Source organism: Methanosarcina sp. DH2 (assembly GCF_020804225.1).
Classification (GTDB): Archaea; Halobacteriota; Methanosarcinia; order Methanosarcinales; family Methanosarcinaceae; genus Methanosarcina.
Genome location: NZ_WJBI01000001.1, coordinates 1 through 230,686, shown reverse-complemented (window position 1 = coordinate 230,686; position 230,686 = coordinate 1). Strand labels below are relative to the sequence as shown.

Sequence of the window (230,686 nt, the reverse complement as noted above, 5' to 3'; positions counted from 1 at the left end):
CATAAGTTCATCCAGTCAATAATTAAAGAATTCGAAAGCCGTGGAATCAGCGCAAACATGTTGATGCTAAAATGCGATGGGTCGGTTGTTGGAATCGAAGAAGCTCTGGAAAAGCCTATTGAAACTATATTTTCAGGGCCTGCAGCAAGTCTTGTGGGTGCCTCCCACCTCAGCAGGCTTGACACATGCGCTGTCATTGATGTTGGAGGCACAAGTACGGATGTAGCGATGATGCAGAACGGGCTCCCGCAACTCAGCAGTTCAGGTGCGGTAGTCGGAGGCTGGCAAACCCGTGTAAAAGCTATCCGTATGGAAACCTCGGCAACCGGGGGAGATAGCCATGTATGGCTAAAGGGCGACAGGATCAACGTAGGACCCCGCCGGGTCATTCCTCTCTGCAGAGCTTCTGCTATATATCCCGAATTCAGAGAAAAGCTCAAACATAACAGAGTAGCAAAAGGTTATCTCTGTGAAAACATCCAGGTAACGAAATTTTTTGTCAGGACAGGTTTCAGGCCTATTGAACTGAAAGCAGGAGAACGTGAGATCTACAGGTATATAGGAAAAGAACCTGTTTCCTTTGGAGACCTTCTCATAGCACTGAAAAAACGCCCCTCGCCTTCAATACTCGATTCACTTATACAGAAGAGGTTAATCCAGGCTATAGGTTTTACACCTACCGATGCCCTGCATGTCCTTGGGGAATATACAGAATGGGATGTGGAAGCTGCAAGGATCGGGGCTTATATACTTGGGAGGCCACTGAAACTAAACCCGGAAGCTTTCAGCGCCGAAGTAAAGCGCAGGGTTGCGCGCAACATTGCCGAAGACCTTATCGCATATCTAATAGAGGGAATGCCCAGAGGCGAGATTGACAGGGTACTTAAGGGGAAAAACTTTACGCGCTTCAGAGTAGAAATTCCTGTCGTCCTTCTAGGAGGACCTGTAGGGGCATACGTTGAAAACCTGAGAAGGTTGATTAGTGCCGAGTTTATAGTGCCAGAACACGCTGATGTTGGTAATGCGGTTGGAGCCCTTGTTGGAAAAGGAATTAAAAGGGTAGAGATTCTTATAAAAACAAGGCTTGTTCCCAAGTCCAGGGAAGAAACTCCCGAAGGCGAAGAGCACTGCATAGCGCCGGAGAGCGAAGTAATAGAAGGTGCGCTTCAGCAGGAAAAGAAAAATGAATTCATTGTGTTTTCTCCATCGGAAAGGAAAAAATTTGAAGTATACAGTGAAGCTCTGGAGTATGCTGAAAAACTCGGGAGACAGCTTGTTATGAATTATATGATCAGTGCAGGTCTCGAAAAAGAGGATATAAGGATAGATGTCAGCAGGAAACACCTGGCACCCAGTGGCTGGACAGATGTGCCTCTCGAAACAAAACTTGTTTATGTAGGAGTAGGAGTTCCCAGGAATAGCATGACAGCCTGAAAGAAAGGATAGTAAAAAATAGAAATTGCTGCACATTATAAGTAAAAATATATATCTTGAAACATAACTTTATAAATCCGGCTAAAAAGGGATTAGTACAGCTAAAAAAAGATATAGGTTGCCTAAAATGGAATAAAAAATGGGGCTGTTTTGACATGCAATATAGTCTGGGTATTGATGCAGGTGGAACATATACTGACGCTGTTATTTTAAGGGATTCGGACAGCAGGATCCTTGATACCAGCAAAGCGGTTACCACCTATCCAAACCTGATGACCGGAATTCGAAACGCAATCAATAAGTTGAACCCGGAATATCTCAAGCAAGTAAAACTCGTGTCGGTTTCCACAACTCTCTCGACAAATACGATTCTGGAAAGAACCGGATATCCTGTTGGCCTGATCCTTGTAGGGGACTATACCATTCCAAGGGAACTGCCAGCCGACTACAGTATTACAGTTAAAGGGGGACATGACAGCAACGGTGACGAACTCCACCCTCTTGACCTCACTGCTGTAGAACAGTTTGCAGTAAGCCTTAAAAAGAAAGTATCTGCATTTGCCGTTTCTTCTTATTTCAGTACCAGAAACCCGGAGCATGAGCTGAGGATAAAGGACGTAATCCTCAAACTTACAGGGCATCCTGTAGTCTGCGGGCATGAACTTTCCCAGGAATTGGGAGCTTACGAAAGAGCAGCTACGGCAGTCTTAAATGCCCAGCTAATTCCCATAACCTACCAGTTTATCCATTCTATCATGGCTGAAGTGAAAGAAAGAAATCTTGATGCGAAAGTTCTGATGTTAAAATGTGATGGCTCGGTTATAGATATAAAAGGAGCTAAACTGCGCCCGATTGAAACTATATTCTCAGGCCCCGCTGCAAGTATTATGGGAGCTTCACACCTTTCAGGGCTTGATACATGCGCCGTAATTGATGTTGGAGGAACAAGCACGGATGTCTCCATAATTAAAAACGGAGTTCCTGATCTCTGCGAGAAAGGGGCAATTGTTGGGGGCTGGCAGACACGCGTAAAAGCTATAAAAATGGAAAGCTCCGCGAACGGAGGAGATAGCCACGTATGGTTCAAGAAATGCATAAGGATAGGACCAAGAAGAGTTATGCCTCTATGTTTTGCTGCGGTAAAATACCCTAACTTCAAAGACAAACTCGAGAAAAATCCCATACCTTTGAGAACCATGCTTAATGAGCATCTTCAGCCCACCAAGTTTTTTGTCAGGACTGGGGTGACACCCATCAACCCCACCGAGAGTGAGAAAAAACTGCTGGAATTTATAGGAGATGAACCTCTTTCGATCCACGAGATACTAAATAAAATGAAGCGTTTTCCTTCTCCTGCAGTCCTTGATTCCTTGCTCAACCAGAGGGTAATCCAGGCTATAGGCTTTACACCCACCGATGCCCTGCACGTGCTGGGGGAATATACAGAATGGGATGTAGAGACTGCCCAGATAGGAGCCAGAAAACTCTCTCGCTTTACCCAGATGGGAGTGCATGCTTTCTGTAAAAAAGTAAAGCAGCAGGTCGCCAGAAATATGGCCTATAGCCTGATGTCTTTTATAATGGAAGGCAGGGGAAAAGATGGAATAAAGATGATGCTGGAAGAAGAAGTTCCTGTCCAGTACAAAGTGAATATTCCCATCGTTCTGCTGGGAGGGCCGGTAAAAGCTTACTATGGAGAACTGAAGGCTCTCATTGATGCGGAAATTATTGTCCCCGAGCAGGCAAGAGTAGGAAATGCTGTCGGAGCTCTTGTAGGAAAAGGAATAAAAAGAATCGAGATAACCATCAAGCCTTATTCGATGGAAAACCCGGATCAGAATTTCCTTGTATTTACCCCGGCTGGAAGAAAAAAATTCGAGCAGTACAGGGCTGCAGTAGAATACTCTCAAAAAGCTGGGGAAGAAATGATCCTGGATTCGATGAAGGACTTTGGGCTTCCGGAAAGTTCAATAAAGATAGATACCAGCATAGAGTATCTCGTCCCCTCGGGATGGAAGCAGACGCCAATGGAGACAAAGATGATTTTTGTAGGAGTCTGTACTCCTGGTTTTTCAATAGACTGAAATCTATAGTTGTATCCCCAGAAATATGTAGTTTTAAAAAATGCCGGAGAATTTCTGAATTTGAAAAAGAGCGACCAAGGAACCAGACTGCCGGAAAGAAGGACCGGCAGCATATCGCAGCATATTATACTGCAGGAAGTAGGAAGAGATGGAATCTTCACTTATTGATCTTGTTTTCCGCTCCGATAAAAGAAAAAACCTTCTTATACTGCTGGATAGCGGCTCAAAAAATATTGATGAAATCAGGGATGAACTGGATGTTACTGCCACGTCAATCCTTCCCCAGATAAAGAAATTGATAGATAGTGATCTCATCGTCCAGGAAGACCGGATGTATAAGCTCACGGTACTTGGAGAGTTCATAATCAAAAAGGTAAAGCCGCTGATCAGTGCCCTTGAGGTAGTGGAAAAAAACAACTGTTACTGGACAGGGCATGACCTGAATTCAATCCCCCGCCATCTTCTTGAAAGAATCTCGGAGCTTGGAGACTGCACCCTGATAGAGCCGGACCTGAACCACATTTATGAACCTTCCCAGAAGATCATTGACAGTATGGCCAATGCAAAAATAGCTTCGACTTTTGCTTCTTATTTCAACCCTGCCTATCTGCCTCTTTACGTTGAGCTTGGCAGAAAAGATGCTGAACTCTCTCTTAATTTTACGCAGTCTGTCTGGGACCATCTCTCAAACGAGCACTCAGAGATGATAAAAGAGCTAATGGGCATGGATAATGTGAGCCTTTATATCTCAAAAGAGGGAATAAAAATATCCGAAATTACAGTGACTGAAAAAATAATGCTCCTTGGGCTCTTTGATAGAAATGGAAAGTTCGACCAGCAATTTATTATGAGTTTTGAACCTGCTGCCCTGCGGTGGGGCCAGGAATTGTTTGATTATTTCAAGAGACTTTCCAAACTGGTAAATAAGATATAACTTAAAAATGGTGTAAAAGAGAAAAGGTACAGATGAACCTTCCGACTGATTTTAAATATAAATGATGTTTTAGTTATCAGGTATATGAAAGTGTATAAGTAAAAGTTTTGCTGGAGTAAGAGTTTTGTCGGATAAAAGCCAAGAATGAGAGGGCATTCGAAATAAAAAAATGAAAAATAATTATATATCTTATAGTAGTAGTTTGTTACGCAAAAAATGGCAATTTTAAGAATGTCCCTACAGTTATTAACCTGTAAGTACCTTTTCCATAAATGATAATGGCAGGGAGAAAGGTAAAGAAGTGTATAAACTTCTGGTATAGAGATATATACAATGTTAGATATAACAGGATGAAAAAATAAGAGAGGGAATCAGATGGAGTCATCATTACTGGATGTTCTCTTTCTTTCAGAAAAAAGGAAAAACCTCCTTCTGTTGCTTCTGGACGGGCCCAAGACTATCGAAGAGATTAAAAACACACTCGATGTACGCTCAAGCCCGATAATGACCCAGATAAAGATCCTGGTGAAGCAGGATTTAATTATTGAAACTAACAGGCTTTACAAACTTTCCAGTATCGGAGAGATTCTTGTCCCCAAGATGAAAGCAATTCTCGAAACTTTTAATGTTTTCGATAAAAACCACGATTACTGGATAAATCAGGATATGACATCAATTCCTCCTGAGTTTCTGGACAGCATAGGAAAGCTTGGAGATTATATTGAAGTAAACCCTGACCGGAACCATGTGTTCGAGTACCCAAAAGAAGTTGTTAAGCACCTTTCCGAATCCGAGAAGGTAATGATCTCATCTTCATTTTTCCTTCCGATCTATCCTTCTCTCTGTATAGAACTTGCCGCAAAGGGAACGGATATTACCCTTGTATTCACAGAGTACGTCTATGACAGGATGCTCAACGACTACAAAAAAGAGCTTGAACACTTCCTGAATTTAAAATACACCAAATTGTATGTATGCAATAACAACAATATGAAAATCGCATCAAGCATAGTTACAGAGAAATTTATGGCTCTGTCCCTCTTTTGCAATAGCGGGATCTATTACAACCATAACCTGGTAAGTTTTGATGAAAGCGCACTTAAATGGGGAAAAGAACTTTTTGATCATTATAAAGGCGTGGCAAGGCCTATTACAAGGGTTTGAAAGAAATCTTTCCTCTATTAAATTCTTCCTTCTATTAAAATTTTAGGTTGAAAATAACTCTTAAATATATTAGCTCTTAAACAGATTGGCTTTTAAAGGGTGCTTTCCCTGCAAGCAGTCGAGATTTACTTTTTCTAAAAGAGCATTATTACAATATCCCGTAATGCCTTTTTTTGCAGGCGTTCATAAAGAGCCTGAGACTTTGATCTGTAAACGGATAGTATGGGTCATTCCGATCTTTTTTATTACTGGTTAACCCTGAAACTCTGCCCGACCACGCAGAAGTTAGATATACGCAGAAAAAAACAGCCCTTTTAACAGTCCTTTTAAAAAAAGGAGAAAAAAAGTTTTTCAGTTCACTCTGATTGTAACATTCATTTCCGGAGTGTCTTTTACAGTGAAAAGGTAAGTCCCCGGACTGGTAAAGGTATAGCTGTAAGGGACTCTGTAAGCCAGTTCCTGATCCGGAAAGAGATCTTCTTCGCTTACCAGGACATAAGCTCCCTGCCTTTTCTTACTCCACCAGGAGACTGTATCTCCTGCCGAAATATCCAGTTCTGAACGTGTTACTGATTGCGTTGTTGCATTATAGTACTCAAGGTAGATAATATGATTTTCTCCAGATCCTGAAGCAACATTTTCCTGCGGTACATTTTCTTGCGGTTCAGCTGTGGCGGCTTCTGAATCATTGGACTCTTCGGTCACAGGCTCCGCTCCGTCCTCAGAACAACCTGAGGCAAGTAAGAACACAAATACCAGAAGTAAAACCAGAATTTTCCCTTTCATGAATATCACCATCTTTTAGTCTTTATTAATAAGTTAATTTATATTCATTATCTTTTTGATAGATTTAAGAGATTGGTGAGAAAAACAGAAGAAATAAGAGATAAAAATAGAAGTTAAACAGAAAATAAAAGAATTCTAGAGCTTTGAAATCAAAAGATCTGGTACAAAAGATAGTAAGGGAAAAGCAGGATATAAAAAACCGTAAAGATAAAGACACAATGAATCTGAAATAAATGATCTAAGAATAATCAAAATTAAAAGTTTACGTCCCGACTGAGACTTGAACTCAGGTCTAAGGCTCCGCAGGCCTCAAGGATATCCACTACCCTATCGGGACGCAAGCGAGCACCACTGATAAGCACATTCTAGAATATAAACTTTGTTACTGAAAAAATAGCTGAACCTGCAATGCATCTTTCTGTTTTCTCTGAAAAGTGCGTAAAAAAACCTATTTCCACGGCTTCAATATCAATAAAGATTAAATGCAACAAGTTCGTTTTTATAATTTATGTCAATGACCATAGGCCTTGCAGGAAAGCCCAATGCGGGCAAATCCACTTTCTTTAAAGCGGCTACCCTTGCAGATGTCGAAATTGCAAATTATCCTTTCACAACTATCAATGCCAACCACGGCGTCACATATGTTCGGACTGAGTGCCCATGTAAGGAGAAGGAAAAAACGTGCGGGAAGTGCGCGGACGGAGTCAGGCTTGTTCCTATTGACATTATAGACGTTGCAGGGCTTGTACCGGACGCATGCAAAGGGAGAGGGCTTGGAAATACGTTCCTGGATGAACTCAGGCAGGCCCAGGCAATAGTTCACGTTGTAGATGCCTCAGGCGGGACAGACTGTGAGGGCAATCCTGTAGAAGTAGGAGACCATGATCCACTTGAAGATGTGGTTTTCCTGAACAGGGAAATTACAATGTGGCTCTATGGGATTCTGGAAAGAAATTGGGTGAAGCTTTCCAGAAAGATCCAGGCAGAAGGGCTCAAGCTTGAAGTAGTAATTTCAGAGCAGCTTGCAGGAGCAGGAATAAAGGAATCTCACGTAAGTGCTGCCTTAATGGACACAGGGCTTGCAAGGACAGATCATATTAAATGGACTGAAGAGGATATGATCCGGCTCTGTGATACTATGAGAGAGGTCAGCAAACCCCTGCTTATCGCTGCAAATAAGGCAGATATTGCCCCAAGAGAAAACCTGGATAAACTAAGAGAACTTGACAGGATAGTAGTACCTACCAGTGCAGCAGCCGAACTGGCTTTGAAATCAGCGGCAAAGAGCGGGATAATCGGGTATGTGCCAGGAGACAGCAACTTCGAGGTGCTTACAGAGGAACTTACAAAAGCCCAGAAGAAAGGTCTTGAAGCTATCCATAAAGTAATTGAACGGCTTGGCACCACCGGTATTCAGGAGTGTATAAACAGGACTGTCTTCGAGCTTCTGGACCTTATTGTGGTATATCCTGTAGAAGATGAAGGAAAATGGTCCGACAAAGTAGGGAATATGCTTCCTGATGCTTATCTTATGAAAAGAGGGTCCACCTGCCGTGACCTTGCATACCAGATCCATACCGAGATCGGAGATCGGTTCCTCTATGCGGTGGATGCAAGAACAAGACTCAGGCTTGGGGAAAAGCACGAACTGAAAAATGGGGATGTAATTAAGATTGTATCTACTGCAAAGTAACCTGCGGTAAAACAAGCCGAAAAGACTACATATACGGGAAAGACCTGAAGCTTGAGATGAAAAATGAAAAACAAATCCCGGGCCATTTAAGGCTTTTTGTAGAAGGAACACTCAATGGACCTGCTTTTATTTGGTCATCCTCTTTATGAGAGGTACCTGGCCTGGCAAATAACGAGATCAACTACAAAGACCCCGGTGCATGTAGCTATCATACTCAAGGAAACCGACCTCCTTGAACACAAAGGAATTGAAAAGCTCCTGACTGCGATCCTTACGTTCAGAAGGTTTAAGGTAGAACTCGTAAGCATCTATGTGGACATTCTTAAGGCTGACCAGTCGGTGAAAACCGAGATTGCATCGACACTTGGAGCCAGGCTGGAAGAATATTTCATAGACCTCCCTTCCGGGACAGGCTATGAAATATATGGACTTGAAGGTGAAGTAAAAAGTAGCCGGCAGAGCAGGGATTTTTTTGTATATGTATCACTTGGTTTCGGAGGAAGAGGAGAAATAACCAGGGCTGTAATTTCTATTCTTGAGGAGGTTAAGGCGGGGCATACCAGACCTGGAGAAGTAGACGAAAAAATGCTTGAATCACACCTTCTTGTCAAGCATGAACCTGACATAATGATCCGTTCGGGCGGTCAGAAGCTTTCGGATTTCCTTGTCTGGCAGTCCGTATATTCGGAACTGTATTTTACGGACGTCAACTGGAACGATGTGAGAAGAATAGACCTTCTGAGAGTGATAAGAGATTTCCAAAAAAGGCAGAGAAGGTACGGAAAGTGAGAGAAGATGGAGTTTGGAGAAAAAACCGGAAATTTGCGTTATGTTATTATTGTATGCCCTAAATGCAGGCAGCATGCCCAGATAACCGAAACCGGAAAGAAAACTCTTAGATGTCAGCACTGTGGAGCCCTTCTTCAGGCGCGGAAACTCAGAATATTCGGTTCTTTCGAAAAGTTATCCGAAGCTGTGGACTTCAGGGCCCATCTTCAGGCTGAACTTTCCGGAAAAGGAAAAGAAACTTTTTCCCTGAAAACCTTTCCGAAAGAAACCGAAAGCTCAGGCTCCGGAGGTCAAGCCACAAAAAAAATAGCTCAACTTCCAGTGTCCGGAACTTCTTCTGGAAGTACAGCAGCTAAAAAAGACCAGAAATCAATTCTGAGTGAAATCCTTAAAGCTTCAGATGGAAAAATGAAAATCGAAGAGCTTCGTGAAAGAGCTCTGGAGAAAGGGGTAAGTGAGGAAAGATTCGAGACAATTATGAAGAAACTCCTGGAAACAGGAGAACTTTACTCTCCAGAACCTGGGGTTGTAAAAATGATATAACTATAAGTAGTCTGACCGGTTAATCAATAATTAATTGATTATAAACAGTGTGATGATTATTATTGAAAATTTCTATTAGAACTTATTAGTGATATCTCTTTCCAGGAATTTGTTACTGATGGTTCATTACTGATAATTTATTATTGATAGTCTTGTGCCAGGAATTTATTATTCGTAAATTTACCTATTAAAATTGTCATTCTAACTGGCTGCCACTTTAAATGACCTGCGATGTAATAAAAGAAAAAAAGAAAAAGTTAATAAAAAGTTAATAAAAAGTTAATAAAAAGTTAATAAAAAGTTAATAAAAAGTTGCTAAGAAAATAATAAAAGGTTACTAAAGGACATTTTGTTATCAGGAAAGTTCTCATTTCCAAGTTCTCAGCAACAGTAATTATGAAGCTAAATAAGACAAACTTATATTAAGTACGAAAAGATTTACTATAATTGAGTATTTAAAAGCAGGACTGAATCCGTTTTGTGCTGTCGAGAAATAGCAAATTAGATTCAAAAATAATTATTGATCCGGAACTTCCTGTAAAACTCGTAGAGACGTCCCGGAAACTGCTTATTAAAACTCTACTGAAACCACTTAGTTTACTCATTGAGACCACTCACAATATTCAATTTGTGGTCTTTGTGGTTTTATCACGATTATCCATAAAGTTTACGAAATTAATACAGGGTATAACGGTGTTATAAACATGATGGATCCGCAAATAGAGAGAAAACTCATTGAAATCATGAGGGTGATTCACGAAAGTGACAAACCTATAGGTGCCCGGGCCATAGCCGACGAACTGAACAACCGGGGCTATGATATAGGAGAGAGGGCTGTCCGCTACCACCTGAGGATCCTAGATGAGAGAGGGTTTACACACAAACATGGATATGCCGGGCGTACGCTTACGGATCTTGGAGAAAGCGAAATGAATGATGCCCTTATAGGTGACCGTTTTGGCTTTGTAATATCCAGAATCGAAGAGATGGCGTTCAGGACCACATATAACCCCGAAACAGACAAAGGCGACGTCGTAGTAAATATCTCTTATTTTGATAAGGACGACTTTGAAACTGTTATAAATTTGATTTCTTATACGGCCCATTCAGGATATATGATAAGCCCGAGAGTAAGAATCTTTGAAGAAGGCTCCGACCCTGAAATACCCCTTCCCTCGGGGAAAATAGGAATTGCTACGGTGTGCAGTGTCACTTTTGATGGGCTTCTCCTGAAAGCAGGCGTCCCGGTAGAGCCCGCCTATGGAGGAATACTCCAGATAGAAAACAGAAAACCGGCACGTTTTCTTGACCTGATCTCCTACAGCGGAACGTCTATTGACCCTATAAAGATTTTTATGAATAGGGCTCCTACATCAGTTCTTGAAGTACTTGAGAAAGGGGAAGGAAAAATTCTTGCCAATATGCGGCAGATAAATGCCTCTGCTTATGATATGACAGGAGAGATTTTGAAAAGGGCAGAAAAAGTGGGTCTGGCAGGCTGCATTACTACAGGAGAAATTGACGAATTTTTACTTGGAGCCCCGGTTGAAACCGGAAAGTTCGGAGTTGCAGTAGTGGGAGGAATTAACGGGATCTGTGCCCTTGAGGAAACAGGAATTGAAATTGAAACAAACCCGATTTCCACTGTACTGGATTACCGAACAATGTCAGAAATATAAACCGGGTAATACGAACCGGGTAATACGAACCGGGAAATACAAACCGGGGAATATAAACCGGCTACGTATAGAAAGATAATCAAAAATGCCGAAAACGTGAGATGGGGAGATGCTCAGGCTGACAATACTATATGACAACGAAGCATGCCCTGGTTTCACAGGAAGCTGGGGATTTTCGGCTCTACTTGAAACAGGCAGAGAAACCCTTCTATTCGACACCGGATGGGATGGGACTCTGCTACTGAAGCATATGGAGAAAACTGGAATTGGTCCTGCCTGTATAGATAAACTGGTCCTTTCCCATCAGCACTGGGACCATATAGGCGGTCTACCCGAGATCCTTTGCGCAAATCCCGGACTCACGGTATATGTTCCTTCATCCTTTTCAGAGAATCTCAAAAGGGAAATTAAGAAGAGGGCTGACCTTGTAGAGATAAAGGAAGCAATAAAAATATCTGATGGGATCTGGAGCACAGGAGAACTGGGAGATAAAATAAAAGAACAGTCTCTTGTCCTTGACACAGAAAACGGGTCCTATGTGCTTACAGGCTGCGCTCACCCGGGCATTGATGCAATCATGGATGCTGCTCTTTTTCATGGGAATATTAAAGGAATTATTGGAGGGCTTCATAATAGCGAGAAGTTTGAGAGGCTTAAAGAGATGGAACTGATAGCAGCCGGACACTGCACGGCTCATAAAGAAAAAATAAAGAGCGCTTTTCCCTCAAAATATACGGAAACTCGGGCTGGCATGCGCTTTGAACTCCATTAAGAGTGACACGCTCCTTTTCCGAAAAATATTCTATTTCAAATCGTTATTTTTGTTTTAAACAGCTACTTTCGTTTCAAGTAGCTACTCTCGTTTCAAAAAATCATTTCTGCTTAAGAGAAATTACTTTCGTTCAGTCCTATAGTGATTTCAGTTTTTGTTTTCTATATTAGATAGCCCTTAACTTAACCCTTCAATTTTAAAAGAGGTCACGGAGACATTTAGGAACATATGGTTAGAAATACAATGTCCTCCAACAAGAATAAAGGAACTTGTGCAGATAACCGGAGATCAGATAGAATTGCCAGAATACTCTGATCTTTGCTATTATTTCTGCCGTACATAATAGAAATTACATATTATAGTATATTAAAAAGGCGCACTTCGAACGGCTACTTCTCGGATACGGAGAAAGAAACAGGGGAAACCGTATCTAAAATGAGATTAAGGGAGAAACATCGATGCTGAAGATAGAAGACCTGACTGTAGAGGTCAACGGAAAAACTTTGCTTCATGACGTGAACCTCGAAGTTGAAAAAGGGTATACAAACGTGCTTTTCGGACCAAACGGAGCCGGAAAGTCAGCCCTCATGAGGACAATCATGGGCTTTAGCGAGTACAGGATTGTGAAAGGCAGTATACTGTTCAATGGAGAAGATATTACAAATCTTCCAGTAGATGAAAGAGCCCGCCGTGGGCTGGGTATCATGATGCAGCGCCCGCCGGATATGTCAGGAATTAAACTGAGGGACCTTGTAAAAGTAGCATCGAAAGGAAAAAAGGACCCTGAAAAACTTGCCGAAAACCTTGATATGAACCGCTTCCTGGACAGGGACGTAAATGTGGGCTTTTCAGGAGGGGAAATCAAACGCTCCGAGCTTCTGCAGCTTGCAGCCCAGGACCCAAGCCTCTACCTGCTGGACGAACCCGAGTCCGGAGTAGACCTTGTAAGCATAGAACAGGTAGGATTGACAATAAAAGGACTGCTCGACATAGGGATAGACTGCCCTGGAGAAAGGTGCAAAAAGGGAAAATCAGCCCTTATTATTACCCACACAGGCCAGGTCCTGGATTATATACAGGCAGATAGAGGATATATTCTCTGTAACGGGACGGTCATGTGCTCAGGAAACCCCCTGAAAATGCTGGAAGAAATAAAAAACAAAGGGTACCAGGAGTGTATTACATGCAGACTGATGAAATGAGCCTTAAAAAGAGAGCTGAAAGCGCAACTGAGAAAAAAGCGGCTTACGGAGAGGATTTTGAACTGGAAAAATATGAAGAAGGCTCCAAGGTCAGCAAGCCTATTGAAGACCTCCGGACTCTTGACGAGGAAAGCAAAAGGACCCTGCTTCAGGTAGGGGTGATCCCGAGCGAAGAGGGCAGATCAGGCAGTTTTCTGGTACTGGATAATGCAGTCTCGCATTCTTCACTGAAAGATGAGAATGTGGAACTAATGTCCACGCATAAAGCCATGGAAAAATATGAGTGGCTCAAAGATTACTCCTGGAAACTGGTGCAGGTGGACGCTGACAAGTACACTGCAAAGACCTACCTTGAAGATGCGGACGGCTACTTTATCCGGGTGCCTGCTGGAAAGAAATCCGCCATGCCTGTCCAGACCTGCCTTATGCTGGGAAGCAAAAAGGTATCCCAAACAGTGCATAATATTATAATCGTCGAGGAAGGAGCAAGTCTTGACATAATCACAGGCTGTACCTCCAAAAAAGGAGTGGAGGAGGGGCTGCATATGGGGATTTCCGAGATGTACGTAAAGAAAGGTGCCACCCTGAATTTCACAATGATCCACAACTGGGCTGAACAGATCGGAGTCCGCCCGAGGACAGTTGTCCATGTGGAAGAAGGAGGGACTTACGTAAGCAATTACATTTGCCTGAAACCCGTACGCTCCGTACAGACATACCCGACTGTCAGGCTCGAAGGTAAGGGAGCAGTAACCAGGCTCAATACCATAGCAATTGCGCACCCAGGCTCCGTACTTGACCTCGGAAGCAGGGCCATTTTCAATGCCCCTGGAACGAGAGCCGAACTAATTTCGAGAACGATTACCATCGGTGGGAGGCTGATTGCACGAGGTGAGATGATAGGCAATGCAAAGGGCGCAAAAGGGCACCTTGAATGTAAAGGGCTTGTCCTTACTGACAAAGGGAGCCAGCTCGCAATTCCTATCCTTGAGGCAAATGTGGATGACATCGAGCTTACTCATGAAGCAGCCGTAGGAAAAATTGCCAAAGACCAGGTCGAGTATCTGATGGCAAGAGGGCTTACCGAAGAAGAAGCCGTCGGAATGATTATAAGGGGTTTTCTGGACGTTGGGATAAGGGGAATCCCGGAAGAGTTAAAGAACGAAATAGAAAACACAATTACACAGACAGCTTTCGGAATGTAAGTCAGATAGGCGGGGAAACTGCAATGTTTCCCTCGACAAGCTGCTATCCGGAAAAAACCTGCCTTCAAAAGGGGAAGTGGAGAGCCTATGGGAGAGACATGGAGAAGAAGGCAGGTTTTTCCGGTCAGGTATAGTTTAATAGAAAAAAAGGGTGTGTGGATCCGGCAGGGGAAAAGGAGAAACCTGCCGGCATCTTGTGGAGTATATGTAGATTTTAATGAGCCGAAAGCATATTTAAAATCAGGTTTCTTTGTGGAAAAAACCTCAAAGCAAGCAAGCTCATTAAACCTTAGTTTGCAGATTGGATAGGGAGTATAAAAATATTGCTGTACAATTGATTTTAGAAAAAATAAAATGCAAAAATTCCCAGGGATCTATCTTTTTTCTTTAAAATTTATTATAGAAGAGAAACTATTTAGTGAGAAAAAAGTTTCGGAAAGATTCCTGTTCTCATAGGTGAGAGTTATGGGAAAATTAAATATAAAAAAAATAGAAATTTTAAGTTTTTTCTACTGGTTGAAGAGATTATGACAAATAAAAAATCCTCACCATGAACGATGATTTGTTTCTAAGAATATAAAGCCCGATCATCTTTTAAAAAACAGTCTTACATACTTAAAGTATCAATACTGACAGACTTAATGAAAAATAAGAATTTATAATAATGTATATTATTTATCAGAGTATTACAAGAGGAATTTAATGATTGAAGAAAAGGACAGGACTTTAAAAGAAAAGAGTCTGGAGAAGGCCCCAACAGGCATAAACGGTCTGGATGATATCACTTATGGAGGGCTGCCTAAGGGTCGCACAACCCTGGTATACGGGAGTGCAGGCTCAGGAAAGACCCTTATGGCAATGGAGTTTCTGGTCAAGGGAGCTCAAAAGTACGGCGAGCCGGGCGTCTTTATGGCTTTTGAGGAAACAGCTGAGGATCTGGCCGAGAATTTTGCATCTCTTGGGTTCGATCTGGACGGCATGGAATCCAGGGACAGGCTGCTGGTTGATCATGTCCACATTGATAAGAGCGAGATAGAGGAAACAGGCGAGTACGACCTGGAAGGCCTGTTTATAAGGCTTGGCCTGGCAATAGATTCCATAGGCGCAAAACGTGTAGCTCTGGACACATTAGAAGTTCTGTTCTCAGGGTTCCAGAATGAAGCCATACTGCGCTCTGAGCTTCGCAGACTTTTCCGCTGGCTGAAGGATAGGGGTGTAACAGCCATAGTTACCGGGGAACGCGGAGAAGCATCCCTTACCAGATACGGGCTTGAAGAATATGTTGCAGACTGTGTTATCCTCCTGGATAACAGGATGGAGGAACAGATATCAACCAGGCGCCTGAGGATTATTAAGTACAGGGGCTCGAAACACGGCACCAACGAGTACCCCTTCCTGATAGAGGAAGACGGAATATCGGTCCTGCCTATCACTTCACTGAGCCTGGAACACGAGGTGTCTACAGAGAGGATATCAACAGGCATATCGCGTCTGGATACAATGCTTGGAGGGCAGGGTTACTATCGCGGCACCACCGTACTGGTCTCAGGAACAGCCGGCACAGGCAAGACCAGTTTTGCAGCTCAGTTCTGTAAAGCTGCCTGCGAAAGAGGAGAGCGCTGCCTGTATTTCGCATTCGAGGAGTCTCCAGACCAGATAACCAGAAACATGAAATCCATTGGGATAAAACTCCAGCCCTACCTGGATTCCGGACTTATGCAGATACATGCCTCAAGGCCCATGGCTTACGGCCTGGAAATGCACCTAATGGGCATGCGCAAGATCCTGGACACTTTTAACCCGGATGTCATTGTCATAGATCCTATCACAAACCTTATCAGTGCAGGTACTGAGATCGATGTTAAGCTCATGCTCACAAGACTTATCGACTACCTGAAGCTCAAAAACATTACCGCTATATGTACCAGCCTTGTGCAACGCGAGAGTACCGAGGGCATTAATGCTCAGGAAATATCCTCTCTCATGGATACCTGGATTAACCTCCGCTTCTTTGAGAGTAATAACGAGCGTAACCGTGGCATCTCTGTTGTTAAGGCAAGAGGCATGGCGCACTCAAACCAGATCAGGGAGTACATGCTGACTAACCACGGAATAGAGATTCGGGATGTGTACCTGGGACCTTCAGGAGGTCTGCTTATGGGTTCGTCCAGAGATATCCAGGAAGCTAAGGAAACAGCCGAAATTGCAGCTCAAAGTAAGAATGCTGCGCGCAGGAAGAGAGAACTGGAGAGCAAGCTCAAATCTCTGGATGCCCAGATAACAGCATTGAACTCTGAGTTTGAGGTGCAGAAAGAAGAACTGGATAAGCTCAGCTCTGAGGAAGCACTCAGAAGTAATGCGCTAGCCAAAGACAGAAGCGAGATGGCTAGAATAAGAAGGGCCGACTTACACTAGACGAACAGCGGAGGTCTCGATGGGTGATACAGAGCAGACGAGTGATTCGGCCATGCATGCCCAGTACGATGAGGGTGTTTATGAACTTAAACTCTATGTGGTAGGCAATAACAGGAGGAGCCAGCTAGCTTTCGATAACCTGAAAGATATCTGTAATAAATATCTCGAGGGAAAGTGCCGTATCGAAGTCATAGATCTCATAAAGAATCCAGGTCTTGCCAGAGCAGATCAGATAGTAGCTATTCCCACTCTCATTAGAAAGAATTACCCTGGCAGGAGAATAGTAGGGGATCTCTCTAATCAGAAGAAAGTCCTGGAAGCCCTGGATTTGAGAATCTCCAGTTTCATAGGTGTTGTTAATGAAAAAGGCCCTGTAGAAAAAATCTCCGAAGAGGAATCGAAAGCTCGTATCGTGAGGAGCAAGAGGTCGAAAGACGATCTTCAGCCTTACATCGGCAGTGGTTTATGCGGGCAACGATCTCAAAACCCGGACAAATGGACATTTTATTTGCCTTATAGCCCGTGTTAAATAATCGAGGGCCCAAACTGCAGAGAAGAGGCCCGCCCGGGAAAGTAATTCTTCTTAGGTTTAAATGGTGGAAATTCGATGGAAGACGCAGCACAAAATAACAACGGACCTGAGCTTGTCGAGTCCGATACTACTCCTGACCCGGAATTTTATATCCTGAGGTTATATGTGGCCGGCCAGACTAAAAAGAGTTTGACAGCCTTCGCAAACTTAAAAGAAATCTGCGAAGAGCATCTTGGCGGCAGATACAGGATCGAGGTTGTAGACCTTCTGGAAAATCCGCAGCTAGCCAGAGGAGACCAGATACTGGCTGTCCCAACACTGGTTAGAAGGCTCCCCCCACCTATAAAGAAAATTATAGGAGACCTCTCGAATACTGAGCGCGTCCTTGTAGGCCTGGATCTACTCCCTGTGGGGGAAGCTAATGTCCAAAAATGAAGAGACCGAAAAATCGGATGTCAAGGATTCCACAGCCGCCTTTGAGGAAGCTCTGGCTAAAACGAAAGATAAAAAATACGTTCTGCACCTGTATGTTGCTGGGATGGGGCCCAAATCCATACAGGCGATAGATAATATCAAGCGCATATTTGATGAGTATCTGCCCGGCAAGTACCAGCTGGAGGTTATCGATATCTATCAGAATCCGGTCTTCGCCAGAGAAGGTCAGATAGTAGCAGCTCCAACCCTCATAAAAGAGCTTCCCCCGCCTTTGAGGAAGCTCATAGGCAGCATGTCAGATACTGAAAGGGTTCTGTTAGGAATGGACCTGATATCCAAACCTAATGAAAATGATGAAAAACAACAAGAGTGATCGACGTTTGGGGAAGGACGTTGTAAATATGAGTTCGAAATTGGCAAAAGGTCGGGGGCCTGTATCGTATGAGGCATTGGCAAATAAGAATCATGCCTTAGAGGCTGAAATACAGGATCTTAGAGCACGTCTGGAAGAGGCTGAAGAACTCAAGCGTGCCATCAGCGAAGGGGATCTCGATGCCCTGGTGATATCCGGACCTGAAGGGGAGTTGATCTTCACCCTGAATAGTGCCGATCAAGCATATCGTGTCCTTGTGGAGACAATGAATGAAGGCACTGCCACCCTGGCTTTCGATGGCACTATCCTTTACTGTAACCGTCAATTTGCAGAACTCGTGAAGCTGCCTTCAGAGGCTGTAGTAGGCACATCTATCTATCGATTCATTGCGCCTGAGAACGCTATCAAATTTAAGGCACTCCTGAAGCAGGAGGCAGGCAGGGGGGAGATAAATTTCCAGGCTAGTGGAGGCACTTCTTTGCCCGTGTACCTGTCCGTCAGCTCATTAAAGTCAGAGGGGTCTCCGAATGCCTGGTGTCTTGTGGTCACAGACCTGACCGAGCAGAAGAAGAATGAAGAAATCGTTGCTGCTGAGCGCCTGGCTCGATCAATCATAGAGCAGGCTGCCGAAGCCATAGTAGTTTGCGATACATCGGGAAGGATAACTCACTTCAGCAATGCCGTGTCCAGGATCTGCAGGTGCGATCCGACGTTCCAGATATTTGAAAATATTATTGATATACAGTTCTCAGAAGGAGAAGATGCCGGCAAAAGCATTCTTCCTGTCTCCTCTGCTCTGAAGGGATTTTCTACTATCGGAGTGGATGCGACCTTTGAATTAGAGGATTGCCAGAAGTCCCACTTACTTTTAAACTCAGACCCTCTCAAAAATGACGAGGGCAAGATCGTAGGCTGTGTGGTTACTCTTGCGGATATTACCGAGCGCAAACAGGCTGAGGAAGCTTTGCGGGAGAGTGAGGAACGCTACCGACTGCTCTTCACAAACATGAGCGAAGCTTTCTTCCTTGCAGAAATCATCTGTGATAAAGATGGTAAGCCGTATGACTATCGTTACCTTGATACAAACCCTGCCTGTGAGCTCAATTCAGGCGTAAAAAAGGGACAGATAGTAGGCAAATCTCACCTGGAAGTATTTCCCAACGCGAGCTCCATAGCGATCGAAGAATTAGGTAAAGTGGCACTCTCAGGCAAGTCAAAGCATTTTGAAATTTTTAGCCAGGAGACTGGCAAGTATTTGGATATTTACGCGTTCAGCACTGAGAAAGGGAAATTCGCGGCAATTTTTAGAGATACTACCGAGCGCAGGAAGGCTGAGGAGGCGCTACGGGAAAGCGAGGAGAAGTACCGCGCCATCATAGAAACAGCAAATGAAGGTATATGGATAGTTGACCCTGAAGCCAGGACTACTTATGTAAATAAGAAAATGGCTGAGATGCTGGGATGTACTCAGGAAGAAATGATTGGAAGGTCAGCGAGGAACTTTACCGATGAGGAAAGCGCGACCATCTCCAAAAAGAATATGGAAAAGAGGCAGCAGGGCGTCGATGAAAGCCATGAATTTAAACTAATACGTAAGGACGGCTTACCTTTATGGACGCTTATAAGTGCTAAATCCATGTTCGACAAGAACGGCAAGTTTATAGGTTCCATGAGCATGCTCACCGACATCACCGGAAGAAAAAAAGCAGAAATTAAACTAGAAGAAACATTAGACAACTTGGAAAAAACAGTTAAAGAACGTACTGCAGAGCTTGAAAAGGCCTACAATTCTTTGAAAGAAAACGAAAAAGGTCTTGCTGAAGCCCAGAAAATGGCTCATATTGGAAATTGGGAGTGGGACATTGTAGCTGATAAAGCATACTGGTCTGAGGAAATGTATCGTATTTTCGGACTCAATCCTCAAGAATCAGCGCCACATTACAACGAATTTTTAAATTATGTACACCCCGATGATCGAAATTATGTCAATAGTAACATTAAAAAAGCCATAAATGGAAGTCCTTTTAGTATTGATTTCAGAATAATTTCAGCGGATGGAATAGAGCGCATAGTCCTCAAGCAAGGCGAAGTTATTTTTGATGAGAAAAATGCCCCTATTGGAGTGAAAGGAACAATCCAGGATATTACAGAAAGCAAGCTTGCTCAGCAGAAATTACAGCAAAGTGAAGAAAAGTACCGCTCTTTTATACAGAATTTTAAAGGCATTGCTTTCCAGCTAGATAAGGATTTTAATTTAGAGTTCATTCATGGGACTGTTAAAGAAATAACTGGATATACTGAGGAGGAATTAGTTTTTGGGGGATGGAAACAGGCTATATTGCCTGAGGATTTAAATCTCATCCTTAGAGAAAATAAAAAAATGAAATCTTTTGATGACTATTACGGAGAGTTAGACTATAGAATAAAGTCTAAGGATGGAAATGTAAAATGGGTGCATGATATCCACCAGAAAATCCAGAGAAAGGGCAGAGAAACCACATACACCGGGATAGTATACGATATCACCGAGAAAAAAGAGGCTGAAGAAGCCCTGGCGAAGATAGATAAAATCCGCATAAAAGAAATCCACCACAGGATCAAGAATAACCTGCAGGTTATCTGTTCTCTGCTCAGTCTTGAAGCTGATAAGTTTAGCGATGAAAAAATACTTGAAGCCTTCAGGGAAAGCCGGAACCGCGTAGCTTCAATGGCTCTTATCCACGAAGAGCTGTATAAAGGTAAAGGAGCGAAAAATCTTGATTTTGCAGCATATCTTCGGAAACTGACTGCAGATCTCTTCAGCTCATATAATCTTGGCAATAATATAAACCTGAAAATAGATGTTGAGCAGGTTTACTTTGGCATGGATACTGCAATACCTCTGGGGATTATTGTAAATGAGCTGGTATCAAATGCCCTGAAGCACGCTTTCCCTGCCGGAAGGAAAGGCGAAGTTCATGTAAACCTTTGCAAAAAGGAGAGTTTTGCCTCAAAGTGCGGCATTTCCCCTGGTCCGGATTGTATGGAAAAGAACGGCTTCCATTATATGCTGACAGTAACGGATGACGGAAAAGGAATACCAGAAGAAATAGAGTATCAGGATGCGGATTCTCTTGGGCTCCAACTTATAAATATCCTTGTTGAACAAATAGATGGCTGTATCGAGCTTAGAAGAGATCAAGGAACAAAATTCATAATATGGTTTAATAATATAGATAAATGAACCAGCCATGACTTAGATTCAATAAAATTTTTATTAACCGAGTGTTCCGGCTGAAGATGTACAAAACTCTATTTTTTGAAAACTTTTCATAACTCACCAGTGAGTAGAGACTTCTTTTGAATAATTGATACTGTTGGTGAAGGGTTGATGCTTTTCCTGAGATCATATTTTAGATCTCAGAATACTTGCATCAATATTCTGCCTTTTAGTTTTCTATATCGTGCATATACATAGCTAGAGGACATTAACAAAAAATGATAGTACTTCCTATTTTTACCGGTAGTATGCCGTACTTCCCAGTATATATATACTCCGGACATAATATTACAGTACTGTAGAAGAGAGGAGGGATTGGAATAATAGACTTTGCCTGCAGGGAATTCAAAATAGAAGACGTAATCAAGTGCGCTCTCAATCTTACAAAAGCTGACCTGAATGTAATGAAGTACTTTTTAAACGAATCCGAAAAATGGGTTGATACTGATGCTCTTTCGAAATCTCTGGATCTGGATATTTCTACAGTCCAGCGCTCCGTAAAAAAGCTGCACGAAAAAGAGATTCTTCAGAGGTCGCAGCAGAACCTTGATGGAGGGGGCTATGTCTTCATTTACAAAATTCATTCCAAAAATAAGATTAAAAATATCATTCAAAAAATCGTCCAGTCCTGGGCTGACAGACTCGGACAGGAACTTGAACGATGGGAAAACGGAGGTTAATTAAAATGCTCAAAATCACTCCTTACCTGGGAATTCTTGTACTGATCGTTTCTATCGGTGGGCTCTGGTACCCTGCACTCGGGTACTTTATGCTGCTCGTCTTTGCGGCAATTTTTCTGAGCAGCCCTTTCAGAGGAAGATGGTTCTGTGGAAACCTCTGCCCGAGAGGAAGCCTTGCTGATTTCTGGATCAGCAAAATTTCAAAGAAAAGAAAGATCCCTGGAATCTTAAGGAGCCTGTGGGTGCGTCTCCCTATCTTTTTCCTGATGATGGGGTTTATGAGCTACAGGATAGCAAGCGTTTTCGGGAGTCTTAACACATTCGAGAAAATAGGCATGGTTCTGGTCACCATGTGCCTTGTGACTACCTCAATTGCAATCTTTCTCGGAAGTTTCCTGAGCCCGAGAGCCTGGTGTTCCTTCTGTCCAATGGGGACAGCCCAGCGCCTGCTCGGAGGAAAGAGGTACCAGCTGAAACTTGAGAAAGACAAATGTATCAGCTGCAAGAAGTGTGAGAAAGTATGCCCAATGCAGCTTAAGGTCTGCCAGAACGAGACAAAACCCGACTGTATCAAATGCGGACGCTGTGTGAGTGTCTGTCCTAAAGATGCCCTTCACTTTTAAGTATCAAACTTAATTATTTTCTATTTTTTTCATATTTATTATAGTTGTAAAATAAGGGGAGCCAGAAAAATATGACAGCAAAAAATGTACCGGAACTTTCAGAAGCCCAAAAAACAGAGCTCGCCGAACTCTTCGGGGAATATGTTAACCTTGAAAAACGCGATCGTCACTATTATAACCACGATATAGGAGCCTTACCCCCACTCGTCAAGAAAGTACTGGGTAACACCGACCCTGCTGCGGTCGTAAAAATCCGGACAGAAGAAGATGCAGTAAAAATTCTGGAATTTGCAAACAGGCATAAGGTTCCGGTTGTCCCCCGTGCAGGGGCTTCCTCGGGGTACGGCGGGGTAATCCCTACAAAGGGAGGCGTAGTCGCCGATGTCACATTACTGAATAAGATCATAAACATAGACCCCGAAGGGCAGAAAGCGGTAGTCCAGAGTGGGATTATCTGGGAAAAGTTAGAGAGGAAACTGAAAGAAAAAGGGCTTTCAGTCAGGGCAATCCCTTCAAGTGCTCCGTCCTCGACCGTAGGAGGCTGGCTGGCACAGAGCGGAGCCGGGTATGGGAGTTATGAGTTTGGCTGGGGCTACGAGAGCATGGAAAACGCCCGGGTTGTCCTCCCCAATGGAGAAATAAGGGATTTTTCAGGCTCTGAACTGAAAAAGTTGATAGGGACGATGGGGACCACAGGTATCATCACCGAAATTACCCTGAAAGTCCAGAAGCTCGAAGAGAGAAGAGCTGTTTCTGCCAGTTTCCCAGACGCTTCAGCCATGAAAAAGGCGGTAGAAACAATAAGGGAAAAAAACATTCCCCTCTGGTCAATCTCTTTCCTGAACCCCGAATGGGCGGACATGAAAAATAAATCGCCCCAAAAACTCCACTATGGGGAAATTGTGGATAAGAACAGGCCTGTGTTGCCTGTTGCTTACGTCTGTACCTTTATGTACCCCGCTTCCAGGGACGTTTCCGGCCTGAAAGAAGCAATCGAGAATGCAGGCGGGACAGTTCTTCCTGATGAGATTGCAAAGCACGAGACTGAGGAATGGTTCAAGTCCATGAAGGTTAAAAGGCTCGGTCCCTCCTTCATCCCTGCTGAGATCCTGGTACCTCTTGAGAAGATGGACAGTGCTTTTGAAGAAATTGCAAAGAGAATAAAACTGCCGGTGCTTATCGAAGGGATGGTTATCAGTGACGGAAACGTTGTACTCCTCTGCTTTATGCGCCATTCCGAGCGCTCTATACTCTTTAATACCGCCTTCGCACTTTCCCTGAGCATCCTGAAAATTGCAGAAGAAAACGGAGGTAGAGCTTATTCTTCCGGTCTTTTCTTCGCTTCTAAGAAAAAAAGCGTATTTGGAGACAGGCTTTCGGAAATAGAAGCCCTCAGGAAGGAATTCGACCCCAACGGGATCATGAACCCTGAGACCCTGGAAGGAAAAGGGCTCCTGAATACCGCCGTGTCCCTCGGCTCTTCCTTCGAACCCATGGGAAGGCTTGTTGGAAATATGTCAGGAATCGGGGAAGTTTCCTTCAAAGATGAAAAAGAAATTCCTGCAGATATTGCCGAACTTGCCTACTCCTGTTCCCAATGCGGGTATTGTGTGAGCGAGTGTGACCAGTATTACGGCAGGGGCTGGGAGTCACAGTCGCCCCGAGGAAAATGGTTCTTTATCAAGGAATACCTGGCTGACCGGGAAAAACTTGACCATAGGCAGACGAACACCTTCCTTGCCTGCACCACTTGCCAGATGTGCGACGCCCGCTGTGAGCTGGACATGCCGATCGAACATGCCTGGATGACAATGCGCGGAAAGCTGGTTGATGAAGAGAAAAAGATGACCTTCCCACCCTTCGAGATCATGGCTGCAAGCCTCCTGAAGGAAAGGAACATCTGGGCAAACCTCAGCAAAGACAGAGACAAATGGATTCCTGACGACATCAGGGCAAAAATGAAAGACAAAGCAGAGTACGCCTACTTTGCAGGCTGTACCGCCTCCTACGTGGAAAAAGACGTGGCCGTAGGGGCAGTCCGCATGCTCGACGATGCAGGAGTTGAGTTTACAGGGCTGGGAGACAGGGAAGCATGCTGCGGGATTCCCATGCTGGTTGCCGGGAAATGGGATGTCTTTGAAAAGATCATGCGGATGAACGTCTCCAACATGAAAAAGAAAGGCGTAAAAACCGTGATCACTTCCTGCCCTGCATGCTGGCTTATGTGGCACACAGTCTATCCCCAGTGGGCGGAAAAACTGGGTATTGAATACGGGCTTGAGACAAAGCACTATTCCGAAGTCCTGGTGGAGCGCCTGGACGTATTGAAGCCCAAATTTAAGAAACCTCTGAATAAAGTGGTTGCCTGGCATGACTCCTGCCACCTGGGAAGAGCCGGGGGCAAGATATACGAACCCCCAAGGGAACTTTTGAAAGCCATCCCTGGCCTCCAGTTTAAAGAACTTGAACACAACAGGGAACAGGCCCACTGCTGTGGTTCGGTGGTGAGCCTTATTGCCGAGCCTCCGGTTGCATATAAACTTGGAGGTATGAGGCTTCAGGAAGCTGTAGATGTAAACGCAGACATCCTTGCAGCTCTGTGTCCCTGCTGTACGGTCCAGTTCCGTGTTGCAGCCGAGAAAAACAACATGAACATAGAGTCCCAGGACCTCGGCGCCCTTGTTGCAAGAAGCCTCGGCTATGACATCCCGGACACGACAAACTACGCCCTGCAGTCCTGGGTGCCCTTTGAGAAGATGATCGACCTCATGCAGACCCAAAACATGACCGACCTGATGGTAGAACTCCTGCCCCAGATGATGGCCACAATGCCAGCTCCCCTTCAGGCCATGATGAAGATGGTTAAGTATGTGCCCGGAATGGGTGCCATGATGAAGTCCATGATGCCCATAATGATGCCTATGCTCATGCCTTCTGTCATGCCGAAGGTCATGCCTGATATGCTCAAGGCTGTTGAGAGGCGGGTCCCTATGCCTGATTACATGAGAGAGCAGCTCCCGGACCTCATGCCAAAGGCAATGGAGAACCTGATGCCGAATATGCTTCCCGAGATAATTCCATTGCTGACCCCACGGATGATCGAGTACATAAAAACGCATTAAAAAGCATCAAAAAAGCACCGAGAGTTCAACGTACAAAACCGGTAAGCAAAAAAATCGAAGGAAAAGTTTAGGGATTCCTTCGACACACCCTTTTTTAAGAAAATAGAGCAAAAACATTACTGAAAATAACACGTGATTTGTTAGCTATGGCAACAACACTACTCGCATTAAGTATACCAATGATAATTACAAAATCACTCAATTGGTCAATGTTATTCATGATTTCACTTATAATTACAACCACATTCATTGATTACAGAATAAAAGTAAACCAAAAAAGTCAACCACTAACTGAAACCGAAGAATGATTGAAATTAGGCAATAAAGAGGATTCTACAAGCCTAACCAAATGAACGGTCCCATATATTACCATAATTTCCATCACGACTTTATTTCTGTACTCTCCGGAATTAACTTAATATTTAAACCTATTCTTCCATAAAGCCGAAACTCTGGACTTTGGGCAGCAAGAAAGTCTTTTATTGTTTCAATTTTCGTTTCATGCTATCAACATCAAAAACAATCCGAAAACAAATCCTATTCCGTAGAGCAAAATACCGGTTTCCATATCTCCTTCTTCACGCAATATTGTCAATACATCACTAAAAGACCCTAAAGTAAACATTATTGAAAAAAGGAACAACCATGCTCTCCAATTATGAGTTACAACCCTAATTTTCTCCAATCCTTCAAATACTCCTGTTATAACAGTTATTATGGTATCCCCTTCATCTACAGAAACGCCCGTTTTAATGTAAATTCCGAATAAAATTCCAGCAATTGAACCCTCTATTAAAGCTCTTGACATGGGCATAACTTACAATAAGGAACTAAAAATAAGGAACTAAACTGTATTAATTTTTAGTATATGTAAGTGGATCAATAATATCTGTGTAAACATGTAACTTTCATAAAGAATGAATAATGATGTCTTTTTGCCAATTTTCGAGACAATTAGGCTCTAGTACTGCGGTTCTGAAATAAGTTATAAAACTTGACTTTTGAATTGATTACATTGGTCATCGGTGAAGGAATTTTCTTGCCTGTATGCTATCGATTTTAGAGCAAAAGTTAATCTCAAATTTCGAACATCAAAACTAAAATCGAGACCTTGTTCCAACTTCACATCAATATATATGAGATATTTTGCGGAAATAGAGTAATTTATCATGATTCCTCTCTTAACCGAAGGCGCATGGAATTGATTAACCTATCACGGATTTTTTCACTAAATAAGGAAATTTTTTTGGGATCGAAACACTAGAATTTTTATTAGTCCTCTTGAGCGAAGCGGAGCGAGCGAAAAGGACCTCGTGCTCCCGAAGCGAAACTCGGGGTATTAAAAGGACCAGAAGACCCTGTTTTCAAGATTTAGAACCTGGCCTCCAGAGGAATTCTTATATAGAAGTGCTTGCATTAAGAATAGGAAAAATTACGCACAAAGATAAAGTGCTCAGAAATACTACTGATAAAAATTCATAGAAATTCATATCATTATAAAGGAGACTAAAGTTTGGCAGCACAACCGATTTTTATTTTAAGAGAAGGCAGCAAGAGAACTCACGGTTCCGACGCTCAGCACAACAATATCATGGCCGCAAAGGCAGTGGCTGAGGCAGTAAGAACCACTCTTGGGCCCAAGGGTATGGACAAGATGCTTGTAGACTCAATGGGAGACGTCGTCATCACCAATGACGGTGCAACCATCCTCAAAGAAATGGACATCGAGCACCCAGGTGCAAAGATGATCGTAGAAGTCGCCAAGACCCAGGATGCCGAAGTAGGGGACGGAACCACCACAGCAGCCGTGCTCGCAGGAGAATTCCTGACAAAGGCAGAAGACCTGCTGGAAAGCGGCGTGCACCCCACTGTGATCGCAAGCGGTTACAGACTTGCAGCAGACCAGGCTACAAAGATCCTGGAGACCATCACTATCAGTGCATCTCCGGAAGACATTGAAACTCTTGTGAAAATAGCAGGCACAGCCATTACAGGAAAGGGCGCAGAGTCCCACAAAGACCAGCTTTCCAGGCTCGCAGTCCAGGCAGTTAAGTCCGTTGTCGAGATAAGCGAAGACGGGAAGATAACTGTAGATATCGAGGACATAAAGACAGAAAAGAGACCTGGCGGCAGCATTAAAGATTCAGAGATTATTGAGGGTGTAATTGTCGACAAGGAACGCGTTCACACCGGCATGCCGGAAGTTGTGAAGGATGCAAAAGTCCTTCTTTTAAGCGTGCCAATCGAACTCAAAAAGACGGAAACCAAAGCCGAAATAAAGATCACCACCCCTGACCAGATGCAGCTTTTCCTTGACCAGGAAGAATCCATGCTCAGGGAAATTGTGGAAAAGGTAATCAAAACTGGTGCGAATGTGGTCTTCTGCCAGAAGGGCATTGATGACCTCGCCCAGTACTACCTGACAAAGGCAGGCATTTTCGCAATGCGCAGAGTCAAGAAGAGTGACATGGACAAACTCTCAAGGGCAACAGGTGCAAAGGTTATCACAAGCATGGATGAAATAGAGGAGTCCGACCTCGGCTATGCCGGTCTTGTGGAAGAAAAGGACGTTACAGGCTCCAGAATGACCTTCGTCACAGGTTGCAAGGACAGCAAGACAACCTCAATCCTTCTACGCGGCGGAACAGAGCATGTAGTGGACGGACTTGAGAGAGCCCTCGAAGATGCTCTCAGAGTAGTGGGTGTTGCCCTCGAAGACCAGAAGATCGTTGTTGGTGGCGGAGCACCTGAAATAGAACTGGCCCTGAGGCTCAAAGAATACGCAGCAACCCTTAAAGGTAGAGAACAGCTTGCTGTAATGAAATTCGCCGAGTCCCTCGAGATCATTCCCCAGACCCTTGCAGAAAATGCAGGACTTGACCCGATTGACATGCTTGTGGAAATGCGTTCCCAGCATGAAAAAGGTAACAAGAGGGCTGGACTTAATGTCTACACAGGCAAGATCGAGGATATGTTCGAAAACAATGTTGTCGAACCCCTCAGGATCAAAACCCAGGCAATTAATGCAGCTACAGAAGCAGCAATCATGATTCTCAGAATCGATGATGTAATTGCTTCATCCGGTATGGGAAGAGCAGGCCCAGGCGCAGGTCCGGGCGGCGAAATGCCGGAAGATATGTAAGAATTCAAAACTAAACGTAAGAATTTAAAACTAAGCTGGTGGTTTCCGGAAAAGTTCAAATTTTCCGGGCCCCTTTTTTGTGATTCTTTTTTATAAACCTCTTTTAGAAATCTCTTTTAGAAATCTCTTTTAGAAATCTTTTTTATAAACCTCTTTTAGAAATTTCTTTTAGAAATGGGCTTTTATCTGAGAGGAATAGAAATCTATTTTCAGCATATATTTTTATAGGAAGAATAGTTTCCAGAATAGATTTTTTTGGAAAATTTTCTTAGAAATTAGTTCAAGAAAAGTAAAGAAAAAAACGTTTTTCAGGAAGATGATGGCATGCTAAAGCCAGATCTTTATTAAAGAGAGTTACTTATTAAAGAGAGTTACAAATTTCGGAAAAAAACATTTTTCAGATTGAAGTCTGGCACAGTAAATTAAATTTAATAAAATTACCGAGCTTCATAGCACGAGATTTCCCTTGCATCTACTTTTACAGGTTTCCCGAGTTCATTTGAAACAACATTTCGTACCCTTGCCATACACCTGCATTCAAGTTGAATGCGGGCTGACAGGGTTTCTCGCTCTTCAAGGTATAGCTCATTTGAGCTGACAAAGGAGTGAACCGATACCTGTTTTTGAACAACCCTCGCTATGAGTCCCTGAGTCCCATCAGTAAGGTCCTGAAGGCTCGTAGAAGTCAGGAGAACACTATCTCCTGCATTGAGCCCGAGTACTCCGAAGAAGTTCTGCGGATTCCGGATTTCAAGAGTCCTGAGCTCGTGTGTTTTCAGGATCTCAATTACGGAATCGGCAATTCCTGTTAACGTGGTGTACTCCATAGGATCACCCGTACATTGGGAACTCCTTTTTGACTTCTCCTTTCCGCTCGGTAGCCTGAACATCTTCAGAAAGTTTCTGGAGTTCGATTTCTATGCGCTCAGCCTGTTCTATAAGCCTTTCAGTGCTGACCGAAAGCCCATACAACTCATTAAGGACTCCAATCACAGAAGATGCAGCTCTTGGATCTGGGTTCTGAGTTTTTGTAGCCCCGAGCAGGCTAATTGCGGGAATCCCACGCAGCAAGCATTCAGCCATTACGCTGCCCGAAATTCCGGAAATAGTTCCCATCTGGAAAATTTCTACTTTGTCCCTGATTTTATCCAGCATTTCCGACGTGGTAGCTGCTCCGAAAACCTTGTGCCCTCCATCCATAATGGCAATCCCCGCAATAGAAGCAATCTCCTTGACATTGATAGATTCAGCCCAGTCCACGAGAGCATTGCTCACATCATAGGAAACCGAGTGGCTGATAGGAATATCGGAGATGACTATAATGATGTTGTGTTCTACGTTTTTGTAGATCCGTACAGGCATGTTTATAAGCCCTTCATAGAGCACTGCAATTGAAGGAAAATACCTGGACTCAATGGAGCCTATATACTCCATATTCATCTCTTCGATCATGTGCTGACTCGCAATATTCCCCACAAGCCCGATTCCGGGAAAACCTTCAATCAAAACAGGGTTTTTTGACTGCACAGGTTTGGTAATAATCTTCACGTCATTGTCGTCATAGTCTGTAGTAGTTGACAAAAAACCACCTCAATGAATACAACCCCTATGATTATATCTGATCTAATCCTAAATAAACAAGTTTCTCGCCAGCCCGGATCTGTGTTACTTTCTGCGCAGACATCAATAAAAAAATATCGATGAATCCGGGATTCCGAATGCCATAACCCTCTTTTTCATTAAAAGAGAATCCTTTTAATATATATCTTTTCTCATGACAGAGGAAAAATAATTCAGATTAGGAGCGTTTATCCTGATTAACATACCTTCTCCTCTAGATGCCTGCTAATGTAAACTGCGTTCATGAAGAATAAGAAAAGGAGAGGAAAAAGAGTTTCATAGAAAAAAGTTTCATAGAAAAGAAGGAAAAATAACAGGAAAAAGACAGAAAAGTGGCAGAAATAAACTTAAAAAGTTTATAAAATAACTAATGAAAGAAGCTCATGAAAGAAAATTAAATCAAACACAGGAGGAAGTAATTCATGGAAAAACCAGTTCTTTATTTGGACAGCGTAGGTGAAGGAAACACAGACGCAGTTGTTGAGGCTGCAGCAAAAAGAGCAGCAGACCTTGGAATATCCCACATTGTAGTTGCCAGTACCAGTGGGAAAACCGCTCTAAAAATGGCAGAGGCAGTAAAGGGCAGCGGCATAAAGGTAATTGGAGTAAGCCACCAGTACGGGCAGAAAGAAAAAGGCGAATGGGAAGTAGAAGAAGAGTACAAAAAGAAGCTTGAAGAACTTGGAGCAATAATTACCACCCAGTCACATATGTTTTCCGGAATAGAGCGTTCGATAACAAAGAAGTTCGGAGGCTATTCAAGGCTTGAAGTAATTGCCGATACCCTGCGTTCCCTTTTTGGAAAAGGTTTCAAGGTGGCTGTAGAGGTTGCCATTATGGCAGCAGACTCAGGCCATATCCCGGTCTCGGACGACACCGAAATCATAGCCATAGGAGGCACAAGGTGGGGTGCAGATGTGGCTCTTGTACTGAGGCCGGCTCATAGCAATGATTTCTTCTCCCTTCAGATAAGGGAAATAATTGCAATGCCGCGGGCAAAAGAGGACTGATTCAGAAAAAGAAGAATAAGATAAGAAAAAACCGGGCAGAGAGGGGCTACAGCTCTGCTCTGTTTTTCCGCAGTTTACCTGCTTACCTGTAGTTCACCTACTTGATTGAGATCAGTAAAGGAATTGGGGCCCTTGATTATAAACGAATACACTGTACTCAAACTAAAGAGAGTAAATCTTTATTTTTTAAGTCCCGGGGAGCAAAGCAGGCAGATGCAGCTTTCTACACCAGGTGGTCTTCCTTACCAGTCCCCAAAGATAAATATATCTGAGAGGCATCTATAACCGCGGCATGTCAGCTATATTCGAAATTCTAGACAAGGACGCAGGCGGCAGGATAGGGAAACTCAGGACTCCACACGGGACTGTTGAGACACCTACTGTCATGCCTGTAATAAATCCGAACATTCAGCTTATCTCCCCGAAAGAGATGAAAAGCTTCGGGGCAGAGATTCTGATCACCAATTCATATATTATTTACCGGAAAGAAGAGCTGCGAAGTGTCGCCCTTGAAAAGGGGCTGCATGGACTCCTTGGCTTTGAAGGGCCAATTATGACAGACTCGGGCTCTTTCCAGCTTTCAGTATACGGGTCGGTAGAAGTTACAAATGAAGAAATTCTAGGATTCCAGCAGAAAATCGGGAGCGACATCATAGTCCCACTTGATATTCCGACCCCTCCGGATGTCCATTTCAGGAGAGCGGAAGAAGAACTTGCAGTCACTGCCGAACGCCTGGAAGCTGCCCGCAGATTCATTCAGGGGGAACAGCTCCTTGCAGGCCCGGTACAGGGCTCGACCTATCCCGAACTCAGGGAAAAAGCTGCATCTTACCTGAAAGACTTGAACTTTGAAGTTTATCCCCTGGGGGCAGTTGTCCCGCTAATGGAATCCTATCGTTACGCAGAGCTTGTGGATGTAATTGCCGCAGCCAAAAAAGGTCTTTCTCCAACCTCACCTGTACATCTTTTCGGGGCAGGGCACCCTATGATGTTTGCTCTTGCAGTTGCTCTTGGTTGCGACCTTTTTGACTCGGCAGCCTATGCTCTCTATGCCAAGGACGGACGTTATATTACTGTTAACGGGACGTATCATGTAGAAAAACTGAACTACCTTCCCTGTTCCTGCCCTATCTGTTCTAAATATACTGCCGACGAGCTGAGAAAAGCCAAAAATAAGGAGGAGCTTCTCGCAAGGCATAACCTTTATGCAACCTTTGCAGAAATCCGGCTGATCAAGCAGTCCATAAAAGACGGAAAACTGCTCGAGCTTGTTGAGCAGCGCTGCCGTGCCCACCCGAAACTTCTTGACGGATTGAAAAAACTCTATACCCACTCTGCCTGGCTGGAACAATATGACCCTGCAACCAAAAGCACATACTTTTACTGTGGCCCGGAATCCGCCTCTCGGCCGGAAGTCCTGCGTTTCGGAAAGCGGCTGGAAAGGTTCAGCATAGAAGGTTCGGCAATAATACGAACAGGCCCGGTTAAAGGAGAAAAGGACTATGACCGGATCCTGATATTTAAAGCGCCTTTTGGAGCTTTTCCTGCAGAAATGGAAGAGGTTTATCCCTTCAATGCCGAGATTTCGAAGTTTCCGGACTATGAAGCTCTCAGCACAGCCCTCTCAAATACAATTAAATTGATGGATCTGAACCCTGGGGCAGAATTTACCTTTATTTGTGAAAGGGAGTTTGAACATCCTTTGATCGAAGAAATCGGGAAAAAAGCAAAGCTCGTATACAGGGATGCCTGGAAAAAAGAATAAGCACATCATAGCCCCTAAAGGGGCCTGGATTTTTTACGGATTCTTAAATCGGTCCCAGGGGTCCTCATACATCTCATAAACCCTCAGTTGCTGTCTCATGGCAGGATTCTCCTGAAAAAGAGAAAAAGGAAACTTTTTTGAGATGCCAATGTTTATAGGACTAACTGTAAAACCCCTGATAACACTAAAAATCTGACAATTCCCGATAATACAACCAACCCCCAATACAAACCAGAAAAGCACAGGTGAAAAGATTGTCCCTTACAGCAAGAATCGGGGAACTCAGCCCCTACCTCCGGCTGATGAGGCCCGAGCTCTACTACATGGACCTTACCCTCCCGGCCTCAAGCGCAATCCTTGCTTCCTACCTGGCAACCGGAGGGCTGCCCTTATTTGTCCCCTTCTTGATTGCCGTGATAGGAGGCTTTGCGGCCATAACCAGTTCATATGTTTTCAATGACTGCTGCGATGTCGATATAGACACCATCAATATTCCGGACCGTCCTCTGCCTGCCTCGAGAGTATCGAAGAATTCGGCGATGATGTACGCCTTCTTGCTTTTGCTTATCGCAGGTGCGGCAGCTACGTACCTGAACCCGGAATCCCTTGCAGTCCTGTTTATCGCAGCTGCAACTATTACTATTTACTCAATCTTTGCAAAGCGCAGCACCTTCCTGAGTTTCCTGCCTGTCGGCATCTCCTACGGGCTCGTGCCTGTGGGAATCTGGCTCGCCTTTGACCCTGCAGGAATCCTTAAAGGCGGTGACGGAGTGATCCTGCCCCTGCCTGCAATCTGCTTCGGACTCATGATTTGCGTTACAGACTGGGCTTTTACTCTGGGAGGCGTTGCCAGGGATGTAGAAGGGGACCGGCTAAAAGGTGCCCCGACTTTGCCAGTAACCTTTGGAATTCCATTTACCGCCAGATTTGTAACCTTCTGGTGGATTGTCGGAGTTATTGCTTCAGTTATAATAGGCTGGTCAGCCAGACTCGGACCGGTATTTTTTGCAGGAGCTCTTGCCTCAGGTCTCTGGATGCTTTCTCAGTGCCTTGATTTTATCAAGCATCCGACGCCTGAGAGGGGCGGCGCGCTTTTCCTTAACGGCTCAAACTACAGGGCAATAATGTTCGGGTCAATGATCCTGGATGTGGTGCTCTGCATATATCTTGGATCTTACACCTCCATTCTCTGGTGAAAAAAGGATAGAAAAAAATGGATGCGGATATCATTGTAATGGGGGCGTCCCCTGCAGGGCTCATGGCAGCCAGAAATGCCTGTGAAAAGGGTGCAGATGTTCTTCTGCTGGAAAGAAAAGAAGAGATCGGGACTCCACCACACCCTGCAAACTCTTTTTTTAAGGGGATGCTTGACAGGTGCGGAGAAAAGGCAGACTCGTCTTATATCGTGCATTACCTCAAGGGCATGAAAATCGTTTCTCCGGAAGGACGAGAAGTTATCATAGAAACACCTGGCTATTCTATCGACAAAACAAAATTTGACCGGTTTTATACAGAGAAAGTGATTAAAACCGGCGTTAACCTCAGGACAGGAGTAGAAGTAAACGATATCCGAAAGGAAGGCGGGGAATTCGCTGTCTGGACTTCTTCAGGGATATTCAGGTCGAAGCTTGTAATCATTTCCGATGGCATCAATTCAAAAATGGCGTCCCTTCTGGGTCTGAAAACAATGAAGCACCCGGAGGATATTGCCTGGGGAATCGAGCTGGATATCAGGGCGGCAGGGCTTGGGAAACCTGAAATGTTTGAGTACTATGTGGGAAACCATGCTCCCGGCTGGAAGACTACATATGCACCCAGGGGAGGAGATAATGCTGCAATCGGAGCTTATGTGCGCAGGTGCGGCAAGGATGCGACTCCTTACCTGAATGCCTGGATTGAGCGTTTCAAAAAGCTTAAAGGGCTCGAAGAAGTAGAAGTTGTAAGAAAACTTTCCGGGGGAGACCCCATTGTGACCATACCTGGTGAGTACATAATGGACGGAGTAATGGTAGCTGGAGGAGCTGCAGGTCAATCCGGGATAGGTTATGCAATGAGGGCAGGCCAGATATGCGGAGACGTTGCGGCAGATGCTGTGAAAAAAGGGGACATTTCAAAAAATGCTCTTTCGGAATATCGGAAAACCTGGGAGAGAGAATTTAAGGTAGAGCATTATCTGGGCCGTATAGGGCTTGAAACTCTCAGGAAGATGACGGACAGAGAAATCGATGAGATGGTAAGGGTATTTGAAAAAGAAGACCTATCTTTTATCCACGGCAGCGCCTTTGAACAGGCTATGCATGTCTTTACATTCATGTTGAAAAAGAAACCTTCAGCTATGCTAAAATACAGGGCATTCCTGAGGAATAAATAAACCGGAGACGAAAGGCAAGCTGGAAAAGATTGAACTGAAGAAACGGAAAAAACGAAACCGGAAAAATAGAACGGAAAACACAGAAAGGAAAAAATCACCAGAAGCCAATGCAGGGAAAATATGCAGTACGAGTTTTATAAAAATCCCCTTTTCAGGGTCTATGCCGAAATTGAAAATGGGTGCTTGAAGATGAAAACCGATGGGGTAGCATCTCCACTCATGAAAAAAATCCTTACGGCAAACATCTCAATCTTTGACGGCGAAAAGCCTGCAAATGTAGAAGCTGACCGCCTGATCTATTCCACCTGGATGCCTCCTATTCCGAGTCCGAGCTTTGACCGGCTTGTGAAGAGCCAGCTATCGTCAATTTTCGGAAAAAATATGCCTGACCAGGTAACAATCTCAGTTACCGAGGATTGCCCCAACAACTGCATCCATTGCGCCCTTCCGGATACAAAAAACAGGGCAAAGCTTTCACCCGAAATCATTAAAGATACAATCGACCAGGTGCTCGAAATGGGCACAACTTTTGTAATTTTTGATGGTGGAGAACCGTTGACCTATCCTGGTCTGGAAGCTTTGATAAACTACGTTGACCCTGAAAAAGCCATTGCCGGTATGTTCACTTCGGGAGTCGGACTGACAGAAGAACGCGCAAGGAGCCTTAAAGCTGCAGGGCTGTACTCGCTTACAGTCAGTTTTGACAGCGCATATGAGGAAAAGCATGATTATGTAAGGGGCAGGAAAGGAGTATTCAAAAGCGCGGTTGAGGCGGTTAGGAACGGACTTGCAGCCGGGTTGCTTGTAAATATATATGTTGTGCTTTCAAGGGACAATGTCAATGAACTTGATGAACTCTACACCCTTGCAGCAGATCTCGGAGCCCATGAACTCTCTTTCTACGAAATAGTGCCGACAGGCAGATGGATGGACCACGCATCCGAGATAATGACCCCGAAAGACCTCAGGAAATTTGACAATTTTGTATCCCGGGTAAGGGAAAAAGAAGGTCCCAGAGTTTTTCCAATTCCACAGGTTATGAAGACCACAGGCTGCATGGCAGGCAGGAAATGGCTGCACATCACGCCTGAAGGAAATATCCTCCCCTGCGCCTGCATCCCTATCCCCTATGGAAATGTCCATAGGGACAAGATAAAAGATATCTGGAAAAAAATCAGGGGCGAACCTGCATATAACGCAAAATGCTGCCTTATGAGAGACCCCGAATTCAGAGAAAAATATCTGAAGCTTCTGGAGTGAGCTCCGGACTTTTTGAAGAAAATATTTATGGGTTATTCCGATAGCTGTAAAAGGAATTTCCAGCTCTTTTTTTCACGTGCCTTATGCGGCTTGAACCTCAATATACATCAAATAAAAGGAAAAGCATCAGCCACGCCTGGAATACAGACAGTCAAATATTAACCATGCAGAAGAGGATGGCAAAAAAGCGAAAGCAAACTACCAGCACAAGGTCCGAAACAAACACAGCTTGAAAACAAAAAACTCGATTGGATAGCGTAAGCAGGGAATATAAAAGGCAGTAAACAGCCAACAGCGAACAGACCGCAGGTTCCGGTACTGAGCTGATAATGGGAAACTGAGATGGTAACAGAAAAAGGAGTGCAGGTAAAGGCGAAGTTGCCTTCACTTGCAATGGAAATTAAAAATTCCAGCGATGTAAAATCTATTCTATGAGATTGATTAGACTAAACCAGACCGCTGAAGGGTCATCAGGTCTTCGGTAGTAAGCTTTGCTCCGCCCTTGAACTTCTCGAAGATGGATTTGGCATCCTTCTGGAGTTCGGACTTGACAACACGGGACTTTCCGTCTTTGTCTTTCTTCTTAAGCTTGAAGATTTCTTTGTCAAGATCCCTGATTTCTTTCTGGGCGTTGATGAAAACCTTGTGCTGCTCGTCAGCTGCTTCCTGGGCTTTTACAAATTCGCGGTGTGCAATATCCGACTCTGCCCTGGTTCTGTCAGCTTCCTTGAAGGCGGTAATCATTTTCTCGTGGTATTCCTGGGCCTGCCTGGCATACTCGGCAAGCTCGTTGTGGAACTCCGAAGCCTCGTCTCTGATTAGCTGGGCTTCATCGAGGATAGTTTTCAGTTCGAGGTTGCCTTCGAGCTGGACTTTTTTAACCTGGTATTGTTTCTGAAGTTGTGTAATCTTACCAACGAGTTCTCTTTCCTTGGTGGTGCTCAGGACTTCAGTCTGCTGGGTGAATTCAAGGCGATCGATATCTTTCCTTAAGGCTTTGATTGAGGGCCCGCCAAGGTTATTCTGCTTCCTGATGGAATCTGCCTTTGCAAACAGGTCGTTTGCTCTGGCGTTGGTATCATCGCGCTTGTTCTTATATTCGCTGACCTTTTCGTTGATCTCGTCCCTGAGAACTTTCAGTTCCTGGGCTTCGTTGATAAGGTCTTTTGTCTTCTTGTTCAGGTCATTGCGCTTTGCGGCAAGAGCGCTGGCCTCAGCGTTTAAAGTATTCCTTTTTTCCTTGGATTCTTCAGAAATGTCCTTCAAATCTGATCTTTTTTTCTGCAATTCCTTTAGCATCTCTTATTGTGCCTCCCGGTCCAGCAAAAAAGCTGGCATTTTAGTAGTGTTCGATGTCGACATGCTGTGCCTGATTACAAAATTGATAAGAAAGAGACTCAAGAACAGGGATCACGGCTCTAAGGTCTTTGATTGTTATGACCACGTCCGCATATTCCCTAAGGATGGGCTTTGGATTGAAAGCTATGGCAAAACCTGCTATCTCAAAAATACAGGCATCGTTTGCGCCGTCCCCGACAACCACACACTGCTCGGGCCTGACATTATAGAGCCTGGCCAGTTCCTCGAACACCTTTGCTTTGGAATCGCTTTGTGTGACAGGACCGACAACTTCGCCCGTGAGGCAGCCGTCTTCCACAAGCAGTTCGTTGGAGACAACGAAATCAATACCAAGCTCTTTACCTACCCTCTCGGCAGCTATTGTAAATCCACCGGAAATCATCGCAGTCTTATAACCCCTATTTTTAACATGCAGGACAAGTTCGGCTGCTCCCGGCATAAGATTGATCTGATTTACAGCATCAAGGGCAGTTTCAAGGGGAAGCCCCTTAAGAAGTCTGACCCTTTCTGCAAGCGCTTGCTCGAAATCGAGGTCTCCATACATCGCTCTCTTCGTAATCTCCTCTACTTTGCTTACAACACCTGCAGCCCTGGCGAGCTCATCGATGGTCTCAGCGTCTATAAGGGTGCTATCCATATCAAAAACAATGAGTTTGTTTTCAGTAGAATTATGTATAGGACAGTTCACTCAATCAAAACCTGGACCTGAATATCTATAGATATAGCGGGACAATTTCCCGAAAAAGGGCACACTGCCCAGAGTACCGTTTAGGGGTACCCCCGCAGCCTGACATAATATATGCGCCCTGACATTAAAAGCCCACCAACGGATAAAGTTCTTCAAATTATAATGCGGGTTTCGCGAAAACAAAACCACAAAACAACAGCATTGATGTCAACGTTTTTGAGTGAAATAAATCACATCCCTTTTAAGCTTTTCGGAGGAGCAATGAAACATACCGAATAATGATTATAAATAGGACAGATATATATAAAATAAGGGTGATAAGGGATGAAGATTGCCAAAAGGATTATAAACCCTTTAGGAATTCCACTATTGAAGAAAAAGGTCAACACAGGATTTTGAGAAAAATGGTCAACATAGGCTTTATAAAAATGGGCAACCTGGGAATGAGCCAGGTTATTAATTTAATCCAGGATGAAATTGCAGCGCGAGAGGGAATTACTGTAAGAGTATTCGGCACTGGTGCCAAAATGGGCCCTGCCGATGCTGCGGATACTGAAAGCTTCAAGCAGTGGAATGCTGACTTCGTGGTAATTATCAGTCCGAATGCAGCAGCTCCAGGCCCTACCGCAGCCCGTGAAATATGGAAGGACGTACCTTGCATCGTAGTTTCAGACGGCCCTACAAAAAAGGAAGCACGTGAGGCTTTTGAGCAGGATGGTTTCGGATACATTATCCTTCCGGTAGATCCCCTTATCGGAGCAAAAAGGGAATTCCTTGACCCGGTCGAGATGTCGGCCTTCAATTCCGACGCTATGAAAGTACTTTCCGTCTGTGGTGTTGTAAGGCTTATCCAGGAAGAACTCGACAAAGTAACAGAACAGGTCGCGTCCGGAAGGTCAGGAAAGGATCTGGAACTCCCGCATATCTTCGCAAAACCTGAGAAATGTGTTGAACATGCAGGCTTTGCAAACCCTTATGCAAAGGCAAAGGCTCTTGCTGCCCTCCACATGGCTGAGAAAGTTGCACAGGTTAACTTCCCTGCTTGCTTTATGTTAAAGGAAATCGACCAGGTATGCCTCACAGCCGCAGCCGGGCACGAGATAATGGGAGCCGCAGCACAACTCGCAACTCAGGCAAGAGAAATTGAAAAATCCAATGACACAGTCTTCAGGCAGCCTCACGCAAAGAGCGGAGCCCTGTTGAAAAAGGTCAGGTTATACGAAAAGCCAGAGTAACGCCGGAAAATTTTTTCCGGTTTTAAACTCAGACCCTGGATTTCATTAAGTACTGGAGGAGTTAGAAAAATGTCCCTCTTAAGCCTTGAAAAGAGGTAGGGACAAAATCCTCCAATAAAAAGAAATTAGTTTTTCCTTTTTTTATAAAGTTGTATTTGTAGCCCTGCTCTGCTTCATTTTTTTGCATCTTCTTCTACTTCTTCCAGTACAGAGGTATATTCCTGAAAGACGGATGGAAGATCAATAGTAGCCAGAAGATCCACAATCCCGACAGCCGCAACAACCTTTCCATCCTTTGAACAGATAGGCGCGACTACCACATGTTTTCCACGATACATGCCTTCTGCGGGAACTTCATGGGCAATTTTGCTGGTCTTCAATACCTCTTCGAGTACAGGTCCTGTATAATCCCTGTCAAGGACTTTTCCCTTTTCCAGGCGAAGTCCTCTTCTTTTAAGGCTTCTAATGGTGGTAGGGAGTCCCATAAGAGAGTGTATCGCAACTGCTATTGGCTCAAGATCTTCAGGGCCTGAGTCTTCGGATATAGTTAGGGAAATAATGTTTTCACCCCCAGAAAGTACTTGGCAACCGGTACAACAAAAACAGGAGTCTCATGAACAAAAAACTGACCCCTTTTTCTGCCTTATTTAGATTATATTTTTTCAAAGAATATATAATCACTCCTCATTCTCAAGCGCTTTTATGAGCGCCTGCTTGTGCAGTTCTCCAGACTCATGAATCCCCCCCATGTCGCCCCTTGCAGCCCGGCAGGGATAGTGCTGGACCAACAATCCGGCTTTTGGAGGGGCATCCTCTACAGGGACTCCGACAATTTCCTTTGCCATATACCATGTACTCCCGCAAGGGGCACCTTTTATGACCTCAACTTTAGCTATTTTTCCGTTCTCGGTCTTAACTTTCAGAACAGGAGATCCGAAAATCTCAGCAAAGGGACGGTTGAAAGAGTTGGGTTCGAGGGTGCAGCAAGTCTCATCCACCTCTACATCCATTCCGGAAGCTTCGGAAATCTTTTTAAGTTCGGTAACCGATGCCCTGGAAGGGCCCCCTGGAATAATCAAAGAGCGCACTCCGGCTTTTGCGGCAAGCTTTGCAATTGCTGAGGTCAGGTCAGGATGCAGGGAATAACTAACCACAATGTCGGCAGAAAAGACGCGCCCATCGAAATTCAGGCTTTCCAGAAACTCATCCGGTTCCTCAATGAATATAGGCACGAACTCAGGCAGGTCGGCAGTTACAACTGAGAAATCACTGTGTTCCTTTACAGTTTCAACAAGGCGATGCCCGTACTTGCCCCTTGTGATAACTCCTATTACGGTCATTACTTTAAGGTATTTTTAATATTTACATAAATAGATGCTTATTTTATCCGGAACTACTGCCCTGACCTGCCAGCTGTCCGGCACTCTCTAGAGGCTATAAATATAGATAGTGCATTTGAATGAAAACCTGTAAAGAAAAAATTTAAAGGCGGTCCTTATGAGAGGCAAACTGATCACACTTGAGGGTATTGATGGTTCAGGCAAGAGTACGGTTGCAAAAAAAATTCAGGAAAACCATAAAATTAGCGTTTTTGAACCGGTTTTTACCAGGGAACCGACAAGAGGCACCCTTACTGGAAATGCTGTCGAAAAAACGATCCAGTCTGATACAGACCAGCTTGCCGAACTTTTTCTTTTTACAGCTGACCATGCCGAGCATCTGGCAAAGCTTGTGAAACCTGCACTTGAAAACGGGAAAACCGTAATCTCTGACCGTTATTCTGACAGCCGCTATGCTTACCAGGGAATAACCCTTAAAAACCGTCTTGAAAACCCGCTCGAATGGGTAAAGAGCCTGCACAGGGGCTGGACCGTTGTTCCGGACCTTACTTTTCTTTTCGACATTGAGCCTGAAATCGCGGTTGAGCGCTGTGGGAAGCGGGGAGAGCAGACCAAATTTGAAAAGATAGAATTTTTAAGGGGAGTCAGAGAAATTTTCCTTAGCCTTGCCGCAAAGGAGCCGGAGCGCTTTGTGATAGTTGACGCATCCTGTTCCCCGGAGTATGTGGAAAAAACAGTTGTGCAAAAAATTCTCGAGTTTGTTCAAGAGGATTGAATGAAATATTGATGAGATTGATATGAGATATTGATATGAGATATTGACATGGGATATTGATAGGGTATGAAAATTAAATTTTAGAAAATGAAAGGGTAAGGCAGGAAGTTAGCCTGTAGATTAATCCCAGCTGCTAAACTCAAAAACTAACCTTATATAAATATGAAGAATATAAAAAAATAAAAAAAGAAAATGAAAGTCCGGTTAGAGCTTATTATCATCCGCAAATTTGATCAGGGCTTCCCCAAGCATCCGGACGTGTGAAGGGTTGAGATTGAACCTGGACTTTTTCATGCCTCCACGCTCTTTTGCGAGTTCGACATATTCCTTTTCAAACCGGTCACTGTGGGCCAGGGAGATGGTCATGTACCAGCCGCCCCCCATCTTGATCTCTACGTACCCGTCTCCTCCGCTGCTTTCTTCGGTGCTTTCTTCGGTGCGTTCCTCTACTGGCTCCTCAATGCTTTCCTCAGTTACCTTTCTTGTTGCCATGCTGTAACCTCGTAAACTCTTTATTTTTGTGTTGAAATCTGATGTTATGGTGAAATCCGAGAATCTGGATATAAATATGCTAATTGGATTATAAAGATACTTGATGCCTTATATACCAGAGGCATAAGGCAGATCATGAAGCCCTCCTGTGGATTCATTAATCGGCATTCTTCGTATTTCCAAGCCCCAGGGTCATCACTTCAGGACGGACCGAACCAGAGTGGACTGCAGTTGCTACCAGAGCGCCCTTTATACCGAGCCTGTCAAGAGCAAAAAGGTCCTCCATACCCCGAACCCCTCCTGCAAGCAATACATCGTGTACTGAGACCTCAGTCAGTTTGCGCAGAAATTCCGGGTCAAAACCAGAAGCTGTGCCGACCCTGTCAAGATCGAGAAAAATCAGATCCTTTAAGGGAAGTTCATTAAGAAGCTTTACAACTTCAAAAGGGTCTTCCGGGATCTCAGGGTCCTGTTTTAGGATCTTTCCATATTTGACATCAATACTGACACTGATACGTCCAGGATTTCTGGAAGCTGCATCCTTTATTACTGCAAGCTTGCCGGTCTCCGTGCCTATAATTGCAGTTCCTGCAATAGAAAGTGCTTTATCCACATCTTTCAGAAAAGAGACACCGAAATCAAGCATCGTATCTGCCTTTAGACTCACTTCCCGGATGATTTCCGCGTTAATATCAAGAGGACCTTTGCCCTGCAGTGCATTCAGGTCAGCAATGTAGATTTCTCTAGGGCGTAAAAATTCAACTATTTCCATGGGAGCTGATGTCCGGCACACAGCACTCGAATCCGAAACCGGACGGTAGTTCTCCCTTACTCCACCTTTTGCAAGAACCACGTTACGGTTAAATATATCCATTACAAAGACTACTCGGAACATACTTATTCGATAATTGCATCATCCTATAAAAAAATATAAAATAAGGCTGATTGTATAAAAGGAACAATATACATTGCAAAAGATTTAACTTCATGCTTAACTAGAGGCTTTATATGAAACTGCTTGTAAGTCCAATCAACAGAGAGGAGGCGATCATCGCTTCTATAGGCGGCGCGGACATTGTGGATGTCAAAAACCCAAAAGAAGGTTCCCTTGGAGCCAATTTCCCCTGGGTAATCAGGGACGTTAAAGCGGTTGTAAACGGCAGGCAGCCGATAAGCGCAACGATAGGAGACTTCAATTACAAACCTGGGACTGCCGCACTTGCAGCTCTTGGAGCAGCGGTCGCAGGAGCAGATTACATAAAAGTAGGTCTTTACGATATCCAGACCGAAGCACAGGCTCTTGAACTGCTTACTAAGATTACGCAGGCTGTAAAAGACTATGACCCATCAAAAAAGGTTGTTGCCTCAGGATATTCGGACTACAAACGCATCAATTCGATTTCTCCCATATTACTCCCCGCAGTTGCCGCAGAAGCCGGGGTAGATGTGGTTATGGTAGATACCGGTATCAAAGACGGGAAATCTACCTTCGAATTCATGGATGAAGAGGAACTGAAAGAGTTTACTGACCTTGCTCATGAGCACGGGCTTGAAAATGCAATTGCAGGATCCCTGAAATTTGAGGACCTCCCTGTACTCGAAAGAATAGGGCCTGACATAATTGGTGTCCGGGGTATGGTCTGCGGCGGAGACCGAAGGACTGCAATCAGGCAGGAACTTGTAGAAAAGCTCGTAGCTGAGTGCCAGATCTGAAAGGTTCTATACACAATTAATACAAGACACTGTAACTTGTGCTGGCATGTCTTTCAGGCAAGCCGGCCAAAAAATAATTATACGCCACCCACTTTTTTAATCTGATGTTTATTTTCGGGCATATAGGCATAACTCTGGGAATTTTCTATTTCCTGAACCGTTTATTTCCGGAAAAGAATATTCCGGTAGACTTCAAATGGATAGCTTTTGGAGCGCTCCTTCCGGATTTTATAGACAAACCTCTGGGCAGGATAATTCTTGCTGAAACTATAGGAAGCGGGCGAATCTTTGCTCATACCCTTCTATTCGCAATCCTGCTGGGGCTGCTTGCAGGTTACACCTTCTACCGAAAGGGCTGGACAATACCCCTTATTGTTGCAGGCGCGTCATTCTGTCACCTGCTTGAGGACCAGATGTGGAATTCACCCAGAGCCTTTCTCTGGCCGCTTCTGGGATGGGAGTTTCCAAGAGATACATTTTTGGGAGGATTTATTGAGTACTTCATGAGAATCCTGACCAACTCATACAACCCAGCCTCCTCGAGCGTGTTTATCCCGGAAATAATAGGGCTGGGAATTATTCTCCTGTTTGCGGGCAGCTATATCAGGTCAAAATTAGAAGGAAAAAATGTAATTCTCAAGTAATGAAAGAGAAAGCAAAAGAGCAGTAATAATAAAAAAGCAATCCCTGATTAATCGGTTAGTATATTCCAGAACGAAAGGCTGGAATCTGTTGTTTTTCTCTTCTGCGCCCTGCAGATTGAAGCTATCTCTGCCACGCAAGAAAAAATGACAGGTAAGTTCAAGCTGGTGTTGAGAAACTGAATGCTGTAAATAAAAAAATGCGTCCATAATCCGAGAAATATTTCTCCGACCCGGGAGGCACATTTCAATCCACATTAAAATATAAGCGCCTATTCCAGCTTGCCAAACGACTTAAAACAGCGAGTAGCGTTTGTATGCGTTAGAAATGTTTACGTTCAATCCGCTTGAACGAAATTCACCACTATAACCTTTAAATTGCCTCTCTTGAGCGCAGCTCACCGCTATAACCCATAACTAAGTCCTTCTGAGCTCAGCTTATTGCTACACTTATACTTAGTCCTCTTGAGCGCAGCGAAAAGGACCTCGTGCTCCCGAAGCGAAACTCGGGAAGCGAAACTCGGGAAGCGAAACTCGGGCGAGGCACAATTCGAGAGATTTGGGAGACTCGGAAGACTCAGGAAGGATGATTGTAGATTTTGATATTAAGAGAGTCATAAATTTTGTACAGAGATTTATTATCCGGAGTTTCGGAAATGTTGCCGGCTGAAGAAGATCCTATATCATAGGACCCTGATTTTTCCAGGTTCAGAGCCTCTGAAAAAGTTGTCACAACAGGGTAGGAGGGCACGATTGTTTGATTGTTCAAAGATTTTGCATCCTGAGGATCAACTGCAGAGGCTGATCCGGGCCCGGTAGAAGTTTCTGAGAAGGCATAGCTCTCTTTTTCTCCAGGAGATATAACATACGGGTATGCTGCTTTTGACTCTATCAGCCACTGCATGCCTTCCACTTCATTTTGCGTAACAGCTTCCGAAATTCCGCCAGTATACGGGGAGCTGAAACAGCTGAAAAATCCTAAAGTCCATAGAAGAGCCAGCACAAGGATTGCAGCGCCAAGACCAGTCGTGTATCCCTTCCTGAGAAGAACAATGTAGAGAGAGTACCCGAGAAGCGGGATCTGGGCAAAGATAATGAAGCTTAAGTTTGCAAACCTATCCGGCGGGTAAGGTATGAAGGGATTTAAGAGAAAGCCCAGTTCCAGGAAGAACGAGATTATATACAGGAATAAAAAACGGGGGTACCTGCGGACAAAGTGGTGACAAAAGCGTTTGCGATTCTGCCAAACGATTACGGTATTAATTATAACAAAAATTAACGGGATATAATACTTGCCGTAGTAAAGGTTAAAAAGGTGTATAAACTCGAAAATTCCGGGCTCCATGCTTGGAATTGTAGCAAAGCCTGCAGCTCTAAAGGCTTCAATACGCCACACAAGAGCCGGGAGAAAAACATCAAAAAACCCTGAGGCGTACATTATATAGAGTAAGAAGCCGACTGAAACAAATGATAGAAAGATAAATAGAGGAACCATTCTTCCTGAAGAGCTGGAAAGAGGATCTCGAGCAAGGCTTTTAAGACTTAAGATTTTTTTAAGGAAGCCTGACTGCATGGCTTTACCTGAAAAAGCGAGCAGCAGAGCAAAACATACGAGGTAAGTAAAGATAAAGGGATGGGCTAATGGAAGCAAAGGTACCATAAAGAGCAAACAAACAAGTATCGATTTCCTGTTTTTGTCGGTAATTGCATTCCACAGCAAAAGGAGATAGAGAGGAACCAGGCAGAAAGTGAGATAAAAGGGGACCGTTGATACCTGGAAATGTCCGAAATATGGAATTACCGAGGAGAGAAAAGTTACCGAGACCAGTTTTTCCCTGCTCATAAAGCCCCGGTAGAACAGAAACATACCGGCAATGAATATTAAAGAAAAGAAGACCGGTAAAAAGTAAGACAGTGCCTGTACTTTCATTCCTGAGACCAGAGACAGAGCTGAGACCAGTAGAGGGCCGGTGGGAGAGAGATCTGAAAAGGTAGAAAGACCTGAAGAACCGAAAACCCCTGTACTTTCTGCCAGAACCGGGTATGAGAATCCGGCTCCCCTGCCTACTGAAGCGTAACCAAGCATATAGGGGATTATCAGTACGATAATATGAACAAGTATCAATGTGAAGACTGCACCAATCTTTCTAAATGCAAGAATCAGAAAGCAGGCGGAAAGGTAACAGAAGAGCAGAATCAGGAAAAAATGGAATGGAAGCTGCTCATAGATACTAACTGTGTATCCTTCAGGCTGGATTTCCCTGAGAATAAAGAGACTGTAAACAAGTAGTAGCAGAGAAACCGATGTTATTAGATTTAAGATTTTATTGTTGAGTTTAGACAATGTGTCCCCCATCCTCCGGAAAGTTACAGAGTCCAGTTCCCGTACCTTTGGGATTCCCCTGAAACAGCACCTCTACTATTCCTTTAAAATCTGCTTTCAAGGGCAGCCTGAGGCAGGGGAATTTCAGTTCTCAAAATTTCCTTATATGTAAGATTTTCTTTTATTTTGCTCCTTCTTATATTTCGTGTATGCAATTGCTAAACAAATAATTAATTGTTGTGCCTGATATGCAGACTGATATACCGCCCTCAAGCTGATTAATGTTCTCATAAATTAAAAATTCTCAAGAATTAAAGGCTTTCGGACTTCCAGAGAGAGAATCACAGATGTTTATGATATTTCCGGCATTTCTAAAATATATAGTCGACGCATTAAAATTAGCCCATAAAGAAGGAAAAGAATACAAAAACAGATATTTGAAAAAAGGAAGAGAAAATATTGCTCATAGTCCAGCAACCAGTTGTAAGAAAATTAGATATTGAGAGGGAGGAGTTCGGTTTCCTTACAAACTCTGACGCCTCTGGGCTTTCTGACTATACCTTTGTATGACTGAAGTACTCAATGTCTGGATATGTTCAGGCGCAGAAATGGCAGAGCCCTTACCTTCTCTGCTCTGAATGATAGGAAGATTCCTTTAGACGCATGACACTCCCGAATAATCCCTCAAGCAGATTTTATCAACCTCACTGAGTTTGTTCAGGATATGTCGGATCCTCTGTTCAACAAGTCTCCCTTTTATGCACCAGTAAAAAGGCCTTCTATTTCCAAGAGATGGAAATCTGGTACAGGAGATATCCAGTGGATGAAAATAGAAAATAGTGTGCCCTCTTTTAAGGCTCTGCGTAAGTCCGTCCAGTATAAATGATGAACCCAGGAATCGAAGCATAGGACCGCCTGATGCAGGGAATTTTAATCCATGCTGACAATAAGCCCATGGAAACTCAATAAAGTTCCTATCACTGCCTGATTCAAGTTCGTTTTCCGCAGGATAATAAGGGAAAGACGAAACAGTACTGAGGGCTGAATCAGTTTTGTTGTAAAAAGAATTTACTGAAACAGATGAATCATACTTAAATCCAAGCTTTTCGAGTGAATCAATCATCCATCCGCTTACCAGCGCGTTTGGTGCCCTGTAGCCTACCAGCTTTTCTCCGCTGATTTTTTCGAGCATTTTTTTTGCAGCCAAAGTCCTTTGCTCGAAATCCTCCACACTCATTAACTGCTTTTTAGTTTCAGGGTCGATCTTACAGGCGTGATTCAGCCCATGGCAAGCAAGCTCATGCCCCCTATCTACAATTGACTCTACCAGTCCCGGATAGTGTTCAATGGTATCTGCAACTACAAAGAAAGTAGCATTTACATTGAACTCATCAAGAATATCCAGCACCCTTTTTGTAGGTTCACTCAAGAAATCATACCTGCCGTTCCAGTTCTTGAAAAATTCATCTACATTCCTGTAAACTGAAAACGGAGAACTGCAGACGGAAGGAATATGATACCAATCCTCAAGATCTACCGTAACCGAAAGACTACCGTTCATGAAATTCCTCACTACGAGCTGTATTTTCATATGTTGTGAAACTAGACTGGAAGTTTCACTAAGAATGGGAATTTAGCAAATATGTGTCCCCACTGGCTTAGAAAGCCTCCCCACTTAAAGGAACACCGTAAGAGTATAAAAGATTTTTCGACATTTCATAAGAAAGAAAAGGATTAAGATGAACTGAATTAAAGAAAGAGGATTGTAACGGCGAAAACAAAATAAATAAATTTTATCAAGAAGATAAGTATAAATATCACATTGCTATCATATATAGTCCGGCATGGCACTAGTTGACGTATATGGATACTGCAGGAAATAACTTAGTTCATTAATTTGATTTTATGTCTGGAGAAAATAGAAGTTTGTAGTTCTCGAAAGAGTATATCGAGACCCTTTCTTTTGAAGATACCTTTACAGAAGCTTTTTTACTGAAATTTTCGCAGGCATAGTGTCTTTCCGCAGGCATAGAGCTGTAAGAAAAAATATTTTAGCAGAATTTTTAAGAAACCAGCTTTTTGCGCTGGTTTCATGAAAAAAAGTGCTCGAGAAAAAAACTGTTTACTCATGATTTGAGGCAGTAAATAAAATCATTTCATAAACTGAATGTTTTTAAACTTTGTTTTAGAATAAGAGGGAAAGACACCAGATGATTTGCCTGAATAACCACTATAGTTTTATTTTTCCTACCAGTAAGGCTCAAAAAGCCCATCACTCCGGATATGGGCTTCAAACTGGTTTAGTATAGAGACCACCTGATGTAGAAATAAGAACTCCTATTGGAACTGCTAAAACCTGTAGCAACTTTTGAATTGTAAACCAATTGGAGAAACTGAATCACTTTCCAGATTTCCAGTTTATTGAACAGAATTTGGCCTTTTTGAGAAAAGGAAGACTTTAAAAAGAATACCTTCCAGACTCCTGAAGGTTAGTTGTATTGACATAGAGAGAAAAAGTAATATTGTACGAACCATACCTTCTGTAATTGACTTTCGGAGTGCAGGCACCACAGAACAGAGAATTAATATTGTTAATATGAATCTGTAAAATTTAAGGAAGATATTGTCAGTTACTGAAGCTGTTTATATCAGCATCAATATTATATTTATTTGATTTTTAAGAATTATAATTGATTGGAGTAGCAGAAAAGTCAATTTGGTGAGAAAAAGGCGAACTGTATTGTAAGTATAGAACAGAAAGGGGAGAAAATAGAATAGACTGTCAAGCTTATTTATCCCAGTTAACACGTCCTTAGATATAAAGAGCTATTGCAGAGTTTCTCACCAGGAGCTTTTACCTGCACACGTGGATCGTGAGTACATTGTAAAGAAGATACAATTAATAAAAAATAAACGATGGTGAATTAATAAAAAATAAATGATGGTGTTGAAGCCTCCTGATACCAGGCTGGAAAAGAATCAGTAATTTCATAAATCCAGCCCGGAAAGTGAAGTTGTTAGCATCACTTCGAATGTTCCACAGGAAAAGTGAAGACTACGGAAAATTTACCCAAAATCCTGCTGGCGAATAAATAGCATAAAAATAACAGAGTAAATTTTTTGTACACGATTCATACATTCTGGGAGGAGGGCTGGCAAAGTACCCCTAAATTAGGGAAGTTTCAGAAAAGCAGGAGATAGAGACCTTAGTATTCCTCGATTTTACAGATTCAATTCTGAAAATTAGTGTAACTTTGCCTCTAAAAAACAACTTTTTTCTATTGAAAGGTGCATACAAGAATATAAAGTGTTCAGATGACTTGCTAAAAATATTTGAGAAAAATACCAAAAATATTTATAATAGGATCACATAAACTTCAGAGTTAACTCAGCATTATATAAGTAAACAAAAGTTTCGCAGATGAGTTAACCGGGCTAAAAGCCATGGCTGATAAGAACAGAAAATGTTGATTAGAAGGAAAAACATTCTGCAATTATAACGGATTTTGAATAAAAATCTGGAGCCAGACTTTTCATGTCCGACCACCTCCTAAAAGCTAGCCACTTATAACGTGAGAATGGAGTGTGGAAAATCCTCTGCACCGTGTCCGCCCCACAAAACGCAGAGAACCGAATTGGATAGGTTCAAAAATATTACGAAGACGTAATTAGAATTTTTGAATTACCGTATAGACCCGACATAATTAGATATTTGGTATAACTCGGTCTAATTAGATAGTTCGGAAAAACATTACGAGTACGTAATATGGAATTTTGAGAAATATCTGGGAAAGAGTATAGATTATCCAGGATTTTTGAGTTTACTCAAATTCTAAATTCAATCCAGAGGCGATACGATGCTAAAAAAGAATCCAGGAACCCTATTCCTGACAACATGTCTTAATTTAACAGACGTATCAACTGTTGGAGAGATATACAACTATTCTATAGTTTTTTGAGTTTACCCAAATTTTAAACCCAACCCAAAGGTGATACGATGCTAAAAATGAAGCAGGAAACCCTATTCCTGACAACATATCTTAGTTTAACGGCCGTATGTGCTTTGGGAAAAAAATACACTCTAACTCGATAAAGTTTTTTGAGTGTACTTATATTCCAAATCCAACCCAAAGGTGATACGATGCTAAGAAGACAACTAGGAACCCTACTCCTGGTAACATGCCTTATTTTAACAACCGTACCCGCTGCGTTAGGCGCACAGAATACGATAACTGTAAATCCGACATCTGGGTCAGGTGCCCAGACTGCAATTAATAATGCAATAAATTCTGCAGCATCAGGAGCAACAGCAAGTAACCCGGGAGTTGTTGTCCTTACTGCTGGCACTTATGAGATAAGTGCACCTATAATTTTGAAATCTAATGTAGTACTGAAAGGCTCAGGCGATGATACAATAATCTTTGCTAAGGGCTCAGTTTGTAACTCCGCGAGCTCACCCGCGTATATATACGGGTCAGGCGTTTCCAATGTTGAAGTGAGCCATCTTCAATTCAAAAGTTCAGCAACCAGCCCCAGCGACGGAGGTCACGGAGACTATCGAAACTGCATAAAATTCGCGTCTGTGACTAATAGTAAAGTACATGACATATTATTCACCCGTTATCTGTATAGTGATGGTGTCAGAATCAGTAAAAGTTCTGGAATAGAAGTATATAACTGTAGAATGAAGTCCGTAGGACATGACGGCGTATCATTCTTATCCGGCACCAAGGATTCCAGAATGTACAACTGTTATGTTGAGGTTCAGACCAACACAGGTGTCAGGGTGGACAACTGTGCAAATATTGAGGTTGACCATAACACCTTCACAGGCAGCGCAGGCTCTGGCTGGTGCTGTGTTGAGCTGGAAAATACACTGACAAACGTGGATGTCCATCACAACATTATGCATGATTACAAAGGATCAAGCAGCAGTGCAGGCATTGGTAACTGGAATGCAAAAGGGTCAATCAGTGTTCGTGATAACGTTATGTGGAACGTATCCCCTTACGTTGAGGTAGGCTCAGGCTCAAACACACTGGGACCATCTGATCACAGTGTTGAAAACTGGGTAGCGAAAGGGTATGGATATGGCTCTCTTGGCAGTGCTTCAGTCGCACAGGAAACAACAACTGTAGATCCGATATCTGGAACAGATACCCAGACGGCAGTTAATGAAACCCCTGTTGCAGAGACAGAAGAAGACGAAGTTGCAACGACCAATAATCAGACAACAGTTAATGAAACTGCTGTAACATCAACAGTTAATGAAACTGCTGTAACAGAGACTGTTCCTGAACAGGTAGTTGGAACTGATAACATATTATTGACAGAAGAGAATACAACAGACATTGTCATAGACAATCGCCTCAGAGAGGTCTCTCCTGATACGGTCTACCAAGAAAAAGCATATATCGACATAGGAGGCAGACCTGGAATAGGAAAGTATAGAGACCTGCTTTTATTTAATCTAAGTGAATACAGCGATGCTGAAAATATTAGCAGTGCAACTCTATCTCTATACTGGTACTATCCTGATGGACGAGAAAGACCCGAAGATGCAGTTATAGAGATATACAGGCCCGCTGCAGCCTGGAACCCGGAAAATGTTACCTGGAACAGCAGGGATGATGGCGTGCTATGGACACAGCCCGGAGGAGACTGGTTCGACATGAATAATGCCTCTCAGGGAGATGCACCATACGCCACGATAACCCTCAAAGGAAGCGATATACCGGACAACAGGTACTATGAGCTGAATGTAACCGATCTCGTAAAAGAGTACGTCAGCGGCGAGTACGAAAACACAGGCTTCCTGATTAAAACACGTACAGAAAATGCGGATTACGTAGCATTCTACAGCAGCGAAGTAGAAGATGAAAATCAGCGTCCAATGCTGAATATAGAAGAGAAAGCTGTAGCTTAACAGCTTTAACTTCAGGAAGAGGCTCTGAGAAGCTGAAAATACGGGGATAATAGAAAAACTCCGTAACCCAGGCCTTTGAGTTCTTCCATCTTATTTTTTTAAAAGAAAGAATTTTTCAGCTAAACCCTGCGAAAATAGATTTTTGCTTTTCTTTTGTTTTCCTCTTGCTTAAACAATATAACATTATGGAGTAGTTACTAACCGTTTGTCGCCGAGCTCATATCCTGCATAACCTGTCTGAGGTAAAGCTGTGCGTCTTGAGAACAGCAGCCATTGTGAGATCTGTGCATTAAAAGATCGCTGCCTATTCTTCGTATTATGAGAAATCCTGTGAAGTAGAACTAAGTTTTGAAGTAAAACTGAGTTTTTGAAAGTATACCAACGTGAAGGAACCTTTCCTGAGCAAAACTTAGCATAAAACATATCTGAATTTACTTTTTTCTTTTTATGTGACGTTAATCGAGACATTACAGAACGTATGAAGGTAAAGGAAATTTTAGTGGACAATATTATGCAGAAATCAGAATAAAAGTTTATAGGAAATATTAACTCAGTTAAGAGCAAATAAATAATTCAGTAGTGGATATATTTCCAGAAGTGCTCAAATATTACTGTTAAAAACTTAAATCAGCTAACTGTATATAAAAATTAGTTAAAATAGGATTTAATAAAATTAGCCTATTACGATTCTGAGGACATCATTTCTTCAATACACACCCTCCATACAAGTTGAATAAATTCAAGCACATAAGCTTTTTGTACACTGCCGTAATCAGTAGTTAGTATCTTAATGTTGGAATTCGTATGCATTCAAGAAAAAGCTGAAAGCTTGTACAGAATTGTTTTGAACTGTTGTAACTGTTAAACCTGTATAGACTGTTATATAAGACTAAACCTGTGAGATCGCTGAGGATATCAGGCTTTTTAAAATTCCAGTGATAATACCTTCCAGCAATAAACTTTTTTCAAGTTTGGAGGCACATATCTCAGGGTGCAGGGATAAAAAATGAACGGAAAAGATCTTCTAAAAAGATTGGAAAACAGAAAAAAAGCGGGAGTTTACATTGCATTCTTTATGTTCCTGATTGTAATGGCAACGACCACCCTTTCTATCACGCCATCAGGCACGACGGTTTATGTGTCTGGAGACGGGAGAGGGAACTTTAACTGTGATGGGACTGATGACCAGGTAGAGATCAATAAAGCCCTCGCATACGTCGCTGAACACCCTGAGTTTACAACCGTTCATTTGAAAGGCCCTAATACGTACGTTATTTCAGACAGCATCCTTATCGGAAGCAATACAGTTCTGGAAGGGGATTCCACGGCTGTGATAAAACTTGAAGATAGAGCAAACTGGCCAGCGATCAAGCCCCTGATTACACAGATAAATAGCTCTGGAGAGCAAAATATTACTGTAAAAGGTTTTGAGATGGATGGAAATCATGACGGAAATACAGATAAAAAGAAAGGCGATGGATACTATAATTTAATCCATCTCATAAACTCAACAAATATCCAGGTTCATGATATGTATATGCATGACAGTCATGGAGACGGATTGAAAGTTGAAAACAGTTCCAACATTCAGTTTTACGACAATAAAGTGTATAAGCTAGGTCACGACGGCTTTTACGGAATCCAGTCTCAATATATGGAAGCATGGAATAATACGATAACCTGCAGAACTAACAGTGGGCTTAGAGTATGGGACTGTAATCATGTAAAATTCCATGACAATACTATTGATTCCTTTTATCATTGGAGCGCGGGCGGACCCGGAATTCAGATCCAGAAATCCTCAGGGATCATGGATGATATAGAAGTATATAACAATACCATCCACGACACTTACGGACCTGGCATCTGGCTACTGGCATATGGTAACTACCCTGTAGAAGAAGCGCAGAATGTACATATTCATCACAACACATTCTATAGCACAGGCACGAACCCCAGTATTGACTGGGTAGGAGGTATTGTAACAAGTGGGTTTAACAATACCCTGATTGAGAATAACGTGTTTGACGGCACATATCATACTGCTATCGCACTAATGTACCCGACAGGTTACTCTACAGATCTTTCACCAAAAGGTACGGGGTACACGACCATTGTCCGTAATAACATCATTACAAATACTGAACGTCGCAAGAGCGAGTCGAGCGGGACAGGATATGGTGTTGTCAATTATCTCCCTGAAACCCATAGCTTTTTACTGGAAAACAACTGCTTTTACAAGAATGTAGCAGGAGATTATAGAAACGCAATATCTACTAGCGATATTTATGTAAACCCTCTTTTCGCAGATCAGAAAGAAAATGATTATCATCTCAGATCATCAGGTGGTAGATGGAACGGGAAAATGTGGGTTAAGGACATTAGAAGCTCTCAGTGCATTGATGCAGGGTATCCTTCCTCTGATTACTCAAATGAGCCTGAAGACAACGGACAGAGGATCAATATAGGGAGGTACGGAAACACTGAAGAAGCATCAAAGTCAGGAGTGATGCCCGGATATGTGGCCTGGTGGAACCAGATATTTTCGCCGGAGTGGAGGATATTCAGGATATTCCTGAGAGTTTTTCTTCTATTCTGCTTTAAAATTCAAATTTAATATTTTCTCAGTACACCCTTAATTAAAAACTTTAATTTTTACAGCCACGGAAAGAAGGCTTCCAACTTAGAGTTAGACTTGCGGGGTTTGCTTTTAACTTTTACAATTAAAACTGCTCCAGATCCGTATCAGTCTAACTTAAACCTTTTTTAAAACGTTTATAATTTTATATCTTTATATTTTTATCACTCCATATTTTTAACAAATTTTAAGTTGAATTAAGATCAAACTTATTTAAGAATCAGGCTCTTTGGACATAAGGCCCTGAGAAAAATCCAGAATAGTCATATAAAATTTTTTTACATATATTAACAGATAACTTTTTTTAAGCTTAGAGAGTTATAGTAGAGTGTATTGGGGGTACAAAATGAACGAAAATCAATGGATACATAAGATGGGAGAAAAAAAGAAAAAAGGAATCCTGATCTTAATTCTTATTATTCTGATCTCAAGTATAGCCGTTACCCTCTCATCTGCCTCTCCTGAAATGACTGTTTATGTAAATACCGACGGGAGTGGGGACTTTAACTGCGATGGGACCGACGACCAGGTAGAGATCAATAAAGCCCTCGCATACGTTGCAGAAAATCCGGAGTTCACAACCGTTCATTTGAAAGGCCCTAAAACATACGTTATCTCGGGCAGCATTTTTATCGGGAGCGATACGGTGCTGGAAGGGGATTCCACAGCTGTGATAAAACTTGAGGACAAAGCAGACTGGCCATTGGAAAAACCACTCATTACCCAGATAGATAGCTCGGAAAGCCAGAATATTACTGTAAAAGGTTTCGAAATTGACGGGAATCATGACGGAAATAAAGAAAAAGGCAGGGGAAAAGGGTATTACAACCTGATCCATTTCCTTAACTGCAAAAATATTCAGGTTCATGACATGTATATGCATGACAACCACGGGGATGGGCTGAAAGTAGTCAAAGGTTCCAATATTCAGTTTTATAATAACACCATATATAAACTCGGGCATGACGCTCTTTATGTTATATATTCCTCAAATGTGGAAGCATGGAACAACAAAATAACATGCAGAACAAACAGTGGGCTCAGGATATATAATGGAAATCACGTCAAATTCTATAACAACGTTATCAATTCCGAAGGGGAAGGGGGAGCCGGGATTGAAATCCAGAAAGCAGGTTCTTCAACAGTAATGAATGATATCGAAATCTACAACAACCTGTTATATGAAACAAATGCAGCGGGAATCTGGATTACGGGCTATGGGTCCGTGTATTCAAAAGACTCTGCAAAAGATGTTTATATTCACAATAATAAATTTTACAAAACCGGTATTAACCCTGGTGCAGACTGGTCGGGGGGTGTAGTCCTCAACGGTTTTTACGATACCCTCATAGAAAACAACATATTCGACGGATGCTATGGGGCGGCAATTGCCCATAAAGAGGTGGACAACGAGTTTTCCTCTACAGGGTCAGGATATACAACCATTGCACGAAATAATATAATAATTAATACTCAATCGAGTTCTACAGCCGGAGAAGGTTACGCTTTTTATAACAAATTGGAAAACACTCATTCTTTTATCCTTCAAAATAACTGTCTCTTAAATAATGCAGGTGGGAACTATATGTATGCTAGCTCTGAGTCGGATATGCAAGCCGACCCTGCACTTGTAGAACAGCTGGATAAAAAAGGATCTTCAGCAGAGAACCTGCCCTGTACAGAGGCTTTACAAGCAGGGCCTCAAGAGTTGCCTTATGAGATAGATGAGCATGACACGGATGCGGGACAGGAAGAAGGTCCTGAATCAGGTATTGAAAGGATGATTTCAAAAATAATAAGGTTTGTGAAAAATATCTTTTTGAGTTTCACTTCGGGAGAATCGGATAATGAAAACCTTAAAACTGCCTTACCGTCAGTTGTCTCAGACAACAGGCTGAAAGAAGAGTCTCCTAACACGACATTCAGGGAAACCGAATACATGGATTTGGGAGAGAGGTCAGAAGGCGGAAAGTACAGGGATGTGATATTGTTTGAACTGAACCAGCTGGGTGGAACGAACAATATTGAAAAAGCAACCCTTTCTCTTTTCTGGTATTACCCTGACGAAGCCAGGCCGAAAGATACTATTCTGGAAGTGTACAGACCGGAAAAATGGTGTGAGGAACATGTTACATGGGAAGCAAGAGAAACAGGCACTCTCTGGCAGAACCCCGGGGGAGACTGGTACGATAAAAATGGTGTTTCTCAGGGGAGCACTCCATACGCGACAATAACTATTAAGGGCAGTACCCTTCCCGACGAGAGGTATTATGAACTGGACGTAACCGATCTCGTTAAAGAGTATACCAGTGGAAAGTATGAAAATACCGGTTTTCTGATAAAAGCCAAAGTAGAAAACAGAAACTATATTGCTTTCTACAGTTCGGAATGGCAAGATAAAAACCAGAGACCCAAACTTACTATAGAGTATACAGGTGAATGATATAATCAGAGAATCAGCAAAACTTATAATGAAGAAAATATAAATAACAGACAATATTTAGATATAAATGAAGGACCTCTATAACCTTCGATGCTTCTCTTCGGACATCTGGGAATAACGCTGGGGATATTTATCGGACTCGGAATATTCATTCCTCGTTTGAAATCCGTAATAGATTTAAGGTATCTTGCTATTGGAGCCCTTCTACCTGACCTGATAGATAAACCAATAGGAAAAGTAATATTCGCATCGACTTTTGCAAATGGACGCATGATAGGTCATACTCTGTTGTTCAGCTGCCTTCTCGCTCTTGCTGGTATTTACCTGTATCAAAAGAGAAAGGATGCCAGGGTATTTGCCCTTGCTTCTGGCTCTTTTTTCCACCTCCTTGAAGACCAGGTATGGGGACGACCCCAAACTTTCTTATGGCCTCTGCTTGGATGGAGTTTCCCAAGGGATTCTATTGATTACACAGGTCTTGAATATTTAATAAAAATGCTGGAAAGCTCATTCAAGCCCGAACTATCCCAAATCTTCATTGCAGAAGTTATGGGAATGGGGATAATTGTGATTTTTGCCGGCGTCTGGATAAAAAAGAAAATGAATAAAAATAGCCCGGACTAGAAAATCCTGATTGAAAAAGAGTTGAGTTAAACGGACTAGAAAGTCCTGATTGAAAAAGAGTTGAGTTAAAAAATCGGACTAAAAGAGTCGGATTAAAGATAAGACTAAAGAACAAGACTAAAAGAGGCCGAATCAACAGTGATTCATCTAGTTTTGTAAGTAAAAAATATAAGAAAAGATCCAGAGGAAAACTTCCTAATCTTAACGAGCAAGTCCTACTCTTTCATTCCTTTTCTTTTCAACCTGCATATCAAAGAGCATTCCGAACAGGAGCATTTGAAGTCCAGTACCCAGTACCAGGAAACCAAGGAGTGGGTAATAGGACGGAAGCGGGTTTTGAAGCAGTACCTGCAAGAAACCCCAGAGACCAAGGAGAAGACTCACAGGTAGGGCAAGCATCCCAAGGAAGTAGAACAGAACCAGGGGATGGAAATCCAGAACCGTATATTTGATTCTTAGCCTCCAGAGGAAACCTCTGAAAAGCATGGGTGAGACCTTCCGGATGTATTTGCTATATCTTATGGACGACTTCTCTCTGCCGTAACGGGCAGGGATTACTACATCCATAACCCTCATTCCAAAAGCATTGAGCTTGATCAGCAGGTCATTACAATAACCATAATAAGGATAAACTGAATCCAGGTCGATAACCTCGAGGGCCTGCCTGGAAATAGCTGTATACCCGTTCTGGGGATCCATGATATGCCAGTATCCACTCCCTATTTTAGTCAAAAAGCTCAGCAGAAGATTTCCAAAAGATCTCCACCTGCTCATCCCGGTCATAAAATTATCGGAGAGAAGCCTGTTACCCTTTGTATAGTCAGCCGACCCCTCGATAATCGGAAAGATTAACCTGGGAAGCTGGGCAGGGTCCATCTGGTTATCCCCAGCCATAACTGCTATGATATCCATTTCGTCTTTTAAAGCAAGCTTGTACCCGTTAATTATCCCTGCCCCGACACCTTTATTCACTTCGTGGCGCAGATAGACGATTCTCGGATCTCCGAATTTTTTTATGATTTCTCCAGTCCGGTCAGTACTACCATCATCGATCACATAGATCCTATCTACATACTCAGGAATCCCACGAAGAGTCTCACCGATAAGCAATTCTTCGTTATAGGCAGGTATTACAACTCCTATACGGGTGCTTTCAAGCTTCCGAAAAGCAGGATCAACGTCAAAGCTCAGATAATTAACTTTAAGGTTTTCGGTTTTCGCGGCAGAGAGCAAAGATTTTAAAGATAGATGCTCTTTGCCTGAGCTAATATTCTGAAGTGACCTTGAGGTTACGGCAAGAAAGCCTATTTTTTCTTTGAAAGTGTTTTTCCCGTTCAGAAGCATAACCGTCTCCTGTTCACAGGAAACGCGGCAGGGCCAGGAACCTACAGACATGTCAAATCCCTGCCTTAGCGGTTCGAGAACATGAGAAAGCAGATCTATATCCTGCATACATTCAGGATATATAAGAACCACAAGCTCTGAATCAAGAGATGCCCTGTAAAGGATTTTGAGCAATGCCTCTTCTCCTCCCGCCAGAGGGACTACTCTTGCCCCTCCCAGAGCTGCCACTTCCATAGTTCGGTCAGTAGAACCTTTGTCAAGCACAAGTACCCGGTCTGCGTAACTTGCCGCAAGCAGGACCTTACTCCCGATGGAAGCCTCCTCGTTTTGAGCTGGAATCAAGACCGTAAACTCGTGTCTTAGAGGTCTATCGGAAAGTTGAGATTGCGATGAGACTATACTGATAGGATCGGAAATTAGAGAATTAAGACAAAGTGTAAGGGCTGAATACAAACCCTCTCCACCCCCCTATGAATATGCATTATACTATAACCCCCTGTATGTGTATAAATGCAAAAATATTAAAGGCTATCATTTAAAAGATAATTGGAAGAAGATATATATAGAGTTAACATATGACTGAAAAAAATTTGTTGAAATATTGATAACTTACGAGAATGCTTCCTTATTAAATAGAGAGTTACTGATATATAAGCAAGAATTATAATTTTCTTTATTCCGGTTTTTGGATCTCGAGAATATTAGAAAACCAGGGCATATTTTCTAAATATTTAAAAAAAAAGCTTTTTTAATAGGCAGATTAGCGATAAGAGCGAGTTAATCCATTATAGTTTACATCTTAACAGCAAATGTAAAAAATGCGCCAATTCTGTAAAAATAAAGAAATGTTGATTTGAAGTCAATTTCTCTAAAGATAAAGCAGCCTGGAGAGAAACTATATAAAGATTGGTATAAAGTATAAGGTCGTAAATCACAGTTATACGCCCTGACTCAGTTACCTGCAGTTACCTGCCCAGCATAGCTCTCAGGGACCAGTACAGGAGGGATTTAACCGGTCTGAGCAAGTGAGCAAGAGAAAAGCACCATACAGGCAATGATCAATTATAAAAAATGGTATAGCTGCTGGTGGAAGGAAAAAGGGGAAAGTAAGTACTTTAAAAAAAGCTTCTGGGTCTAATGAAGTATCCATTAAGAAAATAGTGTATTCACAGGGTGCTTATTTATCCATTCGGGTATAATAAAAATATAGAGCTAAGAGGACATTGAGTATAGTAGTAAAAAAGCGCACCTGTTAGCCCTGTCCTGAGAGCGTATAAATCAGTAAGGAACTTCTCCAGTTCAGAAGGATTCAAGCAAAATATGAAAAATGTCAATCGGCTATAAAAAATGAAACAGACGAGTTCAGTATATGCACGTAATCAGAGTTTACTGACAAAAGATATTGATGCAAGGCTAAAACTTATATTCTAAGGATATTTATTCATTTAAAGGGAAACGACATAATGGTGAAACCATAAACTGTCAATTGGGGAAAGAGGAATTTGAGGCTTTAACTTATCTGTGTTCTGGAAGGCTTCCATAAAATGAAAGGAAAAATATGGAAAACGGAATTGGGGCCGATCTGAAAAAGCAATAAAAACTTAAGGCCTTCCTTTGCGAGATGAGCCTTCAATTTATTGATAGTATACTACCTATGTTAACGTGTCCTGTTTTTGCAGGATATCAGACAAATTAAGGGGAAACGTCTGATAGATTATTGCGGGGGTAAAAGAATTGATACGCGTAGGAGTGGTTGGAACCGGTTACATGGGGGAGAACCATGTCAGGATCTATAGTGAAATGGAAGATGTAAAACTTGCAGGAATTTCGGATCCCAATATTTCAAGGATTAAAGAGATTGCAGCAAGATACAATACGCTGCCTTTTGCAGACCATAAAAAAATGTTCGAGAAAACAAAACTTGACGCAATCAGTATTGCAGCTCCTACTACCCTTCATTGCCCCATAGTGCTTGATGCTCTTGAAGCAGGGGTAGATGTGCTTGTCGAAAAACCTATTGCAGACAGTGTGGAAAATGCAACTGCAATGATAGAATCTGCTGAAGAGACGGACAGGCATCTGATGGTAGGGCATATAGAGAGATTTAACCCTGCGGTCCTGAAATTAAAAGAGATCGTTGACTCAGGAGCTCTGGGAAAAATCGTTTCTGTCTCAACCAGAAGAGTTGGCCCCTACAATCCAAGAATAAGGGATGTTGGGGTAATTCTGGATATTGGAGTCCATGACATAGATATAATCTCCTGCATCTACGGAATGAAGATAAACCAGGTTTATGCCGTAGCAGGCTCGGATATTCATTCTTTTGAAGATCACGCAACCATTCACCTGCGCTTGAACCATGCATACTCAGGGCTTGTGGAAACAAACTGGCTAACCCCTCATAAAATACGGAAACTTACAGCTGTTGGTTTGAAAGGTGTTGCATATCTGGACTATCTTGACCAGAGTGTGGAACTTCACGATAATGGATGGGTCCAGAAAGCCAGGGTAGAAAAAGCCGAACCCTTGCAGAAAGAGCTATCTCATTTTATCTTCTGTGCCAGGAGCGGGACCTGCCCGATGCCTTCAGGAGAAGAAGGGAAGCATGCTCTGGAAGTGGCTTTAGCTGCAATCAAATCATACAAGGAAGAAAAAATGGTTGAGATATGAAATTGCAGCCAGATGAAGTCATCCAGGAATCAGCAATGAAACTGCCTTTGTTTGCAAAAGCAACTACGCAGATAAAAGAAAGAGGCAAACAACAACTGTGAGGCTGATGAAGTGCTTAAGAAAGTAGAGCAAAATAAAGATTTATGGGATTTATTTACAAAAAAAGAGGAATATGATCCTGCTCTGCTGGATAAGTACGGAAGGTTTCCTTACTACCTGAGCAGGCAAAGAAATGTTTTTGAGCCTGAGGTTTCGGAGTTTTTGCTGAAGAGCGGGTTGAGCCCGGAATACCCGGAAGGGAAAAAATTTGCGATATGTCTTACTCACGATATTGATTTTGTATGTACTGGCATGTTGAACACTGCAGCAAGAACTGTAAAAGCTCTTAAAAGAGGCCAGTTTGCAGAAGCCTCCATGCTCCCGTTTTCAAGAATAAATAAAACATGGAGCCCTTTATGGAATTTCAGGCGGATAATGGAGCTTGAAGAAAAGTACGGGGCAAAATCTACATTCTATTTTCTCACCCTTGATCCGGAAAATGAAGATTTTACCTTCAGCATTGAAGAACTTGAAGGAGAACTTAGCCGTATTTCGGACGAAGGATGGGAAGTGGGACTCCACGGAGGGCATGAAGCCTATAATAACCCGGCTGAAATAAAAAATAAAAAACGAAAACTGGAAAGGGTCCTCAGGAAAGAAGTGATGGGATACAGAAACCATTATCTCAGGTTCAAAACTCCGGAAACCTGGGAACTGCTGGCAGATGCTGGTTTCGGCTACGATTCAACTTTTGGATATCATGATTGCGCAGGCTTCAGAAACGGCATGTGCCACCCTTTCAGACCATATAACCTTAAAACCGGAAAAGAAATAGAAATCCTGGAGCTCCCGCTGACCATAATGGACACCACTCTCTTTCACAGTCAGATGCGTCTGGATTTCAAGCAGGCATGGTCTCTTACGGAACAGTTAATCCTTACTGTTGAACGCTATAGAGGAGTGCTTACGGTTCTCTGGCATAATACTTATATGCAGGGCGAATACCTGGAATTTTATAAAAAGCTTCTGCAGTACTGCTCCGAGAAAGATGCATGGATGGCCCCGGGAGCTCAGATCTGCGACTGGTGGAATAAAGAATACAATCTTTAGGGATATTTGTAGGGATTATTCTGAAACTTTCTGGAACTTAGAAAGCCAAAAGACTTCAATCAAAAAAGAAGAGGAATGATTGGAAGATAAAGAAGAGAAAAACAGATGACCAGGGCTTTAAAATGAAAGGTAAAAAACCGCAGTCCGATAAAAAGGATAGTTTAAATGTGTGAAAGAAAAATGCTTCATCGGGAAACTATATAATCCTAAAGAAAGTTATTATGTTGTTGGTCATATGGAAATCATAAAAAAGTGTAAAGAGAAGTTTACCGGAAACCTTGACGTGATTCTCAGTGTCATGGGATTCAATTTAGGTGTACTTATTGTTTCTTTATATTACCTGATCAACTTGAACCAGCAGGATATTGGAATTGCTGTCCTTTCTGCCTGTTTGATATATATTGTGTTCAGAAAAAAATTTAAGAGCGAGGCACCGATATCTCCAGGAAAAGACAGGTTAAAAAATGTACTCAGCCTTTCCTTCTATCTCATATTCCTTATAAGTATATTCATATATAGCGTAAACCTGTATTATAGACCCATATCTTATTTTATACTGATATGTGTACTTGCAGGGATTATAGCCTCGGAGATCCTGTACATAAGAAAAGGAGATAGGGTAGCTCCAATTCTGCTGCAGATATTTCTGCTCTCAATCCTGATAAGAGCCGGAATCTATTATAATTTTCCAAGCCTCATGGGCTATGACGCTTATTTTCATGCCGGTATGGCAAAACTAATTACTGATACAGGGATCGTTCCTCCAATTGAGATCAGCAGCAAATATTTTTATTATCCGCTTGCCCACATTTTTGTCTCTATGACCCAGCTCATGGGCGGCCTGGATATCAAGGACGGCTTCTTCTACTCTATAGGGTTTGCCAATATTTTTAGCACGGCTGGGATTTACCTCATCGGGAAGAAACTTGAAGGCCCCCAGATGGGCTTGCTTGCTGCTTTATTAATAAACCTGAATAATCATAATATCGTCACTGGAATTACAAACATAACCCCGGGTTCCCTTGTTCTCTGCTACTTTATAATTATCCTCTATGCGATCTTCAGCGAGAAGCCGGGCCTGGTGCATGCAGGACTTCTTCTCATTGCTACAATTCTAATGATATTGACCCACCAGTTGACAACTTTTGTGGTTTTTCTGGCTTTAGTTTCAATCTTTGCAGGAAAATACCTGCATAAGCTGCTTTATGGAAGTTCACCCACTGCAGTAGCCAGTTTTAACTATATCCTCTTTTTTGTGATTAGTCTGCAGACCTATTGGATGTTCACATATGTCACTCCGGATACCTCCTTTTTTGAAATGATTTTCAAACCTCTTATAGACGTACTTCAGGCGGGGTCCAGCTACTCGAGTGATGAGCTTATTGTGGGGACTGTAACCAATCAGGACTCACTGGAAACACTGATACTTCATATAAGCTATCTTGCCCTGCCTTTCTTTGCAATAGGAGGGGTTCTGACATGGTTTTCCCGCAGGGACGCCGAAAAAATAGATAAGTTCTCAATTGCCCTGGTTGTTGTAATTTTGTATAGCCTTGCCTACGGGATTCCTTTACTGGGCATGAGAAATTTTCTTACAAGCAGGTGGTTCCCACTAATAGCAGTATTTCTGGTACTGGTAGCTGCCTCATATATATTAAAACTGGTAAGCCTGTTCAACTCTAAAAAAGCGAAAATTCCTGCGGTCTTCATTATACTGCTGCTTTTTTCATTTGTAATGGTGACCACTCCAGGAATTAATAAAGACAACCCTCTTGTAGGAAAAGAGACAACCGTAAGAAACCAGTTCAAAAACATTGAAATCCAGGCTGTGAAAACATTATCTGGAGTGTATTCAGGAAATATCCTGATGGATTCTCCCTATGACAGCTGTCTTTTTTACAGGGATTCGGGATACGATGCAAATAACGCAACATATTTCGATACACACCAGATTGAGTCGAGAGAAATCAACGGCGATAGTATGATATTGCTGAGAAGATCCGCCCTTACGGAACCAATATCCATAAATGACCCGAATAGATATGGGGTAAACACAATCCAGCCATTACCGGCAGATTTCTTCAAAAGCTTTGAAGCTCCGGAATATTCACTGGTATATGATAATTCAGAGGTACTTGCTTATCTTAAAGAAAGTAAAGAAGTGCAAAGATAAAAATTCATTGGAAACTATTATATAAATCGCCTGAGTGAAAACCCCTATCCACGACTAAAACTGAATTAATATATTTCAAAGTTGGAAACCCCATGTCGAACTTTATAACGAATGTACTAAAGCTTGTATCAGGAAGTGTTACTGCACAGATTCTGGGCATACTTCTCATACCCATAGTCACAAGAATTTATAATCCATCTGATTTTGGGATTTTTCAGATATTCATGTCAATTTCAGGTATACTTGTGATAGTTTCTACTTTTTCGTATCAATTTGCGATCATGCTGCCAAAAACAGAGGAGGACGCTGCAAATGTTGCCTCTGTATGCACAGTACTGGTAACTGTTGTATCCTTACTGACAGGCATCGCAATCTTATTTATTCCGGAAGATATTAATATTTTTAACACTCCTGGAGTTTCAAAATACTTACCTCTCCTTCCACTGATAATATTCCTTAACGGAATGTTTTTTGTGCAAAACTACTGGCTTTCAAGAAAAACCCGGTTCGGAGTCATTGCAGGATCCAGAGTTTCGAATACCTTAACGTCAAAGGCATTTCAAATAGGGTTTGGGAAATGGAGTATTACCCCATTAGGCCTGATAGGAGGCTTCATTGCAGGATATTTATTTGCAGACCTTTTCATGCTCAAAGGCATAAAAAAAGATATTCAGATTTTCAAAAAGGTCTCAATAAAAAGAATGAAAGAGGTAGCTATTCAATACAAAAAATTTCCGTTATTCAGTTCCTGGTCATCGATCGCAAATACTATTTCTCCACAGGTTCCTGCCTTTTTGCTCGCATATTTCTATAGTACATCGGTTGTAGGGCATTTTTCACTTGCAAACCAGGTTGTAAACCTGCCAATGGGAATTGTCGGTAGTGCTATAGGACAGGTCTTTTTCCAGAAAGTAAGCGAAGTTAAGAACGGGAATGGAGAAGGAGATATGAAGGTTATAGTTGGAGAGGTTTATAAAAAGCTTATTTCAATAGGACTCTTCCCTATGATACTCCTGATAATTCTCGGGGAACAGATCTTCACATTTGCTTTCGGGGAAGAGTGGGGTATTTCGGGTACATATGTAAGGATCCTTGTACCCTGGATATTCCTTGTCTTTCTTTCTTCACCGATCTCAACTCTCTACAATGTATTTGAAAAACAGACAGTCTGGCTCATCTTCAGTATAGTTCTCCTTGTCTCAAGAGTAGTAGCACTGCTCATAGGGGGAACTTATGGAGGCCCTGAGTTCGCTCTTGCCCTGTACAGTTTTACAGGAATCGTGTTCTGGCTCTGGAACAATGCATACCTGCTGGGTCTTGCAGGAATTAGCAAGAAAGAAAGCATTGGGACTCTTGTAAGATATGCGACAATAGGCCTCGTCGTTTCAGCTCCATTAATTATTATAGAAATGATTTTTTCAAACTTTTACATAATACTATTTGCAGCCGTGGTCTTAACAGGCATATATTACGCAATAACCCTTCACGACGATCCTATGTTCAGAAAAATGTTCTCAGCCTTTATTATAAACGTAAAAAATAGAAGCTGAAAAGGAAAAATAAATCTCCTTCTCAGAAAATAGAATCAAGTATAAGTTAACCGCCTTAAGAACCTCTACGAAACCTTTAAGAAAGAAAGACCTGAAAAAAAGAGACTTAAGAAAAGAAATCTGAAAAAAAGAAGTTTGAGAAAAAGAAATCTGAAAAAAAGAAGTTTGAGAAAAAGAGACCTGAGAAAAAAGAAAGTGTGGGAAAAAGAATAATTTTCATAAGCTTGTGGAAACACAATACAGGCCTTTACACAAGAAATAATTAAATTCCGATTTCGGAAAAGATCCCGATTTCGGTTTTTTTAAATCTTTTTAATTAACCCGGCTTTCTGTAAGTAAGCTCCCTGTTTTCCAATCATTCAGTCTCTTCATGTGTAATCTGGTATAATGTCCTGGCGAGGGAATACTTCTTGCTGCGCAGGGTTACTGTATAATAAGGGACAAGCTCCGGGGAAAAACCCATGATAAAGTCCGTAAATCTTGGGATGTTTGCTGCCATTACGTTCATATATTCGAAATTTCTGGACTTCAGGCCAAGGAACTCATTATAATACAGAAGTGCATTGGGACCCATTCTGCCAAATTCAGGGTTCAGGGCTGAGGACCAGGTAATTGCGCATTTCTTACCGTACAGGTTAAGGTGGGCTGCAACTGCTTCTCCTTCAGGAGTTTCTGAGACAAACATGTAACCAACATCTTTCTCCTGGATTAACTTAAATACCCTTTCAAAGAATTCTTTTGGAAGAGGGGGTTCCAGATTTTGTTTCTCATAGACAAGGGAAAGCAGGCGGTGGTAGGTTTCAGGATCGTTCGAGACTTTCGTTTTAAGCCCTGCCTCTTCTGCGCTCTTAAGTTCTCTCCGGATTTTCCTTGAGAGGTTACTGTCTACGTTTTCGTTAAGTTTCAGGTGGTGGGTATAGCGCACACTCGAATCCCACCCTTTCCAGGTAAAAGGTCTTACATCCTCGAGCCCTGGGGCGAGTGTTAGATGAATGCTATCGAATCCCTGCTTGCAGAGGAATTCCCTGAGAGCCCCTAGAATCTCATGCGTGTCCTGCATACGTTTGCTGGCTTTAGAGCTGGCTCCCTCTTTTATAAGGGGGCCGCAATAGTCAGTCATATTGCAGGTCGAAGATGCTATTTTCAGCATGCCTTTAATGTTCTTAATGAAAATGGGGCATCCGCCCACAAGCTCACCGTTTCTGAAACAACCATAAATCTTTAAGTCTCTGGAAAGGACGTCCCTGCAGATTTCCAGCCAGTCACTTGTGTGAAAGAGCGTACCGGGTTGAGCTTTTTCCACAAGCAGATCCCATTCTTTGTATTCAGATGGCAATAATTCTCTGACTTCAATTTCGTCCATTTTAAGCCCCGTTTGACAGACACTAATTCGTAGCTTTGATAAATTATAGTAGTAGTAGAAAGACAGGTTCCGGGCATTCAGCCCTTGAGTCCTGATTTACAGACCCCGTCTACCTGTTTAGCAACACTGTGCCAGCTGTAATTTTCAGTAACATAACTTAAACCTTTTGAGCCCATTTTCGCTCTCAATTCCTGATTTTCAAGCAGTTTTGAGATAGCTTCTGCAAGGGTCTCCGGGTTTTCCGGAGAGACAGGAATTCCTCCTTCCGAAGCCTCGAGTACATCGGCAACCCCGCTGATCGCACTTGCAACAACTGGCTTTCCGCAGGCCATATACTCATATAATTTCAGAGGGGAGAGTCCGATTTTTGCGTTTCTTGCAAGGATAAAGGGAGCAGCACAGATATCGCTTGCATTGATGTACGCAGGCACGCGATCGTAGGCAACCACGCCTGTAAAAATAAATCTGTCTGCAACCCCTAGTTCTCTTGAAAGGTTAAGCAGCTCATTTTTCATAACCCCGTCGCCGACAATAAGGAAACGGCACTCAGGGAATCCGGAAAGTATTGAGGGAGCTGCCTTTACCAGATATTCGACTCCCTGCCAGGGAGCAAGGTTTCCCACAAAACAGATATAAGGAGTTTCCGGGTCAAGCCCAAGATCATTTCTGCATTCACCCTGCCCGAGAGGTTTGAACAGGGAGGTATTTGCTCCGTTGGATACCACGGTTATTTTTTTTCCAGGAATGTTGTAAGCACTCTCGATATTCGCTTTTATCCCAGGCGTTACTGCGATTATCTTATCCGAAAGACCAAGAGCTTTTTTCAGAACCGAAACCTTTAACCTGGCTTTTGCAGAAGAAAAATACCGGAATAAATTTATCATTTTTCCCCCCTGCAAAGAGTTCTCTTTACTGAATCTGGATTTGATAAGGCTGCTTTCATCCTCAGGGATTCCATTTAATTCATAAACCAGCGCTTTGCACCTGCCTCTGCAGAAAAGCCCGGCAAGGAAACCGAAATTAGGATTTCTTGTATAGAGCACATCAAAAGTTTCGGAACCGACCAGACGTGCAGAGCTCCGGAAATAATTGATTGTGAGGGTAAGCAGGCTTCCAGGGCGTATATAATGGCAGCGGATATTGTCCATGTGCGAAAGTGTGGAGATATCAGTAGTGAAGATATGGATTTCGTTGTCTAGCCCTGCCAGGTTGCTTACAAGCTCATGCCTGTGGATAAGCGAACCATCAGCCAGGTAAAGAGGCCACACTATGTCCAGAAAGAGAACCTTCATAACGTCACCTATAATACATAACTCTCATAAAATATTTTAGAGTATTCATTCTTCTTCCTGCCTGGTATCTGTAGAGTTGCGGCTTAAAACTCCCGAAACTCTGGAAAATAGCAGCCCCATATTCTGGTTTTTGTAATAAGCTTTTATTTCCTTATCCTTAATTTTTTTCTCCCTTTTAATGGCCGAATTGAGATATCCGTAGAGATATGCAATTCCTGTGTAATGTGGAGACTTCAGGGAATGATAAAGCGTATTAAACAGTACCATAGGCAGGTTTTTGTCCACGTAATAAGCCATCCAGCCGTTTTTGACATATCCCTTCCAGAGCCCCTCTCCTGCGCTCGTTTTTCGTTTCTGGACTTCAATCACGTCTGCATACTGCCTTAGCTGCCAGCCCCGAAGGAGGGCTTTAGTATTGGAGATGGAATCAGGGGAAGGTTCCACTTGATAGCCTTCAGTCTCGAAGAAACAGGATTTTCTCCAGAGCCTTCCTGTACCTCGGGGCAGATTTTTATCTGACACTTCTCGTGAAAGCTTACCGCCAACATCATAGTAAACTCCTCCGCTTGCAATCCCTACAGAGGAATCTTTTTCGAATTCACCTATTAATTTTCCAAAATAGTTTCCCTCCAGTACGGTATCGGCATCAAGAAGGCCTATGTATTCGTATTCAATGCCATTTTCACTGCAGTATTCCAGTGCATGATCAAATCCCTGTTTGCAGACATAGCTATAGTGAAAGGTTATATCCCTTGGTCTTGGAGGGAGCCTTATGCTGCGAATCCAGGAGTATTTTGCCTTCAGCTCTTCGAGAATGCGAGGTGTCTCATCCGTACTTCCATCGTCCACTATAATCCATAGTGCAGGTATTACTTCCTGCCCTATTACAGATTTGGAAACATCAGGCAGGTTTTCTTCTTCATTCCTTGCAGGTGTAATCAGCAGATAATTCCTTTTAGGATCAGAATTTATTCTCCCACCACCTGTAAATCTCTTCTCCGCTTGTCATCCATGCACCTTTATCGGAACAGTACTGCAATGCTTTTTCGTAGAGTTTAATCCAGTCTTTTCGGAAGCTGCACCCGAAAACGAAATTATGCCACAGCAGGGTAATAACTCCATTGAACCTTGCTGTTGTATCTATCAGATCCTTTGTGCATCTCCAGGATTCCTCAAAAGACCTGGAAACTTTGAAAAGAGCGACATCCATTACAGTAAGTGGAATTTCCAGGATGTTTATCTCCCGGTTTTTGTTCAGGTTATATGGTCTGAAAGGGTGGCACATGCCGTTTCTGAAGCCAACGGAATCACTGTATCCAAAAGTTGAATCGTAGCCGAAACCCGCATCTGCCAGCAGTTCCCAGGTTTCCGGAGTTTTGAACCTGAGGTAATGGTTGCGAAAACCCAGGACTTTTTTACCCAGGACTTTTTCGAGCCTTTCTTTCTCATTTTTTAACGCTTCAGGGTTGTCATATGAATAGTAACCGCCATGCAGACCAGCTTCCCACCCTCTATCAGAAACTTCCCCCACATAGCTTTCTACATCCTCTATGTCATATCTGAACCTTTTAGGGTCTTCTCTGCTGGCAATGAAGTAAAAAGAAGACTTTGCTCCAAAACCTGCCTCAAGATCCATGATTTCGGAAAAATTAAGGTAAGGCGAGTGCTCAGGTCCCCGAAACTTCCAGAGAAACTGAGCTACCGAACCCCGGAAATCCATACTTTTCAGGCAGCAGGCTGAGGACAGAAGGCTGTGGGAAAGAGGAGGATAAATATCATCCATATCATGGGTTAAACATACAGCAAAAGTTTTGTTTTCCGGGAATTCAACTTCCATCCCCTGTTCTATCAGGTATCTGGAGACCTCAGGCTCAGAGGCATTTCTGAGATCTTTCTCAGCGAAAAGGAAGCGCCCGTGGTCATCGAGCTTTTCGGACGAATACTCTTCTTTTCGGGAAAAAAGATCCCATACTTCCGCTTTTTGCTTCAGTAAATCATGCATAGCTCTCATCCGAAACCGTGGATACGGAAATCCCGGATTTTTTTCCAGGAAGCCCCTCTATGAGGCTTACCATGAATTCTGTTACGTTGATTTTATCCCTGAGAAGGACATCTCTCTTGAAGCTCCAGGTATTCTTAAGCCCAGGATCCTTGAGAAGTTCTACAGCCTTTATCAGGGCAGCTTCCGAATCGCTGTAATTGAAAAGCAGACTATATTTCTGCTCGAGTTCCAAAAAGTTTCCCATGGTTCCCGCAAGAGAGGAGACATATATAGAGGGGGTTCCAAGGATTGCGCTTTCGACAGCCATAGTTGCTCCCTCACCGACACATAGTGTAGCATAATAAAGTAGGCTATGGATTTTTTCTGGGGGAACTCGGATTCTATACCGGTCAAATTCTTCTGCCAGTTTTCCTTCGGAAGAAATGAAGACCTTCCCGAATTTTTCAAGTTCCTGAATAAGTGCAATCTTATTATTAATCCCATGCTGTCCTACATCATGGTGTGCTCCCCATGAAATAAAGCGCAGGATTACGAAAGGTTCGCCAACCTCCACACCGAGTTCCCGCAAGACCTCAGGATTCGGAGAGAAATAGGCGGGATGAAGATATGCCAGTTCATGATAACCGCTGTACTTGATCTGCTTTTTTCCGGCATCATTTTTAAAGGATGTAGGCGTACAGATAATGTCACAAAACGGATAGGTCGCTTTCTGAGCTATTTCTGCATGTTCAGTGTCATTAAAAATTATGGACTTTTTACCCAGTGCCCAGGCAACATGAGCAACAGGAGGAGAAAGAATGCCCATAATGAGATCTGGATTAAACTGGCGGGCGATATTATAAAGTTTACACTCTCTTATGAACAGTTCTTCAAAAAGGTGGACCTTGCCCTGTTTAACCGTACTTAACACTGTATGCGGGATTTTATAGGCATCTAATAATTTTATTACAACATCTTTATCCCTTGAGACAACCATAACCTGGTGTCCTTTTTTTTCAAGACTCCATATAGTATTTTTAAAAAAATGAACGTGGGCTGGATGCCCTATATCAACAATGACCCTCAAGATTTTCACTCCTAACTGATTCCCACTTATAAATGCTACACCCAGGGAAAAAATAACAGCTCTTCTTATGGGAAAACGGTAGAAAGGAAGGTAAGAAACGAATTTAAATGCCAAATCCTCAAACAGATAAGGCAAGATATTTTCGAGAATCAGGGAGTCTTCTACTTCATATATCAGAGAAGCAGTCAGCTGGACCCTGGTTCTTCCTAAGTCCCTTTTTCCGAACCCTACTGTTAGATTTAATATCCTTAAATGTCCCCTGAGCTGACAACAGGATGACGGCGGCTCCGACCCCCTCGGCTATGGCCCCACCCCATTACAGCGCCTCCTTAAACTTAAATTTTTGATTCTGATAGGATTACTAACAAATACTATTATGCTTAGAAGATAAATAGTTTGTAAATAAATAGTTTTGGAAACTAAGATTCTGAACTAAAGTATGTAACAAAATAAAAATTCAGGTAATTCCAATTATTTCAGCTTCACAAACAAATAAATACCTGTTATTACTCCGTAATATTTCAGCAGGAAAACCTGTTCTGGAAGAGCGAAAGAAAATAGCTAAAAAGTAAAAAATTAAAGAGTTTAGGGGGTTAACCCTGTAAAAATAATTTCCAGGCCTGCAAAGAGGAAATTCGCAACAAAACATATCAACAGTGGGTATATCCCCATATCAATAGAATCGATTGAAAAATGATCTTCTTTTCTGGAAACCAGAAGCATTTCCTTCATCCCCAGAAGAACAATTAATCCCAGAACAGTTATCCGGTAATATCCAGGAATTCCAAAGTCCGTGTAAACAAAACATATGCCTGAACCGGGAAAACTAGTTCCCAGAGTAAGCTCTTCTGTACCCAGGAGCAGCATTGAAAGCACTACAAATCCCCCAACTTATCGGTAAAGGTATTGTTAGAACATGTACTAAATTATAACTATAGAAACCTATAAACTGTCAAACTATATAAATATTCAAACCGACACGAAAAGGAGAAGTATATAAAAGCCTGAAAGTGGGGACTTTTAGAGACCAGGAATTGTAAAGAGAAACAGTCTATCAAAAAATAAATAAGAATTGGAATCGATTACCTGTTCAATTTCCGAGAAGGAGGATTAAACTATGAAAGTTTCTGTTATAGGTTCAGGATATGTGGGTTCAGTTACTGCAGCCTGCTTTGCAGAAGTAGGACACGAAGTCATCTGTGTAGATATTGACAGTAAAAAAACGGAGCAGATAAACGCAGGCATTCCCCCGATTTATGAAGAAGGACTTGAAGAGCTTTTGCGAAAATATGCAGGAAAAAGGCTCATAGCGACTACTGATTATGAATTTGCAGTCAATGAAACCGATATTTCATTTATCTGTGTAGGAACACCTTCGGCAGAAGATGGGACTATAGACCTTTCAATTGTCCGGGCGGCAGCAGCAAGTATCGGCTCAGTCCTGGCAAATAAAGAAGGCTACCATGTAGTGGTAGTAAAAAGCACTGTAGTTCCTGAAACAACAGAAAAATTTGTCCTCCCGATCCTTGAGGAAGCATCAGGAAAGAAAGCCGGAAGAGATTTCGGTGTCGCAATGAACCCGGAATTCTTGAGGGAAGGAAAAGCAGTCCAGGACTTCATGAATCCTGATAAAATAGTAATCGGGGCAATTGACAGGCGATCTGGAGACCTCGTTTCGGAACTCTACCGGACCTTTGAATGTGAGGTCACACGTACAGGTCCGGCAACTGCAGAGATGATAAAATACGCAAATAACTCCCTGCTTGCAACCAAGATCTCCTTCGCCAATGAAATAGGAAATATTTGCAAAAAGCTGGGGATCGATACTTATGAGGTTATGGAAGCTGTAGGGAAGGATTTCAGGATTTCCCCGAAGTTCCTGAACTCAGGGGCAGGCTTTGGAGGATCCTGTTTCCCCAAAGATGTAAAAGCGCTTATAGGAAAAGCAAAAGCAATAGGATACTCTCCTGTGCTCCTTGAGTCCGTAATAGCCGTAAATGAAAGGCAACCCCTTTTTATGACTGAAATTCTGCAGAAGAAAATAGGAAACCCTGAGGGCAGAAAGATTGCAGTCCTTGGCCTTGCCTTTAAAAACGAAACGGACGATATAAGAGAATCAAGGTCAATCCCTGTCATTGCTGAACTTCTCAGGCTTGGGGCCCGAGTTTCGGTTTATGACCCCATGGCAGCAGAAAACATGAAACGGGTCTTTCCTGCAATCGAATATTTTGATAAGGCCTCAGATGCGCTTAAAGATGCAGAAGCCTGTCTTGTGATGACGGAATGGGACGAATTCAGGAATCTCGACTCCGAGTTCAAGGGCATGAAAAGAAAAATTGTCATTGACGGAAGGCGGGTAATTAAAGCGAAAGATGTGGACTATGAGGGACTCTGCTGGTGAAAACCGGCAGGCTTACTGCCCCCATTTTTCACATATTCTTAGGATTATCTCTTCTTTAACTGACCTTACCTGATGCTTCTTCTGTTATCCGGTTCTTTTATTCTTCACTCTTTCAATTCTGCCGGAATCTTTTTTGCAGGAACCTTTTCAACTGCCAGGATTTCCCGCAGGTACTCAAATATATCATCTCTAAGGTTTTCATTTTGAATGGCAAAATCCACTATGCACTTTACGTATCCAAGCCTGTCTCCGGTGTCGAACCTTTTTCCTTTAAACCTGCAGGCGTAGATCATCTGGGATTTATTCAGGAGTCTGATACCATCTGTGAGCTGTATCTCACTTCCAACACCTGTTCCGGCTTTCTTTATACAATCAAAAATTTCCGGAGTGAAGACATAGCGTCCGATTGCCCCTATATTGGAAGGAGCATCTTCAGGTGCTGGTTTTTCCACTATGTCTTCAAGCACGTATAGAGAATCATCAAGAGGCTTACCCTTTATAATTCCGTAGCTGCTCAGCTTTTCGTAAGGCACCTCTTCAACTGCTATTGTTGACCTTCCATATTTCTCAAAATTCTCAATGAGCTGGGCAGTGCAGGGTTTATTATTGACGATAATATCATCTCCGAGAAGGACTGCAAAAGGCTCATCTCCGATATGGTTCTCTGCCCTGAGAACTGCGTCTCCAAGCCCATTAGGCTCTTTCTGGCGAATATAATGGATATCAACAAGAGAGGAAACGTCCCGAACTAGTTTAAGAAGTTCCGCATTGTGCTTTTTTGCAAGGTGCATCTCAAGTTCAGGAGAATCGTCGAAGTAATCCTCAATTGCTCTCTTGCCTCTGCCTGTAATAATTATAATGTCTTCGATTCCCGAAGCAATAGCTTCCTCTACAACATACTGGATCACAGGTGTGTCAATGATCGGAAGCATTTCCTTTGGCATGGATTTGGTGGCAGGAAGAAACCGGGTTCCTAGACCTGCTGCAGGGATAACTGCTTTTTTTACTTTCAAGATAGACACTCCGAAGAATGGAAAAAATTCTGTAAAGATATGTTCTTCTGAGTTAAAATACTCTTCACCCTATTTCTTTAATTTTTCCCTTTATTCCTGTATAGAGACCAATAGAGCAGAGGAAAGGAGTCATAGTATTTTCCGAAAACAGTGCAAAATATTAATAGGGAGAGGAAGATTATTTGAGGATCTTTATGCCTGCAAAGAACAGAATACTTGTAACCGGAGGGGCCGGTTTCATCGGGAGTCATCTTGTCGACCATCTGATGGAAAGAGGAAACAGAGTCCTTGTTTTCGACAACCTGAGTTCCGGTAAGATGGAATTTATAGAACACCATCTTAAAAACCCGGATTTCTTTCTTGTAAAAGGAGACCTTCTTGATCCTGAAGCTATAGAAAGTGTCTGTAAGGATGTTGACATGGTATACCATGTAGCCGCAAACCCTGACGTCAAACTTGGAGCTTCGGATACGAGAGTTCATTTTGACCAGAACATCCTGGCAACCTACAACCTCCTCGAAGCTATGAGAAAAGGCAGTGCAAAAAGAATTGCATTTACCTCCACGTCTACGGTCTACGGGGAAGCAAGCGTTATGCCCACTCCTGAGGGTTACGGGCCTCTTATCCCTATATCTCTCTATGGTGCCTCAAAGCTTGCCTGTGAAGCTCTCATCACTTCATACTCACATACCTTCGACATGCAGGCGTGGATTTTCCGGTTTGCAAATATTGTCGGGCCCCGCAGCACGCATGGAATTACCGTTGATTTCATAAAGAAGCTGAAAGAAGATCCCTGCAAGCTCGAGATTCTAGGGGACGGAAAGCAGGAAAAATCATACCTTCACGTATCGGAATGTGTTGATGCAATCATTTTTGCAATAGAGGAAAGCAAAGAAGAAGTAAATATATTCAATATCGGGTCCGAAGACACTATCAGTGCTACAGGGATAGGAAAAGTCGTCACGGAAGAGATGGGGCTTTCTGAAGTAGAGTTCGCATATACCGGCGGGAGCAGGGGATGGAAAGGGGATGTGCCAAGGATGAGACTAGATATTGAAAAATTAAAATCTATGGGATGGAGAACTGCTTATACCTCAGAGAAAAGCATAAGAGATACAGCAAGGGTACTGATTGCCGGAAAATAAGATTTGTATCCGAAGACAATAGCATTTTCGAGAATAATATCCGGTTCAACTCCCCTTAACTCAATTTTTTTATATAAATATCCAGGAGATATACAGAAAATAAGTAGAGAAATGATCCTTTTTAAAATTCCAGAGAACTTGCTTCGTAAAGTGAAAAAAACAACATGAATGTAGAAAGAGGAGCGATTAAAAGGTCTGCAAGCACTGGGAATAACAGACCGATGATTTATTCAAAAGCCGAAAATAGCGCTAATTTATACTACCCACTGCAGAGAACACAGGACTGATTATTTGCTGCTCGGGTTCACCTTTGACCTGAATAAATACCTTTTTATTAAAGACATTTCATGGTCTGTAAAGCCGCCCACAAGAAGCATCACAACCAGATAAATAAACGTGCCTGCCCCTATTGCTTCGAAAAGCTCAAGTATGCCTGAGATAGCAAAGCTGGAGATAAAGAAGTACATAGATATTGATGACAGAATACTTTTTGCAATGTCCAGAAAATAAAAATCAAGTTTAAAATGCTTCAGAGACATGTGAATACAAAACACAGCCATCAAAAAGTAAGAGACGAGAGTTGAAAGAGCAGCACCGATAATGCCGACTGATGGTATGAGAATAAGATTGATCAGCACGTTTGAAACTGCGGCAATGATGTTAATATAGGTAGCAGACCTCGTCTCTTTTATAAGGAACATTGTATTGACAAAAATCTGGAATATTCCTGCAAGAAGCCCGGCAAAAGCAATAATAGGGATCACAAACCAGCCAGAAATGAAGTCCTGAGTGGTAAGAACCCCAAGCAACGGTTTTGCAAGGGCTGAAAGCCCGAAGACTGCGGGGATGGCGATAATAAGGAAGTACCTCAGAGAATGAGACATGTAGATTCTTACCTCGTCCAGCTTATTCTCATCAAATAACTTTGAGAGTTCGGGAAGAAGAATAAGCTGGAGAGGGCTTACAAAAAGCTGGATAAGGTTTCCGATTGAACACGCTGCAGAGTAGACACCCACACTGCCGAGACCAAGAAAATAAGTAACCATGTATCTGTCGCTTGATTCCGTAACCCATCTAATAAGTGCATTCGGAGTTAACGGCAGAGAAAACTGCAGGTACTCTCTGATGTAAGTAAACCGGGGGATAACAAACCCTATCTGTGAAACTATGGTAATAAGGGAGATTAAAAAAATCAGACCCTGAATCATTAGAGTGGCAGTTATTACTCCAAGAAGTCCGTACCCCATTTTAAGGAAGATCAGTATAAATAACAGTTTTCCAAAGGTCTCAAAAAGAGTAAAGTAAGAGAATTTCTGAATTTGCCTGAAAACCCTGAAATAAAAAAGGGATACAGACTCAATTACATTCAGAAGAATTAAAAGGGAGCCTGCCTGTACGAAATAAGTTGCTCCAGGGTCCTTAAAACCGAAAGTTGCAAGTGGTTCTGCAAACAAGTATAACATGAATGAAGCTAGAAAACCCGATACTGTAACAAAGAAAAGGATTGAGTACACGGCTTCCCTTATTTTTTTCGTATCGGTCTCGGAAGATAAGAATCTAACGAAACTCATTGAAAGCCCCATAAGTGCAAGAGAGGAAATTAAAGATACTGTAATATTGATCTGTGCCCAGAGTCCGTAATCGTATGCTCCAAGGGTTTTTGTGATAATGGGCAATAAAAAGAAGGTGCTCAGGCTTGTAAGTATCTGAACCGTCCCAATAAAGCCAACATCCCTTGCAAATTTTTGATATGACATCATATCACCTTAAAAAGAACTGCCTCTTTTTCGTTTTTATTTAAAGAAAATTATGAAAATAGTCGCGCGAAAATTCCTTTCGTAGCATGGTCCAGATCATTAATTAATGCTTGATATATAAATCCTTTTGAACAATATTCATAATCCGGTTCAGGTTTTATTCTGTATGTTGATTGTTTCTCTATAACCGGAACGAGTTGATTTATTATCATCAAAGACACCTTTAATTGTAAGAGAGAGTATAAAAGTCTTAAATTTATTCTCAGCGTTAACTTTATTCTTATAATAGAGGACATATTAAATTTGATTCATCGGAATACCTTTGATAGGAAGTAATCCAGAATTCGAGAACGGAAGGTCCAGAGAAGTTCTCGCCGTTAACTTTTAGTCTATTTGAACAGCGTTTTCTTTTGAGGAAATCAGGCTCCTTCTCACCCAATAAGAGATTTCTACAAAGGATAAAAGCCTTTGTGTGTAAATAAATTTTTAGAATAGTTTATTATGTAGATAAATAGGGCTTTCAAAAAAAGGATTTTTAGTAGGTATAAAAGTGATAGAGTGAAAATAAATAAACATATACCGAAAAACAGGGTGTGGCATAAGAAAATAGGTTAATAAGTAGAACTTTAAACCAGAAAAATAAAAGAATCTGAAAAAAGGAAGTTTTCCGAAAAGCAGACTTGAGAAATTAACGTTTCCTGCAGTCCAGAATTTCGGAGTGCTGCCTTAAGGGCCTTTGAGCTTTCAGGTGTATACTAATTGAAGTTTTGGCACCTGACTTATGCTCCCGGCACTGCTGTAGAAAGCGATGTAGTTATTGCTTTCTGTACGGGCTTTTATCATAAAACCGGTATTTTCATACTTCCCACTGGTGTACTCTTTTACAAGATCGGTTACATTCAGCTCGTAATACCTGTTATCAGGAAGAGTACTGCCTTTCAGGGTCATTGTAGCATAGGGAGTGTTTCCCTGCAAGACGCCATTTTTGTCATACCAGTCCCCTCCGGGATTCTTCCATGAAACACCACTGATCCTGTTATTCCAGCTCACATAGCTTGGGTTCCAGGCGGAAGCAGGTCTGTAAACTTCAATTATAGTATCTTCAGGTCTTGAGCCTCCTGCTGGGTAATACCAGTAGAGAGAAAGGGTTGCATTATTAACATCGGTAGAACCTGTGTACTCGCTCAGGTTAAACAGCATTACATCTCTGTATCTGCCACTGCTCATTCCACCTACATCAATAAAGGATGAGTTCTCGTAGACTGCATAAGGAGAAGCTTCGCGCAGGCGATTATTCTTTGAACCAGTAACAGTCACATTTACAGTGACTAAAGGTACAGTCATTGTAGGCGTTTTTTTTGCCACACTGAGCTTTGGCTTCTGACTTTCATTTCCGCAGTCACTGCTGTAGAATGCAATATAGTTATTGCTCTCTGTACGGGCTTTCATCAGAAAACCGGTATTTTCATACTTTCCACTGGTGTACTCTTTAACGAGATCGGTTACATTCAGCTCGTAATACCTGTTATCAGGAAGAGTACTGCCTTTCAAGGTTATTGTAGCGTATGGAGTACTCCCCTGAGAAACACCATTTTTATCGTACCAGTCCCCTCCTGCATTTTTCCATGCAATGCCTTTGTCCCTTTTATTCCAGCTCACATAACTTGGATTCCAGGTAGAAGCAGGCCTGTAAACTTCAATTACAGTGTCCTGAGGCCTTGAACTTCCTGCAGGATAATACCAGCGGAAAGAAAGATTTGCACTACTAATTTCAGCAGAAACGTTGTACTCGCTCAGGTCAAACCATACTACATCTCTGTACTTGCCACTGCTCATTCCACCTACATCAATAAAGGAGCTGTCCTGATAGACTACCTCAGGAGAAGCTTCACGCAGACGGTTATCGCAGACCTTCCCCGCTACGGGCGAAGGACTTTCCTGCTTGACGACACTTATACTTGCTGTAGCCGAATCCTTCAGTTTTCCATCACTTACTTCAAAAGTTATGCTGTATGTTCCTTCCTGTCCGGCAGCCGTAGTCCAGCTGAAGATCCCTGACTTGCTGTCAAAGACCGCACCTGAGGGAATACCTGAAGCAGAGTATGCAAGGGTGTTTCCGTCTACATCCGAAGCGCTTACTGTAAAGGTAAGGCTTTTGCCAGCCTCAACAGTAACGTCCGGGATGGAATTCATCACAGGAGGATTATTAATTATTGGTAGGGTTCCGGATTTAGAAGCATACTTTGTATTCCCGAATGCCCCTATGTTAATCCTGTTTCCGTTGTCTTCCGGCTCATTTGAGTAATCAGAAGAAGCGAACCCTGCATCAATACATTGAGAACTGACGCTGTCTGTAACCCATGTATTCCCGTTCCAGCGACCAGCTACCGATTTGAGGTGATAGTCATGTGAACTCTGGCCTGCAAAGAGAGGGTTTACATAGATATCTGTTGTAGATTTGACATTTTTGTAGTTCCCCAGAGTATTGTTGTAGAGACAGTTATTTTCCAGTACAATGGTGTGGGAACTGGTAAGGCGATTAATCACACCGTATCCTGTTCCTGCAGCGTTTGTTGTGCGCGGTACGGTGTTTACCATGATGTTATTACGGACAGTGGTCGTGAATCCTGTTCCTGAAGGTCCGGCATTGGTGTCAGTCGAATACATATTTACAACTGCCGCGTTATGAACTCCGTCAAAGACGTTATTTTCAATCAGGACATTATGGAATCCACTGCCTAAAACCCCACCAACCCATTCGATACTTGGATTGGTACCGGAATCATAGAAGATATTATGGTGGATATATACACTTGATAAGCTTTTATCATATGCTCCAGCGGTCCCGATAAGCCAGATGCCAGGTCCGTAGGTGTTTGTAATTACATTATCATAGATCTCGATATTGGTCATGTCACCTTTGGATCTCTCAACCTGAATACCCGGACCTCCTGCACTCCAGTGATAAAAAGAATCGATGAAGTTGTCATGGAACTTCACGTTATTTGTGTTCCATACCCTCAGAGCACTGTTAGTTCTGCAGGTTATTGTATTGTTCCAGGCCTCTACATTCGTACATTCAATTGCAAAAAGGCCGTCATGTCCTAGTTTATAGATCGTGTTATTATAAAACTGGATATTACTACCGTATTTTATCCTGAGACCGTCACCGTGTCCATCATGCATATACATATCATTGACTGTTACATTGCTAGTGTACATGAAATAAATCACGTTATAGTAGCCTTTACCCTTGGCAAGTTCAGAATTACCATCGTGATTTACATCAACTTCAAAACCTCTTATTGTAATATTGTTATTCCCTGAACTGCTCATCTGTTGCATAAGGGGTTTCATAGTAATCCAGCCTGCACTATTGGTCAGCTTGATCACAGCATTTGAATCCCCTTCGAGAATAGTATTACTTCCAATCAGAAGGGTATCGTCAACAACGTATGTAAAAGGCCCCTTGAGGTGGACAGTTGTATAAGCAGAATTTTCTGCCACGAATTTAAGGGCCTGATTTATCTGTACGTGATCGTCTTTTCCATCACAGTTAAAGTCCCCGCTCCCATCTCCCGCAACATAGATCATAGGTGCAGGAGTCCGGCATGAAGCCGCAGGAATACTTGAAAGTATAAAGCACCCTACAAGGAAGAGGACTCCTAATTCTCGCTTTAACATAGCTATCACCTGGGGTTGGTCATAATATAATTATTTATGATGTCTATCAGGTAGAAGTTCGCTTAGAATTTCTTTTTAATAAATTTCTAAGTTTTCCCACATTTTAAGGTAAATTTAATTATCCTGTTTTCAAAACCATCTGGCAGGATTTTGCAAATAGTATCCACTACCTAAATTTTTAAGACTCTAAAATCAGCCCTGGAAAATTTCATTTCTGAGGCTATTGAACCCTGTTAGATGAGATGAACATTGGATTTGGAATTAATACCCTCGATTTTGAGGCAACATATCTCCAATATACATAATTCCCCCCCGTGCTGACAGTAGAAATAAATTAGTTCCAATATCATAATTAAATTTCTATAGTCGGCATTGTAAATTAGTTCATTATATTATAAAAGTATTTGCGCGAAGTTTCTAAATTTCTTTAGGGATTTATAGACAAATGGAATAAACAGATTAAATTTATTATATAAGATTAATCGACAAGTAGAAACTTATTATTAAAAGTTATGAAAAAAAAGAATGCCTATTAGCAAAATTTGTGGCGCTACAGGCAGAGCAATTTTTGAAGAATGTCCAGAGAAAGCAACTCAAACATATATTCTTTGCCGCGAGAAGAACAGATGCAACAGCCATAAAAATAAATAAGAAATTGAAATGAAAAATCAATGATAGAAGCCATAAATCAAAAATAAAAAAACAATAAACTACCGGTAAAAACCAGCAATACAACCATAAGAAAGTAATAGTGGAATGAGAGCTAAATCTTGACTGAATCAAATAACGAATAGAGAAGAAAAATCAATTATATAGTGAAATATAGTGAAATCACAGGAAAATCCTGTGAAATCCAGAAAGCGCTATCAAACAATATCAAAAGCACTATCAAACAATATCAAAAGCACTATCAAACAATATCAAAAGCACTATCAAACAATATCGTCACATATATCTAGAATTTTTCTTGCGACTCCATCCCAGCTGTGATTCTCAACTACATATTTACGGCCCTGCTCTCCCATCATGCTCCTTGTCTTTTGATCGGAAATTAGCTTTACCACAGCATTAGCGAGTTCTCCGGGGTCCTCAGGAGTTACTGAAATTCCACCTCCGGAAAGATCGATCAGATCCTTAACGCCTGATATACTGCTCGCTACAATAGGTTTTCCGCATGCAAGATATTCGTATGTTTTCAGTGCAGAGAGCCCTATTTTTGAATTTCTTTCCTTTATAAAGGGAGCAACGCAGATATCAGCTGCATTAATATATAAAGGAACGTCCTCATAAGGAACTCTTCCAGTGAAAGTAAATTTGTCCGAGAGCCCCATCTCTGAGGCAATTTCCAGCAGTTTGTCCCTCATTACCCCGTCCCCCACTACAAGGAAGCGAACATCAGGGCATTTTTCCAGAATAAGGGGAGAGGAATAGATAAGAAACTCAACACCTTGCCAGGCTGCAAGGTGCCCTACAAAGCATACATACTTTTTCGAACCATCAAGCCCGAGACAGTCCCTTGAATTCTTCTGGTCCATGGGCTTGAAAATCTCGGTATTTGCTCCGTTGTTAATTACAAGAACTTTTTCTGCAGGCACCGAGTATAATCTCACAAGTTCGGCTTTTAGCTTATCAGTCACGGAAACTATCCTGTCACAGTGCCTGTAATTAAATCTCTCAGAACGGAGTGCCAGACAGGAAAAAACCCTGTATGCAAAGGACTTTGAGTCCGGGCTTACCTTGAGTTCATCCATAACCAGTCCGTTAACCTCTACTATCGTGGGAATCTTTAAAAGCTTGCACAGAGCAATGGGGAAGAACGGAAAAGAGTTCTGGCGGAGATAAAGTACATCCGGCCTGTTTGTTATGCATGAGTAAAGCAGATAAAAGGATAGCATAAACTCATAAAAAGGCTGTACAAGATACTTATTATCTATCACAGGCACATACTTTATTCCGGAGAAGCCGTGCTCTACACCTTTTTGACCTGGAGCGAACAAAACTACATCCGTGTATTTTTTCAGATTTCTTAAAAGTTCGAGTATGTGTATATTCGAACCTGATTTTGTACTGAAAAAGCTATAATAGACCAGGAAAATATTACTTACTTTTTTAAACATGATTGCCGTTACCTGAATAGTAAAAGTAGTTAATTAGTTTATCCCATCTTTTCATGTATTAATTTCCACAGGTCTGGAAGAGTCAGTTCGGGATTTAAGTACAGGAAAACAAATTTATGCATTTTACAGAGAAATATTTATAGGAGAAATTATCTCCTTTGTGTGCTTGTGAGGCATCCGAATCGAAAAAGGAAAAAATTATGAAAGCACTGGAAGTATGTCAGGAGTTTCCTAACAGGTATTACCCTCAACTTGGAACGTTTATAAAGCAGAGCATAGATTCAATTGCAGACCAGGGAGTGGACGTAACAGTTATTTCTCCAAAAGCTTTCGTGCTTCCTTTTTCTGCATTTCCATACCATAATTTCTCTAAATTGCCCAGGATTGAGCACACAGAAAAATACGACCTGCATTATCCGCGTTACCTTTATGCTATTCCCAAAAAGTATTTCTATCCTATAAGCGGCATTTCATATGCTCGTTTCGTTTCCGCCTACGCCATAAAAAATATAAAGCCGGAACCGGACCTGATTCATGCACATTTTTCATACCCTGATGGATACGGGATGATGGGGCTTGCAAAGAAATGGAAAGTTCCTCTGGTGATAAGTGCTCTTGGCACGATAGAAAGAAAGGTTGCTTATGAAGGATCCTATACTTCAAGGCAGATTATAGAAGCCATGAATTTTGCCGATAAAATCCTTTCTGTTAGTGAAGACCTCAAGGTTCACATAGTTAATCTCGGGATAGATGAAAGTAAGGTACATGTGGTCTCCAATGGCGTTGATACGGAGATATTCAAGCCTGCAGGAAAAGAACATGCAAGAAGCATTCTAAACTTGCCTCAGGAAAAAAAGATTGTCCTGTTCATAGGGGCCCTGAGAAAAATAAAAGGCGTGGATTACCTTGTAGAAGCTGCAAAAAATTTTGTGGATACGGACACGGATCTCTATATGGTAGGCAGGGACGACGGACTTAGAAAGAGCCTGGAGAAAAGGGCAGAAGAACTCAAAATTGCCGGCTCTATCAAATTCACCGGACCTGTAAACCACGAAGACATCCCCCTCTGGATTTCAGCATCAGATATGCTGGTACTGCCTTCTCTCTCAGAAGGGAGGCCAAACGTCGTGCTTGAAGCTCTTTCCTGCGAAGTACCTGTTGTGGCAAGTGATGTTGGCGGGATTCCGGAGCTGATGGTTGAGGGCGAAACAGGCTATCTGGTTCCTGTAAAAGATCCTGCTGAACTGTCAGAGAAGATAAATAAGCTTCTTGAAGATGAAAGTAGAAGGGAGAGGATGGGAAAGTTCGGGCGCAAAAGCATAATCCAGAGGGGGCTTACATGGGAAGCCCATGCAAAGAAGACTGTAGATATATACTCAGGACTTTTATCGAATTCCTCAAAGTGAACCGGAAAAAGGATAAATTCTGCTTTACTCCAGACTTTTTTCCTTTTTACAGCTAATTTCCTTTTTACAGCTAATTTCCTTTTTACAGCTAATTTCCTTTTTACAGCTAAGAAAGACTCTGATGCTTTTTTGACCAACCTATACTATTTGACCCATTTATTCTCTCTAATCCGCCTGAATTACGCCCGGATATTGCGCCCCGGATATTGCGCCCCGGATATTGCGCCCCGGATATTACGCCTAGCTATTTTAGCTTGATCACCCGAAGATCTCAGATTGCTTTTACGATCTTAGAGAGGTTTTTGATAGGTTTTTAAGATAGTTTAGAGCTTTCTTGTTTTCCATAAAAATTAGAAAGTACAGGCGTTTAAATGCCTATAAGAGTGTTGTTAAGGTTAGAGTTTCTGAGAGGTTTGCTTAATGCCGGCCCGGGAGCAAAAATGTCCGTTGCCGGGTTTGAATATATTTTATTTGCTTTAGTAAGATTGGTCTCAAGATCAATTACGTTTGCAGGAGTATTCCTGTAAAAGTAATTGGTAGTTTCTTTAGTGCTGCTTTCATCGCTGCCAAAGTATAAACCGCTCCTGAGAAACTCGTGAGTCCTGAATACTACATAGCCTCTGTAGCTGGATAATTCGCTTACATTATCTATCCGGTAGTTGTCGTAAATTGAGATGTTCATGCCCGAAGAGTCCTCAGGAATCGAGGGGAGATAAAAGTACCTTGTAGTATAGTAATCGGAATAAACGGCAGAACCCTCAGGAATGTACTTATAAACATGTTCGAAACCACTCAGTTCATTAGCAGTGAAATATTCATGCTTTGAACTCTGGCCAAGCATATCCGCGTCCGAAATGCTGAAGACTGAAGAAATGAAAACAAAAATGGAGAACAGCACGAACACAAAGAACACTGTATTGAACTTTTTAGGGCTATATTTATCCATATAGTTCCAGAATACATAAATTCCATATCCCATTACGAAAGCCATAAAGGGGCTGACGAAAAGCATAAACCTGTCGACTCTAAACAAAACCTTAAACTGCCAGATAGTGTTGAGGGGATTTGGGATATAAAAAATAAGTGTCAAGAGAGCAAATAACCCAAAAACCGCAGCATAATTTTTCCTGTAGTTTTTTAGAAGAAAGCCTATTCCAATAAGGGCAAAAAATAAGAAGACTGATTTATCCAGAAGCCCCACCAGACCGATAAAGCTTTCCTCAAGTACATCGGAGCCTCCGGCAGTTAAAACTACAGAGTCCCAGAAATGGCTCTGTAAACGGGGAGTCAGGCTTCTCTGCATGAACAGATAAGCTACAAAGAACCAGTAAGCAGTATAAGTGACGTTTAATAGTAAAAAGAAAGGCTTACTTAGATAGTCGCCAGCCTTTATTAGATACTCCGAAGCAAAGAGGATAACGAGCAGTAAAACGAACTGGAGTATGGAAACGTTATGTACCAGAGTCAAAAAAATCAGAACTATTACTGAAAGAGTTTTAAAAGAAAATTTATCCTCTTTAAAGTTGACACTGTAGACCAGGTATAGCAGTATAATAAACGCTACGAATGACATTGTGCGTGTAATCACGTTTGCGCCGTAATATAGTACAATATAGCTTGCGGAGTAAAGCAGGCAGGAGAGCAGGGAGATTTGTCTGTTGTGTGTGATGTGATTAAAAAGATAGTAGAGGAAAATTACTACTACTGCATAAATCGGTGCTGTTATCAGGAAAAGTGAGGATTTGGCACTGATGTTCAAAATTACTGAGGTCTCGGCAACGAGTATGTGATACAGGGGGAAAAATGCATAGTCACTTAAGGAAGTGGAAATGGTCTGTCCTGATACTGCAGTGAATTCCGAAAGAAAAATGTGAGGAAGAATGTCAGTGGTCCCGAAGTAGAAATCATAATTGAAGGTAACGCTGTAGGTAAGGTTTACCATGATCAAAAAAGATTCCAGAAGGACAAGAGACGGCTTTACCTCTTTAGAGAAAATTTGCAGAAAAACCGAGAGGTACATTACCAGAATGAATATGAAATAGTACCAGGGTCTCTCTCCCTGAGATAGCAGAAGCACAACTATTGAGCCAATATAAAATATACTGAACACGTAGGTAAGGGACTTTATATTTATCGAAGGAAAGCTGTCTATATCATGCAGACTGACATCTTTTCTGTAAATGTATAATATAAAAAGACAGGAAAGTATTGCAGGAATTCCAGTAAACAATCCACGGAGTACATAACCTGGCTTTCCGGTTGCAAACATCCATACGAAAGTGAATGTAACTGCGAAAATTATTGCTAATGGGAACAGGAAGGAAATTACCTTCATTAAACGGTTATTATCCACGTGTTTGAGTCCCGTCTCTTCACTCAATCCGAACATACTATCTCCATCTTAATCCATACCTTAAGCGATCATAACTTCATGTGTTGAGTTTGAAATAAAGAATTCAGATAATCCGAACAGGCATTCAGGATCGAACCTGAAACAAAGATTCGGATTTTTTGTTCGAAACCAATAGGATTTACAGTGAGGTCTATATTGGTTAAGAATTTTTTGCTCCGATGTACTTCAGACCAGGTTTAATTTATCCAGCCAATTATTACATTTGCATCATAGAGAAATATTAGAGGGAAATATTAGAGGGAAATATTATAGGAAAAATGCCACCGGAAAACTGTGCTCACGTAACCGGAAGAATTCTTAAACATTAAACATCCGAAATAGATTTGTCTTTCGAAAGGAAAAGGGAATTTGCAAAGCTGTACAAAAAACCCAGTCCATAAGTAACGTGCTGCACGGGGATCACAAGAAGAGCAAAAAGGCCATACTTTGATTTCATTTTATATATTACCTGAATCGAGGTAACAAAGACCAGAATGAAATATAAGGTCGTCAGTGCTAGCAGAACTAATATCGGCGCTGGATATACAGGAGAGACAATAAGCGAAAAGACTGCAAATACTATTGCAATCGAGGGTAAAAAAGCATACCAGCGGACGAATTCACCGTGCTTTTTAAAAAGCTCAGCCATCCACATACCATACTTGAACATTCGTACGGAAAAAGACTTGAGGGTCCCCCTTCTGTGGTGAAGCACTTTTGCTTCCGGAATATACAGGAATTTGTAACCTATTTTGTTTATTCTGTAATTAAGGTCTCCGTCCTGGCCTACTACAAACCGCTCGTCAAAATACCCTGCTTCCTTAATGATGTTTTTTTTATACATCGCGTTGCAGTTAGGAAGGGAGCCGACATAATGTTTCCTTGTGGAATTATTAGACTGAGCAGAGCCTCCAGAACCCAGAAACGTTTCCTGGGCATGCCCTACTACCCTGCCAAAAACAGGATCAGTATCAAATATTAAGTTCGGCCCACCGACGCATGCTACATCATCAGGGGCGTTTTTCATTTCATTGACAAGAGTTTTTAACCAAAGGGGATCCACCTTGCAGTCCCCGTCAGTGAATGCGACGAAATCCCCATGGGAGTGTTCCACACCAAGATTTCTTGCTGCCGCAACATTCTTTTTTTCATTAAGAATGAGCCTGACAGGATACTTCTGTACGAGGTCCCGGGTTTTATCAGTGGACATCCCGTCGACGATAATAATCTCATAAGACTCTTCAGGGTAATCCAGGCGAAGGAGAGACTCAATGCATTCTTCAATGAATTTTTCTTCGTTACGAATACCTGCTACAACTGAAACAAAAGGATACTCCATAAAATGACCCCGTTTTAACCGTTATTGTCTTCTAATCTGTTCATTCAGAAATATCATTCTTGAAATTGCATGCAGTATAATCCCGGTAAATATCATAAACGCTCCTATAATTGTCAACATTACCATAAGGAGCGTGGGTCCGAAACGTAGAGATCCTCCAAGATAATAATCCTGCAGAAATTTCAGCCCCATAAGAACACCCGTAGATGCCATTGTCAAACCCGGGATAGCAAAGTAGTATAGGGGCCGCCTGTACTCCATATCCTTAAGGATCTGGAACAGCACCCGAGGACCATGTATAAAAGGATGCTCAGTGGAGCAGTCTTCAATATCGTATCTGCAGTGTATCTCTACTTCAGTAAATTTAAGTTTGTGATCTCTTGCCTGAATAAGGATCTCGGAACCTGCAGACATATCAGTGCCATTCAGGTTTATATTCTCAATAGCTTTTCTGCCGTATGCCCGGAAACCACTCTGGGAATCGGTGACATTAAGACCACCTGCTATGTAAGTTGCAATGTCAAGGACTTTCATTCCGAACTTACGGTAAATAGGTACATTTTTACCGTTGCCGTTTACGAATCTTGAGCCAATTACAAGGTCAAATCCCTGTTTTAAGGGCTCAAGAAGTTTGGGAATTTCGGAAGGGTCGTGCTGGCCATCGGAATCGATTATGACCATAGCACCTGCGCCAAGGTTACGGGCGGTTTCAAAACAATTTCTTAGAGCTGCTCCGTATCCTTTGTTAACTTCGTGGCGGATTACGTAGGCACCAAGGGATTCCGCGATATTTACAGTATTATCCGTACTCCCATCGTCCACAACCACCACCCTGTCAACATAGTTTCTGCAGCCCTTGATAACCTCTGCAATGGAATGGGCTTCGTTATAGGCAGGCATGGCTGCAATAGTAATGGTCATGTGCAATCATCTACCTCTTTGATAAAAAGACCCTGGAGTCTCAATAAAGCGCCTTTCTTGAAAGAAAGCGGCAAGAATTTCAAATACAGTGAATACATTTTTCAGAGTCATCGCTCCACAAATTTTAAAGAGTTTCTAAGGATTATCTACAACCAGATACGCAGCGCATCATTTGGGGGATTTTTGTGCTCCTTTTAGGGAAAGGAGAGATGCCCTGCAAGTAAGTTATGGTTTTGAATAAGACGTGTATTTGTTTTAATATATGAGCTATATAAGCATTTAGGCACAAAAAATAGTTTAGCAGTTTCCCGATAACGAAAAATAATTAAGCCTGCTTAAAAAGCTCGTTAGCCTGAAAAGAAGCTTAAAAATCTTCGACATAAATAATACTTATCATCAGACGGATAGAAAATTTTATACAGATATGAGAATTAAGAGGTTTTTTTGTGCTAGAGGTTAACATAAGTAAAAAAAGCAGACTGGATCGGGAAACCCTTTCAAAAAAAGTATAAGACTTAATCTGAGACATAAAATTCCCCAACAAGGTAATAAAGAAGAAATAGATTTTTATAATAACAGGCAGGAAAAGGGAAAGATATTTTATACAAAAAAGTAATTTGAGTAGATCGAGTTAAAACCATTATTGAAAAGACATAAACCATTCAGGAACAAACGTTTTACAAAATCTGAAAGGTAGCTCCTGAATTAAAAATAGGGCCAATCTCCAACCTTCCGGTTCTCAATTCTTCACAATAGAAGACTATAGCAGGCCGGCCGGAAAAACAGCCGGAAAGGTTTTCTGAAAATCCGCCAGAGAGATAGTGAAATAGGCAGATTAGCCTGGATACAAGAAAAATAAAACTGGGAAACCAGAAAAACATAAAACCGTTTTATGAGGAGTCATATGGCCGGAAACCAGAAGTTTCCATCTGACCTGCTGTTTGTGGCAGGCCTTGCAGTTCTTACGGATATTTTCGTACTCATTCCTGTACTCAGTGAGAGTTTTATTCGCACAGCCCTTGGCCTGCCAATGATATTATTCTTACCGGGATACGCCCTTATAGCCGTGCTATTTCCAACAAAAACCGGAATTGAGGGAATTGAGAGGGCAGCACTTTCTGTTGGGATCAGTGTCGCAGTGGTACCACTTATAGGACTTGTACTTAATAATACACCACTGGGGATTAGGGAAGTACCCCTTCTTGCAAGCCTCTCTGTATTCATTATCCTTGCATGCGCAGTAGCATATTTCCGCAGGAGGCAATTTCCAGAAGACAAAGCCTTTGAGGTCTCTTTCAAGGCTTCTACCCGTTCCCTCTTAGCAGAGGTTCTGGGAAAACCAGAGTCACCAACGGAAAAGATACTCAGGACTTTTCTGGCAATTTCCATCTTGGCCCTGGCAGGAAGTGGAGCTTATTTAGCCCTGGTTCCCCATGAACAGAGCCCGTTTACAGAGTTTTATATCCTGGGGCCTGAGGGAACAGCTGATAATTATACTACGGAATACGTGCAGGGAGAAAGCGGAACAGTCATCATAGGGGTCGCAAACCATGAGCACAGAGCAGTAAACTATACAATGGATGTCAGGCTCGAAAATAAATCCCTGCCCCTGCCTGAGAACCTGCAGTATATACAGCTTGAAGACAATACGACCCTGGAAGAACCGCTTGAGATAACCCCTTCTGTTGAAGGAAAGAATATGGAGCTTCAGTTTCTGCTTTTCAATGAGACTGAAAAGGAAGTGCCTTACAGGGATCTGCGCCTCTGGATAAACGTTACAGAGGAGGCCTGAAAATGGAAACATATGAAAATCAGGAGATGCAAATACCTGAAAATGGAGAAATACAAACCCCTGAATACCTGGGAATACATGTGCGTGAAAATAGGGCGACACAGAAGCCTGCATTAAGAAACAAAGGGCTTTATTTGGTTATCCCGGTTTTAGCTATCGCTTTTGCGGAATTTATGATATATTCTGGCAGGATTATAGGAGCCATGGAAGTACATGCAACCCTCCTTTTTGGGCTTTCTCTTTCCATGCTCTATATAAAAGACGAGGACATCCAGAAAACTTACCAGGCCCTTATCCTGCTACCGATCCTGCGGCTTGTAAATCTCTCAATGCCAGCATTTTATGATATAACCCTTTACTCGTTTGTCTTTATCTACGGACTCCTTTCAATTCCAGTAACCATTGCACTTACCCATCAGGGGTTTACCCGGGAACAGCTTGGAATAACCTTCAAAAGGATAGGTATCTATATCCCACTCTCGATAATTATGGGTCTCCTGCTTGGAGCAGGGGAATACTTCATAATAGAGACAAACTACCTTATCCCCGACCTTTCAATCCCCACCCTTCTGATACTCACCCTTATTATGGTTTTTTTAGTAGGTCTTATTGAAGAGATCATCTTCAGGTCAATTTTGCAGAACAGGCTCGAAATGCTTCTCGGTAGCCGGGGAGGCCTGGTTATCACAAGCGTCCTGTTCGGATTAATGCATTCCGGGTATGGAAATATAAGTGAAATATTCTACACCTTCGCAGTGGGTCTTATCATAGGATATATGTTCTACAGAACCCGAAGCCTCCCTCTGGTCACAATGATCCACGGCTTCATAAATGTATTTCTCTTTGGGGTGATTCCCCATCTACTCTAAATTTATTTTTTAAAAATGTTCGTTTCCCAGCTCATCCTCTCTAATTCATTCATATCCTGTATGTAAGATGCTGCCTGAAAAGAATAAAAGGTACGGGGAGAAAAAAAGGTACGGAGAGAAAAAGGAAGGAGAGGAATATGTGAAAGTGGATGGGCAGAAAAGAAAGCCGGAAGACTTTTTTTAAAAAAATTGGGGAAAATTTAGTTTATAATGTTTTTAAAAAGAATTTTTTCTTTCGATGCATATGCATTCAAGGCTTAAAAGAGCCCTCCATATCTTAAAAGAGAGCTACAAGCTTGTAAAGGATAACCGCACCGAATGAAAACAAAAGTGGGAGAATTCCCATATTCAGAGAAGTTTGCACAGAATCTCCCCAGTGTTTTGACAGAGGAAGGAAATCTCTTAGAAGTAACAGTAAAAGCAAAGCCACTACGGCTACTGATGCACCTTCAGGGACCCCTGGTGTGGTCATCATTTCGAGTACGCCCGAAGAAGCGGAAGTTGATGAAATTAAACTTGTAAGCGTAGTCAGAACTCCTTTAGTTGATTCACGTATAAGAAAAACAGATGTGCAATCTGATATAAAAACCCTCCTCCTTTTAATGTTCAGAATTCAAGCTAGATGACCCGAAGAGAGTAAAGGAAAAGAGGGCGAAGGGCCCTGAAAAGTCCTGAGAGTCCCGGTGCAGCAAGTAGAAGAAGAAATCAATTACATATTGTTTATGAAGACAGGGCAGATCAGTTCTATAACTTTCACGTATGAACTTAAACTTGGAAAATAACCGAATAACCAGTTTTCCTGCAAAACCGGGAGATCCCTGGGAGATCCTTATCAGACCTGTGTGGACCTGTAAATCTCCAGGATAGAACGAATACGCATCTTATCCCTGAGGAGTATAATAAAAACAGGTTTTAAAGAAAAGCGCTGAATTTAAAGGGAAAGCACTGAAAATTGTTAAATGGATGAACTTACATATAAAATTAAAGTAGTCGGAATCGGGATATCAGAATAATAGTATTGTAAAAAGGACGAAGATAACAGTATTGAAGTTATCATATTGAAAGATAAGAATGTGGGGTTTCGAATGTCTCCGAATGTAATTTATGCGAAATAAGGTTAATAAATTGAAGATACTCATTAAAAAAGTCAGGAAAACAGTAGATAGATAGATAAACCAAATCAGTTAAATAATTATAAAGTGTATTCAACTAAAAAATTCACATAGTTATGAAATTACAGGGAGTGAGTACAGGTAACAGGGAAATTCCAATAGTTCCCGGGTTAGTCAGGAACATAGATAGCCAGATTATCCGGGAGCAGGAAAAACAAAATACATATGATTCAAACATGTTTAAAAAATATTAAGTATGTTTTGATTCGATTCAAAACGTTTCGAATGAATTGTAAGGTATATGAAAAAAACGGGGGAATGATATGAACTCAAAAGAATTCAAAATACACGGTTCTTCTAAGGTTTATGGCACCTCTTTAATCGGAAAGGATACAGTGGTTCTGGAGAATGTAATACTTGGATATCCGGAGCACAGAGTCCTTATGGAGATCCTCAGACAGGATATTGAGATAGAGGACTTTGATTTTCCAGGCTGCATTATAGGCCCAAATTCGATTATAAGAGCAGGTTCCACAATTTTTTCCAATGTAAAGACCGGGAAGAACTTCAAAACCGGACATAATGTAATGATCAGAGAAAATACACAAATCGGGGACAATGTACTTATCGGAACGAACGTTATCGTAGACGGGAACGTGAAGATAGGAAACAATGTAAGTATCCAGGGAAATGTGTATATTCCAACGAATGTGGTTATCGAAGACAATGTATTTATTGGACCGTGTGCTGTTCTTGCCAACGATAAATATCCCATCCGTAAAAAATACGAACTTAAAGGCCCTGTTTTGAGAAAAGGAGCATCTATAGGCGCTAATGCAACCCTGCTTCCGGGCGTGGAAATAGGGGAGGGAGCGATGGTTGCCGGAGGAGCCCTTGTGACAAAAGATGTGCCTCCGTGGAAGCTGGCTGTCGGTGTACCTGCTAGAATACAGGAGCTTCCTGAAGATCTTAAAGAGTTGAACCGAATATAAACCTATCAAAAACCAAAGTTAAGTAAGATAAAGTTTTATTGAGATTACTATAAGAGGTCCTAAAATGATCCCAATCGCCAAGCCCCTGCTGGGCAAGGAAGAGATTGATGCAGTAACGAAGGTCCTGAGTTCAGGTATGATTGCACAGGGACCAAAAGTAGAAGAGTTCGAGCTTGCTTTTTCTGAGTACATCGGCTGTGAATATGCAGCTGCTGTAAACTCCGGCACTGCAGCCCTGCACATAGCACTTCTTGCCCACGGTATTGGAAAAGAAGACGAAGTAATTACAAGTCCTTTCACCTTTATTGCCACTGCAAACAGTATCCTTTACACAGGAGCAAAGCCCGTTTTTGCAGATATCGAGCCGGATACATATAATATAGATCCCGAAAAGATCCAGGAAAAGATCACTTCAAAAACGAAAGCAATTATGCCTGTCCACCTTTACGGACACTCGGCAGATATGAAAGCCATAATGGAAATCGCTGAAGATCGTAAACTTGTCGTGATTGAAGATGCCTGCCAGTCCCATGGCGCAGAATGCCTGGGCAAAAAGGCAGGTAATTTCGGAGCCGGAGCGTTCAGCTTCTATCCCACCAAAAACATGACAACAAGCGAAGGCGGGATGATTACAACAAATGAAAAGGAAATCGCAGAAAAAGCAAAGATGATCAGGGCTCACGGATCAAAAGTCCGCTACCTGCACGAAATGCTGGGATTTAACCTTCGCATGACAGACATTGCAGCTGCGATCGGGCTTGTACAGCTAGAAAAACTGGGAGAGTTTACCGATGCCAGGCAGAAAAACGCAGCCATGCTCTCAGCCGGGCTTAAAGGCACTTCAGGGATTGTGCCTGCAGTAACAAAACCTGGCTACACTCACGTTTTCCACCAGTACACCATTAGAGCTAAAAAGAGAGACGAGCTGGCAGATTTCCTGAAAGAAAAAGGAATAGGCACAGGAGTGCACTACCCGATACCCATCCACAAACAGCCCTATTATATGGAACTCGGATACAGAGATTCCCTGCCCATCTCGGAAAAAGCAGCAGAAGAGGTCCTCTCCCTTCCGGTACATCCGGCTTTATCCGGAGATGATGTACAGAAAATAATTAAGGAAATCAAAGGATTTTATGCAAACGCTTGAGTATTCCCAGGCAGTAACCGCATTCTTGAACAGGAAGTGAAACCTTGATCAAAGTAGGAGTAATAGGCACAGGCGCCATGGGCCAGAACCACGTCAGGATCTACAGCGAGATGGAGGGCGTGGAACTTGCCGGAATATCGGATGTAGACAAGGACAGAGTCGAGGCCATGGCTGCTCAGTTTAAAACGAAAGCCTTTACAGATTACAAAAAAATGTTTGCCGAAGGACTTGATGCAGTAAGCGTTGTTGTGCCCACAAAACTGCATAAACAGGTAGTCCTTGATGCCCTGGAAGCAGGCGTTCATGTCCTTGTAGAAAAACCGATTGCCGATACGGTTGAAAACGCGAACCTGATGATCGAAGCTGCAAAAGAAGCAGGAAAGGTACTCATGGTAGGGCATATAGAGCGTTTCAACCCTGCAGTCATAAGGCTTAAAGAAATTATAAATTCAGGTATTTTGGGTAAGATAGTTTCTATCTCTACCAGAAGGGTAGGTCCCTATAACCCGAGGATAAGGGACGTTGGCGTTATTATGGATATCGGCGTTCACGATATAGACGTCATCTCATACCTTTATGGCAAGAAGATAAAGGGTGTTTATGCTATTGCCGGTGCAGACATCCACTCTTTTGAAGACCATGCCTCAATTATCCTGCGTATGGACCATAATTTCGCAGGCGTTGTAGAAACAAACTGGCTGACCCCTCATAAGGTAAGGCAGCTGACAGCAATCGGGGTCAAAGGAGTAGCCTATCTGGACTACATTGACCAGACAGTCGAACTGCATGACAACGGTTGGATAAGAAAAGCCAAAGTAGAGCCAAGCGAGCCTCTGAAAAACGAACTTGTTTATTTCATAGATTGCGTTCAGGCAGGCACAGAACCTAACCCCTGTGGCGAAGACGGAAAACACGCTCTAGAAGTAGCAATGGCAGCCATCAGGTCCTACGAGGAAGAAAGATTGATTGAAGTAGGACAGTAAACAGCATAAAAGATAAATGGTGGCAGAAATAAAGTCCTGAAGCTTCAGGGAAATATAGGAATAAATTAAAAACAATATTGGAAAGTGATAAGCATGAGCAAATTGGAAAAACTTCTTAATGAACGTGGCCCTATAAGAAAAATAGGAGTACTTGGCATGGGTTATGTAGGAATCCCTGCAGCCGTCCTGTTCGCAGATGCTCCCTGTTTTGACAAAGTACTGGGCTTCCAGCGGGATTCAAAAAGCTCAGGCTACAAGATTGATATGCTTAACAGGGGAGAAAGCCCACTTAAAGGAGAAGAACCGGGCCTTGAAGAACTTATCGGAAAAGTTGTAAAAGCAGGCAAGTTCGAGTGTACACCTGATTTCTCCAGGATTTCCGAACTTGATGCAGTTACACTTGCAATTCAGACTCCTTTTGCAAACCCCAGAGACCTGGAACCCGATTTCAGTGCTCTCATAGAAGGGATCAGAAACGCAGGAAAATACCTGAGGCCGGGCATGCTTGTAGTCCTCGAATCCACAATCACTCCCGGAACAACCGAAGGGATGGCAAAACAGATCCTTGAGGAAGAGTCCGGTCTGAAAGCAGGAGAAGATTTTGCCCTTGCCCATGCCCCTGAAAGGGTAATGGTAGGTAGGCTTTTGAAAAACATCAGGGAACACGACAGGATCGTGGGCGGAATTGACGAGGCAAGCACGAAAAGGGCTGTTGAGCTGTACTCACCCGTGCTCACTGTCGGAAAGGTTATTCCGATGAGTGCAACTGCGGCAGAGGTTACAAAAACTGCAGAGAACACTTTCCGCGACCTCCAGATTGCAGCAATCAACCAGCTTGCCCTTTACTGTGAAGCTATGGGCATAAATGTCTATGATGTCAGGACCGGGGTTGACAGTTTAAAAGGTGAGGGTATCACAAGAGCTGTCCTCTGGCCAGGAGCCGGGGTTGGAGGCCATTGCCTGACCAAAGACACGTACCACCTGGAAAGAGGAGTCAAGATAGGAAAGGGACAGCTGGACTATCCAGAAGGTGCGGATTCGATCTATGTGCTTGCCAGAAAAGTCAATGACTTCATGCCTGCGCACATGTACAACCTGACTGTTGCAGCTCTTGAGAGGCTTGGAAAGGAAATGAAAGGCTCAAAAGTTGCAATGCTTGGCTGGGCATTTATCAGAGACTCGGACGATGCCAGGAACACACCTTCGGAACCGTACAGGGACCTCTGCCTGAAAGCCGGAGCCAGTGTTACGGTGCACGACCCGTACGTTGTCAATTATCCGGATGTTGAGATTTCGGATAACCTGGAAGAGGTTGTAAAAGGTGCAGATGCTGTAATCGTGCTTGCAGGGCACAGTGCATACTCTGATGTTAAAGCCGATTGGGTAAAAAAAGTAACAGGGAAAACTAATCCGGCAATTATTGACGGGAGAAATGTAGTTAAGCCGGACGAATTTATTGAAAAAGGGTTTGTATATAAGGGGATTGGGAGGGGAGACAAGAACTCACATGAGATAATATGAAGGGGAAAATTCCCCTTTTTAAGACGAATTTGTCTTTTATATCCGGAAAATAGGACGAGAACTATGTTTAAAAAACTGAAGGAAAACGAGGAACTCTGGGACCTCTTTACAAGAAAAGAAGAGTACGATCTTGCCTTTCGCGACAGGTATGAGAGGTTTCCGTACTACCTGAGCAGCCACAGGAATATTTTTGAGCCGAGAGTTTCCAGATTTTTGTTAGAAAACGGGCTGAGACCGCAGTATCCAGACGGAAAGAAGTTTGCGGTATGCCTCACACATGACATCGACGGTGTTTACCCGGAAAAACTATACCCACTTATCGGGTCCATTAAAGCCCTTGCCAGAGGGAACCTGACCGAAGCTATGAAAACTCCTTTTTCCAGAGTTAACAGGAAATGGAATCCATGCTGGAATTTCAGGGAAATAGTGAAGCTGGAAGCAAAATATGATGCAAAATCCAGTTTTTATTTTCTTGCCCTGAAGCCTGAAGAAATGGACTTTAATTATAATATTAAAGACCTGGAGTCCGAACTCGGCTTTATATCCGACAGCGGATGGGAAGTTGGCCTGCACGGCGGGCATGACTCTTACAACAGCCTTGAAGATATCAAAGAAAAAAAGAGTCGGCTCGAGGAAGCCCTGGGTAAAAGAATTATAGGGTACAGGAACCATTTTTTAAGGTTTAGCGTCCCGGATACATGGGAATTGTTGAGCAAAGCCGGGTTCAAATACGATACCACACTCGGGTATGCGGACTGCGCAGGCTTTAGAAACGGGATGTGCCATCCTTTCAGGCCTTTCAATTTGAATGAGGGGCGTCCGATAGACATCATGGAGATTCCACTGACGATTATGGACCGTTCCCTTCTGAGAGACTACATGCGCCTTGATGTCAAAAAAGCCTGGGAATGTACGAAGCATCTTATCAATACTGTTGAGAAGTATAACGGCGTGATTACTGTCCTCTGGCATAATAATACATGCATTGAAGGAGAGAATCTTAAATATTACGAGAAAGTCCTTGAGTACTGTGCCGGTAAAAACGCCTGGATTACCAGCGGAGAGGAAATTTATAACTGGTGGACCAGTCAGATTGAACCCGGGATCTAAAAAGACATTGCTATGTTGCGAAATAAATCATAGTTGCTAAGTAAATTACGAGAATATAAAGATCACTAAAAAGTAAAGATCATTAAAAGTGAAAATCGTTAAAAGTAAAGATCAGTTAAAAGTAAAGACCAGTTAAAAGACGAAATTGACCTTAATTTACAAAAATAATAAAATGACATCAATCGGCAGCTCAAAGAGAATTCTTTTTTGCCAGATATATGGCTGCCTCAAGAGGATTAACCTGATTGATGTTGACCTGAGGAATCCTGGCTATTAGAAAGTTAACAGTGACTTTCTGTTAAAGGTTCAAGAATTATTTTATCCGTAGAGTAAGAGACTATTTTTGATTAGAGACTATGTGATTAGAGATTATTTGATCAGAAATTATAGTCCTCCGGTAACGGGAACAAGAAGTAACCATCTGGAGATATCATTGAGAGTACCATCTGGATAAAGGAACTAATAGGAACCAGTAACTATGAAGCCTTCCAGACTATAAAGCCTTCCAGATTATAAAGCCTCCCAGAAAAGATTTTATTCATTTATATTTACAGAAAAGGAAGATTTCCCATATGTTTTATTGTGCAGCATGGCTTCATTAACTTTACACATCTCAGGAAAAAGATTCAGATTTTCTTAAAGCTTAATCATGCCTGCAAAAGTTCCGTAATTTAATACTTTTATAATGCAGGTTATCACTAATGGGAAAAAGGTGCTGTTGGTCGGATGAGTTTATAAAGGATAATTTGTGTATAGGAAATTGGGAAGGGAAGAAAAAAGGCATAGGATAAAAAAGTAAGGAAAGGTCAGGGTACTGAAATTCTGAAGAGTTGAAATTCTTAAAGGGCAAATGTTACCGCAGGAGTTTAAATGTTCACTTCAGAGATTTAAAAACTTCCAGTCGCCTGATCTTAAAAACGACTTCCTTTGCTTTAAGGTACTGGCTATGGATGAAAAGACAGCAGAAACAGAAGAAAAGCCATCTAAAAACGAAAAGAAGGCAAGTTTTGTATCAGATGTATTGACACTTGCAGGCGGAACAACTTTTGCTCAGATCCTTACGATTCTGGCAGCTCCTGTTCTGACTCGCCTTTACGGACCGGAGGATTTTGGAGTATGGGCTCTGTATATTTCTATCACCAGCATTCTAAGCGTGATTTCATGCCTGAGGTACGAATATTCTATAATGCTGCCTGAATCAGACGAGGAAGCGGTAAATCTTTTAGGTCTGAGCATCCTCGCGGTTCTGGCTGTAACCGGTTTGACCGTACCATTTGTCTGGTACTTCAAAGCCCCGATAGTTGATCTTCTAAATGCCCCGCAGATAGGAAACTATCTCTGGCTTGTGCCCCCGTTCGTATTTGTAAACGGAGTTTTTCTCGCACTCAACCACTGGAACTCAAGAACAAAACTCTTCAAGAGACTCTCCTTCTCAAGGGTTTCCAGTTCGGTTTCGACCACTGCAACCCAGATCACCCTCGGGCTTGCGGAACATCCCCCGACTGCGGCCGGCTTAATCGGCGGCAGCCTTGCAGGCCAGTCTGTAGCTACATTCGTACTTGGAGGACAGATCTGGAGGGATGACAGAAAGCTAATAACAAAGAGCATGAGCTGGAAAAAGATATATGAAGGCTCTGTACGGCACCGCAACCTTCCGTTTATAGACAGCTGGTCTGCCCTTATGAACTCAATTTCCTGGCAGCTACCGGCTTTTATCCTTTCAGCTTTTTTTGCTCCTGCGGTAGTCGGCTTTTATTCCCTTGGGTTCCGCCTGCTCCAGTTACCCATGAGCTTTATTGGAGGTTCAATCTCACAGGTATTTTACCAGAGGGCATCAAGGGCAGTATCCGAAGGTACCCTTAATATTCTTGTTGAAAATGTTTTCAGAATGCTCGTGCTCATAGGCATGTTTCCGATATTGATTCTCACAATTGTCGGAGGCGATGTTTTTACCGTGATTTTCGGAAGGGCCTGGACAGAAGCAGGAGTCTACGCCCAGATCCTGAGCCTCTGGGCGTTTATATGGTTTATTTCATCCCCTTTAAGCACGATATATCTTGTAGTAGAAGAACACCATTTTGGCTTTAACTACAATTTCTTCAATCTGACAACCCGTTTTCTATCCCTCACAATCGGAGGCCTGCTGGGAAGTGCTCGTATAGCCCTGATGCTTTTCTCAATATCAGGCATCGTGGTTTACGGGTACCTTTGCCTGAAAATGATGTACTACTCAGGGGTAACGAACTCAAAAGCCCTTAAAATAGTATTCTCAAACTTTGTCCTTTTTATCCCTGCAGGAGCAGTCATTACAGCTCTCAAAATCGCAGGCGTAAATCAGGCCCTTCTTGTTGTAATCTCCGGTTTAATTATCTGTATTTATTATCTTTATATACTGAAAACAGATAAACAGATAAAAGAAATTATATATGAATTCAAATCTCCGGGAAAAACGTAAAAAGCGTAAAAAAAGCGTAAAAAAGCGTGAAAAGAATAAGAAAGCATAAAAAGCGTAAGAATTCTTCAGCTGGCGTCTCAAAAACAGGAACCCTGGAAGAATCACACCTGCTCCAGAGCAGTAAGCAAACACTGGCTGATGAACATATCAACCCGGTTAATCTACAGATTTTCGGAGACGGCCCTTCAAACTCTTACAACTGGTTGAAAGACTTTTTCCAGGCAGGTAACGAAAAACAGAGCAGGAACTGGAGGGACGGGTAAAATAACCATTGTACCCGGTGAAGAAGGAATGGAATAGATACGGTAAAGAGCAGTAGCTTTGAAAAACTCAATGTTCGTAAGCAGGCTGAAATCATAAATCCAGTGAAAAATAAAACCGGCAGATCAGTCCTGCAAAAGAAGAATGAAGTCCCTTCAGTAAGCCTGATCCTACCCCTGATAAAACTGCAACCATCCTCACATATTTAGTAAATCAAAAAATAGCCTGCAAATAAAAAGAGATCTTAATATAAAAAATTCCATCAAAAGTCGAAGGCTGCTGCAGTTTCATACTATAAGCAGAACCTGTAACGATGGACTATAATCAATAGGATACATGGTAAGAACAGAGCACTATATACAATGCCTGATGAGAATTACTGATAGCCATACTATTCCTAATGATAACAAAATTCATATTCAGCAGAAAGCCATATAAACGACAACATAAAATATAAATAGACGTTCTTGAGAGATATCGTTATAAAAGCCAGTCTGTATTGAAACTCTTTACCACCAAAAACCGGAATATTGATGGGAAAGGCACATAAATGTGCTTATTTATCTGCGTGTATCTCCGTATTGTTAGCGTGTTATTTGCATATTATTTACGTGTAATTTGCGTATTGTTTGCATGTTATTTGAATACTATCGGCTTATTACCTGAAGTTATGCGATTCAAATACAAACCGTATCGAAAAAAATTCAGGATTTTGCTTTTTAAGGGGATTATTTTCGTGAAACTTTTTGTGAAACTCGCTTCCGCTTTCATCCAGAACCAGAGGAATCGACAAAAACTGAGACTCCTGTTTTAGCTTTCTGCAGTTATATATCTGCTTGCCGTCCCCGGAACTGCTGCCGCTAACGACTGGGAACTTATCCCTGAAAATCCGGTAGTTGGGGACACGATAGAGATAAGAGGGGCCAATTTTACGGGAGAGACAGCAGAGGTGCTGGTTTCTTTTGAAAAGGATGTTCAGGTGTTAGACGGCAAATACGAGTATCTGCTTGAGGACGTGAAAATCTCGCCAGGGTTCAGTAACCGTTTTAGCGTACAGGCAAAAGGAGCCGAGGACCTGAACGTGAGGGTAAAGATGATACTGTGGATAACCAGAACTGCAAAAGCAAAAACAGGGAGCGCCACAGTCTCCCAGTCAGGAGTCCCTCCAGGAAACTATCGGATAAGGATTGACGGGAAATCAAACGCCTCTAATGTCGAGCTCAGAATTACGGGGCTCCAGCAGGTCAAAGTAGACTCAGGGAATTTCAGTTATAAGTACGATACTAAATCGATACCTGCAGGCATTTTTGAAATAAAGGCAGGGAACGTTACAAAACAGGTTACCCTGCAGCCGGCAGAGAACCTGCTTTCAGATACGGCACCTTCATCGGAAGAAAAAGAGGACCGAAAAGAAGAATTTTCCCGGGACTGGAAAGCCTGGAAAGCCTGGAATATATGGATTGAAGGGATCTTAACCGGAGTGATATTACTCTTGATTTATTCAAGAATTAAAAAGCGTTAAAGTTATGAGATAAGGTTATGAGATGTGTTAGAAAGTAGAAGGAACTTTTAGAAGGTAAAAAGACTTTTTAGAAGACAAAAAAAGTATTTAGACCCTTAAAAATCCCGGAATCTCTTGCAAATCTCTTTAACGGCAAATAGGCATTTTAAATATATGAATGTTGAATAATACTAAAATAAGAAAAGATTAACAGCTAAAACCTGAAAAGGAGCAAAAAACTCGGGATCAGGCAGGAAAATAGTATTTAAGGGGTGCATTAGTTGAAGAAAAGAGCAGGAATAAATAATGAAGTTTATATTGGAACATTCAGGTTAGCCCTGACAGTTCTGACTCTTATTTTGTTACTTAGTTCAACATCAGCGGCATTTTCTGAAGAAGAGCCCTGGATTGCAGTTATAGAGAAAAACGAAAACAGTGTTTATTTTGCAGACCACAATGAGAGCCTGACTGAAGGCGGCTGGATTCTCCTCAGCGGAGGAAACGAAATTCGGCTCCCTCATCCTCTTAATTTCACATACAACGGGGCGGACAACCTGAAAAGTGAGGGAGCGACCCTTGAACTGAAATCAGGGGCAGATTCCGGAGACGATACTGAGATAGTTATTACATATCCGTGTTCCACACATCCCTTTTACACTGAAAAAGAGAAAGTGAGAGTTGATTTCAACGGTCCTGCAGCCTTCGAGCAGCAAAAAGTTAATGTGTATCTGGTCGAGGGACTTAATCTCAGTTTCCTTAAGGAGGCATTTACGGATGTCAGGCAAGAGAACACCAGGAGCCTTAAGGAGATCTTCGACAACAGCATTGATTCCACGACCCTTATAACCGCCGCAACTCTGGACGAAAACGGAGACCTTCCAGCCACCCTGACTCTTGACCCCCTTCCGGCTGGCAGTTACGGGGTACTCATAATGCTGGAAGGCAATGAGAATAAAAAATCCGAGTCGGAAAGGAAGGTTCTTTCAGCAACATGTTTTGAGGTTCTGGAATACGAACTCAAAGTAAAATCCCCGAACAACCTCAAAGAATGTGATGACCTTGAAGTCAGCCTGGACCTGAAGAAAGCTCCGGCTCAGGGGAGTTATACATACGGAGCCTTATTGATAAGGGAGGACGCCTACCGCGCAGAAATAAATTTCAGCTCCAACGGGACGAGAGCCGGGACCGAGATCTTCGTTAACGGAATCGATATCATCAATGAATTCGGCATTAACTCTACAAACTACGAGTCCAAGTTCAACAGAGATGAGCTCACAACCGAAATTCAAACCATGATCGGAGAAGGCAATGGCACACTAAGCATAGGAGATGAGAACCAGAGCACACTTTCTCTGACAACTTTCGACCTTCCTCCAGGAGACTACCTCCTCTTTGCAGGTGCCTATGAAAAAGGCAAAGGCCTTACAGGAATAGCCCAGACAGAGCTGACAATACGCGAAGTCGAAAAATCAAACGGGTCAGACAAAAAACAAAAAGGCAGCTCAGAATCTACCAGCGTTTCGATAAATGATAAAACATCTCCCACACTGGAAACCGAGCAGTCAATCCTTGATACCTCAAGTTCACTCGGACTCGAAGATCTCGAACCTCAGATGAGAGGAAACATTCTCGAGGCAGGTGTCATAAAAAATCCCCCTAAACTGGCTTCATTCTTCATAGGCTTTCTGGGGACGCTCATGATAGGAATTGTAATATTGAAGAGAAGGCACTAAAACGCACTAAAACGCACTAAAACACACACTGAAACGCACTAAAACACACTGAAATCGGAAAAACCTGAAAAACTGCAGAGGAAAACCCGGGACCTGAGAGAGCTGTGGAAGAAAATAAGGAGCCATCTAACCGGGTGTCTGCAGTTTTTAAATTTTAAAGTTTATTTTTTACATTTAATTTTAAAGTTTTAATTATTTTTAATTTTTAATTATTTTCCAGTATTAATTATTTTCCAGTATTATAAGACTGTAAGCTTCAGGGACTTGCCAGGAGAGTGCTTAACAGGTTTTAAAGGATTTCTCGCAAAACCCTAAAAAATATATCAAAAATATATCAAAAATATATCAAAAATATCCTAAGCACGTGCAGTTATTTCACAACCTCAATTTTTCAGGCGCACCCTCAGGAAGCCCTGGTTTTCACCTGGATTTTTACAGGGAGGCCTGTGCCCTGGAGGCTGAATAGTTTCGGAACAGAAAGAGAGATGAAAACAGAAAATACAGAAAGGCTTAAGCTATGCAAAATTGAAAAAAATCAAATTAGTGTGCCGGATATTTTTGATAATGGTATTCAGGAGATGACTTTTGCTTTAATAAGAGCCAACTCGCGTTCTATACTTGAAACTCTTTCGTCAAGGTGAGACTTGAAATTATCCCGGCTTAAGCGGATTTCGGATGTTATTTCCACCCTGGCATGATCGATTTTATTACCCAGCACATCAATCTTCCCGCCGAGAGAGTCCATTTTTCCACCAAGGAAATCGATTTTTCCACCCAGGGAATCCATTTTTCCACCGAGGACATCGATTTTCCCGCCAAGAGAATCCATCTTCCCACCGAGAACGTCAATCTTCCCGCCAAGAGAATCCACTTTCTGGCCAAGGTTTGAATTCATTTCCCGAATGTATCTTGCAGCAGCATCCATTCTTTCATAAGTTGCAGTGGTCAGATCCTCATCTCTGATAAGTTCAAATTCTGTATACTCACCTGTTGGCTTTTTGTAGGTCACTTCAATATTTTCTACACGGATGGGGTATTGAGTGATATTAATCTTTTTGATTAATTCGCTGATGGTGTCTTCATCACCCTCGCAAACAACCTGGACTGTCCCGTCATCAAGATTTTTAACATATCCATTAAGATTCAGATTAAAAGCAATCTCATCAATGAAATCTCTGAAACCTGCTTTTTGGACTCGACCATATACTTTGATCTCGGCACGTTTCTCCATATGAAACCTATTTTCTTAACAGGAGATAAACTTTGTTATCCCGGGTTTCGCTGCCCGAGTTTCGCTGCCCGAGTTTCACTTCGGGAGCACGAGGTCTGTTTCACTCGCTTCGCTCGCTCAAGCAGACTAACTTATAAAATTGCAGCTTTTATCTTCCAAAATGCGCCTCGCCCGAATTGCGTCTCGCCCGAATTGCGTCTCGCCCGAATTGCGCCTCGGGAGTACGCGGTCCTTTTCGCTGCGCTCAAGAGGACTAACTTATGGCGTAGAGATATGCTTTACTCAAGAGGACTGAGAAAGAAAAGAAGCAATTTAGCCTGGAGATAAACGGTCTTCAAAACTTGATTTTTATTTTATCCAGTTCCGGGCACCTCTGCAAATTCACCCGAAGCGGCCTGAATAAAAAATACGTGAAAAAAAAACCGGATCTTCTGAGGAAAGAGACTTCCCGCTTTAAAGTTAAAGTTAAAGTTAAAGTAAAACAGCCTCAAACGGAAAAGACCAAAACGGCAAAAAACATCCTATAGGCCAGAATCTCACAAATAGCTCATTTTACGACCAGCTTATTTTAAATGCATGATCAGCCCGGATATCGAATGCAGCAGAATTCCGGTAAAAATCATAAAGACACCTACAAGAGTGAGCAGGATCATCAGCATGGTAGGCCCGAATTCCAGGCTTTCGCCAATATAAAAGGCCCGTAAAAAACCGAGGCCCATGTATAACCCACATGTCCCAAGGATAAGGCCTGGCAGGGTAAAGTAGTACAGGGGCTTATTATACTCCATGTCCTTGAAGATTTTTAACAGGACCATCAGCCCGTGTTTTATGGGATTTTCGGTTGAGCAGTCGACGTCGTACCTTACCCCTATGGGCACCTCTTTTACCCTTAATCCGTACCTGCCTGCGTCAGCAAGCATTTCACTCTCTATTGCCATGCCCTGAGCATTGAAGCGGAAGATACTCGTTGCAGAAGCCGAAAAGGCACGGAACCCGCTCTGTGAGTCTGTAATTTTGACCCCTGAGTTCATGACTGTGGCTTTGTCCAGGATAGTCTGGCCTATGCGCCGGTACGCAGGAGTATCCGTGACGTGACCATTCAGGTAACGGCTCCCGTTAACCATGTCAGCTTCGCCTCTTAAGATGGGGGCAACGAGCCGGGGGATATCCGAAGGGTTGTGCTGCCCGTCAGAGTCCATGGTAACTATAATATCTGCGCCCTCGGCAGCCGCAAATCCTGTCTTGAAAGCCATGCCCTTTCCTTTGTTAGGAGAGTGCACTATTACCTCAGCACCTGCGCGTGCAGCAACCTCAGCAGTCCTGTCAGAACTGCCGTCATCGATAACGATAACCCTGTCAACATACTGTTTCGAGAGCAGGACAATGCTTCCTATGGACACCTCTTCATTATAAGCGGGAAGAATCACGGTTATATTTTGAGAAGTAATTTGCCTTTCTTTTAAAATTTCATGCGGCATCGGGGATTGAAAACCATTTTCAGCCGTCAGTTTTGCACCCGTTTTAATCCACCCCTTGCTGGAAGAATAAACCTCTAATTTGAATTATATTTTGAGTCTTATGATAAAACGCAACACCATTATCCAGATTTGAAAAAGCCCTTACAAATTGACACTGCAGGACCAATTCTTAAAAAGGAAGCAGTTTCCAGATATAAAAACTCATCTAAATGAACCGGTGCGAATAAAAATAATATATAATTGCGAGAAACAGGTTGGAAAAAGTAAGGCTGAGACGTGATAAATACAAATCAAATAACTTAAATAACTGCAGTGTGTAATTCACTAAAAATTAATTAGTTGAGAGAATATTTTTCAATAAGGAAATGTAAAAAGATGAGGATTGCAATTATTCAGATCCAGAGGCTAAAGAAAAGATAAATTAGCCCTATATTAACAAGTTAAACTTTTTTTAAGGTAGTGATCCCAAAATAGTAACTGATGTGGGTTAAAATGTCGGTTAAGATGTCTTTTGATACACCCGGTTCGAATCACAGATCAAACTCCAGACTACATGCCGTAGATATTTGCAGAGGGCTTGCGTTATTATTTATGATTGAAGCCCATATCTCTCAACCTCTGGGCTGGATATCTAACTGGTCATTCATTCTGGCAGGTCCGTTTTTCTTGATTATTTCTGGCTTCAGTTATGATCTGTTTTTGTCATCCAGGTTAAAAAATTCGTCTAAAAAGTACATCTTTCCGGAATCATTCTTCAGAGGATTCCTCATTTATATAATCCCATTAATACCCTACATAATTGTAGGCCTCTTTTTCAGTTCTCTTTTTTCTTCCGTAACAGGGCATACTTATAAGATAGATCTTTTCCACTGGGGAATATTCCAGGTTATTGGAGCCGGATATATTCTGGGGCTGCTTGTGCCCAACAATTTCAAATCAAAAATTCTCGCCACAATTTCGGCATTTATCATAACTTACATAATCAGCAATTATTTTCACGAATCTCTTAATTTTTTAATAACCGGTATTTTTCCTCTGTTCCCCTGGATAGGATACTTTTTGTACGGACGCGTAGCCTATGAATTGTATCAAAACAAACAATTGAAAAATGATAAGGCTCTGTTGATTTTTTCAGCCATCTTTCTAATTGCAAGTTCATTGATATACGCTACATTCAACACAGATTTGCCATCAGTTGCAAGAGGCCAGTTCCCAGTATTTTTGTTTTTATGCAGCCTTCACTATTTTATATTCTCCGTACTTGTTATATACATAGACCATAAAAAACTTCATTTTAGTTTCTTAGACAAATTAGAGAACATAGGTAAGATCTGTTTTACAGCTTATTATATTCATTTTTTGAGCCTATTTTTCATACAAAAACCAGTTTCAATGTTCCTTAATAATGTGCCGTCTGCGATATCAAATTTAGTTATTCTTTCAGTAATAACTGTAATTCTAATACAAACCGAAAAAATCTGGAAGAATTACAATTATAAATTCGGATTTGAATGGCTTCTAAGGAAAGGAACTGAAGGACTCTTAAAATTGTACAGGGTTCTGGTTATGAAAAACATCGGCTGGACTGCAGAAGGAGAGCATCAAAAAGGTGAGCACCAAAACATTGACCGCCGGGTATGATGGATTGTAGACGGCTGTGAGAGTGATCAGAGTTTGCATTCAGGTGAAAACCAGTAAGATTGGAAAACCAGTAAGATTGCAGCTTCCCTTTTAAAAACAGTATGAATATCCCATTAAAAACCAGGCTCTTTCTTAACTTACTCTAAAGTGTAAACCCGGCCATGTTTTATGTCTTCGAGAGACTCTTTTATAGCTTCTTTCTCCACTAAGCTAAGAGGCTCTGGATCCACGGTAGAACTGCAAGAAGCTGATTTTCTTCCTGCAGGGGTCCTGCGTCTATAACTTACCATGTAAAAGGATATAAAAAAGAAATTAAAAAATGATTGCAGAAAATCCAGCTTAACCAGTTAAATTGATGATACTGGCATTTAAATTAGGGAAGAAGCTGAAAAGCGAAGATCTGGAAAGGTTTAAGTTATACAATGTTAAAAAAGTAATTTATTATTGCTCCAAGAAAAAGGGTAAAAAGTGCGACTCCAACATCCCGCGTCGTGATGATACGATTCATCTTAAGCATTTCATTGTTCCTTTTTTCTTCATATTCCGAAAGACTTTCCATACTGTCATTGACTTGTTTTCTAATGCTCTGCAAATTTTTAACAATCTCAGTGTATTCTACCAGGGAATTCTGGTCTAAGGAAGCTATATCCTTACTTGCCCTCAACTGAGATATTTTTTCTTCATAATTTATGATTTCTTTTCTCAGTCCGGAATAATAGTTAGGTATAACAGTGTTGATTGTTTCATGCGAGTAGGGAGCAAGGCTTTCCTGGATCTCTTCCCTTACGTTTAAACTCAGCCAATCAAGAGTATCGTAACAGGCCCGGTAAACATGACCTATTGCTTTATCCAGATTCTGGGATACGTATTCGTCATCAGTTTTTATGTTGCTGCCCGGGTTGTCCGGATTAAGTTTTTTCCTCAGGGCTCTATTGATATGGTCATAGGCATTTCTCAGCTCATTTAAAATTTGTGGAGACGTATACCCTTCCGGATCTATTACTTCGTTATAGAGGAGCAATTCTTTGACAAAGAAATAGACATCAAGCATTTCTTGAATCTGTTCAGCTTCCCCGGAGTCAAATGAAATGGAAGACATAGCAATCAAAAAGTTTGTTTCAAAAAGTTTGTTTCAAAAAAAGTTTCAAAGAAAAATACGAAATATCAGGGCAATTTTGTACCGTAGACCTTTTTCTTCCTTGCTTCATATCTGGAAGCCGTATAGTACCTGTCACTGGAAATTCTTACGCTACCCCTGCTGAAGGGTAAAAATTTACTTACTTTTTCTTCATTTATACTATTCGGCCCAAATTCGGAGTCTACGATATCCATATCTTTTAATAAGGACCCCATCGCTGGTATTTTGATTTTCATACACTTATCCTGCCAGTTAAAAAAGTTCTATACTGGAGTTGCCTGAATCATACTATTTATTGCGTATCATATATTTGTTTTGGCACCCGAGTTTCGCTTCGGGATCACAGGAAATCGAAGATTTTCTGGGAGTTGCACTGCAAGTGCAACAGCACGAGGTCCTTTTCGCTACGCTCAAGAGGACTAACTTATAAAACCACAGCTTTTACCTTCCAAATTGCGACTCGCCCGAATTACGCCTCGCCCGAATTGCGTATAGGGAGTACGCGGCTCTTTTCGCTTCGCTCAAGAGGAGTAATTTAGGGGTTTTAACAGTGAACTTTGCTCAAGTGGACTAACTTATGGCTTAGAATCATTTTACTCGGGAGGACTATAATAAAGAGAAGGAGAAGTCTAATTTGTAGAAATACAGATTTTTAAAACTTGATTTTTATTTTTTGCTGCCCGAGTTCCAGAAAACCATTTCTGAAGTCTCGAAGGTTTTGTGAAAAAAATTCTCGATTAACGTGAATAAGCAGCATCGTGATGTGAAAAACTGATAAGGGTTACGGAATTTTCGCTCTCGTCTACGTTGAAGATAAGGACAAAGCTTTTAAGAACATGCACTCTGCGCAGACCACAAAGATCGTTTCTTAAAGGTTTATAGTGAGTGGGATTTTCACGGATCTCCTGTATTTTTTTGGTCAAAGAGTGTTTCAGTTGCGCATTATTCTTACATGCTTTGTTAATCTCTTTTTTACAGGATGGAACTATGAAAAGGGCGTATGACATTCCGATCACTCAAAGATATCAGAGATGTCTTTAACCTCCATAGAGGTTTCTTTTTTCGAATTATCTAATTTTTGCGCAAAATCCTTTTTTAAAGATATTTCATCTACAGGGTGCCAGTCAATTTTATCGCAGAAATCAGCGTCTTCGTCAGATAGTTCTCCAGACCTTAAATAATTCTCAAATATTTCCCTTTTCCGGATGGAGTGCCTTGCAACCTCAGACCATTTCACCCAGGAAAAATGCTCCATCCTCCTGTAAAGGTCATCTGTAAGAGGTATTGTAATCGTTGCCATCATAAATCACCTCTTTTTTCAAGGGCTTCAAACTTTTCAAGGTTTTTAATTTTGTCCTCAATCCCTTTCCTGGCTACCTCTGCCCAGTTAATATCAGCCATTGAATCAAGCTCTTTTTTCAGGTCATCGGGAACAGAAATCGTGAATCTTTTCATAATTTTCCTCTTTTACATATATGTGTGCAATTGCATATATTTAAAACATACCCACGGCGTGCTTAATAACCGAGAATTACAACTCAATTTTACTTTTCGTCAGTCTCAGGCACCTCTGCAAACTCCCCCGAAGCAACCTTAATAAAAAATACGTGAAAAAAGAAGAGCCCTGGGTTTGCATTACAGCTTCCACGCAGCAATTTTTTGGAAAGGTCGGCCGCCTCCATCTGCCGGTGAGAGCTCCGACACCTGGAAATCAAAGAAAAAAAGCTTGAAGACCACAATAATTAACTATTTTCTGACAGAGTTAAGCCAGCAAAGTTCGCATCTCAATTTTTTGCAGTCAATGAAGGAGCAGACCAGGAAAATTGTGAAGCTTGCACAAATTATAAACAGAGGTAGCATAAAGTCATAAGTGATCAACTGTATGCAGCCCGCTATGCCACAATCAGATCTTGAACAGCTTGAACAGAAGCTAAGGGAATTTTTCTCCAGAGTTGAAGGCGTTAAGGTAGCCTATCTTTTCGGATCAACTGTCAGGGGAGAAGCCAACTGCCTGAGCGACATAGATATCGCTGTGCTTTTTGATGATACGCTTTTACAAAAGAAAGCTTTTGACCTTGAGCTGGAATTAATAGGCGAACTTACAGTTCTTCTTGAAACGAACAACGTAGACCTTGTCATACTCAACAATTCTCCTCTCCTTCTGACGTATAATGTTATACGTGACGGGATCATTTTAAAGTCCGATGAACCTTCAAGGGTAAAGTTTGAGACAAAAATTATGTCCAGATATCTGGACGAGCGGTATCACATCGAAAGGCATGCAAAAGAGAACCTGAAAAGGATAGCAAAGAGCGGGTTTCAATGATAAAAGAGATCAACTTCAAGCTCGAGCAGCTTGGGGAGTATGTCAGTGCCCTCAGAGAATATCAACAGTATGATATTGAGGAGATAAGGAACAACCGTACTTTGAGGGGAGCGGTTGAAAGGTATATGGAAATCTCCCTTGCCTGCATGATTGATATCTGCGAGATGATCATTTCCGTTGAGAAACTGAGGCGTCCGGACACCTATAGAGAAGTTATCCTGGTACTTGGCCAGCACGATATCCTCCCGGAGAAGTTTGCCAAGAAGCTGGCACCTGCTGCCGGTTTTAGAAATGTGCTCGTTCATATGTATGCAGATATTGATCTGGAAAAGCTTTATTCCCACCTCCAAAATGACATTGACGATCTGGAACTTTTTGCTGAATACATTGCAAAGTACCTGATTTCCAAATACGACTAATTATGGTAGTGTCAGCCGAGTTGCGCCACCCGAATTGCGCTTCGGGAGCACGCGGTCCGTTTCGCTGCGCTCAAGAGGACTACAATTTTAAAAACTTGATTTGTATATTTCCCCAGTCCCGGCCCCCTTCCCAAACTCCCCCGGCGCAACCTTACCAGAATTTCAGCAAACCACCCTCTCCGACCTCTCAAAACCCCCACCGGAAAACTCCCAGGCCCTCGTCAGATAAATTAGAGGACACAGGCAAGATCTGTTTTACAGCTTATTACATTCATTTTTTGAGCCGTTTTAATATATTCTGTTTAGAAAAATATTGGCTGGACGGCAGAAAGTGAGCACCGAAAAGGTGAGCATCAAAAAGATGAGCATTAAAATACTGACCGCCGGGTATGATGGAATTGTAGACGGCTGTGAGAGTGATCAGAAGTTTGCATTTCAGGCAAATCGATATGGACTAAGTAAGTTTTATAAACCTGCGCTTCCCTCAAGCGGATTATTATGGATTAAAATCGTGATTTGGTCACAGGACTTTTCCTAAAGTTAAAGGGGAGAAAATAGAAACCCAGATGGAACCCAGCCAGAAATCACGACAAAAATCACGACAAAAATTGTAAAGAGCTTTCCTGCATTTCAGAGTCCTCCTGAGCCTTTATAAGGCACTCAAGGGTGCAATAGAAGGCTTTATCTTCCACAGCTTTTAAAACAAAGAATTCATGGTTGCAAATTGGGCAAATTTTTTTTATATATTTCATGAATAACCACCTTAGAATAAATTGTTTAAACTGACAACGTGCCCAAAATATTTAAAATGAATTCGAAAGGTTTAAAAGCAAAAATCGCACTAAAATTAAAAATTTTTGGTCAGACTGCCTTTATTAAAAACCTAAATTTGATATTTATTCAGTTCCGGCACCCACCACAAATTTCTCCGGCGCAGCCGGACAAGAATCTCAACAAACTCCCTCCTCCAAATCCTCAAAGCTAGACAAATTAGAGACTATAGACAAGATCTGTTTTACAGCTTACTACATTCATTTTTTGAGCCTATTTTTCATACAAAAACCAGTTTCAATGTTCCTCAATAATGTGCCGCCTGCAATGTCAAATTTAATTATTCTCTCAATAATAACTATAATTCTGATACTAATCGAAAAAATCTGGAAGAATTATAATTATAATTATAATTCGGATTTGAATGGCTTCTAAGGAAAGGGTGAAGGACTCTTAAAATTGTACAGCTCCTGGTTATGAAAAATATTGGCTGGACGGCAGAAGGCGAGAATCAAAATGTTGATCGTTGGATCTGAGGGGAACAGGATGGAATCTCTGGATCAAACCTTTGCAAGGCTTTTCCTTATGCTACGAAAATGAGAGACTTATGAGCCTGAAAAGCTGAACTCAGATTTTTAAAAGCATTGAACTTAATTTCGACTTTTGCTCGGTAACTACCTGCAGGAGGTTAATTTGCATAAACGCGGATTCCTGCTTCAGTTATTTTAGATGCGTGCTCAGCCCGGATATAGAATGCAGCATGATCCCGGTGAAACCCATGAAAGTTCCGACAAGAGTGAGCAGGATCATCAATATGGTCGGTCCGAATTCCAGGCCCCCGCCAAGATAAAAAGTGCGCAAAAAACCAAAGCCCATGTATAACCCGCCTGCTCCGAGGATGAGGCCTGGCAGGGTAAAGTAGTACAGAGGCTTATTAAATTCCATATCCTTAAAAACTGTTAACAAAACAACCAGACCATGCCTTATCGGGTTTTCGGTTGAGCAATCTACATCGTACCTTACCTGGATCTCCACTTCTTTTACTCTTAACCCGGCCCTTCCTGCGTCTGCAAGCATTTCACTTTCTATTGCCATTCCCTGCGCGCTGAAGCGGAAGATATCTTTTGTGGAGGCTACAAAAGCACGGAACCCGCTCTGTGAGTCTGTAATTTTGACTCCTGAGTTCATGACCGTAACTCTGTCAAGGATAGTCTGGCCTATGCGCCGGTATGCAGGTGTGTCCGTGGCGTGACCATTCAGGTAACGGCTCCCGTTAACCATGTCAGCTTCGCCTCTGAGGATAGGGGCAACGAGCCTGGGGATATCCGAAGGGTTGTGTTGCCCGTCCGAATCCATGGTAACTATAATATCTGCGCCCTCGGCAGCCGCAAAYCCKGTCTTGAAAGCCATGCCCTTTCCTTTGTTMGGAGAGTGCACTATTACCTCAGCACCTGCGCGTGCAGCAACYTCAGCAGTCCTGTCAGAACTGCCGTCATCSAYAACGATAACCCTGTCAACATACTGTTTCGAGAGCAGGACAATGCTTCCTATGGATACCTCTTCATTATAAGCGGGAAGAATCACGGTTATATTTTGAGAAGTAATCTGCCTTTCTTTGAAAATTTCATGCGGCGCCAAGGATTGAAAACCATTCTCAGCCACCAGTTCTACATCCGTTTTAATCCGCTCCTTGCTGGAAGAATAAACCTCATTTGATTATATTTTGAGTCTTATAATGAAAACAACACCATCAGCCGGTTATAAATAATCCTCACAAATTGATACTTCATGACTAATTATCTAAAGGGAAGAGATGTTTAAATATAAATACTCATCTAAAAGAATTGGTGCGAGTAAAAATAGGTATATGATTGAAAGAAAGAAGCGCATTATGGTAATTATGATAATTATGGCACTTACTGGATAAAAACGTAAATAACCTGAAAGTCTCTTTTAGACAAAATTATCTGACTGACAGACTGCTAGAAAAAAGAGATAGCTCAATTATTAAAGGGAAATGCTCAAAAATGCCAGAAATGTACCAAGTAAGCCTAAAAATATTGATTTTCTAAACTATTGAACGTATAGATGGCTTCCTTAATGGTTCTATGTTATCCACTTTAAAATATAATTTGTCATTACGAACCTATTCCAAATCCAAGTTTATTTTTACATCAACGAGAATTTCGAAACTATTATCATTGTCAGAAGCTCAATTGATAATTCTAAGTTCTAGATTCAGACAAGAGATTTTAAGTTTTGGGATCAGCTCAAATGTAAATCAAGTTACTTAAGACCTGACAGAATTGTAGACATCTGTGAGGATAATCAGGATTTTGCATTCAAGTAGATAGATATGGACCAGGTATATTGCAGAAGTCTGCGCTTTGCTCAAGCGGACTAAATCATGGATTGAAATTGCGATTTGATCACAGAACTTTGCCGAAAATTTAAGGAGAGAAAATAGGAGCCCAATTGCAATCCAGCAGAAAATCACGGCAAAAACGATAAAGAGCTTTCCTGTATTCCTAAATTTTCCTGAGCCTTTCCCAGGCACTTAAGAGTGCAGTAGAAGGCTTTTTCTTCCACACTTTTCAAAACTAAGAATTCACTGTTGCAAATTGGGCAAACTTTTTTTATGTATTTCATGAATAAACCACCTAAGAGTAAGTTGTTTAAACTGAAAAAGTGCTTAAAATATTTAAAATGAATTTGATAAATTTAAAAACAAAAACCACACTAAAAACAAAAAAAATTGATCTAAATTGTCACTTTTTTCAAAACCTGCAATATATATTTATCCAGACCCGTCCCCCCAGACTCCTCCGTCGCAACCGGACAAGAATCTCAGCAAATCGCCCTCTCAGAATCCTCGAAACCCAGCCCGAAAACTTTTTGATTTTTGAGCTGGAACTTTCCTAGTTGATATTTATTATTTAAAAGTACTGCTTTAAATTAGAGAATACTTCTTAATTATATGTTAAAAATAAAGGCCCGAATAAATAATACTTATTTCTAAAGATACATGTCTATTGAATGATTTAAAAACTCACCAAATGAATTAAATAACTTAGTGGGTATCTTACTAAAAAATTAATATTTCTAGGAAATTTCCCTGACAAGGACGCGGTAAAATATGAAGATTGCAATAATTCTCGGCACAAGGCCTGAAATAATTAAAATGAGCCCAATAATCAGAGAATATGAAATTTTGAATCTGATGTTTTTAAAATAAAACAGGAAGTTACTATCTATGATTAAAGTAGGAGTTATAGGCACTGGAGCCATGGGCCAAAACCACGTCAGGATCTACAGAGAAATGGAAGGCGTGGAACTTGCCGGAATCTCAGATGTAGACCAGCAGCGAGTCGAAGCCATGGCTGTCCAGTTCAATACAAAAGGCTTTACGGATTATAACGAAATGTTTGCAGAAGACCTCGATGCTGTCAGTGTCGTAGTTCCTACAAAACTGCACAAGCAAGTAGTCCTCGACGCTCTCGAAGCAGGCCTGAACGTCCTTGTGGAAAAACCAATCGCAGATACCCTTGAAAACGCAGACCTCATGATTGAAGCCGCAAAGAAAACCGGCAAGATCCTGATGGTCGGCCACATAGAACGCTTCAACCCAGCAGTCATAAAACTCAAGGAACTCATAGACTCCGAAATCCTCGGCAAAGTAGTCTCAATCTCCACCCGAAGGGTCGGCCCCTACAACCCGAGAATACGCGATGTAGGAGTAATTCTGGACATCGGCGTCCATGACATCGACATCATCTCATACCTCTACGGCAGGAGAGTTAACCACGTCTACGCCGTGGCAGGTGCAGACATCCATTCTTTTGAAGACCACGCCTCGATTATCCTCCGCATGGATCACGAATTTGCGGGAGTTGTAGAAACAAACTGGTTAACCCCCCACAAAGTTCGAAAGCTAACAGCCATTGGCATAAAGGGAGTTGCTTACTTAGACTACATTGACCAGACCGTAGAAACCCACAACAACGGCTGGATCCAAAAAGCCAAAATAGAAGAGAGTGAACCACTCAAAAATGAACTGGAACACTTTATAGACTGCGTTGCTACAGGAAAAGCCCCGAAAACCTGTGGAGAAGATGGCAAACACGCCCTGGAAGTTGCCATGGCAGCAATCCGTTCTTATGAAGAAGAAAGACTGATTGAGGTTTAAACAGAAAAATAAGTAGGAAAGGATTTTCTTGTATAAGGGATGAGAGAGGAGATAAGAATACTTATACAATTTCATGATATTTGAGATTGTAAAATATGTTCACAGATATTAAATCCATAAGCGCATATTTATATTTTAAAGAGATTTTGAGACTCAGTTCCAAAACCTAGTGATTTTTAATTTTACGTTCATCACTATATTTTAGCATTGTGTCGATTTTGAAGTAAATTTATATTTATACTGACTGGCAGGGCATTTCATGTTTAATTTCAAACTCAGCAAAACGATGCGTGATGTACAATGGTCTTTTATCAGTCTTGCTACCTCTTCTTTATCTCATCTGCTTTTAAGGATTGTTCTTGGGAGGGAGCTGGGACCTTCAGGACTTGGTGTTTACACTCTGGTTTTTACGATATACATATTTGGGATGCAGTTTGCTGCATTCGGCATAGGGTCTGCTTTAACTAAATATGTGGCCGAATTCAATGATAATCTGGCAAAAACGAAAGAGTACATTTCATCAGGAATGATCGGTTCTTTGATCACCGGATCTGTAATGGGTGTTGTTCTTTACCTGCTGTCAAATATTATTTCCATAAGTATTTTCAATATACCGGAAATGGTTTCTCTATTAAAGGTCACAGCCCTTTGTTTCCCATTTATAGCTATAAATAAAGCAGTTTTAGGAACTTTGAATGGCTTTCGTAGAATGAAAGCCTTTGCATTCATAGATGTAGCTCTAAACGTAATTATACTATTAGTATCGGTATTTTTAGTTATATTTCTGGATATGAAAGTCCTTGGAGCAGTTTTAGGGCTTGTGATACCCACAATTATCTTAGGTTTGATCTCTATTTTTTTCGTTCGTTCAAGCCTCATCTATCCCAACGGAACATTTTTGCAAAACAATATTTTAAGAGATGTATTACGTTTTGGTCTCTATGTTGTCCTTGGAAACTCAATCGGATATTTATACACTCACATAGATAGCTTAATGATCGGTTATTATCTAAACGAAGAAGATGTAGGTTTTTATGCAGTGGCAGCCATTTTTATCCAAGGAATAACGCTTATACCCAGTGCCATCCAGAGAGTGACCAGCCCCACAATTACAAAAGATCATGCAAAAAAAGAATATGGCTCTATAGTAAAATTACTTAAAAACGTCACTTTGAAGGTATTCTTACTTTCATCACTGTTCTCCTTATTTCTGGTTGTTTTTGGAAAAACACTGATCTTAACCATTTTTGACAATATGTTTTTACCTTCTTACTTACCTTTGATAATCTTGCTCATTGGATATACAATCTATTCCACATTTATGTCGATAGGTACCTTTTATTCAAGTATAGGATATGTAGAACTTTCCTACAAAATCGCCTTGTTTTCAGCTATTTTAAACATTGTATTTAATATAGCATTTATACCAAAATATGGAATAATTGGCGCCGCTATGGCAACTTCAACTTCATTAATTGTGTTGACATTGGTGCATTTTTTTATCATTAGGCATTTTGTGAAGGGGATATGGAAGTTGAAAATTTGATTCGGAACTTAAATTTAGTCTGATTTTTGATTTGTAGAGATTCTAAGATTTTGGAAATGATTCAATGAATAAGATTTAACTCAGATATGACTGAATATTTCAATATTCATTGAATCATAAATTTTATTGGTAGAGGTATCGTCCCGTAGCCTGATAAAATCTGATTTGTAATATCTCCCTATCTTAGCATAACTGGGAATTTCTTGATATAACAATTCATCAATAGTCAAAAGAACAATATAAAAATGGTTATCAAGTTCAACATTTACCTCTCTAATATTGGAAGAATTGTTAGAGTAACCAAAGTGATCAGGAAAATGCTTAAGAGAATCTTTAGCATCTTTTTCGCCAAATAAATCATGGAATCTATTTATTTGACTTAACGGTACACCAACAATTGCATTATCATCTTTTAGATTATAAAACCAATTCATTCCTTCTACTTCATTATATGTAAGAGCAGCATTTGTCCGATAAACTCGTGGAGAATCCAAACATCCAAAGAGACTGAACGTCCATATAGAGACAAGGATCAAACAGATTAAAGATATGCTGTAAATCGATTTTGAATTCCGCAAGAAAAGTACGTAAATGGATAAGGCAAAAAGTGGTATTTGCGCATATAGTATAAAGTTCAGATTCATAATTCTATCAGGTTGATGAGATATAAGCGGATTTACAAGCAAAACAAGCTGTACAAATAAAAAAATAATGTACAGAGTAACTAAATATGGATAGTTTATGAAAATATTATTCTTTAGTAGATTTCTATTATGATAAATAAATATGAATGAAGCCATAATAAAAATTGTAGGGAATATATATCTTCCGTAAAAAAGACTGAATAATTGAATATATTCCAAAAAACCAAAATTTACTTTAGTTAGTTTATCCGCAGTCTCGAAAAAAACAGGTTCTGTAACCTTATTAATAAAACTAATATAACTTATTCTAAGATCACCGACAAGTTTTTCATTATATACCAACCAGCTGAAGAACGAAACTGCTAAAATTAAAAAACTCACCGAATTTACTGATGGTATCTTTAAAATCTCTAGCTGAGTAATAGACAAAATTTTAGAAACTAAATGGAACAGAAATGTCACTATTAAGAAAAACACAATAAAAGGATGGGTATAAGATATTAGCAATGTCACCAGAACAAAAATCACTGAAAATGGAACATTATGCTTTTTACTATTAAAATAACAGTACATCACAAACAAATATAGTGGTATGAATGCAAAAAATAAAGCATGAGGTACGTTTAAGAAATTGTATATACCTAGATACAATATAAATGATGAAACTATTACCAACGATTTTATGCAAGGATAAGGAAGCATTTCTCTTGAAAAGAGATAAATACCCATAATAAAGATAAAAGAAAATAAAATGGGTATTATAAAAGATGTGAAATTAGTTTCCAAACCAGAAATAATGGATACAGAGGCTCCTATAATATGAGTGGCAGGATAAATGTCCCAATTTGCAAAATGACCTGAATTCGCAATTTGCAAGTACTCTCCAATATAAGACATGTCATCTGCACGACCCATCGAATAATACCCTAATTTGTAAGGTATAAGAAGTATTTCTAAATGATTAAGGCAAAGGATTGACACTCCGATTATCTTTTTCCCATTAAGAACAAGAAATGATGCTACAAAATAACAGAAAATAAATCCTAGATAAAAATCAAAGGGGAACGCCGAGTAAATATCTACGATATATCCGACAGGCTCAACAAACTTAAGTAGAAATGCGTTTCTTATCAATAAAATAAAACATACTGTTGATAATAACGAAAAAATCTGATTTTTATCAGCCATCATGACATCACACTGGTTTAAAGGTTATAATTAGTTGGACAGTGTTCATAGTAAAGGTTCACAATTTGTGAAGCTATATTATCCCAGCGGTATTGTTCTGCATAATTTGCAATTTTTCCTTCATCCCAATTTTTATTTAAAGCGGCCTCAATTTTTTCAGCCAGATCCTCGGCGTTCTCAGGCTCAGCAAGCAATCCATAATCATCAGACGCAATGACCTCTGGCACACCACCTACTTTAGTTCCTATGAATGGTTTTCTACAACCCAAACATTCAAACATCACAGTCGGATTTCCTTCATTTAAACTAGGTAAGACAAACACATCACAGGCATTCATCCATAATGGTATATCCCCATGAGGTTTGCTTCCAACTAGTGTTACATGATTCTCAAGCCCTAAATCATTTATTTGTTTTCGAATATTTGGTTCTAGTTTTCCGCCACCAACAATAACACATAAAATATCTTCCCTATGCTTTACAATTTCATTAATAGCTTCAATGAGATATTTATGACCCTTTACTTCGCTATAGAGGTTACCAACATTTAAGATTATTTTTTTGTTTTCCGGTAAATTTAATTTTTTCCTGCATTCAAAAGTTTCATATTGAAAAAAAGAAGAATTATTGAACCCATTGGGTATATGAAATATTTTATTTTTAGAAATTCCAACATCTTCAAAAAGAGATATATCTCTTTGCCTAACTCTGATAATAGCATCACACTTTTTCCATGTGTTGATAAATATTTTGTCCTTTTTGTCAATCGATCTATGAAATGTAGTTGAGGTATGCTCAGATATTATAATAGGTACATTAAAATACTTATTTAACTCAACTGCAACAGCACCGGAAGGCCATGTAAAATGTGCATGTATCAGATCAAAATGTATATTTTCTTTTTTTATCAATTTAAGCACAGAATTCATTTCCAGAGATACCCAGAAATTTCTCCCATAAAAATAAAACAGTGGCACATTCAAGTATTTAGGGAAATACACCTTAACATTATCAAATTCATAATCTTCATAACTTGTATTTCTGAATTTTTCCATTCCATAAGCTAATGGAGAAATTACATATACATTCTCAAAATAATTTTTAATATATTTAATCTGTTCTTTAACAAAAATATTCCCAACATATGTATTATTTTTATCTGGGAAATCACTGCTTATTACAAGCAAATTTTTGAGCTTCATTATTTCAACTCGTTAATAATATATTTGTATTTTCCAGCTGCAGTTTGATTGATCTTATCGACATATTTAAATTCAACATTCCATGCATTACTTTTTGTTTGTATGATTTCCCTAATCAAATTCAATTGATTTTCATCAAAGTTTTCTTCGGCAACGACATTTATGATAAGAGTATCTAATTTTTTTTGGGTAATTTGAAACTCTTTAATACCATTTATTTCCCAAAAAATGTGAGTGAAAAATCCTCCATAAATGTATTTACCTTCGGGAGTTTGTAAAATATCTTGTTGCCTCCCGATAATCTCTTTTAATAATTTGTGATTCCTACCGCAACTGCAAACATCGTCAACAATAGATCCAATATCTCCTGTATCATACCTTATAAATGGCATAGCAAAATTGTAAAGACTTGTTGCTAAAATAGTTCCCTTCCCTTCACCAATTTGAGAATTATTTTCATCTACAACTTCCATAATACTCCTTTCAGTATCTACGTGCAAATACTCATGTTCGGAACATTCAAACGCAGTAACCCCTCCATCATTCAATCCATAAGAATCATAAACATCACAGCCAAAGACAGTTTCAATTTTATTTTTTACATTTGGAAATAGTTTTTCAGCAGTGGTAATAATTCCTTGTGGAGAAGTTACAGATATATTGTTCTCGTCTAAGAAATTTGCAAGAAAGTATATGGACGAAGCATAGCCAGTCAGAATTTTAGGTTCAAAGGAGTTCATAATTTCTGCATATTTATTTAGATTTTCATAAGTCATGTCGAAAGAAGATAATTTTCGAATATTCCTTACTATTTCATGAAACTTTGTAACTAGTTTAGGAGTTGTCCCTACACCTAGAGAAGAACCGGCTAAGAAAACCATTTTATCTCCGAGCTCATACCCAGCATAACCCCAACCTCGATAAAGAATAACTCCCGACAAAAAACGATCATATTTAGATAATCTGTACTTAAATGGAGAACCAGTAGACCCACCCGTAGCTCTATCATAAAAATTCATACTTTTCAGGTTGACAGGTATAAAATCATTCCAATTTTCACGAATAATACTTTTGTTTAGAATTGGAAGTTTTTCTAAATCCTCAATTTTTTTGATGTCAGAAGGATGTAATTTCAAATTATCAAAAACCTTACGGTAATAAGGCACATTTCGATAAACAAAATTCATCATGTGTTTCAATTGTGTTTCTTGTTCTGTTTCTAGCTCTTTATATGTTTTATACTGATTAACAACCAATTTTTGGTATGTAGAATAAAATCTCCAGTCACAAACTTGATGTGCACATGTGAACAATTCTTTATTTAACATATTCACCCTTCTATACCGTAGGAATCAACAATTGAGGCAATATTTCGACCAGCATGTCCTTCACCATATACATTCCTATGGCAAATCAATGATGGTTTAAATTCTTCAATTGCCCTAACAATATCTATTGTACTTGAGCCCACCTAAATGTTCCAACCATCTTCAATAGTTTCTATCCATTCTGTATTTTCCCTGAGCGTAATACATGGAACTTGTAGAACATATGCCTCTTTCTGAACACCACCAGAATCTGTGAGAATCACCTTAGCGTGTGACATAAGTTTTATGAAATCAAAAAATCCAAGAGGCTCTATTAATGTAACAGAAGAATTTAGTCTATCATATAGACCATAATTCTTAAGTAATTTCTCAGTTCGCGGATGAACCGGGAAGATTATGTTGCTATCCAATTCTTGAAAGGCTTCAACAATATTCTGAAGATTACCTTTATTATCGGTATTACTTGCTCTGTGAATCGTGGCAACGAAATAATCTTTGCTTTCTATCTCAAGATCATTTAATATCGAAGATTTAGCTTCTGCAATTTCTTTATTGAAAAGAAGTGAATCAACCATCACATCTCCAGTCAAAAAGACGTTTTCAGTGATTCCTTCTCTCTTTAGATTATCAACCGCATTCTGAGTTGGACAAAATAAAATATCAGAGCAATGATCGGTTAAAATTCGATTTATTTCCTCAGGCATCGATCTATCAAAACTTCTTAGTCCCGACTCAACATGTGCACTTTTTACCCCAATTTTTGATGCCGCAAGAGCTCCTGCAAGTGTTGAGTTTGTATCCCCATAAGTAAGCACAAGATCGGGTTTCTCGCTGATGAGAATTTCTTCGATCCTTTTAAGCATTTCTCCAGTCTGAAAACCATGAGACCCCGACCCGACCTCAAGGTAGTAATTAGGTTCAGGGATACCAAGTTCCTCAAAAAAAACTTGATTCATTTCATAATCATAATGCTGACCCGTATGAATCAAAATTTCTTCATGTTTTTTTCTTAATTCTCTCGAAACTACGGAAGCTTTTACAAATTGAGGTCTGACACCTACTATGCTGGCAATTTTCATCACAAATCACTCTTTGATGGAACCAGGGCCCCCGTTTTTATGACATCTTTATAGTAGTCAGATGTCTGATTAAGGCTGTCAGGATAGTTTTCAATAAAAGAGACCAGAAATTGAGTAGCATCGATTTTGTCAGCCAGTAAGCGATCTCTTTTTTGCATCCATTCTTTTTTGAGTTCCGGTCTCTGGATGAGTTCGATAACTTTATTGATTGCTTTTCGAGAATCATTAAAACTGAAAATCAAACGATATTTTTTCTCCAGTTCAACAAAATTACCCATATCATGCTCTCCTGCAAAAGTATTGTATCTTATTGCAGGAGTACCCAATACCGCAGCTTCTGTAATAATTGTTTGGGTGTCAGCAATAATCATTTTGGCATAATATAGTACATCATGAATTCTATGCTTTGGAATTTTTATAACATACTTTTGTAAATCTTCTGGCAAATTAACTTCTGAAGAAATAAAAACTTTAGAATAATGTTCGATTTCTCTAACAAGCGTTCTTTTTTCGTCAATTGTGAAGCCTTTTATTCCTACATCATGAACTGCATCAAATGCATTGAAACGAAGCAAAACAAAATTAGAATCCTGAGAAATCTCCAACAATTCATAAATAGAGGAATCTGGTTTGAAATAATTAGCATGCAAATAGGCAAATTCTTTGTAAGTGTTTATTTTTATATGTTTGGGTCCCAGATCCATCTGAAAAGCAGAGGGGGTAATAATAGCCTTAACTATTGGCTTAAGTAGCATAAACTGGAAATTTGTGGGTTCCGAATCTGTAAATATTACACAGGGTTTTCTTAGAAGCAAAGAAGTATAAGTTGAATAAAGACCAATTCCAATCAGAAGATCCGGCTTTTGTAATCTCAAATACCTGAAAGCTGCGAGTACACTAAAGGGGAAATTAATAATCTTTCCATATTTAGAATCTGGGACGTCAGAATACATAAAGTACCTAAAACCGAGTTCTTCCAGCAGTTTTAGTGTATCACCGTAGTTTCTGGCAAGGACTAAAACAGTATGCCCTCGCCGCTCCAGCTCCCTTATGGTATACTTATGGAAATGGACATGTGCAGGTGTATTAATAAAAAACGCTATTTTCATCTTATCACTCGTTTAATGGTATAACTTCCCCTTCCTTTGAGAACTTCATATCCAGGAGTTTTTCTCTCAGCATTTCTGAAAATGCTGCAACTCCAAATAGGGAGATACCAAGTAGTATGTAAAATACTTTTAATGCAAAGAGAGCAAAGAATCCAGTGACGGTTAAAAAACTTCCCATCAAATAAATTACTCCAATAGGATTTAGCTTCACTACGTATTTGTTCCAGGATCTCCATATCAAGGCTTTTATGAAATAGAGGCTAGTTTTCACTATAAATCTTGAATAACGGATTTTTGATTTTTCGTCGGCATATCTTGCAGGGATTGGTACGTTTTTAACGCTAACATCGTGTACGTTTAATTTGACAAGCATATCATTTTCAAACGCGTAGCCCTTATATACTTCGTTCAAATTCAGTTTCTTTAATGCACGGCTTGAAATTGCAGTATAACCATTTTGAGGGTCATCTAAATTCCAGTAGCCGGAGGCAACCTTGTTTAAAAAGGTCAAAGTATAATTACCCAATGAGCGCCATGCACTCATTCCTCTACGATACTTGGAATTCAATAGTCTGTTTCCTTTTGTATATTCAGCTTTGCCATCTATGATTGGATCTAATAAATCAGGCAAATATTGAGGATCCATTTGATTGTCTCCAGCCATAACCGCAACGATATCAATGTGATCCTCAAGCGCTCTTTTATAACCTGCAGTAACTGCAGCCCCGACGCCTCCGTTTTTCTGCTGGATTAAAACAACCCGAGGGTCATCAAAATTTTTTATTTTTTCAGCAGTATCGTCCTTAGAACCATCATCAACTGCATAAATTTTATCTACATAGAGAGGGACTGATCCGAGAGTCTTTTCAATTAACTTACTTTCATTGTATGCGGGAATTGTTACCCCTATTGATTTTTTTCGATACATGATACCTCACCTTCTAGAGAAGTAAATTATGAAAATGCCGTATATTGTAACTAAACGTTTCCAAATTTACTTGCAAAGTTACCATTTGCTGTTCAAACATCGAGCTCTTATTTCAGTTTCAATTTTCGTAGGCATCTGACTAAAACTTAAATTTAAAAACAAAACTAAAGTTACTTAGCTTACTTGACTACTCCTGATATCGAATTTGTTAAAATTTCTGTAACCGTCACAAGCCTCTTTCGAAGAGAAAAAAACGTTTTGGAATTGCCATCTATAATAGGGGCGACTAGTATTGGAATTGCGGCGGAGTTGTGCTGACCGTCTGAATCCATGGTTAAGTTGTCAGAGTGATAACTGGTAAGGAGAACTATGCTGTCAATAGAGACTTCCTCTTTGGAGGCGGGGAAGACCACGGTAATGTTTTGAGGGGATGCGTCTCTTACATCTAAATTTTCCTCTTTTTTTGATATTGGGTGGGCGCTACTGCCCTTAAGCAATTCATTAATCATTTGAATAACCCCGAATAATAGATTTAAAGATTGAATGAAATTAAAGGGAATTGACGATATATAAAGTAAGTGGCGAATGTATAACGCAGATATAACTATTCAGGCACTAGAGGAGTAAAAAACAAAATATTATTTGTCTGAATCCTCCTGTATGTGTGTCTGAGTAGTTATTAAAGTTAATTATTATCCATGTTAGTTAATTTTTATCCGGAAAAGAAGATAATTGTCCATTGTAGCGGATAATTATCTATCAAGGCGGATAATTAAACGGTTTCTGTCTGTCTGAGCGCTCCTGCCATCGAATGTGCGATTATTCCCCTTAGAGTCATATATGCACCTGCAAGGGCAAGGAAGACCATAAGGAAGGTATGCTCGAAGTTGAGACTTGCGCTGCCGAGGAAGAAGGCTTCAAGGAACTTGAAACCCATATAGAAACCGCAGGTTGCCAGGGCAAAGCCAGGTACAGAGTAGAAGTACAGGGGTTTGTTGGCATCCACATCTTCGGTAATTGCTCGCAGGGCTCCCATGATGTACTTTGCCGGGTTTCGGGAATGGGCTTCGGGAATTGTGTGTGCCCCGATCTCTATTTCGGTTATGCGGATGCCTGACCTGCCTGCGTCGGCAAGCATTTCGTTTTCTATGGCTGTTTTTTTGCCGCTGAACCGGAAGATGCCTTTTGTAGAGGCTGCAAAGGCACGGAAGCCGCTCTGCATATCGGTTATTTTAAGGTTAAAATTCATTTTTACAGTAGTATCCTGCATGGTCTGGCCTGCGCGGCAGTAGACAGGGGAGTTTTTGCCCGGATAATTCAGGTAACGGCTGCCGTTTACCATCTCGGCATTTCCTTTGATGATAGGGGCAACGAGGTTCGGAATATCTGCAGGGTTGTGCTGCCCGTCCGAGTCCATTGTTACTATTATATCTGCGCCCAGGTCGGCTGCGGCTGTAAAGCCGGTTTTAATGGCTTCGGCTTTTCCTCTGTTGGCTCCGTGAGATACTACTTCGGCTCCTGCTTTCCTGGCGATGTCAGCTGTCAGGTCAGTGCTGCCGTCATCCACAACGATTACATTATCGGCATAGAGTTTTGTAAGAAGGACTATGCTTCCGATCGACACTTCTTCATTGTAGGCTGGAAGGATAGCGGTTATGTTTTGAGAGGATGTCTCCCTGAAACGCTGGTTCTCTTTATAGGTTGAGTACAATGTACTGTTGCCCATAAGCGGTTCGTTACTCATTTGTATGACCCCTTTGAAATTTATTACAAAGCAGATATCCAAAATAGATATCCGAAGTAGATATCCGGAATAGATGTCCAAAGTAAATATTCGAAGTAAATATTCGAAGTAGATATCCGAAGAGATATCCGAAGTAAGTATTTTAAGTAAACATTCGAATTATAAACAGTTGTAGCGGCTCAAAACCACTTAATGCCGGTAATGATATGGCTGTTCAAATTGACACAACTGTTTTAATTTCTAGTGCTGTTTTAATTGACTTAACTGCTTGAATTTGTAGTACTGTTTGAATCCCTAATATACTTTAATTTTTTAGATTGACATCTGAGATGCGAATATATAAATTTATTGACAGCCATACTGTAATATAATAATAAGTGAGTTATAATGGTATCAGTAGAGCCTTTATCTGCAGAAATATAACATTATACGATTGAGATACAAGCCTGCAAAAAACATCAGAAATATGAGAGTAAAAAATATAGATAATAAAAAATAGAAAATAGATCTATCAAAAACAATATCGTAAGAACATGAAAGTTCCGCACCCAGATACCGCAGACTCTCCAGCACCCGGGAAAAATCCTGAGGGAGATCTGAAACTTTAAAGTTTGATTTAACCATAACTGCCACTTGCCGCATATACAGAAAGAGAAAAATGGGAAATAAATAGATGAGATGAAATGGATAAGGTGGAATGGACAGGGCAAAATGGGCAAATTCTGGGAAAATAAGTTAAACATGTTTGGTCGGACTTCACGGGGTGAATGTATTTTAAAATTCAGTAAGTTGTATCAGAAAATGAGATCAGAAAATGAGATCAAAGAATCAGATCAAAGAATCAGATCAAAGAATCAGATCAAAGAATCAGATCAACGAACTAGATCAAAAGTTGGATCAAAAAATATACATATTAATAAAATAATAGAACTGTTGGGCTGAGTAAAAATTATCGGGGAGATAAGCATAGAAATATAGATAAGCTGGAAAAGCTCCCCCGGATGATAAATGCAGAAAACGAAAAAGAGCGAAAGAATAAAATGTATGAGAAAAAATAGTTACTCTCCCGAAAGAAACTGGATAAATATAATAATTTTTTTGAAATTATACGCCGGATGACCCGAATGACCGGAAAAAAAGTTCCTTCAGACCTCTTGACCGTTATTGGGCTTGTGATCCTTACAGATCTCTTTGTGCTTACGCCCGGATTAAGTGAAACTGTGCTCCGCAATATACTGGGCCTTCCCCTTGTGCTTTTTCTGCCAGGGTATGCCCTGATTGCTGCACTTTTCCCTGCAAAATCCGACCTTGACGGGATCGAAAGGACAGCCCTTTCCTTCGGGCTGAGCATCGCAGTCGTGCCCCTGATCGGCCTCGGCCTTAACTACACTCCCTGGGGAATAAGAATTCTGCCAATCCTGATAAGCCTGTCAATATTCACATTTGCAATGTGCGGGCTTGCATACCTGAGGCGGGCAAAACTTCCCGAAGCTGACGCCTTTGAGGTACCCTTCAGGCAAATGGCACTCGAGCTTAAAACCGAAATCCTGGAAAAACCTGAACCAGGGCTTGACAGGGCTCTTACAGTTATCCTGGTCCTGTCCATTCTTCTGTCTGTCACAACTCTTGCCTATGTAGTAATAACCCCGAAAGAAGGGGAACACTTCACAGAGTTCTATATCCTCGGGCCTGAAGGGATGGCTGACAATTACCCGACAAACTACACACCTGGAGAAAGCGGAAAAGTAATTGTCGGAGTCGTAAACCATGAGTACATGCCTGTAAACTACACACTGGAAGTAAGGCTTGAAAACAGATCTCTTTCCCTGCCCGAAGATATGCAGCAGATCACACTTTCCCATAACGAGACCTGGGAAGAACCTCTAACATTCACTCCTCCGACCGAAGGAAAGGACATGAAACTTGAGTTCCTGCTCTTCAACGAAACCGACAAAAATACGCCCTACAGGGACCTCCACCTCTGGATAAATGTTAACTCGACAGAGAGGTGAAGGGGAAATAAACTCAACATATAATTATGCCTGCAGGTTCAAAAGTCCCTGAGACTGCGAAAACGCGATTGAAGAAAAGTACAAAAGGCATCAAAAGTGTCCTGGCATGCCCAGGCTGGCAGTCTTAAGCATACGTGCAGGCGAGATTGCAGGAAAGAATGCAGAAAAGAATGCAGAAAAGATGCAGGAAGAAATATAGGAAACCTCCTAAGCTTTATCTGTCTTCATTCCAGAGTTCTCTATTAAATAAACTCAATCATCTGCTAAAGATTTCTAAGTCTGACAGGGATCTTTCTGATCTGATTGAGAAATCTCTGGATCTCACTAAAATATCTTAGGTCTAGCTAAAGCCTCTCAGGACCTAACTTCTTTCTATAAATCTTCTTGATTTTAGCCTCATAAAGATTTCAGCTCTCAGAAAAACTCATTCTGAAAGCCTTGATCCCGTAATAAGGTTGGCTGCAAAAAATATAGCCCGATTGTAAAAAGCACATGGCTCCTTCAGTGCTCTCTCAACATTCTCTCAACGTTCTCTAATGTTCTCTAATGTTCTCTCAACATTCTCTCAACGTTCTCTCAACGTTCTCTCAACATTCCCTCAACATTCTTTCAACATTCTCTAATGTTCTCTAATCTCTGATGTTCCCTAATGCTCTATAATGTCTTCTGATGTTCTCTCACTGTTTCCCCAATGTTCTCTAATATTCTCTCAAGGCTCTCATAAATAAGTTCTGTTCATCAATAGAGAATGGGCAGAGGTCATATGAGCGAAATAAATTTAATCGGAAATACATTTACTAAAATAAATTTTCCCTGCTCCTGCGGATTTGTGAACTTTTTTTGCTTTTAAGTTTCGGCATTGGCTCAGATAGGCTATAAGAGAATAATGGTAAAAGGCGAATAATGGTAAAAGGTCCACTCTTTCCAGCGGTCAGGAAGGTCACATAAATCAAAGTATTATTTAAAACAGCTGACTATCGACAAAACTTTATATGATATTTGCAATAAAAGCTTGTATAATATGAGAGCTGCATAGCATCCATGAGGTTTTATAATAAAAAACCAGTAAAAAACCTTTAATAAGAAATATAAAATAGATCTGAACCCGCCCCGATTTGAAGAGGAGCAATTTACGTGCAAAAATTAATTAATTCTCATAAAAGACAAAAAGAACTGAATTTTCTAATTATTGTTTCAGTTCTGTTTCTGGCTTTACTGGCGATTTCTCCAGAAGCCGCGTCAAGCAGCAACCTGGAGTTATCACCTTCTCCAGTAATGGGGCCCGTTTCAGAACAGATACATGCCGAAGCTCTGAAAGAAACAGGGGATTCCGGAGTTATTTTAACCTCAGATGAAGCCCCCGAGCCGCTCCGAAAAGTCGGACGGTATGTGGATATTGCCTATACAGTGGGAGGAATAGGGGCAGCAATTCTGATCCTTCTAGGATATTTGCACATAACTTCTGGAGAGCCGGGACTTGCAAAAGACCCCCTGAAAGATCTCCATTTGCCCAAAATATGGAAAACAGCCGGGTCTAAAGCGGCTGAAGCAGATCAAGTGTCTGAAGCACCTGTGACTAAAGTAGTTGAGGCAGCTGAGACTGAAGCAGCTGAAACTCAAGCAGCTGAAACTCAAGCAGCTGAGGTGTCTGAGGCAGCTGAGACGGCTGAAGCGTATAAAGAAACAAATCTTGAAAAAACCGAGATCAAAAAACTCAGGTTCCTTACTGCAATTCCTATCCTGAGCATAACTCTTGCAGAAATCCTGATCTTCTCGGACAGAATGGGCGCAGCTGTCTGGATACATATAGGCACCCTGATTGCTCTTTCCCTTTCCAATATATTAATGAAAGATCCTGAAGTCCATAAAATCCACCAGGCCATGATGCTGCTCCCGGTACTCAGGCTGATAAACCTTTCAATGCCTGTCTTTTATGAGACAACCCTTTATACCTTCGTTTTCATCTACGGCCCCCTGGCAATTCCCCTGGCAATTATAGTAGTGCACCAGAGGCACTCTCTTGAACAGATAGGAATTACCCTGAAGCACATAATACCTTACATGCTCCTCTCAATCCCGCTGGGTTTCGTACTTGGGCTCGGAGAGTATCTTACTATCAAAACAGGTTATCTGATCCCTGACCTCTCCTTTATGAACCTTCTCAAGCTCACCATTGTAATGGTTTTTTTCGTAGGGCTTGTCGAGGAGTTGATTTTCAGGTCAGTCCTGCAGACCAGGCTCGAAAATGCGCTCGGTGTGTGGGAAGCCATTATAATCACAAGTTTTCTGTTCGGGCTAATGCACTCAGGATACGGCACTTTTCAGGAAATCCTCTATACCGGCTTTGTAGGATTTATCATGGGTCTCGCCTTCTATAAAACAAGAAGCCTGCCCTTTATTGCTGTGCTCCACGGTTTTGTCAATGTTTTCCTTTTCGGGATCCTGCCTCACAGGTTGAGTATCTGGCCCGGTTTCTGAACCCGGAAAGAACTCATACAAAAGCTCTTTTTTAGAAAAAGTTTCCCAGATTATGGGATATCTCAGACCCTTTTTTAATTTCTGCTTCTGAAAAGACTTTGGAGGGCCAGGAAAGAAAACGGGAAATACGGCTTTAAGCAAAAACTGAAAAAAATGCCGTTTCTGGAAGAAAAAGGGGAAGTAAAAACTTTCCGGCCACAAAAGATGAAACGGAAAAAATGAACGGAAAAGAAAATTTTAAAAATCAGAGTTAAATAATCTCAGAAACCTTGAAGATGACAATCCCCATAAAGCTCAAAAGTAAAGGAATAATTGCCAGATTAAAAGAGCTGTTAAGATATTTATTCCAGTATTTGGATGCGGAAAGGACTTCCTTCAGGGAAAGGAGGGCGATCAACCCCACAACTACAGCGGCACCGTATTGAGGAAGTCCGGGACTAGTAATCATGGAAATTGCACTTGAAGAAATAGCGCTTGATGAAATTATGCTTAGCAACATATGGACACCCCTATAAACTTAAGGCATATACCCCGGGTATAAAAAATCACTGGTATAATTATAAACTACTTGTATAATGTTAGGTCATTGACATAATATCACAACATACTATAAAACCCTTTTTACCAATTACTAAATTTTGAGAGCAGGTAGGTTTCTATGTCAATCCGCCAAGCCGGCCAAGCACTTTTTAAAATTAAACAAGAGCAATATAATCATCGAGGCTATGAGGCATCTGTACTTAGAAGACGGAAATAAGCATCAAGGGAGATAAAGTACTGAATACTAAAAAACTGAATTTAATAAAAACCTGGCTTCAACAAACTGGATTAATTACAGAACTGATATAAAAAACAGACAATAATACTGTACAAAAATCCTGCTTTTAGCTCTGCAGACAGTTTTGAAAAAGTTTCCTTCGTCAGTCGATTTTTATTCATTGTCCCCTCATTATCAGTCTCCCCTCGTTTTTATCGGTTTTCATATCACATACATAACCGGAAAAAAGATAAAAAACCTCAGAGATTCGAAGGCTGGACATAGAGATAAGTACAAATAAATAAAAAAAAGAAAATGAATAGAAAGGAAAAGAAAAGAGAAAAGAAAGAGGAAAGAGAAAAGAAAAGCGAAAAGAAAGAAAAAGGAAAAAGGATTTCAGAGTATCTGAGTTAAATGATTTCCGCAACCTTAAAAACGACAATTGCACCAAAGCAGAAAAGCAAAGGCAGAATTGACATATTAAAGGAACTGTCAAGRGACCTGTTCCAGTGCTCGGAMGCCGAAAGRACCTCCTTTAAAGAAAGGAGGGAAATCAGCCCGACAACTACCGCRGCACCGTACTGAGGRAGCCCGGGACTMGTAACCATAGAAATTGCACTTGAGGAAATTGCACTCGATGAAATTATACTTAACAGCATAAAGATACCCCCGTAAGTGTAGAGTACACTCACTCAAAATATTATGTGACTAATAATAGAAGATGTGGACAAAATATAAAAAGATTTCCTTAAAAAGTATTAGTATGGAAAAATTAAATAAATTGATGGAAAAAACATAGAGAAGGGTAAGCTTATAGCCTCCAAACGTGGGTATGATGAGACATAATTTCAGATTACCGAAAAGGGAAGGGAGATAAACAACTAAGTATTTTTAGTTTTAATAAACAGAAGAAAATTAATATATTCAATCTTCTGATCAGTTTTATGTTTCCGTGAACTACCCCTTCCTGCCTGATGGCGAGGAAGGGGCTTCTTGCTTCATCCCTCRAACGACTGTTCGCAAGTCCACAAGCCCATCMCCTACGTTCCRTAGGTGTCAGATAACTATAARATTTTGATCTTGAAGAGAGAATTTTTTGATATTGATTGCAGCATTTATGTCTCTGTCGTGCGTGGTTTTACAATCAGGACATACCCATTCTCTGGTTTTCAAGGTCAGATTACCATTATAATAACCACATACATTGCAAATCTTTGAAGATGGCTCAAATCTTCCTATACGTAAGATGGTTTTTCCCAACCATTCAGCTTTATACTCAAGTTTGGTTACGAAACTACTCCATCCAGCATCAGAAATGGATTGAGCCAGACAATGATTCTTTACCATGCCTTTAACATTCAGAGTTTCCAACGATATAGCTTGGTTCTCGCAGATAAGTTTAGAAGAGAGTTGRTGTTGGAAATTATTTCTCTGATTGCTAATAGTTTCATKRATTTTTGAAAGATGGTRTCTTGCTTTGTTACGGTTATTRRAACCTTTAACCTTCTTACTCACTCTTTTCTGYAAACATTTCATTCTTTTTAGAGAGTTTTTTAGGTATTTGGGATTCTCAACTTTTACCCCATTAGAAAGGATTGCAAAATCTTTGATGCCTACATCAATTCCTATGGTACTMGATTCTGATATCCTCTGTTTAGCAGGAAGTTCTTCTCCGTCATCCACAAGAATAGATATGAAGTATTTTCCTGTACTCGATCTTGAAATGGTTGAAGTTTTCATATCGCCTTCAAACTTTCTATGAAGAACTGCTTCGACTTCCCCAATYTTAGGTAGTTTGATAAGGTTTCTTTCAAAATCTACCGAATAATGTTGTGGCATTTGATAAGATTGCACTGGGTTTTTCTTAKATTTGAAATTAGGGAAACCAGATTTCTCTCTAAAGAATTTCGTAAATGCTGATTCTACGTTTACTAAAGAAGCAAGTAGAGCCTGAGAATTAGCTTTTTTYAACCATTCGTTAGAAGGTTTTACTTCATGAACTAAAATCCTTTGTAAATCAAACCTTGATATCGRTTTGTTATTTTGCTGATAAGTTTTTATTTTCTGTTCTAAAGCCCAATTATAGACAAATCTACATGCACCAAAATTTACTTTTATGAATAMTTCTTGGTCTTTATCTGGRTAGATTCGGTACTTGTAGGCTTTTAACATACTATAGATTATACGTTTTAAAGATATCTATAGTTTTTGTTAAATTTCCTATAATGAAGTTGACGGCTTTCATCTCCCACCTGTCGGCTGATGCCTCCGAGGAAGGGGACTTCCCGCCTCAAAGTTAAAAAACGAGATTTGAAGACGCAAATTTTGAGCTTTGTGGTCGACTTATTATATCTTATGAATAGACTGTTATATTATTGAATAGTATAAACTAACAGACTAAGTAAGCGCATATGTGAACACAAACCAGATGTATCTCGTTCAGTTTATGAAGTAGATTTTTGCTGTGAAAACTATAGCATGCAAAACAGGAGCTTGGGGTGAGTAGTTAATCAAATCAGAAAACACTGGTACCAACCGCTATCTGGAGAAAAGTGGAAGGATTTCTATTGTTACGATTTTCGGGAACTTACTTTAGGGATCCAAAATAGTGAAGAGCTGAAATTTCGAAAAAATGGAGGTTAGAGCAGCATACCATGGAGAAGGATAGAATGAGAAAAAGCTTGAGAGAATCTGGTATTGATATTATTGGATACGTGCCCTGGGGAACGCACTTCTGCCAGTTTCATCAGACAAAAGAAGATTTAATGGACGCACTGGTCCCCTATTTCAAGGCAGGGCTTGAAAATAACGAATTTTGCATATGGATTACATCAAAACCTTCTGAAGTAGAAGAGATAAAAGAAGCCCTGAGAAGAGCTATTCCTAATTTTGATGCTTATCTTGAGAATGGGCAAATGGAATTAATTCCCTACACGCACTGGTACTTTAAAGATGGCAGTTTCGATTCTGAAAGAGCTTTAAATTGCCTGGTTGAAAAACTCAATAGGGCTTTGGCAAATGGCTATGATGGTTTGAGGTTAACTGAGTGCACTTTATGGCTGAAAGATGAAGATTGGAATGTTTTCATCAATTATGAGGAAGAAATAGACAGGATAATCGAAAACTATCAGATAATAGATCTCTGCACCTATTCTCTTAATAACTGCGACGCAGTAGGAATCATTGACGTAATCGCAAATCATCTATTTGCTTTGATCAAAAGGGAAGGAGAATGGGAGCAGATAGAAAGTTCCAAGCGTAAAATAGCAGAGGAAGAAAGACTGAACTTAGCAAGTATCGTGGAATATTCATACGATGCCATTATAACCAAGTCCCTTGACGGCATTATTCTTAGCTGGAATAAAGGCGCGGAGCAAATTTATGGTTATTCGGCTAAAGAAGTCCTGGGAAAGCCCATATCCATCCTGGATCCACCCATATTAGTTGGGGAAACAAAAGAATTAGCTGAGCTAATTATACAGGGAGATAAAATCCACCATTATGAGACTTTACGGTTAAGAAAGGACGGTAAGATAATAAATGTCTCACTAACTCTTTCTCCGATTTTTGATGCTTCTGAAAAGCTGACCTCTATTTCAGTTATTGCCAGAGACATAACCAATAGTAAAAAAGCTGAAGAAGAACTCAAGAAAAGCGAGGAAAGATACAGGATTGTCACAGAGCAGACAGGACAGGTGGTATATGACTACGACTTAAGAACAGATAAAAGCAGCTGGGCAGGTGCCATAGAAGAAGTTACAGGATACAGTTTTGAAGAATTTCAGAATTTTGGCAAGGACGTCTGGATTAAGAATATCCATCTCTCAGATATGAATTCTGTGGACGAAAAGTTCCAGAATGAGAGAAATATCGGAGGCAGGTTTAGAGAAGAATTAAGGTTGAGAAGAAAAGATGGAACCTGCATTTATATAGAAAATTCCGGGATTTGCCTCACGGATCATGAGGGTCTGCCTTATGGAGCTATAGGAGTACTGAAAGATATTACAAGTGCCAAGATTGCAGAAAATCAGCTTCAAGAAAATGAGGAAAGATACCGCACAGCGACCGAACAGACAGGACAGATTATATTCGATTTCAATCTCGAAACACGTGAAGTCAGGTGGGCAGGAGCCATACGGGAAGTAACAGGGTACGATCCAGAAGAGTTAGAGAATTTTGATAAATCGGTCTGTATAGAACATGTGCATCCTGAAGATAGGCTCGAACTGCTTGAGAACCTGATGACGTTTTTTGAGAAAGAGAAAAAATTTCAGGTAGAATTCAGGCTCAGAAAAAAAGATGGGAACTACATCTATGCCGAAAACTATGGAGTCTGGCTAAATGATGACAAAGGGAAGGTATACAGAGCCATCGGAGTAATTAAAAATATTACGGAACGGAAACTTGCAATAGAAAACGTTGCAGAAAGTGAGAGAAAATACCGCTCTTTTATACAGAATTTCCATGGGATTGCTTTCCAGCTGGATGAAAACTTTGTTCCTGTATTTCTGAATGGTGCTGTTGAAGAGATCACCGGGTATAGTGAAGATGAGTTCATGTCCTGGATTAAGTGGAAAGACATAATCCATCCGGATGACCTGTCTCTCGTTCTCAAAGCAGAGGAAAAGATTCGGAGTTCTCTATCCTCAGGTTACGAAGAAATCGAATTTCGTATAAAGCGCAGGGACGGTAGAATCAGATGGGTTAATGAAATTTACCAGAAAATTAAGAGAGAGGATGGAAAGCCGGAATTCTACCAGGGTACGATTTACGATGTGACCGAAAGAAAAGAGACCGAAAAGTTCCTTACGAATATCGAAACTGCCCGCAAAAAAGAAATCCACCATCGAATCAAGAATAACTTGCAGGTCATTTCCTCACTGCTGGATCTCCAGGCTGAAAAATTCAATAACAGAGAATGTATTAAGGATTCAGAAGTTCTTGAATCCTTCAGAGAAAGCCAGAACAGAGTAATATCCATGGCTCTTATCCATGAGGAACTGTACAAAGGTGGAGGGCTCGATACACTAAACTTTTCGTCGTATGTTGAGGAACTCGCTAAGAATCTTTTCCATACATACAGGCTTGGAAATGCCAGTACCAGCTTAGATGTAAATCTGGAAGAAAACATTTTCCTTGACATGGATATTGCAGTCCCATTAGGAATAATTGTTAATGAACTCATTTCCAACTCCCTCAAACATGCATTTGCCGATAAAGATGATGGGAGAATTCAAATCAAATTTTGTAGGGAAAAATCTCCAGAAAGTAAAGACAATAGAGCAGGAAACAATAATGAGGGCTTAAAGGGAATCTGTTTTATCCTCACAGTATCGGATAATGGGATGGGTGTGCCTGAAAGTTTTGATCTGGAAAATCCCGACAGTCTTGGAATACAACTGATAACCACTCTTGTAGACCAGTTAGATGGAGAAATTGAACTAAATAGAAACAATGGGACGGAATTCACTATAAGGTTTACAGTAGCGTAAAAGAGAGCAGTATTGCAAATTTGCTGTAAATTCTAAGTCCAGTTTTTGCGTACAGTTTGTAACTTTAGTCACCTGATATGGAATTTTATATGAAGTACCGTAAAAAACTTCTTTTATACGCACTCAGCTTTAGAATTTGGAACTTTTTGTTCCAAAATTGAAGCAGTATACCTGACTCAATTCCAAATAATAAATCTGAAAGAGTATCGATACAGAAATCATCAACTTTTTGAAAAACATATGCTTTGAAATTGGTGAAAGGTACTGCTTTGAGTTCGATGCAATTGGTGCTGATGGTGATCACGTCAATCGTTTCTTGCGGGCATGATAGATTCAGACTCTAAATCAATGCTATTTTAAAAAATAACTCCCAAAAGCAGAAGATATCTTCCTGGCATAGTAATGTTTATTTTAGTCCAACGCCGATAATTGTAAATGGATATTCCAGAGAGAAAAAACCTTGGAGGAGCTAACCTTCAGGGAGCTAACCTTCAGGGAGCTGACCTTATAGAAGCTAACCTTGAAGGAGCTAATCTTCAAGGAGCTAATCTTCAAGAGGCTAATCTTCGAGGAGCTAACCTGCAAGAGGCTAGCCTTCGAGGAGCTGATCTTTTTTATGCTGATCTTACAGAAGCTAACCTTCAAGGGGCTAACCTTCAAGAGGCTAATATTGAAAAGGCTACCCTTCAATTGGCTAAACTTCATTTGGCTAACATTAAAGAGGCCAACCTTCAAGGAGCCAACCTTCAAGGGGCTGACCTTTATGGAGCTAACCTTCAAGGGGCTAACCTTCAGGGAGCTAACCTTTATGGAGCTGACCTTCAAGAGGCTAAACTTGAAGGAGCTAAACTTGAAGGAGCTAAACTTGGAGGAGCTAAACTTGAAAGGGCTTACCTTATAGAGGCTAACCTTGAAGGGGCTAACCTTGAAGGGGCTAAACTCGGAGGAGCTAAACTTGAAAGGGCTAAACTTGAAAGAGCTTACCTTATAGAGGCTAACCTTCGAGGAGCTAAACTTGAAGGAGCTAAACTAGGAGGAGCTAAACTTGAAAGGGCTTACCTTGTAGAGGCTAACCTCGAAGGGGCTTACCTTATAGAGGCTAACCTTGAAGGGGCTGATCTTCAAGGGGCTAACCTTAAATTGACTTACCTTATAGAGGCTAACCTTGAAGGGGCTAATCTTCAAGGAGCTAAATTTGAAGGGGCTAAACTTAAAGAGGCTAACCTTGAAAGGGCTAACCTTGAAGGGGCCAACCTTGAAGGGGCTCACGGGTTATCACTTGACCAGCTTTCTAAGGTGAAAACACTTTATGAAGCCAAAATAGATGAAAAACTTCTCATACCATTGAAAGAGAAATATCCTGCACTTTTTGAAATACCTAATTAAGATGGATGACCGGATATTACCTAAACTTCTAATGGTATAGATCTTACCTTTTCTTTGTTCAAATCTCCTCCAAATTCGATACATCTCTCTTTTTAAGGCATCTAAGGCACTTTTAAAATGCCTCTTATTGGTCTTCACAGAAATGGATAACACATTGGAACAAATATTTTCCTTGATATGCGACTTAATAAACGTTACAAGGTAATTTAAAAGCAGTACTGGATTAGCTAATTTTGCTATAACCTTTTTACTTATTTCAACAAAACATCTTTTTGTACTGGGAAATGGAGAGGATTTTCACACTTAATAAGGACAAGATTCCAGACGGATATATAAAAGGAGCTGATCCCAAAACTCAAAATTACTCTTACGAACTTCGAATTTGGAATAGTCAATCGGGGTTCGGATCATCAAGATAGTTCTAGATATAGGAATGAAAATGGTTTTGGGATGGGCTCAAGAAGTAACCTGGTATGGTGCTATAATTTTATAGCGATGGCTATCGAGAAATGAAACAAAAACTAAGATGAGCTATACTTTTGTTCAAGGTAAGAAGATAAAGTTGACCAAATTTAATTGGAATTTGGGAATTTCCTTGAAAATGGAAATCAAACCAGAAAAAATTAAAAAGATTCAGAAATCATGATTAGGTGGATATTTGACAGCTAGAGCCCTTGTTATACCTAATATCAACAGCAATGTTGATAAGCCTAAAATAAATTGATAATCAAATCTCTGGTCATATACCCCTACTGCGATTTCACGCATAACTATTAAAATCGTAGCGTCGGTTACATATGTAAGTCTGATTTCTTCATGTTCACGATAATCCACAAAAGTCTTGAAAAGGTCAATAAGAACAAAAATTGTAAGGACACTGGATACTATCTGACCAAAACCGCCACCGAGAGTTCCAAATAAAATTGATCTGATATCCTGGAGGATATTTAACACTCCGGCAAGTAGCGCCAGTATCAGTATATAAAGGACGATAATAGTGACTAAATCAATTATCGTTTTAAATATTTTATCCTGATCTATCATGAATATTTTATAATGAGCTCTCATTTTTACTCCCGCATAGAAAAGATTGCGATTTCTTAAATTCCAACTTTGATACGTTAGTGCTTCTACAATATTGGCTAACCTTATATGAGCTCGTCCCAAAACCAATTTTATTCTCAAATCAGTAGGGTTTCAGAACTTTTTTCCATGCTCAGAAACTCGATTGATATTCAGAATACGAGATTCAAAAAAATCATTTTGAGTTCTGGGACGAGCTCAAAACCCTTCAGTTTTTTAACTTTTTAATTATTAATTCAGGCGTCAGGCCTTTCCAGTTTTTCCAGTATTTCCGGCTGCGCTTTAGGTTGCTTTTCAGACTGCTCTTCAAGCTGTTTTTTAGATGAAGGTAGCCTTAGGGATTCGATATCCCAGTTCGCTCTCTTTGATCCTGCCTGATACACGCTTTCAAGAAAATCAAGCACCGCCTTCTCTGGCGAATCTGCGTTTCGGACATCTTCATACATTAGAAACGCCTCCCCTGCTTCAGGGCTCCAGAAGGCTTCTTTCGGGCTCAGAGGTTCGTCCATAAAACCGGCCGGTTGTGGATGCATATATGCATAAAAAGCAGGCTCTCTTACGTTCTGGTCCCCTGCCCAGAACCCGAAACTGATCATCTCATGCGAAGAAGCCTCACGTTCTACAGGATCTGCCTCCTCCCTGACAGGAACAGGCCTGCCTGAGAATAGAGTAAAAGCCAGGTCAGCATGGTGCCAGAAAAAGTGCACAGGTGAACTTTTCCCTGTGAACCAGCCCCTGAAAACCTTAAAGATCGAATCGACCTGTACAAGGATCCTCCAGAACCTGTTCACGTATTCTTCATTATAAGACGCGTACTGATAATCCGATGTAAATGGCTCTGTCACTCCGGGTATGTCGTAAGGCACAGGCTTGATGCCTGCCACTATCCCGAGTTCATTAAGGCTTGAAAAAACCTTTTCATAAAACCCGGCAATAGACAGCCTTTTCAAAGGCACGGTTTTCGAATCACCTTCACTTGTCTCGATCCTCAAAAAGTGCTCTTTATCTCTGAAATCAAATTCCATTTCAAAAGTCATATCCTCATAAGGAATAGGTCCCGTAGTAAGCCCGCGCACAGACACATAAAAAGGCACATGCCACCAGTGGTTCATTTTCGGATTCAAAGCAAGCCTGACCTTTCCCACAATTTGCAGAAACAGGTGTAGTGTATTCTTTGTATCTTCCCACTCTTCAAGCGGCAAAGCCGGAAACTGAACGTCTCTTGTAAAACTGGTATTTACCATAATATCCCCCAAAATTAATCTCTTAACTTAATGACAATAGAATTTATTGATAACTCGACTAGAGTTATAAGATTTATTTTATACAAACCGGTTAATTTATAAGTTTAAAACATTTCCCACCCGGATAAAAAAATTAAAATATTAACATTAAAATAGAACTGAACAGAATAAAACAGAATAAAACAGAATAAAACAAAACCAAATACAGTCTCCCAAATTTATCATTTTAACTTATTTTTCAGGCAGTGTTTGAGTGTTCCACATATTCTATCACTGACCCGTCAGGATGCTTTACCGTCATATTCTTGCCGGTCGGAACTTTTGCAGGCCCGCGGATAATTTTTGCTCCTTTTTCTTCCAGATAAGCCCTGAATTCATCGAGAGAATCAACAAGAAATGTAGCCTGCGTACTTCTGAATGGTTTCAGAGCTTCATCCGAGCCGGCTATCAGTAAAATATCTCCTACCTGAGCCAGTTCCAGGCCAATTTGTGGGATTTCAAAACGCATGGCTGTGGGGGTGCCGAGAAGGTCTTCGTAGAAGTCAAGGGCTGAGTTAAGGTCGGAAATGTAGAGGCGGGAGAGGGTTTTTAGGACTTTCATTATGTCACCTGAGATGAAAGCACTTATACTTAAAGAGGATTTTAATATTTAACTTCTCTATTGTACACTTGACTCCCTAATTTGATTTTCTATTTGATTTCATATGCATAAAAGAAACAGTAGCTTAAACGCGTACTGAAAAAGGCCTCAGAAACTTCTTGAATTAAATGAATCTGAGTTCCGAATGCTATATTATCGGGATCTAAAAAAGAATGTTTAAATTTTCGTTTTTACCGGAAACCCTCCGAACACAAATGCACAATTAAGTTGCGGAAACCAGGGATTTCAGTCTACTAATTACTATTTTCTTGTATTCAACTAATCTGTAGTTCCAGTAATATTCCCGGATTTCTCTGTCACTTATCCTTTCTTCATTTTTAATAACGGGCTTTATGTATCCCAGTAAAAATGCTATTCCGGTATAGTGTGGTCTCTTTAAAGTATAGTTAAACACATTTAACAATATTAATATTGGATTTTTGTTTAAATAGTAAGCCATATATCCATTAAATTTATACCCGTTCCATAAACCCTGAGCACTGCTCGTTAACCTTTTTTCTACCATCTGGATTTCGTTAAACCTCTGGATGTGCCAGCCCCGCAGTATGGCTTTTACATTTGAAATAGAATCTGCAGAGGGTTCCAGTGAAAAACAGTCTGTATCAAAAAAACATTCTTTTGACCAGACTCTTCCTGTGCCTGAAGGGAAGTTTTCAGCCTGTCCGGACAGCTTTAATTTGCCATCTATTTCATGGTATAGTCCGCCGCTTGCAATCCCTAATTTTTTATTGGTTTCAAATTTATGCATTATTTTTTCAAAGTATTCTTTTTCCAGTATTGTATCTGCGTCCATTGAAGCAATAAAATTATAATTTATTTTATTTCTCTCACAGTAATTTAATGTGAAGTCAAATCCGCTTTTATAGACATAGGATACGTGAAAAATTATGTCTCTCGGTTGGGGAGGCAAATGTATGGTTTTTATCCAGGAATATCTGGATACGAATCTGTGTATTATTTTTGGAGAGCCGTCAGTACTTCCGTCATCAATAATTAACCAGAGAACAGGTTTTACAGTCTGGTTAATTACGGATTCAATGACATCACGAAGAAGCTTTTCTTCATCTTTTACAGGCGTTATCAACACGTACACAAGTATTCATTCCCCCTCAGTAAATAAAGAAATTCAGGGGGATATATAGTTGCCGTGCTAAGTAATTTTATCTTATTTTAACTTATTTTTGCCGGGAGTGTTAATTATTTTTGCGTATATTTTTATAAGGGCTTCAGGGTAAACTCAGCAATAAAGTTATATTCTTTCATCGCGTTCTCAGTATAGATATTTTTATGCAGACCGTCAAATATCTTGCAAGAAATAGCGGATTTTTGTTTCTTAACGGCATTGCAACGAATATACTCAGTTTCGTAGCTATGTTATATATCGCCCGTTACCTGGGCCCTGAGGACTACGGAATATTTTCTTTTGCTTTTGCTTTTATCTATTTCTTCAGTTTCATCCCTGACCTGGGAGTTCACCAGATACTTGTAAGGGAAACTGCAAAAGAACCTGAAAAAGCAGGGAAACTGATCGGCAACGGGACTATAATAAAATTCTTCCTTGCGTTTATTGCTTTACTGCTGGCTCTTGTTTTAATAAATGTCATAAATTTCCCCCTCTCCACAAAAAATGCATTGTATATAGCGGCTCTCGGACTGCTTATAAGCGGGACAGGAGCCTACGGAACCATATATGAAGCAAAACTGAGAATGGAATATTCTTTATTATTCAACCTTGCTAGCAGGGTCTTTCTTCTTGTATTTGTTTTCCTGGCTATTGCTAACCATTCGACGCTTAATGTTTTTATCCTTGCTTCGGTTTCAGCTACTTTTCTACATAATTTATTGATGGTCTTATTCTCAAAAAAGTTAGTCAAAGTATCTTTTGATGTTGACCTTCCTTTAATGAAACAATTAATAAAAGAAGCTATCCCGATTGCCGTTGCCTCGGTCTTTACGGTTGTATATTTCAGGATTGATGTCCTTATGCTCTCCTTTTTACGGGGAGATGCTGAAGTTGGGTTTTATTCTGCTGCCTATCGCCTTACAGATGCGCTTGTTTTTCTTCCGGCAGCGTTTACAACCTCCACATTTCCTTTAATGTCAAAATATTTTAAAGACTCTTTTGATTCATTTAGTTTCGCATACGCCAGGACTTTTAAATATCTTTTCGCTGCAGGTCTGTTGATTGCAGTCCTGGTAACCTTTACTTCGGAAAAAATTATATTAACAGTCTACGGCCCTGAATATCAGAACTCAATAATTGCGCTGCAAATCCTTATCTGGGCAACAGCAATTACATTCATAAGTGTCCTTATCAGCTCCACATGCGTTTCCAGCGGAAACCAGCAAATAATCTCAAAAACAGCCATATTAGCCGCACTTTTAAATGTAATTTTAAACTTGATACTGATCCCTTCGACTGGTTATGTGGGTGCTGCTATTGCTACTGTATTTTCAGTACTCGGGTCTATGACCTTTGGCCTGTTCTGGATTCATAAGAACCTTTTACACGAAAATCCACTCAAGGGAGCCATTTCTCCCCTCATAGGGGCATGTGTGGTATCTTTATTTATTATCCTTTTCAGGTCATATGCTGATATCCTGTTCCTCAGTGTTGCCTCAGTCCCGATTTTCGCTGCAGTCCTTTACATTACCGGCTGGATAGACTCTGATGACAAAAGCATTCTTTTAAAACTTATTTCCCGCAACACAGTTTGATACCGAGAGATCTTGATACGTTCCACGATAAATTCCACAATAAATATTACTAACCTCTCTTAATTACTAACCTCTCTTAATTACTAACCTCTCTTAATTACTAACCTCTCTTAATTACTAACCTCTCTTAATTACTAACCTCTCTTAATTACTAACCTCTCTTAATTACTAACCTCTCTTAATTACTAACCTCTCTTATTATCTGGCTTTAGATATCCAGTTTTATACATCCAGGCCGAAAAACAAAAAAGGTTAAAGAATGTTAATCCTTGATCATCCCTACGTCTCTGAATTTTTAAAAGATACTGCTGCAGAGCTGCAGGTTCCCGTTTTAAAAAATGAAATGGCAACCGGAATAAGTACGAAAAAAAAGCTGAAGTTTCTTGACAAAGCCGAGTTTATTGAATTCATAAAAGAAAAAGGTGAATGTTCTCTTTATTCCAATTCCGAAAATTCCATTGGCTGGATTTCTGAAAACCTTGGCTTTACCGGGCTGCCTGAGAAAATTGAGCTTTTCAAAAACAAAATCAAATTCCGGCAACTGCTAGAAAGGATATACCCTGATTTCTATTTCCAGGGAGTTGAGTTTGAAAAGCTGGATGAGATCCGTGTTGAGGAAATAAAGAAGCCCTTTATCATAAAGCCTGCTGTAGGTTTTTTCAGCCTTGGGGTACGTAAAATATCCACCAATGAGGAATGGAGTTCAGTCCTCCAGCATATAAAAGCCGAAGTCGAGGAAATTAAGGGACGTTATCCTGTGCAGGTGCTTGACACAGGAGAGTTCATTATTGAAGAAAATATCGAAGGAGAAGAATTTGCAGTTGATGCCTACTTCAACAGCGCAGGAAAGCCCGTAGTCCTCAATATCTTAAAACATATCTTTTCTTCGGAAAACGATGTTGGCGACCGGGTATACTTTACCTCAAAAGCAGTTATAGAAACCTACAGGGAAACCGTTGAAGATCTTCTAAAGGAAATCGGAAAGCTTGCCGGACTTAGAAATTTCCCTCTGCACATGGAACTGCGGATCGGGAATGATAGGAGAGTCCAGCTAATAGAACTGAACCCTATGCGTTTTGCCGGTTGGTGTACAACCGATATTGCACATTTTGCCTATGGGATTAATACTTACAGGTATTTCCTGGAACAGCTTGAGCCAGAATGGGATAAAATTCTTGCAGGTAAGGAAGGAAATAGTTTCTGCCTTGTCATATTGAACAAGCCTGCGGAAGTGATTTCGAAAAATGTAAAGGCTTTCGATTATGAAAAATTGCTTTCAGACTTTGAAAAGCCCCTGGAACTAAGGAAAGCCGACCATGAAAAGTACGGACTTTTCGGGTACGTGTTTACGGAAACAAAGGACAGCAGCTGGAGTGAAATCGAAAGAATTCTGAAATCGGATTTGAAAGAGTATATCACTTTTAAATAAATTAGATAGCCGGAATTCATTGGTTTGTATACGAAATCCGGGATAGAAGCTTTAAGTTCTCTTCCTGCACCACGCTGGACTGTAACCCGGTTTATCAGATGATAGCAACCTTAAATCAGTAACCACAGCTAGGAGCCCTGGATGATACTTAGAAATATATCCAGGTCTAAAATGATATTTCCCTTAACCCTGGAAACCGTTTTTCAATTCAGGTAAACATAAGCCTCTCCGCCAGCTTGCCTGGCGATTCGTTAAAAAAAAGAAAAAAATTTAAACTGATGGAAAAATAAAAAGGGCAGTTTTGCACGTAGAGTAATTCTGTTTTATTTCACTCGAATACCCGTTAGCTTGCTGCAGGGTGCGCAAGTGAAACTTTGATTTGCATATTGACAGTATTTTGGATGTTTAACTTTATGGTTTTTTCAGTAATATTCCTACGGGAAGTCATTCACTGATCCAGGCTTTTGCTTCGGAAAGGTCTTTGTTCCTGTAGGTTCTCACTGAGCCGGGAATAACAAGTTTGAATACTTTTACGGCATTAATTATCCATTCTACATCTGAGACAACTGCGATCTTTTCAAACTCTGTGATGTGCCGTATGCCAAACCTGGCATCCTCCAGCATGGCATCATCGGTAAACCCCTCAAAATCCTCACTCAATTGATAAAGGAGACGGATCTTCCCGTACTTCTGTGCTTTATCCTCAATAGCAGGGACTAACACTCTGTCATAGTCTTCTCCCGTTAATATTCCACTTACAGTGACTGCTACGACGTTTTCCGGCAAACCCTGTATAATCTCTATCATTTTACTCCCCCTTTTTCGGTTCTACTTTGTTTAATTCTACTTCGTTTAATTACGATTCAAAATTAATCAAATTTATTATTCCAAACTAATATATATTTTAACTTGAAACCAGCGCAAAGTTAATAGCGTACTCAAATACGGTGCTGAAGGATCAAATTCCTACTTGTAAAATCCTGATTGGAGACATAGTGTTTTACCTTCTTTCAAATAAATCGAGTCTTCAATAAACATGCAAATAGCGTAAAACCTGTTCGTTGTGTTTAAATCCTGTTTTTTGTAAATATGAAAACAGTGCCCCTGCAGCAAAAAATCTATTTATCAATGAAGGTCTAATCCTTTTAAGGTAAAGGGGAAATGGGGTACTTGTTCTGGAAGAAGACGTCATAGAGGTAAATAACCTGGAGTATTTTTTCGGTGAAGTAAAGGCAGTCGATAATATCAGTTTCACAGTAAAGAAGGGAGAGATCTTCTCTTTCCTTGGACCCAACGGGGCCGGGAAAAGTACTGTGATCAATGTCCTTACTACCCTCCTGCCTATTCAGAAAGGGAATGCAAAGATTGCAGGACATGATTTGAAAAAAGAGCCTGAAAAGGTCAGGGAATCCATAGGGATTGTTTTTCAGGAGCTGACCCTTGACAGGGATATGACCGTGCGGGAGATTCTTGAATACCACGGCAGGCTCTATTCCATGCCAAAGGCTAAGAGACAGGAACGGATTGACGAACTGATCAGCCTGGTCGAGCTTGAAGGAAAGAGAGATACTCTTACCAAGCACCTGAGCGGGGGGATGAAGCGCAGGCTTGAGATTGCAAGAGGGCTTATGACGCGGCCGAAGGTGCTTTTTATGGACGAGCCGACAATCGGGCTTGACCCTCAGACCAGGATCAGGATCTGGGAATATGTAAGGGACATTAACCGTCAGGGAACAACCATTTTCCTGACCACGCATTACATGGACGAAGCCGACCAGCTAAGTGACAGGATCAGCATCGTAGACCACGGAAAAATAGTTGTTTCAGGCAGTTCCTGGGAGTTAAAAAATACGCTTGGTCAGGACCTTATCTACCTGGAAACAGGCGACAACTGGACAGCTGCAGAGCTATTAAAGGATCTCGATAGCGTAAAAGGGATTAAGGAAAAATCAAAAGGAATAATTGTCATGGTAAATGTGGACGGGACATATCTGCTGCCTGAGATCATGGACAGGCTTCGAAGCGGAGGGGTCACAATCAGGGCAGTAAACCTCAAAAAACCGTCAATGGATGATGTTTTTGTCCATTATACCGGCAGGGAGTTAAGGGATAATGGGGCAGAAAAAGGTCCTGTTGTAATCCCCAGGGTCAGGAGGCGTTAAGAGGTGAACACCGGGTTTCTTACCATCTACTGGCGCGATATGCTCAGGTTTGTCCGGTTTCGGGCTCTGCTGTTTTCCTCACTTGTCCAGCCCGCACTCTGGCTTGCATTTTTCGGAATTGCTATGTCAAATAACTTTGAAAGGTTGACTGCAACCATGCCAGTCGCTCCCGATGTCAGGACTGTTGGTTACCTGACCTTTATAGGTGCAGGCGTTATTGCAATGACCACACTTTTTACGAGCCTGTTCGGGGGGACAGTGCTGCTCTTTGACAAAAACTGGGGGCTTATGCGGGAGACTCTCTCAAGCCCGCTTCCGAGAATCCATGTTATTATAGGGATAGGGCTGTCCGGCATGACCAAATCCTTTATCCAGGCAGCTGTGATCATGGGGTTCGGGCTTCTGCTCGGAGTTGAGTTTTTTGAGGGCTATACGCCGATACAGGTTGTTTACTCCCTGATAGGGATCATGGTTTTTGTAGGCACATTCTCCTTCGGGTTTCTTTTCCTTTCGGCTGCAATAGCGATAACTATGGAAAGCCCGGAAGGGATGCAGGCAGTAATAACTCTGCTTACCATGCCTTTCTTTTTCACGAGTAACGCCCTTTATCCTGTAGACTCTTTCCCGCCTATGCTCCGGGCTCTGTCCACGATCAACCCGCTCACGCATCTTGTCAGCGGCATCCGGTACTTTGCAATAGGAAGCGACTTTTCTGCAATTGGAATCCGCTATACTTACACGCAGGAAGAGATTCTTGTTTCCTATCTTGCCTTGCTGGCTTTTGCAGGAATAATGTTTTTTATTGCGAGGTGGAGATTTACCAAGGTTACCGTCACATAACTATTATGTGATCCACAAGTAAGTGTTACATGATCCGCATATTCAGAACAGAGAAAAGGGGAATTCTATGGTATGCACGCATAGGGATACAATAAAATTAGAGGATTTTGAACCGGGGTCAAAGGGTTGTGAAGAATGCCTGAAAAGCAGGGATAGATGGGTGCACCTGAGGATATGCCTGGCCTGCGGGCACGTAGGCTGCTGTAACCAGTCAAAAAACAAGCATGCGACAAAGCATTTTGAAGAGACGGGGCACCCGGTTATTCAATCTTACCAGCCTGGAGAAGACTGGAAGTATTGTTATATAGACAGCGAGTACCTGCAATAAAAGAGTCAAAATAAAGGGCACCTGTAGTAAGAACTTGAGAGCTCAAAATGATAAAAATGACGGGAGGCTTAATTCTAATTAAAAAAAAACCTTTTTTCAGAAACTTAATTTCCAAAAATATATCCCTCCTCTTATCCCTTGATTTAATAAAAAAAGATTAGATAAAAATAGCTGAATAAAAGGGGTACAAATGAGTTTAGCAGGTCAAACAGCCATTGTAACAGGAGGGAACAAAGGGATAGGAAGAGCTATCTGTTTCGCTCTGGCAAAAGAAGGAGCAAATATCGTAATTGCTGCAAGGGATGAGAGTGAATCCAGAGAAACTCTGGATAGGTTAAAAGGCATGGGGAGCAAAGCATTTTCCATTCCGGTTGACGTGCGCAGCGAAGAAGATGTAAGGCGCCTGATCTCGATGACTATTGATAAATGTGGCAGGCTTGATATTCTTGTTAATAATGCAGGGGTGGCATATAAAAGGCGGCTGGAAGAAACCACCCTGGAAGAGTACGATAAAACCATGGATACAAACTTGAGAGGTGTCTTCCTCTGCACAAAATATGCAATTCCCTATATCAGAAGAAGCAAGAACGGAAAGATCATCAACATCTCCTCAGTAGGAGGGCTGCACGGTATACCTGAATTTTCCGTATACTGCGGCTCGAAATTTGCTGTAAACGGCATAACCGAAGCAATTGCCTCCGAACTGGAAGGGGAAATAAAGGTTTACTCAATCTGCCCTGGCGCTGTGGATACGGATATGTACCGGTCAATCTATGCAAATACGCCTGAACTCAAACCTGAACATATTGCGCAAAAAGTTCTGGAGCTCGCCTCTCCTGATTCAAGAGTTGCATCCGGGAAGATTATTGAGTTAAGTGCTCTGCCTGCCCCTCAACTATAAGAGTTTAAAATGTAAAAGCAAAGATATAGAATTTGGTTAAACGTACAGGACTTTGAATTCGGAATTCAAATTCGAAATCTTAGCTTATCGAACTCTGAATACATGTTATCTGAGGAACGCCCGTTTCTTTTTTAAGGGTTTTAAGGAGAGTTTTTTCAAGTTGATCTTCAACTCTCTGTTTTTAGCCTTATCAGAAATTAGTTTTAGAAATACTGTTTCCAAAAATGTATCCTTTATTTTGATAAATAATTAAATGAAGTGATTTTTATGAGATTGAGAGGTCAGACAGCCGTCGTGACTGGCGGGGGGAAAGGAATTGGAAGGGCGATATGCCTGGCACTCGCAAGAGAAGGGGCCGACATTGTAATTGCTGCAAGGACAGGAAAAGATATTCGGGAAACTGCCCGAATGGTAGAAAAAGAGGGTAGAAGAGCTCTTGCAGTAAGTACGGACATCCGAATAGAAGAGGATGTCAAAAACATGGTTTCAGATGCGATAAGTGCCTTTGGAAGGGTTGATATTCTCGTAAACAACGCAGGAGTAGCATACCGGAAGTATATGGTAGATACATCAAGAGAAGAATATGAAAATGTTATGGATACCAATGTAAAAGGCATGTTTTTTTGCACGAAATATGCTCTTCCCTATCTCCTTAAGAGGGGAGAAGGCAGGATAATAAACATATCTTCAGGTGCTGGAAAGCATGGGATACCCAAACTCTCTATATACTGCGCTTCGAAATTTGCTGTAATCGGTTTTACCGAGTCTATTGCTTACGAAATAGGAGGAGGCGTTCAGGTATATGCAGTCTGCCCTGCAAGTGTGGATACGGATATGTATCGCTCGCTGCACTCGGATGAGCCTGTCCTGAAACCCGAAGATGTTGCAAGGAAGGTACTTGAACTTTGTTTGCCAGAAACGACCCTCCCTTCAGGCTCTTCAATTGAGGTTTACAGATCTCCTCTCAAGGTTGTCTAATTCAGATCTTACTTTGCTGAAAATTCATGCCTTATTTATTTTATTTTATTTTGTTGAAAATTCTGTTTTTGTTCTGTGAAAAGAGATGAAAAAAGGAACAATATTGAAATCAAGGTGGAATCATGTTCAAAAACCGTAAAGATGCAGGAGAAAAACTGGCTCAAGCTCTTGAAAGGTACAGGGTTGAAAACCCTCTTGTCCTTGCTATTCCGCGTGGAGGAGTAGAAGTGGGACTGCAGGTTTCAAGGAGTCTGGGAGCTGACTGTTCCCTCATAATTGCAAGGAAACTGCCTTTTCCTGATAATCCGGAAGCTGGATTCGGGGCAATTGCTGAGAATGGGAGCACCTTTATTTTTGAAAATGCCGGTTACTGGCTTGCCGGAGAGACCATCGATCAGATCAAACAGGAACAGATTGCCGAAATAGAACGGCGCGTAAATGCCCTGAGAGGGGGAAACCCCCTGCCTGACATTGCAGGAAGAACAGTGATCCTTATTGATGACGGGATTGCTATGGGCTCTACTATGAGGGCATGTATCGAACTCTGCAGAAAAAGAAAAGCAGGAAAAGTTGTGGTTGCCGTACCTGTAGCAGGAAGAGATGTAGCAGACTCGATAGCAAAAGAAGCCGATGAACTCGTTGTGCTCGAGATTCCTGTCCACTTCAGGGCTGTTGCTCAGGTTTATGAAAACTGGTATGATGTCTCGGATGAAGAGGTGCTTGACCTGCTCAGGGAAAGGATCAGGGAAAAAGAGCTGAAAGAACATGAGTTTGATCAATCTGGACCAGGGACCTGAAAGAAATCCGGAATTATAAAGAGATCGAATTAAAGGATCGAATTAAAGAGATCGAATTAAAGAGATCGAATTAAAGATATTGAAGTAAAGGGATTGAAGTAAAGAGATTGAAGTAAAGAGGCAAAATTAAAACACTCAGAAGCCAGATATTAGAAATGTATAATATATCAGGAAATTCTTGGAGTTCCGTTACCAATTTCGTTATTCGTATGTTTTTATTTATCTAACTCGGGATAAGTATATGACCTGCCGAGTGATCACAGGGCGATCTTAAAGACTGGTTCTGTTCTGGTAACAGGACTGGTCATAGATTGATAGATTGGTCATAGATTGGTCATAGATTGGTCATACTAACTCTTTTTCACTGTTCTTCGAATGCCCGACAATCTGGTCAATATTAGGGAATGCTATTGCCAATCTGTGCCCTTAACTCGCTCCCGGGCAAATCTCCATGTTCCGGGCATTATATCATTATGGATCTTATCTGAAATTCAGGGAATAGCCAGCTAAATTAAAAGCTTTGTGTTATTTCTGAATACCGGAAAGTATTCCTGTCTGGAGAATTTACACTCCTTAATCGACAGGAAATCCCCGGAAAACTCACAATTATCTGGCAGGGTCAGAAATCACTGAGGCTTTAAACCCGGCTGATCGTTACACTCTTTGTAAATATGATGCCTCAGCCCGAAAGATCAATTTGCTTAAGAACGATTAATTTGGTTAAATCGGACTCATGCGCTGGCATCCTAAATAAATTTAATGAAGGTCAAACACCTTCAAGAGGAATCTCTGCACTCGAAAAGAGGAATTAAAATATATTAAAAATAGATGTATATAGATCTATAGATTATATAGAGCGGCCTAAAATATATGGAAAACATAAAATATAATGAAATGGTCTGGAATACCATAAGAGACATGGATTTAAGGAGAACAGGTGGAGGCTCCATAAATCAAACATAAGTGGAAGAAATCTACAGCATTATCATAATTATAGCAGTTTGGAGTTTAGAATCTCTGGAGTAAGGAAAAAAATGGATTTACTTGTCATAGCAATTATCCTTGCAGGCTTATACATGGCCTGGAACATAGGGGCAAACGACCTCGCAAATGCTATGGGGACTTCAGTAGGAACGGGTGCCCTAACAATCAAGCAGGTCATTGTCATTGCCGCTGTGTTTGAATTCCTGGGTGCCGTGTTCTTCGGAAAACGGGTTACCTCAACAATTGCAAAGGGGATCGTCCCCATTGATATGATCAGCAGCATTCACCCGGATATCGTGGTGTTGGGGATGCTGGCTGCAATTCTTGCCGCAAGTTTCTGGATAACACTCGCAACCTTTTACAACCTTCCCGTATCAACCAGCCATTCCATTGTCGGTTCTGTGCTCGGCTTCGGGCTGATCGCTGCTTATAACGGGACTATCTCTTTTTCTGACATTCACTGGGCTGTCCTTTTGAAAATCGTTGCCAGCTGGTTCATATCTCCGGCTCTTGGAGCTATTTTTGCATTTCTGATCTTTTCTCTGATAAGGAGTGTTTACCTTCACAGAGCTTCAGATATGCCTGCCGTTGAGAAAAAATTCATATTCTTACAGCTCATTACTGCCTGTTATATCGCATTTGCGCACGGGTCAAACGATGTAGCAAATGCTATAGGTCCTCTCTCTGCCGCACTTAACGTGCTGGGGGTAACAGGGGCCGAAATCCCTATCTGGGTGCTTATAATGGGAGGCCTCGGCATGGTAATAGGCATGGCAACCTGGGGCTATAAAGTGGTCGAAACCATAGGGTCAAAGATCACGGAACTTACCCCAACTCGAGGCTTTTCCGCGCAGTTTGCAACCGCCTCGGTTGTTCTGCTCCACAGTTATAGCTCCCTTCCGATTTCGACTACTCATACCCTGGTAGGTTCGGTTATTGGTGTAGGGCTTGCAGGAGGGCTTGCAGCCGTTGACCTGAGCGTAATCTGGAGGATTATTTCTTCCTGGATAGCAACAGTCCCCATAGCTGCCCTTACATCGGCAATAATCTTTGTGGGGCTCGAGGTGATCTTTTTATGAAAGACTACATCCGTTCCGTACTCGACGTGGTCGCAGAATCTCCCTTCGTCCCCCTCGAAATGCATGCCAAAAAAGGTGTGCTTGCAGTCGAAAAACTTGCTGAAGCAATGGAAGCTTACTGTACAGGTAATCAGGCACTTCTTAATGAGCTAACTGATGAAATCGATACACTGGAACACGATGCCGACAAAATCAAACAGAAAATCAGGGCAAGTATACCCTCCTCCATCAGGCTGCCTGTGAACAAAAAGGACCTCCTTTCTTTCCTCAAACAGCAGGACTCTATCGCCGACTTTGCTCAGGCTTCAGCCTACTGGATGACTTTGCGTCCCTGCAAAGACCTTCCTGATGAAATCAAAGAAGGTTTTCTGGAACTCATGGCAACCTCCCTTAAAACAGCCCGGATGTATGACCAGCTCGTGGGTGAACTTTACAAGCTGCTTACAACGTCTTTCAGCAAGGAAGAAATCAAAGAAACAATGCAGATCATCCCTGAGGTCGAAAAGCTGGAGCATGATGTGGATGTGCTTGAGACAGCCCTCTTAAAAAAGATCTTTGAACACGAAGAGGCTCTTGGGGGGGCAGGAGTCTGCCACCTTATGGGGCTTGTCGAAAGGATAGGAGGCATCGCCGATAAGTCCGCAAGTGCAGCTGACCGCCTGAGATCTATGATCGTCAGAAGGTAATCGCTTTTTTATTTCATCTTTCTTTTTTACTTCATATTTCTTTCGAGCTATGAAGATCCTTTTTGATCAGTTTGCCGCTTTATTCCAGGGTCCAGAGAATAAGTTTTTCAGTTTTCTATTCCTGCACCACGCTGGGCAGGATCTGACTGTCAGGAAGGCCGAAAATAGAACCTGCAAACCAGTACCTCTATTAAGAGAAAGAAAACAATAAAAACACCCTCTCGCTTGAAGTAATATTTTTCTTAGCTTCGGAAATCGTTTTTCAGTTCAGATTAATATTAACGCCTCCGCCAGCTTGTCTGGCGGCCTTTCCCAAAAAGAAGAAAGATATAGAAGGACAAAGAAGAAGCTTTGAAGAGCAAAAAAAGCAACAAAGGAGGCTTGTAAATGGATATTTTTCAGGTAGAATTAAGTTTTATTTTGTTTGTACTTTGCCAGTTTTTATGCTGCTTCTGATTATTGTCTATTTTTCTACCGCATTTTATTTCTTGTATCTCTTTTCTTATGCCTTTTTTCTCTTCTTTCTCTCCCCTTATAACTTTTTTTGGGAAAGGCTGCTCTCCTTCGTCGAGCGTGACAGGAATGATTTAAAACCGCAAGTGAAGCTGTACTGGTTAGAAATATTTGCGATTCAATCCTCCTGAGCAAAGCTAACTGCTGTTAATCTATAAATTAGTCTATAAATTAGTCCTCTTGAGCGAAACGGAGTGGAGCGAAAAGGACCGCGTACTCCCGAGTCGCAATTCGGGCGAGTCGCAATTCGGGCGAGTCTCAATTCGGGCGGCTGATAATTACGGCTGCAGCAAGAACAAGCAGGCATCCGGTAAGTGTGCCTGTTGAAAGAGCAACTCCAAGAAAGAAGAGATCAAAAAAGACGCCTGCAACCGGCTCGATCAAAGCAAGCAGGCTCCCTGTCTGAGATTGAAGGTTTGCAAATCCAATGGTCTTCAGAACTCCTCCTATTCCCACGGAAATTTTCGTTCTTTTTTCTCAATCAGCTGGAGAGAGCGATATCGAATAGGTAATAAATTAAATGAGGAAGATTTAAAGGTATAAGAAAGAAAAAGATTACTAGAAAGAAAAACAGGTACTGTAAAGAATTAGTGCTGTGAAAATTAGTACTATGAAGATTAGTACTGTAAAAATGAATCTGTGAACATGAGTACTGTAAAAATGAATATTGTGAAAATGAGTACTGTAAAAAACAGAATGTACCTGTCACCCTCATACAAAATTTTATTCCTTAATTATGAATCTATTTAGAGAACGGATAGGTTAGGGCTTTTTATGGATAAAAAAATTACAGTTTATTTGTTCTTATTGGCTATTATTGCAGCTGGTTCCGGATGTATCTCTCAGCCGGCTGCATCTGATGGAGATATTGAAAGCAGTGTAGATGTCGAAGAAATAAAAGGCCTCTGGCTTGGGACCCTTCAGGTTCAGGGCGGAGCGGAATTAAGAATTTTATTCAACATTTCCACCAGACCTGACGGCTCTGTTAATTCGACAATGGACAGCCTTGACCAGGGAGCAAAAGGAATTCCTGTAGACGTTGTCACTTATAAGGATAATAATCTGCATCTGGGAGTTAAATCCATATTGGGTACTTTTGACGGGACACTTTTAGAGGATGGCAAAACAATCGAAGGCGAATGGAAACAGTCCGGATTAACTCTTCCGCTTGTGCTTTCTCGTATTGAGAAAATGCCTGACACGCGAAGAGAACAGGATCCTGTAAAACCCTATCCTTATGACGAGGAAGAAGTTTTTTATGAAAATGAAGAAGCAGGAGTAAAGCTTGCAGGCACGTTAACTCTTCCGCAATCTGAAGGTCCTTTTCCGGCAGTAATTCTCATAAGTGGTTCCGGCCAGCAAAACCGTGATGAGGAAGTTCTGGGCCACCGTCCGTTTCTTGTACTTTCGGATTATCTGACACTCCAGGGTATTGCCGTGCTCAGGGTCGATGACCGGGGCATTGGAGGGTCAACCGGAAACTTCTCGCAGGCCACTACTGAGGATTTCGCAGGAGATGTACTTGCCGGAATTGGGTATCTAAAAAGCCGCGAGGATATAGACCCGGCCCGGATCGGATTGATAGGGCATAGTGAAGGCGGTTTGATTGCCCCGCTTGTAGCAGTACAGTCATCTGATGTTGCATTTATTGTAATGATGGCAGGCCCCGGCCTTACAGGAGAAGAAATTCTATACCTCCAGAGTGACCTTATTGCCAGGGCAGAAGGGATGGATAACGAGACTATCACCCGGAATGATATTCTTATGAAAAGCATGTATTCTATAGTAAAAGAGGAACAAAATAACACAATTGCCGCGGAAAAGCTTCGCAAGCTCCTGACAAATGAGCTGGTAAACATGAGTGAAGAAGAAAAACAGAACTCCGGCTACTCCGAAACTGCCCTTGAAGCTCAGATTCAGACGCTTTTGTCACCGTGGATGCGCCATTTCCTGACGTATGATCCCAAACCGACATTGATGAAGGTTAGATGTCCTGTACTGGCAATGAACGGTGAAAAAGACCTCCAGGTACCACCAGATGAAAACCTGCAGGCAATTGAGGAAGCCCTTAAGGCGGGAGGCAACAAAGATTATATCACAATAGAGTTGCCAGGGCTCAATCATTTATTCCAGACCGCTCAAACCGGGTCTCCTTCTGAGTACGCAAAGATTGAAGAGACTATTTCTCCTGCTGCTTTGGAACTGATAGCGGGCTGGATTTCGGAGCGGACATACGAAATGGAAGATTAAGTAGTGAAATGGTAAGCATCCAAGAGGACCGAATTACAAATATTTATAACCCATACAATGGAATTCGCTCTGCCGAACCATTTTTGCCACTCTCAATTCAGGAGAGCGGTTTTCCCGCGAAAAAAGAAGAGAAGAAGCAAAATTCATTAATTAGAGTAGAAAACCGGCAAGGATACAACCAAAAAGAAGTCAATAATACCCGAAAAATACTCTTTTTCCAATTTCTTCTTTATTTTTTATTTCTCTTTTATTCTGCTTTTCTATTTTTGATTCTAAATAATGTCCAACGGTTGATCAAGGATTGCCTGCCCGTAAAAACACAAAAAACACGAAGGCAGTACCTGGACTGAAGAAAACAAGAATTTTTCAAACCTGATTCAGGATACACACCCTGATCTGCCTAAATATTTGCCAGTCTCGATAATGAGCTGAAAGAAAATTTTAAAGGTAGTAGATAGTAACACGTTTATGGAAGGTGGTGTAGACACGAGAAGTATGAGACTCGAAAATAACCCGAAAAGCAGGCAGCGTTCTGAAATACAGGCTCTAACTTCTATTTTCTCCTGAAGCCGGCAGGTCTGCACTGCTGGAAACTTAAAAGGCTTTAACAGTTCTGGTCTGCATAAAGAGCCGTCTAGAACAGGCACTCTCTAATATAAAAGAATCTCTGAAGAGATTAAGTGTCACTCACTCTCGAAAAGTCCTGTATTTGAGTTTTAACTGGTGAGAGGTATAGTTAATCGCAATTTATTACCTCATAACCTTTTAAAAAATAAGGTAAAGGTTTATAAAGCTTTAAATTTATTTTTCTATTTTTATTTTTGATCTAAGAAAAAAGTATTTTTATATGTTCATTTTCCCAGTGGGTCTTGAGCGTGTATTCTTAGATCAAAAATAAAATAGGAGGAAAAAAATGAATTTCAATAAAAAGTCTATTTTTAAAGTTATGGCATCTGTTTCTGCTGTTCTGATGCTGTTGGCTTTACTTCCTGCAGGAGTCTCTGCAGCTTCAACATGTAACCAGGCAGATAGTAACCAGGCAGCATGTACCCAGACAACCGATGAACGGGCAACATGTAATAATGGAGACTGTAGCCAGGCAAACTGTGATGTAACCTCCTGCGATGAAACTTCATGTGACGGGACCTCATGTAATGATACCTCGTGTGGTGAAATCTGCTGCAATGGAACAGGTTGCAACGGAACCGCATGTGATGAAAGCTGTGACCAGGTAAACTGTGACGGAATTTCGTGTGAAGAAACATGCTGCGATGGGACATGTGATGAAACTTCATTCAACGGAACCTGCGGTCAGGCAAATTGTGATGGTGAATGTGACCTGACAACCTGCGATTCTTGCTGCGACGGAATTTGCTGTGATGGGACCTGCTGTGACGAGTCATGTGACCAGTCCAGCTGTGAAGCCGACTGTGAACAGATAAGCTGCGATGGAACCGAGTGCGGCATCACCTGTGACCAGGTTGCCTTTGATGCCAACAGTGACATGGGATGCTTTGAAAATGGAACGTGCAACCTATCTGCGATCCAGAACAACTACGGCTTTGACTGCTCACAGACAAAGAGCTTTGAAGGATCCTGCCCTGTACAGGCTGCATCTGCCTGCAACTGAAAGTCCTTAAAGGGCTCATTCAGGATTAAATAAAATGTGAAATTAAGAATTTCGAAAAGCCTTTAAATCCAGCCATCTACAGAATTGAATTATAAACAATCCATTAAAGAGGCTCAACGAAATTCTCTTTAATTTATTTTTCTGCAGATGTGAAATGAAATTTTGCAGACGATGAGATTTTTACTGATCTTTTACAGGTCTCCGGTCAGGTGAGGAGAAAGTTCCTGATAAGGAGTTACTCCACACAGTTTACACCCGTTGATTATTACACTCAATTGCTATTTGGTGACTGTTATTCTCAAGTCTGCCTCCAATCTCCGCTTTACCACGCCCTGTCATTTCCTGCATCCTGACATCAACTCGGCCGGCTTCGAAGGTAAGGATTATTCTGCACTGGTTTATGTTTCCCACTTCGTCCAGATAAATAACAAAAATATTGTCCGACTCCCGTGATCCTGTCGCTGCTGCAAGGCTAAAACTTCCGGAAGAGATCAGGGATATATTATCCAGATCCAGGAAGTATTCTTGCTCCTGATTTTCAGGCAGGCCCAGGATAAGTAGAGCCTCTCTCTTCTCTTCTTCAAATGTTACAGTACTAAATTCCCGCGGGATTTGGGTCGAGAATATACGTTTTACCTGCTATCTCTTTTGCTGTTCCCGGCAGTTGCGAGCAGAATCATTAAAATACCAAAAATTCGACAAACTCCGAATTTTCTGTATGTCTTATGACTTCTATCCTCAATAACCCGATATTTACATTTTTCCCGTAAGAATAGAGATAATATTCCTCGAATTTTTTATGGCATATAATTCATTTTTGCGATATGATTAAATTCATTTTACTCCTAAAAACCAAACCTTTACCCGGGGAAAAGTAAGGCAGTTTATCTAATTTCAGGACAATTAACGGGTTGAGCAAGATGTCAGTCGATCAGATCCCAATCGGTAAATTCTCCCTTATGACCCGTCTCTCCCAGAAAGCTCTAAGGCTCTATGACAGAAAAGGATTGATTGTTCCTGAGGTAAAGGATAACTTTACAGGCTACCGTTACTATACGGTTCCCCAGATTGAGCAGGGAATGAAGATCAAAACTTTTACTTTCCTGGGATTTTCTCTGGAGGAGGTTTCCATGCTTCTGGACGCAGAAAGCGCAGGAAATTATGAGATCATTGAGGCCTGTTTCAGGAGGAGGCTTGAGGAAGTCCGGCTGGAGGTCGGGCAGCTGCAAAGGATCGAGGGCATTTTACAGGGCGCCTGCAAACATAATGGAAAAGTTATGGAGATATTCAAAATGTCAGTTACAGAACCCGTTATCAAAGAGATTCCAGAGCTACGAGTATTGAGCAAGCGTGAAAAAGGGACCTTCGCATTAACTATTGGAAAGCTAATTGGTGAAATATGTGCATGCGTCAGCAGCCCTGAAAACCAGCGGAACCGTGTGAAAACTACAGGCCCGATTATGTTCCTCTGCCACGACGAGGAATACAAAGAAACAGGTGCGGATATAGAGATCGCACTTCCTATTTCAGGAAGGCTGTCGGTAGAAGATCCCAGGATGGAGATAAAAACACTCCCTGCGATAAGGGCTGTTTCCGTTATCTATCGAGGCCCATTCCACGGAGTTGAAGCAGGCTATAACAGAATCTTCTCCTATGCGGAAGAAAACAATATGGAGACATTTATCCCGAGCAGGGAGCTGTACTTTAATGACCCTGCTGAAGTCCCGGAAGAAGAACTCATGACTGAAGTTCAAATTCAGGTCAGGAAGAGGTAATTTGGTCGTTGCTCCAGATATTACTCCAGAAATCTGGAGCAGTTCTTTTTTCAAGAGAGATTTTTTCAAGAGATTATGGCTGCGTAATAAGTAGGATCTTATCCATTACTAACTAAAAACAATACAGTGATGCAGCTATCAAGGATAGTAAAACCAGAGTTATGAATAGAATCCTATCTGTTACCTGGCCAGTTCGGGAATTCAAGATTAGTTTCTTTAACCTCATATTCAGGATGTTCCATAAGACTGTGGATTACAGAATCAGCAATCATAAAATCAGTTCTGAGAAGTTTCAATGATTAAAAAATAAGATTGATCCGGGAACTAGTTTACCAACAAGTTAAGGAATAGGTTCTATGTCTGGTAAGAAAAATGCTACCTTCTATAGAATTTACAAAGTTTTAGAATTTATTATATAGCCCGCCCAATATATGTTATTCAAAACTAGATGCATTTTTATTTTATTTTTATATTAAAAAGTAAGATTATATTTTTGTACATTTTTATTAAAAGTAAAAGGAACTTTCACATATCTTATTGTCGGAAGATATTTTTCAGTAACTGGCCTAGAAAATTTCGAACTTTTATTTTTATAAACTTCTGAATTATAGTTCTTTCATAGTTATATTCTCTGAAAATTAATACATTGTCGATACAATTTGAAATCACTTTCACTGACATATAAATAATAATATAATTTTGCCAATTAATGATAGAATTTTACCAATAATACTATTCTCTCATAACCAGTGTGGAATTAACTGGTAAAATAACATCTATCCGGCGAATCAGTTGGAGGGAAGCGGATCGAAGAACCAGACCGAGTTGTATCAAACTGAGCAAAAATCTGGAGTGGACATAAATGGGGAAACGAGTATTTGAGAGAACACAAAAAATACTGTGTATTTTCACGATAATCTTTTTTGTAGTATCAATAACAGCTGCTTCTGTGAACGCAACGAATGAGGAAATGTCAGGCGAAGTATCACCATCAGGCAACGTAACAGAACCTGAAGAAATACAACCAGCAGTAACAGAGCCCACGGAAACTGAACTTACCGAAACAGAACCCGCTGAGACAGAACCTACCGAAATAGAACCAGTAGAAACGGAACCTGCAGAGACAGAGCCTCTTGAAACAGAGCTTAAAATAACAGAACCTGCTGTAATAGAGCCAGTTGAGATAGAGCCCGATATAACAGAGCCTGTAGTAACAGAACTTATCGAAATAGAGTCTCTTGGAATAGAGCCTAATATAACAGAGCCTGTAGTAACAGAACTTATCGAAATAGAGTCTCTTGGAATAGAGCCTAATATAACAGTGCCTGCAGAAGCAGGAATTAACATAACAGAGAATGAAGAAATACCTATTCTCTTAATACCACCAACAGCCGGAGCAAGCGACAATATCTCTATAATTGACGACGCCGCAAACATTACAGCTACTGTGGATTTAGGAGACAATCCTGGAGCAGTTGCAGTCAGCCCTAATGGAACAAACATATATGTAACAAATGTTGTCAACAATACCGTTTCTGTAATTAATACGGTTACAAACAATGTTATAACTACCGTGGATGTTGGAAATTATCCTGCTGGAATTGCAGTCAATCCAAATGGAACACAGGTATATGTGGCAAACGTTTACAGCAATACTTTGTCTATAATTGATGCGATTACAAACAACGTTATAGCTACAGTTAATGTTGGAGATTATCCGACTGGAGTTACAGTCTCCCCGGACGGGACAAAAGTATATGTGACCAATGTTTACAACAACTATGTTACTATAGTTAATACGGTTACAAACAACGTTATAACCACAGTTAATGTTGGAGATTATCCTGCTGGAATTGTAACTGCGGGACCAAACATATATGTTGCGAATGTTTTCAGCGACACGATTTCCGTGATTAATGCGGCTACAAATAATGTTATAGCGACAGTTAATGTTGGAGACTATCCTGCTGGAATTGCGGCCTCCCCGGACGGGACTAAGGTATATGTGACGAACCTTTACAGTAATACTGTTTCTGTAATTAACACGGTTACAAACAATGTTATAACTACAGTTAATGTAGGGAAGTATCCTGCAGGAATTGCAGTAGATGGAAAAAATGTACATGTGACAGATATCTACGGTAAAACTGTCTCTATAATTGATATAGACACAAATTCCGTGATATCTACTAAACCTGCAAAAAGCGTTCCCGTCACTTCCGGGAAATGTGCCTGTCCTCTCCCGGTAATAAAACCAGCACCTCCTGTTGCGGACTTCAGTGGCGACCTCGTCCTGGCGGTGCAGTTCAAAGATCAATCGAAAAATGCAACCAAGTGGAGATGGGACTTTGGAGACGGAACGAAGTCGACTGATAGGAACCCTCTACACGTATACGAAAAACCAGGCAAATACAAAGTTAAACTGACCGTACACAATGCAAAGGGTACAGATTCAAAATTTGGCATAATCAATGTCTGTAACTATATTAACTGCGCCAGGTAACTGAACAGCACCGGATTAATTGAACCGTGCCAGGCAGCACAATCAAGCCATAAGCCACTGGATTTCGGAAGAATATCCATACTTGAGATTCAGGTTCAGGTTCCGGTAAGGCAAGAATAATTTCTTTGTAGCATTTTCGTACAGAACTCTACATGTATAGCTCCAGAAGTATGGAGTAGTTCTCTTTTTTACCAGAAGCTTGACTGTGGTATATTTTTTCCAATTTGTGCTACTTTTCAGTGTTCAATCTAAAATACAATTGTTAAAGTAAAAGTTAGATAGTAGTCGAAAACTATTGATCAAAATCATAAAAGGCTACTTTAACTTTTTCCTAATTTAAAAAATGTATTATAAGTATCAAAGCTAAGGAATAGATACCATTCTTGATAAGAAAAAGACTAGTTTCCATAAGATGTATGAAGATATGAAACTAATCTGTATGTTCGCCCAATATATTTTATTCAAGACAATATGAACTTCCGGCCTCTTTTCACATTCGGTTAATGGATTATGTTTTGTTGACCCTTTTTTGAGGTCAGGAAATGCGTTAAAAAAATATCTTCTTGACATATATTTATAGGGACTAGACGATCTACTTCAAAGCTTTTATTATTATAATATACTTATTTATATTTCTCTAATTATTATATCAGATCAATATAATCTTTCCCTGATACAATTTGAAGGCACTTTCAATGGCTATGCTAATTGTATAAAACTTTGATGATAATTTTTAAAAATTAGTATGGGCGACGGATTGTAAGAAATATTTTCCAGTAGATCTGTCGAACGGGAGTGGGTTAAAAAACCAGGTCAAAATTGTATCAAACTTAACAAAATCTGGAGTGTATAACAAATGGGGAAACAAAAATCTGACCGAACACAAAAGATATTAAGTATTTTCACGGTGATTTTTTTTTTAATATCAATAACGGCTGCGTCAGTAAGCGCACAGAATGGGGAAACGTTATTACCAATAGAGCCAGGGACTAATGAAACAGAAGAAGTAACAGAGCCTACTGAAGAAGTAACAGAACCTACTGAAGAAGTAACGGAACCTACTGAAGAAGTAACAGAGCCTATTGAAGAAGTAACGGAACCTACTGAAGAAGTAACAGAACCTACTGAAGAGGTAACGGAACCCACTGAAGAAGTAACAGAGCCTACTGAAGAGGTAACAGAACCTACTGAAGAGGTAACGGAACCTACTGAAGAGGTAACGGAACCTACTGAAGAGGTAACGGAACCTACTGAAGAAGTAACAGAACCTACTGAAGAAGTAACAGAACCTACTGAAGAAGTAACAGAACCTACTGAAGAGGTAACAGAGCCTACCGGAGAAGTAACAGAGCCTATTGAAACAATACCACAGGAGGATATAATAGTATCAGGGGATAGTATAACAGTACCAGAGGATGTTGTAACAGTACCAGAGGAAGATGTAACATTACCAGAAATCATATCACCAGCAGTGGAAACTAATGGTACTTTCACTATAGTTAACGAAGATAATACTACATCCACATTGGAATTAGGCCCCGATACTGGAGGAGTTGCGGTCAGTCCAAATGGAACATATGCATATGTGACTAACATTAACAACAATACTGTCTCTGTGATTAACACAATAAACAACAGTGTTGAAGCCACAATCAACGTTGGAAATTATCCTTCTGGAATTGCATTTGCAGGAGAAAAGGCATATGTGACCAATGTTAATAGTAACACTGTCACTGTAATTAACACGATAAACAACAACGTTATAGGCACGATTAATGTTGGAAATCATCCTGGCGCTATTGCAGTCGCAGGACAAAATGCATATGTGACTAATATTAACAGCAACACTGTCTCTGTAATTAACACAATAAACAACAATGTTACAGGCACAATTAATGTTGGGGAGCGTCCTGCCGGAATTGCAGTCGCAGGAGAAAAGGCATTTGTAACTAATGCTAATAGCAATACTGTCACTGTAATTAACACAATAAATAACAACATTATAGGCACGATTAATGTTGGAAGCTATCCTACTGGAATTGCAGTCGCAGGAGAAAAGGCATTTGTTTGTAACGCAAACAGCAACACTGTCACTGTAATTAACACGATAAACAACAACATTATAGGCACAATTAATGTTGGAGAATATCCTGCTGCAATTTCAGTAATAGGAAATGAAGCACATGTGACTAATCTTAACAGCAACACAATCACTGTAATTAACACGATAAATAACAACATCATATCAACGGCACCTGCAAGGAGCATTCTTGTTCCTCCATCTGGACATTGTGTGTGTGTTATTCCAGTACAAAAACCACCATGTCCGACCTGTCCATGTCCTACATGTCCTACAGTACCAAAATGTCCTGCTGCAAACTTCACCAGCAGTCTCGTTCTGGTGGTAAAGTTTACGGACCTATCAAAAGATGCGAATAAATGGTACTGGACCTTTGGAGACGGGACAAACTCAACTGAGCAGAACCCTATACACGTATATAATAAACCCGGAAATTACAGAGTTAACCTGACCATAAGCAACAATAACTGTACAGTTATGAAAAGTAATGTAGTCAACGTCTGTAGCAACACTACCACCACAAGATAAAAGAATACAAAATGTCAGATAATGAAACAGAAACAGGTAACATATCGAGTACTATCAATCACCGAATTTCGGAAAAATATCATAATCGAAATTAAATTCGAAAAAATACATTTGTAATGCTCCAGAAACCTGGAGCAATTATTTCTTTTTTTCCAGAAACACAACCGTGTTATAAGCAGGAGGTTCAGGCTGGATTCTCTGTTCCTTAAAGGCTTCAGGAAAATCAGGTAGAAAATCTCTATTCAGCAGTTTCATTAATCCTTTCTCATAAATTCTATACGAAATCCTGCACCCAACAGGTATCACTTTCAACAGGTGATTAAGAATTTCTTTTTTAGGTTCGGCCTGGGCAGCTATCATAATGGCTCCGGTGCCTGAGTCAGGGTTTATGAGATCTTCTTTACTCAATGAAAAATGGTTTCCATTGAGTATACTGATATCTCCGTAAACTTCAAGCTTTTTAAGTACCTCTTTAGAGAGATTTGCTCTCACAGGATCCTGTTCTATCCCTGTGCTCTTTACCCCATGCTGCTTTAGAAAAACGATCAGGGTTAGGGGAAGGGGTCCGCTCCCGAGAAAAAGGATTCTATCTCCCTGTTTGAGCCCGAGACCCTCGTATTCCGTTCTGACCAGTTTGAGATAATTCCCGTAGAAAGGAAATCCCTCAAGGACTTTCCAGGGCGATTTACCTGCAAGGATCTCGTTTGCATGCTCAGTTTCAAGCCTTACCGTATAGAGGTTTCTAAACCTGTAAATTGAAATAAAAATCGGTTCCAACTCCCTGTTGTTCAAAAGTTCCTGGACTGCATTATCTCCTGGATCCAGCATAACAAGGGAATTCAGCCTCTGAAAAAATGACCCATATTGATCGGAAGAACCATAAAGGATTTCTTTTTCAGGCAGATCCTTTATTTTCTCATATAGATCGAAAATTTCCCCGAGAATAAACCCGAATGACATTTTAACGCTTTCGCTAACCCCTCCAATCATACCTAATCCCCCAAGACTATTATGGCGCCTTTGAATATATTCCTGTTGAGGGTTTCTGGGGCTTGAAACCTGAAAAACCACGGATTATAAGTTTCGATTTGCTGTTTTCCTATTTGATTCTCCGGCCTCTTTTACTTTCTGACTTTCATGCTGGCTTTTCTTTTCTTACGGGAAAGGCCGCTCTTCTTCGTCGAGCGTGACAAGAACGGCCCGATATGGCGAGTACTGTTGTACGGGTTAGAGACCTTATAAGTTAGTCATCTGACCGAGGCTTGATGCTGCCAACCCATAAATTGGTCCTCTTGAGCGCAGCGAAAAGGGCAGCGCACTGCAGAGCCGCAACTCTGCTGAAACAGACCTCGTGCTATTGTACTGGCAGTGCAACCCGAAAAATCCCAGATTTTCTATGATCCCGAAGCGAAACTCAGGAGAAGAAGCATTAGGAAAAAGCTCAGGAGAAAAAACATTAGGAAAAAGCTCAGGAGAAAAAGCATTAGGAAAAAGCTCAGGAGGTAAAGAATTAGGAAAAAGTTCTCGCCGCAGTTTGTTATTTTTTTCTTTTATTCAATCGCGAAACGTGTTCCGGAAAACCTTGCTGGATAAAGCTCCAAAAAAACAATATATGAGAACTATACTTTCCTTATTGCCTAAAAATTTAAAATGAACTCTGGTACTGACACAAACTAATAGACATTTAACAATCATCCAATGATCTCTGAAACTGACCACCATGTTTTTTAAACTATTTTCCCTATTCCTGATTATTCCTCTTGTGGAGATCTATCTCCTGATCAAGATCGGGGGCATAATCGGAGCTATAAACACCGTGCTTATCATTCTGATAACTGCAAGCCTTGGGGCTTATTTGACAAAAAGTCAGGGCTTTCGGGTGCTTCGCCAGATCCAGAACGCAACAGCACAGGGATATGTGCCGGGAAACGAACTCCTGCACGGGCTCTTTGTATTAATTGGAGGCTTTGCTCTCCTGACTCCTGGCTTTCTGACCGATGCCATAGGTTTTTCCATGCTAATCCCTCAAATTCGAGAAATCTATGTGGGGATAGCAAAAGGGTTAATAAAGAAAAGAATACAGCAGGGCAACTTTCAGATGCGGATGTACACGGACTTCAGGTAACCCGCAACCTCAGAAGCCAAAAAAGTCTTCAAGGATTAAGCGAAATAGAATTTGGTGTCAACCTGAAATACCATCTGAACAGTTTATCTGAAACACTATCTGAAAACATTCTTTTTCATTTATATTATTTTACATCTTTTTTATTTCGTTCTCTTTTATTTCGTTTTTTTGGGAAATAAGATTATTAGAACAGGACCCCGAACACGTAAAGCGTCACTGGAGCAAGAAAAACCGTAATCAAGCCAGCAATCCCTATTGCAAGCCCGCTCATTGCCCCTTCGGTTTCCCCGAGTTCTATTGCCCTCGTTGTCCCGAGAGCGTGGGCGGCTGTGCCGATTGCAATGCCAACTGCGACGCTGTCTTTTATGCGGAAACAGCGGCAGATAAATGGTCCAAGCACAGCTCCTATGATTCCTGTTACTATAATTGCAGCCACTGTTATTGCAGGCAAGCCGCCTATCTGTTTTGAAATCTCTATCCCTATGGGGGTGGTTACGGATTTCGGGACAAGAGAATTAGTTATGGTTTCATCAAGCCCGAAAAAGTTGGAGAAGATAAGAATGCTTGAGATTCCTGCAATGCAGCCTGCACTTATTCCTGCAATTATGGGGAGAGCATCGCGTTTAAGGAGCTGGATTTTTTGATAGAGAGGCACGGCAAGAACAATGGTTGCAGGCCCGAGGAAGAAGGAAATGTAGTCCCCGCCCACATTATAAGTCTCAAAATCTATTCCGAAATAAAGAAGAAAAAGAATTACAAGAATAAAGCCCACAAGAAGAGGGTTGAAGATAGAGGAACGTGTCTTTTTATAGAGCAGAATGCCTATCTGAAAAGCGGCTAAAGAGATAAGAATTCCAAATAGGGGCGTATTGAGGAATTTATTCAAAAAGTCTGCCTGCACTTCAGCTCACCTTTTCCGTATTTCTTTCGCGCACCTGTGCTCTTTCATGTGCCTGTGCTCTTTCATGCGCCTGTATTCTTTCGTGAACCTGAATTTCTTTTTTATTTATCTCGCCTTTACCGGTCTCTTTACCTAAAAAAGCCGTATCTATCAGCTTTCTTTGAAGGGTCTTTTTGACAAACTCTACTGTCAGCCCCGTGACACCCAGGATTATTACTGTTGAGATAATGGAAACCCAGAGGATTGCAGTCCATTTTCCTTCAAGCAGGGCAAAGCAGGTTATCAGGCTGACACCTGCGGGAAGGAAGAAAAATGCCAGGTTATCGAGCAGGAAATCGCTTATCCGGTCTATCATTTCGAGCTTGATTACACCCGTAAGCAGACCGAAAAAAAGGATTAACATACCCAGAATATTGCCTGGAACAGGTAGCTCGAGAGCCTTATGAAACAGTTCACCCAGAAAATATATACTTAGAATAATTGAGAATTGCTTTAGCAAGACCTCATTTTCCTCCTGTTGATTGAAACTGGACTAAAGAAACCAGGTTATAAATACCTTCGGGATGCTGGAAAATTGTTTACGATGAAGATTACTTACAGTGTACTCAAGCCGTTATCAAAGCCGGGATAATCAAAGACTGGATATTTCGAATATCCAGGTACAAACTGAAAGTTCTTAAAGGGCACACAATAAATTCATATCGAGCAAACTCCTATTTTCCTAGGGTGTTCTGATGGGAGAGAATCGATTCGTATACATGGACCATGCAGCCACCACTTTCATAAAACCTGAAGTGGTTGAGACTATGCTGCCTTTTTTGAAAGAACATTTCGGGAATCCTTCATCCCTGTACTCAATAGGCAGGGAAGGCAAGGAAGCTGTGGAAACCGCCAGGGAAAAGCTTGCAAAAGCTCTTGGCGCTGATCCCGACGAAATTTACTTTACCTCAGGAGGGACCGAGTCTGACAACTGGGCTGTCAAAGGAACAGCTTTCACCAGGCGAAAGAAAGGGAAACACATTATCACCACGCCAATCGAACACCATGCAGTGCTTTACCCCTGCGAGTATCTGGAAACGCAGGGCTTTGACGTAACCTATCTGCCTGTAGACACGTACGGGCTTGTGGACCCTGCAAAGCTGGAAGCCGCAATAAGAGAAGATACCATCCTGATTTCGGTCATGTACGCAAATAATGAAATGGGGACTATAGAGCCCATTTCAGAGATAGGTAAGGTTGCCAGAGAGCACGATATTCCTTTTCATACCGATGCCGTACAGGCAATAGGCAATATCCCCCTTGACCTGCAGGGGAAAGATAAGGATGTGGATATGCTCTCCCTTTCCGCGCATAAGTTCTATGGACCAAAAGGGATAGGAGCCCTCTATATCAGAGAAGGGACAGAAATTGACAATTATATGCACGGGGGAGCGCAGGAGAGGGGAAGGCGGGCTGGAACAGAGAATGTTGCAGGCATTGCAGGCATGGGAAAAGCAATAGAGCTTGCAACTGTGAAGATCGAGGAGCATAGTAAAAAGATAAAGAAGATGAGAGACAGGCTCATGGCAGGAATACTTGAAATTCCCAGCTGCAGGCTAAACGGGCATCCGGAAAAACGACTTTCCGGGAACCTGAACTTCAGCTTTGAGTATATAGAAGGGGAGTCCCTGCTGCTCATGCTTGACCAGATGGGGATCTGCAGTTCAACAGGCAGTGCCTGCTCTTCGGGTTCTCTCGACCCTTCACATGTGCTCAGTGCAATAGGAGTGCCACCGGAAATAGCCCAGGGTTCTCTGCGCCTGACCCTTGGGGATGCAAATTCCGAAGAAGATATTGATTATGTACTCGAGGTGCTGCCTGAGGTCGTTGGAAAATTGAGGGCTATATCTCCATTCTACAAGCCAGCGAGTGTATGTGAAAAATAAATACAAAATACATACCTATCTTAGGAAGTAAGTACCTTGAAAATCGGAAGGGGCATTAGTGTAGACAGAAGCTGAAAATCCTGAGAAAACTTAGAGCCGATGAAGGCTGAGAATCCTGATAAACAGATAGCAATCTAAGAAGCGAGGGAATTCTGTGTATAATAAAAAAGTGATGGATCATTTTATGAATCCTAGGAACGTGGGGGAAATAGAGGATGCAGACGGGGTTGGAGAAGCCGGAAACCCTCATGGGGATCAGATGAAAATTTTTCTGAAAATCCGGGACAACAGAATTGAAGATGTAAAATTCAAGACTTTTGGCTGTGCAGCAGCAATCGCGTCCAGCAGCATGGCGACCGAACTGATAAAAGGCAAAACTCTTGAAGAAGCCTGGGAGCTTACAAACGAAGCTGTGGCCGAAGCGCTTGAGGGGCTACCTCCGGGAAAACTGGAGTGCTCGGTGGTTTCCAGGCAGGCTACCCATAGGGCGATTAATGATTACCGCAAAAAGCAGGGGCTTGAACCCCTGAAAGAGCAGACCTGAAAGAAAAAAACATATAAAGTTTTCATAAATCGCCGTTCACTGAAAAATGCCTGAGGCTTGAGGCTTAAGGAGGCTTACCCAGGAGGTTCAACATTCTGAAACCTCTGCAAGTCTTCCGTATATCTTTATCGTAAACTTGATAATAATGACACCTGATCATACCCTATGAAAAAAATAGGGATTGCGATTACTGACCCGGAAGACTGGACAGCCCGGGCACTCATAAAGGCAGCGAAGGAAAAGGGGTTTTCTCCTTTTGTCCTTGACCTCAGGGCAGCAGAGGTCAGTGTAAGTTCAGGAGCTTCTGAGTCAGCAGCTCTTTTTAAGGCAGGGGAAACCCTGCTCTCAGACCTTGATGCACTCATTGTTAGAGATGCAGGTGCAGGGGCTTTTGAAGGAGTATCTTTCAGGTTTGATATCTTGCGGGAACTGGAAGCACAGGGAATTCCAGTTATTAACTCTCCAGAAGCTATCCAGAATGCGGCAAACAAGTATCATGCTTCTTATCTTCTGGCAAAAGCCGGCATTCCGGTGCCTGAAACCAGAGCTGTCCAGAGTGTAGAAGCAGCCTTAAAGGTAATATCAAGATTCGGGGATGCCGTCATAAAACCTGTTTTTGGTTATAAGGGAAAAGATATAGCAAGGGTAAAAGAAGGAGAAATCCGGTTTTCAGATAAAAAAACAGGGCCTGTACCTGTGGAAGAGACACTCGAAAGTCTGCTCGAAGAGAGGGGAATGCTGTATATCCAGGAGTTTATAGAAAACCCCGGGAGGGATATAAGGGCTTTTGTTGTGGGAGACACAGTCATAGGCGCAATTTACCGAAAAGCCGCTGCAGGTTCCTGGGTGAACAATCTGAGTCAGGGAGGAAGTTCAGATAGGTGTGTACTTACCGATGAACAGAAAGAAATTGCCGAAAAAGCTTCCCTTACGATAGGCACAACATTTGCAGGTATCGATATTATAGAAGGGACTGAAATTATAGAAGGATCTGAACGTGTAGAAGGGCCTGAAGGCTTTATCGAAAACAAAAATAAGAAAGGTAAAGGTCAAAGCAATGAAGGTAAACAGAGCTCCCGAATACTTGAAGTAAATGGAACGCCTTCAGGAAAAGGAATTTTTGATGCGTGGGGAATAAATCCGGCCGAGCATATCCTGGAATACTTGCAAAATATTTTATGAATTAACTATAAATGTTATTGGAGATAGTATAACATATTTTAGGAAGATTATTAATAGAGGTATTCTCAAATCTGTAAACTATCAGATATGTGAAAGCAGTAAAAGCAGCCGCATATCTGAAGCAGTCTAAGAAAAGCTACAAGAGATCCTGAGGTTAACACTCAAATCCGATCCAAAAAGGCTGCACAGAAAACATTTAAGATATAGGCTGTCTTTGAATAAGCCCGAGGCAAAAGATGAGCGAATACAAACAGTGTATAGTTACCCGGGATGACCTGAAGCTTTCTAAAGGCAAATTTGCTGTACAGGTGGCTCACGCTGCCCTTTCTGCAGCTGAATGGGCAAGCAAAAGCGACCTTGAAAAATGGAAGGAAGGAGGGCAAAAAAAAGTTGTCCTGAAAGTCCCCACTCTTAAGGACCTTTACGAGCTTAAGGAGAAAGCAAGAAGGGAAGGGCTTCCGACAGCTATGATACAGGATGCAGGACTTACGGAAATTCCTCCCGGGACAGTCACGGTGCTCGGAATCGGACCGGCAAAAGAAGAGATTATGGATAAAGTTACAAGGGACCTTAAACTTGTTTAACTGTCAGTGTGCCCATAAAAAGGACTGTCCCGTTATAAAAAAGTTATCAGAAGATACCTGAAGAGATGTTTTCATTGACAGAAAAAAGTTCTGCCTGTCATTCGATTCAGGAGGGCATTAATGAATAACTCAGAGGTTTTAGAAAAAAACGCACCCTCGATGATTGCGGTCTTATTTATATGCCTCGTACTGGTTATGATTACCGGATTTATTTTTTCGGATTCTATTGGCAATTTTACGAATGAGTTAAGAGATTATCTTGGGCTGGGTGCGGAGACTGAAAGCTCTGAAGAGGTATTCATGCCTGATATGGCTTCTTTTACTCTTCCGGCAATACCTTCGTATTCCACTTCGAAAAGCGAACTTACTCCCATCCTGAGAACTCCACTGCAACCTGGTTTTTCTCTGAGCAGTAATTATCAGACTTCAGAGTTTTTCCAGGGAGGGGTAAGTTATTTTAAAATCAGTATAAAAAATGAAGGACGGAACCCAATCTTTATTGATAGGTACGGAGTTTCGGTTAACGCCTCCGAAAACCGGATCTTTTCCGAAGACTGTGGAGCGCTGCTTTCACCGGGAGAAGAGCAGAGTCTCGGAGTAATTGCAGTTCAGGTGCCTGAAGAGGAAAAAGCCAGATTCAGTATCGTACTCTGGCTTCTTGCATCGACATCGGAAGCCAAATGGCATGAATATGAGCCCTATTTCCTGAACGGGTTCACTGCAGACCTGAAGCCGATGCCCGAAAAAAATATTCCAAAATACAGGTACAATCCTGATTATTATTTTAAAACAATAAACCGACTGGTGGAACCGGCCGAACCCGATGTAAGAGGCAGAGCAGCCCAGGTAGCCCGCTCATATCCCGGAGCTTATAATATCTATCAGGTCTGTGCCCTCTTTGACATGGTAAAAGAGGAAATCGAGTACGTAAGTGACCCGAGGGGCAATGATGTATGGGAGCCAGCCAATGTTACCCTGAGGATAGGAGCAGGGGACTGTGAAGATCAGGCAATTCTTCTTTCATCCATGCTCGAAGCTGTTGGAGGTACGACTCGAGTCTATCTGACAGATAACCATGCCTTCGCAGCTGCCTATATAGGCAAAGGAAACGATTCAACTGAAGCCGCAGTTAAAGGAGTAAGGGCTTATTACGGAAATGTTGATGTAAACTACCTGACCGACGAATACGGTTCCTGGCTGATGCTGGACCCGACTTCCAGTCTTTACGCAGGCGGACTTCCCGGGAAAACAGCTCAGGTAAAGGTTCAGGCAGTTGGAGAAAATGAAACTTACAGGAGCTGGACATTCGTAAACACAAGCACGGTAAAAGTGATTGACATCAGCACCAGAGCAATTAAATAAGTTCCACTTTAACCTTGGTATACACAGGGGAAGAAAACACTTCCCTGGAAGCTGCTGATCTGTACTACTAATCAGTAAATCTATTAATCAGCAGATCTTATTCTTTTAATTCCTGGTCAAAAAATCCAGCTACAAATCTTACCCAGAAATTTTACTAATTTATTTAAGGAGTGTTTGCAACCTATGGAAGTTCCGGAGATTGAAAAACAGATAGGAATAAAACTTTACTTTACTGATACAGAAGGTCTTGGAGGGCAACTCCGCCAGGAAATTGAGGATTTCATTGTAAAAGAAGTTACAAACCGGGAGGAAGGACAGGAAGGAAAATACCTCATTCTCGAACTCACAAAACGAGACTGGGATACACATCATTTTACCCGAACTCTCGCAAAAATCTTGCAGGTAAGCCAGAAAAGAATCAGCGTTGCAGGCACAAAAGACAAAAGAGCGCTGACCACCCAGAAAATCAGCATATTTGATACCGATGCCTCCCAAATTGAAAAAATTTACTTAAAAGACATAGAGATGAAAGTGCTGGGACGCTCACGGAAGTCTGTGGAACTTGGAGACCTGTGGGGAAATGATTTCATAATCACAATCCGGGATATTGAGAGTTCTCCCGAAGAGACACGACCTCTGCTCAAAAAGACAACAGATGAAATCCTGACCCAGGGCGGCGTCCCCAATTTCTTCGGGATCCAGCGTTTCGGCTCTGTCCGCCCTGTCACCCATATAGTAGGAAAAGCCATCATTGAAGGGGATTTTGAAAAAGCTGCAATGCTTTATATCGCCGAACCCTTCCCGGATGAGCCCGATGAGACAAAAGCAGCCCGCCAGTTTGTAAAAGATACCCGCGACTATAAGGAAGGGCTCAAAACCTATCCTCTCCGCCTGGGTCACGAAAGGGCAATGATGAACCACCTGATCGCAAATCCGGAAGATTATCCCGGAGCTTTCCGCGTGCTTCCTCAGAACCTTTACAGGATGTTCGTACACGGATACCAGTCTTACATATATAACATAATCATCTGCCGCAGAATCGAACGCGGCATTCCGTTAAATCAGGCAGTGGACGGAGATATCGTCTGCTTCAGGAACGAAGCCGGCCTTCCTGATTCCTCAAAAACTGAGAAAGTCACCTCCGAAACCGTAAATGCAATGAACCGCCTGATAAAGCTCGGCCGTGCTTTCGTTACAGCCCCACTTCCGGGCTTTAAGACTGCATTTGCGTCCGGAGTACCGGGAGAAATCGAAAGTGAGGTCCTTAAAGAACTTGGAGTCTCTCTTGAAGGTTTTAATATAGAAGAGTTCCCGGAAATGAGCTCAAAAGGCACCCGCAGGGAACTCCTCCTGCAGGTGGAACCGAAGTTTGAGGTTGGAGAGGATGAGTTGAACCCCGGAAAATCAAAGGCGGTTCTGGAGTTTATGCTGCCAAAGGGAAGCTATGCGACAACCGTGCTGCGGGAATATATGAAAGTGGACCCGCTGCAGATGAGCTGAGAACTCGAAACAATTCGGGCTGCAGAAAAATCAGTCCTCAGGAAAAACGGACTGTTCAAGGCGCTCTCTACTCTTTATATCCCGGGCAGCCGTCTTTTTTCCAAAACCTGTGCTCGCAATGCTCACAAGGAAATAGCGGGTTATTATGGCCTCGGAAAAGGGTAATGCAGTTTTTGCCCCCTTGGCATAGTGGTCCTTAAATTCCTTATGCAGGAGGTCCTGACGGCAGTATTTTCAGGGGTCACGAGTCTCCGTTTAATCGTTGGAAGTTAATACAATCTCAGAAGCAGGGAAGTTGGCCTTCCTCACTTACAGGTTTTCCATTCTTGAGAAAACCAAACTCTTTCCAGAGCAAGCCCAGCACGACCAGGAACATCAGGAATTCCGCAACCGGGGTTGCGAGCCAGACTCCATTAAGGCCAAGTAAGGGAGGTAAAATCCAGAGCAGAGGAAGGAAGAAGAGAAAAACTGTTCCTAGCTGGATGAAAAGAGCGTATCTGACTTTGTTTATCGACTGGAAATATACGGAACCCAGCATAACCGTCCCATGGGCAAGGAGGGCAAACATGAAAATCTCCATGCCGTTAAGAGTAATTTTCAGGAGTTCGGGGCTGTCGCGGTTGAAGATAAAGATAAGCTGTTCCGGATACATAGAGAGAAGCATGAAACCAATCAATCCGGTCACGAGGCAGGAGATAACAGTTATCTTCAAGATCCCTGCAACCCGGGAATAACAACGGGCTCCGTAATTAAAACCGATGATTGGCTGGGTTCCAACTGCTATTCCTTCAAAAATCAAGGAGAAAATCGAGAAGACATAACCTATAATTCCATAGCCTGAAACTGCGAGTTCCGAGCCGTAACTGAGCAGCATGTACTCGTTCGTAAAGAGCAGGACGAATGTTGAAAACTGCATTGCAAAGGAAGGAAAGCCTGCTTTCATAATTCTGAGAATTATTCCCGACTCCAGAGAGAGGGACCGGGGTTTTAGCCTCAGCCCGGCCCATCCGCTGAAAAAATACAGAGCTAGCAGAATTCCGGAAAGAGAGAAAGCAATAACCGTGGCTATTGCAGCCCCGGTAACCCCCATTTCCATTCGCATGACAAAGATGTAGTCAAGAATCAGGTTTACGAGAACACTTGCAACCACACATATCATAGCAAGTCTTGGTTTCCCATCATTTCGTACCAGAGGTTCGAGAGCAATAGACAGAATCAGGAGCATCGAGCCTGAAAATATGACTCTGAGGTAACTATTTGCCATGTCAAAGACCGGGCCAGAGGCGCCCAGAAGGCGGAGATAAGAATCCGAGACGGCCAGCCCGATGGTGGTGAGCCCTATTCCCACAAGCAGGAGCAGGGGAAAAGCATTATGTATGAGTTTGAGGGCTTCCTGCCGATTAACTCTGCCAAGGGCCAGGGCCACAAGGCTTGAAGTCCCGATCCCGATCATCTGTCCTACAGCAATTATGGCCAGAAGTGCAGGAAATGCAAGAGTTATCCCTGCAAGCCCCTGGCTACCCACAGCATTCCCGACAAAGAAACCGTCAATAACTCCCTGGATTCCAGCGACAATTAACCCGATGGTTGCAGGGAGAACGAATTTCAGGAAAAGCTTTCCGATACTTGCAGACCTCATTTCCCGTTCATCTGTCATATTTTACTCTCCATAAACGAAAAAGGGGATATTTAGTTAGGATAACTAATATATAAGATCTTCTTCGCCTAAAAAATATAATTGATAAATTCGCCTCTGTATTCAGGACAAGATCTATAGGAAGAGACGACGAAACTCAAGTTTTAGACTTCCTGCAAGCGAGTGCCAGCAGAGCGGCACCCATAAATGAAAAAATCAGTCTGCTGTAGAGGAAGTCTTCTGGCAAAGTATAAGGTATTGGACTCTCCATGACCCCCAGATACCAGCGCAGGGGCCACGAAAGAAAATTATTCCCGAAAATGTCAACCCATACAGGAAACCTCGGATTAAAAAATCCCAGAAACAGCATAAGAGGCAAAAGAGGGTAAAGTAGTCTGGAATTGATTCTCCCGACCGCCAGGGCAAGCCCCAGCACAAAGACCTGGGAAGTCAATAAAAATAACAGTAAAGACAGCATGAATTCAGCGTAAGCATAGAAATTAAAGTAATAGGCATAATACACAAAGCTTAATAAAATCGGCAAGGACGCGGCAAATATAAAAACAGCCGTGATTAGCAGCGGTGAGTTAAGAAAACATTTAATGCGATTGTCGGCATGGCACATTAGGCTATGCCGACTTTCGCTATTTCATGGTTATTCTGGCTTGCTCAATGGCTTTTCCAAAGTCAAACGCACCGATGAAGTTATAGACAATTTCGATTTCCTGTACTTTGTCACCGGCTCCGCGTCCCCGCTTGCCGGAAGTTTTCGACATAAGGATTTTGTCGATAAACTCCCGCAATATGGTTGCATCGAGCTCGGTCAGGTTGGTATACTTCTTCGCCGTTGCGATGAAGCTCTTGACATTGGACTTGCTTTTTTCCTGCTGCTTGACTTCTTCGCGCAAGATTTTAGACGTAGCCCTTAAATTGTCCTGTTCAAGCTCATAATCACGGGATAGCTTTATGAAACGCTCGTCGGTCAGCTTCCCCGTAATGTTGTCCTCAAAATGCGTTTGAAAATCATGTCAAGCTCGGCAATCCGTTTTTCCGCTTTCACAAGGGTATTCTTTTTCTGCGCTAACGCTTTATCCCTCGCTCGCGTGTCGGTTTCCGCAGCTTCACGGATAAAATCATCCTCATACTGCGTCACATACGCGATTGCTTCCCGTAGGTTGCGTATAACGATTTCTTCTAAGCCACGTTGCGGATAGAGTGAGTTGTGCATAAGGTACGGTCTTTGCGGTAGGTGGAACAAATGAAAATATGGAAGCAAATTATTTGCTGTCTTGCTGTTCATCCGCGTTTTCCTCCAAATACTTTTTTAGTTGCCGCAACGTGCTTGTCCGCTGATATTGGACAGTGGCGCGTAAAAGGTTCAGCATTTCCCCGATTTCCCGGTCAGACATTTCAAGGAAATAGGCCAGCAGGATAATATCGCGTTTACGCTCCGGCAGAGTTCGCAGGGCCTCCGCGATAAGCTCGTTATTGACGACTACCTCGCGGCCTAAAATATTGAAAACCTGTTCCGTGGCAAAGTATCTATCCACTGTAAAAAGCTGCTCCATTTCTTGCGCCGACAACTCCGAAAAGGATACCTCACGTTCACGTTGCCGTTTCATTTCGTCGTAGTGGTCGCGGGCTTCGTGCTTAGTACCTTTTTGCAAAAGCTGTCAAAAGCGTATTGCTTGTTTCGCTCATGGCTTGAGGGTGTCACATTCTCACCCTCTTTCTGCAAGAGCGGTGATGGCTTTTCCCCTTTCGCCACTATTACGGTGAGCATTGCAAATCTGCAAAACTCACGGAGTGGTTTTTGAAAAAAATGGGGCAAATGCAAAAATGCGCCCGGCTGGACACAATCCAGGCGGGCGCAAGAGGATAGGTAAATATTTCCTATCGTGTAATGTGTGTAGATACATTGATAGGCGTGGTATGCCCCGTTCGGGTAAGGGCTTTTTTTGATGGTGCAAAATAAGGATTATTTTGTCGATAGACATAGCAGAACATGGCGGCAACCTCCTTGTTACCGCCGTGTCCTGAAAAAAGGGTGACTTTAATACACCCTCCGCAATCCAATTTTCTCAAAAGGAAAACGGCGGCTTTGATTTTCGGTTATCAAAACCGCCGTCAGGCTACGCTATACTGTTTTAGGCAAAGCTAATCAGCCGCCGCAACAACGGTTTTTTTATTTCTCGTTGGGGCAGTGGGTATGTTACTATTCTGTTTTTATCCCGGCACATCAAGCCAATTTGACCGATGTTACTTCATCTATTGGTGCTAAGGCTGACTGCGCAGTATGCTTATTTTCTGCGTCTTGGTGATTAAGGTTAGATTACTTTAGCAATCATTTGAATAAGATTATAATACTTTCCGTTTTCAGCTTCCCTCATCTTTATATCTTCCTCGATACCTTGCCAATAGCTGGTATGCCATTCATCCCACGACTGTTTACAGCAGAGCATTTCACGAATGTCAATAATTTCAATACCTTTTTCTGTTTCCCATAAGTTTTTCCACCAATCAAGAGAATGAATAGTCCTTGCCACCTCATCATTCCAAAACGGCTTCATTTTATCAGGGACATTTTCCCCAAATTCATATTTTATGCCGGGAATAGCCACGGCGATATAGCCGCCCTTTTTCACAAAAGGAATGAGCGACGGGAGCATTTCTACCGTATCACCGAAATAATGGTAAGCGTCCACGGTGAACAACAAGTCAAAATATCCGTTTGCGAAAGGCAACCCTTTGGTCGCGTCTACGGAAATCGGAACGGCCTTATCATCAATCCCGATAGATTGAAAACGCTCATAGTTTTCAGTTGGCGAAATCCAAAGGTCGGCGGCGAAAATGGATGCGCCATATTTTTTTGCCAACAACAGCGTAGAAAGACCACACCCGCAGCCGAGGTCAAGGATTCGCATATTCTCATTGATGTTCAGGTGCGACGACAATTCCTCTGATAACCGCATGGCGTTTGGTCCCATCATTGTGGCTTTCAGGAACTCAACATTTTCATCATTGGACATAAACTGGTCTGTAAATGGATACATGGTATTCTTCCTTTCTAATTTTCGCCTTATATCTCTTAATCATAATTCAATTATACCCTGCTTCTGCCCCCTGAAAGAGTTTTTATTCCGGAATTCTGCTTATCGGAAAGCCCGGTTTTTTTCGATGCAGCTTTCGATCCGCTCTTTTTTTTCGGGACCGAGACCTTTTAAAAGCGCCATATAATCCAGCAACTGATATACGGTCAGCTCCTCATAAAGTCCGAACTCCTGGGGCAGGTCCCCAAGCCGGTTCTTAAGGTAATTCTCATTTTTACCTATATCCATTCCATCAATTGTTATTGACCCTGTAGACGCAAGGAGCTGCCGGACAAGAATTTTCATAAATGTGGTCTTCCCTGCCCCGTTTGGCCCTATTAATCCTATGATTGAAGGAGGCCGAAGCTCGAGATCGATTCCTGAAAGCACGGATTTTTCCGAACTGTACGCTTTTGACAGGTTTTTAATTTCAATTTCCATTGTTTATTCACCGTTTCCCCGAACCGGGTAAATTGAACTATTCGGGCACCAACAAAAAAGAAAGCAGAAACAATAGTGGATAAAATCAACTCTTGATATAAATATCTGATGATAAAAAATCACACTCCGGAAACAAATCGGACATCATTCACCATCAATAGAAACTCTAATTTTGCTTTCCTATTCTATATTTTTTTCCATTTCTCTTTCATTTCCTCCTCTTCCGGACCCCAGATACAAGAAACACGATGCCAGACAAAAGGATTACAGGCGGGGACCAGAAGGTCAGACCAGCCAATAACCATAATACTCCCACACCAGTAGTATACGGGTCCAGGGCTCTAAGAGAAAGACAAAGAACCCCTACTAAAGCTATTAGCCAGGAGCCAAAGACAAGGGACTTATTATTTCTTTTCCTCAGAAGTACTGCCAGCAAAAAAAGCATTCCAGCGATAGCAATCGGGGGAAAATAAAAGGTAGCAAACTCCACCCGACATCCGGATATTTTTTACTCCATAACAGTTCACCAGTTTTTGCGTCCAGTGCATCAATATTCGGATAGTGCACAGCAAACAAAACCCCATCTTTATACCCAAGGTCAGCGCTCCGTTCCTCACTCCAGAGTAGTTCGCCTGTTTCCGCATCCACGGCTATAATACCGTTCTCTCCGAAGGCACCTTCACTAAGGTAAAGGACACCGTCCGCAACAAGGTTTACCCAGGACTGCATATCGGACCTGAGTTTCCAGGGCAATTAATAAGTCCAGGCAACTTTTAAAGGCGGAGCCAGTATTACAGGTTCGGCTTCGCTCAGATGGAGCGTAAGGTCGTAAAATTCAAAGTCATTGTAACTGCTGCCGTTTGCACTACTCCCGGAACTGATTTTTATGGTATTGGCTCCGGAATTTAAAAGAGTAGAGTGAACAGGAATTGTAATATCCACTGCAGTGGAATCCGAAATGTTTTCAGGGATATAGCTGTTGAGGGCCCGAGATCTATTTCGTTAATGTATACTTTATCTAGAAATTCGTCTGTCGGCCCGGGAACAACATTTTTGACTGTGGCTGTTAGTTCTGCACTTTCTACATATATTGAAGAATTCAGGGTAAAATTTGTGACGTATACCAAGCCTTCCGGATTGCCTGGGGTTAATCCCTCTTTAAAATCATCGCCAAGAAGCAAATAAAGAAATAATTAAAAATAATGCGAGAGTAAATGAATTTTTTATTACAGGATACATATGGGCAGTGTACCGATTTTTCTGTAAAATCACAAATTTTAATAAGTTTTTGAGTCAAAAATTCCATATCAAAAGATCCATTTTCCCCACAGTACACAATAACTTTAAATTGAATTTACAGCAAATTCGTGACACTACCTACATACTCAACCCAGCAAACGGTTCTATTAGTGCCTTGGAATCAACAACTAGTGATAAAAACGAATCAACGTAAAAAACTGTATCCGGTTAAAGAAAAAATATTCAGGCCAGAAAAATCCGGCCAGAAATTGATATAAAATCCTTTTAATCGTTTTTACAGCCCGGAGCCCGCTCTCTTTTCCACTAACCTTCCGTACATATTTGCAACAAATATCGAATTTGTGAAGAACATTGCAGGTATGCCCACAAGCACAATTGAGAGGATCAAAAAGATAATAACAAGAGCATACTGTTTCAGTACTGTAACGATATATTCTCCAAGGTTATCCCTGACAACATTCAGGACATCAAACTCAAAGAAAGACTCAACGGTCTGTTTCCTGAAGAAATTAACTGCAAGAATAGGGATCACAAAGAACCCCAACACCAGGTTGAGAATGCTCCCCAGGGTTTCATTGACATACATTGCAGCAGAGAGTATAACCATATACCCTATGTAGAAAGGAAGAGCCTTCAGAAAAACCATGAACCCAAGTTTCAGGTCCTCCATAAAATCGAGCTTGATAAGCCCCTCATACCTGCCCTCAATAAATTCGTTAACAAGCCTTACAGCATAGCCGAAGAGCACAAGCCACCCTATAATTGGAATAAATAACAGGAGAATGTAAAGAAGCCTTTGCGGCACTTTAAAGGGATATTTGAAAGCTTCTGAAAAACTTATAGTTTCTATAATAATCACCAGAATAATCCTATTTATTAAGTATATAAAACTTTGTAAAATTAAGTTCAAAGAAATCTGAGATTTTTGACGAATAAATTTGCAAAGATAATGCCCCTGAAAAATAAAGCTGGTAAGTGACACGCAGGGAATTATAGTAAGTGACAATCAGGAAATTATAGTAAATGACAATCAGGAAACATGTTTTTCATACAGGAAATAGAGCCCATTTAATCTGAAAGCGCCACCATTAGAAGCCTGAATTAGCAAGCAAAAAATAAAAATGAAGAATATTATCAGTTTAAATGAGATGCAGGTTCATGTCTGTTTATAAACATGTGCTTATAGGCACATATTTGTAAATAGCCTAAATTTGATTTTGAAATGGAAAGTTTTCAGATAAGGTTTTTTTCTAACCCCTCCGGATTTTCTCATATATTTATCGAAAGGAAAAACTTACCTGGTCATTTTTTCTTTTTATCTTTCTCGAGCATTTTCTTTGCTTGTTTATCGCCTGAGGAAGCTTTCTTTTGCAGTTTTTCCGTTTCTTTACGAGCTCTGGAGTTAGAAATCTGTTCCATATCTTTCTTAGCCATTACCATATGACGAACCTTCAGCGAGATTGCTTACACAATCTCTCCATAATACTTCTGCAGTTTAACTCTATTAGATACTACTGCAAGTAAATACTTTAAGTGTCAAAAATATTTAATAGTTTCGACCAGAGGAAAAACGCAAATACGGCAGAATCAAAATAAGAAAAGCAGAAGATGAATATGGAAGTACCCTGAAAGGCTGGACTTCAAAGACATGATTCTGGAATATGCATTTCTAGCTTCAGAATTTAAAGCTTTTAATTTAGAGAGCTTAAAGCTTCTAACGAGAACATGAAAGAGGTCAGAGAAAAAGTTAATTTAACTATTATTACCTGCAAGCTAACGATTTCCAGCAAGAAAAGGAAGGGAAAAAAAGAGATTCTACCATCTATTGTGAAGAAATTTCCGGGGCCGGGCTTAGAAATTCCCGGACCCTCTGACGAATATAAGACAAAAAGGAGAAAGATGTCAAAGGATTATTTTTTCTTCATTTCCTTTATTTTTTCTTCATTTCCTTTATTTTTTCTTCATTTCCTTTGCAAGCTTCTTCTTTGCGTCCTTGCTGCCTGCGGAAGCCAGTTTTTCCAGCTCTCCCATCTTTTCTTTCTTAGCCATCTTTTTTTTATCCATATCTTTTTTAGACATTGCCATGGTGTATACCTTCATAGAATTTAATGAAATTAGAATATCCGTGCAGATACCACATCAATACAGTACCTCAACAGATATCACATTAATCCATTATTTTCATTTTTAAAACTATTTATCAGTTTCCCGCGAAAGGGGAACTCTTTGATTTGGGTATTAGTTAATAAGTTAGAAACTGGCTTTTTAGAAATCCCGATAAAGGGTAAAAATGAGCCAGAAAAGAGGATTAAAGAGAAAAAAATTCCCTTCATCACTCTGACAGAATTATCGCCCTTCCCGTTCCTTTTTGTATTTGCACATTGCCCTTATCAGGCCCTTGAACGGGGGAGACGGCCTGCCGGGTCTTGACCTGAACTCCGGATGGAACTGAGAGGCAAAGAAGAAGCGTTTGCCAGGAATTTCGGCGATTTCCATTCTATTTTTGTTTTTGCCTGAAAAGACTATGCCAAAGGACTCCAGCCTGTCCACAAACTCAGGGTTTACTTCATACCTGTGGCGGTGGCGCTCGACAATATAATTGGTTCCGTAAAGCTTTGTGGCAATAGAGCCTTCCTTAAGGATGGCTTCGTAGTCCCCAAGGCGCATGGTGCCGCCCATATCAGCAACTCCGGTCTGCTCCGGAAGGATGTCAATGACCGGGTAAGGAGTGTCTTCATCAAACTCGGTACTATTTGCGTTCTCGAGGTTCGCCACGTCTCTTGCGAACTCAATTACCGCAAGCTGCATACCCAGGCAGATCCCAAGGAACGGGATATTGTTTTCCCTGGCAAATTTGATTGCAAGCATCTTGCCTTCAGTTCCGCGCCCTCCAAACCCGCCAGGAATCAGGATGCCGTCAAACTGCATGAGTTTCTCAATCTCTGCAGGATTTTCTTCCAGAGTCTCTGCCTCGACCATATTGACATCAACTCTGCAAGCGTTATCGATTCCACCATGTTTGACAGCCTCAAGGATACTGAGGTAAGAATCTTCGAGATTTGTATATTTGCCTACGATTGCCAGCTTGACCTCTTCTGTGGTGGATTTCATCCTTGAAACCATTTCCCTCCATCCATTGTCCTCAATACAGGACTCCAGCTTCAGGTGCTTCATAAGCTGGGTGGTCAGTCCCTGCTCCTCAATCTCAAGAGGCACTTCATAAATATCGTCTGCATCATGAGCGCTGATAACCAGTTCCTGGGGCACATCACAGAATAAGGCGATTTTTTCCTTGGCGCTTTCCTGAAGAGGAGTCTTTGACCTTGTAACTATCACTTCAGGGCTCAGACCAAGTGCCCGAAGTTCTTTTACAGAGTGCTGTGAAGGCTTGGTCTTCTGTTCGCCCTGCAGATCTTCCATTACAAGGGTCACATGGATGAAGGCAATATTTTCGGAAGGTTCTTCCCTGTGCATCTGGCGTACAGCCTCAAGGAAAGGCATGCTCTCAATGTCTCCGACAGTCCCTCCGATCTCGACAAGACAGACATCAGCTCCGCTCCTGGCTGCTACCTTTCTTATTTTATTCTTGATCTCGTTTGTAATATGGGGAATGATCTGGACGGTCTTTCCAAGGTAGTCTCCTCTCCTTTCCTTGGCGATCACTTCCTGGTAAACCTTGCCTGTGGTGAGGTTGTGGTCTCTGGTAAGTTCCGTGTCAAGGAACCTCTCGTAATTTCCGAGATCCAGGTCAACTTCGCCTCCGTCCCTGAGCACAAAGACTTCCCCGTGCTGGTAGGGGCTCATGGTGCCTGCATCAATATTGATGTAAGGGTCGATCTTGATAGCCGTAACTTTATAACCTTTGTTTTTCAGGTTCCTGCCGATAGATGCGATGGTGATGCCTTTCCCAAGCCCGCTCATCACCCCACCGGTAACTACTATATATTTCATGGGTAAGCTTCCTAGGTAATTTTTTAATAGAGGGTTTTAAATCAAAAGATTCCTGTGAACTTTAGACTAAAAAGCAATCAGATGGATAACATATACAGATTATTCATTCCAATTATTGCGTACGAACACAATACCAATATCTTCATGATATAAAAATTACTCTCTAATTTCAGGAAAGACAATTTCAAATAGCAACCGAAACCAGAGCACGCTTACAAAAAAGCTAAAAAAGAACCCGGCAAGCTCAGTAAAGAATTAAAATAGGGAAGAAATTCAGATAAGCGAGCTTATCTGAGAACCCGGTTAACTGAGAATTTATTTACCTGAAAATCTTATTTTAGCCGAGAAAAGACTGTCTTCCGGACCGCAAAATTGGATATGAGCCCAGTTTCCCGGATTTGCTCAACCTTCTTCCATAATTTTTAGCAGAATGTAGGTTGTACAGGTCACAAACAGGATTGAGAATAGGAGAGCCTGAGTAAAACTGACACTGAACTGGAGTCCGGCTGGCAGGATGAAGTAAAGGAAGAATAAGAATATAAGCAGTAAAAAACCTCCAAGAGCCAGGGCAAGAGGAAGCCTTTCGTTCTGTCCCGTACCTTGTCGGGTCCTTTTTCCCGACGTTGATGGAAATCCTCCTTTAAAGTTTCTCAGGACAGAAGATGAAATCCCACCAAATCCGCTTCCGCTTCCTGTCCGTGGACGGGAAGCTTTTTTTACAGGCTCTGCTACGGAAGGCCTTGATGGTTTCAACTCTTCGGTGTCCTCTTCCCATTTTGCGGTCTCAACCTTTGAGAGCTCCTGCGGCTTTGTCTCTACCTTTCCGAGCTGGACTGGAAAACCTTTCTTCTTCGAGCCATAACCTGCAGTGATATAGATATGACCCTTTGTAAGTACCCTGCCTTCCTGCGAAATCCTTGCAACTGCGGAAACATACTCTTTCTGGAGCACATATGGATTGTCCCGCAAAAAAGTGATCTGACCTTTTAATTCTTCGCTCACGGAAAGGTGAATATGGGTTGGAGACCCGTAGTTCGTAACAAGGATTTCAAAGGTCTGCTCTCCGCCGGGATAAAGAGGAATCTCAATGCTTTCTTTTTCAAACTCAATAGAGTTTATTTCCTGCCGGTTAATGATAACATTCTGGAATATTTGCTCCAAGTTCAACCCTCGCATCAGTTCCTGAGGTCTGGAGGAAGCAAATTCGGAATCCCCTCATCTATGGGATAATGCTCTTTACAGGCAGGGCAGTAAAGGGTTCCGGATATGACCTCTTCTTCATTTTCTTCAACAACGTTCAAAATCAGGTCGCCCTTACACACAGGACAGGCCAGAATATCCATAAGATCTTTTTTCACAAAAATTCACCATCAAAGCACTTTTGCGATAGAGGAAACAGAATTTTACATTTTGCAGGGAGATTTCAGGTTCTACTTTCATACTCATGCTTCTTATTTTCATTCATCCACGGACATGAAAAGCTTATCCTGAGATTTAGATTTAATTCTCGTATCTGATTTAATTCTCGTATATTCGCCAGGATTATTTACCTATATCATTTGCAGATCTCGCATTCTTTCGCAGATCTCGTATTCCTCGTCCCTGTCATTCGATTTTCCGATACTTTTATTTTCCAGGCATCAATTTGTTCTGATAATTCCTGTTCATTAACCTATTCATAGATTTAATTCCTGTTCATTAACCTATTTATAGATTACATAAACTTACTTTTGACTTATATAGATTCTATTGATTGCTTCGGACTTATTTATAAATACCACTGACTTCTCTTGCCTTTACTCTTTGATCTACGATATGCCGAATACTTACTGTATTCAGTTGCTCTTTTTTCAATTTATCTTCCTATTTAATGTGATCTAAGTACTTACAGATAACTTATCATTCTACAGACTGCTTGTAAGTTGAGTTTTTAGTACTTCTAGCAGAAGTAATAACTTTAAATATATATTAACATATTATTTTTTTTAAAAAAGTATTTAAAAGAATAACATTTGATAACCCTAAATACTTTTTTCCAGCTGGATAGATTAGACTTCTTGAACAAAATTACTTCGACTAAATTTAGTTAAGGATAAAAGGTTCGATTATAACAGTTTTGATTATAACAGGTTTGGATTATAACAGGTTTGGATTATAACAGTTTTGATTATAACAGGTTTGGATTATAACAGGCTTCACTAATCCTTCTTAAAACCGGAAGCGAGAGCTGGAAAACTTGGAAACTAGAGCTGGAATTCCGGGTAATTTATAAAAGATACAATAGAGATGTGGGATAAAATATGAAACAGACAGTATTTGAGAAAAGCATTGACTCTGCAAGCCAGACCATGCTCCAGAAAGCAGAAAACGAAGGCATCGAAACTGCCTGGGATAGGTATGAGCAGCAACTGCCTCAGTGCAGTTTCGGACAGCTTGGAATCTGCTGCAGGAATTGCAACATGGGTCCCTGCAGGATAGATCCTTTCGGGGAAGGGGCTGAGAAAGGAATATGCGGTGCTACAGCAGACATTATAGTTGCGCGAAATCTCTTAAGGATGATTGCAGCAGGGGCAGCCGCACATTCCGACCATGCCAGAGATGCAGTATTGACCTTTAAGAAAATGAGCGAAGGAGAGGCTGGAAGTTACAGGATAAAAGATGAAGCAAAGCTGTTCTCCCTTGCCTCTGAATACGGGATTCCCGCAGAGGGAAAGAACCGTGAAGAAGTGGCAGCCGAACTTGCAAATGCGCTGCTTCTGGAGTTTGGAAAACAGAATGAGCCTCTTTTATGCACAAGGAGAGCGCCCGTATCAAGGCTCAGGCTCTGGTCGGAACTTGGAATAGAACCCAGAGGAATTGACCGGGAAATTGTTGAATGTATGCACAGAACCCATATAGGTGTTGACAATAACGCTACTCATATTCTGCTACAGGGACTGCGTACAGGGCTTTCGGACGGGTGGGGAGGTTCCATGATTGCAACAGATGTCCAGGACATACTCTTCGGAACCCCGGAACCTAAGAAGAGTACTGTAAACCTTGGAGTGCTCGCCCTTGATAAGGTAAACGTAATTGTCCACGGGCATGAACCAATCCTCTCGGAAATGATTGTGGAAGCTGCGGAAGACCCCGGGCTTCTGGAACTTGCAAAGGAGAAAGGAGCAGAAGGCATCAACGTTGCCGGAATTTGCTGTACCGGAAACGAAACTCTAATGCGTCACGGGACACCCATAGCAGGCACTTTCCTCCAGCAGGAACTCGCAGTGATTACAGGAGCTGTGGAAGCTATGGTTGTGGATGTCCAGTGCATTATGCCGTCCCTCGGGAGTCTTACTGGCTGTTATCACACGAAATTTATATCCACGTCTCCGAAAGCAGATTTCCCGGGAACTGTGAGAATGGAGTTCCATGAAGAAGAGGCTTATGAGACCGCAAAAGGGATTATAAGGACAGCCGTAGAAAACTTCCCGAACCGGATCCGTGAAAAGGTGAGTATCCCGGAAGAAAAGCAGGAATGTATGGTCGGTTTCAGTGCCGAAGCAATCCTCAATGCCCTTGGCGGGAGCCCTGATCCCCTCATTGAAGCGATTGCCGGAGGTACAATAAAAGGAATCGGAGCAGTTGTTGGATGCAATAACGTAAAGATCCAGCACAATTACGGGCACGTGAACCTTGTAAAAGAGCTGATCAAAAATAATGTCCTTGTAGTGACCACCGGATGCAATGCGATTGCCTGTGCAGAAGCCGGGCTGCTTGTGCCGGAAGCTGCTGCTTTTGCAGGAGATGGACTAAAAGGTATCTGTGAAGCCCTCGGCATTCCTCCCATCCTGCACATGGGTTCCTGTGTAGATATCAGCCGCATCCTGGTCCTTGCCTCGGCAATTGCAAACCGCCTGGGCGTGGACATAAGCGACCTCCCTGCTGCCGGTGCAGCTCCGGAATGGATGAGTGAAAAAGCAGTGAGTATAGGGGCTTATGTTGTTTCCTCCGGAGTGTTTACTGTACTCGGCACGATTCCACCTGTCCTTGGCAGCCAGGAAGTCACATCTCTTCTGACAAAAGGCCTGGACAGTGTTGTTGGAGCAAGCTTTGCAGTTGAGCCTGACCCCTTTAAAGCTGCAGGCCTGATGCTTGAGCACATCGAAGGAAAAAGAAGGGCACTGGGCCTGAAATAAGGGAGAAATTCACAATGAAAGACGTGATAATCCGGCCTGAACGATGCATGGGCTGCCACTCCTGCGAAGTTGCCTGTGCTGTTGCACATTCAAAGAGCAAAAACCTCTTTTTGGCTCCAGGAGAAGTACCAGTCCCAAAAAAGCGCATCTCTGTTGAGCATATTCCTGCCCTTGAAGCTTCCATGCCTATAACCTGTCGCCACTGCGAGGATGCACCCTGTGTTTCGGTTTGCCCTACAAAAGCTCTTTCTAAGGACACAGCTACCGGTACTGTAAGCCACAACCCGGAACGCTGCGTGGACTGCTGGACATGTTCTACGGTTTGCACTCGTTTTTCTTCTCTGTACCAGTTAATTCTTGCCGTAGGGTGCTGGACCGCTTCCATGGCCTGCAATTACGGAGTAATCGACAGGCGGACCGAAGAGGGGACGGTAATAAAATGTGATTTATGTGAAGGAAGAGAGTTGCCTGCCTGCGTGGAGGCCTGTCCCACACATGCCCTCGTGTTTTCGGAGGCAGGAAGGCGTTAAGGAACAATAACAACGAGGTTAAATAGGTGGGGCGTTCCGTCCGGATTGACTTTGATATTATTCCGGGGCAGACGGAACGGCTTATTCCGGCTTTATCTCCCTGAACCACAGGGCTGCAGTCGACCTGCTCTATAGTTTGTTTATAAGATACCATCGCCAGCCTTTCTGACGGCGCCTCACAGAATAAGGAAGAAATAGAAGAGAGAAAGAAAAAGAGACTTAATAGAGAATACCCTTGAAAGAAATAGAAAGATCACGAAAACGGGAGTTTTTCACGTTTGTTTATTTTTCTTACTTTCTCAATTCTGTTTAGTTTACATCCTTCTTTATTTCAGTCGAATACCCCGCTGGCTTGCTGCAGAATGAAAAACTTCCCCGGCAACCATCAATGATAGTATGATTTATCAATTCCATTTTTTGGTTGTTAACTTCTGCTCAAACTAAGTTTTTTGGGGCTATCGTCTACTTTAATGGAATTTGGGGCGGGGGCTTAAACATACCCCGTTGCTTGCAGAGGGGTGCTCCACAGCAACTTTGATTTTGCACTCTTATAGTTTTTTGTCACTTTTTGTTTATTCTTTTACCCGTCGCTCTTAATTTCCGCTTCTTTTCTTTCCTGGGAAGATATCTAACAGAGAGCTGGCCGCCTTTAGAGCATTAATCTCCCAGGATGATACTATATAAAGGATTATTACCCTATTAACATGAAGAACTGAAAAAGAAAAAAGGGGAGTCAGATATGAACAGTAATATTTACAGAAAGATAATGGTTGCCACCGATGGCTCGGAACCCGTCAAAAAAGCGGTTGATACTGCTGTTGAAATTGCAAGACTTAGCGGGGCAAAGCTCTATGCTGTATATGTTGTCGCTTCAGGAGGGTATACGGTTGGCCATCCCAGAGATATAGGATGGGAAAGAGCGATGAAAGAGCATCTCAGTGCAGAAGGAAAAGAAGCAACAGCTTATGTCGAAAACGTCGGAAACGCTGCGGCTGTCGAGGTAGAATCCATTTTCCTTGAAGGAAGCCCTGCAAATGAGATTGTTGATTTTGCAGAAAAAAACGATATTGACCTTATCGTAATGGGAACACTGGGAAGGACGGGACTCCAGAAGATTTTACTGGGTAGCGTGGCTCAGAACGTGGTGAGGCATTCCAGAAAAGCCGTACTGGTTGTAAAAGGAGTGGAAGCCGAGTAATGCCGGATGCGAAGCACCAGACAAAAGTTCAAAACTGAATATAAAACGCTAGTGTAAATGCTAGTGCAAAACGCTAATGTAAAACGCCAGCGTAAAACGCTAAATATTAAGATATTAAATTAAAAACTGAGAATTTTCAGGGCAGGAGTCCCGGAATTTTTCGGGATAGGTTGATTTACCTGCCCGACCCAAATAACTTTTAATGATAGGACTTTTCCTCGACGTACTGGATTTTGCGCTCCCGATACTAATAATGATTTTTGTGGGGCTTGTGGGCACCAGCGTGCTTGTGGAACTCGGCCTGATGCAAAAATTTTCAAAACTGGTAAGCCCTATTTTTGCTTATACGAACCTGCCGGAAACCTGTGCTTCGGCTTTCGTTGTGGCAATAGGGTCTACTGTTGCTGCAAACAGTATGCTTTCTCAGGCAAAAAATGAAAACTGCCTTGAAGACAGGGAAGTCTTGCTCTGTTCAATGATGAACGCAACCCCTGCCTATTTCCGTGAACTCTTCACCTACCAGATTCCTATCGTGCTACCTGCACTCGGTCTTGTAGTAGGAGGATTTTACACTCTTGTGTTTATAGTTACTGCTGTGTTCAAGATCCTGGTAATTGCAGTTGCAAGCAAACTTTTTCTTAAAGGCAATTCCTGCAGAGTCCCTGAACCCCGGAGTAAGGAAAAAGTATCCCTGAAGACTGCATTTAAACGCGCATTCAAAAAAGAGTTCAGGATTTTTCTGAAGATTGCAGGAGTTTACCTTATAGCAACCACCATCATCTTCATTCTTCAGGACCAGGGAGCTTTCGAAGTATTCAGTGTACTTCCCCTTGCCGAGCTTTTTAAAATACCCCCGGAAACAATTATCCCTCTGACAAGTTACGTTGCAAGCCCTATACTCGGAATTTCGCTTCTCGGCCCCATGATCCATTCAGGAGAGATAACAAATGTACAGGCAATGATCGTGCTCATGCTGGGCAGTATGTTTATGCTCCCGATTTTTGCCATTCGTAGCCAGCTTCCAAGAAAAGTAGCTATCTTCGGAACACGCCTTGGAGTCCAGATCGTTGCTTATTCTACTGCAATGAGCATATTTGTAAGGTTTGTAATTTTGTTATTACTGCTCAATATGGCTTCTTGAGAAGTCGGTACAGTTCCTAGGAAAAAAAGGGCATTTTCAATCATAGTTATTTCTGGTTTATTTGCAAACCGCAGGTTTTTTAGTTTTTTAATTTTTTAATTTTGGTTTTTTTCTTTTGCTTTTAATTATTTTGCCTTTCTTTTTACTCTGCAGACAGGAATGATGTCCGGGGTAAAAGAATAAGGGTTATCCGATAACTGGTGATTTCCGGAGTGGGATAAGTTATCTAAAGCAGTATAAGAATCGAGAAGAATAGTATAAAATGAGAAAAGAGTACGAGAACTAAAAAGAGCAAGTTGAAAATAATACAGGTTAGCCAGAAAAAAAAGAATTTTTCAAGACAGTGGGGGTACCAATTGCAGAAAATTACTTCCTGAAAAAACTTTTTCATAGAATAGTGTTTAAAAAAATAATGGAGGAAGTCTTTAAAGGAAAGGAAAATAGACAAGGTGGAACTAAAGTATACTTGTATTCACATAGTAAAGATATAAAAAGCAAATCAGTGAACGGGGGTTTTTGGAGGAGGTTAAAATATGTTGGATTTGATTATGAGCAATAATGTTTGATTTTGAGCTTTACCCGTTCACCAAGCACATCAGAGGATTAACCAATATATAAACATTTTGGTATGTAAAAAGTATAATACCTTTTTGTGCCAGAATAAAAGAAAAAACTCAAAGTTTTAAGACTTTTTTTCCTGAAATGGTGAGTTAACAGTGAATTAGCACATAATCGAAAGAGTCTGCTATGTAGCTAAAAATAAAAGAGTTTAAAATAGAAATAAAAAGAGTGACAAATATCTGCCAGAGATATATCGTTTTCTTTTTCCGGTTATATCACCAGAAGGCAGCTTTAATCACTTAATATTTAGTGAAAAATCCATTTATATACAAAAGAGCATATAGAATATGGAGCAGATATGCACTTACATGTATAAATGCGCTGAAAAGGAGAAACTTTCACCGGATAATGCTTCAGAAAGCTGAAGGTAAAAATAGAGACTGCAGAAAAATAAAATAGAAGAAATAGAGGGATATGGTATGGTAGAGGGAACTTATAAAAAAATAATGGTTGCGACCGATGGTTCTCAACTCGTCAAAAAAGCGGTAAATATGGCGATTGAGATTTCCAGACTCAGCGGAGCTAAACTTTACGCTGTATATGTGATACTCCCGGCGACCCATTCCGCCAGGGACTTCGGTTGGGAAAAAGCTGCCACGGAGCACTTCCGGAATGAAGGGGAAAGAGCTACTCTTTTTGTGAAGGAGGCTGCTGAGGCTGCCGGAGTAGAAGTGGAACCTGTAATGCTGGAAGGACACCCTGCAGATAAAATCATGGAATTTGCGGAACAAAATGGCATTGAGATGATTGTGATGGGAACACTCGGGAAAACCGGACTCGACAGGTTCCTGCTTGGGAGCGTAGCTGAAAACGTGGTGAGACACTCAAAGATACCTGTACTCGTGGTCAGAGGGGAAGTTCAGGAATAAAAATAAAAAAGTTAAATAGGATAGACAGAAGAGCAGAAAATCAGAACCTACAACATTATTCACTATATCTTGTCGTTCTTGCCAAGCTCGACGCAGGAGAGCGGCCTTTCCCAAAAAGATAAAAAAGAAAAGAGAAGAGAAGCAAAAAGCAATAGCCGAAAAGTAAAAGTGACGTTAAAAGTCCAAAAGGGCTCAAAAAACAGAAATAAATCCTACCAAAAATACTTTTTTCCATGCATTTTTTTATTGTTTTTTTAAATAGCTTTCAAGCCGATTCTTTCATAAGTCTCTCTATCGCTTCCTTCTACTTTTTACTTCGACTTCTTTTTTTCAGGAAGGCCACCAGACAGGCTGGCGGAGGCACTATATATATTTTGGATTCAAAAACGGCTATGAAGACCAAATAAATAATTCAGGGTCATTTGAAGGCGTTTTCCAGAATATCCCCCCGGACAAAATCGCTCAAAAGAGATGGAAAAAAAGTTGATCAGAATTTGGCCAGAAATTGGCCAGAAGCTGACAAGGAGCATAGAAACAGGATCGAATATAGAAACAGGATCGAATATAGAAACAGGATCGAATATAGAAACAGGATCGAATTTCACGGAAAAAGGAGTTGACCTCAGGAGCTTACTCCAGGAAAAAGTTCTTAACGGCAGAACCTTGAGGTCAAAAAACTTAGTTGCTGGCTTCAGGTGTTAACTTTTATCCTATTACACTCATGCCGGAAACCCGGATTGAAGGCGTGATTATGCCTCCGACTTTTCTGACGTCAAAGCCTGCGCCTGTGATATTCTTCAGGAGTTCGAAGGCATTGCCCGAAATCATGAGGGATTTTACAGGCTTGTCCAGGGCTCCGTCTTTGATTGTGAAGGCATTTCTGGCTTCTACGGAAAAGTCCCCGGAAATTGAATTTGCAGTATGAGCGCCGATAATTGTGTTTACGAAAATCCCTGAGGTAGTATTTGCAATAATATCTTCCTGCGGGTAATCGATAACGAAATTTCTGAGCCCTACTGAGGGAGGGCTTGTATAGGAGGATCTTGAGCCGTTTCCTGTGCTTTTCACACCGGCTTTTCCTGCGGTATAGCTGTCATAGAGATAGGTTTCAAGCACACCGTTTTCAATAACTGTGGTATGCTGTGAAGGAACCCCTTCATCATCCGAAGCGGAGGTTTCTATGCCTGCTTCAACCAGCCCATCATCATAAATGCACAGTTCAGGGACAGCAAATTCTTCTCCGAGCTTATCTATCAGGCCTGACCTTCCTTTCTGCACGTTGTCCGCATCAAGCGAAGGAGCAAGTGCTTCTTCGAGGATATCCGAAAAGGCAAATGGATGAAAGATAACATCGGTTTTCTGCGGCTCGATTTTTATTCCTCCCCTGGATTTCAGGGCAAGGTCGGAAGCATTTTTTCCGAGGGCAAAAAAGTCAATGTCAAGGGAACGGGAGATAGCAAAGTCATAGGCTGTTGAGGTATCTCCGTTCACGGTTATTACATCAACAAAGCCGGATACAGCGGTGGACTCTTCTTCGATTTCTATCCCGTTTGTGTTAAGGATAAGCCGTTTGCTCTTTGAACGGGTAAAGCCCCCTGAGGTGGGAAGCGTGCCTGGAACCTCTTTTGTACCTTTTACAAGTTCCACGGCATAGACAATGCATTCTTCGAGCTCAAGGGCTTCGATTTTTTTATCGAAGATGCCTGAGACCTGAGGATATTTTCCGTTGGAAGGAAGAGATACCCAGTCAGGGTCACTTTCCCGGACGCGGGCTTCTGCGACCGCAATCTTTACGGCGTTCTCGAGTTCTTCCGCGGAGTTGGTGCTGGCAAAACCCACTGCACCGTTTACAATGGCGCGGATCCCCAGACCTTCCGAGAAACGGTCTTTAGCGTTCTCAAGTGCGTCTTTTTTGAAATTGACACCTGTTGAGTGGTTTGCGGCGTAATAAATTTCAGCTTCTTCAGCCCCTGCCTGTTCTGCCAGTTTCAGGGCTTTTCTTGCAAGATCGTACACTTTCAGGCACCTCCTACGAGGGCCTTTGAGATGGCGATATGTGGAGAACCGTCAGACACAGGTACAAGCTGCCCGGCTTTTCCGCACCTTCCGGCAGTCATTTTCAGGTCATTGCCCACATGGGTTACATGGTTCAGGATCTCAAGAGTCTTCCCTGAGAGGGAGACATCCCTTACGAGCCCGGTAAGTTCTCCGTTCTTTATAAGGTACCCTTTTTCGGCATTGAACTGGAATATGCCTTCTCCGGTGTTTACCTGCCCGCCTCTTGACCCTACAAGGTACATGCCATTCCTTACTTCCTCCAGCATCTCTTCAAACCTGGAATCCCCATTGTCAATGAAGGTATTGCTCATCCTGACGACAGGCATGGAATAACCCTGAGCCCTGCAGTTTCCGGGAGTTCCCCCGAGTTTGGCTGCGGTTTCTCTTGAGTGGAGATAAGAGTTAAAAATTCCATCCCTGATTATCTCGGTCCTTCTTGATTCGGAACCTTCGGCATCAAAGGGATAATACCCGAATTCATGCAGAGTCGGGTCATCGATGATAGTAACAAGCGGGGATGCAATCTGTTCTCCTATTCTGTTTTCAAGAATGGAATCCCCTTCAAGAACAAGATCACCTTCCGAAGCATGCCCTACGGCTTCATGGGCAAATACTCCTGCCAGCTCCTGGTCAAGTACTACAGGCATTTCCCCTCCTTTGGGGGTTTTAGCCTTCAAGAGCTCAATTGCAGTTTTTCCTGCTTTTCCGGCAAGTTCGAGGGCATTTTCTTTCTCGAAAAGCTCGTAGCCATATCCGAAACGGCTTTCCCTACCTGCCTGGTATACGCCATTTTCCGAAGCAACAGCAGAGACTGCAAAACCGACATTCAAAAGTTCATATTCACGTTCCAGACCTTCGGAACTTCTGTACTGGACTTTGAATTCGGACTCGAGATACATTACCTTTGTACTGTGAACACCTGCAATCTTTGCGTGTTCCTCAATACTCTTCAAAAGGTCTACTTTTTCTTCAATTGCAATGTCTCTCGGATCGATCCTGACTTCAGGAAGATCCTTTACATCAGGAGAAGTTACGGCTGCGAGTTCTACTCCTTCTTTAGGGGTGCTCGAATTCATAGAAAAAGCAAGTTTTGAGGCAGCTTCGACCCCGCATTTAAGGTCGATATCCCCTTCAACAGCCGTATAGCCCCATGAACCTCCGCAGAGGGCCCTTACTCCGGCCCCCCTTGTGAAGTTTCTGGATATTTCTTCGATCTTTCCGTTATCCAGGACGATAGAAGTGGAACTGCCTTCTATCACCCTGCAGTCATAAAACTTTATGTCCTGCATAATGCCTGTCATGATTAGTTCCTGCACCCGAAGAGGTTAATAGCCTGTACGGAAGCGGGTGATACTTCCGGAATATCAAAACTTAGTTTTGTAATATTTTTGAGTTTTTCGATAATTGTGTTCTTTCTTGGACCCACAAGGCTGTGTTCCAGCACTTCCGCAATAGAGGAAACCGGAACAATCTGAATCTTTTCCCTGTATGCCTTTTCGACAAGAACATCTGCTTCGTTAGCTTTGGGAATAATGACTTTCTTCATACCGGCCTGGGCTGCAGCCTCGATCTTGTAGGTGACCCCGCCAACAGGCAGGACATCTCCCCTGACAGAAAGAGAACCCGTCATTGCGACAGTCTGGTCCACAGGGATCCTCTCGATTGCCGAAATAACGGCCGTAGCAATGGAAACCGATGCACTGTCTCCTTCAACACCTTCATATGTCCCGACAAACTGGATATGGATATCATGGCGGGAGATATCAGTGCCTGTCATGTTCTTGATGACTGCGGATACGTTCTGCACTGCTTCCTTTGCGATGGTCTTGAGTTTACCGGTTGCAATAATTCGCCCTTCTGCCCCGGAAAGAGCAGGGGTGACTTCGGATACGATGGGAAGCACGATTCCTGAATCTCCGCCCATAACCGCAAGCCCGTTGACTCTGCCCACAGCAGAACCATTCTTCATGAAGGACTCGTACTCCTTGCGGTGTTCGAGGTAACTGTCTGCAAGCTGCTGTTCGATGGACCTTGCAATCCTCTTTGCCGCAAGCACGTGATCAGGAGTTGTGACCGGAGCCCCTTCGGAGTGGGCAATATCTCCTGCCACACGCACAAGCCCGCCAAGGTCACGGAGCTTCAGGGTAAGGTGGCCTTTCCTGCCTGCACGCCTTCTGGCTTCCCTGATTATTTCTTCTACTGCACCTTCGTCAAAGTGAGGGATATGCCCGTCCCTGACAACTTCCTGGGCAACGAAACGTACCAGTTTCTTCCTGTTCTCGGGAGTGTCTTCCATGGAATCTCGCATGTAGACTTCGTACCCGTAACCTTTTATCCTTGACCTGAGCGCAGGGTGCATTTTCTGTACTGCATCCAGGTTCCCTGCAGAGACCATAATGAAGTCACAGGGCACAGGCTCGGTCTTAACAAGAGCTCCCGAACTCCTTTCGGACTGTCCGGTAATCGCGTATTCCTTTTCCTGAAGCGCGGTCAGAAGACTCTGCTGGGACTCAAGCCTGAGAGTATTGATTTCATCAATGAAAAGCACCCCTTTGTGGGCTTTGTGGATATCTCCGGCTTCTACCCTGTCGTGTGCGGGGGTTTCAAGCCCTCCGGACTGGAAGGGGTCGTGCCTGACATCGCCAAGGAGGGCTCCTGCGTGAGCTCCGGTTGCATCGATATAGGGTGCGTGTTCCTTGTCATAATTTGAAACCGCCATTTTCGGGATCATCATTTCCTCTTTAGGAAGGAACTGGCGGGTTAACATGAGAATCATAATGCCTGCAATGATACCCCAGAGCAACTGGCCGACGAAGTAAGAATAGATGATAATACCCACAACAAAGAGCATCATGAGCATGTTCCGGGCCTGGGCTTTCTTTCTTGCTTCCATCTTGTGAGCCATGACAATTTCTCTGCCCTTCCCGGCCGGAACCTCTCTTATCTTGGGATTGTTAAGGTCCTCCAGGTTAGGATATACCAGGATATCCTTGAGCTCTTCTTTAGGAAGAAGTTCTGCCATTGCCTTTGCAAGCAGGGACTTTCCTGTTCCTGGCGTCCCTATCATCATTATGTGCCGTCTCTGGCTTGCTGCCTTCCTTACGACTTCTACTGCATGTTCCTGTCCCAGTACCTGGTCAATAAGGAGTTTTGGGACCTCTATGTTAGAAGTGTCTTCAAAACGGAAGCCGATATCATCTTCATCTATGTCTTCACTTAATTCAGACTCGGCCACGACCTGAGTAGGCACCTGAGTAGGCTCATCCTTCATCTGGTCGGCCGCAGACGTGTCTACTTTTGGAACAGCCTCCTCAACTTCATGGGCTTGCCTGTCCATATTCTTCGAAGACCCGTCTATGTTCTGATTATTATTATACTCCATGGTTAGCTCACATATTCGAACGTTATTAGATAGACGTTATCTGATCGAGATTATATACTTGACGCTTTTGAAAAAATAACGAACTTAAGGTAGAATAATGGGAAAAAACGGCTGCTACAATAACAGACTCCTAAGTTACTGTAACCCCATCCATACTTCGGCTAATTATATAAACTTGTTGTATATAAAATTAACCTACCACTATATATACAGTATATAGAAACCTTTCATTATATACTATTTGCTGGCTGGATATTTGAGTCGAAAACTTGATCAGAAAATTAATTACTAAATTAATCCCAGGAGGATTTTAAAATATTTTTTACATACTTATGCTATATCCCCTATATATAGTTAAACATCACCCTTACCCGGGACTTTTCATTGAAGGGCTCATCCAGTATCTGTAAAACGACATCGACAGCTATTTAAAAAACAAAGAGGACTTTTCTCTTATGTCCAGAAGCAAGGTAAAAAATCTTCTCCTTCTGAAGCAGATTCACAGTGCTGTAACCCAGATCAAGAAAGGAAAGCTGGATAAAGCCCTCGACACCCTTGATAAAGCCGAGAAATCTGCAAGACAGGCGAAATCCACAGATGCTCTCTACTATATTCTCTTTACTCGCGGAGGTATCCTCTATTCGGCAAAAGAGTATGACCAGGCCCTTGAAACCTATGAGAGAGCCCTCGAAGTAGGTTCCGACCTCCTGAAAACTGATCCGGAGAATGACGATTACCAGCATTACATGGGCACAACCCTTAGCAATACGGGAAATCTCCTTAAAAAGAAAGGAGAAATGGACAGAGCTGCCGGATCCTATTCCCGTGCCCGTGAAATCTATTCGGACCTCATTGCAAAGAACCCTGAAAACGTAGTTTTCCACTCTTATGCCGGAGAAAACCTGAATAACTACGGTGCTCTCCTCATAGAGTCCGGCTCCCGGGAAACAGCCTGTGAAATCCTTAAAGAAGCAGTTGAAAACTATGAAAAATTGTTGGAAGATAAGCCTGACAATCCCGGGTACCAGGCAGAACTCTCAGTTGCGCTCAGCCAGTTAGGAAGTTGCCTCAAACAGCAGGAGCCTGAAAAAGCTGAGATTGCAAAAAAGAACCTTGAAAGAGCCCTTAAAATGCAGGAAAATCTGCTAGCCCAGCAGCCTGAAAACGAAAAAATCAAAGAAGCCATCACCCTGACAAGAGAGAGGCTGGAAGGACTTTAATAATTCGGTTAATTCTGTCATCGGTTTTTCTCACCGGCTTCCCTTAGAGGCTTCTTAGAGGTTTTTCTCCGAAAACAACAGCATATGAACGTAGAGCAGGATCATCAGTCCGACCACAATCCCCCAGATAAACTGCAAAGTAAAATATGAGTAGACAACAATCCCGAGAACGAATAAAGTAATCAGGAAATTTGCCAGCCTGATCCTCCGCTTCACCCCAGGGTCATGCGCAGTTCCGGCTTCGTCCTCATTCAAGTTGCATTCCCTGAAGTAACGCCGCTCCTGTTGCATGAGGAAGTAAAGCCTCAGGATAAGAATATCAATAAATATGCCCCAGAAAAGCTGACCTATGTAAAGGGTGTAGAAAAAGACAGCGGTAAGGAAGATACCAACGAGTATTATATAGAGTCTTTCATATTTGCTTTTTCCAGCATATTTGCTTTTTCCAGCATATTTGCTATTTCCGGCAGTTTTGCTTCTACCCCTGTCTGCATTTTTATCCCTTTTTTGTTTCTCTGCTTCCCCGTCCATGCTGACCCCCCTACATGTCTATAACCCATTTTAATGTCGATAAGCAGCAACATTTTCAGAAAACGTGTGTTAAAGAAAGGTATAGAACTTCGGGCATCTATAATTAAGCTTTTAGTAACATATAAAGGAGTTGGAAAAAAGGGAGAAACAGCGGGAAAAAACACAAGCTATAACATAACCTATAAAACAATAAAAACCCTTTTTTTAATATGCCCGAGAAGCCAGAGAAACTGAGAGAGGAAGCAGTAAAATACTTTAATGAGACCGTGGACCTGATACAAAAAGGGAAGCCTGAAGAGTCCCTTGAATCTCTCCAGCTAGCTGAAAAAGCCGCACAGGAAGCAAAAGATGGAGCCATTCTTTTCCATACTTTAAAAGTAAGGGGTCAAATCCTGCAGTCCGTGGGCAGGCTCGAAGAAGCCCTTGAAACCTATGCATTTTCCTTAAGAACCAGCGAAAAACTCATCTCAGAAGACCCTGAAAACAAACTCTATCTCGATACCGTCCGTCTGAATCTCAACAATATAGGAAACCTTGGAAACATTTTCCAGAGAGTGGGCAACTTTACTTCGTCAAAGCAGTGCTATGAAATTGGCCTCGAAATATGCCAGAGACGGCTTGAGTCCCGGCCAGAAAACGAATTCTACCAGATGTATGCCGGAAATACCTTCAACAACCTGGGAGAACTTCTTTTCAAAATGGGGCGCGTAGAAGAAGCAAAAGAAAAATATGAAAAAGCCCTGAAAATATATGAAAAACTCATTAAAAATTACCCTAAAGACATGGAATACCTCTCAGATAAAGAAATGACTTACAATAATCTCGGAATCCTGTTTTCTGAAAAAGGTAAAAAGGAAGAAGCAAAACAGAATTTCAAAGAATCTCTCGATATTCTGGAAATCCTGAGCAAAAAAGATCCTAACAATAAAGATCTCAAGGAGAAATTAACCTTACGCGGGAAAAGCTTGAAGTGAATTAAAATTTAGTTTCTGCAACCGAATTAAGCGCCCCAAAAAAGAAACTACATTTTCAGGCCTTTTCGCTTGCCTTGTACAGGCCGCTCTCCTTCGTCGAGCGTAAAAAGCTCCGTTAAAGACAGCTAATCCCTCACCCCGGCCAATAAACCACCAAACAAATTAAAAAAAGTAGCAGAAAAGTTTCCATTGAAAACTCTCCTGTTCTTTATTTACGTGAACAGATCGAAAATGCTCCCGAGCATGCTGCTGTCAGCCTGGTAGAATTCGGTGTATTTGCAGCGCTTGCAGGTGACATGGGTGAACTTTTTGTTCTGGACGTCGAGGACTTTGCTGATGAAACCGCCGGTTGTGCGGATTTCGCCGGTTTCGAAGGAGTTATTCCCGCATTTGGGGCAGACAAAATTGATATTTTTGCTCATTTTTTAACCTCACTCTGGTTTTTCAGGTAGTCTGAAGGATGGAATAGCTTTACTTTTACGCTATTTAATATTATTGCAGAACCTATAAATGCAGGTATTCTTTAACAGGGACAAAGCTGCCGGAAATAAATATATTAGAAAAGAACACCTATACAGCATTAGACACATGAAAGTAAAAGCTATAATCACAATCGCCCTGATCATCTCGGCTGCTTTAATGGCTGCAAAAGTATCGCCTGGAGTTAATATGGAGCAGTTCAGAGAAGGGAAGTATATCCATATTGACAGTATGGTAATCGAATTTAATCAGACGGATGCTGATGTCCAGATAAAATACCACCTCAGCCCCTTTGCCCAGGTTTATATGTTCCTGTTCGGGAGCAGGCATCTTGAACCTAAAATAGAGGAGATCTTTTTTGATTTTAAAAACATAGAGGTCCAGAGAATAGGGAGGACCAGTGCCTTAATCCATATAAATGATATTTCCAGACAAAACAATGAATATTACCTGCATGACTCCAGAGAGTTAGGGATGCAGCCAGACATACTTACCCTTGTTTACCCTGATAGGACAAAGCAAAATATCGAACACGCTAAAGCTACTCCGCCAATCTTCTATCTATGAAGAATTTAATCTCAGATTTCAGCGGTTTTCCAAACTATCAGCGACTTTCTTAACTGCTCCCCTGCGCGTTCTTCTGCACCCTCTTTCACGCATGATTTTTGTGATCATTCCTGCCCTTTCATCTCGTAATCCATTATCAACATATCCTCGTCATACTATTTTTTCGGTTAAATTATTTTTTAGAGTAATCATCCATTCCGTACAATCGATTGCCCAGATAAGACAATTTATTGCAGACAATGGCACATAACGGATATTAAGATAGGGTTTCAGGAACATATATTTAGCAAAAGAAACCCAATTTTCTTTGATAGCAATGGGAAGATTCATATTAAAATGTCTGAAATGCGGAAGGGAATACGGCCAGGAATACAGGCTAACCTGTGAAAACGACGACTCCCTTTTACGGGCGGAGTACTTTGAAAAAAGGCTTGAGCTCAGAGACCAGCCCGGAATAGGGAGATTTCATTCATGGCTCCCGGTTCAGGAAGAGCTTACTACCGAAGCCGGGCCCATCACGTATAAAAGCGAAGCCCTTGCGCAGGAACTCGGGCTTTCGAACCTGTACATAGGGTTCAGCGGATACTGGCCTGAGAGAGGGGCTTTTATCAAAACCTGCAGCTTCAAAGAGCTCGAAGCCCACCCGACAATGCAGCTTCTCAAGGAGTCCGGGGGAAAAGCCATTGCTCTCGCCTCTGCAGGGAATACGGGGAGGGCGTTTGCATATGCTTCGACTCTTACAGGAACAGATGTTTACATAGTGGTTCCTGATTCAGGCATTCCGAAGCTCTGGCTACCTGAAGAACCGTCTGATTCCATTCACCTTATCAGTATGACTCCGGGAAATGATTATACCGATGCTATCAACCTTGCAGGAAGGCTTGCAAAACTCCCGGGCATGGTTCCAGAGGGAGGGGCCAGAAATGTTGCAAGAAGGGAAGGGATGGGCACTGTAATGCTGGACGCAGCCGTAGCCATAGGAAAGATGCCTGACCACTATTTCCAGGCTGTCGGAAGTGGCACAGGTGGAATCTCAGCCTGGGAAGCCTCGCTGCGGCTCAGGGCTGACGGGCGTTTTGGTTCAAGGCTTCCGAAGCTTCAGCTTGCCCAGAACCTTCCTTTCGTTCCCATGTACAGTGCATGGCAGGCAGGAAGAAGAGAGATCATTCCAGAAATTGATATGAAAGATGCAAAGAAACAGATAGAAGAGACCTATGCAACTGTGCTTACCAACCGGGCACCACCCTATTCCGTGACAGGCGGACTCTATGATGCACTTGTAGATACGGACGGGATAATGTATGCAGTTACTAAAGAGGAAGCTCTTGAAGCAAAAACGCTTTTTGAATCCCTTGAAGGGATAGATATCCTGCCACCTTCCGCAGTTGCGGCTGCTTCACTGTTAAAAGCCATAAAAGCCGGAAATGTCGGAAAAGACGACATCATTCTCCTGAATATTGCAGGCGGAGGTTTTAAGCGGCTGAAGGAAGACTTTAAGCTCTTCCAGGTTGAACCTGCGGTTACTGTAAGCGGTTCTGATGTTCCACTTGAAGAACTGAACATTTGAGTTCCTGTTCTGTCCACATCTGAGTAATAAAAACCTGTATAAAGCTCTAAGAAAAAGAGAAAACAAGCTCAAGATATATGCATTTAAGAGGTACGTGCATGGTAAACCCGGAAGAAGAAGTAATAGCAATCATGAAAAAAACAGGTATTGACCTTGCTGCAACGCTCCCCTGTGACAGGATCAAGAACCTGCTTCCCCTGGTCTCTGAAAATTTTCCTGAAATCAAATTGACAAGGGAAGAAAACGGAGTGGGAATCTGTGCAGGCATCTATCTTGCAGGCGGGAAGCCCATGATGCTTATCCAGAGCACTGGGCTTGGGAATATGATCAATGTCCTTGAGTCCCTGAACGTAACATGTAAAATCCCCCTGCCTATCCTGACAAGCTGGCGCGGAGTTTATAAAGAAGGCATAGAAGCGCAGGTCCCCATGGGAGTCCACCTGCCAGCAATCCTGGAAGGTGCAGGGCTCGCATACACAATAATTGACGAAACTGAAAAGCTCCCTCTCCTTGAAAATGTGATCAAAGATGCCTTTGAAAATTTCAGGCCCCACATAGCTCTTGTCTCTCCTAAAGTGTGGGAAGCTTCTGACTGCTGTGCCTGGGAAGCGCAGAAGTCCCCGGAGCTGCCGAAGAAAGAAAAGGTCTGCAAATTCCGCATGACACAGAAAGTTCTTGAACCCCGGATGATCCGGAACAATGCGATCTCCGCCGTGGCAGCCGAACTGGACGGAGAAATTACCGTAACAAACCTCGGAGTCCCCTGTAAGGAACTCTATGCTGCCAGAGACCGGGACCTTAACTTTTACATGTTCGGGTCTATGGGACTTGTCTCCTCCATCGGGCTCGGCCTTGCCCTGCGCACGGACCGGAAGGTTGTGGTCTTCGACGGGGACGGAAGCCTTCTCATGAACCCTAACGCCCTCCTGGAAATAGGGAAGGAAGCCCCGAAAAACCTGATCATCATAGCCCTGGACAACGGCGCCTACGGCTCTACAGGCTCTCAAGAGACCTGCGCTCTACGCTACGTTGACCTGGAAATACTGGCAAACGCCTGCGGAATCCAGAACACGCATAAGGTCAACACGGAAGAGGAGCTGGTAGATGTGTACAAAGATTCCCTTAATGCCAGGCAGACCTCCTTTATCCATGTGATCCTGAAGCCAGGAAACACAAACGCCCCGAACATCCCCATGAGCCCTGAAGAGGCCACAAAACGCTTCAAAGAAGCGCTGAACGCAAAAACGCTTTAAAAGAAGAATATCAAAAGAAAAATTTTGTTGATCCTTTATTAACTGATTGATCTATTCCAGAACTCGAGAGAGAATCTTTCGTTTTTTTATCCCTGCGCCGCAGTGGGCCTGGACCAGCCGTCAGCCGGATAAAAACCAACCTAAAAACCGACAACGCAATTAAGAGGAACAATAAGCTGAAGAAATGCCCACAGGCTGAGAGAATACTTTCCTTTACCCCGAAGGTTGCTTCTTAATTCACAGGTGAATACAAGCGCCTTCACCAGCTTGTCTGGCTGCCCGGCAAAAAAAGAAAGAAGCAAAAAGAAACAGGAAATTATCGGTTTCCCCGGTTATTTTATCTGTTTGTTTACTTTTATCTGTTTGTTTACTTTTATCTGTTTGTTTACTTTTATCTGTTTGTTTCCTTCTATCTGTTTGTTTACTTTTATCTGTTTGTTTTTTACAGGCGCACTCAGTCGTTTTACATTTATGGCGTTTATTTTTCTATTTTAATAGCTAACTTTGATTAATTATCTTAATTCTTATTCTCTTAAGTCCTGGTTTCTTAAGTTTTATTCTCTCCAGCTTATTTTCTCCACAGGTTCTTTGAGCCTGAATTTCCCTGCAAGGACCTGTTCTTTAAGTTCCTGTGCGGCTTTTACTGCCCTGGCACGGTCCGACTGGCGCAGGGTTACTTTGATATCTCTGAGACAGCCTCCGGTTGCACATCTGACAGTGCCCAGGTTTGCGCTGAAGGCTTCCCCTCTGCACCTTGAAATACAGAGCCCGCAGTTAAAGCAAAGCTCAGGATTGTGTCCAGCACCATTTTCTCCTTTACTTACGGCATCCATAGGACATGCTTCAGCTACACAGCACACCTTGCAGTCAATGCATTTCTCCGGTTCATATTTTACATCCAGGTCTGTATTATCCCAGACGTCCCCGTAAGTGATCTCACATAGAGGGATCCTGCCTGCAAGGTCTACCAGCTTGAGCGGGATCTGGCTGTCGAGCTTAAGGATATTTTCCAGCATTTCCTGGGAAAGGACCGGGATAGGGACAGCCCATGTGTTGATGATCTCGGGTCCCGCTGAAGTTGCAAAGCCTCCCATGTATTCAGGGGTCATATCATGAAGGTCTGCAAAACCCGTCAGGTTGGGATTATCCGGAGCGCTGCGGGTGCCCTGACCTGTAACAAACCCTTCGGCTCCGTTGATAAGTACCCTTGTCCCGACTCCTATTGTTTCGAGTTTGGGGTCGTTTTCAATCGGGTTTAACTCGCCACAGCCGCAAAAGGTCATCTCCCTGAACTCGCCTTCGAAGGGAAGGGCATGGAAAATGGTCTTAATAGCCTCTTTTCCGGGATTTACGAACGCCCGGTAATTTTTGAAGGCATGCCTGGTTGCATGAAGCCGCGCAAAAGGTATTTCGGAAAGGCTTGTTTCCACTGAAAAGCGGTCGCCTTCGCTTGTGGTTACATCAACAGTAATGCTTTTTCCTTCCACCATCTCTCTGAAAAGGTGTCCGCCTCCGTAGCGGGGATCTGATTTACTGTGAGCAGTCCCGAGTACGATAAGGTCCAGAACCCCAAGTCTTTCGTTAGGGCAGGGCCCAACGACTGCCGGCACCCCGTTCATCAGGACTTCAGACGCCTTTACAAAAGAGTCAGGTTCGGAGACTTTGAACGAGAGAACTGCATAGGTTCCGCTCATGATGCCGCGGGTTGCGGTAGTTACAACATCAATATCTTCAAGCCTTATTTCGTCTCCTGCCCTGACCCTTGAACTGATCTCTTCAGCCGTAAGGACCACAGCCTCTCCGGAATCTATTTTTGCCTGGATTTCCGGGATTGTCCTGCGTATCTCTGAGTTATCCGATGATCCTTTCATATTACCCTCAGCGGAGATATTGTATTCATTCTATTTTAGAGGCATGTTCATTATATTTTAGACGGCACGCTCATTATATATTCGGGATGAAAAGCAGGCACTCTACAATTAATAACCAGTAAACTGGACTGAGAAATAAAATTTTTTAAGGAATATACAAAATTTTTGCCTCTCTGAGAGCTGATTCGAGTAGAAAAAGCCCGAACCACCCAAAACTTATATAAATGATGATGCGTACTATGGTGTTGCACTTCGGTGTGAGAAACGGAAGCAATACACATTGTAGAGGGCTCGTGGTCTAGACGGTTATGACGTCGCCTTGACATGGCGGAGGTCCTGAGTTCGAATCTCAGCGGGCCCACTTAAAATTATTAAAATTGATTAGAATTGATCAAAATTGATCAAAATCTTTCCTGAGATTTTTCAGGAAAGCAAGACTGAAAAAGAACTACCGTCTCTTTTAAGATTTATTCTTAGAAAGCAGATTCGGTGGTATTTCTACGTGCCCAGGTAGCTCAGTGGGAGAGCGCTGCCCTGAAGAGGCAGTTGTCCCCGGTTCGAATCCGGGTCTGGGCACCATAGAAACACAGCACATCAGTAGTGTAGCGGTCATCACCGGGCGTTGCCAACGCTCGAACCCGGGTTCGAATCCCGGCTGGTGTATAGCTTTTTTAGTATCCTTATTTCAAGCAATTCTTTGTATAAGGAGTAAAAACAATACGTATCATATAGGGCTCGTGGTCTAGACGGTTATGACGTCGCCTTGACATGGCGGAGGTCCTGAGTTCGAATCTCAGCGGGCCCACTTAAATCCAATCTGGCAGTTAATTAAAGTTAATAATATTACTGTCACATCTACCTGCCCAGGTAGCTCAGTGGGAGAGCGCTGCCCTGAAGAGGCAGTTGTCCCCGGTTCGAATCCGGGTCTGGGCACCATAGAAACACAGCACATCAGTAGTGTAGCGGTCATCACCGGGCGTTGCCAACGCTCGAACCCGGGTTCGAATCCCGGCTGGTGTATAACTTGTTTTTGCTGATTGGTTTTCATTAATATTACTGGGACTCTTTCGGGCATTTTCTACTTATTACTTAAACTTTTTTCTTAATTTGAGTGCCTTTTGTCAGAATTATCTCTTCAGATCCTTAACTATTATTGAAAAGGGACACGTACACTAAAGAACGAAGTTCAAAGTGCAGGCTTTTCATAATATTATTAGTTTCTGATCAAATATTCTCAAAATAGATTTTAAAATAGTAAATCCTGAGCTTATTACGTCAATGTTTCGAACGGGATCAGTTACAATGTTAACAACTACTTAAATTCAGAAACAAAAGTACACTGCCGTTCTAACAGCTGAAAATGTGAGAATGTTAACCCAAGGATTGTTAACCACAAAGTTAATTAAAATAGAAAATCATTATAATTATTGGATATACATCTCGAAAAGACAAAAGAGTCTGCTTGAAGAGATTATACCCACTTTGTTGCAAACCTGAAAAATCGTAAGGAGATTTTGAACATGACAGGAAAGTTCCAGAAAAGAAATGCAGAAAGGAAAGGCATCAGAAAAGAATATGAACTGGAGCAGAAGTTAATAAAGGAAATTGTAGACGAAATTCAGGTAAGCGGCGGTGGATCAATAGAGTGAAGGTACACATAACAATTCAAGCTGGAGAGATTTCCGAGCAGACCGTAGAAATAGCTGAAACCGCTACCTACGAAGACCTGCTTGATACGCTGGACATAAATCAGGAAACAGTACTTGTATTAAACGGAGGGAATGCTGTTCCTCTTGACGGGGCAATAAGTTCCGATAGACTTACAATCCTTAGAGTTGTGACAGGTGGCTGACCTGCCCTTAAAGGGCAGGATCCCTTCTTTATTACAAACTTCTTTTTCCCCCTTTTTTAGATAGATTCAAGGTCACTTTTGTTTAACTATTCTTCAATAATATGGATCTTCTTAGCCATGCTAAGAATTCGGACTTTTCTATAAATTACTTACTAAGTGGCCGAAACTTGAAAAACCCTGAAAAAAGATTGAGGAAAAATAAAAAGCCCGGACAATAAAAAAGGCCTGTGAAAAGAAGGAAAAAGAACAGAATAACAAAAGAAAGGAAAAGAGCCTGAAAGAGATAAAATCAGATGAGTAAAATATAGAAGGATTTGATTTCCATAATGGTGAGTTCCAGGGAGAACTGTCAGCCATTATGGAGCTAACCCTTTTTTGAGATCCTTTACTTCGAGGGAGTAAGAGGCACCTTTTTGCTCATAACCTTCAGTTTTTTAATTGCTGAGATCGTTGCCTGAGATTCTTTGTAGATTTTATCTTCATAGTAGCTTATGATCTCATCAACAGGGGCTGCGAGGGAATAAATCTTTATCGGGCGCCCTTTACCGGGTTTCTTTTCCGAACGTACATTGACCCAGGACTGATTCCTCATAAGTCTCATTGCAAGACTGACTTCGGGCTGTCTCAGTCCGGTACTTATTTCAATTTCACGGGATGAAGCTTCGTCGACATTCATAAGATATGCCATAGTTGTGGCAACATTCCTTGACATCCCGAGGTTCCGTAACGTTTCAATAAAAATGTGGTCATTTTCGTCCAGCACTTTTACTTCATAGTCTTTCATTATAACCCCTTCATATTCCAATTTTTTATAATTTAGTCTGCCAGCTAAAGAATATAATGGCAATTATTATTCAGACCTTAAAAGGCAGCTTTCATAATCACCTGTTAAAGCTGACTCCAACTTCCAAAGTTTTACACCATATATATATTTATATGGTAACCTATCCCGTTTTAAAACTTTGAATTAAATAAAAAGCGTTTTTTCACAATCTAGCGGATTGTTTGCGTTTTAAGTCCAACAACCGGTTATTAAAAACAAATAAGTATATTTTCATAACCGACTACTAGAGAACCGTTTTATGAAATTGATGGGAAGAGACGTATCAGTTCAGTAATTAAACCTGTATACGTATATAATTAGAAGGTTATTCATCTCCAACAATTAATAATGTACTCATACTATTTAAAGTTGTATATATTAAAAGGGAATTGAAAAACTTTCAACCACACCTGACATTAGTAAATGTAAAAAAATAATCAAACATAAGAGGCATAATAATCCCATGATCCGGATAAAAACCTGAAGGCATCACAACAAAATTATTATAATTGTACTGATCAAAAAAATTAAAGGAAGATACCCGGACAATAAAACGTCAAAGATAATTTAGAAATGTTTATATTCTCATTTCAGCGCAGATCAAAGAATTATCCCGCAAAATAGGAGAAATCTGCAGCTTGCGTCCCGACCTCCAGGAGATTTCTCAGGAAAGCACTCAATCAGGGCAAAAATTAGGAAAAATAAAAGATCTGAAGAAAAAAATTAAAAGATGATAAAAATGATAAAGCTGGAATGAAATAAAAATTCATGGGCTCTTTTTTCCCAGCTTATTTTTCAGAACCTTTCTTATTCGCGGAACTTACTCTAGAGCTGATCCCAAAACTCACGATTAAGCCCCTAAATCTCGAATTTGGAATAATCAATCGATCTTTTGATTGGGAAAATAGTTCTTAAACTCTTATTGATGTGGAAATAAAGTTGGTTTTGGGATCAGCTCTATATTAATTATCCACTCGCTGCGGATTAATTTCTACTTGCTGCTTATCAACTATCTGCTTATTCTATATCAAGTGGCTTTTAGCTAATTTTATCCTTCATAGATTTTAATCACTGATTTAGCCACTCATTTAGATTACTCATTTAGCTCACTAATTTAGCTCACTAATTTTAGCTAAACTACCCTCACTGAAAATTACTTTTCGCCCAAAATTACTCCTCACTAAAGTACCTCCTGGCAAGGAGGATCGTGCTTGAACCTGTAAGGATAAGCAGGAAGGAAGCAATTATCATTCCTTCTGTTGTGAAGTCCTGCCAGGAATGTACAGATACCCACAGCCCGCTTCTTGTGACAAAGGTCGAGAAAATGACCAGGACAAAAGAAACAAGTGCGAGCATAGGGAGCATGAAACCATACTCCCCCTGGCGGAACCTGAACTTTGCATGCAGGTAAGCAGTTGCCGTAAGCCAGGGAATCAGGGAGGAGGTTTCTACAGGGTCCCAGGTCCAGTACCAGGCACCCCAGCCAAGAACTTCGTATGCCCAGAAGGCTCCGAACCCTATCCCAAGTGTAAGAAAGAGCCAGGAAACTCGCATCCAGCCTGTTGCCAGTTCGGACCACCTGCTGTCCTTAAGGACAAGGCCTGCAATTGCAGCAGCGAAAGGAAGGGTAAAGGCCGCATAGCCCAGGAACAGAAGAGGGGGATGGATAGCCATCCAGAGGTTTCTGAGCAGAGGGTTCATGCCCTGCCCGTAAGAAACAACGAAAGGTTCCGCAAAAAGATTCCAGTTTGTGACTTCAGGTATTCCTGCACCTGCGAGATAATACATTGAGAAAGGGTTTTTTAACGCCAGTAGCAGCAGGAATACAGAAGCTACAAAGAGTGAAACCGATCTGATAAGGGCAAAGAGATCTGTGTCCCTGAGCACTCTTCCTGCACCTGTGAAGCGTGTAACTGCAAGCATTATAAAGATAAAACCTGTCCAGATTAAAAATGACCCTTCCTGCCCTGCCCAGAGAGCCGAAAGTCTGTAGTGCCAGGCAAGGTCGGAGCTGGAGTGCTGAAAAACATAACTGAATTGCGTATCCACTCCGAACAGGTGATAGGCAAGCAGGAGGATCGCGACTACCAGTGACGATCCTCCTATAAGTTCCAGCTTTTCAGAAAGGGCTATAAATTTCCTGTCCTGCCTTAAGAAGTAAAGCAGGGAAGTAAAAAAGGCAAGCAACCCTGAAGCTCCAGCTATCCAGATGAGCCCCATTCCAGTATTCATACGATCACCATCTGCACACCCGTCTCATACATTTTTTTTACTAACACATTTCTTTGTGTTTCCATTTTTGTTTTCATCTACCTGAGAACCTCTTTGAGAAGAACGATTTCCGGAAAGGTCATTTCCCTGGGCACCTTTTTCCCCTGCAAGAGAATCCGAAAGAAAGAGAATCAGGACTCCCAGAACCATCAGATAAAACCCACCCCAGAGAGAGGTCATGAAAGGTACCTTCCGGATATAAAGTTCCACAGTCTGGGCTTGTGTATCTACGGATTTTGGGGCGATAAAAAGTTCTTCCAGAAGCCCTCTGTGAATGTAGGTCTCGGTATAGGACTGCTGCCATTTGAAGTCACTTATATATTTTATCTGTCCGCTGTCAAAAGGCTGGCCCCACCTGTACACATCAAAATCGATTGTGCTTATGTAAGCAGAACCCGAATAACCTCCATAAGGTTCTCCTTCGATTCCGGATGTTATGTTGGTAATATGGACGCTGTAACCCATGGACTTGAAAGTACTCACTTCCCCCACAGGAACCACAGCAGAATCCTCAAGGCTCATATTGGTGCTGAAAACAATCCCGACAAGGAGCAGGACCGCTCCAAGGTGGATAATATGAGAACCTGTCCTCCGTAGAGTTCCTTTCAGTGTCTTTTCTTTCGAAGAAAGCAGCCTGTAAATAACCGCAAAAAAGGCTGCTGCAAGGAGCGGAAACGAGATATTAACAGGCAGACTTGAAAACGGGGAAAAAGCAACCGAAAGTGCGGAACCTGCAATACCTAACCCCAGTACCAGAAGACCTTCTTTTTTCCCTGCGCTCCCGATCAGAAGACACAGAGTCAGCAACATTACAAGGGCAAGAGTAGGCAGAGCTGCACGCAGATTAAAATAGGCAGCATCAAGCAGGATTTCTTCTCCTGTACTGACTCTAACGATGAAAGGGGTTAAAAGTCCCATCGTTATCAGAGCGGCAAGCAGCACCAGCACTGAAACTGTAGCAAGCATGGTGTTGCGGACTGTGAGAACATCGCTTAGCTTTCTCATAAAAAACCTTGAAAATGTGAATAAAAAATATAACTTAATAAAATAAATACAATTAAATAGGGATAATATTTACTTAAGCCCATTATTTAAACGTACCTGAAAAAGTTGAAGGATTCTTGAAGAGGGCAGCGAGAGACCAATTATCCTATATTTTGCTCTATCTTTGCTGGCAGGAGATAGAGAAAGATAAAAAGGATGAAGGTATGGAAGGGAGTTAATTTCTGCCCCAGGAAAAAAGGAATACTGGATAGAGAGATGATACCACGATCGAGCTGATAATCAAAGCATTCTGGCTGATGATTCCTGCATACTTGCCCAATCCCTTCGCAGCTGTCTTCGGAGGTGGAAAACCAATCGACGGGGGCAGGACTTACAAAGACGGGAGAAGAATTCTCGGAGACGGGAAAACCTACAGAGGGCTCTTTTCAGGCATCTTCTGCGGGTTTCTTGCCGGATGTATTGAAATCTGGCTGGGTTCGAAAGGGTTTGAGATTATGGGGATTGAAATGCCCACATTTGGCCCGGATTACGCAAGCGCTTTGATAGTTGTGTTCGCCCTTGCCTCCGGCGCTCTGTTCGGGGATATGTTCAAGAGCTTTTTCAAGCGCAGAATGGGCCTGAAAAGGGGAGCGTCCCTGCCTCTTGTAGACCAGCTTGACTTTGTTGTTGGAGCCTGGGTATTCACATACCTTGCAGCTCCGGAATGGTTCATGAGTAATTTCACTACAGGGATTATGCTTACAGTCCTTATAATGACGCCTCTGCTCCATCTTACGACAAATATAATCGGATATATTATAGGTGTAAAGAAAGAACCCTGGTAAAAACCCTGTGGAAGAATCATGAAGACCCTGTAAGAAGGAAAAATTCAATAAAAAGATGAGAAAATCTTGCATAACTGCTGAAGAAAAAGTAGAGAAAAAAATAAATTACAGGAAAAACCTTAGAAAACGTTTATAGCGCTAATAAGGCTGCAATAACGGTGAGAGAATGAGCAAATCAAACCCAGAAACAGGAAATGGATTCGAAACACAGAAACAGGAACTGATCGCAGCCCTCAAAGCTTGCGGAGCTGTCCGCTACGGGGACTTTACACTCGCTTCGGGAAAGAAAAGCAAGTACTATATCGATATCAAGAAAGCCAGTACCGACCCGAAAACCCTGAAAATTATTGCCAGGCAGGCAGCCCTCAGGATAAAAGAAATGGATGTGGATACAGTTGCAGGTGTAGAGCTTGGAGGTGTCCCCCTGGCAACCGCTGTTTCCCTGGAAACTGAACTTCCCCTGCTGATAGTAAGGAAAACTATCAAGGACTACGGCACAAAAAGCAGATTTGTAGGAGACCTGAAGCCTGAAGACAGGCTAGTGATGCTCGAAGATGTAACAACCAGCGGAGGCTCGGTTAGAGATGCAATTGAGGTGGTCAGGGAGACCGGAGCCCATGTTAAATACGTAATTACAGTGGTGGACAGAGAAGAAGGGGCCAGGGAAAAACTGAAAGGAGCAGATGCTGAACTTGTGCCTCTGGTAAGTGCAAGCGACCTGCTAAAGTAAAGTAGGTGCTCCGGCACTTTCCCAAACCTCATTCGGCTGCACAGGCATGTTAGCTAGGAAAAAACAACTCTGAACTTATGTATTTTAAGAGATCTGGATGTCATAGAGAGGTTCTCCAACTTGCACAAGAGATGCTGCCCTTGACCTCAAAAACCGCTTTTTATTTACAGGAGTATAAATGCCCTGCCAGTTTGCCTGGCTGCCCTTCCCGGAAAAAAGCTTAGAAAATTTAAAAAGAATATGATAGAGCATTATTTCAAATTTTAGTACAACTCAAAATTCATCTTCATAATCCTTTAATAGCGGCAGGAAGGCAATCAAGAACTGCCGCAAAACCGGAATGATGAAGATTTAAGACCACAAGCGCCTATAACTTCTTCATGAGTTGCGCCTTCGGTTTTTGCCATCACTGCATGCATCTGCACACCTCTCGGATTTCGATTCGCGGTCTGGATAGCAATGTTGATTAGCTATTTTGATTTAGCATCCAGTCCTTTTAAAGCCTTTTGAGCTTCAATAAGATCATTAAAACGTGCTGCAACTTCAGGACATTCATTCAGGAATATTTCGTATGGATTTTGGTCCATAGATTTCATCTCTTAAAGGACTTTATTAGGCTAAATTTATTTAAAGTATAACTGGTCAGAATTTATTTTGGCAAAAAGTATTAAAATAACTTCTTAAAGGAGAATGGAAGGCGAAACTTTTAAAAGAAGTTAAAACTAACTGGATTTTTATATAAATTAGAAGCTTAACAATGAGAAGATATTTATCAGAAGAAATAGAGAATTAGGGAATCCTTTATTGTGTTGTTGATTAAAAATATTGATTATAAAGATAAAAATATTTTTAAAATAGAAAGAAAGGTTTTGCGAACTCCATAATCCATCACCTTTTCTTCATTATATTTCCTCATTGAGTATCAAGAACAAATTTCACATTAAAAACAAGTTTTTTTGAACAAGGAGAATGAAAATGAAGATTTTGCTTATCGGCGGCGGCGGAAGGGAACACGCAATTGCCGAAGGAATTAAGAAAAGCAAGCATAACCCGGTCCTTTATGCGTTAATGGCAAAGAAAAACCCAGGAATTGCGGCACTCTGTGAGGATTTCCTGCTCGAAAAGGAAACCGAGGTTGCAAAAATTGTTGAGTATGCAAAAGCCAGGAACATTGAGATGGCTTTTGTGGGCCCTGAAGCTCCGCTTGCAGCAGGAGTTGCAGATGCCCTCTGGGAAGCCGGGGTCCCTGTTGTAGGCCCTAAAAAAGCCTGTGCGGTTATTGAGTTTGATAAGGCATGGGCAAGGAATTTCATGAAGAAATATGGGATCGAAGGCTGCCCTGCCTATGAAGTTTTTACAGAAGAAGCTCCTGCTCATGTTTTTATTGAAAAGCTGGGCGATGTTGCAGTCAAGCCCTCGGGGCTTACAGGCGGCAAAGGGGTAAAAGTTATGGGTGACCAGCTCCCTGACCTCAAAGCTGCCATGGAATATACAAGTGAACTCCTGGAAAAGGGGCCTGTGGTTATTGAAGAGCGTTTCATAGGAGAAGAATTTACCCTCCAGGCTTTTGTGGATGGAAAAAACCTTGCCTTTTTCCCTGCAGTGCAGGACCATAAGAGGGCTTATGAAGGTGATCTCGGACCAAATACAGGCGGGATGGGCTCATACACTGATGCAGGAGAAATCCTACCTTTCATGCTTTCGGAAGATATCGAGAAGGCAAAAAAGATTATGCAGCACACGGTAACAGCCCTGCACGAGGAAACAGGAACAGGATACCAGGGCATTCTTTACGGACAGTTTATCCTGACGGCCAACGGGCCCAAAGTCGTGGAGTTCAATGCCAGATTCGGAGACCCTGAAGCTATGAATGTTATCCCCCTTATAGAGACTGATTTTATAGAAATTATGTCTGCTGTGGTAAAAGGGACCCTCGGAAACCTGCCTGTAAAGTTCAGCAGGAAAGCGACAGTCTGCAAGTATGCAGTCCCGGCAGGCTACCCGGATAATCCTGAAAAAGACAGCGAGGTAATTGTAGGGAATATAGGAGAAGCTTCAGTCTATTATGCAAGCGTGTATGAAAAAGAAGGGAAAATTTACACCACCGGCTCCCGTGCCGTTGCTGTCGTAGGGTGTGCAGAAACAATAGAGGCTGCAGAAAAAATCGCCCAGAATGCCCTTGAAAATATTCAGGGTAAACTCTTCTTCCGGAAAGACATAGGCACTGCCGGTCTTATCCAGAAAAGAATTGACCATATGAAAGAACTTAGAGGCTGACCGTTTGAAAAACTATGTAGTAGTACCGTGTGTAGATAAGTACTATGCAGTAAATATAAAGTTTAAATTCAGCCAGTAAGAAGTCGGGGTTTGAGACGATGAAGAGAGATGTACTTTCTATAACTGACCTGTCCCGGGAGGAGATATACGAACTCCTTGAATCGGCCGCGGACCTGAAGAAAAAACGTAAGGCAGGAGAACCTACCGAATACCTGAAGCACAAAAGCCTTGGAATGATTTTTGAAAAATCCTCTACAAGGACAAGGGTATCCTTTGAAGTCGCAATGACAGATTTCGGAGGCCATGCTCTCTACCTTAATTCTAGGGACATCCAGGTAGGAAGAGGCGAAACTATTGAAGACACAGCCAGAACCCTTTCCGGTTACCTGCATGGAATCATGGCCAGGGTTATGAGTCACGAGACAGTAAAAAAGCTTGCCGAATATTCGACTATACCCGTGATCAATGCCCTGTCAGACCGGGAACACCCCTGCCAGATCCTTGGCGATTTCATGACTATCATGGAATACAAGCAGAGATTTGAAGGCCTGAAATTCGCCTGGGTAGGCGATGGAAACAATGTCTGCAACTCTGCCCTGCTAGGCTCGGCAATTATGGGAATGGAGTTCGTGATTGCCTGCCCTAAAGGCTATGAGCCCAAAGCCGAATTCCTTGAACAGGCAAAAGCCCTCGGAGGCAAATTTACCATCACGGACGACCCAAGAGATGCTGCAAAAGACGCAGATATAATCTATACTGATGTCTGGGTCTCCATGGGCGACGAAGCAGAGCAGGAAAAACGCCTGAGAGCCTTTGCTTCTTTCCAGGTCAATACCGAACTCCTTGGAGCCGCAAAGCCGGACGTAATAGTAATGCACTGCCTGCCCGCCCGAAGAGGCCTTGAGATTACAGACGAAGTCATAGACGGCCCGAACTCTGTAGTCTTTGAAGAGGCAGAAAACCGCCTGCATGCCCAGAAAGCCCTTATCCTGAAATTGATGAAATAAAAAATTTCATCAATTTTCCATACTTATTTCTAGAATTTTCAAATTCCCGAATGGTTGCAGAATAAACTCCAATATAAACGATTGAACTCGGGAAAAATAAATATATTATCAATTTAAAGAGCTTTTTCATCCTCCGAGAGGGCCTTCAAGGAAAAAGTTTAAGAACAAAGAGCGCCACTATGTGCTGCTGCAACATAAGCCATATCGTGCGAGGGTTGCCCAGCCAGGTCAAAGGCTCCTGGTTCAGAGTTTTACATAGAGAACTAAACGTTACACAAAACATCAACATGCGAGAGTTGCCCAGCCAGGTCAAAGGCGCTGGATTCAGAGTCCAGTCTTGTAGGAGTTCGTGCGTTCGAATCGCACCTCTCGCACTAATTTTTACTAATTCTTATTTTTGCTTAAGTTGCTTATTTTATAATTTCTTCTGAGTTACGGCAATTCTAGAATCATTTTAAGATCTTGCATGAAATAATTAGGCTTGTATTTTGATCTTAAGACTCTGTGTTCTGTGAATTTTTCTAGGTCTTAACATTTTTCAGCTAAGTGGTCGTTTACTAATATCTGTTTGAGCTTTCATGATACAATTTCAATTCGGTTTTTATAGTAAATTATAATGCATAGATTACAATAAAACCTATGCATTTTCCCAACCTTATGGAGAATAGTTCTGAACTTGAATTTTAATCAGCTGAAAGTGCCTACGCCATAAAAGCAATGTTTATACGAAAAAGCGAATTCAATTGAGATTATTGCTAGTTAATTTAAAAGTACTTTGCACTTGATGACAGCTATGCTCCCATTGGGCCATTATGTATGTTTTCTTGGTTTTTCAGCAAAATCAATTTCACCTCGCAGATAAGAATACCATTTATCTATATTTTCAGTATATCCTATAATCGTTGGAATTGTTCTGCTTTCAATGCCTTTCTCTTTTGTTAAAAATCCAGTGTCTAGATAATACCTTAGATAATCAAGTTCATCTATAGCTCTAATATCATTATCCTTACTTAAACGTACACGTTCTGATACATAACCAATGAAATCATCCGCATTCTCTAACAAATCAGTTATTACCAATAAATCATATATATTAACATTCCAGGGATAAATATCCCCTTTAAAAAGCTCTGGATCCCATAATTTTAATACATTTAAATCAGTAGTAAACTCCGAAAATGAGTCAGCAGTTACATTTATTAGGAAGATATTTTTAAACTCCTTTTCCTTTATTGGGAGTTTTGTTCTTTTTTGTTTGTCCCTGAACTCGGCTGTCGGTTTACTTTTTATATATTCTAAAGCTCTTTTTGATTGTTCAAAAGGTTTTTTGATCTGTTCTGTGACATCATCTTTTGTCATTTTTAGGATATCCTGTGTGCAGGCGATACAGCGTCTTTTCTTTCCTTTAACTTCAATCAAAAAAAGATTATCTTCATAGATCACTAATCCATCTAATTCAGTTCTCTTTGGGTACTCCAATTGTGGATATATTTTTGAATTAGGCAAAATGTTATTTATCAGTTCTAAAGTTTTGGATTCGAAAAAGTCTCCCTTTGCTTTAGCATATTTATTTTCATCTCCTTGGAAAAAGGATTCCTCTATAATAGGTATCACATTTCTGATTAAATGCTGTACAATGAAACAATAATATTTTTCTTCTATTTTTATAATTGGTTTTAATGGAACGATACTGATATCAAAAGGAGACGACCAAGTTGGATTGGAATTAAAACCAGTTACTAAAGAGTCCAATATACTCTTATTAATTTTTTCATTCAATTTTATTTCAAAAATATTTTTTACTTCTTTTATTTCTAAATACTTTCTATATTCTGGGAACAGTTTTTCTCTTATTGTAGGTATTTTTTGCTTGTATTCGAGATCTATCTCTTGATAAGACTTTCCTTTTTCTAGACCTTGTTCAACAAACTTCAACCAAGCTTCATGTTCTTTTTTTATCTGAGATAAGAATCCAAAAAAATTAGACAGATTCGAATTTATTTGATTACTAATTTCTTCAACAGTTGAAAAATATTCTGTTATTGTAAACTCTTTTTTCAATAAATTAGGATCAATGTTAGAAAAGAACTCTTCAGCTAGTTGCTGATTATGTTGTGGATATGCATCCCCTCTCATAAATAGGAAATGAATTATGGTATTGAAATATACATTTTGCTCTTCAAAGGATAAATCATCTCTTAATATTATTTCAGAATTGATGAGACACTGAAATTTGTCCAAAAACTTGTCCAAAAGTCCTTCAAGTTCATCAAGTTTAGTGAAATCACTTTCTTTAGGAAATACGTTGAAATCAGACTTTAATACGATATTATGTAGAAGTTCTACAAGAAGTTGTGTTCCTTTAAAACTAGATTCAGTATATTTTTCAGGATCGCATGTTAGATTCGTTGTGAAGACATGCCCTAAAACATCTAGTGGATTAAAGCTTTGAATAACTAAATTTTCAATTTTGGCTAACAATTGATATACTTCTTTTTTAAGCTCAGGTAAATTATGTTTCATTTTATCCATCATTTCTTTATGCTTTTCACCTTCAAAGCTTGAGACTATATGTATCTCTCTTCCTTTTCTTCCTAAAGTTATTCCATCATAATCATATCTCTCATCAAAATTTACACTTGCTTTTTCGATAGGAGGTTCCAAAGAAATCATATTACGATTATATAAAAACAATTTACCGGAGTTAATTAATTTTCTTATTCTAATTTCTATTTTGTCTTCAGGTACACCACTAATTTTGTTAGTTTCAGCAACTAAATCATTTATCCGATAGTCTTTCGTACCCAATAACTTTGAAAAAACAGACTCGAGCTTGGCCATTATTTATCCCCTAAAGCAAATTAATTAACATATCTATAAACAGAAATAGAGCTGTTGCCATTATCTGAAATGTAAGCATATCGCGCTGTGTGCGAATCGCTTTGCGCAGTAACTACAGATTCAGTAGATAAAAAGATAATTGACAAAAAAGAAGAGGCCTTAAAACTAAAATGATTTTGTATGACTTATCTTCATTTTTTATTTATCTTCTATCCTTTAAAATATTTTTTTATAATAAAATTGTGGCACTTATACTCAGTTTCACAAACTCGTTATAAATTCTTCTAATCAATCTCGTTATTTTTGCATAACCCCACGAAAAGATATAAGCATGTTAGGAAGCTGGAGTTAGCTCTGGAGTGATTTTCAATTTTGTCAATTAATAAATAATGGAGGCAGTGTATTAAATCTTCCGTAAATTCCCTCATCATTTTTACACTTTTTTGTTCACTTTTTAAAACACGAACGTTTTATGGTAAACGTTCGTATATAGAAGTGTCTTGCAAAGGGATTGGAAAGTCTTTTTCTTTGATATTATACAAATCAGAAAGACATTAGTTGTCGGCAAAATAACCAATCAATACATTATAGAACTTCATTTAATAAAAGTCGAAAAACAGATATTTTTTTAAACTTTCCTGAAGTAGACTTCATATAAATCGAGTAAACAATGTGCAACTGCATAATATCGGGCTTTTGTTCCTCCTTCAACAAAAAGTTTTTCGTATATAATAAGTGTTCTTCCATATTTTTCCAGTTCTTTATCTATACCAAAGAAAACTTCAAAATCTCTTAGGACATCTGGAGGTAATTGAGGAATAATTTGTATATAATTAGCAATTATTCGAGCACGCGGTAATTCTTGTTTATTTTTAGCATTTGACAACGCAGAAATCACTTTGTCAAATAAAGATGGTTTATTTACATCATTTGTTTTGTGTAAAGAATAAGCTTCTTCGTAAAGTTTATCATACGTTGGTTTTATTTCAGAAGGAATATTTTGATTTTTCCATGTACTTAAAGTGTCAAATACATCTCCTAACACATCATTTTTGTCTAAGTAGGTAAGCATCTTCCAATATTTTTTCAAATCTCTAATTTCTTCCTCGGCAGGTTTTAAACCTATTTTTAGAAGTTCTAAATCATCTTTTCTCTAATAGAATCGTGGATTTCACTCATTTAATCATCTTCTAACCCTTAATAAATTCTATATATGATACTTTACTACTATATATAATAACATTTAATTTTATCTGTAAATTTTTATGTTACATCCATTATAAAGACTTCTAATTTTTGTATTTTCTTAAAAGTAGATGGCGAATTTTTTAGCAACAAACATATGCAGAAATATCAATACACAGTTATAAAGTCGAATGTACTCTCTGAATACATTTTTTAAACTTGACCAAGTTCTTAAAGATTAATTATGCATTTGAAATTTAGTTTTTACCATCTAATTTGAAGAAGATCCTAAAAAACATTATTACGGTATTTTTTGATATATAGAGACATTGAGAAAAGTATCTATGCGTTTTTCATAGAATTTTTGCATTTGATGTTTGGGATTATCGAACCCACTTTCCGCAGTAAATTTTCGCATATTCACATTTTTTCTTGCTATCGATTTTCAATAAAACGTGGATTTATCGGACTTTTATGTAGGAAGTAAAGTAGCTATATGGTGTATCAAAGAGACCAAAAAACGATATCAGTCAATTTTCACCAAGTTACATAAAAATCCAAATTAATTTGATTTGTTTCAAAAACGCTATCAGGAAAAATATTGATTTTTTAAAAAATACTGCGGAATGTGGGATAAATTATTAATAATTTCTTATTATTTTAAGAAATTATTCTTTATTTTAAAAAATCTTTTATTTATAAGTGTTTCTTCTATTTTTTAATGATCAAACCTGCCTGCAGTTTATAATAAAAATATCATACTTAATGGTGTCAATAGTATATTTTATAAATTCAAAATTATATTGGGTTATGAGCTGTTGTATGGATTTAACTGACTTTCCGCAGATCCCCACTCAAAAGTAGTATTTTTCGCAATTTTTCCCCATCAACCTTATTATCTTGCCCTTAATTTCATCCATGTTRGCAATTTGAGTTACTACTTTTGAATCAACTTCCACTTTTACTTCTGTAATCTCCCTCATTAGCATAAAAGCCCACTTCAAAGTGGGCTTTTGAGTTTGTTTTTTAACTTGGTCAGGTATTGTTTCCCCTGTTTCTTTTAGCCTTTCTCTTAGTTTCCATTCCGCTACCGAATAAACCATCAAAGTTAAGACCATTATCATTGAAAGAGCTTCAATTCTCTGAGGTTTTTTCAAATAAACTTCTGAAACTCTGAAGCTTTTGTCCTTTATGAACCTGAACCCTTTTTCAACCTTACTTTGATTCTTGTAGTAATCTAGCATCTTTTCAGCATCAAGATTGAGATCATTGCTTGCAATTATAAACCTTCCCTGATACTCTTTTTCAGTCAGTGTAATCTCTTCATTCCTGACTGCTGTTGCATTTACAACATAGTGGACGATAAGCTTTTCATCCTTCTTTGGCCTTCCTCTCTTACCGTTTTCCCTTGTTGAAACTGTKGAAATCTCTACAGTTTCAAGCAAACAGTAAGGATTCTCTTTTTTCCATCTTKCCAGAGCTGCCCTGGCATCCTCTTCACAGGCAAACTCTATCTTYTTTAGATCTTTGAGGTCTTTTTGAGCTTCTTTGACAATCCTTTTAATTTTCTTTTCAAAAGTAACATCTTTTCTTTTCTGCATCTCAGATGAGTGAACAACTACCCATTTTTGCTTGATATCACCATATTCAACAATGGTTTCGTAAAATGAATATCGGGGGTCTTCTCCTTGTTTAAACTCAAGATCAGAAATCAACAAATCTTTTGAAAGGTTTAGTGTTGARGGTACACGAGTGATCCACTTCATTCCTTTTCTCATTGATTTGATGGTRTTGTCAGARTAKAGAGCACTGTCAGCTATGTAATAAACATCATCAGGGAAAGTTATGTTTTCTTGAAGCATTTTCATTGCTTCAATTATGGTTTCTTTGTCTGATGCATTACCAGAGTAAGCTTTTGCAAATAATGGGATTCCATATTGATTTGTTATTATTCCAAGTCCAAAACGTTGCAGATCATCTCTACCGTCTTTTGCATGACCATATGTGATTTCGATGGCAGAACTGCCATCGATATGTTTGTAATCTCCATAGACGCTAAAACTAGTGCTTCGATTCCTAATTAATTCCTTTTAAATTATATTGTAATTCCACCAGGCATTTTGTCCCTTTCTTCCATTTTATATTTCCATTTAAAAATGACTGGTTTTTCGTTAATCTGGTCTATATATTGACCAATTCTTTCCCCTAATTCCTTTATTGAGTCGACTCTTATTCCTCTTAACAAGCTTCTTGCCATTTTACAGAAAAAACTTACAATAAAATTTAGCCACGAAGCATGATTGGGTTAGAATACAAATTCAAATTTATCAGGA

The 230,686-nt window shown here is 41.4% G+C and carries 185 protein-coding genes, 8 tRNA genes and 3 pseudogenes (1 of these 196 cut by a window edge); 110 read left to right on the top strand and 86 right to left on the bottom strand.

Annotated features, from left to right (window positions below):
* The 4 genes from FXV91_RS00970 to FXV91_RS00955 form a co-directional block, all read left to right on the top strand.
* Positions 1-1,434 carry the 3' portion of a hydantoinase/oxoprolinase family protein gene (locus tag FXV91_RS00970; RefSeq protein ID WP_229387441.1) on the top strand. Its footprint begins 579 nt before the window's first position, so only the last 1,434 of its 2,013 coding nucleotides appear in the window; its start codon lies off the left edge, out of view; it ends in the stop codon at positions 1,432-1,434.
* Between the two features lie 155 nt (positions 1,435-1,589).
* Positions 1,590-3,518 (top strand): hydantoinase/oxoprolinase family protein, encoded by a 1,929-nt coding sequence (locus FXV91_RS00965; RefSeq protein ID WP_229387439.1) that lies wholly within the window; start codon positions 1,590-1,592, stop codon positions 3,516-3,518.
* A gap of 148 nt (positions 3,519-3,666) precedes the next feature.
* Complete coding sequence (locus FXV91_RS00960) at positions 3,667-4,452, top strand: winged helix-turn-helix domain-containing protein (RefSeq protein WP_229387437.1); 786 nt, start codon at positions 3,667-3,669, stop codon at positions 4,450-4,452.
* A 375-nt stretch (positions 4,453-4,827) separates the two neighbouring features.
* Complete coding sequence (locus FXV91_RS00955; protein WP_229387435.1) at positions 4,828-5,616, top strand: winged helix-turn-helix domain-containing protein; 789 nt, start codon at positions 4,828-4,830, stop codon at positions 5,614-5,616.
* Positions 5,617-5,967: 351 nt separating this feature from the next.
* Here the strand turns inward: FXV91_RS00955 and FXV91_RS00950 are convergent, their stop codons facing one another.
* Positions 5,968-6,402, bottom strand: coding sequence for a cell surface lipoprotein (locus FXV91_RS00950; RefSeq protein WP_229387433.1), 435 nt, complete (start codon positions 6,400-6,402; stop codon positions 5,968-5,970).
* Between the two features lie 265 nt (positions 6,403-6,667).
* Positions 6,668-6,739 (bottom strand) — tRNA-Arg (locus tag FXV91_RS00945).
* 171 nt (positions 6,740-6,910) lie between these two features.
* Between FXV91_RS00945 and FXV91_RS00940 the strand changes: the two genes are divergently transcribed.
* The 16 genes from FXV91_RS00940 to FXV91_RS00865 all read left to right on the top strand — a co-directional run bounded on the left by FXV91_RS00940 (position 6,911) and on the right by FXV91_RS00865 (position 26,032).
* Complete coding sequence (locus FXV91_RS00940) at positions 6,911-8,095, top strand: redox-regulated ATPase YchF (protein WP_229387431.1); 1,185 nt, start codon at positions 6,911-6,913, stop codon at positions 8,093-8,095.
* A 114-nt stretch (positions 8,096-8,209) separates the two neighbouring features.
* Positions 8,210-8,884: an undecaprenyl diphosphate synthase family protein gene (locus FXV91_RS00935; RefSeq protein WP_229387429.1), complete on the top strand. Its 675-nt coding sequence runs from the start codon at positions 8,210-8,212 to the stop codon at positions 8,882-8,884.
* A gap of 6 nt (positions 8,885-8,890) precedes the next feature.
* Positions 8,891-9,427, top strand: coding sequence for a hypothetical protein (locus FXV91_RS00930; protein ID WP_229387427.1), 537 nt, complete (start codon positions 8,891-8,893; stop codon positions 9,425-9,427).
* A gap of 704 nt (positions 9,428-10,131) precedes the next feature.
* The gene (locus FXV91_RS00925) at positions 10,132-11,106 is read left to right on the top strand and encodes a DUF128 domain-containing protein (RefSeq protein ID WP_229387425.1); all 975 of its coding nucleotides are present in this window, start codon (positions 10,132-10,134) and stop codon (positions 11,104-11,106) included.
* Between the two features lie 109 nt (positions 11,107-11,215).
* A complete protein-coding gene (locus FXV91_RS00920) occupies positions 11,216-11,878 on the top strand; it encodes an MBL fold metallo-hydrolase (protein WP_229387423.1) in 663 nt (220 codons plus the stop codon).
* Between the two features lie 458 nt (positions 11,879-12,336).
* The gene (locus FXV91_RS00915) at positions 12,337-13,080 is read left to right on the top strand and encodes an ABC transporter ATP-binding protein (RefSeq protein WP_229387421.1); all 744 of its coding nucleotides are present in this window, start codon (positions 12,337-12,339) and stop codon (positions 13,078-13,080) included.
* Positions 13,062-14,285, top strand: coding sequence for a SufD family Fe-S cluster assembly protein (locus FXV91_RS00910; protein ID WP_229387419.1), 1,224 nt, complete (start codon positions 13,062-13,064; stop codon positions 14,283-14,285). Before FXV91_RS00915 ends, FXV91_RS00910 begins: the two co-directional genes overlap by 19 nt.
* 702 nt (positions 14,286-14,987) lie before the next feature.
* Positions 14,988-16,700 carry a circadian clock protein KaiC gene (gene kaiC / locus FXV91_RS00905; RefSeq protein ID WP_229387417.1) on the top strand — a complete coding sequence of 571 codons (1,713 nt, stop codon included), beginning with the start codon at positions 14,988-14,990 and terminating at the stop codon, positions 16,698-16,700.
* A gap of 19 nt (positions 16,701-16,719) precedes the next feature.
* On the top strand, positions 16,720-17,229 hold the full coding sequence (locus FXV91_RS00900; RefSeq protein ID WP_229387415.1) for a circadian clock KaiB family protein: 510 nt from the start codon (positions 16,720-16,722) through the stop codon (positions 17,227-17,229).
* Between the two features lie 78 nt (positions 17,230-17,307).
* Positions 17,308-17,667, top strand: coding sequence for a circadian clock protein KaiB (kaiB, locus tag FXV91_RS00895; protein ID WP_229387413.1), 360 nt, complete (start codon positions 17,308-17,310; stop codon positions 17,665-17,667).
* Entirely contained in the window at positions 17,654-18,040 is a 387-nt protein-coding gene (locus FXV91_RS00890) for a circadian clock KaiB family protein (protein ID WP_229387411.1), read from the top strand. Before kaiB ends, FXV91_RS00890 begins: the two co-directional genes overlap by 14 nt.
* A gap of 28 nt (positions 18,041-18,068) precedes the next feature.
* Entirely contained in the window at positions 18,069-21,263 is a 3,195-nt protein-coding gene (locus tag FXV91_RS00885; RefSeq protein ID WP_229387408.1) for a PAS domain S-box protein, read from the top strand.
* A 356-nt stretch (positions 21,264-21,619) separates the two neighbouring features.
* Entirely contained in the window at positions 21,620-21,979 is a 360-nt protein-coding gene (locus FXV91_RS00880; protein ID WP_229388555.1) for a MarR family transcriptional regulator, read from the top strand.
* A 5-nt stretch (positions 21,980-21,984) separates the two neighbouring features.
* On the top strand, positions 21,985-22,602 hold the full coding sequence (locus tag FXV91_RS00875) for a 4Fe-4S binding protein (RefSeq protein ID WP_229387406.1): 618 nt from the start codon (positions 21,985-21,987) through the stop codon (positions 22,600-22,602).
* 71 nt (positions 22,603-22,673) lie between these two features.
* Positions 22,674-25,724, top strand: coding sequence for an FAD-binding and (Fe-S)-binding domain-containing protein (locus tag FXV91_RS00870; protein WP_229387404.1), 3,051 nt, complete (start codon positions 22,674-22,676; stop codon positions 25,722-25,724).
* 146 nt (positions 25,725-25,870) lie between these two features.
* Complete coding sequence (locus tag FXV91_RS00865; RefSeq protein WP_229387402.1) at positions 25,871-26,032, top strand: hypothetical protein; 162 nt, start codon at positions 25,871-25,873, stop codon at positions 26,030-26,032.
* Positions 26,033-26,223: 191 nt separating this feature from the next.
* Here the strand turns inward: FXV91_RS00865 and FXV91_RS00860 are convergent, their stop codons facing one another.
* Positions 26,224-26,532, bottom strand: a complete 309-nt coding sequence (locus FXV91_RS00860; protein ID WP_229387400.1) for a hypothetical protein — start codon at positions 26,530-26,532, stop codon at positions 26,224-26,226.
* 705 nt (positions 26,533-27,237) lie between these two features.
* On the opposite strand from FXV91_RS00860, the gene thsB reads away from it, so the two are divergent.
* Positions 27,238-28,866, top strand: a complete 1,629-nt coding sequence (thsB, locus tag FXV91_RS00855) for a thermosome subunit beta (protein WP_229387398.1) — start codon at positions 27,238-27,240, stop codon at positions 28,864-28,866.
* A gap of 437 nt (positions 28,867-29,303) precedes the next feature.
* Here the strand turns inward: thsB and FXV91_RS00850 are convergent, their stop codons facing one another.
* A complete protein-coding gene (locus tag FXV91_RS00850; protein WP_229387396.1) occupies positions 29,304-29,693 on the bottom strand; it encodes a DUF473 domain-containing protein in 390 nt (129 codons plus the stop codon).
* Between the two features lie 4 nt (positions 29,694-29,697).
* Entirely contained in the window at positions 29,698-30,447 is a 750-nt protein-coding gene (locus tag FXV91_RS00845; protein WP_229387394.1) for a proteasome assembly chaperone family protein, read from the bottom strand.
* A gap of 461 nt (positions 30,448-30,908) precedes the next feature.
* On the opposite strand from FXV91_RS00845, the gene FXV91_RS00840 reads away from it, so the two are divergent.
* From FXV91_RS00840 to FXV91_RS00820, 5 genes are all read left to right on the top strand, one after another.
* Positions 30,909-31,496, top strand: coding sequence for a pyruvate kinase alpha/beta domain-containing protein (locus tag FXV91_RS00840; protein ID WP_229387392.1), 588 nt, complete (start codon positions 30,909-30,911; stop codon positions 31,494-31,496).
* Between the two features lie 292 nt (positions 31,497-31,788).
* Complete coding sequence (tgtA, locus tag FXV91_RS00835) at positions 31,789-33,261, top strand: tRNA guanosine(15) transglycosylase TgtA (RefSeq protein WP_229387390.1); 1,473 nt, start codon at positions 31,789-31,791, stop codon at positions 33,259-33,261.
* A gap of 254 nt (positions 33,262-33,515) precedes the next feature.
* Positions 33,516-34,457 (top strand): UbiA prenyltransferase family protein, encoded by a 942-nt coding sequence (locus FXV91_RS00830; protein WP_229387388.1) that lies wholly within the window; start codon positions 33,516-33,518, stop codon positions 34,455-34,457.
* 17 nt (positions 34,458-34,474) lie between these two features.
* Entirely contained in the window at positions 34,475-35,632 is a 1,158-nt protein-coding gene (locus FXV91_RS00825) for an NAD(P)/FAD-dependent oxidoreductase (protein ID WP_229387386.1), read from the top strand.
* A gap of 120 nt (positions 35,633-35,752) precedes the next feature.
* A complete protein-coding gene (locus tag FXV91_RS00820; protein WP_229387384.1) occupies positions 35,753-36,892 on the top strand; it encodes a radical SAM protein in 1,140 nt (379 codons plus the stop codon).
* Positions 36,893-37,333: 441 nt separating this feature from the next.
* Here FXV91_RS00820 and FXV91_RS00815 read toward each other — a convergent pair whose 3' ends face one another.
* Both FXV91_RS00815 and serB read right to left on the bottom strand, forming a co-directional pair.
* Positions 37,334-38,191 (bottom strand): coiled-coil protein, encoded by an 858-nt coding sequence (locus FXV91_RS00815; protein WP_229387382.1) that lies wholly within the window; start codon positions 38,189-38,191, stop codon positions 37,334-37,336.
* A 40-nt stretch (positions 38,192-38,231) separates the two neighbouring features.
* Positions 38,232-38,939: a phosphoserine phosphatase SerB gene (gene serB / locus FXV91_RS00810; RefSeq protein WP_322225167.1), complete on the bottom strand. Its 708-nt coding sequence runs from the start codon at positions 38,937-38,939 to the stop codon at positions 38,232-38,234.
* A gap of 404 nt (positions 38,940-39,343) precedes the next feature.
* On the opposite strand from serB, the gene FXV91_RS00805 reads away from it, so the two are divergent.
* Positions 39,344-40,174 (top strand): F420-dependent methylenetetrahydromethanopterin dehydrogenase, encoded by an 831-nt coding sequence (locus tag FXV91_RS00805; protein WP_229388553.1) that lies wholly within the window; start codon positions 39,344-39,346, stop codon positions 40,172-40,174.
* A gap of 173 nt (positions 40,175-40,347) precedes the next feature.
* Here the strand turns inward: FXV91_RS00805 and FXV91_RS00800 are convergent, their stop codons facing one another.
* Both FXV91_RS00800 and FXV91_RS00795 read right to left on the bottom strand, forming a co-directional pair.
* On the bottom strand, positions 40,348-40,734 hold the full coding sequence (locus FXV91_RS00800) for a DUF2111 domain-containing protein (RefSeq protein ID WP_229388551.1): 387 nt from the start codon (positions 40,732-40,734) through the stop codon (positions 40,348-40,350).
* Between the two features lie 117 nt (positions 40,735-40,851).
* Complete coding sequence (locus FXV91_RS00795) at positions 40,852-41,514, bottom strand: DUF166 domain-containing protein (protein WP_229387377.1); 663 nt, start codon at positions 41,512-41,514, stop codon at positions 40,852-40,854.
* A 157-nt stretch (positions 41,515-41,671) separates the two neighbouring features.
* Between FXV91_RS00795 and tmk the strand changes: the two genes are divergently transcribed.
* A complete protein-coding gene (tmk, locus tag FXV91_RS00790; protein ID WP_229387375.1) occupies positions 41,672-42,289 on the top strand; it encodes a dTMP kinase in 618 nt (205 codons plus the stop codon).
* Positions 42,290-42,493: 204 nt separating this feature from the next.
* Here tmk and FXV91_RS00785 read toward each other — a convergent pair whose 3' ends face one another.
* Both FXV91_RS00785 and FXV91_RS00780 read right to left on the bottom strand, forming a co-directional pair.
* Positions 42,494-42,781: a hypothetical protein gene (locus tag FXV91_RS00785; RefSeq protein ID WP_229387373.1), complete on the bottom strand. Its 288-nt coding sequence runs from the start codon at positions 42,779-42,781 to the stop codon at positions 42,494-42,496.
* Between the two features lie 157 nt (positions 42,782-42,938).
* On the bottom strand, positions 42,939-43,676 hold the full coding sequence (locus tag FXV91_RS00780; protein WP_229387371.1) for a HisA/HisF-related TIM barrel protein: 738 nt from the start codon (positions 43,674-43,676) through the stop codon (positions 42,939-42,941).
* 113 nt (positions 43,677-43,789) lie between these two features.
* On the opposite strand from FXV91_RS00780, the gene FXV91_RS00775 reads away from it, so the two are divergent.
* Together FXV91_RS00775 and FXV91_RS00770 are read left to right on the top strand one after the other, a co-directional pair.
* A complete protein-coding gene (locus FXV91_RS00775; RefSeq protein ID WP_229387369.1) occupies positions 43,790-44,494 on the top strand; it encodes a (5-formylfuran-3-yl)methyl phosphate synthase in 705 nt (234 codons plus the stop codon).
* A gap of 104 nt (positions 44,495-44,598) precedes the next feature.
* Positions 44,599-45,138: a metal-dependent hydrolase gene (locus FXV91_RS00770; RefSeq protein WP_229387367.1), complete on the top strand. Its 540-nt coding sequence runs from the start codon at positions 44,599-44,601 to the stop codon at positions 45,136-45,138.
* Positions 45,139-45,712: 574 nt separating this feature from the next.
* Here FXV91_RS00770 and FXV91_RS00765 read toward each other — a convergent pair.
* Both FXV91_RS00765 and FXV91_RS00760 read right to left on the bottom strand, forming a co-directional pair.
* Complete coding sequence (locus FXV91_RS00765) at positions 45,713-47,479, bottom strand: hypothetical protein (RefSeq protein WP_229387365.1); 1,767 nt, start codon at positions 47,477-47,479, stop codon at positions 45,713-45,715.
* A gap of 634 nt (positions 47,480-48,113) precedes the next feature.
* Positions 48,114-49,019, bottom strand: coding sequence for a polysaccharide deacetylase family protein (locus FXV91_RS00760; RefSeq protein ID WP_229387364.1), 906 nt, complete (start codon positions 49,017-49,019; stop codon positions 48,114-48,116).
* Between the two features lie 2,580 nt (positions 49,020-51,599).
* On the opposite strand from FXV91_RS00760, the gene FXV91_RS00755 reads away from it, so the two are divergent.
* The 4 genes from FXV91_RS00755 to FXV91_RS00740 all read left to right on the top strand — a co-directional run bounded on the left by FXV91_RS00755 (position 51,600) and on the right by FXV91_RS00740 (position 59,089).
* Complete coding sequence (locus FXV91_RS00755) at positions 51,600-53,384, top strand: disaggregatase related repeat-containing protein (protein WP_229387362.1); 1,785 nt, start codon at positions 51,600-51,602, stop codon at positions 53,382-53,384.
* A 1,006-nt stretch (positions 53,385-54,390) separates the two neighbouring features.
* On the top strand, positions 54,391-56,001 hold the full coding sequence (locus FXV91_RS00750; protein ID WP_229387360.1) for a right-handed parallel beta-helix repeat-containing protein: 1,611 nt from the start codon (positions 54,391-54,393) through the stop codon (positions 55,999-56,001).
* Between the two features lie 367 nt (positions 56,002-56,368).
* Entirely contained in the window at positions 56,369-58,465 is a 2,097-nt protein-coding gene (locus FXV91_RS00745) for a disaggregatase related repeat-containing protein (protein WP_229387358.1), read from the top strand.
* 90 nt (positions 58,466-58,555) lie between these two features.
* The gene (locus tag FXV91_RS00740) at positions 58,556-59,089 is read left to right on the top strand and encodes a metal-dependent hydrolase (RefSeq protein WP_229387356.1); all 534 of its coding nucleotides are present in this window, start codon (positions 58,556-58,558) and stop codon (positions 59,087-59,089) included.
* A gap of 201 nt (positions 59,090-59,290) precedes the next feature.
* On the opposite strand, the gene FXV91_RS00735 is transcribed toward FXV91_RS00740, so the two are convergent.
* Positions 59,291-60,886, bottom strand: a complete 1,596-nt coding sequence (locus FXV91_RS00735; protein WP_229387354.1) for a glycosyltransferase — start codon at positions 60,884-60,886, stop codon at positions 59,291-59,293.
* 1,281 nt (positions 60,887-62,167) lie between these two features.
* Here FXV91_RS00735 and FXV91_RS00730 point away from each other — a divergent pair.
* The 4 genes from FXV91_RS00730 (at position 62,168) to FXV91_RS00715 (ending at position 67,975) form a co-directional block, all read left to right on the top strand.
* The gene (locus FXV91_RS00730; protein WP_229387352.1) at positions 62,168-63,103 is read left to right on the top strand and encodes a UDP-N-acetylglucosamine 3-dehydrogenase; all 936 of its coding nucleotides are present in this window, start codon (positions 62,168-62,170) and stop codon (positions 63,101-63,103) included.
* Between the two features lie 111 nt (positions 63,104-63,214).
* Complete coding sequence (locus tag FXV91_RS00725) at positions 63,215-64,252, top strand: polysaccharide deacetylase family protein (protein WP_229387351.1); 1,038 nt, start codon at positions 63,215-63,217, stop codon at positions 64,250-64,252.
* 169 nt (positions 64,253-64,421) lie between these two features.
* A complete protein-coding gene (locus FXV91_RS00720) occupies positions 64,422-66,425 on the top strand; it encodes a hypothetical protein (RefSeq protein WP_229387350.1) in 2,004 nt (667 codons plus the stop codon).
* Positions 66,426-66,517: 92 nt separating this feature from the next.
* Complete coding sequence (locus FXV91_RS00715; protein ID WP_229387349.1) at positions 66,518-67,975, top strand: lipopolysaccharide biosynthesis protein; 1,458 nt, start codon at positions 66,518-66,520, stop codon at positions 67,973-67,975.
* A 355-nt stretch (positions 67,976-68,330) separates the two neighbouring features.
* Here the strand turns inward: FXV91_RS00715 and FXV91_RS00710 are convergent, their stop codons facing one another.
* The 6 genes from FXV91_RS00710 to FXV91_RS00685 all read right to left on the bottom strand — a co-directional run bounded on the left by FXV91_RS00710 (position 68,331) and on the right by FXV91_RS00685 (position 74,565).
* Positions 68,331-69,338: a GNAT family N-acetyltransferase gene (locus tag FXV91_RS00710; protein ID WP_229387348.1), complete on the bottom strand. Its 1,008-nt coding sequence runs from the start codon at positions 69,336-69,338 to the stop codon at positions 68,331-68,333.
* 77 nt (positions 69,339-69,415) lie between these two features.
* Positions 69,416-70,630, bottom strand: coding sequence for a glycosyltransferase family 4 protein (locus tag FXV91_RS00705; RefSeq protein WP_229387347.1), 1,215 nt, complete (start codon positions 70,628-70,630; stop codon positions 69,416-69,418).
* Positions 70,631-70,675: 45 nt separating this feature from the next.
* Positions 70,676-71,569 carry a glycosyltransferase gene (locus tag FXV91_RS00700; protein WP_229388549.1) on the bottom strand — a complete coding sequence of 298 codons (894 nt, stop codon included), beginning with the start codon at positions 71,567-71,569 and terminating at the stop codon, positions 70,676-70,678.
* 22 nt (positions 71,570-71,591) lie between these two features.
* Positions 71,592-72,641 (bottom strand): polysaccharide deacetylase family protein, encoded by a 1,050-nt coding sequence (locus FXV91_RS00695; RefSeq protein ID WP_229387346.1) that lies wholly within the window; start codon positions 72,639-72,641, stop codon positions 71,592-71,594.
* Positions 72,625-73,707 carry a DUF354 domain-containing protein gene (locus tag FXV91_RS00690; RefSeq protein WP_345945464.1) on the bottom strand — a complete coding sequence of 361 codons (1,083 nt, stop codon included), beginning with the start codon at positions 73,705-73,707 and terminating at the stop codon, positions 72,625-72,627. The genes FXV91_RS00695 and FXV91_RS00690 overlap by 17 nt, the downstream gene beginning before the upstream one ends.
* A gap of 576 nt (positions 73,708-74,283) precedes the next feature.
* Complete coding sequence (locus FXV91_RS00685; RefSeq protein ID WP_229388547.1) at positions 74,284-74,565, bottom strand: hypothetical protein; 282 nt, start codon at positions 74,563-74,565, stop codon at positions 74,284-74,286.
* A gap of 250 nt (positions 74,566-74,815) precedes the next feature.
* Between FXV91_RS00685 and FXV91_RS00680 the strand changes: the two genes are divergently transcribed.
* Positions 74,816-76,099 carry a UDP-glucose/GDP-mannose dehydrogenase family protein gene (locus tag FXV91_RS00680; protein WP_229387344.1) on the top strand — a complete coding sequence of 428 codons (1,284 nt, stop codon included), beginning with the start codon at positions 74,816-74,818 and terminating at the stop codon, positions 76,097-76,099.
* A gap of 104 nt (positions 76,100-76,203) precedes the next feature.
* Here the strand turns inward: FXV91_RS00680 and galU are convergent, their stop codons facing one another.
* Entirely contained in the window at positions 76,204-77,112 is a 909-nt protein-coding gene (gene galU, locus FXV91_RS00675; RefSeq protein ID WP_255679830.1) for a UTP--glucose-1-phosphate uridylyltransferase GalU, read from the bottom strand.
* Between the two features lie 194 nt (positions 77,113-77,306).
* Between galU and FXV91_RS00670 the strand changes: the two genes are divergently transcribed.
* Entirely contained in the window at positions 77,307-78,257 is a 951-nt protein-coding gene (locus tag FXV91_RS00670) for an NAD-dependent epimerase/dehydratase family protein (protein ID WP_229387343.1), read from the top strand.
* Between the two features lie 287 nt (positions 78,258-78,544).
* Here the strand turns inward: FXV91_RS00670 and FXV91_RS00665 are convergent, their stop codons facing one another.
* The 3 genes from FXV91_RS00665 to FXV91_RS00655 all read right to left on the bottom strand — a co-directional run bounded on the left by FXV91_RS00665 (position 78,545) and on the right by FXV91_RS00655 (position 85,815).
* Positions 78,545-80,017, bottom strand: coding sequence for a flippase (locus tag FXV91_RS00665; RefSeq protein ID WP_229387342.1), 1,473 nt, complete (start codon positions 80,015-80,017; stop codon positions 78,545-78,547).
* 741 nt (positions 80,018-80,758) lie between these two features.
* A complete protein-coding gene (locus tag FXV91_RS00660; protein WP_229387341.1) occupies positions 80,759-83,698 on the bottom strand; it encodes a disaggregatase related repeat-containing protein in 2,940 nt (979 codons plus the stop codon).
* A gap of 932 nt (positions 83,699-84,630) precedes the next feature.
* The gene (locus FXV91_RS00655; protein WP_229387340.1) at positions 84,631-85,815 is read right to left on the bottom strand and encodes a glycosyltransferase family 4 protein; all 1,185 of its coding nucleotides are present in this window, start codon (positions 85,813-85,815) and stop codon (positions 84,631-84,633) included.
* Positions 85,816-86,015: 200 nt separating this feature from the next.
* On the opposite strand from FXV91_RS00655, the gene FXV91_RS00650 reads away from it, so the two are divergent.
* Positions 86,016-87,221, top strand: a complete 1,206-nt coding sequence (locus FXV91_RS00650; protein ID WP_229387339.1) for a glycosyltransferase — start codon at positions 86,016-86,018, stop codon at positions 87,219-87,221.
* A 367-nt stretch (positions 87,222-87,588) separates the two neighbouring features.
* On the opposite strand, the gene FXV91_RS00645 is transcribed toward FXV91_RS00650, so the two are convergent.
* From FXV91_RS00645 to FXV91_RS00635, 3 genes are all read right to left on the bottom strand, one after another.
* Positions 87,589-89,610: a hypothetical protein gene (locus FXV91_RS00645; RefSeq protein WP_229387338.1), complete on the bottom strand. Its 2,022-nt coding sequence runs from the start codon at positions 89,608-89,610 to the stop codon at positions 87,589-87,591.
* 328 nt (positions 89,611-89,938) lie between these two features.
* Entirely contained in the window at positions 89,939-90,952 is a 1,014-nt protein-coding gene (locus tag FXV91_RS00640) for a glycosyltransferase (protein ID WP_229387337.1), read from the bottom strand.
* A gap of 21 nt (positions 90,953-90,973) precedes the next feature.
* The gene (locus FXV91_RS00635; protein ID WP_229387336.1) at positions 90,974-91,873 is read right to left on the bottom strand and encodes a glycosyltransferase family 2 protein; all 900 of its coding nucleotides are present in this window, start codon (positions 91,871-91,873) and stop codon (positions 90,974-90,976) included.
* Between the two features lie 904 nt (positions 91,874-92,777).
* On the opposite strand from FXV91_RS00635, the gene FXV91_RS00630 reads away from it, so the two are divergent.
* The gene (locus FXV91_RS00630) at positions 92,778-93,665 is read left to right on the top strand and encodes a DUF1616 domain-containing protein (protein WP_229387334.1); all 888 of its coding nucleotides are present in this window, start codon (positions 92,778-92,780) and stop codon (positions 93,663-93,665) included.
* A gap of 2 nt (positions 93,666-93,667) precedes the next feature.
* Complete coding sequence (locus tag FXV91_RS00625) at positions 93,668-94,534, top strand: type II CAAX endopeptidase family protein (RefSeq protein WP_229387332.1); 867 nt, start codon at positions 93,668-93,670, stop codon at positions 94,532-94,534.
* A 277-nt stretch (positions 94,535-94,811) separates the two neighbouring features.
* Here FXV91_RS00625 and FXV91_RS00620 read toward each other — a convergent pair whose 3' ends face one another.
* Entirely contained in the window at positions 94,812-95,009 is a 198-nt protein-coding gene (locus FXV91_RS00620; protein WP_229387330.1) for a hypothetical protein, read from the bottom strand.
* A gap of 960 nt (positions 95,010-95,969) precedes the next feature.
* On the opposite strand from FXV91_RS00620, the gene FXV91_RS00615 reads away from it, so the two are divergent.
* The 9 genes from FXV91_RS00615 (at position 95,970) to FXV91_RS00575 (ending at position 107,349) form a co-directional block, all read left to right on the top strand.
* A complete protein-coding gene (locus FXV91_RS00615; RefSeq protein ID WP_229387328.1) occupies positions 95,970-96,638 on the top strand; it encodes an acyltransferase in 669 nt (222 codons plus the stop codon).
* A gap of 64 nt (positions 96,639-96,702) precedes the next feature.
* Positions 96,703-97,785, top strand: a complete 1,083-nt coding sequence (locus tag FXV91_RS00610) for a DegT/DnrJ/EryC1/StrS family aminotransferase (RefSeq protein ID WP_229387326.1) — start codon at positions 96,703-96,705, stop codon at positions 97,783-97,785.
* A 44-nt stretch (positions 97,786-97,829) separates the two neighbouring features.
* Positions 97,830-98,768 (top strand): UDP-N-acetylglucosamine 3-dehydrogenase, encoded by a 939-nt coding sequence (locus FXV91_RS00605; RefSeq protein WP_229387324.1) that lies wholly within the window; start codon positions 97,830-97,832, stop codon positions 98,766-98,768.
* A gap of 93 nt (positions 98,769-98,861) precedes the next feature.
* Positions 98,862-100,289 carry a nucleotide sugar dehydrogenase gene (locus FXV91_RS00600; protein WP_229387322.1) on the top strand — a complete coding sequence of 476 codons (1,428 nt, stop codon included), beginning with the start codon at positions 98,862-98,864 and terminating at the stop codon, positions 100,287-100,289.
* 63 nt (positions 100,290-100,352) lie between these two features.
* Entirely contained in the window at positions 100,353-101,399 is a 1,047-nt protein-coding gene (locus tag FXV91_RS00595) for a polysaccharide deacetylase family protein (RefSeq protein ID WP_229387320.1), read from the top strand.
* 946 nt (positions 101,400-102,345) lie between these two features.
* Positions 102,346-103,854: a lipopolysaccharide biosynthesis protein gene (locus FXV91_RS00590; RefSeq protein ID WP_229387318.1), complete on the top strand. Its 1,509-nt coding sequence runs from the start codon at positions 102,346-102,348 to the stop codon at positions 103,852-103,854.
* A 26-nt stretch (positions 103,855-103,880) separates the two neighbouring features.
* Positions 103,881-104,117 carry a hypothetical protein gene (locus FXV91_RS00585; RefSeq protein ID WP_229387316.1) on the top strand — a complete coding sequence of 79 codons (237 nt, stop codon included), beginning with the start codon at positions 103,881-103,883 and terminating at the stop codon, positions 104,115-104,117.
* Positions 104,118-105,064: 947 nt separating this feature from the next.
* Positions 105,065-105,637, top strand: a complete 573-nt coding sequence (locus FXV91_RS00580) for a hypothetical protein (protein ID WP_229387314.1) — start codon at positions 105,065-105,067, stop codon at positions 105,635-105,637.
* A gap of 260 nt (positions 105,638-105,897) precedes the next feature.
* The gene (locus FXV91_RS00575; protein WP_229387312.1) at positions 105,898-107,349 is read left to right on the top strand and encodes a TIGR04279 domain-containing protein; all 1,452 of its coding nucleotides are present in this window, start codon (positions 105,898-105,900) and stop codon (positions 107,347-107,349) included.
* A 571-nt stretch (positions 107,350-107,920) separates the two neighbouring features.
* On the opposite strand, the gene FXV91_RS00570 is transcribed toward FXV91_RS00575, so the two are convergent.
* Both FXV91_RS00570 and FXV91_RS00565 read right to left on the bottom strand, forming a co-directional pair.
* Positions 107,921-108,580, bottom strand: coding sequence for an acylphosphatase (locus FXV91_RS00570; RefSeq protein WP_229387310.1), 660 nt, complete (start codon positions 108,578-108,580; stop codon positions 107,921-107,923).
* 563 nt (positions 108,581-109,143) lie between these two features.
* Entirely contained in the window at positions 109,144-110,058 is a 915-nt protein-coding gene (locus FXV91_RS00565) for a glycosyltransferase family 2 protein (RefSeq protein ID WP_229387308.1), read from the bottom strand.
* A gap of 504 nt (positions 110,059-110,562) precedes the next feature.
* On the opposite strand from FXV91_RS00565, the gene FXV91_RS00560 reads away from it, so the two are divergent.
* Positions 110,563-111,699 carry an acyltransferase family protein gene (locus tag FXV91_RS00560; RefSeq protein WP_229387306.1) on the top strand — a complete coding sequence of 379 codons (1,137 nt, stop codon included), beginning with the start codon at positions 110,563-110,565 and terminating at the stop codon, positions 111,697-111,699.
* Positions 111,700-112,114: 415 nt separating this feature from the next.
* Here the strand turns inward: FXV91_RS00560 and FXV91_RS00555 are convergent, their stop codons facing one another.
* From FXV91_RS00555 to FXV91_RS00535, 5 genes are all read right to left on the bottom strand, one after another.
* Complete coding sequence (locus FXV91_RS00555) at positions 112,115-112,798, bottom strand: hypothetical protein (RefSeq protein WP_229387304.1); 684 nt, start codon at positions 112,796-112,798, stop codon at positions 112,115-112,117.
* Positions 112,799-112,863: 65 nt separating this feature from the next.
* Positions 112,864-113,073 carry a hypothetical protein gene (locus FXV91_RS00550; protein ID WP_229387302.1) on the bottom strand — a complete coding sequence of 70 codons (210 nt, stop codon included), beginning with the start codon at positions 113,071-113,073 and terminating at the stop codon, positions 112,864-112,866.
* A 501-nt stretch (positions 113,074-113,574) separates the two neighbouring features.
* Positions 113,575-113,844, bottom strand: coding sequence for a type II toxin-antitoxin system RelE/ParE family toxin (locus FXV91_RS00545; protein WP_229387300.1), 270 nt, complete (start codon positions 113,842-113,844; stop codon positions 113,575-113,577).
* 5 nt (positions 113,845-113,849) lie between these two features.
* A complete protein-coding gene (locus FXV91_RS00540) occupies positions 113,850-114,140 on the bottom strand; it encodes a hypothetical protein (RefSeq protein ID WP_229387299.1) in 291 nt (96 codons plus the stop codon).
* Positions 114,137-114,292, bottom strand: a complete 156-nt coding sequence (locus tag FXV91_RS00535) for a hypothetical protein (protein ID WP_229387297.1) — start codon at positions 114,290-114,292, stop codon at positions 114,137-114,139. Before FXV91_RS00535 ends, FXV91_RS00540 begins: the two co-directional genes overlap by 4 nt.
* Positions 114,293-114,731: 439 nt before the next feature.
* On the opposite strand from FXV91_RS00535, the gene FXV91_RS00530 reads away from it, so the two are divergent.
* The gene (locus FXV91_RS00530; protein WP_229387295.1) at positions 114,732-115,163 is read left to right on the top strand and encodes a nucleotidyltransferase domain-containing protein; all 432 of its coding nucleotides are present in this window, start codon (positions 114,732-114,734) and stop codon (positions 115,161-115,163) included.
* Positions 115,160-115,582, top strand: coding sequence for a DUF86 domain-containing protein (locus FXV91_RS00525; RefSeq protein WP_229387293.1), 423 nt, complete (start codon positions 115,160-115,162; stop codon positions 115,580-115,582). Before FXV91_RS00530 ends, FXV91_RS00525 begins: the two co-directional genes overlap by 4 nt.
* 1,491 nt (positions 115,583-117,073) lie before the next feature.
* Here FXV91_RS00525 and FXV91_RS00520 read toward each other — a convergent pair.
* Both FXV91_RS00520 and FXV91_RS00515 read right to left on the bottom strand, forming a co-directional pair.
* Positions 117,074-117,937, bottom strand: coding sequence for a glycosyltransferase family 2 protein (locus FXV91_RS00520; RefSeq protein WP_229387291.1), 864 nt, complete (start codon positions 117,935-117,937; stop codon positions 117,074-117,076).
* Positions 117,938-118,846: 909 nt separating this feature from the next.
* Positions 118,847-119,002, bottom strand: a complete 156-nt coding sequence (locus tag FXV91_RS00515; RefSeq protein WP_229387289.1) for a hypothetical protein — start codon at positions 119,000-119,002, stop codon at positions 118,847-118,849.
* Between the two features lie 604 nt (positions 119,003-119,606).
* Here FXV91_RS00515 and FXV91_RS00510 point away from each other — a divergent pair.
* A complete protein-coding gene (locus tag FXV91_RS00510; RefSeq protein ID WP_229387287.1) occupies positions 119,607-120,539 on the top strand; it encodes a UDP-N-acetylglucosamine 3-dehydrogenase in 933 nt (310 codons plus the stop codon).
* Between the two features lie 259 nt (positions 120,540-120,798).
* Positions 120,799-122,085, top strand: coding sequence for a flippase (locus FXV91_RS00505; protein ID WP_229387285.1), 1,287 nt, complete (start codon positions 120,799-120,801; stop codon positions 122,083-122,085).
* Between the two features lie 80 nt (positions 122,086-122,165).
* Here FXV91_RS00505 and FXV91_RS00500 read toward each other — a convergent pair whose 3' ends face one another.
* From FXV91_RS00500 to FXV91_RS00465, 8 genes are all read right to left on the bottom strand, one after another.
* Positions 122,166-123,644 carry a hypothetical protein gene (locus FXV91_RS00500; protein WP_229387283.1) on the bottom strand — a complete coding sequence of 493 codons (1,479 nt, stop codon included), beginning with the start codon at positions 123,642-123,644 and terminating at the stop codon, positions 122,166-122,168.
* Positions 123,645-123,934: 290 nt separating this feature from the next.
* Positions 123,935-125,119: a glycosyltransferase family 4 protein gene (locus FXV91_RS00495; RefSeq protein WP_229387281.1), complete on the bottom strand. Its 1,185-nt coding sequence runs from the start codon at positions 125,117-125,119 to the stop codon at positions 123,935-123,937.
* Positions 125,119-126,447, bottom strand: a complete 1,329-nt coding sequence (locus FXV91_RS00490) for a phenylacetate--CoA ligase family protein (protein WP_229387279.1) — start codon at positions 126,445-126,447, stop codon at positions 125,119-125,121. Before FXV91_RS00490 ends, FXV91_RS00495 begins: the two co-directional genes overlap by 1 nt.
* Positions 126,448-126,590: 143 nt before the next feature.
* Positions 126,591-127,526 (bottom strand): UDP-N-acetylglucosamine 2-epimerase (non-hydrolyzing), encoded by a 936-nt coding sequence (wecB, locus tag FXV91_RS00485; RefSeq protein WP_229387277.1) that lies wholly within the window; start codon positions 127,524-127,526, stop codon positions 126,591-126,593.
* Positions 127,526-128,635: a DUF354 domain-containing protein gene (locus FXV91_RS00480; protein WP_229387275.1), complete on the bottom strand. Its 1,110-nt coding sequence runs from the start codon at positions 128,633-128,635 to the stop codon at positions 127,526-127,528. Before FXV91_RS00480 ends, wecB begins: the two co-directional genes overlap by 1 nt.
* A 4-nt stretch (positions 128,636-128,639) precedes the next feature.
* A complete protein-coding gene (locus tag FXV91_RS00475) occupies positions 128,640-129,563 on the bottom strand; it encodes a glycosyltransferase family 2 protein (RefSeq protein ID WP_229387273.1) in 924 nt (307 codons plus the stop codon).
* 179 nt (positions 129,564-129,742) lie between these two features.
* Positions 129,743-130,072 (bottom strand): hypothetical protein, encoded by a 330-nt coding sequence (locus FXV91_RS00470; RefSeq protein WP_229387271.1) that lies wholly within the window; start codon positions 130,070-130,072, stop codon positions 129,743-129,745.
* A 263-nt stretch (positions 130,073-130,335) separates the two neighbouring features.
* Positions 130,336-131,307, bottom strand: a complete 972-nt coding sequence (locus FXV91_RS00465) for a glycosyltransferase family 2 protein (RefSeq protein ID WP_229387269.1) — start codon at positions 131,305-131,307, stop codon at positions 130,336-130,338.
* A 1,124-nt stretch (positions 131,308-132,431) separates the two neighbouring features.
* On the opposite strand from FXV91_RS00465, the gene FXV91_RS00460 reads away from it, so the two are divergent.
* A complete protein-coding gene (locus FXV91_RS00460; protein WP_229388544.1) occupies positions 132,432-133,319 on the top strand; it encodes a DUF1616 domain-containing protein in 888 nt (295 codons plus the stop codon).
* A gap of 1,134 nt (positions 133,320-134,453) precedes the next feature.
* Positions 134,454-135,797, top strand: a complete 1,344-nt coding sequence (locus FXV91_RS20130) for a type II CAAX endopeptidase family protein (RefSeq protein WP_229387267.1) — start codon at positions 134,454-134,456, stop codon at positions 135,795-135,797.
* A 250-nt stretch (positions 135,798-136,047) separates the two neighbouring features.
* Here the strand turns inward: FXV91_RS20130 and FXV91_RS00450 are convergent, their stop codons facing one another.
* Complete coding sequence (locus FXV91_RS00450) at positions 136,048-136,296, bottom strand: hypothetical protein (RefSeq protein WP_229387265.1); 249 nt, start codon at positions 136,294-136,296, stop codon at positions 136,048-136,050.
* Between the two features lie 1,314 nt (positions 136,297-137,610).
* Complete coding sequence (locus FXV91_RS00445) at positions 137,611-138,726, bottom strand: transposase (RefSeq protein ID WP_229387263.1); 1,116 nt, start codon at positions 138,724-138,726, stop codon at positions 137,611-137,613.
* Positions 138,727-139,223: 497 nt separating this feature from the next.
* Here FXV91_RS00445 and FXV91_RS00440 point away from each other — a divergent pair, with 497 nt between their 5' ends.
* The 3 genes and pseudogenes from FXV91_RS00440 to FXV91_RS00430 all read left to right on the top strand — a co-directional run bounded on the left by FXV91_RS00440 (position 139,224) and on the right by FXV91_RS00430 (position 143,432).
* A complete protein-coding gene (locus tag FXV91_RS00440) occupies positions 139,224-142,046 on the top strand; it encodes a PAS domain S-box protein (RefSeq protein WP_229387261.1) in 2,823 nt (940 codons plus the stop codon).
* A gap of 205 nt (positions 142,047-142,251) precedes the next feature.
* Positions 142,252-142,371, top strand: a pseudogene (locus FXV91_RS00435) (IS200/IS605 family transposase); the annotation flags it as partial.
* 110 nt (positions 142,372-142,481) lie between these two features.
* Complete coding sequence (locus FXV91_RS00430) at positions 142,482-143,432, top strand: pentapeptide repeat-containing protein (protein ID WP_229387259.1); 951 nt, start codon at positions 142,482-142,484, stop codon at positions 143,430-143,432.
* Between the two features lie 633 nt (positions 143,433-144,065).
* Here FXV91_RS00430 and FXV91_RS00425 read toward each other — a convergent pair.
* From FXV91_RS00425 to FXV91_RS00410, 4 genes are all read right to left on the bottom strand, one after another.
* Positions 144,066-144,605, bottom strand: a complete 540-nt coding sequence (locus FXV91_RS00425) for a phosphate-starvation-inducible PsiE family protein (protein WP_229387257.1) — start codon at positions 144,603-144,605, stop codon at positions 144,066-144,068.
* 146 nt (positions 144,606-144,751) lie between these two features.
* Positions 144,752-145,759 (bottom strand): DUF5996 family protein, encoded by a 1,008-nt coding sequence (locus tag FXV91_RS00420; RefSeq protein ID WP_229387255.1) that lies wholly within the window; start codon positions 145,757-145,759, stop codon positions 144,752-144,754.
* A gap of 238 nt (positions 145,760-145,997) precedes the next feature.
* The gene (locus FXV91_RS00415) at positions 145,998-146,360 is read right to left on the bottom strand and encodes a VOC family protein (RefSeq protein ID WP_229387253.1); all 363 of its coding nucleotides are present in this window, start codon (positions 146,358-146,360) and stop codon (positions 145,998-146,000) included.
* A 262-nt stretch (positions 146,361-146,622) separates the two neighbouring features.
* Positions 146,623-147,513 (bottom strand): glycosyltransferase family 2 protein, encoded by an 891-nt coding sequence (locus tag FXV91_RS00410; RefSeq protein WP_229387251.1) that lies wholly within the window; start codon positions 147,511-147,513, stop codon positions 146,623-146,625.
* A gap of 194 nt (positions 147,514-147,707) precedes the next feature.
* On the opposite strand from FXV91_RS00410, the gene FXV91_RS00405 reads away from it, so the two are divergent.
* Positions 147,708-149,138 (top strand): flippase, encoded by a 1,431-nt coding sequence (locus FXV91_RS00405; protein WP_229387249.1) that lies wholly within the window; start codon positions 147,708-147,710, stop codon positions 149,136-149,138.
* A gap of 259 nt (positions 149,139-149,397) precedes the next feature.
* Positions 149,398-150,567, top strand: a complete 1,170-nt coding sequence (locus tag FXV91_RS00400) for an ATP-grasp domain-containing protein (protein ID WP_229387247.1) — start codon at positions 149,398-149,400, stop codon at positions 150,565-150,567.
* Positions 150,568-151,011: 444 nt separating this feature from the next.
* On the opposite strand, the gene FXV91_RS00395 is transcribed toward FXV91_RS00400, so the two are convergent.
* Positions 151,012-151,374 carry an STAS/SEC14 domain-containing protein gene (locus FXV91_RS00395; protein ID WP_229387245.1) on the bottom strand — a complete coding sequence of 121 codons (363 nt, stop codon included), beginning with the start codon at positions 151,372-151,374 and terminating at the stop codon, positions 151,012-151,014.
* Positions 151,375-151,742: 368 nt separating this feature from the next.
* Between FXV91_RS00395 and FXV91_RS00390 the strand changes: the two genes are divergently transcribed.
* The 8 genes from FXV91_RS00390 to FXV91_RS00355 all read left to right on the top strand — a co-directional run bounded on the left by FXV91_RS00390 (position 151,743) and on the right by FXV91_RS00355 (position 159,322).
* Positions 151,743-152,729, top strand: a complete 987-nt coding sequence (locus FXV91_RS00390) for an ATP-binding cassette domain-containing protein (protein WP_229388542.1) — start codon at positions 151,743-151,745, stop codon at positions 152,727-152,729.
* Positions 152,730-152,732: 3 nt separating this feature from the next.
* Positions 152,733-153,569 (top strand): ABC transporter permease, encoded by an 837-nt coding sequence (locus FXV91_RS00385; protein WP_229387243.1) that lies wholly within the window; start codon positions 152,733-152,735, stop codon positions 153,567-153,569.
* Positions 153,570-153,636: 67 nt separating this feature from the next.
* The gene (locus tag FXV91_RS00380) at positions 153,637-153,897 is read left to right on the top strand and encodes a UBP-type zinc finger domain-containing protein (RefSeq protein WP_229387241.1); all 261 of its coding nucleotides are present in this window, start codon (positions 153,637-153,639) and stop codon (positions 153,895-153,897) included.
* Positions 153,898-154,087: 190 nt separating this feature from the next.
* Entirely contained in the window at positions 154,088-154,798 is a 711-nt protein-coding gene (locus FXV91_RS00375; RefSeq protein WP_229387239.1) for an SDR family oxidoreductase, read from the top strand.
* A 267-nt stretch (positions 154,799-155,065) separates the two neighbouring features.
* Positions 155,066-155,776 carry an SDR family oxidoreductase gene (locus FXV91_RS00370; protein WP_229387237.1) on the top strand — a complete coding sequence of 237 codons (711 nt, stop codon included), beginning with the start codon at positions 155,066-155,068 and terminating at the stop codon, positions 155,774-155,776.
* 122 nt (positions 155,777-155,898) lie between these two features.
* Positions 155,899-156,573, top strand: coding sequence for a phosphoribosyltransferase (locus FXV91_RS00365; protein WP_229387235.1), 675 nt, complete (start codon positions 155,899-155,901; stop codon positions 156,571-156,573).
* Positions 156,574-157,607: 1,034 nt separating this feature from the next.
* Positions 157,608-158,636: an inorganic phosphate transporter gene (locus FXV91_RS00360; protein WP_229387233.1), complete on the top strand. Its 1,029-nt coding sequence runs from the start codon at positions 157,608-157,610 to the stop codon at positions 158,634-158,636.
* Entirely contained in the window at positions 158,633-159,322 is a 690-nt protein-coding gene (locus FXV91_RS00355) for a TIGR00153 family protein (protein WP_229387231.1), read from the top strand. The genes FXV91_RS00360 and FXV91_RS00355 overlap by 4 nt, the downstream gene beginning before the upstream one ends.
* A 771-nt stretch (positions 159,323-160,093) precedes the next feature.
* On the opposite strand, the gene FXV91_RS00350 is transcribed toward FXV91_RS00355, so the two are convergent.
* The gene (locus tag FXV91_RS00350; RefSeq protein ID WP_229387230.1) at positions 160,094-160,291 is read right to left on the bottom strand and encodes a hypothetical protein; all 198 of its coding nucleotides are present in this window, start codon (positions 160,289-160,291) and stop codon (positions 160,094-160,096) included.
* A gap of 318 nt (positions 160,292-160,609) precedes the next feature.
* On the opposite strand from FXV91_RS00350, the gene FXV91_RS00345 reads away from it, so the two are divergent.
* Positions 160,610-162,085, top strand: a complete 1,476-nt coding sequence (locus FXV91_RS00345; protein ID WP_229387228.1) for an alpha/beta fold hydrolase — start codon at positions 160,610-160,612, stop codon at positions 162,083-162,085.
* Between the two features lie 946 nt (positions 162,086-163,031).
* Positions 163,032-163,715 (top strand): hypothetical protein, encoded by a 684-nt coding sequence (locus FXV91_RS00340; protein ID WP_229387226.1) that lies wholly within the window; start codon positions 163,032-163,034, stop codon positions 163,713-163,715.
* Positions 163,716-163,964: 249 nt separating this feature from the next.
* Here the strand turns inward: FXV91_RS00340 and FXV91_RS00335 are convergent, their stop codons facing one another.
* Positions 163,965-164,126: a hypothetical protein gene (locus tag FXV91_RS00335; protein WP_229387224.1), complete on the bottom strand. Its 162-nt coding sequence runs from the start codon at positions 164,124-164,126 to the stop codon at positions 163,965-163,967.
* Positions 164,127-164,635: 509 nt separating this feature from the next.
* Here FXV91_RS00335 and FXV91_RS00330 point away from each other — a divergent pair.
* The 3 genes from FXV91_RS00330 to FXV91_RS00320 all read left to right on the top strand — a co-directional run bounded on the left by FXV91_RS00330 (position 164,636) and on the right by FXV91_RS00320 (position 170,601).
* Positions 164,636-165,490 carry a MerR family transcriptional regulator gene (locus FXV91_RS00330; protein WP_229387222.1) on the top strand — a complete coding sequence of 285 codons (855 nt, stop codon included), beginning with the start codon at positions 164,636-164,638 and terminating at the stop codon, positions 165,488-165,490.
* An 862-nt stretch (positions 165,491-166,352) separates the two neighbouring features.
* Positions 166,353-167,993, top strand: a complete 1,641-nt coding sequence (locus tag FXV91_RS00325) for a PKD domain-containing protein (protein ID WP_229387220.1) — start codon at positions 166,353-166,355, stop codon at positions 167,991-167,993.
* A gap of 856 nt (positions 167,994-168,849) precedes the next feature.
* Entirely contained in the window at positions 168,850-170,601 is a 1,752-nt protein-coding gene (locus tag FXV91_RS00320) for a PKD domain-containing protein (RefSeq protein WP_229387218.1), read from the top strand.
* A 138-nt stretch (positions 170,602-170,739) separates the two neighbouring features.
* Here FXV91_RS00320 and FXV91_RS00315 read toward each other — a convergent pair whose 3' ends face one another.
* Positions 170,740-171,591, bottom strand: coding sequence for a nicotianamine synthase family protein (locus FXV91_RS00315; RefSeq protein WP_229387216.1), 852 nt, complete (start codon positions 171,589-171,591; stop codon positions 170,740-170,742).
* A gap of 406 nt (positions 171,592-171,997) precedes the next feature.
* Here FXV91_RS00315 and FXV91_RS00310 point away from each other — a divergent pair, with 406 nt between their 5' ends.
* Together FXV91_RS00310 and FXV91_RS00305 are read left to right on the top strand one after the other, a co-directional pair.
* Positions 171,998-172,255, top strand: a complete 258-nt coding sequence (locus tag FXV91_RS00310) for a hypothetical protein (RefSeq protein ID WP_229387214.1) — start codon at positions 171,998-172,000, stop codon at positions 172,253-172,255.
* 66 nt (positions 172,256-172,321) lie between these two features.
* Positions 172,322-172,726: an FxsA family protein gene (locus FXV91_RS00305; RefSeq protein ID WP_229387212.1), complete on the top strand. Its 405-nt coding sequence runs from the start codon at positions 172,322-172,324 to the stop codon at positions 172,724-172,726.
* A 184-nt stretch (positions 172,727-172,910) separates the two neighbouring features.
* Here FXV91_RS00305 and FXV91_RS00300 read toward each other — a convergent pair whose 3' ends face one another.
* Positions 172,911-173,612 (bottom strand): LrgB family protein, encoded by a 702-nt coding sequence (locus tag FXV91_RS00300; RefSeq protein WP_229387210.1) that lies wholly within the window; start codon positions 173,610-173,612, stop codon positions 172,911-172,913.
* 16 nt (positions 173,613-173,628) lie between these two features.
* Entirely contained in the window at positions 173,629-174,126 is a 498-nt protein-coding gene (locus tag FXV91_RS00295) for a CidA/LrgA family protein (protein WP_229387208.1), read from the bottom strand.
* 235 nt (positions 174,127-174,361) lie between these two features.
* Here FXV91_RS00295 and nifS point away from each other — a divergent pair, with 235 nt between their 5' ends.
* The 6 genes from nifS (at position 174,362) to truD (ending at position 180,724) form a co-directional block, all read left to right on the top strand.
* A complete protein-coding gene (gene nifS / locus FXV91_RS00290) occupies positions 174,362-175,552 on the top strand; it encodes a cysteine desulfurase NifS (protein ID WP_229387206.1) in 1,191 nt (396 codons plus the stop codon).
* A gap of 154 nt (positions 175,553-175,706) precedes the next feature.
* Positions 175,707-176,096 (top strand): Fe-S cluster assembly scaffold protein NifU, encoded by a 390-nt coding sequence (nifU, locus tag FXV91_RS00285; RefSeq protein ID WP_345945457.1) that lies wholly within the window; start codon positions 175,707-175,709, stop codon positions 176,094-176,096.
* A 165-nt stretch (positions 176,097-176,261) separates the two neighbouring features.
* Entirely contained in the window at positions 176,262-177,278 is a 1,017-nt protein-coding gene (mptN, locus tag FXV91_RS00280; protein ID WP_229387202.1) for a tetrahydromethanopterin:alpha-L-glutamate ligase, read from the top strand.
* A gap of 236 nt (positions 177,279-177,514) precedes the next feature.
* Positions 177,515-177,862: a peptidyl-tRNA hydrolase Pth2 gene (gene pth2 / locus FXV91_RS00275; RefSeq protein WP_229387200.1), complete on the top strand. Its 348-nt coding sequence runs from the start codon at positions 177,515-177,517 to the stop codon at positions 177,860-177,862.
* 120 nt (positions 177,863-177,982) lie between these two features.
* Positions 177,983-179,224, top strand: a complete 1,242-nt coding sequence (locus FXV91_RS00270; protein ID WP_229387198.1) for a transglutaminase family protein — start codon at positions 177,983-177,985, stop codon at positions 179,222-179,224.
* Between the two features lie 183 nt (positions 179,225-179,407).
* Positions 179,408-180,724 (top strand): tRNA pseudouridine(13) synthase TruD, encoded by a 1,317-nt coding sequence (truD, locus tag FXV91_RS00265; protein ID WP_229387196.1) that lies wholly within the window; start codon positions 179,408-179,410, stop codon positions 180,722-180,724.
* 280 nt (positions 180,725-181,004) lie between these two features.
* On the opposite strand, the gene FXV91_RS00260 is transcribed toward truD, so the two are convergent.
* The 15 genes from FXV91_RS00260 to FXV91_RS00195 form a co-directional block, all read right to left on the bottom strand.
* Positions 181,005-182,381, bottom strand: coding sequence for an MATE family efflux transporter (locus tag FXV91_RS00260; RefSeq protein ID WP_229387194.1), 1,377 nt, complete (start codon positions 182,379-182,381; stop codon positions 181,005-181,007).
* Between the two features lie 136 nt (positions 182,382-182,517).
* Positions 182,518-182,814 carry a hypothetical protein gene (locus FXV91_RS00255; RefSeq protein WP_229387192.1) on the bottom strand — a complete coding sequence of 99 codons (297 nt, stop codon included), beginning with the start codon at positions 182,812-182,814 and terminating at the stop codon, positions 182,518-182,520.
* Positions 182,815-183,004: 190 nt separating this feature from the next.
* The gene (locus tag FXV91_RS00250) at positions 183,005-183,268 is read right to left on the bottom strand and encodes a DUF4368 domain-containing protein (RefSeq protein WP_229387190.1); all 264 of its coding nucleotides are present in this window, start codon (positions 183,266-183,268) and stop codon (positions 183,005-183,007) included.
* A 74-nt stretch (positions 183,269-183,342) separates the two neighbouring features.
* On the bottom strand, positions 183,343-183,513 hold the full coding sequence (locus tag FXV91_RS00245) for a hypothetical protein (RefSeq protein ID WP_229387188.1): 171 nt from the start codon (positions 183,511-183,513) through the stop codon (positions 183,343-183,345).
* A gap of 124 nt (positions 183,514-183,637) precedes the next feature.
* Positions 183,638-184,027 carry a sigma factor-like helix-turn-helix DNA-binding protein gene (locus tag FXV91_RS00240; RefSeq protein ID WP_229387186.1) on the bottom strand — a complete coding sequence of 130 codons (390 nt, stop codon included), beginning with the start codon at positions 184,025-184,027 and terminating at the stop codon, positions 183,638-183,640.
* A 660-nt stretch (positions 184,028-184,687) separates the two neighbouring features.
* A complete protein-coding gene (locus tag FXV91_RS00235; protein ID WP_229387184.1) occupies positions 184,688-185,389 on the bottom strand; it encodes a methyltransferase domain-containing protein in 702 nt (233 codons plus the stop codon).
* Positions 185,390-185,512: 123 nt separating this feature from the next.
* Positions 185,513-185,890 (bottom strand): ATP-binding cassette domain-containing protein, encoded by a 378-nt coding sequence (locus tag FXV91_RS00230; protein ID WP_229387182.1) that lies wholly within the window; start codon positions 185,888-185,890, stop codon positions 185,513-185,515.
* A 417-nt stretch (positions 185,891-186,307) separates the two neighbouring features.
* The gene (locus FXV91_RS00225) at positions 186,308-186,619 is read right to left on the bottom strand and encodes a PQQ-binding-like beta-propeller repeat protein (protein ID WP_229387180.1); all 312 of its coding nucleotides are present in this window, start codon (positions 186,617-186,619) and stop codon (positions 186,308-186,310) included.
* A 24-nt stretch (positions 186,620-186,643) separates the two neighbouring features.
* On the bottom strand, positions 186,644-186,832 hold the full coding sequence (locus FXV91_RS00220) for a hypothetical protein (RefSeq protein ID WP_229387178.1): 189 nt from the start codon (positions 186,830-186,832) through the stop codon (positions 186,644-186,646).
* A gap of 592 nt (positions 186,833-187,424) precedes the next feature.
* Complete coding sequence (locus FXV91_RS00215; protein WP_229387176.1) at positions 187,425-187,955, bottom strand: DUF4013 domain-containing protein; 531 nt, start codon at positions 187,953-187,955, stop codon at positions 187,425-187,427.
* A gap of 497 nt (positions 187,956-188,452) precedes the next feature.
* Complete coding sequence (locus FXV91_RS00210; protein ID WP_229387174.1) at positions 188,453-188,590, bottom strand: hypothetical protein; 138 nt, start codon at positions 188,588-188,590, stop codon at positions 188,453-188,455.
* Positions 188,591-189,100: 510 nt separating this feature from the next.
* Positions 189,101-189,235: a hypothetical protein gene (locus FXV91_RS19605; protein ID WP_255679817.1), complete on the bottom strand. Its 135-nt coding sequence runs from the start codon at positions 189,233-189,235 to the stop codon at positions 189,101-189,103.
* Between the two features lie 261 nt (positions 189,236-189,496).
* The gene (gene pyrG, locus FXV91_RS00205; protein WP_229387172.1) at positions 189,497-191,101 is read right to left on the bottom strand and encodes a CTP synthase (glutamine hydrolyzing); all 1,605 of its coding nucleotides are present in this window, start codon (positions 191,099-191,101) and stop codon (positions 189,497-189,499) included.
* A gap of 402 nt (positions 191,102-191,503) precedes the next feature.
* The gene (locus FXV91_RS00200) at positions 191,504-192,262 is read right to left on the bottom strand and encodes a hypothetical protein (RefSeq protein ID WP_229387170.1); all 759 of its coding nucleotides are present in this window, start codon (positions 192,260-192,262) and stop codon (positions 191,504-191,506) included.
* Between the two features lie 14 nt (positions 192,263-192,276).
* Complete coding sequence (locus FXV91_RS00195; RefSeq protein ID WP_229387168.1) at positions 192,277-192,459, bottom strand: methytransferase partner Trm112; 183 nt, start codon at positions 192,457-192,459, stop codon at positions 192,277-192,279.
* A 942-nt stretch (positions 192,460-193,401) separates the two neighbouring features.
* On the opposite strand from FXV91_RS00195, the gene cooS reads away from it, so the two are divergent.
* From cooS to FXV91_RS00160, 7 genes are all read left to right on the top strand, one after another.
* On the top strand, positions 193,402-195,276 hold the full coding sequence (cooS, locus tag FXV91_RS00190) for an anaerobic carbon-monoxide dehydrogenase catalytic subunit (RefSeq protein WP_229387167.1): 1,875 nt from the start codon (positions 193,402-193,404) through the stop codon (positions 195,274-195,276).
* Positions 195,277-195,290: 14 nt separating this feature from the next.
* Positions 195,291-195,806, top strand: a complete 516-nt coding sequence (locus FXV91_RS00185) for a 4Fe-4S dicluster domain-containing protein (protein WP_229387165.1) — start codon at positions 195,291-195,293, stop codon at positions 195,804-195,806.
* Positions 195,807-196,545: 739 nt separating this feature from the next.
* Positions 196,546-197,004 (top strand): universal stress protein, encoded by a 459-nt coding sequence (locus tag FXV91_RS00180; protein ID WP_229387163.1) that lies wholly within the window; start codon positions 196,546-196,548, stop codon positions 197,002-197,004.
* Positions 197,005-197,206: 202 nt separating this feature from the next.
* Positions 197,207-198,145 (top strand): nucleoside recognition domain-containing protein, encoded by a 939-nt coding sequence (locus FXV91_RS00175; RefSeq protein WP_229387161.1) that lies wholly within the window; start codon positions 197,207-197,209, stop codon positions 198,143-198,145.
* A 343-nt stretch (positions 198,146-198,488) separates the two neighbouring features.
* Complete coding sequence (locus FXV91_RS00170) at positions 198,489-198,704, top strand: hypothetical protein (protein ID WP_229387159.1); 216 nt, start codon at positions 198,489-198,491, stop codon at positions 198,702-198,704.
* 481 nt (positions 198,705-199,185) lie between these two features.
* Positions 199,186-199,635: a universal stress protein gene (locus FXV91_RS00165; protein WP_229387158.1), complete on the top strand. Its 450-nt coding sequence runs from the start codon at positions 199,186-199,188 to the stop codon at positions 199,633-199,635.
* 471 nt (positions 199,636-200,106) lie between these two features.
* The gene (locus FXV91_RS00160) at positions 200,107-200,337 is read left to right on the top strand and encodes a hypothetical protein (protein WP_229387156.1); all 231 of its coding nucleotides are present in this window, start codon (positions 200,107-200,109) and stop codon (positions 200,335-200,337) included.
* 3 nt (positions 200,338-200,340) lie between these two features.
* Here FXV91_RS00160 and FXV91_RS00155 read toward each other — a convergent pair whose 3' ends face one another.
* The 3 genes from FXV91_RS00155 to lonB are packed head-to-tail and all read right to left on the bottom strand — an operon-like array spanning position 200,341 to position 205,075.
* Positions 200,341-201,651, bottom strand: a complete 1,311-nt coding sequence (locus FXV91_RS00155; protein ID WP_229387154.1) for a TldD/PmbA family protein — start codon at positions 201,649-201,651, stop codon at positions 200,341-200,343.
* Positions 201,652-201,653: 2 nt separating this feature from the next.
* Positions 201,654-202,994, bottom strand: a complete 1,341-nt coding sequence (locus FXV91_RS00150) for a TldD/PmbA family protein (protein ID WP_229387152.1) — start codon at positions 202,992-202,994, stop codon at positions 201,654-201,656.
* 2 nt (positions 202,995-202,996) lie between these two features.
* On the bottom strand, positions 202,997-205,075 hold the full coding sequence (gene lonB / locus FXV91_RS00145) for an ATP-dependent protease LonB (protein ID WP_229387150.1): 2,079 nt from the start codon (positions 205,073-205,075) through the stop codon (positions 202,997-202,999).
* A gap of 455 nt (positions 205,076-205,530) precedes the next feature.
* Between lonB and FXV91_RS00140 the strand changes: the two genes are divergently transcribed.
* Positions 205,531-206,295 carry a hypothetical protein gene (locus tag FXV91_RS00140; RefSeq protein WP_229387148.1) on the top strand — a complete coding sequence of 255 codons (765 nt, stop codon included), beginning with the start codon at positions 205,531-205,533 and terminating at the stop codon, positions 206,293-206,295.
* Between the two features lie 54 nt (positions 206,296-206,349).
* Here FXV91_RS00140 and FXV91_RS00135 read toward each other — a convergent pair whose 3' ends face one another.
* On the bottom strand, positions 206,350-206,826 hold the full coding sequence (locus FXV91_RS00135; RefSeq protein ID WP_229387146.1) for a hypothetical protein: 477 nt from the start codon (positions 206,824-206,826) through the stop codon (positions 206,350-206,352).
* Between the two features lie 209 nt (positions 206,827-207,035).
* Between FXV91_RS00135 and FXV91_RS00130 the strand changes: the two genes are divergently transcribed.
* Positions 207,036-207,800: a tetratricopeptide repeat protein gene (locus FXV91_RS00130; RefSeq protein ID WP_229387144.1), complete on the top strand. Its 765-nt coding sequence runs from the start codon at positions 207,036-207,038 to the stop codon at positions 207,798-207,800.
* Positions 207,801-208,012: 212 nt separating this feature from the next.
* Here FXV91_RS00130 and FXV91_RS00125 read toward each other — a convergent pair whose 3' ends face one another.
* A complete protein-coding gene (locus FXV91_RS00125; protein WP_229387132.1) occupies positions 208,013-208,222 on the bottom strand; it encodes a zinc ribbon domain-containing protein in 210 nt (69 codons plus the stop codon).
* 166 nt (positions 208,223-208,388) lie between these two features.
* Between FXV91_RS00125 and FXV91_RS00120 the strand changes: the two genes are divergently transcribed.
* The 3 genes from FXV91_RS00120 (at position 208,389) to comE (ending at position 211,667) form a co-directional block, all read left to right on the top strand.
* A complete protein-coding gene (locus FXV91_RS00120; protein WP_229387130.1) occupies positions 208,389-208,847 on the top strand; it encodes a hypothetical protein in 459 nt (152 codons plus the stop codon).
* A 316-nt stretch (positions 208,848-209,163) separates the two neighbouring features.
* The gene (locus FXV91_RS00115; protein WP_229388540.1) at positions 209,164-210,414 is read left to right on the top strand and encodes a cysteate synthase; all 1,251 of its coding nucleotides are present in this window, start codon (positions 209,164-209,166) and stop codon (positions 210,412-210,414) included.
* A 98-nt stretch (positions 210,415-210,512) separates the two neighbouring features.
* Positions 210,513-211,667: a sulfopyruvate decarboxylase subunit beta gene (comE, locus tag FXV91_RS00110; protein ID WP_229387128.1), complete on the top strand. Its 1,155-nt coding sequence runs from the start codon at positions 210,513-210,515 to the stop codon at positions 211,665-211,667.
* A 554-nt stretch (positions 211,668-212,221) separates the two neighbouring features.
* Here the strand turns inward: comE and FXV91_RS00105 are convergent.
* A complete protein-coding gene (locus FXV91_RS00105) occupies positions 212,222-213,538 on the bottom strand; it encodes a methanogenesis marker 16 metalloprotein (protein ID WP_229387126.1) in 1,317 nt (438 codons plus the stop codon).
* Positions 213,539-213,825: 287 nt separating this feature from the next.
* Between FXV91_RS00105 and FXV91_RS00100 the strand changes: the two genes are divergently transcribed.
* The 8 genes from FXV91_RS00100 (at position 213,826) to FXV91_RS00070 (ending at position 215,390) form a co-directional block, all read left to right on the top strand.
* Positions 213,826-213,899: transfer RNA gene (locus FXV91_RS00100), tRNA-Val, on the top strand.
* A gap of 143 nt (positions 213,900-214,042) precedes the next feature.
* A tRNA-Phe gene (locus FXV91_RS00095) sits at positions 214,043-214,117 on the top strand.
* A 12-nt stretch (positions 214,118-214,129) separates the two neighbouring features.
* Positions 214,130-214,201: transfer RNA gene (locus FXV91_RS00090), tRNA-Gly, on the top strand.
* A gap of 68 nt (positions 214,202-214,269) precedes the next feature.
* Positions 214,270-214,343: transfer RNA gene (locus FXV91_RS00085), tRNA-Val, on the top strand.
* 56 nt (positions 214,344-214,399) lie between these two features.
* Positions 214,400-214,474: transfer RNA gene (locus tag FXV91_RS00080), tRNA-Phe, on the top strand.
* Positions 214,475-214,486: 12 nt separating this feature from the next.
* Positions 214,487-214,558: transfer RNA gene (locus FXV91_RS00075), tRNA-Gly, on the top strand.
* 500 nt (positions 214,559-215,058) lie between these two features.
* Positions 215,059-215,187 carry a hypothetical protein gene (locus FXV91_RS19600; RefSeq protein WP_255420867.1) on the top strand — a complete coding sequence of 43 codons (129 nt, stop codon included), beginning with the start codon at positions 215,059-215,061 and terminating at the stop codon, positions 215,185-215,187.
* The gene (locus FXV91_RS00070) at positions 215,175-215,390 is read left to right on the top strand and encodes a MoaD/ThiS family protein (RefSeq protein WP_345945463.1); all 216 of its coding nucleotides are present in this window, start codon (positions 215,175-215,177) and stop codon (positions 215,388-215,390) included. The genes FXV91_RS19600 and FXV91_RS00070 overlap by 13 nt, the downstream gene beginning before the upstream one ends.
* A 385-nt stretch (positions 215,391-215,775) precedes the next feature.
* Here FXV91_RS00070 and FXV91_RS00065 read toward each other — a convergent pair whose 3' ends face one another.
* From FXV91_RS00065 to FXV91_RS00055, 3 genes are all read right to left on the bottom strand, one after another.
* A complete protein-coding gene (locus tag FXV91_RS00065; RefSeq protein WP_048126797.1) occupies positions 215,776-216,174 on the bottom strand; it encodes a transcriptional regulator protein in 399 nt (132 codons plus the stop codon).
* Positions 216,175-217,383: 1,209 nt separating this feature from the next.
* Positions 217,384-218,445, bottom strand: coding sequence for a cytochrome c biogenesis protein CcsA (ccsA, locus tag FXV91_RS00060; protein ID WP_229387122.1), 1,062 nt, complete (start codon positions 218,443-218,445; stop codon positions 217,384-217,386).
* Between the two features lie 24 nt (positions 218,446-218,469).
* The gene (locus FXV91_RS00055) at positions 218,470-219,489 is read right to left on the bottom strand and encodes a cytochrome c-type biogenesis CcmF C-terminal domain-containing protein (protein WP_229387120.1); all 1,020 of its coding nucleotides are present in this window, start codon (positions 219,487-219,489) and stop codon (positions 218,470-218,472) included.
* 275 nt (positions 219,490-219,764) lie between these two features.
* Between FXV91_RS00055 and FXV91_RS00050 the strand changes: the two genes are divergently transcribed.
* Both FXV91_RS00050 and pyrE read left to right on the top strand, forming a co-directional pair.
* Positions 219,765-220,313, top strand: coding sequence for a CDP-2,3-bis-(O-geranylgeranyl)-sn-glycerol synthase (locus tag FXV91_RS00050; RefSeq protein ID WP_345945462.1), 549 nt, complete (start codon positions 219,765-219,767; stop codon positions 220,311-220,313).
* A 166-nt stretch (positions 220,314-220,479) separates the two neighbouring features.
* Entirely contained in the window at positions 220,480-221,043 is a 564-nt protein-coding gene (gene pyrE, locus FXV91_RS00045) for an orotate phosphoribosyltransferase (protein ID WP_229387117.1), read from the top strand.
* An 84-nt stretch (positions 221,044-221,127) separates the two neighbouring features.
* Here the strand turns inward: pyrE and FXV91_RS00040 are convergent, their stop codons facing one another.
* Positions 221,128-221,295 carry a hypothetical protein gene (locus FXV91_RS00040; protein ID WP_229387115.1) on the bottom strand — a complete coding sequence of 56 codons (168 nt, stop codon included), beginning with the start codon at positions 221,293-221,295 and terminating at the stop codon, positions 221,128-221,130.
* A 723-nt stretch (positions 221,296-222,018) separates the two neighbouring features.
* Here FXV91_RS00040 and purD point away from each other — a divergent pair.
* The 3 genes from purD to FXV91_RS00025 all read left to right on the top strand — a co-directional run bounded on the left by purD (position 222,019) and on the right by FXV91_RS00025 (position 224,701).
* Entirely contained in the window at positions 222,019-223,320 is a 1,302-nt protein-coding gene (purD, locus tag FXV91_RS00035; protein ID WP_229387113.1) for a phosphoribosylamine--glycine ligase, read from the top strand.
* A gap of 98 nt (positions 223,321-223,418) precedes the next feature.
* Complete coding sequence (gene argF, locus FXV91_RS00030; RefSeq protein WP_229387110.1) at positions 223,419-224,327, top strand: ornithine carbamoyltransferase; 909 nt, start codon at positions 223,419-223,421, stop codon at positions 224,325-224,327.
* Between the two features lie 289 nt (positions 224,328-224,616).
* Positions 224,617-224,701: transfer RNA gene (locus FXV91_RS00025), tRNA-Leu, on the top strand.
* A 436-nt stretch (positions 224,702-225,137) separates the two neighbouring features.
* On the opposite strand, the gene FXV91_RS00020 is transcribed toward FXV91_RS00025, so the two are convergent.
* The 4 genes and pseudogenes from FXV91_RS00020 to FXV91_RS00005 form a co-directional block, all read right to left on the bottom strand.
* Entirely contained in the window at positions 225,138-227,168 is a 2,031-nt protein-coding gene (locus FXV91_RS00020; protein WP_229387108.1) for an NERD domain-containing protein, read from the bottom strand.
* A 628-nt stretch (positions 227,169-227,796) separates the two neighbouring features.
* Complete coding sequence (locus FXV91_RS00015; RefSeq protein WP_229387106.1) at positions 227,797-228,240, bottom strand: hypothetical protein; 444 nt, start codon at positions 228,238-228,240, stop codon at positions 227,797-227,799.
* A 967-nt stretch (positions 228,241-229,207) separates the two neighbouring features.
* A pseudogene (locus FXV91_RS00010) lies at positions 229,208-230,440 on the bottom strand (IS1634 family transposase); the annotation flags it as partial.
* Positions 230,441-230,448: 8 nt separating this feature from the next.
* Positions 230,449-230,686 (bottom strand): annotated as a pseudogene (locus FXV91_RS00005) (IS630 family transposase); the annotation flags it as partial.

Coding starts and splice junctions, on each gene's coding strand:
- FXV91_RS00965 (WP_229387439.1), top strand. CDS start 1,590: ATGCAATATAGTCTGGGTATTGATGCAGGTGGAACATATACTGACGCT.
- FXV91_RS00960 (WP_229387437.1), top strand. CDS start 3,667: ATGGAATCTTCACTTATTGATCTTGTTTTCCGCTCCGATAAAAGAAAA.
- FXV91_RS00955 (WP_229387435.1), top strand. CDS start 4,828: ATGGAGTCATCATTACTGGATGTTCTCTTTCTTTCAGAAAAAAGGAAA.
- FXV91_RS00950 (WP_229387433.1), bottom strand. CDS start 6,402: ATGAAAGGGAAAATTCTGGTTTTACTTCTGGTATTTGTGTTCTTACTT.
- FXV91_RS00940 (WP_229387431.1), top strand. CDS start 6,911: ATGTCAATGACCATAGGCCTTGCAGGAAAGCCCAATGCGGGCAAATCC.
- FXV91_RS00935 (WP_229387429.1), top strand. CDS start 8,210: ATGGACCTGCTTTTATTTGGTCATCCTCTTTATGAGAGGTACCTGGCC.
- FXV91_RS00930 (WP_229387427.1), top strand. CDS start 8,891: ATGGAGTTTGGAGAAAAAACCGGAAATTTGCGTTATGTTATTATTGTA.
- FXV91_RS00925 (WP_229387425.1), top strand. CDS start 10,132: ATGATGGATCCGCAAATAGAGAGAAAACTCATTGAAATCATGAGGGTG.
- FXV91_RS00920 (WP_229387423.1), top strand. CDS start 11,216: ATGCTCAGGCTGACAATACTATATGACAACGAAGCATGCCCTGGTTTC.
- FXV91_RS00915 (WP_229387421.1), top strand. CDS start 12,337: ATGCTGAAGATAGAAGACCTGACTGTAGAGGTCAACGGAAAAACTTTG.
- FXV91_RS00910 (WP_229387419.1), top strand. CDS start 13,062: ATGCAGACTGATGAAATGAGCCTTAAAAAGAGAGCTGAAAGCGCAACT.
- kaiC (WP_229387417.1), top strand. CDS start 14,988: ATGATTGAAGAAAAGGACAGGACTTTAAAAGAAAAGAGTCTGGAGAAG.
- FXV91_RS00900 (WP_229387415.1), top strand. CDS start 16,720: ATGGGTGATACAGAGCAGACGAGTGATTCGGCCATGCATGCCCAGTAC.
- kaiB (WP_229387413.1), top strand. CDS start 17,308: ATGGAAGACGCAGCACAAAATAACAACGGACCTGAGCTTGTCGAGTCC.
- FXV91_RS00890 (WP_229387411.1), top strand. CDS start 17,654: ATGTCCAAAAATGAAGAGACCGAAAAATCGGATGTCAAGGATTCCACA.
- FXV91_RS00885 (WP_229387408.1), top strand. CDS start 18,069: ATGAGTTCGAAATTGGCAAAAGGTCGGGGGCCTGTATCGTATGAGGCA.
- FXV91_RS00875 (WP_229387406.1), top strand. CDS start 21,985: ATGCTCAAAATCACTCCTTACCTGGGAATTCTTGTACTGATCGTTTCT.
- FXV91_RS00870 (WP_229387404.1), top strand. CDS start 22,674: ATGACAGCAAAAAATGTACCGGAACTTTCAGAAGCCCAAAAAACAGAG.
- FXV91_RS00865 (WP_229387402.1), top strand. CDS start 25,871: ATGGCAACAACACTACTCGCATTAAGTATACCAATGATAATTACAAAA.
- FXV91_RS00860 (WP_229387400.1), bottom strand. CDS start 26,532: ATGTCAAGAGCTTTAATAGAGGGTTCAATTGCTGGAATTTTATTCGGA.
- FXV91_RS00850 (WP_229387396.1), bottom strand. CDS start 29,693: ATGGAGTACACCACGTTAACAGGAATTGCCGATTCCGTAATTGAGATC.
- FXV91_RS00840 (WP_229387392.1), top strand. CDS start 30,909: ATGGAAAAACCAGTTCTTTATTTGGACAGCGTAGGTGAAGGAAACACA.
- tgtA (WP_229387390.1), top strand. CDS start 31,789: ATGTCAGCTATATTCGAAATTCTAGACAAGGACGCAGGCGGCAGGATA.
- FXV91_RS00825 (WP_229387386.1), top strand. CDS start 34,475: ATGGATGCGGATATCATTGTAATGGGGGCGTCCCCTGCAGGGCTCATG.
- FXV91_RS00820 (WP_229387384.1), top strand. CDS start 35,753: ATGCAGTACGAGTTTTATAAAAATCCCCTTTTCAGGGTCTATGCCGAA.
- FXV91_RS00815 (WP_229387382.1), bottom strand. CDS start 38,191: ATGCTAAAGGAATTGCAGAAAAAAAGATCAGATTTGAAGGACATTTCT.
- FXV91_RS00805 (WP_229388553.1), top strand. CDS start 39,344: ATGGTCAACATAGGCTTTATAAAAATGGGCAACCTGGGAATGAGCCAG.
- FXV91_RS00795 (WP_229387377.1), bottom strand. CDS start 41,514: ATGACCGTAATAGGAGTTATCACAAGGGGCAAGTACGGGCATCGCCTT.
- tmk (WP_229387375.1), top strand. CDS start 41,672: ATGAGAGGCAAACTGATCACACTTGAGGGTATTGATGGTTCAGGCAAG.
- FXV91_RS00785 (WP_229387373.1), bottom strand. CDS start 42,781: ATGGCAACAAGAAAGGTAACTGAGGAAAGCATTGAGGAGCCAGTAGAG.
- FXV91_RS00780 (WP_229387371.1), bottom strand. CDS start 43,676: ATGTTCCGAGTAGTCTTTGTAATGGATATATTTAACCGTAACGTGGTT.
- FXV91_RS00775 (WP_229387369.1), top strand. CDS start 43,790: ATGAAACTGCTTGTAAGTCCAATCAACAGAGAGGAGGCGATCATCGCT.
- FXV91_RS00770 (WP_229387367.1), top strand. CDS start 44,599: ATGTTTATTTTCGGGCATATAGGCATAACTCTGGGAATTTTCTATTTC.
- FXV91_RS00760 (WP_229387364.1), bottom strand. CDS start 49,019: ATGAACGGTAGTCTTTCGGTTACGGTAGATCTTGAGGATTGGTATCAT.
- FXV91_RS00755 (WP_229387362.1), top strand. CDS start 51,600: ATGCTAAGAAGACAACTAGGAACCCTACTCCTGGTAACATGCCTTATT.
- FXV91_RS00750 (WP_229387360.1), top strand. CDS start 54,391: ATGAACGGAAAAGATCTTCTAAAAAGATTGGAAAACAGAAAAAAAGCG.
- FXV91_RS00745 (WP_229387358.1), top strand. CDS start 56,369: ATGAACGAAAATCAATGGATACATAAGATGGGAGAAAAAAAGAAAAAA.
- FXV91_RS00740 (WP_229387356.1), top strand. CDS start 58,556: ATGCTTCTCTTCGGACATCTGGGAATAACGCTGGGGATATTTATCGGA.
- FXV91_RS00715 (WP_229387349.1), top strand. CDS start 66,518: ATGTCGAACTTTATAACGAATGTACTAAAGCTTGTATCAGGAAGTGTT.
- FXV91_RS00710 (WP_229387348.1), bottom strand. CDS start 69,338: ATGGACGAAATTGAAGTCAGAGAATTATTGCCATCTGAATACAAAGAA.
- FXV91_RS00705 (WP_229387347.1), bottom strand. CDS start 70,630: ATGAAGGTTCTCTTTCTGGACATAGTGTGGCCTCTTTACCTGGCTGAT.
- FXV91_RS00695 (WP_229387346.1), bottom strand. CDS start 72,641: ATGAGAGCTATGCATGATTTACTGAAGCAAAAAGCGGAAGTATGGGAT.
- FXV91_RS00685 (WP_229388547.1), bottom strand. CDS start 74,565: ATGCTGCTCCTGGGTACAGAAGAGCTTACTCTGGGAACTAGTTTTCCC.
- FXV91_RS00680 (WP_229387344.1), top strand. CDS start 74,816: ATGAAAGTTTCTGTTATAGGTTCAGGATATGTGGGTTCAGTTACTGCA.
- FXV91_RS00670 (WP_229387343.1), top strand. CDS start 77,307: ATGCCTGCAAAGAACAGAATACTTGTAACCGGAGGGGCCGGTTTCATC.
- FXV91_RS00665 (WP_229387342.1), bottom strand. CDS start 80,017: ATGATGTCATATCAAAAATTTGCAAGGGATGTTGGCTTTATTGGGACG.
- FXV91_RS00660 (WP_229387341.1), bottom strand. CDS start 83,698: ATGTTAAAGCGAGAATTAGGAGTCCTCTTCCTTGTAGGGTGCTTTATA.
- FXV91_RS00655 (WP_229387340.1), bottom strand. CDS start 85,815: ATGTTTAAAAAAGTAAGTAATATTTTCCTGGTCTATTATAGCTTTTTC.
- FXV91_RS00650 (WP_229387339.1), top strand. CDS start 86,016: ATGAAAGCACTGGAAGTATGTCAGGAGTTTCCTAACAGGTATTACCCT.
- FXV91_RS00645 (WP_229387338.1), bottom strand. CDS start 89,610: ATGTTCGGATTGAGTGAAGAGACGGGACTCAAACACGTGGATAATAAC.
- FXV91_RS00640 (WP_229387337.1), bottom strand. CDS start 90,952: ATGGAGTATCCTTTTGTTTCAGTTGTAGCAGGTATTCGTAACGAAGAA.
- FXV91_RS00635 (WP_229387336.1), bottom strand. CDS start 91,873: ATGACCATTACTATTGCAGCCATGCCTGCCTATAACGAAGCCCATTCC.
- FXV91_RS00630 (WP_229387334.1), top strand. CDS start 92,778: ATGGCCGGAAACCAGAAGTTTCCATCTGACCTGCTGTTTGTGGCAGGC.
- FXV91_RS00625 (WP_229387332.1), top strand. CDS start 93,668: ATGGAAACATATGAAAATCAGGAGATGCAAATACCTGAAAATGGAGAA.
- FXV91_RS00620 (WP_229387330.1), bottom strand. CDS start 95,009: ATGATGACCACACCAGGGGTCCCTGAAGGTGCATCAGTAGCCGTAGTG.
- FXV91_RS00615 (WP_229387328.1), top strand. CDS start 95,970: ATGAACTCAAAAGAATTCAAAATACACGGTTCTTCTAAGGTTTATGGC.
- FXV91_RS00610 (WP_229387326.1), top strand. CDS start 96,703: ATGATCCCAATCGCCAAGCCCCTGCTGGGCAAGGAAGAGATTGATGCA.
- FXV91_RS00600 (WP_229387322.1), top strand. CDS start 98,862: ATGAGCAAATTGGAAAAACTTCTTAATGAACGTGGCCCTATAAGAAAA.
- FXV91_RS00595 (WP_229387320.1), top strand. CDS start 100,353: ATGTTTAAAAAACTGAAGGAAAACGAGGAACTCTGGGACCTCTTTACA.
- FXV91_RS00590 (WP_229387318.1), top strand. CDS start 102,346: ATGGATGAAAAGACAGCAGAAACAGAAGAAAAGCCATCTAAAAACGAA.
- FXV91_RS00570 (WP_229387310.1), bottom strand. CDS start 108,580: ATGGAGAAACGTGCCGAGATCAAAGTATATGGTCGAGTCCAAAAAGCA.
- FXV91_RS00565 (WP_229387308.1), bottom strand. CDS start 110,058: ATGCCGCATGAAATTTTAAAAGAAAGGCAAATTACTTCTCAAAATATA.
- FXV91_RS00560 (WP_229387306.1), top strand. CDS start 110,563: ATGTCTTTTGATACACCCGGTTCGAATCACAGATCAAACTCCAGACTA.
- FXV91_RS00555 (WP_229387304.1), bottom strand. CDS start 112,798: ATGTCTTCCATTTCATTTGACTCCGGGGAAGCTGAACAGATTCAAGAA.
- FXV91_RS00550 (WP_229387302.1), bottom strand. CDS start 113,073: ATGAAAATCAAAATACCAGCGATGGGGTCCTTATTAAAAGATATGGAT.
- FXV91_RS00545 (WP_229387300.1), bottom strand. CDS start 113,844: ATGTCATACGCCCTTTTCATAGTTCCATCCTGTAAAAAAGAGATTAAC.
- FXV91_RS00540 (WP_229387299.1), bottom strand. CDS start 114,140: ATGATGGCAACGATTACAATACCTCTTACAGATGACCTTTACAGGAGG.
- FXV91_RS00535 (WP_229387297.1), bottom strand. CDS start 114,292: ATGAAAAGATTCACGATTTCTGTTCCCGATGACCTGAAAAAAGAGCTT.
- FXV91_RS00530 (WP_229387295.1), top strand. CDS start 114,732: ATGCCACAATCAGATCTTGAACAGCTTGAACAGAAGCTAAGGGAATTT.
- FXV91_RS00525 (WP_229387293.1), top strand. CDS start 115,160: ATGATAAAAGAGATCAACTTCAAGCTCGAGCAGCTTGGGGAGTATGTC.
- FXV91_RS00515 (WP_229387289.1), bottom strand. CDS start 119,002: ATGAAATACATAAAAAAAGTTTGCCCAATTTGCAACAGTGAATTCTTA.
- FXV91_RS00510 (WP_229387287.1), top strand. CDS start 119,607: ATGATTAAAGTAGGAGTTATAGGCACTGGAGCCATGGGCCAAAACCAC.
- FXV91_RS00505 (WP_229387285.1), top strand. CDS start 120,799: ATGTTTAATTTCAAACTCAGCAAAACGATGCGTGATGTACAATGGTCT.
- FXV91_RS00500 (WP_229387283.1), bottom strand. CDS start 123,644: ATGGGTCGTGCAGATGACATGTCTTATATTGGAGAGTACTTGCAAATT.
- FXV91_RS00495 (WP_229387281.1), bottom strand. CDS start 125,119: ATGAAGCTCAAAAATTTGCTTGTAATAAGCAGTGATTTCCCAGATAAA.
- FXV91_RS00490 (WP_229387279.1), bottom strand. CDS start 126,447: ATGTTAAATAAAGAATTGTTCACATGTGCACATCAAGTTTGTGACTGG.
- wecB (WP_229387277.1), bottom strand. CDS start 127,526: ATGAAAATTGCCAGCATAGTAGGTGTCAGACCTCAATTTGTAAAAGCT.
- FXV91_RS00480 (WP_229387275.1), bottom strand. CDS start 128,635: ATGAAAATAGCGTTTTTTATTAATACACCTGCACATGTCCATTTCCAT.
- FXV91_RS00475 (WP_229387273.1), bottom strand. CDS start 129,563: ATGTATCGAAAAAAATCAATAGGGGTAACAATTCCCGCATACAATGAA.
- FXV91_RS00470 (WP_229387271.1), bottom strand. CDS start 130,072: ATGATTAATGAATTGCTTAAGGGCAGTAGCGCCCACCCAATATCAAAA.
- FXV91_RS00465 (WP_229387269.1), bottom strand. CDS start 131,307: ATGAGTAACGAACCGCTTATGGGCAACAGTACATTGTACTCAACCTAT.
- FXV91_RS00460 (WP_229388544.1), top strand. CDS start 132,432: ATGACCGGAAAAAAAGTTCCTTCAGACCTCTTGACCGTTATTGGGCTT.
- FXV91_RS00450 (WP_229387265.1), bottom strand. CDS start 136,296: ATGTTGCTAAGCATAATTTCATCAAGCGCTATTTCTTCAAGTGCAATT.
- FXV91_RS00440 (WP_229387261.1), top strand. CDS start 139,224: ATGAGAAAAAGCTTGAGAGAATCTGGTATTGATATTATTGGATACGTG.
- FXV91_RS00430 (WP_229387259.1), top strand. CDS start 142,482: ATGGATATTCCAGAGAGAAAAAACCTTGGAGGAGCTAACCTTCAGGGA.
- FXV91_RS00420 (WP_229387255.1), bottom strand. CDS start 145,759: ATGGTAAATACCAGTTTTACAAGAGACGTTCAGTTTCCGGCTTTGCCG.
- FXV91_RS00415 (WP_229387253.1), bottom strand. CDS start 146,360: ATGAAAGTCCTAAAAACCCTCTCCCGCCTCTACATTTCCGACCTTAAC.
- FXV91_RS00405 (WP_229387249.1), top strand. CDS start 147,708: ATGCAGACCGTCAAATATCTTGCAAGAAATAGCGGATTTTTGTTTCTT.
- FXV91_RS00400 (WP_229387247.1), top strand. CDS start 149,398: ATGTTAATCCTTGATCATCCCTACGTCTCTGAATTTTTAAAAGATACT.
- FXV91_RS00395 (WP_229387245.1), bottom strand. CDS start 151,374: ATGATAGAGATTATACAGGGTTTGCCGGAAAACGTCGTAGCAGTCACT.
- FXV91_RS00380 (WP_229387241.1), top strand. CDS start 153,637: ATGGTATGCACGCATAGGGATACAATAAAATTAGAGGATTTTGAACCG.
- FXV91_RS00375 (WP_229387239.1), top strand. CDS start 154,088: ATGAGTTTAGCAGGTCAAACAGCCATTGTAACAGGAGGGAACAAAGGG.
- FXV91_RS00370 (WP_229387237.1), top strand. CDS start 155,066: ATGAGATTGAGAGGTCAGACAGCCGTCGTGACTGGCGGGGGGAAAGGA.
- FXV91_RS00365 (WP_229387235.1), top strand. CDS start 155,899: ATGTTCAAAAACCGTAAAGATGCAGGAGAAAAACTGGCTCAAGCTCTT.
- FXV91_RS00360 (WP_229387233.1), top strand. CDS start 157,608: ATGGATTTACTTGTCATAGCAATTATCCTTGCAGGCTTATACATGGCC.
- FXV91_RS00355 (WP_229387231.1), top strand. CDS start 158,633: ATGAAAGACTACATCCGTTCCGTACTCGACGTGGTCGCAGAATCTCCC.
- FXV91_RS00345 (WP_229387228.1), top strand. CDS start 160,610: ATGGATAAAAAAATTACAGTTTATTTGTTCTTATTGGCTATTATTGCA.
- FXV91_RS00340 (WP_229387226.1), top strand. CDS start 163,032: ATGGCATCTGTTTCTGCTGTTCTGATGCTGTTGGCTTTACTTCCTGCA.
- FXV91_RS00330 (WP_229387222.1), top strand. CDS start 164,636: ATGTCAGTCGATCAGATCCCAATCGGTAAATTCTCCCTTATGACCCGT.
- FXV91_RS00325 (WP_229387220.1), top strand. CDS start 166,353: ATGGGGAAACGAGTATTTGAGAGAACACAAAAAATACTGTGTATTTTC.
- FXV91_RS00320 (WP_229387218.1), top strand. CDS start 168,850: ATGGGGAAACAAAAATCTGACCGAACACAAAAGATATTAAGTATTTTC.
- FXV91_RS00315 (WP_229387216.1), bottom strand. CDS start 171,591: ATGATTGGAGGGGTTAGCGAAAGCGTTAAAATGTCATTCGGGTTTATT.
- FXV91_RS00310 (WP_229387214.1), top strand. CDS start 171,998: ATGATCCCGAAGCGAAACTCAGGAGAAGAAGCATTAGGAAAAAGCTCA.
- FXV91_RS00305 (WP_229387212.1), top strand. CDS start 172,322: ATGTTTTTTAAACTATTTTCCCTATTCCTGATTATTCCTCTTGTGGAG.
- nifS (WP_229387206.1), top strand. CDS start 174,362: ATGGGAGAGAATCGATTCGTATACATGGACCATGCAGCCACCACTTTC.
- mptN (WP_229387202.1), top strand. CDS start 176,262: ATGAAAAAAATAGGGATTGCGATTACTGACCCGGAAGACTGGACAGCC.
- pth2 (WP_229387200.1), top strand. CDS start 177,515: ATGAGCGAATACAAACAGTGTATAGTTACCCGGGATGACCTGAAGCTT.
- FXV91_RS00270 (WP_229387198.1), top strand. CDS start 177,983: ATGAATAACTCAGAGGTTTTAGAAAAAAACGCACCCTCGATGATTGCG.
- truD (WP_229387196.1), top strand. CDS start 179,408: ATGGAAGTTCCGGAGATTGAAAAACAGATAGGAATAAAACTTTACTTT.
- FXV91_RS00260 (WP_229387194.1), bottom strand. CDS start 182,381: ATGACAGATGAACGGGAAATGAGGTCTGCAAGTATCGGAAAGCTTTTC.
- FXV91_RS00235 (WP_229387184.1), bottom strand. CDS start 185,389: ATGTCCAATGATGAAAATGTTGAGTTCCTGAAAGCCACAATGATGGGA.
- FXV91_RS00230 (WP_229387182.1), bottom strand. CDS start 185,890: ATGGAAATTGAAATTAAAAACCTGTCAAAAGCGTACAGTTCGGAAAAA.
- FXV91_RS00225 (WP_229387180.1), bottom strand. CDS start 186,619: ATGCAGTCCTGGGTAAACCTTGTTGCGGACGGTGTCCTTTACCTTAGT.
- FXV91_RS00210 (WP_229387174.1), bottom strand. CDS start 188,590: ATGGTAATGGCTAAGAAAGATATGGAACAGATTTCTAACTCCAGAGCT.
- FXV91_RS19605 (WP_255679817.1), bottom strand. CDS start 189,235: ATGGCAATGTCTAAAAAAGATATGGATAAAAAAAAGATGGCTAAGAAA.
- pyrG (WP_229387172.1), bottom strand. CDS start 191,101: ATGAAATATATAGTAGTTACCGGTGGGGTGATGAGCGGGCTTGGGAAA.
- cooS (WP_229387167.1), top strand. CDS start 193,402: ATGAAACAGACAGTATTTGAGAAAAGCATTGACTCTGCAAGCCAGACC.
- FXV91_RS00185 (WP_229387165.1), top strand. CDS start 195,291: ATGAAAGACGTGATAATCCGGCCTGAACGATGCATGGGCTGCCACTCC.
- FXV91_RS00180 (WP_229387163.1), top strand. CDS start 196,546: ATGAACAGTAATATTTACAGAAAGATAATGGTTGCCACCGATGGCTCG.
- FXV91_RS00175 (WP_229387161.1), top strand. CDS start 197,207: ATGATAGGACTTTTCCTCGACGTACTGGATTTTGCGCTCCCGATACTA.
- FXV91_RS00165 (WP_229387158.1), top strand. CDS start 199,186: ATGGTAGAGGGAACTTATAAAAAAATAATGGTTGCGACCGATGGTTCT.
- FXV91_RS00160 (WP_229387156.1), top strand. CDS start 200,107: ATGGAAAAAAAGTTGATCAGAATTTGGCCAGAAATTGGCCAGAAGCTG.
- FXV91_RS00150 (WP_229387152.1), bottom strand. CDS start 202,994: ATGACAGGCATTATGCAGGACATAAAGTTTTATGACTGCAGGGTGATA.
- lonB (WP_229387150.1), bottom strand. CDS start 205,075: ATGGAGTATAATAATAATCAGAACATAGACGGGTCTTCGAAGAATATG.
- FXV91_RS00140 (WP_229387148.1), top strand. CDS start 205,531: ATGTCCAGAAGCAAGGTAAAAAATCTTCTCCTTCTGAAGCAGATTCAC.
- FXV91_RS00135 (WP_229387146.1), bottom strand. CDS start 206,826: ATGGACGGGGAAGCAGAGAAACAAAAAAGGGATAAAAATGCAGACAGG.
- FXV91_RS00130 (WP_229387144.1), top strand. CDS start 207,036: ATGCCCGAGAAGCCAGAGAAACTGAGAGAGGAAGCAGTAAAATACTTT.
- FXV91_RS00125 (WP_229387132.1), bottom strand. CDS start 208,222: ATGAGCAAAAATATCAATTTTGTCTGCCCCAAATGCGGGAATAACTCC.
- FXV91_RS00120 (WP_229387130.1), top strand. CDS start 208,389: ATGAAAGTAAAAGCTATAATCACAATCGCCCTGATCATCTCGGCTGCT.
- FXV91_RS00115 (WP_229388540.1), top strand. CDS start 209,164: ATGGGAAGATTCATATTAAAATGTCTGAAATGCGGAAGGGAATACGGC.
- comE (WP_229387128.1), top strand. CDS start 210,513: ATGGTAAACCCGGAAGAAGAAGTAATAGCAATCATGAAAAAAACAGGT.
- FXV91_RS00105 (WP_229387126.1), bottom strand. CDS start 213,538: ATGAAAGGATCATCGGATAACTCAGAGATACGCAGGACAATCCCGGAA.
- FXV91_RS19600 (WP_255420867.1), top strand. CDS start 215,059: ATGACAGGAAAGTTCCAGAAAAGAAATGCAGAAAGGAAAGGCATCAGA.
- FXV91_RS00065 (WP_048126797.1), bottom strand. CDS start 216,174: ATGAAAGACTATGAAGTAAAAGTGCTGGACGAAAATGACCACATTTTT.
- ccsA (WP_229387122.1), bottom strand. CDS start 218,445: ATGAATACTGGAATGGGGCTCATCTGGATAGCTGGAGCTTCAGGGTTG.
- FXV91_RS00055 (WP_229387120.1), bottom strand. CDS start 219,489: ATGAGAAAGCTAAGCGATGTTCTCACAGTCCGCAACACCATGCTTGCT.
- pyrE (WP_229387117.1), top strand. CDS start 220,480: ATGAGCAAATCAAACCCAGAAACAGGAAATGGATTCGAAACACAGAAA.
- FXV91_RS00040 (WP_229387115.1), bottom strand. CDS start 221,295: ATGCTCTATCATATTCTTTTTAAATTTTCTAAGCTTTTTTCCGGGAAG.
- purD (WP_229387113.1), top strand. CDS start 222,019: ATGAAGATTTTGCTTATCGGCGGCGGCGGAAGGGAACACGCAATTGCC.
- argF (WP_229387110.1), top strand. CDS start 223,419: ATGAAGAGAGATGTACTTTCTATAACTGACCTGTCCCGGGAGGAGATA.
- FXV91_RS00020 (WP_229387108.1), bottom strand. CDS start 227,168: ATGGCCAAGCTCGAGTCTGTTTTTTCAAAGTTATTGGGTACGAAAGAC.
- FXV91_RS00015 (WP_229387106.1), bottom strand. CDS start 228,240: ATGCTTACCTACTTAGACAAAAATGATGTGTTAGGAGATGTATTTGAC.